173 protein-coding genes and 5 pseudogenes (1 of these 178 cut by a window edge) are annotated in these 230,686 nt (G+C 63.2%); 99 read left to right on the forward strand and 79 right to left on the reverse strand.

From position 1 onward, the window contains the following. Positions 1-641 precede the first annotated feature (641 nt). From C0Z19_RS13290 to C0Z19_RS13310, 5 genes are all read left to right on the forward strand, one after another. On the forward strand, positions 642-1,568 hold the full coding sequence (locus C0Z19_RS13290; protein ID WP_102610310.1) for a glutaminase: 927 nt from the start codon (positions 642-644) through the stop codon (positions 1,566-1,568). Positions 1,569-1,704: 136 nt separating this feature from the next. Then, positions 1,705-2,079, forward strand: coding sequence for a VOC family protein (locus C0Z19_RS13295; RefSeq protein WP_102610311.1), 375 nt, complete (start codon positions 1,705-1,707; stop codon positions 2,077-2,079). 317 nt (positions 2,080-2,396) lie between these two features. Then, positions 2,397-3,863, forward strand: coding sequence for an NfeD family protein (locus tag C0Z19_RS13300; protein ID WP_175083995.1), 1,467 nt, complete (start codon positions 2,397-2,399; stop codon positions 3,861-3,863). Then, the gene (locus tag C0Z19_RS13305) at positions 3,860-4,615 is read left to right on the forward strand and encodes a slipin family protein (RefSeq protein ID WP_102610313.1); all 756 of its coding nucleotides are present in this window, start codon (positions 3,860-3,862) and stop codon (positions 4,613-4,615) included. The genes C0Z19_RS13300 and C0Z19_RS13305 overlap by 4 nt, the downstream gene beginning before the upstream one ends. Before the next feature lie 264 nt (positions 4,616-4,879). Beyond that, a complete protein-coding gene (locus C0Z19_RS13310; protein ID WP_102610465.1) occupies positions 4,880-6,181 on the forward strand; it encodes an NCS2 family permease in 1,302 nt (433 codons plus the stop codon). Positions 6,182-6,298: 117 nt separating this feature from the next. On the opposite strand, the gene C0Z19_RS13315 is transcribed toward C0Z19_RS13310, so the two are convergent. Beyond that, entirely contained in the window at positions 6,299-6,589 is a 291-nt protein-coding gene (locus C0Z19_RS13315; protein WP_102610314.1) for a DUF1488 family protein, read from the reverse strand. A gap of 284 nt (positions 6,590-6,873) precedes the next feature. Between C0Z19_RS13315 and C0Z19_RS13320 the strand changes: the two genes are divergently transcribed. From C0Z19_RS13320 to purU, 5 genes are all read left to right on the forward strand, one after another. Next, positions 6,874-7,224 (forward strand): 2Fe-2S iron-sulfur cluster-binding protein, encoded by a 351-nt coding sequence (locus C0Z19_RS13320; protein WP_102610315.1) that lies wholly within the window; start codon positions 6,874-6,876, stop codon positions 7,222-7,224. 28 nt (positions 7,225-7,252) lie between these two features. Then, positions 7,253-8,500: an NAD(P)/FAD-dependent oxidoreductase gene (locus tag C0Z19_RS13325; protein WP_102610316.1), complete on the forward strand. Its 1,248-nt coding sequence runs from the start codon at positions 7,253-7,255 to the stop codon at positions 8,498-8,500. Between the two features lie 220 nt (positions 8,501-8,720). After that, positions 8,721-9,005 carry a DUF3331 domain-containing protein gene (locus tag C0Z19_RS13330; RefSeq protein ID WP_102610317.1) on the forward strand — a complete coding sequence of 95 codons (285 nt, stop codon included), beginning with the start codon at positions 8,721-8,723 and terminating at the stop codon, positions 9,003-9,005. Between the two features lie 234 nt (positions 9,006-9,239). Beyond that, the gene (locus C0Z19_RS13335) at positions 9,240-10,802 is read left to right on the forward strand and encodes a methyl-accepting chemotaxis protein (RefSeq protein WP_102610318.1); all 1,563 of its coding nucleotides are present in this window, start codon (positions 9,240-9,242) and stop codon (positions 10,800-10,802) included. Between the two features lie 132 nt (positions 10,803-10,934). Further along, positions 10,935-11,813, forward strand: a complete 879-nt coding sequence (gene purU, locus C0Z19_RS13340) for a formyltetrahydrofolate deformylase (protein WP_102610319.1) — start codon at positions 10,935-10,937, stop codon at positions 11,811-11,813. Positions 11,814-12,120: 307 nt separating this feature from the next. Here the strand turns inward: purU and C0Z19_RS13345 are convergent, their stop codons facing one another. From C0Z19_RS13345 to C0Z19_RS13390, 10 genes are all read right to left on the reverse strand, one after another. Next, positions 12,121-12,984 (reverse strand): glycine betaine ABC transporter substrate-binding protein, encoded by an 864-nt coding sequence (locus C0Z19_RS13345; protein ID WP_102610320.1) that lies wholly within the window; start codon positions 12,982-12,984, stop codon positions 12,121-12,123. A 211-nt stretch (positions 12,985-13,195) separates the two neighbouring features. Beyond that, positions 13,196-14,347 carry an FAD-binding oxidoreductase gene (locus C0Z19_RS13350; RefSeq protein ID WP_102610321.1) on the reverse strand — a complete coding sequence of 384 codons (1,152 nt, stop codon included), beginning with the start codon at positions 14,345-14,347 and terminating at the stop codon, positions 13,196-13,198. Between the two features lie 33 nt (positions 14,348-14,380). After that, positions 14,381-15,622, reverse strand: coding sequence for an aromatic ring-hydroxylating oxygenase subunit alpha (locus C0Z19_RS13355; RefSeq protein WP_102610322.1), 1,242 nt, complete (start codon positions 15,620-15,622; stop codon positions 14,381-14,383). A gap of 103 nt (positions 15,623-15,725) precedes the next feature. Continuing rightward, positions 15,726-16,511 carry a drug:proton antiporter gene (locus C0Z19_RS13360; protein ID WP_102610323.1) on the reverse strand — a complete coding sequence of 262 codons (786 nt, stop codon included), beginning with the start codon at positions 16,509-16,511 and terminating at the stop codon, positions 15,726-15,728. Beyond that, a complete protein-coding gene (locus C0Z19_RS13365; protein ID WP_102610324.1) occupies positions 16,508-17,692 on the reverse strand; it encodes an electron transfer flavoprotein subunit alpha/FixB family protein in 1,185 nt (394 codons plus the stop codon). The genes C0Z19_RS13360 and C0Z19_RS13365 overlap by 4 nt, the downstream gene beginning before the upstream one ends. Before the next feature lie 5 nt (positions 17,693-17,697). Continuing rightward, positions 17,698-19,623, reverse strand: coding sequence for a (Fe-S)-binding protein (locus C0Z19_RS13370; RefSeq protein WP_102610325.1), 1,926 nt, complete (start codon positions 19,621-19,623; stop codon positions 17,698-17,700). Between the two features lie 2 nt (positions 19,624-19,625). Continuing rightward, a complete protein-coding gene (locus tag C0Z19_RS13375) occupies positions 19,626-21,689 on the reverse strand; it encodes an NADH:flavin oxidoreductase (protein ID WP_102610326.1) in 2,064 nt (687 codons plus the stop codon). A 99-nt stretch (positions 21,690-21,788) separates the two neighbouring features. After that, on the reverse strand, positions 21,789-22,322 hold the full coding sequence (locus tag C0Z19_RS13380) for a DUF5943 domain-containing protein (RefSeq protein ID WP_102610327.1): 534 nt from the start codon (positions 22,320-22,322) through the stop codon (positions 21,789-21,791). Positions 22,323-22,361: 39 nt separating this feature from the next. Further along, a complete protein-coding gene (locus tag C0Z19_RS13385) occupies positions 22,362-23,333 on the reverse strand; it encodes a dipeptidase (RefSeq protein ID WP_102610328.1) in 972 nt (323 codons plus the stop codon). Between the two features lie 93 nt (positions 23,334-23,426). Next, positions 23,427-24,701, reverse strand: coding sequence for a serine hydroxymethyltransferase (locus C0Z19_RS13390; RefSeq protein WP_102610329.1), 1,275 nt, complete (start codon positions 24,699-24,701; stop codon positions 23,427-23,429). Between the two features lie 453 nt (positions 24,702-25,154). Between C0Z19_RS13390 and C0Z19_RS13400 the strand changes: the two genes are divergently transcribed. Further along, complete coding sequence (locus C0Z19_RS13400; protein ID WP_102610331.1) at positions 25,155-26,165, forward strand: GlxA family transcriptional regulator; 1,011 nt, start codon at positions 25,155-25,157, stop codon at positions 26,163-26,165. A gap of 7 nt (positions 26,166-26,172) precedes the next feature. On the opposite strand, the gene pdxR (C0Z19_RS13405) is transcribed toward C0Z19_RS13400, so the two are convergent. Beyond that, positions 26,173-27,687: a MocR-like pyridoxine biosynthesis transcription factor PdxR gene (gene pdxR, locus C0Z19_RS13405; protein ID WP_102610332.1), complete on the reverse strand. Its 1,515-nt coding sequence runs from the start codon at positions 27,685-27,687 to the stop codon at positions 26,173-26,175. Between the two features lie 77 nt (positions 27,688-27,764). Between pdxR (C0Z19_RS13405) and C0Z19_RS13410 the strand changes: the two genes are divergently transcribed. Continuing rightward, the gene (locus C0Z19_RS13410; RefSeq protein WP_102610333.1) at positions 27,765-28,520 is read left to right on the forward strand and encodes an NAD-dependent epimerase/dehydratase family protein; all 756 of its coding nucleotides are present in this window, start codon (positions 27,765-27,767) and stop codon (positions 28,518-28,520) included. A 3-nt stretch (positions 28,521-28,523) separates the two neighbouring features. On the opposite strand, the gene C0Z19_RS13415 is transcribed toward C0Z19_RS13410, so the two are convergent. Then, positions 28,524-29,426 carry a LysR family transcriptional regulator gene (locus tag C0Z19_RS13415; protein WP_102610334.1) on the reverse strand — a complete coding sequence of 301 codons (903 nt, stop codon included), beginning with the start codon at positions 29,424-29,426 and terminating at the stop codon, positions 28,524-28,526. A 137-nt stretch (positions 29,427-29,563) separates the two neighbouring features. On the opposite strand from C0Z19_RS13415, the gene C0Z19_RS13420 reads away from it, so the two are divergent. Beyond that, positions 29,564-30,001, forward strand: a complete 438-nt coding sequence (locus tag C0Z19_RS13420; protein ID WP_199180775.1) for a GlcG/HbpS family heme-binding protein — start codon at positions 29,564-29,566, stop codon at positions 29,999-30,001. A 26-nt stretch (positions 30,002-30,027) separates the two neighbouring features. Here C0Z19_RS13420 and C0Z19_RS13425 read toward each other — a convergent pair whose 3' ends face one another. Then, positions 30,028-30,720 (reverse strand): TetR/AcrR family transcriptional regulator, encoded by a 693-nt coding sequence (locus C0Z19_RS13425; RefSeq protein WP_233196124.1) that lies wholly within the window; start codon positions 30,718-30,720, stop codon positions 30,028-30,030. Between the two features lie 50 nt (positions 30,721-30,770). On the opposite strand from C0Z19_RS13425, the gene C0Z19_RS13430 reads away from it, so the two are divergent. Continuing rightward, on the forward strand, positions 30,771-31,403 hold the full coding sequence (locus C0Z19_RS13430) for a glutathione binding-like protein (RefSeq protein WP_102610335.1): 633 nt from the start codon (positions 30,771-30,773) through the stop codon (positions 31,401-31,403). 35 nt (positions 31,404-31,438) lie between these two features. Here C0Z19_RS13430 and C0Z19_RS13435 read toward each other — a convergent pair whose 3' ends face one another. After that, positions 31,439-31,903, reverse strand: a complete 465-nt coding sequence (locus tag C0Z19_RS13435) for a cupin domain-containing protein (protein WP_102610336.1) — start codon at positions 31,901-31,903, stop codon at positions 31,439-31,441. Positions 31,904-31,999: 96 nt separating this feature from the next. On the opposite strand from C0Z19_RS13435, the gene pdxR (C0Z19_RS13440) reads away from it, so the two are divergent. After that, on the forward strand, positions 32,000-33,475 hold the full coding sequence (gene pdxR, locus C0Z19_RS13440) for a MocR-like pyridoxine biosynthesis transcription factor PdxR (RefSeq protein ID WP_102610337.1): 1,476 nt from the start codon (positions 32,000-32,002) through the stop codon (positions 33,473-33,475). A gap of 119 nt (positions 33,476-33,594) precedes the next feature. Here pdxR (C0Z19_RS13440) and fdhA read toward each other — a convergent pair whose 3' ends face one another. Beyond that, the gene (gene fdhA / locus C0Z19_RS13445; RefSeq protein ID WP_102610338.1) at positions 33,595-34,791 is read right to left on the reverse strand and encodes a formaldehyde dehydrogenase, glutathione-independent; all 1,197 of its coding nucleotides are present in this window, start codon (positions 34,789-34,791) and stop codon (positions 33,595-33,597) included. A gap of 266 nt (positions 34,792-35,057) precedes the next feature. Between fdhA and betB the strand changes: the two genes are divergently transcribed. Beyond that, positions 35,058-36,536, forward strand: a complete 1,479-nt coding sequence (gene betB / locus C0Z19_RS13450) for a betaine-aldehyde dehydrogenase (RefSeq protein WP_102610339.1) — start codon at positions 35,058-35,060, stop codon at positions 36,534-36,536. Between the two features lie 17 nt (positions 36,537-36,553). Continuing rightward, positions 36,554-38,320 (forward strand): choline dehydrogenase, encoded by a 1,767-nt coding sequence (gene betA, locus C0Z19_RS13455; protein ID WP_102610340.1) that lies wholly within the window; start codon positions 36,554-36,556, stop codon positions 38,318-38,320. On the opposite strand, the gene C0Z19_RS13460 is transcribed toward betA, so the two are convergent. After that, entirely contained in the window at positions 38,249-38,998 is a 750-nt protein-coding gene (locus C0Z19_RS13460; RefSeq protein WP_102610341.1) for an aspartyl/asparaginyl beta-hydroxylase domain-containing protein, read from the reverse strand. The genes betA and C0Z19_RS13460 overlap by 72 nt on opposite strands. A gap of 107 nt (positions 38,999-39,105) precedes the next feature. Between C0Z19_RS13460 and C0Z19_RS13465 the strand changes: the two are divergent. Next, a pseudogene (locus tag C0Z19_RS13465) lies at positions 39,106-39,486 on the forward strand (MFS transporter); the annotation flags it as partial. A gap of 394 nt (positions 39,487-39,880) precedes the next feature. Next, complete coding sequence (locus tag C0Z19_RS13470; protein WP_102610342.1) at positions 39,881-40,189, forward strand: DUF4148 domain-containing protein; 309 nt, start codon at positions 39,881-39,883, stop codon at positions 40,187-40,189. Between the two features lie 295 nt (positions 40,190-40,484). On the opposite strand, the gene C0Z19_RS13475 is transcribed toward C0Z19_RS13470, so the two are convergent. The 3 genes from C0Z19_RS13475 to C0Z19_RS13485 are packed head-to-tail and all read right to left on the reverse strand — an operon-like array spanning position 40,485 to position 44,297. After that, positions 40,485-42,776, reverse strand: coding sequence for a xanthine dehydrogenase family protein molybdopterin-binding subunit (locus C0Z19_RS13475; RefSeq protein ID WP_102610343.1), 2,292 nt, complete (start codon positions 42,774-42,776; stop codon positions 40,485-40,487). A gap of 1 nt (position 42,777) precedes the next feature. After that, on the reverse strand, positions 42,778-43,233 hold the full coding sequence (locus C0Z19_RS13480; protein ID WP_102610344.1) for a (2Fe-2S)-binding protein: 456 nt from the start codon (positions 43,231-43,233) through the stop codon (positions 42,778-42,780). An 11-nt stretch (positions 43,234-43,244) separates the two neighbouring features. Next, positions 43,245-44,297, reverse strand: a complete 1,053-nt coding sequence (locus C0Z19_RS13485; RefSeq protein WP_102610345.1) for an NAD(P)-dependent alcohol dehydrogenase — start codon at positions 44,295-44,297, stop codon at positions 43,245-43,247. A 191-nt stretch (positions 44,298-44,488) separates the two neighbouring features. Between C0Z19_RS13485 and C0Z19_RS13490 the strand changes: the two genes are divergently transcribed. Continuing rightward, positions 44,489-45,424 (forward strand): AraC family transcriptional regulator, encoded by a 936-nt coding sequence (locus C0Z19_RS13490; protein WP_102610346.1) that lies wholly within the window; start codon positions 44,489-44,491, stop codon positions 45,422-45,424. Positions 45,425-45,432: 8 nt separating this feature from the next. On the opposite strand, the gene C0Z19_RS13495 is transcribed toward C0Z19_RS13490, so the two are convergent. Continuing rightward, on the reverse strand, positions 45,433-46,422 hold the full coding sequence (locus C0Z19_RS13495) for an aldo/keto reductase (protein ID WP_102610347.1): 990 nt from the start codon (positions 46,420-46,422) through the stop codon (positions 45,433-45,435). A gap of 194 nt (positions 46,423-46,616) precedes the next feature. Here C0Z19_RS13495 and C0Z19_RS13500 point away from each other — a divergent pair, with 194 nt between their 5' ends. Both C0Z19_RS13500 and C0Z19_RS13505 read left to right on the forward strand, forming a co-directional pair. Further along, a complete protein-coding gene (locus C0Z19_RS13500) occupies positions 46,617-47,624 on the forward strand; it encodes a GGDEF domain-containing protein (RefSeq protein ID WP_102610348.1) in 1,008 nt (335 codons plus the stop codon). A 544-nt stretch (positions 47,625-48,168) separates the two neighbouring features. Beyond that, positions 48,169-50,343 (forward strand): M1 family metallopeptidase, encoded by a 2,175-nt coding sequence (locus tag C0Z19_RS13505; RefSeq protein ID WP_102610349.1) that lies wholly within the window; start codon positions 48,169-48,171, stop codon positions 50,341-50,343. Here C0Z19_RS13505 and C0Z19_RS13510 read toward each other — a convergent pair. From C0Z19_RS13510 to C0Z19_RS13535, 6 genes are read right to left on the reverse strand one after another with little or no spacing between them, the layout of a single operon-like run. After that, a complete protein-coding gene (locus C0Z19_RS13510; RefSeq protein WP_425330264.1) occupies positions 50,318-50,803 on the reverse strand; it encodes a dihydroneopterin aldolase in 486 nt (161 codons plus the stop codon). The two genes, C0Z19_RS13505 and C0Z19_RS13510, sit on opposite strands and share 26 nt — an antisense overlap. After that, the gene (locus C0Z19_RS13515) at positions 50,800-51,426 is read right to left on the reverse strand and encodes a sarcosine oxidase subunit gamma (RefSeq protein ID WP_102610350.1); all 627 of its coding nucleotides are present in this window, start codon (positions 51,424-51,426) and stop codon (positions 50,800-50,802) included. The genes C0Z19_RS13510 and C0Z19_RS13515 overlap by 4 nt, the downstream gene beginning before the upstream one ends. Beyond that, entirely contained in the window at positions 51,416-54,442 is a 3,027-nt protein-coding gene (locus C0Z19_RS13520; protein ID WP_102610351.1) for a sarcosine oxidase subunit alpha family protein, read from the reverse strand. Before C0Z19_RS13520 ends, C0Z19_RS13515 begins: the two co-directional genes overlap by 11 nt. 1 nt (position 54,443) lies before the next feature. Next, the gene (locus tag C0Z19_RS13525) at positions 54,444-54,749 is read right to left on the reverse strand and encodes a sarcosine oxidase subunit delta (protein ID WP_102610352.1); all 306 of its coding nucleotides are present in this window, start codon (positions 54,747-54,749) and stop codon (positions 54,444-54,446) included. A gap of 25 nt (positions 54,750-54,774) precedes the next feature. Next, a complete protein-coding gene (locus tag C0Z19_RS13530; protein ID WP_102610353.1) occupies positions 54,775-56,019 on the reverse strand; it encodes a sarcosine oxidase subunit beta family protein in 1,245 nt (414 codons plus the stop codon). Between the two features lie 22 nt (positions 56,020-56,041). Further along, on the reverse strand, positions 56,042-57,427 hold the full coding sequence (locus C0Z19_RS13535; protein ID WP_102610354.1) for an L-serine ammonia-lyase: 1,386 nt from the start codon (positions 57,425-57,427) through the stop codon (positions 56,042-56,044). Between the two features lie 266 nt (positions 57,428-57,693). Here C0Z19_RS13535 and C0Z19_RS13540 point away from each other — a divergent pair, with 266 nt between their 5' ends. Beyond that, positions 57,694-58,764 carry a GlxA family transcriptional regulator gene (locus C0Z19_RS13540; protein ID WP_102610355.1) on the forward strand — a complete coding sequence of 357 codons (1,071 nt, stop codon included), beginning with the start codon at positions 57,694-57,696 and terminating at the stop codon, positions 58,762-58,764. A gap of 139 nt (positions 58,765-58,903) precedes the next feature. On the opposite strand, the gene C0Z19_RS13545 is transcribed toward C0Z19_RS13540, so the two are convergent. The 4 genes and pseudogenes from C0Z19_RS13545 to C0Z19_RS13560 all read right to left on the reverse strand — a co-directional run. Further along, positions 58,904-59,845: a choline ABC transporter substrate-binding protein gene (locus C0Z19_RS13545; RefSeq protein WP_102610469.1), complete on the reverse strand. Its 942-nt coding sequence runs from the start codon at positions 59,843-59,845 to the stop codon at positions 58,904-58,906. Positions 59,846-59,955: 110 nt separating this feature from the next. Continuing rightward, positions 59,956-60,942 carry a GlxA family transcriptional regulator gene (locus C0Z19_RS13550; protein ID WP_102610356.1) on the reverse strand — a complete coding sequence of 329 codons (987 nt, stop codon included), beginning with the start codon at positions 60,940-60,942 and terminating at the stop codon, positions 59,956-59,958. Between the two features lie 16 nt (positions 60,943-60,958). Next, positions 60,959-61,867 (reverse strand): choline ABC transporter permease subunit, encoded by a 909-nt coding sequence (choW, locus tag C0Z19_RS13555; protein ID WP_102610357.1) that lies wholly within the window; start codon positions 61,865-61,867, stop codon positions 60,959-60,961. Next, positions 61,860-63,146 (reverse strand): annotated as a pseudogene (locus tag C0Z19_RS13560) (quaternary amine ABC transporter ATP-binding protein); the annotation flags it as partial. The pseudogene C0Z19_RS13560 and the gene choW, both read right to left, overlap by 8 nt. 241 nt (positions 63,147-63,387) lie before the next feature. On the opposite strand from C0Z19_RS13560, the gene C0Z19_RS13565 reads away from it, so the two are divergent. From C0Z19_RS13565 to C0Z19_RS13585, 5 genes are all read left to right on the forward strand, one after another. Beyond that, positions 63,388-64,305, forward strand: coding sequence for a TorF family putative porin (locus C0Z19_RS13565; RefSeq protein ID WP_102610471.1), 918 nt, complete (start codon positions 63,388-63,390; stop codon positions 64,303-64,305). Between the two features lie 125 nt (positions 64,306-64,430). Further along, a complete protein-coding gene (locus tag C0Z19_RS13570; RefSeq protein ID WP_102610358.1) occupies positions 64,431-65,207 on the forward strand; it encodes a CDP-diacylglycerol diphosphatase in 777 nt (258 codons plus the stop codon). 211 nt (positions 65,208-65,418) lie between these two features. Continuing rightward, positions 65,419-65,952: a hypothetical protein gene (locus C0Z19_RS13575; RefSeq protein ID WP_102610472.1), complete on the forward strand. Its 534-nt coding sequence runs from the start codon at positions 65,419-65,421 to the stop codon at positions 65,950-65,952. Further along, the gene (locus tag C0Z19_RS13580) at positions 65,949-66,452 is read left to right on the forward strand and encodes a hypothetical protein (protein WP_102610359.1); all 504 of its coding nucleotides are present in this window, start codon (positions 65,949-65,951) and stop codon (positions 66,450-66,452) included. The genes C0Z19_RS13575 and C0Z19_RS13580 overlap by 4 nt, the downstream gene beginning before the upstream one ends. 169 nt (positions 66,453-66,621) lie before the next feature. Then, complete coding sequence (locus C0Z19_RS13585; protein ID WP_102610360.1) at positions 66,622-67,104, forward strand: DUF2778 domain-containing protein; 483 nt, start codon at positions 66,622-66,624, stop codon at positions 67,102-67,104. Between the two features lie 278 nt (positions 67,105-67,382). Here C0Z19_RS13585 and C0Z19_RS13595 read toward each other — a convergent pair whose 3' ends face one another. The 5 genes from C0Z19_RS13595 to C0Z19_RS13615 all read right to left on the reverse strand — a co-directional run bounded on the left by C0Z19_RS13595 (position 67,383) and on the right by C0Z19_RS13615 (position 74,166). Continuing rightward, positions 67,383-68,357 carry a cysteine synthase A gene (locus C0Z19_RS13595; protein WP_102610473.1) on the reverse strand — a complete coding sequence of 325 codons (975 nt, stop codon included), beginning with the start codon at positions 68,355-68,357 and terminating at the stop codon, positions 67,383-67,385. Positions 68,358-68,436: 79 nt separating this feature from the next. Further along, positions 68,437-70,446, reverse strand: a complete 2,010-nt coding sequence (locus C0Z19_RS13600) for an acetyl/propionyl/methylcrotonyl-CoA carboxylase subunit alpha (RefSeq protein ID WP_102610362.1) — start codon at positions 70,444-70,446, stop codon at positions 68,437-68,439. 36 nt (positions 70,447-70,482) lie between these two features. Further along, entirely contained in the window at positions 70,483-71,268 is a 786-nt protein-coding gene (locus tag C0Z19_RS13605) for an enoyl-CoA hydratase/isomerase family protein (RefSeq protein ID WP_102610363.1), read from the reverse strand. Positions 71,269-71,308: 40 nt separating this feature from the next. Next, positions 71,309-72,916, reverse strand: coding sequence for a carboxyl transferase domain-containing protein (locus tag C0Z19_RS13610; protein ID WP_102610364.1), 1,608 nt, complete (start codon positions 72,914-72,916; stop codon positions 71,309-71,311). Positions 72,917-72,984: 68 nt separating this feature from the next. After that, positions 72,985-74,166: an isovaleryl-CoA dehydrogenase gene (locus tag C0Z19_RS13615; protein WP_102610365.1), complete on the reverse strand. Its 1,182-nt coding sequence runs from the start codon at positions 74,164-74,166 to the stop codon at positions 72,985-72,987. 204 nt (positions 74,167-74,370) lie between these two features. Between C0Z19_RS13615 and C0Z19_RS13620 the strand changes: the two genes are divergently transcribed. The 3 genes from C0Z19_RS13620 to C0Z19_RS13630 all read left to right on the forward strand — a co-directional run bounded on the left by C0Z19_RS13620 (position 74,371) and on the right by C0Z19_RS13630 (position 76,772). Next, positions 74,371-75,171 carry a TetR/AcrR family transcriptional regulator gene (locus C0Z19_RS13620; RefSeq protein WP_102610366.1) on the forward strand — a complete coding sequence of 267 codons (801 nt, stop codon included), beginning with the start codon at positions 74,371-74,373 and terminating at the stop codon, positions 75,169-75,171. A gap of 108 nt (positions 75,172-75,279) precedes the next feature. Next, positions 75,280-76,290, forward strand: coding sequence for a DUF2891 domain-containing protein (locus tag C0Z19_RS13625; protein ID WP_102610367.1), 1,011 nt, complete (start codon positions 75,280-75,282; stop codon positions 76,288-76,290). Positions 76,291-76,466: 176 nt separating this feature from the next. Beyond that, a complete protein-coding gene (locus C0Z19_RS13630; RefSeq protein ID WP_102610368.1) occupies positions 76,467-76,772 on the forward strand; it encodes a hypothetical protein in 306 nt (101 codons plus the stop codon). Positions 76,773-76,791: 19 nt separating this feature from the next. On the opposite strand, the gene C0Z19_RS13635 is transcribed toward C0Z19_RS13630, so the two are convergent. The 4 genes from C0Z19_RS13635 to C0Z19_RS13650 form a co-directional block, all read right to left on the reverse strand. After that, positions 76,792-79,083, reverse strand: a complete 2,292-nt coding sequence (locus C0Z19_RS13635) for an amylo-alpha-1,6-glucosidase (protein ID WP_102610369.1) — start codon at positions 79,081-79,083, stop codon at positions 76,792-76,794. A gap of 147 nt (positions 79,084-79,230) precedes the next feature. Beyond that, positions 79,231-80,013, reverse strand: coding sequence for an alpha/beta fold hydrolase (locus C0Z19_RS13640; RefSeq protein ID WP_102610474.1), 783 nt, complete (start codon positions 80,011-80,013; stop codon positions 79,231-79,233). A gap of 101 nt (positions 80,014-80,114) precedes the next feature. Continuing rightward, complete coding sequence (locus tag C0Z19_RS13645; protein ID WP_102610370.1) at positions 80,115-80,984, reverse strand: MOSC domain-containing protein; 870 nt, start codon at positions 80,982-80,984, stop codon at positions 80,115-80,117. Positions 80,985-81,166: 182 nt separating this feature from the next. Next, complete coding sequence (locus tag C0Z19_RS13650) at positions 81,167-82,204, reverse strand: rod shape-determining protein (RefSeq protein ID WP_102610371.1); 1,038 nt, start codon at positions 82,202-82,204, stop codon at positions 81,167-81,169. Between the two features lie 298 nt (positions 82,205-82,502). On the opposite strand from C0Z19_RS13650, the gene C0Z19_RS13655 reads away from it, so the two are divergent. After that, the gene (locus C0Z19_RS13655) at positions 82,503-84,086 is read left to right on the forward strand and encodes an ABC1 kinase family protein (protein WP_102610372.1); all 1,584 of its coding nucleotides are present in this window, start codon (positions 82,503-82,505) and stop codon (positions 84,084-84,086) included. 31 nt (positions 84,087-84,117) lie between these two features. Here the strand turns inward: C0Z19_RS13655 and C0Z19_RS13660 are convergent, their stop codons facing one another. The 3 genes from C0Z19_RS13660 to C0Z19_RS13670 form a co-directional block, all read right to left on the reverse strand. Next, the gene (locus C0Z19_RS13660; RefSeq protein ID WP_425330265.1) at positions 84,118-85,098 is read right to left on the reverse strand and encodes a L,D-transpeptidase; all 981 of its coding nucleotides are present in this window, start codon (positions 85,096-85,098) and stop codon (positions 84,118-84,120) included. Between the two features lie 235 nt (positions 85,099-85,333). Then, complete coding sequence (locus C0Z19_RS13665; RefSeq protein ID WP_102610373.1) at positions 85,334-86,995, reverse strand: S10 family peptidase; 1,662 nt, start codon at positions 86,993-86,995, stop codon at positions 85,334-85,336. A gap of 176 nt (positions 86,996-87,171) precedes the next feature. Then, positions 87,172-88,782 carry a S53 family peptidase gene (locus C0Z19_RS13670; RefSeq protein ID WP_102610374.1) on the reverse strand — a complete coding sequence of 537 codons (1,611 nt, stop codon included), beginning with the start codon at positions 88,780-88,782 and terminating at the stop codon, positions 87,172-87,174. 423 nt (positions 88,783-89,205) lie between these two features. Here C0Z19_RS13670 and C0Z19_RS13675 point away from each other — a divergent pair, with 423 nt between their 5' ends. Further along, positions 89,206-89,715, forward strand: coding sequence for a DUF1993 domain-containing protein (locus C0Z19_RS13675; protein WP_102610375.1), 510 nt, complete (start codon positions 89,206-89,208; stop codon positions 89,713-89,715). A gap of 92 nt (positions 89,716-89,807) precedes the next feature. On the opposite strand, the gene C0Z19_RS13680 is transcribed toward C0Z19_RS13675, so the two are convergent. From C0Z19_RS13680 to C0Z19_RS13710, 7 genes and pseudogenes are all read right to left on the reverse strand, one after another. Beyond that, entirely contained in the window at positions 89,808-90,446 is a 639-nt protein-coding gene (locus tag C0Z19_RS13680) for a LysE family translocator (protein ID WP_102610376.1), read from the reverse strand. Positions 90,447-90,629: 183 nt separating this feature from the next. Continuing rightward, positions 90,630-90,854: pseudogene (locus C0Z19_RS13685) on the reverse strand (IS4/Tn5 family transposase DNA-binding protein); the annotation flags it as partial. Between the two features lie 167 nt (positions 90,855-91,021). Then, a complete protein-coding gene (locus tag C0Z19_RS13690; RefSeq protein WP_158242974.1) occupies positions 91,022-93,586 on the reverse strand; it encodes a DEAD/DEAH box helicase in 2,565 nt (854 codons plus the stop codon). Further along, positions 93,579-94,550, reverse strand: a complete 972-nt coding sequence (locus C0Z19_RS13695) for a HamA C-terminal domain-containing protein (protein ID WP_059668597.1) — start codon at positions 94,548-94,550, stop codon at positions 93,579-93,581. The genes C0Z19_RS13690 and C0Z19_RS13695 overlap by 8 nt, the downstream gene beginning before the upstream one ends. Positions 94,551-94,651: 101 nt before the next feature. Beyond that, complete coding sequence (locus C0Z19_RS13700; RefSeq protein WP_233196125.1) at positions 94,652-96,415, reverse strand: ATP-binding protein; 1,764 nt, start codon at positions 96,413-96,415, stop codon at positions 94,652-94,654. A gap of 74 nt (positions 96,416-96,489) precedes the next feature. Next, positions 96,490-97,665, reverse strand: coding sequence for an SIR2 family protein (locus tag C0Z19_RS13705; protein WP_102610380.1), 1,176 nt, complete (start codon positions 97,663-97,665; stop codon positions 96,490-96,492). Positions 97,666-97,820: 155 nt separating this feature from the next. Continuing rightward, a complete protein-coding gene (locus C0Z19_RS13710; RefSeq protein WP_102610381.1) occupies positions 97,821-98,099 on the reverse strand; it encodes a helix-turn-helix domain-containing protein in 279 nt (92 codons plus the stop codon). A 127-nt stretch (positions 98,100-98,226) separates the two neighbouring features. Here C0Z19_RS13710 and C0Z19_RS27960 point away from each other — a divergent pair, with 127 nt between their 5' ends. The 5 genes from C0Z19_RS27960 to C0Z19_RS13735 all read left to right on the forward strand — a co-directional run bounded on the left by C0Z19_RS27960 (position 98,227) and on the right by C0Z19_RS13735 (position 103,711). Continuing rightward, on the forward strand, positions 98,227-98,490 hold the full coding sequence (locus C0Z19_RS27960; RefSeq protein ID WP_146012053.1) for a hypothetical protein: 264 nt from the start codon (positions 98,227-98,229) through the stop codon (positions 98,488-98,490). Positions 98,491-99,637: 1,147 nt separating this feature from the next. Further along, a complete protein-coding gene (locus C0Z19_RS13720; protein ID WP_102610383.1) occupies positions 99,638-99,940 on the forward strand; it encodes an ArsR/SmtB family transcription factor in 303 nt (100 codons plus the stop codon). 97 nt (positions 99,941-100,037) lie between these two features. Then, positions 100,038-101,096: an alkene reductase gene (locus C0Z19_RS13725; protein WP_102610384.1), complete on the forward strand. Its 1,059-nt coding sequence runs from the start codon at positions 100,038-100,040 to the stop codon at positions 101,094-101,096. A gap of 14 nt (positions 101,097-101,110) precedes the next feature. Further along, positions 101,111-101,866: an SDR family oxidoreductase gene (locus C0Z19_RS13730; RefSeq protein ID WP_102610385.1), complete on the forward strand. Its 756-nt coding sequence runs from the start codon at positions 101,111-101,113 to the stop codon at positions 101,864-101,866. Between the two features lie 105 nt (positions 101,867-101,971). Further along, entirely contained in the window at positions 101,972-103,711 is a 1,740-nt protein-coding gene (locus C0Z19_RS13735; protein WP_102610386.1) for a tetratricopeptide repeat-containing glycosyltransferase family protein, read from the forward strand. A 91-nt stretch (positions 103,712-103,802) separates the two neighbouring features. Here the strand turns inward: C0Z19_RS13735 and ftrA are convergent, their stop codons facing one another. Continuing rightward, positions 103,803-104,771: a transcriptional regulator FtrA gene (ftrA, locus tag C0Z19_RS13740; protein ID WP_102610387.1), complete on the reverse strand. Its 969-nt coding sequence runs from the start codon at positions 104,769-104,771 to the stop codon at positions 103,803-103,805. Positions 104,772-104,898: 127 nt separating this feature from the next. Here ftrA and C0Z19_RS13745 point away from each other — a divergent pair, with 127 nt between their 5' ends. Then, positions 104,899-105,366 carry a rhodanese-like domain-containing protein gene (locus C0Z19_RS13745; RefSeq protein WP_102610388.1) on the forward strand — a complete coding sequence of 156 codons (468 nt, stop codon included), beginning with the start codon at positions 104,899-104,901 and terminating at the stop codon, positions 105,364-105,366. Here C0Z19_RS13745 and dapA read toward each other — a convergent pair. Beyond that, entirely contained in the window at positions 105,332-106,189 is an 858-nt protein-coding gene (gene dapA, locus C0Z19_RS13750) for a 4-hydroxy-tetrahydrodipicolinate synthase (RefSeq protein ID WP_102610389.1), read from the reverse strand. The genes C0Z19_RS13745 and dapA overlap by 35 nt on opposite strands. Before the next feature lie 359 nt (positions 106,190-106,548). Between dapA and C0Z19_RS13755 the strand changes: the two genes are divergently transcribed. Both C0Z19_RS13755 and C0Z19_RS13760 read left to right on the forward strand, forming a co-directional pair. Beyond that, entirely contained in the window at positions 106,549-107,841 is a 1,293-nt protein-coding gene (locus tag C0Z19_RS13755) for an aspartate carbamoyltransferase (protein WP_102610390.1), read from the forward strand. A gap of 69 nt (positions 107,842-107,910) precedes the next feature. Next, positions 107,911-108,501 (forward strand): nucleotidyltransferase family protein, encoded by a 591-nt coding sequence (locus tag C0Z19_RS13760; protein WP_102610391.1) that lies wholly within the window; start codon positions 107,911-107,913, stop codon positions 108,499-108,501. On the opposite strand, the gene C0Z19_RS13765 is transcribed toward C0Z19_RS13760, so the two are convergent. After that, entirely contained in the window at positions 108,502-109,527 is a 1,026-nt protein-coding gene (locus C0Z19_RS13765) for a zinc-dependent alcohol dehydrogenase family protein (protein ID WP_199180776.1), read from the reverse strand. Positions 109,528-109,634: 107 nt separating this feature from the next. On the opposite strand from C0Z19_RS13765, the gene C0Z19_RS13770 reads away from it, so the two are divergent. The 10 genes from C0Z19_RS13770 to C0Z19_RS13810 all read left to right on the forward strand — a co-directional run bounded on the left by C0Z19_RS13770 (position 109,635) and on the right by C0Z19_RS13810 (position 120,056). Further along, positions 109,635-110,600, forward strand: a complete 966-nt coding sequence (locus C0Z19_RS13770; protein WP_233196126.1) for a LysR family transcriptional regulator — start codon at positions 109,635-109,637, stop codon at positions 110,598-110,600. 206 nt (positions 110,601-110,806) lie between these two features. Next, positions 110,807-110,953, forward strand: a complete 147-nt coding sequence (locus C0Z19_RS28480; protein ID WP_175083994.1) for a hypothetical protein — start codon at positions 110,807-110,809, stop codon at positions 110,951-110,953. Between the two features lie 253 nt (positions 110,954-111,206). Further along, the gene (locus tag C0Z19_RS13775) at positions 111,207-112,106 is read left to right on the forward strand and encodes a hypothetical protein (RefSeq protein ID WP_146012054.1); all 900 of its coding nucleotides are present in this window, start codon (positions 111,207-111,209) and stop codon (positions 112,104-112,106) included. A 205-nt stretch (positions 112,107-112,311) separates the two neighbouring features. Further along, positions 112,312-113,853, forward strand: coding sequence for a methyl-accepting chemotaxis protein (locus C0Z19_RS13780; RefSeq protein ID WP_102610478.1), 1,542 nt, complete (start codon positions 112,312-112,314; stop codon positions 113,851-113,853). A 229-nt stretch (positions 113,854-114,082) separates the two neighbouring features. After that, positions 114,083-115,828, forward strand: a complete 1,746-nt coding sequence (locus tag C0Z19_RS13785) for a peptidoglycan D,D-transpeptidase FtsI family protein (RefSeq protein WP_102610393.1) — start codon at positions 114,083-114,085, stop codon at positions 115,826-115,828. A 196-nt stretch (positions 115,829-116,024) separates the two neighbouring features. Continuing rightward, positions 116,025-116,228 (forward strand): hypothetical protein, encoded by a 204-nt coding sequence (locus C0Z19_RS13790; RefSeq protein ID WP_102610394.1) that lies wholly within the window; start codon positions 116,025-116,027, stop codon positions 116,226-116,228. A gap of 160 nt (positions 116,229-116,388) precedes the next feature. After that, entirely contained in the window at positions 116,389-117,477 is a 1,089-nt protein-coding gene (gene pdhA, locus C0Z19_RS13795; protein WP_102610395.1) for a pyruvate dehydrogenase (acetyl-transferring) E1 component subunit alpha, read from the forward strand. After that, positions 117,470-118,453 carry an alpha-ketoacid dehydrogenase subunit beta gene (locus C0Z19_RS13800; protein ID WP_102610396.1) on the forward strand — a complete coding sequence of 328 codons (984 nt, stop codon included), beginning with the start codon at positions 117,470-117,472 and terminating at the stop codon, positions 118,451-118,453. Before pdhA ends, C0Z19_RS13800 begins: the two co-directional genes overlap by 8 nt. Beyond that, a complete protein-coding gene (locus C0Z19_RS13805) occupies positions 118,450-119,574 on the forward strand; it encodes a dihydrolipoamide acetyltransferase family protein (RefSeq protein ID WP_102610397.1) in 1,125 nt (374 codons plus the stop codon). The genes C0Z19_RS13800 and C0Z19_RS13805 overlap by 4 nt, the downstream gene beginning before the upstream one ends. 326 nt (positions 119,575-119,900) lie before the next feature. Next, positions 119,901-120,056, forward strand: a complete 156-nt coding sequence (locus tag C0Z19_RS13810; protein WP_102610398.1) for a DUF3309 family protein — start codon at positions 119,901-119,903, stop codon at positions 120,054-120,056. Between the two features lie 16 nt (positions 120,057-120,072). Here the strand turns inward: C0Z19_RS13810 and C0Z19_RS13815 are convergent, their stop codons facing one another. Together C0Z19_RS13815 and C0Z19_RS13820 are read right to left on the reverse strand one after the other, a co-directional pair. Further along, positions 120,073-120,360 (reverse strand): hypothetical protein, encoded by a 288-nt coding sequence (locus C0Z19_RS13815; RefSeq protein WP_102610399.1) that lies wholly within the window; start codon positions 120,358-120,360, stop codon positions 120,073-120,075. 185 nt (positions 120,361-120,545) lie between these two features. Further along, complete coding sequence (locus tag C0Z19_RS13820) at positions 120,546-121,847, reverse strand: UDP-N-acetylglucosamine 1-carboxyvinyltransferase (RefSeq protein WP_102610400.1); 1,302 nt, start codon at positions 121,845-121,847, stop codon at positions 120,546-120,548. A 425-nt stretch (positions 121,848-122,272) separates the two neighbouring features. On the opposite strand from C0Z19_RS13820, the gene C0Z19_RS13830 reads away from it, so the two are divergent. Next, the gene (locus C0Z19_RS13830; RefSeq protein WP_102610402.1) at positions 122,273-122,884 is read left to right on the forward strand and encodes an IMPACT family protein; all 612 of its coding nucleotides are present in this window, start codon (positions 122,273-122,275) and stop codon (positions 122,882-122,884) included. 816 nt (positions 122,885-123,700) lie between these two features. Here C0Z19_RS13830 and C0Z19_RS13835 read toward each other — a convergent pair. The 3 genes from C0Z19_RS13835 to C0Z19_RS13845 all read right to left on the reverse strand — a co-directional run bounded on the left by C0Z19_RS13835 (position 123,701) and on the right by C0Z19_RS13845 (position 126,847). After that, positions 123,701-124,924 (reverse strand): diguanylate cyclase domain-containing protein, encoded by a 1,224-nt coding sequence (locus tag C0Z19_RS13835; RefSeq protein WP_158242975.1) that lies wholly within the window; start codon positions 124,922-124,924, stop codon positions 123,701-123,703. An 86-nt stretch (positions 124,925-125,010) separates the two neighbouring features. Then, entirely contained in the window at positions 125,011-126,186 is a 1,176-nt protein-coding gene (locus C0Z19_RS13840) for a GGDEF domain-containing protein (RefSeq protein ID WP_102610404.1), read from the reverse strand. A 172-nt stretch (positions 126,187-126,358) separates the two neighbouring features. After that, entirely contained in the window at positions 126,359-126,847 is a 489-nt protein-coding gene (locus C0Z19_RS13845; RefSeq protein WP_102610405.1) for an Lrp/AsnC family transcriptional regulator, read from the reverse strand. Positions 126,848-127,010: 163 nt separating this feature from the next. On the opposite strand from C0Z19_RS13845, the gene glmS reads away from it, so the two are divergent. From glmS to C0Z19_RS13900, 11 genes and pseudogenes are all read left to right on the forward strand, one after another. Beyond that, positions 127,011-128,840, forward strand: coding sequence for a glutamine--fructose-6-phosphate transaminase (isomerizing) (gene glmS, locus C0Z19_RS13850; RefSeq protein ID WP_102610406.1), 1,830 nt, complete (start codon positions 127,011-127,013; stop codon positions 128,838-128,840). A gap of 607 nt (positions 128,841-129,447) precedes the next feature. Continuing rightward, positions 129,448-132,000, forward strand: a complete 2,553-nt coding sequence (locus C0Z19_RS13860) for a type VI secretion system Vgr family protein (RefSeq protein WP_102610408.1) — start codon at positions 129,448-129,450, stop codon at positions 131,998-132,000. Between the two features lie 7 nt (positions 132,001-132,007). Further along, positions 132,008-132,811, forward strand: coding sequence for a DUF4123 domain-containing protein (locus C0Z19_RS13865; RefSeq protein WP_102610409.1), 804 nt, complete (start codon positions 132,008-132,010; stop codon positions 132,809-132,811). Between the two features lie 36 nt (positions 132,812-132,847). Beyond that, positions 132,848-133,639, forward strand: coding sequence for a T6SS effector BTH_I2691 family protein (locus C0Z19_RS28695; protein WP_233196127.1), 792 nt, complete (start codon positions 132,848-132,850; stop codon positions 133,637-133,639). Continuing rightward, positions 133,567-135,411 carry a T6SS effector BTH_I2691 family protein gene (locus C0Z19_RS13870; RefSeq protein WP_233196128.1) on the forward strand — a complete coding sequence of 615 codons (1,845 nt, stop codon included), beginning with the start codon at positions 133,567-133,569 and terminating at the stop codon, positions 135,409-135,411. The genes C0Z19_RS28695 and C0Z19_RS13870 overlap by 73 nt, the downstream gene beginning before the upstream one ends. 12 nt (positions 135,412-135,423) lie before the next feature. Further along, positions 135,424-136,392 carry a DUF6708 domain-containing protein gene (locus tag C0Z19_RS13875; protein WP_102610410.1) on the forward strand — a complete coding sequence of 323 codons (969 nt, stop codon included), beginning with the start codon at positions 135,424-135,426 and terminating at the stop codon, positions 136,390-136,392. Then, positions 136,389-136,604, forward strand: a pseudogene (locus tag C0Z19_RS13880) (PAAR domain-containing protein); the annotation flags it as partial. The gene C0Z19_RS13875 and the pseudogene C0Z19_RS13880, both read left to right, overlap by 4 nt. Before the next feature lie 78 nt (positions 136,605-136,682). Further along, positions 136,683-136,916: a hypothetical protein gene (locus C0Z19_RS13885; protein WP_233196129.1), complete on the forward strand. Its 234-nt coding sequence runs from the start codon at positions 136,683-136,685 to the stop codon at positions 136,914-136,916. Positions 136,917-136,952: 36 nt separating this feature from the next. Continuing rightward, complete coding sequence (locus C0Z19_RS13890) at positions 136,953-139,517, forward strand: T6SS effector BTH_I2691 family protein (protein WP_102610413.1); 2,565 nt, start codon at positions 136,953-136,955, stop codon at positions 139,515-139,517. Positions 139,518-139,528: 11 nt separating this feature from the next. After that, positions 139,529-140,500 (forward strand): DUF6708 domain-containing protein, encoded by a 972-nt coding sequence (locus tag C0Z19_RS13895; RefSeq protein WP_102610414.1) that lies wholly within the window; start codon positions 139,529-139,531, stop codon positions 140,498-140,500. Next, positions 140,497-140,781: a PAAR domain-containing protein gene (locus C0Z19_RS13900; RefSeq protein ID WP_102610415.1), complete on the forward strand. Its 285-nt coding sequence runs from the start codon at positions 140,497-140,499 to the stop codon at positions 140,779-140,781. Before C0Z19_RS13895 ends, C0Z19_RS13900 begins: the two co-directional genes overlap by 4 nt. 423 nt (positions 140,782-141,204) lie before the next feature. Here C0Z19_RS13900 and C0Z19_RS13905 read toward each other — a convergent pair whose 3' ends face one another. Beyond that, entirely contained in the window at positions 141,205-142,128 is a 924-nt protein-coding gene (locus C0Z19_RS13905; protein ID WP_102610416.1) for an FmdB family transcriptional regulator, read from the reverse strand. A 316-nt stretch (positions 142,129-142,444) separates the two neighbouring features. Between C0Z19_RS13905 and C0Z19_RS13910 the strand changes: the two genes are divergently transcribed. Next, positions 142,445-144,577: a copper-transporting P-type ATPase gene (locus C0Z19_RS13910; protein ID WP_233196130.1), complete on the forward strand. Its 2,133-nt coding sequence runs from the start codon at positions 142,445-142,447 to the stop codon at positions 144,575-144,577. A 165-nt stretch (positions 144,578-144,742) separates the two neighbouring features. On the opposite strand, the gene C0Z19_RS13915 is transcribed toward C0Z19_RS13910, so the two are convergent. The 4 genes and pseudogenes from C0Z19_RS13915 to C0Z19_RS28225 all read right to left on the reverse strand — a co-directional run bounded on the left by C0Z19_RS13915 (position 144,743) and on the right by C0Z19_RS28225 (position 148,978). Continuing rightward, complete coding sequence (locus C0Z19_RS13915; protein ID WP_102610418.1) at positions 144,743-145,603, reverse strand: class I SAM-dependent methyltransferase; 861 nt, start codon at positions 145,601-145,603, stop codon at positions 144,743-144,745. Positions 145,604-145,793: 190 nt separating this feature from the next. Further along, positions 145,794-145,991: pseudogene (locus C0Z19_RS13920) on the reverse strand (nitronate monooxygenase); the annotation flags it as partial. Positions 145,992-146,004: 13 nt separating this feature from the next. Beyond that, complete coding sequence (locus C0Z19_RS13925; RefSeq protein ID WP_158242976.1) at positions 146,005-148,461, reverse strand: hypothetical protein; 2,457 nt, start codon at positions 148,459-148,461, stop codon at positions 146,005-146,007. A gap of 331 nt (positions 148,462-148,792) precedes the next feature. After that, on the reverse strand, positions 148,793-148,978 hold the full coding sequence (locus tag C0Z19_RS28225) for a hypothetical protein (RefSeq protein WP_158242977.1): 186 nt from the start codon (positions 148,976-148,978) through the stop codon (positions 148,793-148,795). 296 nt (positions 148,979-149,274) lie between these two features. On the opposite strand from C0Z19_RS28225, the gene C0Z19_RS13930 reads away from it, so the two are divergent. Next, complete coding sequence (locus C0Z19_RS13930; protein ID WP_146012055.1) at positions 149,275-151,425, forward strand: hypothetical protein; 2,151 nt, start codon at positions 149,275-149,277, stop codon at positions 151,423-151,425. 1,136 nt (positions 151,426-152,561) lie between these two features. Beyond that, positions 152,562-154,811 carry a hypothetical protein gene (locus C0Z19_RS13935; RefSeq protein WP_146012056.1) on the forward strand — a complete coding sequence of 750 codons (2,250 nt, stop codon included), beginning with the start codon at positions 152,562-152,564 and terminating at the stop codon, positions 154,809-154,811. 912 nt (positions 154,812-155,723) lie between these two features. On the opposite strand, the gene C0Z19_RS27965 is transcribed toward C0Z19_RS13935, so the two are convergent. Beyond that, positions 155,724-155,933 (reverse strand): hypothetical protein, encoded by a 210-nt coding sequence (locus C0Z19_RS27965; RefSeq protein WP_146012057.1) that lies wholly within the window; start codon positions 155,931-155,933, stop codon positions 155,724-155,726. 9 nt (positions 155,934-155,942) lie between these two features. On the opposite strand from C0Z19_RS27965, the gene C0Z19_RS27970 reads away from it, so the two are divergent. Beyond that, the gene (locus C0Z19_RS27970; protein ID WP_146012058.1) at positions 155,943-156,722 is read left to right on the forward strand and encodes a hypothetical protein; all 780 of its coding nucleotides are present in this window, start codon (positions 155,943-155,945) and stop codon (positions 156,720-156,722) included. 264 nt (positions 156,723-156,986) lie between these two features. On the opposite strand, the gene C0Z19_RS13945 is transcribed toward C0Z19_RS27970, so the two are convergent. Next, the gene (locus C0Z19_RS13945) at positions 156,987-158,972 is read right to left on the reverse strand and encodes an ankyrin repeat domain-containing protein (RefSeq protein ID WP_158242978.1); all 1,986 of its coding nucleotides are present in this window, start codon (positions 158,970-158,972) and stop codon (positions 156,987-156,989) included. Positions 158,973-160,082: 1,110 nt separating this feature from the next. Here C0Z19_RS13945 and C0Z19_RS13955 point away from each other — a divergent pair. Both C0Z19_RS13955 and C0Z19_RS13960 read left to right on the forward strand, forming a co-directional pair. Then, a complete protein-coding gene (locus C0Z19_RS13955; RefSeq protein ID WP_146012059.1) occupies positions 160,083-163,097 on the forward strand; it encodes a hypothetical protein in 3,015 nt (1,004 codons plus the stop codon). Positions 163,098-163,401: 304 nt separating this feature from the next. Then, positions 163,402-164,829, forward strand: coding sequence for a pectate lyase family protein (locus C0Z19_RS13960; protein ID WP_146012060.1), 1,428 nt, complete (start codon positions 163,402-163,404; stop codon positions 164,827-164,829). 105 nt (positions 164,830-164,934) lie between these two features. Here C0Z19_RS13960 and C0Z19_RS13965 read toward each other — a convergent pair whose 3' ends face one another. The 3 genes from C0Z19_RS13965 to C0Z19_RS13980 form a co-directional block, all read right to left on the reverse strand. Then, positions 164,935-166,647: a tetratricopeptide repeat-containing glycosyltransferase family protein gene (locus C0Z19_RS13965; RefSeq protein WP_102610427.1), complete on the reverse strand. Its 1,713-nt coding sequence runs from the start codon at positions 166,645-166,647 to the stop codon at positions 164,935-164,937. A 294-nt stretch (positions 166,648-166,941) separates the two neighbouring features. Then, on the reverse strand, positions 166,942-167,550 hold the full coding sequence (locus C0Z19_RS13970; protein ID WP_175083998.1) for a type III effector: 609 nt from the start codon (positions 167,548-167,550) through the stop codon (positions 166,942-166,944). 411 nt (positions 167,551-167,961) lie between these two features. Further along, on the reverse strand, positions 167,962-169,251 hold the full coding sequence (locus C0Z19_RS13980; RefSeq protein WP_102610429.1) for an MFS transporter: 1,290 nt from the start codon (positions 169,249-169,251) through the stop codon (positions 167,962-167,964). A gap of 382 nt (positions 169,252-169,633) precedes the next feature. Between C0Z19_RS13980 and C0Z19_RS13985 the strand changes: the two genes are divergently transcribed. The 4 genes from C0Z19_RS13985 to C0Z19_RS14000 all read left to right on the forward strand — a co-directional run bounded on the left by C0Z19_RS13985 (position 169,634) and on the right by C0Z19_RS14000 (position 177,826). Beyond that, a complete protein-coding gene (locus tag C0Z19_RS13985) occupies positions 169,634-173,308 on the forward strand; it encodes a hydantoinase B/oxoprolinase family protein (protein ID WP_233196132.1) in 3,675 nt (1,224 codons plus the stop codon). 30 nt (positions 173,309-173,338) lie between these two features. Further along, on the forward strand, positions 173,339-174,271 hold the full coding sequence (locus C0Z19_RS13990; RefSeq protein ID WP_102610431.1) for a LysR family transcriptional regulator: 933 nt from the start codon (positions 173,339-173,341) through the stop codon (positions 174,269-174,271). A 379-nt stretch (positions 174,272-174,650) separates the two neighbouring features. Then, a complete protein-coding gene (locus C0Z19_RS13995; protein ID WP_102610432.1) occupies positions 174,651-176,792 on the forward strand; it encodes a ShET2/EspL2 family type III secretion system effector toxin in 2,142 nt (713 codons plus the stop codon). Between the two features lie 404 nt (positions 176,793-177,196). Beyond that, on the forward strand, positions 177,197-177,826 hold the full coding sequence (locus C0Z19_RS14000; protein ID WP_102610433.1) for a gamma-glutamylcyclotransferase: 630 nt from the start codon (positions 177,197-177,199) through the stop codon (positions 177,824-177,826). Positions 177,827-177,863: 37 nt separating this feature from the next. On the opposite strand, the gene C0Z19_RS14005 is transcribed toward C0Z19_RS14000, so the two are convergent. Next, positions 177,864-178,661 (reverse strand): putative hydro-lyase, encoded by a 798-nt coding sequence (locus tag C0Z19_RS14005; RefSeq protein ID WP_102610479.1) that lies wholly within the window; start codon positions 178,659-178,661, stop codon positions 177,864-177,866. A gap of 184 nt (positions 178,662-178,845) precedes the next feature. Between C0Z19_RS14005 and C0Z19_RS14010 the strand changes: the two genes are divergently transcribed. The 3 genes from C0Z19_RS14010 (at position 178,846) to C0Z19_RS14020 (ending at position 182,835) form a co-directional block, all read left to right on the forward strand. Beyond that, positions 178,846-179,757 (forward strand): LysR family transcriptional regulator, encoded by a 912-nt coding sequence (locus C0Z19_RS14010; protein WP_102610434.1) that lies wholly within the window; start codon positions 178,846-178,848, stop codon positions 179,755-179,757. Between the two features lie 564 nt (positions 179,758-180,321). Further along, a complete protein-coding gene (locus tag C0Z19_RS14015) occupies positions 180,322-182,388 on the forward strand; it encodes a glutamate cyclase domain-containing protein (RefSeq protein WP_158242980.1) in 2,067 nt (688 codons plus the stop codon). A gap of 48 nt (positions 182,389-182,436) precedes the next feature. Further along, on the forward strand, positions 182,437-182,835 hold the full coding sequence (locus C0Z19_RS14020; RefSeq protein WP_102610436.1) for a CesT family type III secretion system chaperone: 399 nt from the start codon (positions 182,437-182,439) through the stop codon (positions 182,833-182,835). Positions 182,836-183,002: 167 nt separating this feature from the next. Here C0Z19_RS14020 and C0Z19_RS14025 read toward each other — a convergent pair whose 3' ends face one another. The 5 genes from C0Z19_RS14025 to C0Z19_RS14045 all read right to left on the reverse strand — a co-directional run bounded on the left by C0Z19_RS14025 (position 183,003) and on the right by C0Z19_RS14045 (position 193,482). Further along, entirely contained in the window at positions 183,003-183,926 is a 924-nt protein-coding gene (locus C0Z19_RS14025; protein WP_102610437.1) for a LysR family transcriptional regulator, read from the reverse strand. A gap of 149 nt (positions 183,927-184,075) precedes the next feature. After that, on the reverse strand, positions 184,076-189,565 hold the full coding sequence (locus tag C0Z19_RS14030; protein ID WP_102610438.1) for a hypothetical protein: 5,490 nt from the start codon (positions 189,563-189,565) through the stop codon (positions 184,076-184,078). Positions 189,566-189,758: 193 nt separating this feature from the next. Beyond that, complete coding sequence (locus C0Z19_RS14035; protein ID WP_158242981.1) at positions 189,759-191,222, reverse strand: sensor domain-containing diguanylate cyclase; 1,464 nt, start codon at positions 191,220-191,222, stop codon at positions 189,759-189,761. A gap of 241 nt (positions 191,223-191,463) precedes the next feature. Then, positions 191,464-192,645, reverse strand: a complete 1,182-nt coding sequence (locus C0Z19_RS14040) for an aromatic ring-hydroxylating dioxygenase subunit alpha (RefSeq protein WP_233196133.1) — start codon at positions 192,643-192,645, stop codon at positions 191,464-191,466. A gap of 153 nt (positions 192,646-192,798) precedes the next feature. Next, positions 192,799-193,482, reverse strand: coding sequence for an anti-sigma factor family protein (locus C0Z19_RS14045; RefSeq protein ID WP_102610440.1), 684 nt, complete (start codon positions 193,480-193,482; stop codon positions 192,799-192,801). A 193-nt stretch (positions 193,483-193,675) separates the two neighbouring features. Between C0Z19_RS14045 and C0Z19_RS14050 the strand changes: the two genes are divergently transcribed. Together C0Z19_RS14050 and C0Z19_RS14055 are read left to right on the forward strand one after the other, a co-directional pair. Next, positions 193,676-194,053, forward strand: a complete 378-nt coding sequence (locus C0Z19_RS14050) for a GNAT family N-acetyltransferase (RefSeq protein ID WP_146012061.1) — start codon at positions 193,676-193,678, stop codon at positions 194,051-194,053. Between the two features lie 181 nt (positions 194,054-194,234). Then, the gene (locus C0Z19_RS14055) at positions 194,235-194,498 is read left to right on the forward strand and encodes a hypothetical protein (protein ID WP_102610442.1); all 264 of its coding nucleotides are present in this window, start codon (positions 194,235-194,237) and stop codon (positions 194,496-194,498) included. 348 nt (positions 194,499-194,846) lie between these two features. Here the strand turns inward: C0Z19_RS14055 and C0Z19_RS14060 are convergent, their stop codons facing one another. The 4 genes from C0Z19_RS14060 to C0Z19_RS14075 all read right to left on the reverse strand — a co-directional run bounded on the left by C0Z19_RS14060 (position 194,847) and on the right by C0Z19_RS14075 (position 199,602). Next, entirely contained in the window at positions 194,847-195,539 is a 693-nt protein-coding gene (locus tag C0Z19_RS14060) for a GNAT family N-acetyltransferase (RefSeq protein WP_102610443.1), read from the reverse strand. A 54-nt stretch (positions 195,540-195,593) separates the two neighbouring features. Then, entirely contained in the window at positions 195,594-197,024 is a 1,431-nt protein-coding gene (locus C0Z19_RS14065) for a helix-turn-helix transcriptional regulator (protein ID WP_102610481.1), read from the reverse strand. 128 nt (positions 197,025-197,152) lie between these two features. After that, the gene (locus C0Z19_RS14070; protein WP_102610444.1) at positions 197,153-198,232 is read right to left on the reverse strand and encodes a hypothetical protein; all 1,080 of its coding nucleotides are present in this window, start codon (positions 198,230-198,232) and stop codon (positions 197,153-197,155) included. Positions 198,233-198,498: 266 nt separating this feature from the next. Continuing rightward, positions 198,499-199,602 (reverse strand): type IV pilus twitching motility protein PilT, encoded by a 1,104-nt coding sequence (locus C0Z19_RS14075; RefSeq protein WP_102610445.1) that lies wholly within the window; start codon positions 199,600-199,602, stop codon positions 198,499-198,501. A gap of 128 nt (positions 199,603-199,730) precedes the next feature. Between C0Z19_RS14075 and C0Z19_RS28700 the strand changes: the two genes are divergently transcribed. The 16 genes from C0Z19_RS28700 (at position 199,731) to C0Z19_RS14150 (ending at position 221,664) form a co-directional block, all read left to right on the forward strand. After that, positions 199,731-200,771, forward strand: a complete 1,041-nt coding sequence (locus C0Z19_RS28700; protein WP_233196134.1) for a toxin co-regulated pilus biosynthesis Q family protein — start codon at positions 199,731-199,733, stop codon at positions 200,769-200,771. Further along, positions 200,768-202,474, forward strand: coding sequence for a PilN family type IVB pilus formation outer membrane protein (pilN, locus tag C0Z19_RS14085; protein WP_102610446.1), 1,707 nt, complete (start codon positions 200,768-200,770; stop codon positions 202,472-202,474). Before C0Z19_RS28700 ends, pilN begins: the two co-directional genes overlap by 4 nt. A 25-nt stretch (positions 202,475-202,499) precedes the next feature. Further along, entirely contained in the window at positions 202,500-203,786 is a 1,287-nt protein-coding gene (pilO2, locus tag C0Z19_RS14090; protein ID WP_102610447.1) for a type 4b pilus protein PilO2, read from the forward strand. Then, positions 203,776-204,531, forward strand: a complete 756-nt coding sequence (locus C0Z19_RS14095; protein WP_102610448.1) for a hypothetical protein — start codon at positions 203,776-203,778, stop codon at positions 204,529-204,531. The genes pilO2 and C0Z19_RS14095 overlap by 11 nt, the downstream gene beginning before the upstream one ends. Positions 204,532-204,533: 2 nt before the next feature. Beyond that, a complete protein-coding gene (locus C0Z19_RS14100) occupies positions 204,534-206,228 on the forward strand; it encodes a GspE/PulE family protein (RefSeq protein WP_102610449.1) in 1,695 nt (564 codons plus the stop codon). Beyond that, positions 206,215-207,294 carry a type II secretion system F family protein gene (locus C0Z19_RS14105; RefSeq protein ID WP_102610450.1) on the forward strand — a complete coding sequence of 360 codons (1,080 nt, stop codon included), beginning with the start codon at positions 206,215-206,217 and terminating at the stop codon, positions 207,292-207,294. The genes C0Z19_RS14100 and C0Z19_RS14105 overlap by 14 nt, the downstream gene beginning before the upstream one ends. A gap of 61 nt (positions 207,295-207,355) precedes the next feature. Next, entirely contained in the window at positions 207,356-207,919 is a 564-nt protein-coding gene (locus C0Z19_RS14110; protein WP_102610451.1) for a type 4 pilus major pilin, read from the forward strand. 70 nt (positions 207,920-207,989) lie between these two features. Continuing rightward, entirely contained in the window at positions 207,990-208,472 is a 483-nt protein-coding gene (pilM, locus tag C0Z19_RS14115) for a type IV pilus biogenesis protein PilM (protein ID WP_102610452.1), read from the forward strand. A 4-nt stretch (positions 208,473-208,476) separates the two neighbouring features. After that, entirely contained in the window at positions 208,477-210,213 is a 1,737-nt protein-coding gene (pilV, locus tag C0Z19_RS14120; RefSeq protein ID WP_146012062.1) for a shufflon system plasmid conjugative transfer pilus tip adhesin PilV, read from the forward strand. Positions 210,214-210,248: 35 nt separating this feature from the next. Further along, positions 210,249-210,416, forward strand: coding sequence for a hypothetical protein (locus C0Z19_RS28230; RefSeq protein WP_158242982.1), 168 nt, complete (start codon positions 210,249-210,251; stop codon positions 210,414-210,416). Between the two features lie 4 nt (positions 210,417-210,420). Next, entirely contained in the window at positions 210,421-212,160 is a 1,740-nt protein-coding gene (gene pilV / locus C0Z19_RS14125; protein ID WP_102610454.1) for a shufflon system plasmid conjugative transfer pilus tip adhesin PilV, read from the forward strand. A gap of 131 nt (positions 212,161-212,291) precedes the next feature. Continuing rightward, positions 212,292-214,016 carry a type III secretion system outer membrane ring subunit SctC gene (gene sctC / locus C0Z19_RS14130; RefSeq protein WP_233196138.1) on the forward strand — a complete coding sequence of 575 codons (1,725 nt, stop codon included), beginning with the start codon at positions 212,292-212,294 and terminating at the stop codon, positions 214,014-214,016. Then, the gene (locus tag C0Z19_RS14135; protein ID WP_102610455.1) at positions 214,013-215,164 is read left to right on the forward strand and encodes a sensor histidine kinase; all 1,152 of its coding nucleotides are present in this window, start codon (positions 214,013-214,015) and stop codon (positions 215,162-215,164) included. The genes sctC and C0Z19_RS14135 overlap by 4 nt, the downstream gene beginning before the upstream one ends. A gap of 31 nt (positions 215,165-215,195) precedes the next feature. Continuing rightward, positions 215,196-215,990, forward strand: a complete 795-nt coding sequence (locus C0Z19_RS14140; RefSeq protein ID WP_102610456.1) for a response regulator transcription factor — start codon at positions 215,196-215,198, stop codon at positions 215,988-215,990. Then, entirely contained in the window at positions 215,987-217,477 is a 1,491-nt protein-coding gene (locus tag C0Z19_RS14145; RefSeq protein ID WP_102610457.1) for a secretin N-terminal domain-containing protein, read from the forward strand. The genes C0Z19_RS14140 and C0Z19_RS14145 overlap by 4 nt, the downstream gene beginning before the upstream one ends. A 272-nt stretch (positions 217,478-217,749) precedes the next feature. Beyond that, positions 217,750-221,664 (forward strand): autotransporter domain-containing protein, encoded by a 3,915-nt coding sequence (locus C0Z19_RS14150; protein ID WP_102610458.1) that lies wholly within the window; start codon positions 217,750-217,752, stop codon positions 221,662-221,664. A 117-nt stretch (positions 221,665-221,781) separates the two neighbouring features. On the opposite strand, the gene C0Z19_RS14155 is transcribed toward C0Z19_RS14150, so the two are convergent. Beyond that, positions 221,782-223,098 (reverse strand): autotransporter strand-loop-strand O-heptosyltransferase, encoded by a 1,317-nt coding sequence (locus C0Z19_RS14155; protein ID WP_102610459.1) that lies wholly within the window; start codon positions 223,096-223,098, stop codon positions 221,782-221,784. A gap of 207 nt (positions 223,099-223,305) precedes the next feature. Between C0Z19_RS14155 and C0Z19_RS14160 the strand changes: the two genes are divergently transcribed. From C0Z19_RS14160 to C0Z19_RS14180, 5 genes are all read left to right on the forward strand, one after another. After that, on the forward strand, positions 223,306-224,094 hold the full coding sequence (locus C0Z19_RS14160; RefSeq protein ID WP_233196135.1) for a hypothetical protein: 789 nt from the start codon (positions 223,306-223,308) through the stop codon (positions 224,092-224,094). A gap of 16 nt (positions 224,095-224,110) precedes the next feature. Beyond that, positions 224,111-225,028: a fatty acid desaturase gene (locus C0Z19_RS14165; protein WP_102610461.1), complete on the forward strand. Its 918-nt coding sequence runs from the start codon at positions 224,111-224,113 to the stop codon at positions 225,026-225,028. After that, on the forward strand, positions 225,025-226,122 hold the full coding sequence (locus C0Z19_RS14170) for a hypothetical protein (RefSeq protein WP_102610462.1): 1,098 nt from the start codon (positions 225,025-225,027) through the stop codon (positions 226,120-226,122). The genes C0Z19_RS14165 and C0Z19_RS14170 overlap by 4 nt, the downstream gene beginning before the upstream one ends. 163 nt (positions 226,123-226,285) lie before the next feature. Further along, a complete protein-coding gene (locus C0Z19_RS14175; protein ID WP_102610463.1) occupies positions 226,286-229,297 on the forward strand; it encodes a hypothetical protein in 3,012 nt (1,003 codons plus the stop codon). 265 nt (positions 229,298-229,562) lie between these two features. Then, on the forward strand, positions 229,563-230,686 hold the 5' portion of the coding sequence (locus tag C0Z19_RS14180) for an RNA polymerase sigma factor (RefSeq protein ID WP_233196136.1). It continues 235 nt past the right edge of the window; only the first 1,124 of its 1,359 coding nucleotides appear in the window; its start codon is at positions 229,563-229,565; its stop codon lies beyond the right edge, outside the window.

The raw sequence follows: 230,686 nt of genomic DNA on the forward strand, positions 1-230,686 counted from the left end.
CCCTACCTCAATACTAGTGTGAGACTTGATACTTTCGCTATCGGCCAGATCCGAAGACCCAACCTCGCGTTCGCCATCAAGCGCCCACACTTATCGGCTGTAAATTTTTAAAGATCGCGTCGCCTGACCGCCGGCAGCACCTGAAGAACCTTCCCTTCCAGTACCGCCCGTCTTGCGTTGCTGCGTCAGCAGCAGAGAAACGAGATTATGCAGAGTGTTTCGCATCGCGTCAACTGTTTTTTTAGCGTCGCCTGCATCTGACTGCTATCAAAACATTGCCGCCGAAGCCTCGCGCAAACCGCCGCGCAACAAGCCCCCTGCTTCCTTCCCGCTTCCTTCCAACTTCTTCGCGCCGTCATCAGCACCGCGCGAAAGGGCGCAATTCTAGGCGCGTTCATCTCGGACTGCAAGAGAAAAGTTCTCGCGCGCTCACATGCCGCCATCACCCATCTACAGCACCATCGACGCCGGGGCGTCGCGCTTGACGACGACACCCGCTTGCGGGTTCCATACGGGCTCGACGCAGGGGCTCGACGCGATTTGCGCTTATCGTGGACACACGCGACAGATATGCGCAGCAGGCACGCGCGTGTCGGAGCGGTCACGGCTCTTGCAGAGCTATCGAACAATCAGAACACCCAATGAAACATCAGCCGGACTACGCGCTCATCCTCGAGCAGATCTATCGCGACATCGAACCCTGGCGGAACAAGGGCCGCGTCGCCAATTACATACCCGAGCTCGCCAAAGTGCCGGCAGAGCGCTTCGGTATGGCCGTCGTCACCCTCGACGGTCAGGCGTTTACCGTCGGCGACGCGTACGAGCGGTTCTCGATACAAAGCATCTCGAAGCTCTTTGCCTGCACCCTCGCTTTTCAATTGCTGGGCGACGAGTTGTGGCAACGCGTCGGGCGCGAACCGTCGGGCACCGCGTTCAATTCACTCGTTCAACTCGAAACCGAACGGGGACTACCGCGCAACCCGTTCATCAATGCGGGCGCCCTGGTTGTCACCGATGTGCTCTGCCGACGCTTCGTGCGCGCAGAAACCGCACTCGTGGAATTCGTGCGGCGCCTGTCCGGCGCATCGGATATCGATTACAACTCGCGCGTCGCGCAATCGGAGCTCCAGCACGCGGAGCGCAATCGCGCAATGGCACACTTCATTGCCAGCTTTGGGAATCTGCAGATGCCCCCCGAAGCCGTCGTCGACGCATATTGCCGTCAGTGCGCAATCGAAATGAACTGCGTCGAGCTCGCCCGCGCCGCCCTCTTCCTCGCCAACGGCGGCATCTCGCCGGCGACGCAGGACCACATCCTCGACCCAAGTTCCGCCAAGCGTCTGTCGGCCCTCATGCTCACTTGCGGAACCTACGACGCCGCCGGCGACTTCGTCTTTCGGGTAGGCCTGCCGGCGAAAAGCGGGGTGGGCGGCGGCGTACTGGCGGTGCTGCCCGGAGAAATGGCCGTCTGCGTTTGGTCGCCGGGACTCGATGCGAACGGCAACTCGCTCGCGGGCACTCTGTCGCTCGAATGGTTGACCACGCTGACCAGGCGCTCGATCTTTTAGTGTCGCGAAACCGCGCAAAGCCGGACCGCGGCGTACGCTACGTCACAATCGAAATACATATCCCTGTGTGCGTCACGTTAAAGAATGAATAGTTATGCAAATCCGTAGAAGCTGATTCATAAAATCAGGAGAACATATGTTCGACCATGTCAAATTTGGCGTCAGCAACTATGCAGAGAGCAAAGCGTTCTTTCTCAAAGCACTCACACCGCTCGGCGTAGCCGTCGTCGGGGAAGGATCGCCAACCTATGGCGTCGAACTCAGCGCAAAGGGTACGGCTTCACTGTGCTTGTACGAAGCCGCCGAGAAGCCGGCGCACCTTCACCTGGCGTTTGCCGCAGAAAATCGCCGGCAAGTCGAAGATTTCTATCGCGCGGCCCTCGATGCGGGCGGCAAGGATAATGGCGCGCCTGGCCTGCGCCCGCACTATCACGCCAATTACTATGCAGCGTTCGTCATTGGTCCTGACGGCCACAACATCGAAGTGGTTTGCCATACGCCCGAAGCCTGACCTTGAACGTGCGGTGCGCAAGGCAACCTTGGCGCAACCGGGCTCCGAGATAGCGAACAAGCGCCTCGGATTCTCGAGCGGATGCGGCGCGTCGGGCGTCACCCTTGACGACGATTCCTGTGGCAAACGCGCCCAATCCCGCACTCCGGCGCTTTTTGCGGTTAGCGGATGGGCGAGATTCATCCTAATCTTTAAGCGTCAGGGCGGACCTTCCGCCGGCGGCGGCGCATTCCAAGCGTCGGCTGAAAACGATGAAGACCCATCCGTTGCCGCGAATCGCGTCGACTCTCCATGCACAGCCATGGACCCCACTCCGAATGTGGCTCGCTCGCTGTGCCGCCTTGCGCGCGGCACTGACAGTCGTCGCACTGTCGGTCTGCACAGGCGCTCAAGCGGCACCTGATGCCGCATCGGTCAGGGCAGGACGCCCCGCAACTTCCTCAAACAGCACCGAAATCGTCGTCATACCGGTAGCCGGCGCGATCGGCCCGGCGAGCGCCGATTTCATTACGCGGTCCCTTGCGCGCGCCGCTGCCGAGCGCGCCCAACTGGCTGTCATCGAACTCGATACGCCGGGCGGGCTCGATACGTCGATGCGCCAGATCATCAAGGCGATACTGGCGTCCCCCGTGCCGGTCGCTGCTTTCATCGCACCGGGCGGCGCCCGCGCGGCCAGCGCCGGCACCTATATCGTCTACGCCTGTCATATCGCGGCGATGGCGCCCGGCACGAACCTCGGCGCCGCAACGCCGATCCAGATCGGCGCACCCGGTATGGCCGCGCCATCGAGCAAACCGGCCGGTACCCGCGAGAAAGGCGCATCCGCGCCGCTCGCCACCGATTCTCAGTCGACCGAAACCCGCAAGCAAATCGATGACGCCGCCGCCTATATCCGGGGGCTGGCGCAATTGCGCGGCCGCAACGCCGAATGGGCCGAGCGCGCCGTGCGCGAAGCGGTCAGCCTCTCGGCCAATGAAGCGCTTGAACAACATGTGGTCGATTTGACGGCACGCGACGTGCCCGATCTGCTCGTCAAGCTCGACGGCCGGACTATCGAGACCGCCAGTGGCGTACATACACTTAACACGGCACATGCCGCCCTCGTGACATTCGAGCCCGACTGGCGCAGCCACGTCCTGGCCGTCGTGACCGATCCGAACGTGGCGTTGATCCTTCTGACGATCGGCATGTACGGGCTGTTTTTCGAATTCGCCAATCCAGGCTTCGTGCTCCCCGGCGTTACAGGCGCCATTTGTCTCCTGATCGGTCTTTTCGCGCTGCAACTTTTGCCGATCAGCTATACCGGCCTTGCGCTGATCTTTCTCGGCATCGCCTTTCTGATCGCAGAAGCGTTCCTGCCCACATTCGGCACGCTCGGCTTCGGCGGCATCATCGCGTTCGCCGCCGGCGCACTCATGCTGATCGATACCGACGCGCCCGGCTATGGCGTGCCGCTGTCATTGATCGCAGCGCTCTCGGCGGCGGGAGCCGTGTTCGTATTATTCGTGTCGAGCTTCGCTTATCGCGCGCAGCGACGGCCGATCGTAACAGGCAGCGAAGCCATGGTGGGCAGTGTCGGCGAAATCATCGACACCGCCCTTGCCCCAGCCGACGACCTGCCGGGCAGCGCGCCCGTCGGTTGGGCGCGCGTGCGCGGCGAACGTTGGCGCGTTACCGCGGCGACGCCGCTCGCCGCCGGCGCACGCGTGCGGGTCACCGGTCGGCACGGGTTGACGCTCGACGTCGTGTCGGCAGAAGAACCACAACAAGGAGTGTCGCCATGATTGGATTCACCTTCGGTTTCAGCACGTTGCTGCTCCTGATCGCGCTCGCCATCATCGCGTCGTCGATCCGCATTTTTCGCGAGTACGAGCGCGGCGTCGTCTTCATGCTCGGGCGCTTCTGGAAAGTGAAAGGACCGGGGCTGGTTCTGATCGTGCCTGTCGTTCAGCAAGTCGTACGGATGGATCTCCGAACGATCGTATTGGACGTCCCACCGCAAGACGTCATCACGCGCGACAACGTTTCGGTCAAAGTCAGCGCGGTCGTCTATTTTCGCGTCGTCGATCCTGAAAGGGCCGTGATACAGGTCGCCAAATTCATGGAGGCCACAAGCCAGCTGTCGCAAACGACACTGCGCGCCGTGCTCGGCAAGCACGAGCTCGACGCGCTGCTCGCCGAACGAGAGCAATTGAACGCGGACATTCAAAAAACGCTCGACAGCCAAACGGACGCATGGGGCGTCAAGGTATCGACCGTCGAGATCAAGCACGTCGACATCAACGAGTCGATGATCCGCGCCATCGCCCGCCAGGCCGAAGCCGAACGCGAACGACGCGCCAAGGTCATCCATGCCGACGGCGAGCTGCAGGCTTCGCAGAAGCTGCTCGAAGCAGCGCAGACGCTCGCGCACGAGCCGCAGGCGATGCAACTGCGCTATCTGCAAACGCTGACGACGATCGCCGCCGACAAAAATTCGACCATCGTCTTCCCGCTTCCGATCGACTTGCTCACCACCTTGCTCAATCGTCGTTGACCGGCATTCGCCGGCGCCTTTCGCCGTCTATGCCACGGCAGAACGCTTGCGCGGCTTGCGACCTTTGGCGGACGCTGGCATCCGCCAAAGGTCGCTATTAAACTGTGCGGCCGGTTTCCGGATCGAGGCTGCGTACCGTGATGGGTCGCAACCGCATCCGGCTGGTTCAAGTTGCATCAGTTGCGACATAAACGCTGCTGCGCCCCCCCGACCGACGGGACAAATACGAACGATCCTATGGAACAAACCAAAGCACCTACTGTGTTGGCATCGGCAATACGCTACTTCGGCTTCGAAGAAGCAGGCACGGATTTGCGCACGGAAATATTGGCCGGCGTCACGACATTTCTGACGATGGCCTATATCATCTTCGTCAATCCTGCGATCCTCGGCGATGCGGGCATGCCGAAAGACGCGGTCTTCGTCGCCACCTGTCTCGTGGCCGCGATCGCCACGCTGATCATGGGCCTGTACGCGAACTACCCGATCGCATGCGCACCCGGCATGGGCTTGAACGCCTATTTCGCTTACACCGTGGTCAAGGGCATGGGCTATACGTGGGAAGCGGCGCTCGGCGCCGTCTTCGTTTCCGGGTGTTTGTTCCTGCTCGTCACGCTGCTGCGCGTGCGCGAAATGATCGTCAACGGCATACCGCGGTCGATCCGCGTCGCAATCACGGCCGGCATCGGGCTTTTCCTGGCGATCATTTCGCTGAAAACCGCAGGAATCGTCGTCGGCAACCCCGCTACGCTCGTCACGCTCGGCGATCTGCACAAGCCCGAGGTGATTCTCGCGACGATCGGCTTCTTCGCCATCGTGACGCTCGACTTTCTGCGCGTCCGCGGCGCGATCCTGATCGGCATTCTCGGCGTGACGGTGCTGTCGTTTTTCTTCGGCGGCAATCAATTCCACGGCGTCATTTCCACCCCGCCATCCATTAGCCCGACGCTGTTTCATCTCGACATCCGCGCCGCGCTATCCACCGGCATCATCAACGTCGTGCTCGTGTTCTTTCTCGTCGAATTGTTCGACGCCACCGGCACGCTGATGGGCGTCGCCAATCGCGCCGGGCTGCTCGTCGAAGGCAAGATGGATCGCTTGAACAAGGCGCTGCTGGCCGACAGTTCGGCAATCGTTGCGGGCTCGCTGCTCGGCACGTCGTCGACGACGGCCTACATCGAAAGCGCTTCGGGCGTGCAAGCCGGCGGGCGCACAGGCGTGACGGCGATCACTGTCGCCATTCTGTTTCTTGCATGCCTGTTCTTTTCGCCGCTGGCTGGCGTCGTGCCCGGCTACGCCACGGCACCGGCGCTACTGTATGTGTCATGTCTGATGCTGCGCGAACTGGCCGATCTGCCGTGGGACGATGCGACCGAAGTCGTGCCGGCTGCGCTTACCGCGCTGGCGATGCCGTTCACCTATTCGATCGCCAACGGCGTCGCATTCGGTTTCATCACCTATGCGGGGCTGAAGTTGCTGACAGGACGTGCGCGGCAGGTCAAGGCCATCGTATGGATCATCGCGGCCATCTTCCTGTTCCGCTTCTTCTATCTGGGCAGCGAATAAACAGCCACGGCATTATCCGGCAGCACGATCGCCGGGAGGACGCGCAGCTTCACACCGCTGCGGCGTGGCAGCGGACCTTGCGCTTTGAAAGCCCGGAAGCGAGACGGCGCCGGTCGCTTACGCGCGAGCGTTCGCTTCGTAGAAGCGAACGTAGCCGCTGCGCAGCATCGCGCATTGCCCGCCTGTCTCCGATAGCAACCGCCGAGTCGCGGCTTCGATGCGCGGACGATGCGCGTCGAAGGCGCCGACCATGTCCTCGAGCCGCGGAGATGCGGCGCCGAAATGGTCTTCGAGCGCTTCGGCCGTGATGCTGCACCGGATGCGCTCGCCGTTCACGAGCGCGGGAAACGCCACGATCAACTCGCGACCCGAATACTCAGGTGCTTCTTTAGGAAAAGTAATCTGCATAGAATTCGCCTTTGCCGTGACGAACACAAGCCGATGACCGCGCCGGTGGGAGGTGCTTCCTTCTTGCTGGAAGCGCGGGCTGCCGGAGAAGACGGGTCAACGTCTACGCCGATTGCATACACTTTAGGACTTTTGCGCAGACGAGCAAGTTTTCCTTGCAATTTGGCGTAAATCGAGCCTTTTGTCTGACGAAAGACATGCTAATTGCGGAACGACACCCGCACTTGCGTAAGCTCCCTGAAAAAACGGCGCCGGCATTCCGTTTCCTCATATGAGCCTCCGTCATGACCACACCGCCTGAGCTGCGCGCCCCCGTTGTGCACATCGAACCGCACGGCTACGCGTTCGACGCACCGGCCTCGTTGTCGATACTCGAAGCAGCGGCTTTCGCGCATGTCCGGCTGCCGCGATCATGCCGCAACGGCACCTGCCGCACTTGTCTGTGCAAGGTCGTTGCGGGACGCGTCAGCTACCGGGTTGAATGGCCCGGTCTCAGCCGCGAAGAAAAAGATGAAGGATGGATCCTGCCTTGCGTCGCCATTGCCGAGACCGATCTCGTCCTGACAGCACCGGAGGCAGAGCCGATCGAGCCCTCATCGGCACCGCCACGCAGCGGCAGCGCCCGCCGCTTTTGATTCGTCCAACCAACCGAGGCGCCCTCTCATGGATTTTGACGTCATTGTGCTAGGTGCAGGTATCGTCGGCGTGTCCAGCGCCATCCATTTGCAAGATCGTTCGAGGCGCGTCGCACTGGTCGATTGCCGCGCGCCCGGGGAAGGCACGAGCTTCGGCAACGCCGGGCTGATCGAACGTTCGGGCGTTGTGCCCTACGCATTCCCGCGCAATCTCGGCGCACTCGCTCGCTATGCGCGCAACCAATCGACGGATCTCTACTGGGATTTCAAAGGATTACCCGCCTTCGTCCCGTGGCTCGCCCGCTACTGGCGCGAATCGGCCCCAGAACGGCTGGCTGCGGCGGCGCACGACATGCTCCCGCTGATCCGAGCCTGCGTCGATGAGCATGACGCATTGATCGCACGCGCCGGGGCAGCGGCGAGCGAACTCGTCTGCGACGGCGGATGGATCGAAGCATTTAGGACTCCTGGCGAATTTCACGCTGCCGCGAAACGCGCCAAGGAACTCGCGAGCGCTCAGGGCTTGCGTCTCGATCCGCTCGACGCGGCAGCATTGCACGCTCGCGAGCCCGCACTTTCGAATGTGTTTTGCGCCGGCCTGCATTGGCAAGACCCGAAGAGCGTGACGAATCCGGGCGCACTCACCAAAGCGTATGCGCGCTTGCTCGAAACGATCGGCGGCAAGGTGTTAGTGGGCGACGCCGCGACGGCGCACATGGAAAGCGACGGTTGGATCGTCCAGACGAGCGAAGGTCCGATCAGCGCACGGGAGCTCGTCGTGGCGCTCGGGCCGTGGTCGGACACGATATTCGGGCCGCTGGGCTATCGGATTCCCCTGCGCGCCAAACGCGGGTATCACATGCACTATGAAGCCACGACGGAAACGCCGTTGAACCGCCCGATTCTCGATCGCGAGCAAGGCTACGTCATCGCGCCGATGCAGCAGGGGCTGCGCCTGACCACCGGTGTCGAGATCGCCGCGCGCGAGGCGCCGCCGACCGAAGTGCAACTCAATCGCGCCGAAGCCCATGCTCGTCCGGCGTTCAACCTTGGCCGACGCCTCGATGCCGCGCCATGGATGGGGCTCAGGCCTTGCATGCCGGATATGCGACCGGTCATCGGCAAGGCCGGCCGACATCGGGGGCTCTGGTTCAACTTCGGCCACGCGCACCATGGCCTGACGCTGGGCCCTGTGTCGGGCCGCTTGCTCGCCGAAATGATGGTGGGTCAAACGCCATTCACGAACCCGCAGCCCTACAGCCCTTCCCGCTTTTGACGATGCAACGGTGCCGGCCGCCCGTGCCGGCCACACCTGCCGGCACGCGCCGGCGTGCACCGGCGCACGGCATTGCCATGCCAGTGTGCAAAAAAGTGTGCAAATCAGCGGAAGCGCCTCTCGATTATTTCCTTTTCGAGAATGGTGTTTCTACGGATATGGCGATAGCGAACCTGGCCGGACCCGAATACATTTAGGCAGCTCGGTGCAAGGAGCCGCTATGAGAAACAGAAAGTCTCGCGCCATAGATATAAGCCGCGTCCAAATCGAAATACTCGAACAGTCCGATACCACCCTGATCATTCGCTGGGTTGAGCCCGGGCGCTGCCACTACGGTGAACAGCGCTGGCGCCGCCGCTCGGCCAATTCGTCGGGTACGTGCGTCGTTTCGCGCCGGGCTATTCGCCGCGGCGATGCCGTTTTTCGTCCGGCAGAACGTCCGGCCCCCGCAAATGCGGCAGCCATGATCTCCGTCGAAGCGTTTCTGGCGACAGTCGAGGAATAATTCTAATGAGTTGCCGCGGTTACGCTACGGATTTCAGTACTTGACAATAACCGCAATTACCCTGCTCTGTAGAACGCAATTGCGTGGGGTCCGATGGGATGTCAATTGCGTCCATGTCGCAATTGATCAGGCCGCCGTCGCCTCTTGGCAATAGGTGGCATCCGGCAGTGCCGATATTCCTGTGGTGAGCGCTCGTAGAGCGCGCTTTCTTCAACGCCGCACGCGAATACCGCCATGCCTAAAGCACTCTCGATCCGAGGCGGCCTTGCCGCCACCATAGCCGGCTACACCGCGTTATTGATGCTGGTCATCGCGGGAGCGGTCATTTTGCTGTCCGCCGGCCGGGCCGAGCTTGCCGCCATGTATCAGGACGATACGGCTTCGCTGCTTCATCTGAAGACAAGCTCGGAACGGCTGTTGGTACTGCGCAGCGGATTAGGCGAAGTCGAGCAATTGATCAGTGCGGGGCAGCCTGCGAAAAAGGAAATTGCGCGTTTGCATCAACTGCTGGCGCAAAGCAATGACGAACTTGCTGCCTATCAGCATCTCCACGCCCCCGACGCGGCTGAAAAGAACCTGCTGGAAACATTGCTTGCCCGCCGCCAGGCGCTTTTCGATCAGACGCTGCAGAAGGCGTTATCGCAGTTGGACAGCGACAACATGGTCGATTTTCTCTCGACGCAGCGCGAAGCGTCGCCCGCGACATTCGCGGCCTATCAAGATGCCATTGGAGCATTGGAAAACCTGCAGGTCGCTCGCGAAAAGGCACGGTTCGACGAGGCGAATGCGCGCTTTCATCGCGCGCTGTGGATGTTGGGCGCTGCAGCGGTTATTGCGCTTGTGGTGGGCTTGATCATTCAACGCAGACTGGCCCGCGCCATCGTGACGCCGGTCAATTCGGCAGTCGATCACTTCGATCGAATCTCCAAGGGGGACCTGACGCGCAACGTCGTCGTCGAGCGGGCCAATGAAATGGGCCATTTGTTGAAGCGGCTCGGTCAGATGCAAGAAGGATTGGCGCAAACGGTCGGCCGGGTGCGCACCAGCACCGAGGCGATCATGGGGGACGTGCGTACGATCGCCCACGGCAATATGGAGCTCTCCGACCGAACGGAGCAACAGGCTGCGTCGCTGCAGGAAGCCGCAGCGAGCATCGAGCAGTTGACCGCCACCGTGCGTCAAACCGCGGATAACGCGCGCAGCGCGCGCACGTATGCAGGCAGCGCCGCCGACATTGCCGTAAAAGGCGGCGACGCGATGGCGCGCGTCGTCGCGACGATGGACGCGATTTCGACAAGCTCGACGCAAATTGCGGGCATCGTCGGCGTGATCGAAGGCATCGCATTCCAAACGAACATCCTGGCCCTCAATGCAGCCGTCGAAGCAGCGCGCGCGGGGGAAAACGGACGCGGGTTCGCCGTCGTCGCGGCCGAGGTGCGCAATCTCGCACAGCGCTCGGCGGCCGCGGCAAAGGAAATCAAGACGTTGATCGGCGATTCGACGCAGCGCGTCGATGGCGGTAGCGCAATCGTCGGCGAAGCGGGGACGACGATGCGCGAACTTACCGAGGCGGTTGAACGCGTGCGCACGATCATCGGCGAAATCAGCCTGGCGTCGGAACAACAGTCGATCGGCATCGAGCAGATCAATGCGTCGGTCACGCATATGGAAGAGGCAATGCAGCGCAACGCAGCGCTGGCGGAGGAAGCATCGGCCGCTGCAGCGTCACTCGAAGATCAGAGCCGGCGCCTTGACGAAGCCGTCGCGCGGTTTCAGTTGCCCTCGAACGCGCTCTGACGCCCGGATACCATCGCCACGGCGATTCGGTTCTATCTGCGCGCGTCCCGCCCTGGTCTACTGGTAAGCATCGCTCAGTGGTGCGCAAACGCGCATCACCGCCGCGCTTTCATGGAGACCAGGGCTATTCCTATGTCAACACCGGACCGTTCCCATCAATTCATCCTGACGCTTGCGTGCCCGAGTGCAGCCGGCCAAGTCGCGGCCGTCGTGGCGCTGCTCGACAAGCACCGCGGCTATATCGACGAGCTGACCGTTTTCGACGACGATCTCAGCGAACGCTTTTTTATGCGTTGTGTCTTTCACGGCGCGCGCGAGCACGAAGCACCGCTCGATCTGGATGCGCTGAAAGCCGAATTCACGCCGATTGCAGCCTCATTCCACATGAACTGGGCAATTCACGACGCCCACGTTCGGCCAAAAGTGCTGCTCATGGTGTCCAAACTCGAGCACTGCCTCGCCGATTTGCTGTTCCGCTGGCGCATGGGCGAACTGGCAATGGACATCGTCGGCATCGCCTCGAATCACACGACGCTGGAGCCGATGGCCGTTCAGCACGGCTTGCCCTTCCACTATCTGCCGCTGACGGCCGACACCAAGGCGCGGCAGGAAGCGCGACTGCTCGATCTGTTTGAGACGACGGGCGCCGAACTGATGGTGCTCGCGCGTTATATGCAGATCCTCTCGGAAGAGACGAGCCGCAAGCTTGCGGGGCGCGCGATCAATATCCATCATTCGTTCCTCCCCGGGTTCAAGGGCGCGAAGCCTTATCACCAGGCGCATGCGCGCGGGGTGAAGCTTATCGGGGCGACCGCGCACTTCGTGACCGACGATCTCGATGAAGGCCCGATCATCGAGCAAGCGGTCGAGCGCGTCGATCATTCGCATAGCCCGGAAAGGCTGCTCGCGGTGGGGCGTGACGTCGAGTGCATCACGCTTGCCAGGGCGGTGAAGGCGTTTATCGAACGGCGTGTGTTTATCAATGGGGAGCGGACGGTGGTGTTGCAGTAAGTGCGTCCTTCCCCGGAGCGTCGGCACCGCATAGGGAGCGCACCATCTGTCCGGCATCCCGGCTGATAGACGGTGCGCCTGATCCTGTTTCCAACGACCCTGTTCACCTCGCCCGGCGTTGTTCGCCGCGCGATATAAATTCGTTGCTCGAAAATATTCAGATGTCCCGCTAATCGGGAAGCCAAGCCCTCCCTAAAGCATTCTGCAAGGGATTTTCACGCTGATTTCGGGCTAAAAAAAAGCGGGATACACGGGCCCTTCGGCCCGCGTACCCCGCACAGGGACACCCAATTCTTACGATTACTGATTACTTGATATCGGCCACCCAACTCGAAACCCGGTCCGGGTGCGCCGACACCCAAGCCTTTGCCGCTTCTTCGGGCTTCGTGCCGTTCTGCGCCGCGAGCATCACACCGTCGATCTCACCCGGCTTCCATTGAAACTTCTTCAAAAATTCCACCACTTGTGGCGCCTTTTTATCGAGTTCCGGATTGATCACATTATCGACATGTTCGGCGCCGCCAAATACTTTCTTGGGATCCTCGAGGAACTTGAGCTTCCACTTCGCGAACATCCAATGCGGCGCCCATCCCGTCACGACGATCGCCTTGTTCGCATGAATGTCGCGTGCGAGTTCGGCCGTCATCGCACTGCCGGAACTCGGCATCAACTGGTAGCTGAGGTTGTACGCCTTGATCGCGTCGTCGGCCTTCTTCATGACACCTGCGCCCGCATCGATCCCTACGATTCGTCCGTCAAACGCTGTCTTCTGCCCTTCGAGATCCGCAATCGTCGTTGCCTTGACGTCAGCGGGCACGACGAGTCCGATCTTGGCGTCGGTGAAGTTCGCGCCCAGATCCTCGACCTTCGATTTGTACTGAGCCCAGTAGGCGCCATGCGTCGCCGGCAACCAGGCCGACAGCGTCGCATCCAGATCGCCGCGGGCGACACCGCCCCACATGACCCCGGCCGCCACCGGTACGAGCTTGACCGGATACCCGAGCTTCGTCTCGATCACCTGCGCAGCAACGTTTGAAGTGGCAACGCTGTCGTCCCACCCTTCGACGTAGCCGATTTTGATCGTAGGTTTGCCGTCTGCCAGCGCCGGCAGCGCGCTTGCAAGCGCCGCGCCGAACGCAGCGGTCAATATCAACTGTTTGAAAAGCTTCATGATGGTCTCTCCAGGTCGTGCTTCCGCGGCGCGGGGGTTACAGCTCGTCGCTAAAAGCCAGGGGTTCGAACTGGCTTTAGCTTGAACAGCCAATAATCGACAATGAGTGCGTTTTCCGACATGCGTTTGCCCGGGAGCGACCGGAAGCGACCAGAAGCGACCCGGTCCCGATGGCCGCAATGAGCGCGACCATCCGCAACGGCCCGGCTCGCTATTTGTCGACGACAAGATTGCTAAGCGGCTTGCTGCAACAAAGCAGCACCATCCCTTGATCGATCTCGCGCTGACGGATGCCGCCGTTGTGATGCATATCGACCTCTCCCGACACGAGCTTCACCTTACAGGTGCCGCACATGCCCTGGGTACACGACGAAGGCAGACGCAAGCCCGCCCGCTTCGCCGCATCGAGCACATGCTCGTGCGCCCCGCACTCGATATCGCGGCGCGTCTTCGCAAAGGTGACCGAAAAGCGTGCCTGCGCATCGGCCCCACCTGCGTCGGCCGGTTCTGCTGCATCGTCAGTCGCCGCAGCTTGCTCAGCCGGCGACAACGATTCGAACGAAAAGCTTTCTTCGTGATATCGCGTGCGATCGAAACCTGCTTCCTCGAGTAAGTCGCGCACCGCTTTCATATAAGGCGCGGGCCCGCATGTGAAGATCTCGCGCTCCATGAAGTCGGGAGCGATCAAGCGCAGCAGCGGCAACGTCAGAAAACCGGTGATCCCGGGCCAGTTGGTCCGCGCTCCGATTCGTTCGCAGACGAACGACGTCCTGAACCGCTGCTGATTGGCGGCGATGAGATCGAGTTCTCGCGCGAAGATAATGTCGTCCGGCGTACGCGCGCTGTGAACGAAGACGATGTCGCGGTCTTCTCCAAGCTCGTGGTGCGACCGGCTCATCGACATCAAAGGCGTAATGCCCGAGCCGGCCGACAGGAACAGGTACTTGCCCGCCGCATGGCGCGCGCACGTGAATTCCCCCGCCGGCCCCAGCACGCGCACGGAAGCGCCCGGACGCAGGTTGTCGTGCAGCCAGTTCGATACTTTTCCGCCCGGCACCCGCTTGACCGTGATCGATATCGTGTGAGGACGTGTCGGCGCCGACGAAATCGTATAGCAGCGATTGATCGTCTCACCGTCGATGTCCAGTTCGAGCGTGATGAACTGCCCCGGCTCGAACGAGAACGTTCGTCCCTCGCGCGACATGAAGAAAAAGCTCTTCACGTCATGCGTTTCCTGCCGTACCTGGCAGCAGACGAGCGTTTCCTCGATGTCGCTGGTCCAGCGCGCGCCGAGTGCGCTCCAGAATGCGGGCCGCGTGAGGCGGCCGTCTTGCGGCTCGAAAGTTTGCGCGTCTCGCATCATGCTGTGCCTCGTCTCTTGCCTTCCGCCCTATGCTCAGGCGCCCACATGTGCGCCAAGGCGCCGGATATACCAATCGCAGAACTTCTCGACGAGCCCCTCGGTGTACGGCGAATAGGGCCCCGGCTCGTAGGCGCTGCTGCCCGCGCCGCGCTGCGAGAACTCGACGAGCGTGCGGTCTTGCGCGTTGGTCGCATTCCACACGGCCGTCAGGTTCTCGACGTCGTAATCGACGCCCTCCACCGCATCCTTATGAACCAGCCATTTCGTTCGAACCAAGGTCTTGCCGGCCGACAACGGAATCACGGAAAACGTGACGATGTGGTCGCTCATGAAGTGATGCCATGAATTCGGCTGGGTCCAGAACGAAAGCCCGCCCAGATCCGCGCGCTCGAATTCTCCGAGCAGCTTGTTCGACGCCACTTTCCCATCGAGCGTTTGCGATTCGCCGCTTCGGTCGAGCGGAAGCCGCTGCGTACGAAAGCCCGTGACGTCGCTGAGCCGTTCGATTTCAACGGACGGCAGGCTCATCGCCTCCCACTGCGCGGCACGCTCGGTGCAGGTACGCTCGAAAGCGGCCATGCCCTCCGCGTTGGCGGGCGACGGCTGATAGCCGAAGCCATATTCGTAGAGGGAAATCGTCAGCTCGGGATGGTTCGCGACGCAGTGATAGCACTCGCGATTGTTCTCCATCGTCAGCTTCCAGTTGCCTTCTTCGATGATGTCCACCTGCGCCGCGATTTTGCAGTTCGCGAGATCGTGCGGCAGCAGATACGGCTCCATCGCCGCGCGCATCTTCGCAAAATCGACGGGCGGCTCAGGCGCGAGGCAAATGAAGATCAGACCGCCCAGGCTCTCGACATGAACCGACTTCAAGCTATGCTTGCAACGGTCGAACTTCTCGCCCATGTGCTCGGCGAACATCAACGCGCCGCTCAGGTTGTAGGTCCAGCTGTGATAGGGACAGACGATATTGCCTACCGTGCCCCGCTCTTCGTTGCAAAGCCGCGCGCCGCGGTGACGGCAAACGTTGTGGAAGGCCCGAATCGACATATCGTCGTCGCGAACGATCAGCACCGACTCGCCCGCCAGCTCGACCGTCACGTAATCGCCGGGTTCGGGAATATCGGGTTCGACCGCGACGTGAATCCAGTGCTTGCGAAAAATTGCTTCCATGTCGAGCGCGAAGATTTCTTCGCTGACATAAAACGGCGCCTCCAGGCTGTAACCTTGTTTGCGCCGTTCGATGAGCGCGCGAATGTCTGCCGATACGGTCATGTCTGCTCCGGATGCTTGACGTGCTGGTACAGGTGCATAGTGCAAAGTGCGCGTCGAAAAAGCGCTTTACGCGTGGCAAAACCGCCTTGACGACTTCAATACTTCAATAATCGACGAGTCGATGCTCTCGTAAATAGCCCAGGATGGCTTGTGCTTTTTCGACCGAAGTCCCTTCAATTACGACGCTTCCACCACGGCTTTCCGTCGTCGTCGCCGTCAGCATGCGTGCATGCCCGGAACGCTTTTCAGCTGCGGCCAGCTTGATCGGCTTACGTTCGGCCGGCGCGAGCCGCCATGCGTCGGACTGCGCGTCATGCATGGCAGCGACACGCTGCAGCTCGATGGCACCGGCAACGGCGCGCGCATGAGCGTAGCGCGGCGCGACAGGCGCCTGCGGATGGACGGCTACGACGGCGGGCAGCGCCGCGTCGACGCTACGGCGGAACCCCTTCGGCAAGAATTGCGTGATCGACACGCGGCCGCACGCTACGGTCAGGTCAAGCGCCGAATCGACCAACGCGTAGCCGAGCGCGTCCGCCAACCGATACGGCAGCATGCCGGTGTCGTAAGCGCCTTCAGCGCGCGTACCGGTCAGCACGAGCGGCACGCCTTGCAGTCGTCCGGCCAAAAGCGCGGCGGCGTCGTCGCCGTCGCCGCATGGCAGAACCTCGATGCGTGGAGCACCCAACGCCAGGTAATCCGTCAGCGCGAGGTTGCCCGCGTCCCCTGCGTGCAGCACCAGCAGTTCGGCGCCGTGCTGCGCGGCCAGCGTGCGAGCGATTTCGAGCGCCGCCGCGTCGTTGCGGCTGTAGCACGAGACACCGCTCACGCGGTGGTGTCCGACCGAAACCAGCACGGCGATACGATCGATTTTTTCCAATGATTTCATGCCGCCACCCCTTCGCCAACATTCGCGCCGACTGCCGTCGCCGATATGTGCCGAGCCTGCCTCGCCTGACCGACGGCATTCTTCAATGCCGCCATCGTCGCCTGCGTATCGGCAATGACCGTCAGATTCGCGCGCTTGACGATCGGCGCGCTGCCGTCCAGATTGACAGCGATCACGTGCCGGCAGTCTTTGATGCCTTGCAAATGTTGCACGGCGCCCGATATCCCGAAGGCGATGTAGACGCTCGCGTTGACCGTCTTGCCCGTCGCCCCGACCTGCTTGTCGCGCGTGAAATAGCCGTTGTCGACGGCCACGCGGCTCGCGCCGATCGCGGCGCCCAAGGCATCGGCCAATGCTTCGAAGGCAGCGATGTCGGTGACGCCGTTCCCCGCGGAAATGATGAAATCGGCTTCTTCGAGCGCGACTTGTGCGGCACCCAACTGGGTCGTGCCACGGTCTCCGTAACGGGCTCCGTTCGTCGACACCGTCGACGCCGCATCGGCAAAAGATGCGCCGATACGTTCGCCTGCACCGACGAACGGAAGCTTGGCCGATACTGCCTCGGGTCCCAGCAAGATCACGTCCGGCCATGCGCGTGTCGCAAACGAACGCCCGGCATTGGCATAGCAACCGACATGGGCCGCATCGATTTCGACGACGTGCGCCGCAATCGTCGCCCTTGCCTGCGCGGCGTAGCGGCGGCCGAGATCGCCGTCGCCCGTCGCGTTGTCGGGCATCAGAATATGCGCGGGTTTGAATGCCGCCACGCAATCGCGCAGCGCCGCGAGCGCGCGGTCGGGTGCGAACGCCGGCCGGGCCAGAGAAGGCAATTCGATGACCTTGTCCGCACCGAGCGAGGCCGCGTCGTCGGTCAACTCGCCGAAGACGAGCAGAACCACTTCTGTTTTCGCATCGGCGACGATAGCCGCGGCCGCCACCGCCTGGCGCGCATGTTCATCCAGTGCGCCGCGATCGCTATGCGCGGCGACGAGCAGCACACGTGCGCCGGTATCGTAGATCCGCCTCGGTTTCGGCGCCTCTGCGTGCGCATGCTGCCGCGCGGCCAGCATCGCCTCGTCGCTTGCGCCGCCCGCGTATTCGTTGCCGAGCGTGATGCGCTTGAGCCCCGACGCGGCAATGATGAACGGCCGGCGTGGTTCGATTCGTTTGACGGTGTTCATGCGTATCACTCCAACGCGGCTGCAACGAGTTCGGCAACGTCGAGCACTTCAGGCCGCGGACCCACCACGCCTTCGAGCATTGCGGTGCAGTTCGGGCAGCCCACGGCGACGACGTCGGCGCCGATCGCCTTTGCATCGGCCATTCGAATATCGGGAATCCGCGCCTTGCCCGGGATATCCGTCAGCGGCGCACCGCCCCCGCCTCCGCAACAACGTCCGCGCATACCGTGACGCTCCATCTCGATCACCTTGATGCCGATCGATTTGAGCACGCGGCGCGGCGCCTCGGTCTCGCCGTTATAGCGACCCAGATAGCAAGGGTCGTGATAGGTGATGCGCTTATCCATCAACGGAGCCGAGGCCTTTGGCGAGAGCCGGCCCGATTGCACGAGTTCGAACACGACACTCGTGTGATGCTGAACCTCATAGCGCGTGCCGAAAGCACGGTACTCGTTTCTGAGGCTATGCATGACGTGCGGATCGGCTGTGACGATGCGCTTGAAATCGAGAGCACCGAGCGTCGCGATCATGCGCTTGGCCATGCGCTGAAACGTGGCTTCATCGCCGAGGCGTCGTGCGACATCGCCCGTATCGGCCTCCTCCCCGCCCAGTACCGCGAAGTCCACGCCGGCCTTGTTCAACACTTTGACGAGCGAGCGCAGCGTGCGTTGATAGCGCATATCGAACGCGCCCTCTCCCGCGATCAGCAGGACATCGACGGGCACGCCCGGTTGCGCGATGCGTGCATTGAGATCGACCGCCCAGTCGTAACGGGCTGCGATGTCGTAACCGCCCGCGCTGCCGGTCTCGCGCAGATTGGCGAGCACTTCGGGCGCCTTGCCCGGCAAATCCCCCTCGGTCAACGTCCGATTGCGGCGCATGTCGACGATCGCATCGACGTGTTCGATCAGCATCGGGCACTCCTGGACGCACGCGCGACATGTCGTGCAGGACCAGATCGTGTCCGCTTCGATCAAGCCCGACACGATGGGCCCATTCGGTTGGCCGCCATGTTTGCCGACGGGGATGCCAGGCGTCGGGCTGCCGGCATAGGCCGCGTCGGTACCGCCCACCATGCCCGTGACGAGATCCTGAATCAGCTTCTTCGGGTTGAGCGGCTGGCCTGCCGCGAATGCGGGGCATGCTGCCTCGCACTTGCCGCATTGCACGCAGGCGTCGAAGCTCAGCAGCTGATTCCAGCGGAATTCAACGGGCTTGGCGACACCGTATTCGCGATGCTCGATATCCGGACGCTTCAGTGCGGTCGGCGGCGTGGCTTCCCCGTGGCCGGTATACGAATCGCGTGTCGCTGCGAAGCGTTCCTGGCGCGGATGAAACGCGAGATGAAGCAGGCCCGCGATCGCATGTTTCATCGGCCCGCCCTTGGCCGCGCCCATCGTCATCGCGAATGCGCCGATCCCGATCAGCACCGCACAAATCACGGCGAACCCGCGCGACATAGCGCCCGCGGGCACGAGCGTGAACAGAAGGAGGCCCACTGCGAACGACCCGAGCAGCCACGGCAGCGCGTTCCACGGTCCGCGCGACAAACGTGCAGGCACGTCTTTGGCATGACGGCGGCGCCAAACGAAGACAGCACCGATCAGCATCGCCAATGCCGCGAGGAAGATCAGCTTGTCGAGCCACGGCGAGTAAATGCCGAGGCCGTAGTTGACGAAGACGAGCGCGAGCGCGGCGATCGCCCCGCCCGCCGTCGCCACGTGTGTCTTGGCGATATAGGGGTCGCGCGCGACGACATGGTGCAAATCGACGAAATAACGCTTCGGGATGGCGAACAGGTTCGACACGCCGAACGCGCCAGGCGCAGTGGCGCGGCCGAGCCGCCAGTACGACGAACGTTTCGCAACGGCGAAGGCGAGTCCGGCCACGGACAGCCAGAGCAACACCGTAATGAGAAATGCCGGGCTCATGATCAGAAGTCCTTGCAAAGCCGCAGCGAGTCGTAGATCGCACCATGGATGTTGTGCATCGAGATGCAATCGCCCACGCGAAACAGAACGAACCGGCCGTTACCCAATTCTTCGGATAAGCAGGGCTGAGCCTCGGCGGCAAAGAGCTTTTGAACGTCGATCTGCCCCCGGTTCAACGATTCGGGTTTGAGCTTCCAATAAAGCAGATCGTTAGGCGTACTACCGTTTTCGATCACGACCTGATCGACGGCCCGTTCCTCCTGCTCCTCCGTATATTCGTTGCGCAGCACGGCGATCTTCTTGCCGTCTTCCTCGTAAACGCGATCGAGCCAGAAATTCGGCGTATGGATGACGCCCTGCGCGTAGAGGCGCCGGTAGAAGATCGGGAACGTCGTACCGCCGCAATCGTCCGCGACCTTGACGTCGGGCGTCACGATCTCGACTTTCGAGCCACGGCTCGAGATGAAATCCGCGACGCCCGCGCCCGCATGCGTGCTGACGCCGTCATAGACGAGCACGTTCTGCTTCGGTTCGACGCGTCCCGAAAGGATGTCCCACGAGCTGACCGCGAGCCCATCGGCCACGCCCCAGGCCGCCACCTGATCGGAGAATGCGCGTCCACCGGTAGCGAGCACGATGATGTCGGGCTTCTCGGCCATGATCGCCTTTTCGTCAGCTTCGACGCCAAGCCGGCGGTCTACGCCCAGCCGCTTCGTTTCCATATCGAACCAACGCACGATACCGACCATCTGTTCGCGTTGCGGCGCCTTCGATGCCAGCACGATCTGGCCGCCCACCTCGCTGTTCTTCTCGAACAACACGACGTCGTGGCCGCGCGAGCGCGCCACGCGTGCGGCCTCCAATCCTGCGGGGCCCGCGCCGACGACCACGACCTTGCGCTTCGGCCCACGCGACTTTTCGATCACGTGCGGCATCGTCGCTTCACGCGACGTCGCGGCGTTCTGTACGCAGAGCACGTCGAGGCCGTTGTACTGGCGGTCGATGCAGTAATTGGCGCCGACGCACTGCTTGATTTCGTCTTCGCGGCCGTCGCGGATCTTGATGACCATGTGCGGATCGGCAATCTGCGCGCGCGTCATGCCGACGAGGTCGATCATCCCCGACGCGAGCAGGCGCTCGGCCTGCCCCGCGTCGCGAATGCTCTGTGCGTGCATGACGGGAATGTTCACGACCGACTTGATGCCGGCGGCGAGATGCACGAACGGTTCAGGCGGCAGCGCCATCGGCGGCATGCAGTTGGCAAGCGTGTTGTGCGTATCGGCGCCCGAGCCGATCACGCCGAGGTAATCGATGAGCCCCGTCTCCGACATTGCATGCGCGATTTCCTTGAGCTGCTCGTGATCGAGCCCGTCCTCATGGAATTCGTCGCCGCACATGCGCAGGCCCACGACGAAATCGGGTCCGACCGCTTCGCGCACGGCCTGCAAGACTTCCACCCCGAAGCGGAGCCGATTGGCGAGGCTACCGCCCCATTCGTCGGTACGAAAGTTCGTGCGGGGGCTCCAGAACTGGTCGATCAAATGCTGGTGGGCGGCCGAGATCTCGACGCCGTCCATGCCCGCCTGCTGCACGCGTTTGGCCGCCGCAGCGAAGTCCCCGATGATGCGGCGGATTTCCTCGACTTCGATGGTCTTCGCATTGCCCCGATGCACGGGCTCGCGCACGCCTGAGGGCGTCATCAGGTGCGGCCAATGTTCGCCGTGAAAGGCCGAGCGCCGCCCCATGTGCGTCGCCTGAATCATGATCTTCGCGCCATGGCGATGCATCGTTTCCGCGAGGCGGTTCAAAGGATCGATCACGCGATCGGTCGAGAGATTGACCGACTTCCACCAGCCTTGCGGGCTATCGATCGATACCGGGCTCGATCCGCCGCACACCGCCAGACCCACCCCGCCCTTCGCCTTTTCCTCGTAGTAGCGAATGTAACGATCGCCGGGCAAGCCGCCCGGCTCCGCATAGACTTCCGCGTGCGCCGTGCTGACGATGCGATTGCGCAGCGTCAGCTTGTTCAGCGTCAAAGGTTTGAACAGATGGGGGTAGCGCATGTCGATCGACCTCTAAACTATTCTGTGACTGGCTTCGATGCATGAATGCCGTAATGTCTGGCTTTCCGGCGTGTGCGCTTTCGTGCGCTTTATTGCGTTTTATTGCGCCAGCGGCGAAACTTCGAACACGCAATAGTCATGGCCCTCGCCCGCGCATTGCGTCTCCTCCGATTGCGAGCGCGGCCCCTTGCTGCCGTTTGGATGCGTATCGTTGACCCAATCCATCGCTCCGGCGAACCAGCCGGCGAACATGTAGCAGAGCTTGCCTTCCTTCTCGGGCTGAGCCAGCACGAACGAAGAATGGCGCAGTTCGATGCGTGCGTATGCGCGAGCCGGATCGGCTTCGGCGATGTGGAACAGCCCCCAACCGCGCTGCGACAAGCGCTTCAGATAGTGCTCGAAGACAGCCATGCCGGAGAGCCCGTGTTGCTTCGCTTCCTTATCGCACCAGTGGTAGGCCGATTTGTAGCCGGCGCGATAGAGAATGTCGGCATACGCCTCGCGACCCAGCGCCTCTTCGACGGCGACGTGATTGTTCGTAAAGAAATGACGCGGCACGTAAAGCATCGCCAGCGCGTCGGTAGTCCAGACACCGGTATCGGGATCGACGTTGATCGGAAGTTGCGGTTGCATGAGAAAAGTCCCTGACTAAGCCAATTCGATAACGGCGCTCTATGCGCCCCACACTTCGCCAAACACGCGAACCCAGTTCTCGCCCATGATCTTGCGGATGCGCGTTTCGCTCCAACCGGCGCGCTCCATGGCCGCGGTCAGATTCGGAAATTCGCCGATGGTGCGGATGCCTTCGGGGTTGACGACCTTGCCGAAATTCGTCAGCCGGCGATAGCGCCCTTTGTCGTGCGTCAGCCAATCGAAGAAGTCGACGCTATAGCCTTGCGTGAAGTCGGTGCCGATGCCCACCGCGTCGTCGCCGATCAGGTTGACGACATAGTCGATCGCTTCGATATAGTCTTCGACCGTCGCGTCGATGCCACGCTTCAGGAACGGAGCAAACATCGTTACGCCGACGAAACCGCCCGCATCGGCGATTTCCTTCAGTTGCGCGTCGCTCTTGTTGCGCGGATGTTCCTTCAGGCCCGACGGCAGGCAGTGCGAATAGCAGACGGGCTTCTTCGAAAACGCGATCGCTTCGGAGGACGTGTTGCCGCCCACGTGCGAGAGATCGACCATGATGCCAACCCGATTCATCTCCGTGATCACCTCGCGGCCGAAATCCGACAGGCCGCCGTCACGCTCGTAGCATCCCGTACCCACGAGGTTTTGCGTGTTGTAGCAAAGCTGCACGACACGCACGCCCATGTCCGCGAACGCCTCGATGTAGCCGAGGTTGTCCTCAAATGCATGCGCGTTCTGGAAGCCGAGGATGACACCCGTCTTGTTCTCGCGCTTGGCTCGCTCGATGTCGGCGGTCGTGCGCACGAGCGTCAATATTTCGGCGTGCTCACGAATTTGTTGCTTCATGAGCGCGATGTTGTCGACGGTCTTGGCGAAGCTTTCCCAAACCGACACCGTACAGTTCGCGGCCGTGATGCCGCCCTTACGCATGTCTTCGAATACAGATCGTTCGAACTTGGAAATGTTCAGACCGTCGATGATGATGCTGGTCTCGTGCAAAGTGGCCATCGATTGCTCCGGGCGTGGGCTGGTCGAATTGAAATCTGACATTTGAAAATGAAGGCGCCGCGATCCGCATTTGATGGCGGATCGCGGCCTCACTCAATAGATCGGGAACTGCTCGCAGAGCGCGAAGATTTCCTTACGCACGCGCTGCTCCGTTTCCGCATGGCCTTCCGGGTGACGCGTCAACGCATCGAATACTTCGAGGATCAGGCGGCCGATCTGCTGGAATTGCCCGACACCGAAGCCGCGCGTCGTGCCTGCCGGCGTACCGAGACGAATGCCCGATGTGATCGTCGGCTTCTCCGTATCGAACGGAATCCCGTTCTTGTTGCAGGTGATGCCTGCCCGCTCGAGCGCCGTCTCCACCTGCGTGCCCTTCAAGCCCTTCGGACGCAGATCGACGAGCAGCAGGTGATTGTCGGTGCCGCCGGTCACGAGATCGACTCCGCCTTCGCGCAGCACCGCACCCAGCGCCTGTGCGTTGGCCAGAACGCGATCGATGTAATGCGTAAAGCCGTCTTCGAGGGCTTCGCCGAAGGCCACGGCCTTTCCGGCGATCACATGCATCAGCGGCCCGCCTTGCAGCCCGGGGAATACGGCCGAATTGATCTTCTTGGCGATGTCCTCGTCATTGGTCAACACGAACCCGCCACGCGGGCCGCGCAGCGTCTTGTGGGTGGTGGACGTGACGACATGCGCGTGTTCGATCGGATTCGGATGGCGACCCGCGGCGATGATGCCGGCAATATGCGCCATGTCGACCATCAGCTTCGCACCGACGCGATCCGCGATGGCGCGAAAACGGGCGAAGTCGAGCACGCGGGGATAGGCCGAGAACCCTGCAATGATGAGGCTCGGGCGATGTTCGTCGGCCAGTGCTTCGATCCGGTCGTAATCGATCAACATCGTGTCGCGGCTCACGCCGTACTGAACGGCGTTGAACCACTTGCCGGAAAGCGCGGGTTTCGCGCCGTGCGTCAGGTGACCGCCCGCGTCGAGCGACATGCCGAGAACCGTATCGCCGGGTTTGGCCAGCGCCAGCATGACCGAACCGTTTGCCTGTGCGCCCGAATGCGGCTGCACGTTGGCAAACTGCGCACCGAACAACCGCTTGACGCGTTCGATCGCAAGCGCCTCGACTTCGTCGGCGAACTCGCATCCGCCGTAATAGCGCTTACCCGGATACCCTTCGGCATACTTATTCGTCAGCACAGAGCCCTGCGCTTCGAGCACGGCGCGCGAGACGATGTTCTCCGATGCGATCAGCTCGACCTGCGACTGCTGCCGCTCGAGCTCTCTCAAGATCGACTCACGCACGGGCGCATCGCGTTCGGCAAGACTCTGCGTGAAAAACGGCTCAAGGTTCGACATGGCGTATCCGTATTGATGGCGCGGCGCATTCCGGTGCTTCGACGCCCGCCGGCGTTCGTTGGCGATGGCTCTATTCTTGTCGTTCGCCTTTTTTACGGATTGACGAATTCAGACGCGTTCTTTGCCTTTTCCGACACGCGCGTCCGTTTTGGACAAGTCGGATGCGTCGGACGGATGCGCGTACCGTCACCGCGCGGACAGCCATGCGTCGAACCGGCGATTCGCCCGCAAGTCGGTTGCTGCTTCGCACCAATAAAGCGCAGGCGATACGCCGAGAAGTCCAACCGTGGCGCGCAGACGGCACAATCGCGGTGCAACACACAACGGCATACGCGCCGACCCTAGGGTTAAGCCGTATGGCATGCCTATTGCGCTCGAACTCACAATGAAACGCGCCCTCGGCTCGACGAGACCCGCTGCGGCAATAGATCGGATTCGAAGGAACGCCCTCACATGTCGCCTGACCGCACTGCGTCGCTGTCAAATTTTGCATTCATGACGCTGCCCAACTTCACGATGATCGCGTTCTCGAACGCGGTCGAAGTGCTCAGGATGGCGAACTATCTCAGCGGCCAGGATCTTTATCGGTGGACCGTCGTGAGTCCCGATGGCGGCCCTGTGACCGCCAGCAATGGCTTGGCCGTTGAAACCGTCCCGGTTTCGTCGCTCGAGCAATTGCCCGATGTCGTGTTCGTCTGCGGCGGCATCGACGTTCAGCATTCGACGACGAATACGCATTTGTCGGAACTGCGCCGATTCGCACGGTCGGGCGTCGCGCTCGGCAGCCTTTGCACCGGCACCTATGCGCTCGCGCGCGCGGGGCTGCTCGACGGCTATGCCTGCGCGATCCATTGGGAGAACATGTCCGCGCTGAAGGAAGAGTTTCCCGGCACGCGTTTCTTGAAAGAGCTGTTCGTCATCGATCGCGACCGTATCACCTGCACGGGCGGCGTTGCGCCGCTCGATATGATGCTGCATCTGATCGCACCGCGAATCGGCACGCCGCGCGTGACGCAGATTGCCGAGCAATTCATCGTCGAGCATGTGCGCGATACGAGCGCTCAACAACGGATGCCGCTCGTCGCGCGACTCGGTTCCGCGAACAAGTCGCTGTTCGAAGTGATCGCGTTGATGGAAAACAATATCGAAGAACCGCTTTCACGCGAGGAGCTCGCCCGGCTCGCGAATATGTCGCAGCGGCAACTTCAACGTTTGTTCAGAGAACATCTCGGCATGACGCCGACGCATTACTACCTCACGCTGAGGCTACGTCGCGCGCGCGAATTGCTGCTGCAAACCGATATGTCGATCATGCACATCACGATGGCGTGCGGCTTTCAATCGGCCTGTCACTTCAGCAAGAGCTATCGCGATGCGTTCGGCACTGCGCCTACACGCGAACGTCGCAAGCAGGTCGCGCCGTTCGCATGCGCGACGCCCGCGGAGGCTGCGCTGCACCTTTGATCCCTGCTCAACGGATGGCGAACGCATCGCGCAAGCGTTGCGCGATCTGTCGTGCCTCCTCGGCCGAGCCCACGTTCGTGAATCCCATCAATACACCGCGTTGATGGCGCTGCGCATTCGCGTAGCGCTCCGACAACGCCTGACAATGGAGCCCGGCCTGCTGAGCGCGGCGCGCAAGCGTGCGGTCGCCAAGCGGGGACCGCACGCGTACCACGAGATGCATCCCGCCGCGCGTCTGTTCGACATAGAGTTGCGCGCCGAAAACGTCATGCAGCGCTTGCACCAACCAGGCGCGACGACGCGCATACAGCAACCGCATCTTCTTGAGGTGGCGTGCGAAATGCCCCCCCGCCATGAAGTCTGCGACCGTCGCCTGCAACAAACGGGCACCGCGGTTCTGCGCCGCTTGAACGGCTTCTTCAAACGACGACGCAACGGCTTTCGGCACGACCAGGTAGCCGAGCGATAACGCCGGGAACAATACCTTCGAAAAGCTGCCCGCGTAGATGACTCGATCGCGTGCATCGAGGCTTTTTAACGCCGGCAGCGTCGGCCCCGAGTAGTGAAACTCGCCGTCGTAATCGTCTTCAAAGACCCAGCCGTTCGCTTGCGACGCCCAGTCGAGCAACGCGAGCCTGCGCGACACTGTCATCGACACGCACAACGGCGCGTGATGCGACGGCGTGACGACTGCCATGCTGGCGTGCGGCGCCGTGTCCCGCCCCACGGACTCATCCAAGCCCTCTTCGTCGACCCGCACCGGATGCTCGATCATCGACGCGCGCTCCAGCACCGTACGCGTCGGCGGGTAGCAAGGGTCCTCGATCCAGACCGTATTGCCACGCTGTAGCAACACGCCGACCGCCAACTCGAGCGAGGCGCAGTAGCCGGTCGTCACGAATACCTGATCGACGCCGCACACAATGCCGCGCGACGCCAGCAGGTACGCCGCGATCGCTTGCCGAAGTGCGGGCTCACCGCACGGGTCGCCATACCCCAGATCAGCCGGCGAGGTGGCGCGAATTCGTCGGGACGCGAGCCTCGACCAGAGCTTGCGTGGAAACGCATCGAGCGCCGGGATGCCCAATTGCAGCGGCAGCGGCCGCCGCATCTGCAGTGCGCCGAACGGCGGAGCGCCCGTTGACGGTGAGCGTAGCGGCGAGAGCGACAGCGCGCCCGGCCGTGCCGCCGCCAGCGCACGCGGCACGCGCGGCGAGGCGGGCAGGTTCGGCGAAACGACCGTGCCGGCAGGGCCGCGGGCCAACAGATAGCCTTCGCCGGCCAGCCGCTGATAGGCCGCTTCGACGGTCCCGCGCGCCACGCCCAGCTCGCTGGCAAGGGCCCGCGCGGACGCGACTCGCGCACCGGGCGCAAGCACGCCCGTGTCGATCGCCGTCAGCACGCGTTCATAGATTTGCCGTGCAAGCGGCACGCGCTTGCGCCGATCGATGCGCGCAATGGGCATGTCGTCACGGGTACCGGCGCTGCGCGGCTGCAATGCCGAAACCGATGGCCTGGTCATTTTTCTCGATTTTGGTCCTTATCATTGGTGCATGGTACGTCCAAACTGAGTCCCGTCAACCACGAAGGATCTCAACCATGAGCGAGCGAATCTTTTTAGCCGGCGCTGCGGGCGCCGTCGGTTCGGCATTGACGCCCTTGCTGGTCGGCGCAGGCTATGAGGTCTACGGCACCACGCGACACCTCGATCGCACCGACGCGATCCGCGCGGCAGGGGCCCATCCGATCCTCGTCGATGTCTTCGACCGGGCAACGTTGGCCGATGCAATCGAGCGCGTTGCACCGGCAATCGTCATTCACCAACTGACCGATCTGCCGCCCGCGCTCGATCCGACCCGGATGGCCGACGCCGTGGCCCGTAACGCACGCATCCGCGCCGAAGGAACGGCCAACCTCGTGACAGCGGCGCGAGCTGCCGGGTGTGCGCATATCGTCGCGCAGAGCATCGCGTGGGCTTATGCGGCTGGCCAGGCGCCCTATAGCGAATCGCAGCCGCTCGATACGGCCGCCGAGGGAGCGCGCGCCATAACCGTCAACGGCGTGGTGGCACTCGAGCGCCATGTTCTGGCCTTCAACGATTGCGGCGGCGTGGGGACCGTGCTGCGATACGGCAATCTGTACGGACCCGGCACCGGCCGCGACGTCGCGCAAGGCGCCAGCCCGTTGCACGTCGATGCAGCCGCATGGGCCGCACTGCTGGCCGTGCAGCGCGCGACGAGCGGAGTCTTCAACATTGCCGAAGATCACGCCGAAGTGTCGAACCGAAAAGCCAAACGCGAATTGGGCTGGCGCCCCGACCTGCGGCTCGCCATGCCGGAAAACGCACGCGATTGACGATCAACCGGCCATCGCGACGCGATCGGCTTGCGCGCCGATCCGTTCCGCAAGAAAGTCCACGAGCGCGCGTACGCGTTTGGGCAGCGCGCGCTTGCCCGGCCAGACGAGATGCACAGGCGCGGGCTCGGGCTCGAATCCCGTCAACACCATCTCGACGGCTCCCGCCTCGACGTACTCCTGCACCTGCCAAAGCGGCGCACGCGCCACGCCAAGCCCGGCCAAGGCAGCCGCATTGCACGCTTGCGCGTGGCTCGAGCGGAACCGTCCGGCCACGCGGACCGTTCTGCCGTCGGGGCCAAACGCCCACGTTTCCTCGTCGACGCTCTTGCGCAACAGGCACTCGTGGTTGGATAGATCTTCGGGCACGCGCGGGTGGCCCCTCGCGGCAAAGTAAGCTGGCGCACCGAATATCACGCGTCGCAACGTGCCGATACGCTTCGCCTTGAGATCCGAAGACGGCAGCACGCCGAGCCTCAACGAAAGGTCGATGCGCTCTTCCGCCAAGTCGACATGCCGCTCCGACAGCACGAGCTCGATCGTAACGCCGCCATGCAACTGCATGAAATCGGCGACAACCGGCGCCACATGCTGCGTCCCGAACCACGTCGGCGCGGCGAGGCGAATTGCACCGCGCAATTGAAGTCCCTGATCGGCGAGCATTTCGCGTGCGGCCGCGATCTCCCGCACCGCGGGCCGAATCCGCTCGATAAACGCCATGCAGCCAGGCGTCGGATAAACATGCCGCGTCGTGCGATTGAACAGCGTCACACCCAGTTGCTGTTCCATCGCGGCAAGCGTGCGGCTGACCGATTGCAAGGAACGCCCCAAGGTTGCCGCTGCCGCGGTCAAGCTGCCCTGATCGGCCACGGCAAGCAGGACTGCGTAGTCTTCATTCGCCTTCATTTGCCTTCATTCCTTTGATTCTCTCGGTTTTCGGAAGAATGTAAGCCGGCTGGCGCCGCTACTCATGGCACAGCGCAAGCCTTACATTCTATCCACGGCGATACATCGCCTTCGATTTACTTTCACGGAGAACGGATATGACCCATGAAACCCGCTTGCCCATGACGCCTCGCTACGGCGCGCCGATTACGCTCGAAACCGCGCAGCGTGTCGCACTGGCTGCACAGCGCGAAGCGGAACGCAACAACTGGCCGATGGTGATTGCGATTGTCGATAGCGGCGGACATCTCGTCTTGCAGCATCGGCTCGATCAGGCACAGCTCGGCAGCATCGAAGTCGCGCGCCAGAAGGCGGAGACGGCGGTGCGTTTTCGTCGCCCCACGAAGCGATTCGAAGATGCGCTCTCGCAAGGCGGCCTGCATCTGCGATTGCTGGGCATGACGAACCTGACGCCGCTCGACGGCGGGCTGCCGCTCGTTCTCGATGGCGAAGTGATCGGCGCGATCGGGGTCTCGGGCATGCAGTCGCACGAAGATGCCCAGGTTGCCGAGGCCGGCGTGGGGGCCTTGAACTGACCGCCGATTATCCGACTGCGTGCCGGCTACTTTCCGCTCACGGCCGCGCCGGCGCCGCATATCATCGCGACGCCGGCCTGCGCGGTTGCGCGCAGCGCAGCACGTTTATCACCGGCGCGCGAGCGCACCGCGAGCGTATGCAGGATGGCCGAAGCGATCTTTGCGAGCATGGCGGCATCGGCATGCGCATCCAATTCGCCGTCGGCCTGGGCTCGAACGAGACGCGCCTCGAATGCGCGATCGAACGAACGCAGACCGTTGCCGAGGATATCGCGCACGGCCTCGTCTCCGGCCGCTTCGACGGCAGCCGTGCCGATCAGAAAACAGCCCTTCGCAGGGCTGCCCGCGCGAAAGTAGAGATCCAACGCAAGGTCGTACACATGCTGGAGCGCCGCTTTCAGGGGCATCTCGCGGGCCAACGCCTGCTCCATCGCTGCGCGGTTGGCTTGCACGTAGCGCTCGAGCGTCGCCACGTAGAGCGCGTGCTTATCCCCGAACGCGCCGTATAAGCTCGGACGATTCATGCCCATCGCGACGCTCAATTCGTCGAGCGTCGTCGCGCTGTAACCGCGTTCCCAGAACGTATCGCGCGCCTGTGCAAGCGCCACGTCCATATCGTAGGCGCGCGGCCTGCCGCGCGAGCGCCTTGCTTGCGCACTTTCGCCCATTTCCTTGACTTTGCTTTTTTGTACCATCGTGAATAAAAATACTTGACGCATCTGATTTTTGTTCACTATAGTACAAAATCATGACAACAAGGGGAATCGGTATGGAACTGTACTTCTCACCGCTCGCCTGCTCTTTAGCGACCCGCATCACGTTCTACGAAGCCGGCTATGAGGCGCAGTACACCCGGGTGGATACGAAACGCAAGCGGCTGGAAAACGGCGGGGATTTTTTTGCGGTCAATCCGATGGGCCAGGTGCCGGTCTTGCGCACGGACGACGGCGAGTTGCTATTCGAGAACACGGCAATCCTGCCTTACGTGGCCGATCGCTTTCCTGCGGCCGGGCTCGTGCCGGCGACAGCGCTCGAACGCGCTCGCGCGCAACAGTGGCTCGGGTTCATCGGCACCGAATTGCATAAAGCGGCGTTCGTGCCGCTACTCGATCCCACGGCAAGCGAAGACGTGAAGCGCTATGCGCGCGAGAAGGTCGCACGGCCGATGTCGGTGTTGCAACGACACTTGTCGGAACGCGAGTGGCTGGTTGGCGCATTCAGCGTCGCCGACATTTACCTGGCTGTCGTCCTGAATTGGGCGCGCTACTGCGACGTCGATCTCGCCCAGTGGCCGGCCGTGCTCGATTTCTTCAAGCGCGCGTCGGCGCGGCCCGCCTTGGCGCGCGCGTTCGCCGAGGAAATCGCACTCTATCGCGCCGAACTCGCGCGTGAGCAGGCCTGACACCCCGATGGCGCGCGACTTGCGCGCGCTCTCACTCAGTCGATAAGGTCACGCACCGGCAGACCGTTTGCTTCGCAGTACTGACGATATGCCTCCAATTGGGTGGCGGCCGAAACACGATTTCTCACGCTACCGTCCGCGGCCAGAAACTCGACTTCACCATGCACGACGACGAGCACGGTCAACGGCACGTCGCCCACGACCTTCCACCAATCGGTGTTGCCCGGCGGCTCGTATACATAGTCGCCGGGGCCGATGCATTCGCCGGTGCAGAGCAGGCGCTCGCCCTTCAGATTGAACGCATGGATTTCGCCGGTATGCCGATGCAATGGCATCGTTGCGCCCGGGCTCATGCGCATCATTTCGACGAAACCCCGGCCGTCGGCGAAGAAACGTAGCGGCTTCCACGATTTGACCGGCGACTCGGGAATCCATGGCATGTCGTGCCCGCTGATCGTGCGAGCTGGAAGATATTGGATCAGCGACTCAGTTTGGCTCATGATGGGCGGCTCCTGTTAGCGGCGACGATTGCGTCGTCTCATGAGTCAACTTTAGCGATACACTGGCTTATTTTTGAGCCACTTCATCGTTTGTTTATGGAACCAGTTTTCGAGTTTCCATTGGATCTCGACAAGCGCGGCCGCGAGAGTCTCGCGCAGCGGCTCCATCAACGCCTGCGCGCTGCGATCGTCGAAAAACGATTGCCGCCCGGAGCCCGCCTGCCCTCGACGCGCCGCGTGGCCGAGGCATACGGTCTGGCCCGCAACACCGTCATCGCCGCCTACGACTTGTTGATGGCCGAAGGTTTCATCGTCACCCGGCCGGGTGCTTCCGCGCAGGTCGCGGACCTGGGTCTCGGCCGGCGGCTTGCGGGCCGTAGGCGCCCGCCGCGGCTCATAGCGGCGCCGGCGCTCGAGTGGCGCAGAGCTGAGCCGAGCGAAACGAACGCAACGGACGCTGCGGGCGCACGCCTCCCGGCCTCGCAAGGTTTCGCGCTGGGGGTGCCGGACCACCGCTGGTTTCCCACTGACATCTGGCGCCGGCTGTTACTTCGGGGCGCCAGCATTTCGTTGCCCGACTCATTCGGTTATCCACCTGCCGAAGGCCGGCCTTCGCTACGCGCAGCCATTGCACAACATGTGGCTTCCACGCGCGCCGTCGTCTGCGCCGAACGCGATGTAGTCGTCACCTGCGGCGCGCAGCAGGCGTTCGACCTGCTTGCGCGCGTGCTCGTCAAACGCGGACACACGAAGGTCGCCATCGAAAATCCCGGCTATCCTCCGCTGCGCTCGGCACTGCGCGCAGCCGGCGCGCAACTTGTGCCGATTCCCGTGGACGACGAAGGGCTCGTCGTCGATAGCTTGCCTGCAGACGTGCGAATCGTCTGCGTGACCCCCTCACATCAATTTCCGACCGGCGTCGCCATGTCGCTCGCACGTCGACGCGCCTTGCTCGAGTTCGCGCGGCGCAATGCGGCGGTCATCATCGAGGACGATTACGACGGCGAATTCCGCTACGGCACGCAGCCGCTCGACGCGCTGCAAACGCTCGATCGCGAAGCCAAAGTCGTCTATGTCGGCACATTCTCGAAAAGCATGTTCCCGTCGCTGCGACTCGGCTATGTGGTCGCGCCGGCCTGGTTGATCGCCGCGCTATCCGCCACCAAGCAAGCCGCGGACAACGGCGGCAACACTGCGGTCCAGGAAACGTTGGCCCGGTTCATTCTCGACGGCCATCTGGCGCGCTATGCACGTGCGATGCGCAAGCGCTACGCGAGCCGACGCGATACATTGCTGGCCGCGATCGAAAGCGAACTCGACGACTGGCTCATTGCCGTGCCGCCAAGTGCCGGCATTCATCTGTATGCGCGTTATCGCGATCGTCGTCAGGCGAAGCGGATTGCCACGCTGGCCGCACAGTACGCGCACGGCGCACAACCGGTCAGCGATTTTCTCGTTCAGCGGGAATCATCGATCGGCGATGGTATCGCCTTCGGTTTTGGCGCCCTCGACGAACTCGAAATCAAGAGGTCGATCAGGGCTTTGGCGCGCGCGTTGAAGCGCGGCCATTAGCGGCGCCGCGGCGTCAAAGTCGATGGACGACCAAGCCGGAAAACTGCGCGCGGCGGCATCTGTCTTCAAGGTACCCGGCAGCGCGAGGCTGCCGGCCCACGCGTAACGAAGATCGATCGTCAGGCGGCCTTGAGCATCCCGTGCGGATCGATCACGAACTTGCGCGGCGCGCCGCCATCGAACTCTCGATAGCCCTCGGGGGCTTGATCGAGCGAAATGACGGTCACGTTGACTATCTTCGCGATCGGCAACCTGTCCCACAGGATCGCTTGCATCAGATTGCGGTTGTACTTCATCACGGGCGTTTGCCCCGTATGGAACGAATGCGACTTGGCCCACCCCAGGCCGAGCCGCAGACTCAAGCTCCCGCGTCGGGCCGCCGCATCCTGCGAGCCCGGATCGTCGGTGACGTAAAGGCCCGGGATGCCGATGGCGCCGGCGGCGCGCGTGATCTCCATGAGCGAGTTCAACACCGTCGCCGGCGCTTCCTGCGTGTGGGCATTGCCGTGTCCATGGGCCTCGAAGCCCACGCAATCGACGGCGCAATCCACTTCCGGCTTGCCCAGAATCTGCTCGATCTGCTCGCCTAGCGACGCGTCGAGCGACAAATTGACGGTTTCAAAGCCCATTGCCTTCGCGTGTGCAAGGCGCTGTTCATTCATGTCGCCTACGATCGTCACCGCAGCGCCAAGCAAGCGCGCCGAAGCCGCGGCCGCCATGCCGACCGGCCCCGCGCCGGCGATGTAGACGGTCGAGCCCGGTTTGACGCCTGCGGTCACCGCACCGTGATAGCCGGTCGGCAAAATATCGGACAAGCACGTGAGATCGCGAATCTTCGATAGTGCCTGGTCGCGATCGGGAAACTTCAGCAGATTGAAATCGGCGTACGGCACCAGCACGTATTCCGCTTGCCCGCCAATCCATCCACCCATGTCGACGTAGCCATATGCGCCGCCCGCGCGCGACCCGTTGACGTTCAGGCAGACGCCCGTATGCTGGTCCTTGCACATGGGGCATCGGCCGCAAGCGACGTTGAACGGCACCGAAACGAGGTCGCCGATTTTCAGCGTTTCCACGTCGCGCCCCACTTCCACGACTTCGCCCGTGATTTCGTGGCCAAGCACGAGCCCGACCGGAGCCGTCGTGCGACCGCGCACCATGTGTTGATCGGAGCCGCAAATATTCGTGCTGACGACTTTCAGAATCGCGCCGTGTTGGATCGAGCGGCCGCTCGGATCGACCATCTTCGGATAATCGATCGACTGCACTTCGACCTTGCCTGAACCCTGATACACGACACCTCGGTTGCTGCTCATCGTATTCGTCTCCTTTCGTCTCGATCGCCGACGGGCGACCCATCTGGCGGCGGATGGCGCATGCAAAAGGAATGGGACCCTGCGCGACCCGCTCGCTGCCGTTTGCAGCGTAGTCCTCAACGGGTGCGCGCAATCGTACAAAACGCGACACATGCTTGCTAGAACCCGACACAGGCGCCGCAAATCTGTCTCAATCGATTGAACGGCGGACGCAAAACGCCTATCTTGGAAGCCTTCGAAAGACTGACAAGCATCCTGGAGATTTCATGACCCAGTCCTCCGTCTACGGTCCGCAGCGTCTCTACATCGGAGGGGCCTATGTCGACGCCACGTCCGGCGCAAGCTTCGAGACGTGCGACCCCGCCACGGGCGAACGCCTCGCGACGGTCGGGCAAGCGAGCGAGGCCGACGTCGAGCGCGCGGTGGCCTCGGCGCATGAGGGACAACGCGAATGGGCATCGCTGGGCGCCATGGCCCGCTCGCGCATTCTGCGGCGCGCGGTAGAGTTGCTGCGTGCGCGCAACGACGAGCTGGCCGAACTCGAAATGCGCGACACGGGTAAGCCGATCGCCGAAACGCGCGCCGTCGACATCGTGACGGGCGCCGATGTCATCGAATACTATGCCGGCCTCGCGACCACACTCGAGGGGCGTCAGATTCCGCTGCGCGACGGTTCGTTCGTCTATACGCGGCGCGAACCGCTCGGCGTTTGCGCCGGCATCGGCGCATGGAATTACCCGATTCAGATCGCCTGCTGGAAATCGGCGCCCGCGCTCGCCGCAGGCAACGCGATGATTTTCAAGCCCAGCGAAATCACGCCATTGTCGGCGCTCAAACTCGCCGAGATCTACAGCGAGGCCGGCGTGCCGGCTGGCGTCTTCAACGTCGTGCAAGGCAACGGCGCCGTCGGCGCCATGCTCGCCGAACATCCCCGGATCGCGAAGGTGTCGTTTACGGGCGGCGTCGAGACGGGCAAGAAGGTCATGTCGCTCGCCGGTGCGTCGTCGCTGAAGGAAGTGACGATGGAGCTTGGCGGCAAGTCGCCGCTCATCGTGTTCGACGATGCCGATCTCGAACGTGCGGCCGATATCGCGGTCACGGCCAACTTTTTCAGTGCCGGGCAAGTCTGCACGAACGCGACGCGCGTGTTCGTGCAACGCAGCGTGAGCGCAAAATTCGAAGCCCTCGTACTCGAGCGCGTCAAACGCATCCGGGTGGGCAAGCCCTCCGATCCCGACACGAATTTCGGCCCACTCGCAAGCGCCGCTCAACTCGACAAGGTGCTCGGCTATATCGAGAGCGGCAAACAGGAAGGCGCACGGCTGGCGATCGGGGGCGTACGCCTCGCTGAAGGTGGGTTCGCGCGCGGCCAATACGTCATGCCGACCGTATTTGCCGAATGCCGCGACGACATGCGCATCGTTCGCGAGGAAATCTTCGGTCCCGTCATGTGCCTGCTCGAATTCGATGAGGAGAACGAAGCAATTTCACGCGCCAATGCAACGCAATACGGACTGGCGGCCGGGGTCGTGACCGAGAGCCTGTCGCGTGCGCACCGCGTGATACATCGCCTCGAAGCCGGCATCTGCTGGATCAACACCTGGGGCGAATCACCCGCCGAAATGCCGGTGGGCGGCTACAAACAATCGGGCGTCGGCCGAGAGAACGGCATCAGCACGCTCGAGCATTACACGCAAATCAAATCGGTGCAGGTCGAACTCGGCCCTTATCGGCCCGTGTTTTAGCCCAGCGGAGAGCGCTCGTGAGTGCAAACGAATACGACTACATCATCGTCGGCGCAGGGTCGGCCGGCAACGTGCTGGCGACGCGCCTGACCGAGGACGCCGACGTCACCGTCCTGCTGCTCGAAGCCGGCGGTCCCGACTACCGCTTCGATTTCCGCACGCAGATGCCGGCCGCGCTGGCTTATCCGTTGCAGGGCCGACGCTATAACTGGGCGTACGAAACCGAGCCCGAGCCCTACATGAACCATCGCCGCATGGAGTGCGGACGCGGCAAGGGTCTCGGCGGCTCGTCGCTGATCAACGGCATGTGCTACATCCGCGGCAATGCGCTCGATTACGACGGCTGGGCACAGAACAAGGGTCTCGATAACTGGACCTATCTCGACTGCCTGCCCTACTTCAAAAAGGCGGAGACGCGCGATATCGGGGCGAACGCTTATCACGGCGGCGATGGCCCCGTACATGTGACGACGAGCAAACCCGGCAACAATCCGCTGTTCGGCGCGATGGTCGAAGCCGGCGCGCAAGCGGGCTACGCGCGCACCGACGATCTGAACGGCTACCGGCAGGAGGGCTTCGGCCCGATGGACCGCACGGTGACGGCGCAGGGCCGCCGCGCCAGCACGGCGCGCGGTTATCTGGATCAGGCCCGGCAGCGGCCGAACCTGACGATCGTCACGCACGCGCAGGCCGATCAGGTGCTGTTCGCCGGTAAGCGCGCGAACGGCGTGACCTACCTGCATGGCGACACGCCGGTCACCGCGCACGCCCGGCGCGAAGTGCTCGTTTGCTCGGGTGCGATCGCCTCGCCTCAATTGCTGCAACGCTCAGGCGTCGGCCCCGGCGAGTGGCTGCGCGAGGTCGGGGTGCCCATCGTGCTCGACCTGCCCGGCGTCGGCCGCAATTTGCAGGATCACCTCGAGATGTACATGCAGTACGAGTGCAAGGAACCCGTCTCGCTCTACCCTGCGCTCAAGTGGTACAACCAGCCCGCCATCGGATTGGAATGGCTGTTGAAAGGCACCGGCATCGGCGCCAGCAATCAGTTCGAAGCGGGCGGCTTCATCCGTACGCGCGACGACGACCCATGGCCCAACATCCAGTACCACTTCCTGCCGATCGCGATCAACTACAACGGCTCGAATGCGATCGAAATGCATGGCTTTCAGGCGCACATGGGCTCGATGCGCTCGCCAAGCCGCGGCCGGATCAAACTGCGTTCGCGCGACCCGCGCGAGCATCCGAGCATCTTGTTCAATTACATGGCCGACCCGCTCGATTGGCGCGAGTTCCGCGACGGCATTCGGATCACGCGCGAGATCATCGCGCAGCGCGCGCTCGGTCGTTATCGCGGCCGTGAACTGAGCCCGGGCGCGGAGTTGCGCACGGACGCAGAACTCGATGCGTTCGTTCGTGCGCGCGCCGAAACGGCGTACCACCCGTCATGTTCGTGCGCGATGGGCTACGACGAGATGTCGGTCGTCGATGCCGAGGGGCGCGTTCACGGCATCGAGGGCTTGCGCGTCGTGGATGCATCGATCATGCCGCGCATCACGACGGGTAACCTCAATGCGCCGACGATCATGCTCGCCGAGAAAATTGCCGATCGGATTCGGGGGCGCGCCGCGCTCCCACGTGAAAACGTCCCGTACTACGTGGCGAATGGCGCGCCTGCGCGTGACGGCGCGGCCAAGCAGTCCGCGCAAAACCCGCTAAACGGCGACCTTCGTGCCGCGCAGTCGGATGCCGCAGCGCACGAGTACGATAATGCCGCGCGTCAGTAGGCGGAGCACGATCGGCATCCCTGCTCGCCGCACATCGAGCAGGAGCACGATGCGTGTCTGATCGCTCACGTTATTCACCTCGTGCTCGAACGTGTCGTCCCACAGCAGGAACTCGCCTTCCTGCAGCCGATAGGGCTGCCCATCGACCGTAAGCGTCGCCGCGGGCCGCCCCTGCGCGTCGCGTGGCATCGATAGGACGAGGTAGCCGCGCAAGATGCCGCGAAACGGCCCGCGATGCGGGGGAATGTGCTTGCCCGGCGCCAGAAGCGAAAACGAAGCCGACAACACATCGGGTGATTGCGCAACAAGCGCGGCGAGCGTGGGGCAACGCGCCATGTTTGTCTCGAAGCGCACGCCATACGCCTGCATGATGTACATGCGCCAATCGCGCCCGTCGTTCGCCGAGATGTCGGCTTGCTCGCGCATCACCTCGTGAAAGCGCGGAATGCGCGCAACGCTGGCCGCAACATGCAGCGCTTCCGCACGAAGCATCTGCCAGTTCGCAGCGAAACGTTGCGCATCCGGGAAGTAGCGGGCAACGTCCAATACAGCCGGCTCATGCAGGCGTCGATCGTAGAAGCCGCGAATCAACCGTGCGCCACGTTCGTAAAGCCGATTGGTGGCCGTATTCGCACGAATACTTTGCGTTTCAGCAGCCGAGGGTTCACGCGAATGCATGCGAAATTCCCAAATAGCGGCCACGATTGAACGATCAATCCGTGAGCCGCGGTTCGTTATCCGTCCTGTGCGGCTTCTAGTGTAGGACGCGCCGTCAGAGATGGCGCGGTTGTGTCGCGAGCGCCAGCTTCTTCGTTATGGTGGCGGGCGCGGCCGTCGCCGGCTTGCTGGCCGATCGATTCGGTCGACGCCCGGTGTTTCAATGGAGCAGGGTTCTTTGGGGTGTGGCCTCGTATTTGTGCTCGACTGCACACAGCGTCGAGGCGTTGATCGGCTATCGCGTCCTGCTGGGAAGCGGCATGGGAATGGAGTTTCCGGTGGCGCAGGCGCTGCTGTCGGAGTTCGTGCCGACTGCATCGCGCGGGCGTTTGATCGCGCTGATGGACGGATTCTGGCCGCTCGGTTTCATTACCGCGGGCATCGCGACTTATTTAGTACTGCCAGGTTTTGGTTGGCGCAGCGTGTTTGCCTTGCTGGCGATCCAAGCAGGCAGGGTTCGCCGTAGCGAAGTCCATGCTTTATACGGTTTGGATCTCATTGGCCGGCATTCCCGGCTTCCTCTGTGCGGCATGGCTCGTTCGCCCTGGCCGCACTGGCTGTTGCAACGATGGGCATCGAGACGAAAGGCCTCGCGCTCGAAGCACTGGCGCAGCCAGCGGAGCCTGGCCCCGGTGCTCCCGGCTATCCCGCCGTGTTCGACGAGGCGCCGTAAAGATCAGTCAGCCAACCGCGTTCGATTCTTCGATTGTGAACGGATTTGCAACGATGATTTATCAAAATAGGTATTAACCCTAGGACCTCCAATCGCTAGACTGCAGTCATCGGTTCACGCAATGAACACGATGCAACCGCAAGGACAAATAACTTTTGGAGGTAGTAATCATGAAATCGCTCATTCAAGCCGTCGCCATCGCCGCCGCCTTTGCCGCTCCCGTTGCCGCATTCGCACAGTCGGACGCCCCGGTCACGCGCGCCCAGGTCAAAGCCGAGCTCGTGCAATTCGAACAAGCCGGTGGCCGCGTGAATTTCAGCAACGACCCGTACTACCCGACCGACGCTCAAGTCGCACAAGCGCGCGTGATTGCACAAAACGCCGGCAATCAAGCGATCGGCGGTGTGCAAGCCGGTTCGTCGGCTTCGGGCTCGGCTCTGAAGGCCGATAGCGCCAAGTCGCTGTTCTTCGGCATCTGATCGCGCAGCCACCTAGTCAAAAAAGTCGCCCGGCGTGAAGCGCTGCCGGGCGCGCCACACGAATTTCGCTGCATCGAATTGAATTCGGCTTGCTTTCGTTGAGACGACAGCAAGCCGATTTCGTATCGATACCTCCGCCGCCGGTCATCGGTGGTTTCGCCTGGCCCTGTTGCGGCCAGGCGCTTTTTGCGTGTCGGCTTACGGCTGGGCGCCAATACACAACGCTTCACCGGCCATCGCGCCGATTAGCTTCGGCCTTCCAGGCGATGGCCCAAGGCGTCGTAGCAGGCACACATCAGGCGCTTTTCAACTGCTGTGCAACCGGCAATTTGCGCACGCGTTTTCCGGTTGCCGCATAAATTGCATTGGTCACCGCCGGCGCAAGCGCTGCGGTGCCCGGCTCTCCGATACCTCCCGGTGCCTCGGTGCTCGGTACGAGATGCACTTCGATCGCCGGCGTCTCGTTCATTCGCAGCACGCGATAGTCCGTGAAATTCGACTGTTCGACACGACCGTCCTTCAATGTGATTTCACCGAAGAGCACCGCACTGATCCCGAAGACGACACCGCCCTCGATCTGCGCTTCGATTGTTCTCGGATTGACGGCCATGCCGCAATCGACGGCGCAGATGATCCGCTTGACGCTGACCCGCCCTTCGGAATCGACGGCAACGTGCGCCACCATTGAAAGATAGCTGCCGAACGCGTGCATGACCGACACGCCCCGGCCTTCCCCCTTCGGCAGCGATTCGCCCCACCCGGCCGCACTCGCGGCGACATCGAGCACATTCAACGCGCGCGGCGATTTATCGCGCAAGAGCTCGCGCCGATACTGCACGGGATCGATACGCGCCTGCACTGCCAACTCGTCGATGAAGCTCTCGACCACGAACGTGCCGCGCGTGGCGCCGACGCCGCGCCAAAATGCCGTCGGCACCGTACGCGGTTCTTGACGAACATAGTCGACCAGCTGATTCGGAATGGCATAGGGCAAATCGGCCGCGACCTCGACCGCGTCGTCATCGACGCCGTTCTGCACCGCGCCCGGTGCAAAGCGCGAGAGAATCGACGAGCCGACGATACGGTGTTGCCATGCGACGGGCCTGCCCTGCTCGTCGAGTCCCGCCGAAATGCGGTCGTAGTAGTACGGCCGGTACATGTCGTGCTGGATATCTTCCTCGCGTGTCCAAAACACCTTCACCGGCGCATCGACCTGCCGGCCGATTTCGAGCGCTTGCACGATCATGTCGACTTCGAGCCGGCGCCCGAAGCCGCCGCCGATCAAATGGTTATGCAAAGCGATCTTTTCGGGCGGCAGGCCCGTGACCTTCTGCGCGGCTTGCGCGGCGAACTCCGGCACCTGCGTGCCCACCCAGATCTGGCAACCGTCATTCTGCACATGCACCGTGCAGTTCATCGGCTCCATCGTCGCGTGCGCAAGAAACGGTTGCTCGTACGTGGCGTCGATGCGTTGCCTGGCACGCCCAAACGCTTTCGCAACATCGCCTTCCTTGTGCGCCACCGCGCCGTCCTTCTTCGCCGCGGCGGCGAGATCGTCGACGATCTCCTGCGTCGACAGCGTCGCCGCTGCGCCGCCGTCCCACTTCAGATCGAGCGCAGCCGCACCGCTTTTGGCAGCCCATGTGTGGTCGCCCACGACAGCCACCGCGTTCTTCAGTTTGACGACCTGCCGAACCCCGGGCAGCTTCTTCGCATGGGTGTCGTCGACGCTGACCAAGGTGCCGCCCAGCATGGGGCAATGCACGATCGCCGCGTAACGCATGCCGGGCAGATGCGCATCGAAGCCGAAACGCGCCGAGCCGTCCACCTTCTGCGGCGAATCAAGCCGATTCGTGGGCTTGCCCACGAGCTTGAATTCCGATGGGTTCTTGAGCGCGACATTGTCAGGCAGCGGCAGTTTCGCCGCCGTATCGACCAACTGTCCATAGCGAAGGCGACGCCCTGTCGGCGTATGGATCACCTCGCCGTCTTGCGCGCGACAGGTGGCGGCGTCAACCGTCCAGTGCTGCGCAGCGGCCGCCACCAGCAGGGCGCGCGCCGTTGCACCCGCTTTGCGCATCGGCTGCCAGGCGTAGCGGATCGAGGTCGACCCGCCCGTAATCTGCCCGCCGCCTAACAGCGGGTCGCCGTAAAGCTTTGCATTGGGCGGCGCATGATCGAGCGCGACGCTATCGAGCGGTACTTCGAGTTCCTCGGCAATCAACATCGGGATCGACGTATAGACGCCCTGTCCCATCTCGACCTTCGGCATGATCAACGTCACGCCGCCTTGACGATCGATTCGAATAAACGCATTGGGCGCCAACACACCCTCGTGCGGCAACGCCGCGACGTCGCCTATTTCGACGCCTCGGCTCGCTTTGCCGGCTTTCTGCGCAGCCGACGCTGATACGCTGAAGCCCAGCATCAAGCCGCCGCCGATCGCCGCCCCGATTGTCATGCCGTACCTGAGGAACGTGCGGCGCGACATATCGGTGGCCAGCGGTGCGTGACCATGAGCGGCGTCGCCCCCGACTTCGACCTCGGTCGAGCCTGCCTGTCCTACCTGAAGGAGACCTTGCGACATGTCATGCCTCCTTCGCGGCATGCTTGATTGCCGCGCGAATACGGTTGTAAGTGCCGCAACGACAGATGTTGCCCGACATCGCAGTGTCGATATCGGCATCGCTGGGGTTCGGATTCGTCGCGAGCAGCGATGCGGCCGACATCACCTGCCCCGACTGACAGTATCCGCACTGAACGACGTCGAGCGTGCGCCATGCTTCCTGAACCTTGCGGCCGGCCGGCGTTTCGCCGACCGCTTCGATCGTTGTGATTTTTTTGCCGACTACTGCTGCGACCGGCAGGACACATGAACGAACGGCAGCGCCGTCCAGGTGAACCGTGCATGCGCCGCATTGCGCGATGCCACAACCGAACTTGGTGCCCGTCAATCCTACGAGATCACGCAACACCCAAAGCAATGGCATATCGTCGGGCGCATTCACTTCATGGATCGTGCCATTGATCGTCAGCGTCGTCATAAAGGCTCCGGCTATTGTCGCAACGAATTAAGGTCGATAACGAAGCGGTACTTTACATCGCTCTTCAACATTCTGTCGTAAGCCTGATTGATACTTTGCATCGGAATGACTTCGATATCCGACGTAATTCCGTGTTCGCTGCAAAAATTGAGCATTTCTTGTGTTTCCTGAATGCCTCCAATGAGCGAGCCAGCCAAACGACGACGCTTGAAGATCAGGTTGAACACTTGCGGCGACGGGTGATCGTGTTCGGGCGCGCCGACGAGCGTCATCGTCGCATCGCGCTTGAGCAATTCGATAAACGGATTGAGATCGTGCTGCGCCGCGACCGTATTGAGAATGAAATCGAAGCTATTCACATGCGCCTGCATTTGGGCCGGATCTTTGGAAATCACGACTTCATGCGCGCCGAGGCGCTTTGCATCTTCGATTTTCGATGGCGACGTCGTAAACAAAACGACATGTGCACCCATTGCGCGTGCAAGCTTCACGCCCATATGCCCGAGGCCGCCCAAGCCGACGATGCCGACTTTCTTGCCCGGGCCGGCGCCCCATTGGCGCAGCGGCGAGTAGGTCGTAACGCCCGCGCACAACAGCGGCGCGGCGCCCGCGGGATCGAGGTTGGCCGGCACGCTGAGCACGAAGGCTTCATCGACGACGACGCTCGTCGAGTAGCCGCCGTACGTGGTTTCGCCGCTCACCCGATCGACGCCGTTGTAGGTGCCGACGAAGCCGTTCTCGCAGTACTGCTCCAACCCTTCGGCGCAACTTGCGCAAGTACGGCATGAATCGACGAGGCAACCGACGCCCACGAGATCGCCGCTTTGATAGCGCGTGACCGCGGGTCCAACCTGCGTCACCCGACCGACGATTTCGTGACCGGGCACGACGGGATAGGTCGTATTGCGCCACTCGTTGCGAGCCTGATGCAAATCCGAATGACAAACGCCACAAAACAGCACCTCGATCTGCACATCGTTGTCGCGCAAATCGCGTCGTTGAATGTCGAACGGAGCGAGAGGAGAATCGGCGTCCTTGGCTGCGTAGCCGTGGGTCGTATACATGGATGGTCACTCCTGCAAAAATGCGGCTCTCGGATGTGGAGCTTCGCAGGAGCACATGGTAGGAAGCGGCGCGATCCTACGGAATGCCTGAAACTATCGAACGTTTGCCTGTTTCTCTCGGCAGCGAGCGCGCAAGGCGAATCGGCGCTATATTTTGAGCCCGATTCTCCTGAACGGTGCGTTTCACGGCCATGTCCGCCCCCACTTCGGCTACTTCGTTCGTCAGTCCCGCGCAAGTGCGCATGGTCGAGTTGCTCGCGACGCTCGCCCCTGCCGAGGGCTTCACCCATTCATCGCTCGACGGCGTGAAATTCATGCGAACGAACGTGTCGACGCCGCGCGTGCCCGTCATGTACGAACCGTGCATCGTGATCGTCGCGCAGGGACGCAAGCGTGGGTTTTTAGGCAGCCAGGCGTTTGTGTACGATGCGCAGCACTATCTCGTGCTGTCGGTCCCGCTACCGTTCGAGTGTGAAACGGAAGCGTCGCCCGACGAGCCGATGCTCGCGATTTCGATCCGGATCGACCTCGGCGTGATTGCCGAGATCCTGATGGCGCTCAACGATACGCGCGGGCCGATGGATAGCGAGCCGCGCGCGGTCTATGCGACGCCGCTCGATCGCACGCTGAGCGATGCCGTGCTGCGGCTTCTCGAATCGCTCGCCTCGCCTCACGACGCGCGCATTCTCGGCCCCTCGATCGTGCGCGAGATCTGCTACCGGGTGCTGACGGGTTCGCAAGGCGATATGATTCGCGCCGCCTTGACCCAACAAAATCATTTCGGTCGAATTGCAAAAGCATTACGTCGCATCCACTCCGATTTCGCCGATAGCCTCGACGTGCCGATGCTCGCGCGCGAGGCCGGCATGAGCCTCGCTGTGTTCCATGCGCAGTTCAAAGCGGTGACCGAGACTTCGCCGATGCAGTACGTGAAGACGACGCGGCTTCATCACGCGCGTTTGCTGATGGTTCAAAACGGGCTCAATGTCAGCGCGGCGGCGACGCGCGTTGGCTACGAGAGCGCGTCGCAATTCAGCCGCGAATTCAAGCGATTTTTCGGTGTAAGCCCGATCGACGACGTCAGGCGCTTGCGTGACGGTGACGGTGGGCAGGCGGGCCGCAGGTAGCGAAGCGCCTACCTCGGCGCATCCCCGAACCGATACTCGTGCGTGAGTTCGTCGAGTTTCGTCTTCAGCTGCGGGTCGAGTGAAAGGTCGACCGCGGCCAGCGTGTCGCTCAACTGCTCCGGCCGGCTCGCACCGAGAATTGCCGACGTCACGGTATTGTTCGCCAGCACCCAGGCGACAGCGATGGTCGGAAGCGACATGCCGGCATCGGCCGCCAACTTCTTCAGCGCTTCGATCGTGTCGAACTCGCGCTCGTGCCAATAGCGCGCCTGGTACATCGCACCTGCCGTGCCGACCGTGAAGCGTCCTTCGGGCGGAGGCGCATCGCGCCGATGCTTGCCGCTCAACAGACCGCCCGCGAGCGGGTTATAAGGAATGACGGCCAGACCTTCTTCGTCGGCGAGCGGCAGCAGTTCTCGTTCGATCTGACGAAACAGCAGGTTGTAGCGCGGCTGGACCGACACGAAGCGAGACAGGCGCAGTGCATCCGCCCGCCCCAACGCCCGCGCGAGCCGATAAGCGAGAAAGTTCGAGACGCCGATATAACGGGCGCGGCCGGAACGAACGATGACGTCGAGCGCTTCCAGCGTTTCGTCGAGCGGCGTGTCGCGATCATCGGAATGCAGCTGATAGAGGTCGACGTAATCCGTGTCGAGCCGTTTCAGCGACGCGTCAATGGCGTCGAGCAAGTGCTTGCGCGATGCGCCTTGATCCCAAGGGGACGGCCCCATTTTGCCGACGGCCTTCGTCGCGAGCACGAAACGCTCGCGCTTCCCCTTGAGCCAACGCCCGACGATCTCCTCGGTGCGCCCCACCCGCTCTTCGCCGCCGCCGAGTGGATAGACGTTGGCCGTGTCGAAAAACGTCACGCCGGCATCGGCCGCCGTGTCCATGATGCGTACTGACGTGGCCTCGTCGATTTGAAACCCGAACGTCATTGTCCCGAGGCAAACCCGCGATACCTGAAGCCCCGTCCCCCCGAACCTGCGGTAGTCCATACGTTTCTCCGAAAGCGCGCCGCCGCGCGCGGCAAAAGGAGAAGGATAACGCTACTTCGAGTCGGACGACGCGGGCAATCGCGCTAATCGGGCGCAAAATGCCACCCTATTCGGTCAATCGGCATGTGCGGTTCGGACGTATTCTCCACGTGCCGCAACGGACCCCTCGCGCCTGCCGCCATACATGGATCGATATGCAAACGCCTGCTTTCCCGTCGAATGAAGCCGCACGCATTGCGATGCTCCGCTCTCTCGAGATCCTCGATACCGCTCCCGACGAGCGCTTCGATCGGTTGACGCGGTTGGCCAGGCATCTGTTCGACGTTCCCGTCGCGGTGGTCTCGCTCGTCGACGCCGACCGGCAATGGTTCAAATCCTGTTCCGGTCTTGCCGTGAAGCAGACCGCGCGCGATGTTTCGTTCTGCGGCCATGCGATCCACGGCGACGAAGTGTTCGTCGTCGAAGATGCGCTCGAGGATCCGCGGTTCTTCGACAACCCGCTGGTGACAGGGGAGCCGCGCGTCCGTTTTTACGCCGGGTTTCCGTTGACGTTGCAGGGCAACCTGCGAATCGGCTCCTTTTGTATCGTCGACGCGAAGCCGCGCAAGCTCGATGAGGCGCAGCTTGCGATGTTGCGCGATCTGGGCCGGATCGCCGAACGCGAACTCGAGGCGCTGCGACTCGCGGCGACCGACGATCTGACCGGCCTGTTCAACCGGCGCGGTTTCGAAGCGATGGGGTTGAAGATGCTGCGGCTGTGCAAGCGAGCGCAGTCGCGCGCGTCATTGCTTTTCTTCGATTTGAACGGTTTCAAACAAATCAACGACACTTACGGGCACCTCGAAGGCGATCGCGCGATCGCCGGATTCGCGAACGTGCTGCGCGCGTCGATGCGCGATACCGACGTGCTCGCGCGGCTGGGCGGAGATGAGTTCGTCGCGCTGGTGGTCGATGTCGAGGCCGGGTCGGAAGGGCAGATCATCGAGCGCGTGCAACGGGGCGTGGCACGCTACAACCGGGAGGAACAACGAGGCTACGAGTTGAAGTTCAGCGTCGGGCTCGCGCCTTACGACACATCGGAAGAGCCGTCCGTCGCGCATTTGATCGAAGTCGCGGACCACGCGATGTATGCGAACAAGCGCGCGGGACAAGCCGCGCGTGCGTTGGATGTGCAGCTTGCGCACGAGGATGCCTGCCAGTAATTTTTTGCTTCCCCTGCTGCACGCAAGCCAACGCAAAAAAATCAAAGAAAATCCGTTTTAACACCTGCAGTCATTTTTTCACCCCATTAATTAAAACTGGAATCAATTACTCGGATTCATTCCGCTCGCTACATAGAACCTACAAATAATCGTAGCGCGAAACGGATTGCCGAAAATTCGCAATAAAACTCTTGAAAGGAAGTTGACACGCGATAGCGTGCGCACCTAATCTCTCTGCATCGTCGTCCAGCCGCTCAGGCTGCTTCGTTCGCGACGTGCTCCTCTTCGTCCGCGGCGGGGCATCGACGATTCCACCGAAAGACAGGCCTGTTCATTACTGTTTATCGGTCTCTCGTATTTGTTTAGCAGTCCTACGTAAAGATGTGCCCTGAGGTTCCAGCGAAAGCCGGGCCGCGGTAAAGCACGCCATTCTTTATCGGTCTTTTCCAAAAGCCCGAATGGCGCAGCATTGCCTGCTTCGAGATAGCAGAAAACAGAAATTCACTGCAGCGTGAATCAAACACTTTCCAGTAGAGGGTTGAAAATGTGCTTTCCACTCAATGCGAAACTACACTGCATTTCCATTGCCGCCGCTCTGGCATTGGCCGGCTGCGGCGGCGGCGACGGCTCGTCGGCGTCGGGGGCTCGCGCGGGCGCGGCGGCGTCGCCTGCATCTTCGCCGGCTGCGACCGTTCCCGCAGCCCCTTCTGCCGCAACGCCCGGCATCGACAAAACCGTCGCGCCCGTTGAAATGCCCGACACCGTCACCCCCGTCAACTACAAGCTATGGTTCCGGCCGAACACGGCGTTGAACGCGTTCGATGGCCGTGCCGATGTCGAGATCAAGGTGCATGAGCCCGTCAACGCCATCGTCGTGGCGGCGCACCGGCTCACGTTCACCAACGGCACATTGATGCTGCAGCCCGGGAATATCCCGCTGATCGCGACACCGCAAGACGATGGCGACTACTACCAGCTGCGCCCCGCGAGCGGCCAGATCGCACCGGGCACTTACTCCCTGCATATGGAGTGGACAGGCATCATCAACTTCAAGACCTACGACGATCCGGCTACGAAGACAGGCGGCAGCTGTGGGAACGATCCCTATCCGGGCTGCTCGGCTGCCGAGGGCGTATTCCGCATCGACCTGAAATCGACCGACGGCAAGACGAGCGGAGCGATTCTCACGCAGGGCGAATCCGATCTTGCGCGCCAATGGTTTCCCGGCTGGGACGAGCCGGCATTCCGGCCCACCTATGAAGTCAGCGCGGACGTTCCGCAGAATTGGCGTGTCGTCTCGAACGCGGCAGAGAAGGACGAGGTCAACGTCGATCAAGGCTACAAGCGCGTCACATTCGACAAGACCCCGCCCATGCCTTCTTATCTGCTGTTTTTCGGCGGCGGCCAATTCGATGTGCTCGAAGACGATTTCTCCAGCCCACTGCCGGACGGCAAGGGCCTGCACCTGCGGATCTTCGCGCCTCCTGGCATGAAGGACTGGGCCAAGCCCGCGATGCAGGAAACCAAGCAGGCGCTTGATTTCTACTATCGCTACACGGGCATCCCGCTCCCGCTGAAGAAGTTCGATACGGTCGCCGCCAACGACGCCTTCAAGGCTGAAAAAGACTTGAACTTCGGCGGCATGGAGAACTGGGGCGCCATTCTCGAATTCGCGGACGACATCCTGCCGCCCCCTGGTACGACGATGTCGAACTACGGCGTCACCGTGCTCACGCATGAAGCGGCACACCAATGGTTCGGCGATCTGGTGACCCTCGATTGGTGGGACGACGTGTGGCTGAACGAATCGTTCGCGACGTTCTTCGAGAACAAGACGAAGATTGCCTTCTTCCCGGAGCGCTTCAGCTGGGAGGGCGAGGTCAAGAACAAGTACCGCGTGATCGCCGACGATTTGGCGTCCACCTCTTACCCGATCCAGCCGAATTTCAACGCATGGGCATCGAACGATTTCGTCATCAACGCGGCGAACTTCGTCTACGACAAAGGCGGTCAGGTGCTCAAGATGTTCGAGGGCTATCTGGGTGAAGACGTCATGCGCAAGGGGCTGCAACAGTATTTGACCGATTACTCGTTCGGCAACAGCACCCCGAAGCGGCTTTGGGATGAACTCGCCCGCGCCAGCGGCCAGCCGATGGATGCGATCGGCGACAGTTTCGTCCGTCAGACGGGCGTGCCGCTCGTTTCGCTCGATACGCAATGCGATCTGACGAACAACGAGACGGTGGTTTCGCTGAAACAGCGGCCGTTCCCGAACAAGAACGCCTATCCGGGCACCCAGTGGACGATCCCGCTGACGCTCGCTTACGGCGACAATCTTGCAAGCACCAGGACGATCGCGATGAAGGATACGAGCACGCAGGTGCGCCTGCCCGGTTGCGGCGCGGTGCTGGCAGATCCTACCGGGCAGGATTACTACGTCGTCAATTACGGCGACAACGCCTGGGGGCAATTGCTCGCACAACGCAATGCGCTGCAGGATCCGCCGCGGCTGACGAACCTGAGGCTCGAGGCGCATCTACTGGTGGGTGCGGGGCTGGCCGACCCATCGCGTGAAAGCAGCATCAATTCGATCGCACTTGCGCCGAATATCGTTGCCCGGATGCAGCGTCTCGAGAGCACGCCGGTGCAGACGGTGGTACGTCGAGTGCCGTTCTATCAGGGGCAGCTGAAGGCTACGCGCAAGCCGAAGCAGAATTGATCGCCCCGGAGCGGCAGTACGCTTCGTAGTCGACACGCGTCCAATCGAGCTCGATACCGATCCGCTGGGTACCCGGCCGAATCTTCGGCTTATGCAGCACCAGCGTGACGGTATCGAGCGCGCTCCAACCCTCGAACGAGAGCGCCGCCAGCTCCACGGCGAGCGTTTCGAGCAACCGCGTATGGGGCTTCGTTTGCAGAAACCGCGTCACCCGCTCGCAATATTGCTCGTAGTTGATCCACTCGTGCTCGCGCGTTTCGGCGGGCGCACATCGATAACTTAGCCGGGCATCGATCACCACCGGTTGCGGCGCCTCGTGCTCATGGGCATGAATACCCACACGCGTCTGCGCTTCCAGCCCGTCGACGAACACGGACCATCCGCGCCCGCTGCGCGCGGATGGCGCCACAGCGGAGCGCCACAGCGTCTCGTCGACGGTGAACGGTTCGCTCGGCTTCACGATACGATCGGCGCCGCCGCATCGAGCATGATGCGGCAGAAGTAGTCCGCAAAACTGCGGCGCACGACGAGCTCGAACGCGTCATAGGCAGTCGGAATCAGCACGATCGATGCCTTGAAGTAATGGCTCTGCGCACACTGTCCCGGCTGCAGCACCTGCGGGTGCAAATCAAGCGGGCAGCCGCGGGCGATGACGTCACGGACGCGATCGCCGCTCGCCTCCACCACCGTGTAACCGCTGCCCACGTCCACGGCCGACGCGAACAACGTACCGAGCGCCGCACGCAACTTACCTTCGAGTTCGGGCTTGCGCGCTTCGGTCGAACGAATCAACCACTCGTCCGGGCCGAGCCAGAGCGCGTCATACTCGGCGCCACGCGCAACGGTATTGGGCTTCGTCGGCAAACGCACGCCGATTGCGCCCTCCACGGCCGCGATAAACTCGCGGTCGCGCGCATCGCCGCGGACATTGGCAAGATCGAGGAACGGCCGCTCGCGCAGACGAAAAGCCTTCGATTGAAGCGCCTGATTCGAATCGAGCAGGTTCTGCGCGCCGACGAGCGGCGATTCGAGCGGCGTGCGCACCCCGGCGACAGCCGTATTGCTTCGGTTTTCATTCCACATGCTGACGCACTCCTTCGACGTCGTAGAAGACGGGGCTGGCGATCGTCGCCGCCATCGATTTACCGTTCAGATCGATCGAGACCTTTTGGCCCATCTTGTCGAGACCGCCCTTGACGACAGCCATCGCGATCGAGCGCTTCAGGATCGGGCTGTAGTAGCTCGACGTGACGTGCCCGAGCATCGGCACCGGATTGTCGGCCACCTGATTTTCGGCCGGGCCCTGGACGCCATGCGCCAGAATCTGGCTACCTTCAGGCAGGACGTAAGACGGGTCGTCAGTCAGAAGTCCGACGAGTTGCTTGCGCCCTTGCTTCGCCGTATCCGAACGCGTCAACGAACGTTTGCCGAGGCAATCCTTCGTCTTCGCCACGAGGCCACCCATGCCGAGATCGAACGGGGTCATCGAACCGTCGGTGTCCTGCCCGACGATGATGTAGCCCTTCTCGGCACGCAGTACGTGCATCGTCTCCGTGCCGTACGGCGTGATGTCAAACTCTTCCCCGGCCGCCATCAGTGCTTCCCATACGACTCGGCCCGCATTGGCCGGTACGTTCACCTCATAGGCAAGCTCGCCCGAGAAGCTGATCCGCATGACACGGGCCGGAACATCGGCCACGACGCCCTCGCGGAACGTCATGAACGGAAATGCCTCGTTCGAAAAATCGATGTCGCGACAGACCTTGCGAAGCACCTTGCGGCTGTTCGGGCCCACCACCGCAAAGGTCGCGAAATGATCGGTGACCGAGGCCATCCGCACTTTCATGTCAGGCCATTCGGTCTGGACCCAGCGCTCGAGCCACGTCAGCACGCGCGCTGCGCCGCCTGAAGTGGTCGACATCAGGTAGTGCTGCTCGCCGAGCCGCACCGTCACGCCGTCGTCGAACACCATGCCGTTCTCGTCGAGCATCAAACCATAACGGCACTTGCCGACTTCGAGCTTCGACCATGGATTCGTGTAGACCCAATTCAACAGCTTCGCCGCGTCGGGGCCCTGCACGTCGATCTTGCCGAGCGTCGAGGCGTCCATGATGCCGACGCTCGTTCGGACTGCCAGGCATTCGCGCGCGACCGCGGCGTGCATGTCTTCGCCGGCCTTCGGGAAGTACCACGGGCGCTTCCAATTGCCGACGTCTTCGAACAATGCGCCATGCTCGACGTGCCATTCATGGATACAGGTCTTGCGGATCGGGTCGATGAAGTCGCCGATCTCGCGGCCCGCAATTGCGCCGAACGTCACGGGTGTGTAGTTCGGGCGGAACGTCGTGGTGCCTGTCTCGGGGATCGTCTTGCCGAGCGCCTGGGCGAGGATCGCCATGCCGTTGATGTTGCCGAGCTTGCCCTGATCGGTGCCGAAGCCCATCGCCGTATAACGCTTGACGTGCTCGACCGATTCGAAGCCTTCGCGCGCCGCCAGCAGGATATCGGCCGCCGATACGTCGTTCTGGAAGTCGACGAATTGCTTCGGCCCGCGCGACGCGCGTTCCTGGCTACCCACGAGCCACAGCGGCAGCATCTTCGACTCTTTGATTTCCGCGACTTGCGGCGAGGCGGGCCGCGCCGCAGCCTTGAAGCCGAGCGCATGCACGGCCTCGACGCCTGCGTCGATCGCCAGACGCACGCCGCGCGCCAGGCCGAACTCGCCTGCTGCCGCGCCCACGCTGACTTCGGCCTGCATCCCCTTGCCCGGCACGAAGCACGCTTTTTCATCATGCCAGTGCGCTTTGCCGCCCGATTGCGCGAACAGATGCAACACGGGGCTCCATCCACCCGACATCGCCACGAGATCGCACGACAGGCTGGCGACAGACCCGCCTACCTCGCCCTTGGCATAAGAGGCGACTTCGACCGCCGTCACTTGCCGCTTCCCGACCGCTTGCGTAATGACCGTGCCGTTCATGACGACCACGCCATGACGGCGTGCGGCGGCGGGCAGCGAACCGTCGCTTTGCGCGCGCGGATCCACAACCGTGACCTTGGCACCGCTCGATTTCAAATCGAGCGCGCATTGATAGCCGTCGTCGTTGTTCGTGAAGACGACCGCTTCCTTGCCGGGCAGGACGCCATAACGATGAATGTAGGTCGACACGGCCGACGCCAACATGATGCCAGGCAGGTCGTTGTTGCCGAACACGAGCGGCCGCTCGTGCGCGCCCGTGGCGAGGATCACCCGCTTGGAGCGAATCTTCCAAACGAGTTCGCGCGTGCCCTGGCGCATCGAAACCGGTAGATGGTCGGTCAAACGCTGCACGACCGTCACGAGGTTGTGATCCTGATAGCCGAACGCCGTGCTGCGCGACAGGATCTTAACGTCGGGCATATGCGACAGCGCGTGCTCGATCTTTTCGACCCATTGCAACGCGCTCTTACCGTCGATCTGCGCGCGACATGAAAGCAGCGAGCCGCCCAATTCGCGCTGATCGTCGACAAGCATCACGCGCGCACCCGCGCTGCCCGCCGCATGCGCCGCGGCAAGCCCGGCGGGTCCGCCGCCGATGACGAGCACGTCGCAATGAGCGAAGCATTTGTCATAGCGGTCGGCGTCGCGCGTATCGGGCGCCTTGCCCAGGCCTGCTGCTTCGCGAATCTTCTCTTCGTACTTGGGCCACCATTTGCGCGGCCACATGAAGGTCTTGTAGTAAAAGCCCGCTGGGATGAAGCGCGCAATCTTCTGATTGATCGCAAGCTTGTCGTTCTCGAGCGAGGGCTCGGCATTGACGCTGCGCGCCACGAGCCCCTGATAAAGCTCGACTTCCGTGGCACGTGCGTTCGGCACCGCGTAAGCGCCGCCTTCGAGTTGCACGATCGCATTCGGCTCTTCGACACCGGCCGTCACGATGCCGCGCGGCCGATGGTACTTCCAGCTGCGCGCAACGAAGCGCACGCCGTTGGCCAGCAGCGCCGACGCCAGCGTATCGCCTTGAAACCCCTGATAGGTGCGCCCGTTGAACGTAAACGTGAGCGGAATGGCCCGATTGATTCGCCCACCCGTACCGAGGCGGTCTTTTTGATTGCTCATGTCACTTGTCCCCTTGCGTACCCTTGCGCGCGGCCGCGTTCGATTCGGCGCCCCCGAACTTTTCGTAACCCTGGATCGCGTACGTCACCGTATCGCGTGTCGCCATAAACCAACGGCGACATCCTTGCGTATGCAGCCACTGCTCGCGATGAACGCCGCGCGGATTCTTACGCATGAAGAGATAATCGCCCCACTCCTTATCGGTGAGCTTTTCCGGCTCCAGCGGACGCGCAATATCGGCTTCCCCACCGCAGTTGAATTCGCTTTCGGCGCGCGGCCCGCACCAGGGGCATTCGATGACCAGCATGTGATTCTCCTTGGCTGTGGGTGCGTTAGTGGGCAACGGCAGCGGCGCCGTGCTCGTCGATAAGGTGGCCCGTATAGAAGCGGTCCAGCGAGAACGGCGCATTGAGCGGATGCGGCGCGTCGTTCGCGATCGTATGCGCGAAGACCCAGCCTGAACCGGGCGTCGCCTTGAAGCCACCCGTGCCCCAACCGCAGTTGAAATAGAGGCCCTTCACGTCGGTCTTGCTGATGATCGGGCAGGCGTCCGGCGATACGTCGACGATGCCGCCCCACTGCCGGTTCATGCGCACGCGCGAGAACACGGGGAACATTTCGACGATGGCCTGCAGCGTGCCTTCGATGACGTGGAAGCTGCCGCGCTGACCGAAGCCCGTGTATTGATCGATACCGGCGCCGATGACGAGGTCGCCCTTGTCGGACTGGCTGATGTACGCGTGCACGGCGTTCGACATCACGACCGTATTGACGACCGGCTTGATCGGCTCGGACACCAACGCCTGCAGCGGATGGCTCTCGAGCGGCAGGCGCACGCCGGCCATATCGGCGAGCGTCGTCGTATTGCCTGCGGCGACCACGGCCACTTTCTTCGCTTTAATGAAGCCGCGCACCGTATCGACGCCGACGACCGCACCGCCTTCGCGGCGAATGCCTGTCACCTGGCAGTTCTGAATGATGTCGACGCCGTGTGCGTCCGCACCGCGCGCGAAGCCCCAGGCCACCGCATCGTGCCGCGCCACGCCGCCACGCCGTTGAAACGATGCGCCGAGCACCGGATAGCGCGCGTTCAGATTGATCGTCGGTTCGATTTCCTTGATTTGCTCGGGCGTCAGGAATTCGGCGTCGACGCCGTTGAGCCGGTTCGCGTTCACGCGTCGCATCGTGTCGCGCACGTCTTGCAACGTATGCGCGAGGTTCATCACGCCGCGTTGGCTGAACATGACGTTGTAATTGACGTCTTGCGACAGCCCTTCCCAGAGCTTCATCGCTTTTTCATAGAGCGCCGCCGATTCGTCCCACAGATAGTTCGAGCGGATGATCGTCGTGTTGCGCGCCGTGTTGCCGCCGCCGATCCACCCTTTTTCGAGCACGGCGATGTTGCGCACGCCGTGCTCTTTGGCAAGGTAGTAGGCCGTCGCGAGCCCGTGCCCGCCGCCGCCGACGATCACGACGTCGTATTCGCGCCTGGGTTCGGGGCTGCGCCATTGGCGTTCCCAGTTCTCGTGGTACGACAACCCGTTGCGGACCAGACTGAATATCGAAAAGCGGCTCATAGCGAGTGTCCCGATGGGTGGATTAGCATTCGATGACGTTCACGGCCAACCCGCCGCGAGACGTCTCCTTGTATTTGGTCTTCATGTCGGCGCCCGTCTCGCGCATCGTCTTGATGACCGAATCGAGCGACACATAATGTTGTCCGTCGCCTTTGAGCGCCATGCGCGAGGCGTTCAGCGCCTTGATCGCGCCCATCGCGTTGCGTTCGATGCACGGAATCTGCACGAGCCCGCCGACCGGGTCGCACGTCATGCCCAGGTTGTGCTCCATCCCGATCTCGGCGGCATTCTCGACCTGGCGCGGGTTGCCGCCCATCACGGCCGACAGCGCCGCGGCCGCCATCGAGCAGGCTACGCCGACTTCGCCCTGACAGCCGACTTCCGCGCCCGAGATCGAAGCGGTCTCCTTGTAGATGATGCCGATCGCCGCGGCCGTCAACAGGAAGTCGACGATCCCGCTCTCGTTCGCACCGGGCACGAACTTGACGTAGTAATGAAGCACTGCGGGAATGACCCCGGCCGCACCGTTGGTCGGCGCCGTGACGATTCGTCCGCCGGCCGCGTTCTCTTCGTTGACGGCCATCGCGTAGAGATTGACCCAGTCAAGCATCGAAAGCGGGTCGCGCAGCGATTCTTCCGAGCGCGCGCGCAGATGCTTGGCCAGCTCGGCGGCACGACGCTTCACGCGCATCGGGCCGGGGAGTTCCCCTTCGGTGCGGCACCCGCGCTCGACGCAAGCGGCCATCGTGCGCCAGATCGCCAGCAGTCCTTCCCGCACCTCGGCCGGCGAACGCGAGGCGCACTCGTTCTCAAATGCGACCTGGGCGATCGACAGTCCGCTGTCCTGGCACGCACGCATCAGATCGGCGCCCGTGCGGAACGGATGCGGCACTTCAACGCCGGCTCGTACGCCATTGACGCGATCGCCTTCGCGGTTGACGACGAAGCCGCCGCCCACCGAGTAATACTCTTTTTCCACGAGCAGTTGCCCGTGCTCGTCGAATGCTTGAAACCGCATGCCGTTCGGATGAACGATCGTCGTGCCGCTCATCAATCGACGGTAGAAGGAAATGTCCTCCTTCTCGTCGAAGCGAATCTGCGTGCTCCCCATCAATTGCAGGGACTTGCCCGATCGAATCGCCGCCATCCGCGGCTCGATCAGATCGGGATCGATCGTGTCGGGCAGATTGCCTTCGAGGCCCAGCAAGACGGCCTTGTCCGTGCCGTGGCCTTTGCCTGTTGCACCGAGCGAACCGTAGAGCTCCACTTTGATGCGGTGCACATAAGCGAGCAGATTGGCGTCCTCGACATGCGACACAAAGCGGCAAGCAGCGATCATCGGCCCGACTGTATGCGAGCTGGACGGACCGATGCCGATCTTGAACAGATCGAAGACGCTGACGTTCATGAGGCTGCCTCGCGAATAGGTGTCGTTGCAGGGGGTTTCTGTGGCGCAAACCTTCCGCCACGCATGGACGCTAGTACACCAAAGCGCAAAATCCGCCGATAGAACAAAAACGGCATCACCGTGTGATGCCGCCGCCAATCGCCAGCCCGATAGGCGATCGCAGGCGTTTGAACTATGATTGGCGACGAAAAAACACAAATACCCGGCCTCACGATCGGCGACGCTGATCGTACGCGCCGCCGGTTGCGTCCCTATTCCTCATTGGCATGAACGTCGCCCATCCGTCCCCCGTCGCTTCCACCGTCTCCCGAGAGCGCATTCGCTTCGGGATCCTGCTGCTGCCCAATTTCACGTTGACGGCGTTTTCCGGCTTCGTCGACATGCTGCGGCTTTCCGCCGACGATAGCGATTTCAGCAAGCCCGTGCGCTGCGCCTGGAGCGTCGTCGGCAAGACCCTTGCGCCTGTGCGCGCGAGCTGCGGGATTCAGATCACGCCGTGGGAGACGTTCGATGAGGCCGAGCCGTTCGATTACGTCGTCGTTGTTGGCGGATTGCTGCATTCAGGGCCGCAGGCCGATGATGAAACGCTCGCGTTCATCCGTCGTGCTGCGAATGAGGGCGCCACGATCGTCGGCATTTGCACGGGCGTGTTTACGCTGATGCGCGCCGGCGTGCTCGATGGTCACCGCGTGTGCGTCAGTTGGTTTCACTACTGGGATTTCATCGAGCGCTTTCCTCAAGCCAACGCCGATATGCTCGTGGCCGACCGCTTGTTCGTCATCGATCGGCGGCGCATCAGTTGCTCCGGCGGGCGTGCTTCGATCGATGTCGCGGCCGCCATCTTGTTGAGGCATTTCGATCACGCGACCGTACAGAAGGCGTTACGGATTCTGCTGGTTGGCGAAATGCAGAAAGGCAATGCGCCGCAGCCACACCCACCGGGGCTCGAACCGGCCACGCATCCGAAGATCAAGCGGGCGATTCTGTTGATGGAACAGCATGTGGGGCGCGCGCTGCCGTTGGAGGAACTCGCTTGCAAGCTCGATCTTTCGCCGCGTCAGCTCGAACGGCTGTTCAAGGCGCAAACGGGAAAGACGCCGCAGACGTTCGCCAAGCACGTGCGATTGCGGACGGCGGCCTGGCTGCTGACGAGTTCGGATCGAACGGTGGCCGATATCGCATCGAGTTGCGGGTTCTCCGATGCATCGCACTTAGGCAGGGAATTTCGTAAGCAGTACGGGATGCCGCCCGTGGCGTTCCGTGATCAGCGCACGGGCAGCGCGTCAGATGATAAGGAGTCCGAAGAGTATATTTCGGCGTCGGGGGCGATATCCTGACCGGCAGATAACGGCTCGACCGATAAACGCGCCGAATGGGCCCATGCGTCATGGTTCGCGTACGGGGCAAGCGCTGACATCCATCTACATCCGCCAGCACTCTGCCCCCGCCCTCACCGGGCTAATCGACTGCAAGCCCTCAATGCGCGGCGATATACGACTTGACCGCGGCCAGCCCATCCTTGCCGTCGATTGTCGTCACGCCGGCCAGCCATTTGTCGAGCACCTGCGGATTCTTCTTCAGCCACTGCGCCGCGGCCTTGTTCGGATCTTCTTTGTCCATGATCGGCATCATCACGTGGTTTTCGATATCGGTCGTGAAGTGCAGATTCGACACGAGCTTCGCCGCATTCGGGCAACGCGCCGAATAATCGGGCGGCGTGGCCGTGAACACCTTCGCCTCGCCATAGTTCGGACCGAACACGTCATCGCCACCGCTCAGATAGTCGATCTTCATCTGCACGTTCATCGGATGCGGCTCCCACCCGAGGAAGACGATCCATTGCTTCTCGCGAATGGCCTTTTGCACCTGCACCAGCATGCCGGCCTCGCTCGATTCGACGAGCTTGAATTTGCCGAGGCCGAATTGGTTGCCCTTGATCATCTTGTCGATCAGCGCATTGCCATCGTTGCCCGGCTCGATGCCGTAGATACGATCGCCAAGCTTGTCGGCGTATTTCTGAATGTCCGCGAACGACTTGAGGCCGCCGTTATACACATAATCGGGCACGGCCAGCGTGTATTTCGCGCCGGTCAGATTCGGCGCCGAAAGCACTTCGATCTGCTTGGCTTTGACGAACGGTTCGATCATCGGGTCCATCGTCGGCGACCAATAGCCGAGGAACACATCGATCTGCTTGCTCTTGATGCCGGCGAACGTGATCGGCACCGAAGCGATCGTCTTGGTCGGGTTGTAGCCGAGCCCCTGGAACACCGCCGAGGCCAATCCCGTCGTGGCGGCGATATCGGTCCATCCCACATCGGCGAAACGCACATTGCGACAAACAGCAGGATCCGCCGCATAGGCGCTCGTCGTTACGACAAGGGCAGCCGCGGCTGCCACAGCCCAGCCGGCCTTCATCAAGCGATGGTTCATCAGACTCTCCTCAGTTCGCACAGTTATATCGGCTCGTCGCCGTTTTCGTAAAACATCGATCCAATTACAAGGACTCCTAAACAACCGCTTCGAAATCAATTCACCTGCCGCCGTTCGCGGCTCGGTGCATAACCGAATTGCGCGCGATATGCCTTGCTGAAATGGCAGGGCGATTGAAAGCCGCACACCGTCGTGACGCGGGCGATCGACGCATCGGTCGTGCGCAACAGATCGCGCGCGCGCCTCAACCGCAGCGAGAGGTAGTAATGTGTCGGCGACACGTCGAGATAAACCTTGAACATGCGCTGCAAATGGCGCTGCGAGAGTCGGACGAGCCGCGCCAGCTCTTCGAGCGAAAGCGGCTCTTCGATATTCGCTTCCATCAGCCGCACGACTTCGATCAGTTCCGCCCGCGAAAAGCCGATGCGCGCATCGACCGGAATCGGCTGGTGATCGGACGCGCTGCGAATGCGTTCCAGAATGAACTGCGCCGAAACCTGCGCGGCGAGATTGCGGCCCAACCGTTCGCCCACGAGGTGCAGCATCAGGTCGAGCGGCGCCGTGCCGCCCGTGCAGGTCAGGCGGTCACGATCGATGACGAAGAGTTCGTCCCTGAACTTCACGCGCGGGAACTCGTTGTGCAGCGCCGACATATCCTCCCAATGCACCGTGCAGCGATAGTCGTCGAGCAAACCGGCGCTCATGAGCGCGTAAGCTCCCGTGCAGAGCGCCCCGAGCGGCACCCCGCGCTCGCCGAGATCGGCCAGCATCGCCTTCACGCGCGTATCGACGGCGCTGCGAATCTGCGTGCCCCCGCAGACGATCAGCACGTCGGGCACGCCGACCTCTTCCAGCGTCCGCGTTGGCGTGACCGTCACGCCGTTGCTGGCTCTGACCGGCACGCCGTCAGCCGAGACGACAGACCACCGATAGTGGGTCGCACGGCCGACATAGTTAGTCATCCTAAGCACCTCGACGGCGCTCGTGAACGCGATCATCGAGAAATTCGGCAGCGTCAGAAACCCGAAGTGAGCGGGCGCGGACTGGGCTGCTTCAGGCTGCATCACGGTGGCCGACGTCATGCTTGCCTCGCCGCGCTCAGCTTTGCGTCGCCGGCTGCTGCGCGGCGCTGCGCAGGCGCATCACGCTGCGCAAGCCCTTGAAGCGCGGCGCAGTTGCCGTCCCAGGCGTGCGGCCGAAGCTCTCCGTAATGCGGTCGAGAATGATGGCGAGCAGCACGACCGACAAGCCGCTTTCGAAACCGAGTCCGATATCGAGCCGTTGAATACTGGCCAGCACGTCGTTGCCAAGGCCGCCCGCGCCGACCATCGAAGCGATGATGACCATCGACAGCGCCATCATGATCGTCTGGTTGACGCCCTGCATGATCGAAGGCAATGCATTCGGAAACTGCACCTTATAGAGCAACTGCCACGGCGTGCAACCGAACGCCTGCCCGGCTTCGACGATTTCGCGATTGACGTGTCGAATCCCAAGGCTCGTCAGGCGCACGGCAGGCGGCATGGCGAAGATCACCGTCGACAAAATACCGGGGACGCGGCCGAGCCCGAACAACATCGCTGCCGGAATCAGGTAGACGAATGCAGGCATCGTCTGCATCAGGTCGAGAATCGGCCGGACGATGAGGGCGACGTGCTTGTCCTTTGCCGTCCAAATGCCGAGCGGAATGCCGAACGCCAGGCTGATCAGCGTCGACGACAACGTAAGCCCGAGCGTGACGACCGTTTGATCCCAGAAGCCCGTGGCGTAAATCAACAGCAACGACAGCGTGGTAAAGATCGCGAACCGCCAGCCAACCCGCCAAAGCCCGATACAGATGAAAAACGCCATCAGCGCCCACATCGGGACGGCTTGCAGACCGTGTTCGACGAGCGCGGCAAGCGATTCGATGCCCCGACCGATCATGTCGAACGTTTGGCTATCGTGATCGAGCAGGTAATGGACGGATTGATCGACCCAGGTGCCGAGCGGAATCAGTTCAGACATGTGAGCCTCGCGTACGGGTAATAGCTTGGAGGACGACGGCGCGATCGATCGAACCGCAATAACAGCCGTCGTCATCGACGACAGGCAATGCGCGCGCATGCGCAACGACCCGCGAAACGACATGGTCGAGCGATGCGGTGCGCGCGATCGATTCCGTTTGCGTGAGACTCGGCGTACCGCCGACGAGCGTATCGCGCGTGACGAAGCCGCGGATCTTGCGCTGCGCGTCGAGCACGAACGCGTATTCGGCGCTGCCGTTCAGCGAGGCGGCCACCCCGGCCGCATCGAACTGCCGCACGAGCGGCACGGCATCGGTCTGCATCAGATCGCCGGCGGTCAGATAACGGCTGGTATCGACGCCTTCGAAGAACGCGCGCACGTATTCGTTCGCGGGACTGCTGATGATTTCCTGCGGCGTGCCCAATTGCACGAGGCACCCGCCTTCCATGATCGCAATGCGATTACCGATCCGCAGCGCTTCTTCGAGATCGTGCGAGACGAACAAGATCGTGCGCCGCTGCTCTTTTTGCAGTTGCAGCAATACGTTTTGCATCTCTTTACGCTTGAGCGGGTCGAGCGCCGAGAAAGCCTCGTCCATGATCATCAGCGACGGGTTCACGGCCAACGCACGCGCCAACCCGACGCGCTGCTGCATGCCGCCCGACAGTTCGGCCGGCAGCTTGCGCGCGAACGGCGCGAGGCCCACCTGTTCGAGCACGGCCATTGCCCGCGCTTCGCGCTCTTTGCGCGCGATGCCGGCCACTTCGAGACCGAACGCGGCATTCGCAAGCACGGTGCGCTGCGGCATCAGCGCGAACGACTGGAACACCATGCTCATGTCTTTTCGGCGCAGGGCGGTCAGCTCGCCGCGCCGCGCCGCTGCGATGTCGCGCCCGTCGATCAACACTTTGCCCGCGGTTGGATCGACGAGCCGATTGATCAGTCGAATCAACGTGGACTTGCCGGAGCCGGACAGCCCCATCAACACGAAGATTTCGCCCTCCGGTACGTCGAACGAAACGTCGTGTACGCCGACGACCTGCCCCGTTCGCGCGAAAATTTCGTCCTTCGTCGCGCCAGCGGCCAGCATGTCGAGCGCTTGCTTGGGGTTCGTGCCGAATACCTTGCAGAGCCCCTGCACCCTTACCTTCGGTGAACTCATCTCTTCCGTCTCCTTGCGGCAGGCCGACGCCTGCACAGTCTGCCTACATGGTTGCCAGAAAAATCCCCCGGTGGCCGACGAATTCCGACGCACGCTTGCGAAAATGCGACACAGGCGTCGCGTCGCAACCAAGCCGGTTTCGCGCCAAGGGCCGTAGCATAAGGCTCTGCGCATCAATTGCAATAACCGCATGCGAGCGGCATGTCGCGAAACCACAAATTCGCGTCCGAAAACGCGTGAGCAGTGCGCAAATCGGCTGGCAATACTCAGCCAACCGGATCCGTACCTGATTGGCATCCGGATGATGATGCCGGGCACATCGGCCGGCCAGACGATTACAACGACGACGGAGCGCACCATGACTCACCCGAAGACGCAGTCACGCCTTTTGTCCGCCGTGCTCGGCGGCGCGGCGCTATTGATCGGATCGCTGTCCTCGCCCTGTGCGCTCGCCCAGAGCGCCGCCCCGAGCAGCGCGAGCGAGCCGGCTGCCACGGCAGCGGCCGATCCCGCCGCGCCGGCGGCGAGCGCACCTGCGGCGGCCGCCGCGCCGGCCGCTTCGCCGTTCACAGCAAACGTGACGCTCGCTTCGCAATACGTCTCGCGCGGCTTCCGGCAAACCTGGGGCAAACCGGCGATTCAAGGCGGCTTCGACTACACGCATCCGAGCGGGCTGTTCGCCGGGACCTGGCTCTCGAGCGTGAGCAGCAAGTTCATCGAGGGCGGCACGGTCGAGTGGGATCTGTACGGCGGTTATGGCGGCGCGTTGGGCGATCTGTCGTACACGGGCACGATCTACTACTACGTCTATCCGGGCGCGCGCATGTCGGCCGTCAACACGAGCTACAACTACGGCGAATTCGTTGCAGCGTTGACTTACAAGTGGTTCACGGCCAAGTATTGGTTGACTTATACGCCGAACTATTTCGGCTACGACAGTCAATCGCTTGGCATCGGCAATGGCAAGGGCAGCCGCGGCTCCGGCTATCTCGACCTGAATACGAACGTCGATCTCACGCACGGCTTCTCGCTGCTGTTGCATTACGGCTGGCAGCGCGTGCAAAACTTTTCCGCTTACAACTGGCAAGACGGCAAGATAGCGGTGTCGAAGACATTCGACGGCGGCTGGACGTTGACGGGCGCAGTGACGAAGGCCTGGGGCGCGACCAACGTCTACGATCACTACACGACCGGCGCCCCCGATTCATCGGGCAACATCGCCGTGTCGAATCCGCTCAAAACGACGTTCTTCGCGACACTCACGAAGGTATTCTGAAGCACGCCGCGGCCTGCCGCGGCTCACGGATGGCGCTGTGCGAAGCGGCGCCGTCCGTTTTTGTTTCGTGACAGAATGGCGCGGTTTCGTCACCCGTTCAAACGCCGTTCACACGCGACAGGTCCATGTCAAATTCGATTCGTCGCCGGTCTTCGATGCTGGCGGCATGCGCTGCCTTGCTCGCGGCGCTGGTCGCGGCCGGATGCTCTGTTCTCGCTGCGGCCGATCCCAATGCACTCTGGCAAATCGTCAACCTCGACTGCGTGCCGGCCGCGCGCACCAAGGGCAAGCCGGGCATCTGCACGAGCGTCGATCTGCCTCGCCGCTTCGCGATCCTGCGCGATCGACAGGGCGTCGCTCAGCATCTGCTGATTCCAACCGATCGCATTTCCGGGGTGGAAAGCCCGCTGCTGCTCGCACCGAACGCCCCGAACTACTGGGCCGATGCATGGGATGCACGGCGTTACGTCGAAGCCGCGTTGCAGAAAGCGCAGCACGCGCCGCTCGCCGACGATCAGATCGGACTCGAAATCAATTCGGCGATGCGGCGATCGCAAGAGCAATTGCATATTCACATCGATTGCATGCGCGCCGATGCTGCAGCCGCGTTGGCCGCACATCGAAGCGACCCGGCGCGTATCTGGGCTGCCGCAATGGTTGACGGCATTCGCTATCGCGTGATGCGCGTGCCGGGACCCGCGTTCGACTTCAATCCATTCGACATCGTGGCCCGCGATGAAACGAGTCCCGACAAGATGGGAGGCCAGACGATTCTTGTCACAGGCGCCGGGCCTTCGGCCGCGCAGGCCGGATGGCTGATCGTCAACAGCAGCAGCGACACCGATGGCGGCACGGGTTCAGCGGAAACGCTGCTCGATCATCGATGCGGCAACGCGTCTTAACGGTTTCGTAAGTCGCTCTGTTTTCTGCGGCGGTGAATGACGCCGCCGATTTGCAATTTTTTGCAATTTTCGAATGCCCTTTTCAAGCTTATTGCTGCAGAATGCCGCGGCAACGCGTGCCTTGCGCTGCGAAGCAGCGCAAGGCGTGCTTCGTGCCAGTGACAGCACGCGACAACTGACAAGCAAAAGGCTAAAGACGAAGGCAGCGAACATGCAAAAGACAATGCGCCGGTTTGGAGCGGCCGTGCTCGTCGCGGCGGCGATTGCCGATTTGAGCGGCTGCGGCTCTGTTTATACGGAGAGCGCCAGCGCGGGCGCGGGTATCGCCGGCGCCGCCCTCGCAGCCAAAGTCACGCACAACGCGGCCGTCGCGACCGGTATCGGTCTGGGCGCCGTCGCCGCTGCGAAAGCGGGCGTCCAATACTCGGAGCGCGTCGTTCATCGAAACACGCAGAACACGATCGCAGCCGCGGCGGGACCGTTGGCGGTGGGCGCAGTGGCACCGTGGGACACGAAGCATACGGTGCCGCTCGATCCCGACGAGCATGGCCGCGTGACGGTCAGCCGAGCGATCAGCACCGGAGCGCTCGACTGCAAGGAAATCGTCTTCTCCGTCGATGAAGAAGCAACGAAGAACCGGTCTGCGTCGAGTGCGTTCTACGTCGCTTCCATCTGCCGCGACGGCACCGCATGGAAGTGGGCGTCGGCCGAGCCCGCCACCGAACGCTGGGGCGCGCTGCAATGAACGCACGCATGATGCTGGTCGCGCTTGCGTGTGCGGGGACAAGCGCCGTTCTGAGCGGCTGCTCGTCGATCGGTGCGGCAAGCGGAGCCGTCGCAGGAGTGGCCACGGGCACGTTCACGGGGAATCCGGCGGTTGGCATCGGCGTCGGCATTGCCGTCCAGTCTGCAACCGATGAAGCCGTCAATCGCTATATGCGCGTCATGCATCGGGATCAGCAGGACGCCATTGCGATGCTGGTGGGCGAGACGCCCGTTGGCGCTTCGCAACCCTGGCGGGTCGACCACCGACTACCGGTCGAAAACGGTCATGGCGAAGTGCGCGTGACGCGCGAAATCCGTAATGCGCTGGCGGTTTGCAAGGAGTTCGCGTTCTCGCTCGTCGACGGCGACAAGCCCGGTGCGAAGGTGGACTGGTTCACGGCTAGCGCCTGCCAGCAGGGTGGGCGATGGAAATGGGCGTCGGCGGAACCGGCGGTGGACCGCTGGGGCACGCTGCAGTAGTCGCTTTGCGAGTCCCCGTTAGGACGATTAGGAGCCAAGGCGATAATTTACCCAAGCACAGCGACCAGCCACTGGATTGTGCTCCTTCCGGTCGTCTGAAAATTAGCGTTGCGCGTAAATGGCACTCGAGCTGCATCTACATTGTTCGGCCTCGACCCAAGGAGCCGACATGCCACTTGCATCGTGCATTTACCGATTGAATGGGCAGCATCTTTCGACACTAACCTGTGACGGGCGGACGTTCGCCGCATTCTCGGGTAACGGAGATGACATCAATGCCCCTGGAGCCATAGCAAGGATCGACTCCGGCCCCTTGCCGACAGGGCGGTACTATATCGTCGACAGGCAGAGCGGGGGGCGTTTCGGGTGGTTGTGGGACTTGGGTGCACGACTCGCTCCGGGAACCGGGCGGGACCACTGGTTTGCCTTGTATAGAATCGATGGCAAAATAGACGACGAGACTTACATTGAAGGCGTAAGGCGAGGCCAATTCAGGCTGCACCCCATGGGCAGCGGCAGAATCAGCAAGGGATGCATCACGCTGGTCAGCCATACGGCATTCGCACGACTGAGCGCCTACCTTCGCAGCGCTGATTTGGCGTATATACCCGGCACCAACATACGCTTTTACGGCGTGGTGGACGTCCTATGACCGCAATCGCAAAAATTGTCCTGATCGTCGGGCTATCGCTCGTCCTGGGCCGGTTTGTCTACGCCCAAGACATGTTTAACGTATGGATCAATAGTGCAGCCGCGGTGCGAGTCTTCGCCCCCCTCCAGCATGCGTTTGGGTCGATCGGGCCAGAGGACGATGAAAACATCATGCTTGTGGTCGTCCTCCTCATTTGCCTCTTGTCGTCCACGCTTGCCGTTTTCGGCGCACGTGCGCTCATACGCAGAGCGGGCAGACCTTAGCTTCCTGCCCACCACCTACTCCACCGCCAGCCCCCGCTCCGCCAACCACGCCCGATTGAAAAGCCGCGCGAAATAAAGACCGCCGCGATCGCACAGCAACGTCACGATCGTGTGGCCCGGGCCCATTTCCCGCGCGAGTTGAACCGCCGCCGCGACGTTGATCCCCGTCGAACCGCCGACGAACAAACCTTCTTCCCGCAGCAGGCGATACACCATCGTCACGCACGTTTGATCGTCGATGCGGACCGCGTCGTCGATCGGCGTGCCTTCGAGGTTGGCCGTCACACGCGTAGAACCGATACCTTCCGTGATCGAGTTGCCTTCAGCCTTGATCTCGCCTGTCTTGACGAAGCTGTAAAGCCCGCTGCCGTGCGGATCGGCCAATACCGTCCTGATGCCTGAATTGCGCTCTTTCAGATACCGCGCCACACCCGCAAGCGTGCCGCCGGTGCCCGTCGCGCAAACGAACGCATCGACCTTGCCCTGCGTGTCCAGCCAAATCTCCGGCCCGGTCGTTTCGTAGTGTGCTTGTCGATTGACGATATTGTCGAACTGGTTAGCCCAGATCGCATTCTCGGTTTCTTGCGCGAGCCGACCCGCGATCTTCTGATAATTGTCGGGGTCTTTATAGGGCTTCGCAGGAACCGGTCGCACTTCGGCGCCGAGCACGCGCAGCAGGTCCATCTTTTCCTGCGATTGCGTCTCGGGAATCACGATCACGCAGCGATAACCGCGCGCCGCGCATAGGTGCGCAAGGCCGATGCCGGTATTGCCCGCCGTCCCTTCAACGACCGTGCCCCCGGGTTTGAGGACACCGCACTGCTCGGCGTCGCGAATGATATACAGCGCGGCACGATCCTTGACTGAGCCGCCCGGGTTCATGAACTCGGCCTTACCGAGAATCTCGCAGCCGGTCTCCTCGCTCAGGCGAGCGAGGCGAATGAGCGGCGTCCCGCCCACCGCGCCGGCGAAACCATCGCGCACAGGCATGATGCCCTCCTTATCGAAGACACGATGCAAATGCCTCAAGCATAAGCCACCGAATGCGGCCTTGCGATGTTTCGACGCCCTACGGCTGCGATTCCATGACGAGCAGTTGCGCGCCGTCGGCCACCTGATCGCCAACCGCATAGAGCACTTCCGCCACTTTGCCGGCGGCTGGCGCGCCGATCGTATGCTCCATCTTCATCGCCTCCATGACGATCAGCGGCATGCCTTTTTCGACGACCGTACCCGGTTCGACCAGCACGGCAACGACCTTGCCCGGCATCGGGGCGGTCAGTCGCCCTTCGCCATGCTCGGCATCGGCTGCATGTGCCAGCAGGTTTTGCCATTCAAACGCGAGCGCGACGCCATGGCAGAACACGTGGAAAACATCGCCGTCGATAAATACGCGCCCCGTCACACGCCTTTCGCCCAGACGCACCCCGAACGTATGTGGTTCGCTGCCGCGCCACCAATCAAATGCTGCCGATGCGCCGTCGCGCTCGAGCGAGCACGATTCGCCTTCGCGCACATAAACGACCTTGATCGCACTGTCGTTTTCCAGATCACGCCATTCGATCGTTTGACGATAGCTGCCGTTCAGACGCCAATGCGACAGTGCATCCCACGGCGACATGCCGCGCGCAACACCGCCCTCGCGCGTCAGCAGCGCAGCACAGGCCAACGCCATCGCCTCGTCAAACGGCCGTTCGATCGGCGCAAACAGTTCAGCGTGATGGCGCTCGATGAGACCCGTATCAAGTTCGGCAGTAGCAAACGGCTTGCTTTCGACAATGCGCTTCAGGAACGCGATGTTCGTTTGCGGCCCCACCGCCTCGCAGGCTCGCAGCGCGCGGCTCATGCGCACGAGCGCCTCTTCGCGATCGGCGCCATGGACGATCAGCTTCGCGATCATCGGGTCGTAAAACGGCGTGATCGTGTCGCCTTCGCGGACACCGCTGTCGATACGAACCGGCGCACGCATCGGCGAGCCGATCTCAAACTCGACGCCCTCGGGCATGCGCAGATACTTGAGCGTGCCTGTGGACGGCAGGAAGCCGCGGGCGGGATTTTCCGCGTAGAGGCGCGCTTCGATCGCGTGTCCTTCGATCCTCAACTGATCCTGCCTGAGCGGCAACGGTTCGCCAGCGGCCACGCGCAACTGCCATTCGACGAGATCCTGGCCCGTGATCATTTCGGTAACCGGATGCTCGACCTGCAGCCGCGTGTTCATCTCCATGAAATAGAAGGCGCTGTCGGTCATGATGAATTCGACCGTACCCGCACCCACATAGGAAACGGCGCGCGCAGCCGCAACAGCCGCCTCACCCATGGAACGGCGCACGCCTTCTGACAACCCCGGCGCCGGCGCTTCTTCGAGCACTTTCTGATGGCGCCGCTGCACCGAGCAGTCGCGGTCGAACAGATAGACCGCGCCGCCATGTCGATCGGCGAATACCTGCACTTCCACGTGGCGCGGGCGCGTCAGATATTTTTCGATGAGGACGCGGTCGTTGCCGAAACTGCTCGCGGCTTCGCGCTTGCATGAGGCCAGCGCGGCAGCGAAGTCTTCGCTTTTTTCAACCACACGCATGCCCTTGCCGCCGCCGCCGGCGCTCGCCTTCAGCAATACCGGGTAGCCGATCGCATCGGCTTCGCGTTGCAACAGTTCAGCGTCTTGTTCGTCGCCGTGATAACCGGGCACGAGCGGCACAGCGGCAGCATGCATGAGCGCCTTGGCCGCGGCCTTCGATCCCATCGCGGCGATGGCCGAAACGGGCGGCCCGATGAACACGAGCCCTGCCGCCTCGCACGCTTGCGCGAATTCCTCGTTCTCCGAAAGAAAGCCGTAGCCCGGGTGTACCGCCTGCGCACCGGTGCGCACCGCGGCATCGATGATGCGCTCGATGCGCAGATAGCTTTCGCTCGCAGCGGCGCCGCCGATATGGACGGCCTCGTCGCACGCGGCGACATGCTTGGCATCGGCGTCGGCATCGGAATAAACGGCGACGCTCGCAATCCCGAGCCGCTTGCACGTCGCGGCCACGCGGCAGGCGATCTCGCCGCGATTGGCAATCAGAATCTTGTTGAACATGAAAAGTCTCGCAGTGAAGCGGCAAGCGGGTTGCGGTTAATCGCGCCAGCTCGGCGCGCGCTTTTCGAGGAACGAAGCGACGCCTTCGCGCCCTTCGCCGCTGGCACGGATGCGCGCAATGCGGCGCGCCGTGTCGTCGATCAATGCTTCGTCGAGCGCACGGCCGGCTACGTCTTGCACCAGACGCTTCGATTCGCGCACGGCTTGCGGGCCGTTGACGCACAGCGCGGACGCGATACGCGCGATCGTGCTGTCGAGTGCATCGGCTGCGACGACTTCATGCACGAGCCCCAGCCGCAGCGCCGTTGCGCAATCGAACGGTTCGGCCGTCGTGAAGTAGCGCCGCGACGCGCGTTCGCCCAACGCACGAATGACGTAAGGTGCGATCGTCGCCGCAATGAGACCCAGACGCGCTTCCGACAAACAGAACCGTGCCGTGTCCACGGCCACGACGATGTCGCTTGCGGCGACAAGGCCCACGCCACCGGCATAGGCATCGCCCGAGACGCGCGCAACCACGGGCTTCGATACGCGATAGATGGCCGACAGCATATCGGCAAGACGCCGCGCGTCGACCCGATTCTCCTCATCGGAGAAGCCGGCCATCTTCTTCATCCAGTTCAAATCGGCCCCGGCGCAAAACGCCGGGCCATTCGCGGCGAGCACGATCGCGCGCACGTCCTCGCGCGTGTCGAGCTGACGAAATGCGTCGGTCAACTCGGCGATCGTCGTCTCGTTGAACGCATTGCGAACGTCGGGGCGATTGAGCGTCACGGTCGCCACATGGCCGGCGAACGAGACTTCCAACATGCCGTATTGCATTGATCGTCTCCTTGTACTTCTGGTTGCGCGTCGCCCTACGTCACATTCTGAACAGGCCGAAGCGCGTTTCTTCGATGGGCGCATTCATCGCCGCCGCCAGGCCCAGGCCCAGGACGTCGCGCGTTTGCGCCGGATCGATGACGCCGTCGTCCCACAACCGCGCGCTCGCGTAGTACGGGTGGCCTTGATGCTCGTACTGGTCGCGGATCGGCTTCTTGAACGCCTCTTCTTCATCGGCGCTCCAGGTGCCGCCCTTCGCTTCGATGCCGTCGCGCTTGACCGTGGCCAGCACCGACGCGGCCTGCTCGCCGCCCATCACCGAGATGCGCGCGTTGGGCCACATCCACAGGAAACGCGGCGAAAAGGCACGGCCGCACATGCCGTAGTTGCCCGCACCGAACGAGCCGCCGATGATGACCGTGAACTTCGGCACCTTTGCCGTGGCGACGGCCGTCACCATCTTCGCACCGTGTCGCGCGATGCCTTCGTTCTCGTACTTGCGGCCCACCATGAAGCCCGTAATGTTCTGCAGGAACACGAGCGGAATCTTGCGCTGACAGCACAGCTCGATGAAGTGCGCACCTTTGACGGCCGATTCGGAAAACAGGATGCCGTTGTTCGCGATGATGCCGACCGGATGCCCCCAGATATGCGCGAAGCCCGTGACGAGCGTCGTGCCGAAACGCGCCTTGAATTCGTCGAATTCCGAATCGTCGACGATGCGGGCGATGATTTCGCGCACATCGAAGGGCTTGCGCGTATCGACGGGAATCACGCCGTAAAGGCTTTGCGCGTCATAGCGCGGCGGCTTCGATTCGCGCATGGCGACAGGCGGCTGCTTCGTCCGATTCAATTTGCCGACGATGCCGCGCGCGAGCGCCAACGCATGGGCGTCGTTCTGCGCAAGATGATCGACCACCCCCGACAAACGCGTATGGACGTCACCGCCGCCGAGATCTTCGGCACTGACCTCTTCGCCCGTCGCGGCTTTCACGAGCGGCGGACCGCCCAGAAAAATCGTGCCCTGGTTCTTGACGATGATCGATTCGTCGCTCATGGCAGGCACGTAAGCGCCGCCCGCCGTGCAGGAACCCATCACGACGGCGATCTGTGCGATGCCCGCGGCGGACATCGTCGCCTGATTGAAAAAGATACGGCCGAAGTGATCGCGATCGGGAAACACGTCGTCCTGATTCGGCAGATTTGCGCCGCCCGAATCGACGAGATAGACGCACGGCAGCCGGTTCTCAGCGGCGATTTCCTGGGCGCGCACGTGCTTCTTGACCGTCATCGGATAGTAGGTGCCGCCCTTGACCGTCGCATCGTTGCAGACGATCACGCACTCCTGCCCCGCAATACGGCCGATGCCCGTGATGACGCCCGCGCCCGGCGCGGCGTCGTGATACATGCCAAACGCCGCGAGTTGCGAAAACTCGAGAAACGGCGTGCCCGGATCGAGCAGTTGCGCGATACGATCGCGCGGCAACAACTTGCCGCGCGAAACGTGCTTGTCGCGCGCGGCCTGTCCACCGCCCTGCGCCAAATGAGCCACCTTCGCACGCAAATCGGCGACAAGCGCCTCGAGCGCGGCGGCGTTCGCTCGGAAATCATCCGAGCGCGGGTTCAACTTGCTTTCGATGATCGGCATAAGCTCGATGCTCCGTCTCGCGGCCTGGGTCCTGAAGATAGATCGGGTAGATTGGCTTGGCTTCGGCGTCAGATCGTCTCGGCGAACAGTTCGCGGCCGATCAACATGCGCCGCACTTCGCTCGTGCCGGCGCCGATCTCATAGAGCTTCGCATCGCGCCAGAGGCGCCCGACCGGGTATTCGTTGATGTAGCCGTTGCCGCCCAGGATCTGAATGGCTTCGCCGGCCATCCAGGTGGCCTTTTCCGCCGTGTAGAGAATGACCCCCGCGCAATCCTTGCGCACCTGGCGCACGTGCTCTTTGCCGAGCGTGTCGAGTTGGCGGCCCACCGCGTACAGATACGCGCGGCAGGCTTGCAGCGTCGTGTACATATCGGCCACTTTGCCCTGAATCAGCTGGAATTCGCCGATTGCCTGACCGAACTGCTTGCGATCGTGAATGTAGGGCACGACGGCGTCCATACAGGCGAGCATGATGCCGGTGGGACCGCCGGCCAGCACGGCGCGCTCGTAATCGAGGCCGCTCATGAGCACCTTCACGCCGCCGTTGAGGCTGCCGAGAATGTTTTCTTCGGGTACTTCGACGTCCTGGAACACGAGCTCGCCCGTATGCGAGCCGCGCATGCCGAGCTTGTCGAGCTTTTGCGCCACCGAGAAGCCCTTCATGCCCTTTTCGACGATGAAAGCGGTAATGCCTCGCGCACCCGCTTCGACGTCCGTCTTGGCATAGACGACCAGCGTGTCGCAGTCGGGGCCGTTCGTGATCCACATCTTCGTGCCGTTCAGCACGTAGCGATCGCCGCGCTTATCGGCACGCAGCTTCATGCTCACGACATCCGAGCCGGCGTTCGGCTCGCTCATTGCCAGCGCGCCGACGTGCTCGCCAGACACGAGCTTGGGCAAATATTTCGCCTTTTGCGCGGCGGTGCCGTTGCGGTGGATCTGATTCACGCAAAGGTTGGAGTGCGCGCCGTAGGACAAGCCGATCGAGGCCGATGCGCGCGAGATCTCCTCCATCGCCACCATATGCGCCGTATAGCCCATGTTCGCGCCGCCGTACTCCTCGGAGACGGTCATGCCGAGCACGCCCAAATCACCGAACTTGCGCCAGAGATCCATCGGGAACTGATCGGTGCGATCGACCTCGGCCGCGCGCGGCGCGATTTCCTTGGCGGCGAAGGTGGCGACCGCGTCACGCAGCATGTCGACGTCTTCGCCGAGCGCGAATTGCAAACCAGGCACATTGCTCATGGATGTCTCCTCGAATTCCGTTTGGGGCCGGGGCCGGCCTGAGAGCGGCAAGCGCGCTCGATCACCGCGCATTTCACGCCACATTTACGTAAGCGTCAATAGTTTTTTTGAGGAATGCTCAATTTTTTAGTCTGACCAGCAACCGTATGAGCGGTCGGTGCTAATATCCGGCGCATCATCCAAGCGGGCGCATCAAAGTTGAACATGACTCAAGCCGTCGAAGATTCGAAGACCGACGCCGCCGGCGCGCGACGCCAGCCGGCCGGCCGTAAATCGCAGCAGCGCGTGAAGGACATTCTGCAGGCGGGACGCGAAGTGTTTTCGGAAAAGGGCTACGAGCGCGCCACGACCGCCGAAATCGCGCAACGGCTGGGCGTATCCGAGGCGACGGTGTTCAGCTACTTCCGCGGCAAACGGGAACTGTGCGCCCGCGTGATCGCCGATTGGTACGACGAAATCATCGCCGCCATCGAAACGGGGCTGCCGCGTGACGGCAGCACGCGCCAGCAATTCGCCTTCATCGTGCGGACCCACCTGCGCCTGATGCTCGTCCATGGCACGGGCATGTGCTCGCTGGTATTGTCTGAAGGTCGCGCCAAGCATCATGAACTGAGCGCCGAATTGACGGCGCTGCAACGCCGCTATACGGCGCCGCTCATGCGGGTGCTCTCGCAGGGTCAGCAGGCCGGGCAGATTCGGACCGATTTGCCGCTGCGGTTGATGCGCTCGATGGTGTTCGGTCCCGTGGAGCACGTGCTCTGGGACGCTACGCTTGCGCATCGCACGCCCGATATCGACGTGACGGCCGACCGTCTCGTCGATCTGCTTTGGACCGCTTTGCAGCCGCCCGCCCCCGCGGTCGCTTCGCTGGTTCGCCTGAAGGATGATCTGGCCGAAGCGATGCGCCGCTATGAAACGGCCGCGCAACTCGAGATCGACGAGTGCGAGGACGGCGGTGCGGCGGCCGACAAACGCAAATCCCGGCGCGTCAAAACAGGCGATTGAAGCGGGCGCGCGAAGGCCTACGGCTCGCTAGGGCAATCGATTCGCGCATGCTTGCCGAACATTTGCCGCGACGCTATCGTTAGGACAACTCAAGGATCCGATGCCTCGATGACTACGCGACTCACCCCCGAAATCGCCTCGAAGTTCGCCGCCCTCGCGTTGTCTCATCTGACGCGCGAATATCCGAACAAGCTCACGCATTCGCTGGCGGGCCCGCAGGACGTGCGTTCGCCGCGCGCGCTCCATCCAATCTTTTACGGCAGCTACGACTGGCATTCGTGCGTGCATGGGTATTGGCTATTGTTGCGCCTGCTCGATCGGTATCCGGAGTTGCCGCAAGCCGACCTCATTCGCGAAGTCGTCGATGAGCACTTCACCGACGCCAACGTGGCCGGCGAGCTCGCCTATTTGAGTCTTCCTCACAATCGCGGTTTCGAGCGGCCGTATGGGTGGGCGTGGCTGCTTGCGTTGGCGGGCCAACTCGATGCCATGCGCTCCCCCGAAGCCGCTCGCTGGGCCGCCGCGCTGGCACCGCTGACGGGCGAATTCATCGAGCGCTTTGCGGAGTTCCTGCCGAAGGCGACTTATCCGCTGCGTGTCGGGACGCATTTCAATACGGCGTTCGCGCTCGCCTTGGCGCTCGAATTCGCCCGCGAGACAGGAAGAACGTCGTTCGCCGCGCTCATCGAAGAAACGGCAAAGCGTTGGTACGAGCACGACGCCGATTGCCAGGCATGGGAACCGGGCGGCGACGAATTCCTTTCGCCGGCGCTCATGGAAGCGGAGTTGATGCGGCGCGTATTGCCGCTCGATGCATTCAACGTCTGGTTCGACCGGTTCTTGCCGCGTTTGTCGCACAAGGAGCCGGCGACATTATTCGTGCCCGCGACCGTCACCGACCGCACCGACGGCAAAATCGCCCACCTCGACGGACTCAATCTGAGCCGGGCCTGGTGCCAGCGATCCATCGCAGCCGTGCTGCCTGACGGCGACGCGCGCAAGCACGCCCTCGAGCAAGCGGCGCAAACCCATCTGACGAAGGCCCTCGCTCATGTCGCCGGCGACTACATGGGCGAACACTGGCTCGCAACGTTTGCTTTGCTGGCGTTGGAGGCGTGACCGCGATGCTTGCCGGCACCCCGGCTTTTTAAGCTTTTTTTAAGCGTCGCTGCATAGATTTCAGGCGCGTCGGCATGCAGCGACGACTACGATGACGCTGTTTCATTCAGGCCGACGCACTGAACCGGCTGCCCTGCGGGCAGATTTCGTTTCACTCATGACGATGAGGTCCAGCCATGTCTCATCCACTGATTGCATCGTTGAGCGTCGCATGTCTGGTCGGCGCGCTTCCCCTCGCCGCCCATGCAACCGACGACACGGCGCTGGCCGCACCCAATCCGCTGCTTTCATCGGCCGATCTGAGCAACGCCAAATTTTTCATGTTGCGCGTGAACGGGGCCGCCGCGCGGTCGAGCACGCAAATGGCGCCCGTCATTTACGGGCCCGACTTCGTTCCGAAATGGTCGAAGTGGCCAATGCGCGCCGTGTCACATGACCCCGGTGCATCGAACCTGGAAGGCGATCGCTTCCGGTTTCGATAAGGGCGGTAGGTAGCCGGCTTCAGAGCATCGCCACGACGCGCACGTTGCCGTCGTCCGCGGAAGGCACGACCTTTTCGCCGACGCGCCGGAACGTGATCGAGACCGAGCCGTCGCCGACGCGCAGGTTGCGCAACTCCAGCCAATCGATGCCTTCGGGCAACGCCGGCTGATCGATGCGCACCTCGCCGCGCACTGCATCGATGGACAACCCGAGGCATGCTTCGAGCATCATGAACGGCGCACCCGCGGCCCAGGCTTGCGGCAAACAGGCGACAGGGTAAGCCGTGGGCGGCTCGGCTCGCTGGCGCGCGAAGCCGCAAAAAAGCTCAGGCAACCGCATATCGAAGCTGACCGCGGCTTCGAACAACGCCCGCAGCAGGCTGACGGCGGCTTGTTTTTGGCCGTAACGCGCCAATCCGCGCGCGCAGAGCGCGTTATCGTGCGGCCACACCGATCCGTTGTGATATGCCATCGGATTGAAGCGCACCTGCCCGGCCGCCAGCGTGCGCACGCCCCAGCCTGTATGGAACAGCGTCGATTGCAATTGGCGCGCGACGATTTCGCCGCGCGCGCGCGTGGGCAACCCAAACGCAAGCAAGTGACCGGCATTCGAGGCAAGCACGCGGCACAACTCGCCGTGACCGTCGAGCGCGATGCCGTAGAAATCGAGTTCGGGCATCCAGTAAAGGGCTTCCACGCGCTCGCGCAAGGCCACAGCGCGCGCGGCGTAACGGGCGGCGTCTTCGACGAGTCCGCGCTGCGTCGCAAATTCAGCCATCGTGTTGAATGCGGCGCACGCGTAGGCCTGCACCTCCACCAGCGCGATCGGACCTTCCGGCATTCGACCATCGGCATGAAAAACCGAGTCGTGGCTATCTTTCCAGCCTTGATTGGCCAAGCCGCGATCGGATTCGCAACGATAGTCGAGCAGGCCATGAGGATTTTTGTCGCAGACGGTCGCGACCCACTTCGCCGCGCGCTCGAGGGCCGGCCACAATTCGGCGATGAACGCATCGTCGCCCGTGCGCGATGCATAGGCACCGGCAAGCACGATAAACAGCGGCGTCGTATCGACGCCACCGTAGTAAAGCGCAAAAGGCACCTCGCCCGTTGCAGCCATTTCGCTCTTGCGCATTTCGTGCATGATCTTGCCCGGCCCGGCATCGCGGAACTTCGAGTCTTCACGCGCCTGATGCTCGGCAAGAAAACGCAACACCCCGCGAGCCAGCCACGGCTGCAGCCACAGCGTTTGCAACGATGTCACCACGGCATCGCGGCCGAACGGCGTCGAAAACCATGGGATGCCCGCGTACGGATAGGGGCCCGTCGGCAAGTCCGTCGTCAGCAGGCTCAGATCGGCAAACGAGCGCTCGAGCCAGGCGTTGAACAGCGGATTGCTCGTGCGAAGCCGCGCTGTCGCGCGCCGGCGTTCGCGCATCGACCAGTGGACGTTGGCCAGCGCGGCCCGCACCGCCGCACGGCCCACGCGCGGCCGCACCGCGTCGATCTGCGACAGATGCGCGGGATGCGAACTATGCGGCGGCTGCGCGATTTTCGCGCTCGGCGGCACGGCGCCTTGCGCCGCCGTCACCACATGCGTGCGTGCCGCCACCGACAAGTAGACCGACACGCAAGCGTGCGCCGACAGTTCGATCGTGTAATCGGCACGATCGGCGAACAACTGATCGGGCGTTGGCGCGAAGGCGATATCGACCTGGCGTTGGACGTCGTCGAGCCCGAGATACGCCAGCCGCACCTCGTCGCGGCCCACTTTGGGCGCTTCGAACGTGCCGTGCTGCGTGCGCTTGAGTCCACGCACCTCGAACATGTCCTTGAAATCGCTGGCGAACGAGATCGACAACGGCAAGACGGCGTCGCTGAAGCCGTAGTTCGTCAACGTGATCGCTTCGTAAAGGACCGTCCCGCAAAGGATCCGCAAACGCTCGACGTGGATCACGCCTTCGGGCGTCCCTTCGCCGCCCAACGGCGGTAACGGGCGGTTCGTCAAATGCGCGGTGAATGATGCGTTGTCGCTGCTGACGTTGCCCGACAGCAGGGAGGGCGCGCGGCCACCGAACGTCAGCCGCAGCTGCGACAGCATGCGCGTGTCGTTGACGAACAAGCCGTCGTCGAGACCATTGATGTCGCCAAGCGGATCATTGACGACGAACGTATCGCCCGACTTCAGCACATATTGGCTGGTGCGTGCGATATAAGGGTGCTCCGGCGCGATGAAGACGTCGTTCGGGTCGGCGTGCAACGGGGTGCCGGTTTGTGTCGGGGTGTCGCTGAGTGCTTCGGTGTCGAGCATCGTCTGGCTCCTTCGCTCCAAGCCCATGCTTTGCGGCCGTCGGCCTGCCTCATTGTAGGGAGCAACGCGCGAATCGAACAGCCGCGGGTAAATCGGGCAAACCAGCCTGCCGGCGCAAACCCGGTGCCCGCACGTCGCACCTACGCTTCACTGCTGCTCACGAATGAATTCGTCGATGTGAGCATTGAACGCACGCGGGTGGGCAAGGTTCATCCCATGCGACGCACCGCGTATCGTCTGGCGTCGCACGTCGGGCACCCAGCCTTCGAGCATGTTCACATTGCGCCGAAACAAGTCGGGGCTTTTTTCTCCGTCGATCAACAGCGTCGGGCAGCGCAGGCTCCAGGCGTCCTCGCGCCGGTATGCCGGCAGCGGGTCTTGGAACTGCCGCGGCAATGTCGATGCATTATCGAGCGCCATCGCGCGGAAGGCTGGCGTGCTCTTCGCCCATGAGCCGACACGGCTGACCGAATCGACGAACAATTGCACGCCTGCCTCGGGGTCTCCGCGCTCGATCAGTTGCGCGGCACGCGCGCGCAGCGCATTGACGGTATCGGGCAGCACGGCATGGGGCTGCCCGGGCGCCGACAGCGGGCCGCCCGGATCGGCAAGCGTGAGCGTCTGCAAATGCTGGGGATGACGCAGTGCGAATTGGAACGCCACCGCACCACCGCGCGAATGCGCGACCACGTGCGCCGGGCCGGCGTCGAGCTTTTCCAAAAACACGGCCAGCTCGTCTGCATGCCTGCTCCAACTGAACGGCGCCGGGGGCGGCAGATCGGCCAACGGCCAATAGTGCGTCAGGCTCACCGCTACGCATCGATAGTGTGCCGACAGCCCCGCCACTTGTGGCTGCCAGTATCGATGGTCGCAAAGCGAACCATGCACGAACAGAACGAGCGGGCCTGCACCGCGCTCGACGTAAGGCATTTGTAGCCCGTTATCAAGGGCGATGAAACGAATGTCGTCGGCCGGCGCGGCTGAGGCACGTTGCACGGCGGCGCGCGAAGCGGTCATCGGCTCGACCTCGCTCACGTATCGAAGCTCAGTTCGGCGTCGACCGTTTGACCGAGCGCCAGCGTATCGCCGGCGCCGGCGAGAATGATGGCGTTTTGGCCGAAGGTGATCGCACCGTCGACGCGGCTGTTCGCCCGATACATGCTCATCGTGTCGGTCGGCTCGTTCGGCCAACGTGGATCGGGACCGCCGCGCGCCTGGTCGATCGTCGGAATCGGACAGCGCGTGCAGGGCTTGACGATGCGCAGCTCCACTTCACCTTGCACCGCCGTAATACGCAACGATCCGGTGTAGTCCTCTTCGTAGGCGTCCGTTCCGTCTATCACGAGGTTCGGCCGGAAGCGGTTCATCGGAATCGAATCGACGCCGTTGGCGACTAAACGCGCGTTTAAATCGGCGAGTGAAGCCGCCCCCAGCACGAGCAGCGGAAAGCCATCGGCAAAACGCACCTGCGCCGTCGCATCGCCCGTCCATTTGCGGCTGGCCGTCCGTTCGTGGCCGGGTTCGAAGCGGACGAGCCGCGCGGTCATGCAAAGGAAATCTGAAAACCAGCGCGCGGCCTCGTCGCCTGCATCGAGTGCGGCCACGGTATCGTTCCACACCGTCGCCGCGACGCGCGGCGCGCCGGCCAGCGCGGCCGGATCGAGCGCAAGCTTGAGCGCAGCCATCTCAGGCGCGGCGACAGTGAGTTCCCCGTCGTCCAATGCCGGCCGAATGAGCGCCATCCGCGGATGCGTGCGCTGCGTCACGAAGCGGCCATGGGCGTCGACCACCATCCAGTTGCGGTCGTGTTCGAGGCCGTACGGGGTCAGGCGAACTGAGTCGCGGGCGATTCCCGCGCAAGACTTGATGGGATAGACGTTGAGTTGGCTGATCGAGGGCATGGACGGCCGGCGCTCGCGGAGGCGAATAACCAAACGGCGATGGTACCACCGGGCCGGCCGGTGCGCGGCATCGCGACCCGTGCTGCAGACGCCGAGGGGCACGCCGGGGGGCGGCATCCGCCGTCGCAGCGGCGCAGCGGACGGTGCAGGCCCGAGGTGCCGATTGGAATTTTCCGAATGTTTTATTGCAGGAATGAGGCGGCATCCACGCATTCTGCCGCGGCACCTGCTCCGCGCACGGCGCAGGTAAGGGGCTCGTCCGCGATGCAAACCGTCAGCCCCGTTTCGGCGCAGAGCCGTTTGTCGAGATGAGCCAGCAACGCGCCCCCACCCGTCAGCACAATGCCCGTGTCGGCGATATCCGTGACGAGTTCAGGCGGTGCGTTTTCGAGCGCATTTTTGACGGCGCCGATCACGGTTTTGAGCGGCACAGCCAACGCCTCGCCTACGTCGTGATTCGACAATTCGATCGTGCGCGGCAAGCCATCGGACAAGCTGCGGCCGACCGCGCACATCCGCTCGTGCGGCACGTCGAGAATCGCGGTGCCGATCGTCTTCTTCACGACTTCGGCGGTCTGGTCGCCGAGTATCACGCCGTACGTGTTGCGCACGTAGCTGACGATCGCTGCGTCGAACTGGTCTCCGCCTACGCGTACCGACGTTTGATAAGCCATGCCGCCCAAGGACACGATGCCGACCTCCGTCGTGCCGCCGCCGATATCGACGACCATCGAGCCGCGTGCCTCGGCCACCGGCAGCCCGGCTCCGACCGCGGCCGCGAGCGATTCGCCGATCAACATCACTTTGGCAGCGCCGGCCGCCAAAGCCGCCTCGCGGATCGCCCGGCGCTCGACCGCCGTCGCATTCGACGGTACGCAAATCGTGAATTCTGCCCGGCGACCGAACAGCGAACGCAGTTGTGCCATGTCGATGAATTCACGGAACATGCGCTCCGCGGCGGAAAAGTTCGCGATGACACCGTGTCGCATCGGCCGAACGGCTTCGACGTTGCCCGGCGAGCGCCCGAGCAATTGCTTCGCCTGATCGCCGATGGCCGTCACGCGGCCCTTGCCGGCATCGGTGTTCTTCTGAAAACAGACGACCGACGGTTGATTGAGGACGATGCCCTTGCCGCGCGTGTAGATGAGGGTATTCGCCGTGCCCAGATCGACCGCCACATTCTGCGGAAACAGTCGATTGAAGAATGCATGATGCGACATCGTTGACTCTCTTGTGGATGACAACAACGACGTGCGTCCAATCACAGCAGCCGAGGCGCACGTTGTGCTCGTTTTGGGTAGCACGGTCGGGCTGATGCCCGCCTTTACGGCACCGGCGCGCGCAACTTTAGGGTCGGTTTGCATTTTTTACGTTGTGCGCCGCCGCAGCAGCGTCAGGATTACCGCGCCGGAACGGCTCTTTTTTTTGTGCTTACCCCTTGCTGCGCCACGAGAAGCGCGACCCGTGGCATCCTTGTCGGCTCTCGCACAAACTTCGCCCGGCTTGGTCCTTTCTTACATGCGAACTACGCTCCGCCGGCTGCTTTTGCTGTTTTGCGTTCTCCGCTATGGCGCTCGGCTGTTATGGTCGGCGGCCCCGCGAACGCACAGGTTGCACTGGATCGCGAGCCTGACGGCCCGCGTGAGCACGTCCGCGGATGCACGAGACGCGCTGCATAGAGCGCTCCCGCAGTTGGGGCCGCTCGTGAGCGCCTTCGCCGACTACGGCGTGCAGCATCCGCAAGTGTTCGTGCAATCCCTGCACGATGCGGCAAGCCTGATCGGCCGTACCGAGACGGCGCTTGCCGCGCCGCTGCCGCCCGCCGCCGTCGTCCCGGCGCTACGCGCGGCGCTCGGCCGTGCGCCCGAGGCCGTCTTCGCTTCCATCGATCTGAACGCGATGGAAAGCACCATCGCCGAACAGGTGCACGGGGCGCGCCTGATCGCACCCGAAAACGCGACACGCGGCGACGGCGGCTATTTCGACGTTGCCGTGAAATTGCTGCGGGCCGGGGAAGTCGAGCGCATCGGCGACGATATTGCCGTGCTTCAGTGGGTAGCCCGGCTATTGGAACGCTTCGTCCCTTCCGCGCGCGAACTGCAGCTGCACACCATGGCGCAAACGCTGGCCGCCGAGGTTCAGCGCCGTTTCGATCTGCGCGCCGAAGCGGCGAGCCTGTCGCAGACGGGGCAGCATTTCAGCAACGACAACCGGGTCGTGGTGCCGGAAGTGGTTTGGGGGCTCAGCACCGATCGAGCGCTCGTCATCGAGCGCATCGATACGCTCGCCGTTACCGATCTCGATGGCCTGCGCCGGCACGACATCGATCTGGAGGCGTTGGCGGAGCGTCTCGTGGAAGTGGTCGTCGAACAGGCGTTCGAACACGGCTTCTTCCATGCGGCGCTCGATGCAGAGCGCCTGCGCGTCAGCATCGAACCGCGTACGCCGGGCCGACTCGTTTTTGGCGACGGCAAGACCATGACGACCTTGTCGGAGCCCGAGCGCGAATTCTTCATCCACGGGGCCAACGCGTTGTTCGAACAAGACTACGGGCGGTTGGCGGCCATGCACCGCGAGGTCGGTCACGTCGCATCGCATACACGCGACGAAGTCTTGGAGGCAGAGCTGCGCACGCGCGCCGAGCCTCACTTCGCCGAACCGACCGAGCGGCGTTCGGCCGCCGCCCTGTTGCAGCATCTGCTCGGAGCCATCGAACCGTTCGGCGGTCACGTATCGCCGGCACTGACACTCGCACATCAGACGCTTGCGCGGGCCGAATCGATTGCGCTCGCTCTGGCGCCGAACATGGACACATGGAGCGTCGTAAAAGGCGTGCTGAAAGGTCTCGCACGCGAGGATCTCGGCCACCGCGGCTGGCTCAAACGGCTCTCGCGTGAGTTGCCGCATCTGGCCATGCTGCCGCGCGTGCCGACGCTCGTCGTGCAGGGGTTGCAGCATTGGCACGACGCGGGCGCGCAGCGAGATTCGCACGTCTGGCTGACGCAGTTGAACCGCGAGCAACGTCTGACCCAGCGCTTGCTGTGGGCTTGCGCGCTTTGCGGCGCATTGCTGGGTGCGGGCGCGATCTGGTTGGGCCGTTGACGCACGCCGCGCGCCGGCGATGGCCGATGGCTTAATCAGCCGTGTCCGCGTTCCCTTTCATCCGCTCGCGCAGTTCCGCCTGCGGCAGCGGCGACCAGGCCGGCCGCGTCTTCGCCCCCGAATCGATCACCACCAGATATCGCCCGGCCCACGGTGTGACGGCGCGGTCGGGATGCAGCACCCAGAGCGGAACACCTGCATCGGCCATCGCCTGATAGTCGGCATCGAGGATACCGTGATGATCGAGAAAACGATCGAGCGAGTTCGGAATGCGCACGCAGCCCTTCGAATGGCGAATGCCGAGAAGCGGCTCGAGCTTGTCGGGATCTGTCGCATGCATTTGAAAACGCATCGACGACACCCCGCCCTTGCCCCATCCGCGCTCGGCGTCGGTCCAACCGAAATCGAAGATTCGCATGTCGCGCGCCCCGTAGCCGCGGATCTTGTTCTCGTTCAGCGTGCCCTCGGCGCGGAAATCCATGTTTTGCGGCGTGTGCTCGAACACGCCGACCGGCGTGACGAAATGGTCGTAACGACCCGGCCACCCGGTGGAGACCGGCGACGCGCCGATCAAGGTCCACTTATCCGACGGGTCGCCGCGGAAGTAGATAAAAAGCGCCTGCACTTCGGGATTGCGGTCGACCAGCACGACATATTGCCGTCCCAACGCGCCGAGCCCATTCTTCGCCAACGCGGCCTGAAGACGTTGGCCGTAAGCGATCTGATCCTGCGGCGGCACGGCGAGCCGTCGAGCCACGTCGCTCTCGAACTGACTCGCCAGCTTCAACGCGTCGCGCGGGTCGAGATGCGCGGCGACATCCGCTGCATGCCGGGCGGCGGCCCTCACAGCCGCCGAGGCGGCCGACGCTGCTGCGGCGGAAGCCGACGCTGGCGCCGATGCGGCCGGGTCCGCGGCGGCCGACGCCATCAGGGGCATGGCGCAAAGCGGCCAAACCGCGTATCGCAAGGCGACAGTCAGATAGCGGTGCACGTTGCCCCTTGGTCGATCCATTTGCTGATATCCGTTACGGTGGCTCCTCGAGTGGTGATGCGAGCGGCGCCCGCTGCGCCCGCCGGGAATTTTTACATCTGTCATTAAAGTTCGTCGCCAAAAGTGCTTGCCTGCGAGCGTTGAAGCAAACCCCGTGCTCGGCAACCGTGGGCCTTCACTGCGGTTGCACCCATAAAAAAACGGCAGCACCGACCACCGCCGGCACTGCCGCCTGCCGTTGCACCGAATCGACCGCTTACGCCCGGTGCCGCTGTTGCAGGGAGCGCACGCGCGCCATCGCCGGGGCGTCGGCGCTGACGGCGTCATACAGTTTCGTGAGATCGGCCTTCAGCGCGGTGCGAGAGCCACCGTCCAGATAGACCATGTGCCCGGACGGGTAGAACCGCGCCGACAGGTTGTTACGCACCGATTGCTCGATCAGCGGCATCTGCTGCAAATCGAGAACCGTTTGATAGAACGGCGTCACGAAATCGTAGAAGCCGTTGGCCGACAGCACCTTCAGATCGATGTTCAACGCCATCACGGCCGCAAGATCGCCCGCCGTATAAAGGACGATGTTCCCCTGCGCATCCTTGCCCTTTTCCGCACCGGTCGGGTCGGTGTGGCTGAAGTCCCAATACTTGAATGCTTCATCGTTCAAGTCGGTAAACGACGAGGTCGAGGTGTACTTCAATTGCTCGTTGAGGTACTCGTTCCACATCGTCGTATAGACGCCTGAAACGGCCGTCATGGTCGGATCGTTGCCACCCGAATTGGGATCGATCTGGCCGGCAATGCCCGTGTCGATCGCCGTCACGCGTCCGTCATAGGCGCCCAGCGCCACCCCTTTGGATTTCAGCAGCGTCGTCAGGAACAGCGAGTTTCCGCGGCTGTCATAGCCGGCGATATCCAGACTCCAGGCCAGCAGCGTCGTCTTGTCGATGCCCGTGTATTGCGAGAGCTTTTCGACCACGGCATCGTCGGTCTGCGGAAACTTGCGCAACGCGCCAAGGTACTCGGTACGCGCGAACTGAGCCACTTCTTCGACGAATGCGCCGAGGTCGGTCGGCGTCGGCGCGACGCCGAGCCGCTTGTGAAACCACGCGTCCGCGGCCGCCGTGGGCAACGCACCGACCGGATTGCCGGCCTGCGAGTAATCGAGGATCGACGACTGCAGCGTCACGCCGTTCAGATCGATGCCGTCTTCGTGCAGCATGTAGGCAAGCACACAGCTGCGCGCCGTGCCGTACGACTCGCCGAACAAGTACTTCGGCGAGTTCCAGCGGTCGTTCTTCGTCAGGAATCGCTTGATGAATTGCTTGATCGAGCGGGCATCCTGATCGACGCCCCAAAAATCCCGATTCTTGTTCGGCGAAATCGCAGCCGAGTAGCCCGTCCCGACGGGATTGATGAAGACGAGATCGCTCTTGTCGAGCAGGCTGTCCGGATTGTCCTCCAGCGTGTAAGGGGCCGGCGGCGTGAAGCCTGGCATCGATGTCTTGATGCGCTTCGGCGCGAACGAGCCGAGCAGGACGAACACCGCCGAGGAACCCGGGCCACCGTTGTAAAAGAACGTGACAGGCCGCGTTTGTTCTTGCTGGTTGTCTTCCGTGAACGCCACGTAAAACATCTTCGCGTTCGGCTTCGAGCTCGATTCGTCGACGGTCACCAGATGCCCGGCCGTAGCCGTGTAGTCGATCTTCCTGCCGCCGATCGTGATCGAGTGATGGGTGACCGCCGCGGTTTCGCTCGTATCGGTCACGAAATCGTCAGGTCCCTTCCCATATGCGACCTCGTCGTAGAAAGGCTGGTCATGCTGGTGACGCCCCAGGAACACGTGCGGCATCGAGGCTCTACCCGGCGACGGCGCGTGCGAATTGTGAGACGACGATTGCGGGCTGCCCGTATCGGAATTCATCGTAATGGCTCCATCGGTTGTGGCCGGCGTGCGGGTCCGAGCGCATGCGCAGGCTTCGTTGGCGAACTGCTGCTGCGTGCCCGCGCGCCTCGGTCCCTGGCGCGCGGGCGAGAATACGTGTCGTCGAATCGCTTCATTGAATCGCTTCTTTCGATCGCTTCTTTTGATCGCTATCGTCAGCCGCCGGGCTTTTTGCCCGAGCCCGCCCCTGACGCCGCCAACGCCTGGGCAATTCGACGCCCGTTGGGACTACCCAAGCCCGTGCAGGCATCCCAACCTTGCGCCGCGGCATAGGTGCCGTTATCGCCGGCCGTGATGTCGTTGAATGCGCTCGCCGCTTGGTAGAGCTTTGCGTTCAAGAACCCGGCGTTCTTGCCGTTTTGTGCGTTGATGCGCGCAACGAGCCCCGCGAACAGCGGCGCGACGGCGCTCGTGCCGCCGACAGGGGCGCTCTGGCCATCGATCAGCACGTCGTAGCCGGAGGTAGGCGAAGCGTCCGCGGCGACATCTGGCACGCCGCGTTTTTTGAGCGGTGCGACGGAACCATCGGCGCGGGTCGCCTTCAGTCCTTCCTGCCAGACAGGCAGCGCGAACAGCGTGCTGACACCGCCGCCGGTCGCCCCGCCGGACGACCCGTCGTTCCAAACCACTTCCTTCGTGATCGATTGAGCGCCGGCCGAAGCAGTCACATGCGTGCCGCCGCAGGCGAGCACGTACGGACTCGCGGCCGGAAAGTCGACGTGATCGCCGCCGTCGGCAGCGCCGTCGCTCGAACCGTTGTCGCCCGACGCCGCGCAAATCGTCACGCCTAACGCCGCAGCGGACTGCAACGTGTCGCTGAAGCTCGTGATCGCCTGTTGAGTCCACGCGCTTTCCGGGCCTCCCCAACTGATCGACAAGACCGATGGCTTGTTCGTCGAATCGTGCAGCGCATGCGAGACGGCGTCGACGAATCCGGCATCGCTGTTCGGCGCGAAATACACGGCAATCTTCGCTTTGGGCGCAATGGCGCCGGCGATTTCGATATCGAGCGTCACTTCGCCGTCGGGGCCGCTCGGATCGCCGGTCGGCCTATTGTTGGCGCCATCGACCGGGACCGAAACGACGTCCGGAGTCGGAACACCGAGCCCAGAAAAATAGGCAGACAAGTCTGATTTCACAAACCCACCGCCGAGTTCGATGAGGCCGATGCACTGCCCGGCGCCGTCGCCCGGGGGAAATTCATAGAGCGAAGCCAACTGCAGCGGCGTGAACGCGTGCGCGGCGGCGTGAGCCATGATGGGCCCGGACACCGGACGAAATCGGAAATGAGGTTGCGCCTGGGGCCGGTCATCGAGGCCGAGCACCGCCGTGACGACACCGGCGATATCGTCCGGAATCGTAATGGCGCCCGTACGACCGCGGAAGCGCCCCAGCGACGGATGCTCATAGTGCAACAACTCCACGCCAAACGCCGCCTGGAACTGCTCGGCGGTGCCGGCAAGCACCACTTTCGCGGCGCACAGGTCCCGCCGCGCGATCGTGAGCCGATACTCGCGTGCGAACGCTTCGAGCTTGGCAAAGTCTTCGGGGGCAACGGCGAAACGCTTCTCGAACTCGTCGCGCGAGACCGGCGCCGCCTCATCGCGTGCGATGCGCTGTGCCAGATCTTCGAGTTCTCGCCCGCCCCGCCGGCGCAGGGTGACGACTACCCGCATCGTTTCGTGCGGGTCGATCGGACCGAGGCACTTCGCATTTTCAACGGCGGCACGATCGCTGCCGGCCAGCCTCTGTCTCGCTTGGGTCATGTATGACGCTCCTCACGTAGTAGGTACGCCGAAGCTCCGACAAGCGCCTTGCTCGCGCAGTTCCTGCCGCGCCGCAGCGGCGGCCGCTACGCGATGCTGAGCCGCCTATCGGAATCGCAGAGAGCAGTGCAGCCATTCGTCGGACAACTGCTCAAAGTGTAGTCCATCGAAGGCCGCGCGCGCAGTGCGCCACACGCACGTTAGCCGTTCGGCATACGCCAGGAGACGCTGCGTGTTGTGGCGCCAGCGGGGCTCCGTCCGGTTGCCGCACGGGCCTGCGTTGGCATCGCCAGCAGATATTGCCGCGTCGGCATATGATGGCCGCGCAGGGCCGGAGTTGCGCCGCGCCGGCGTGCCGGGCACGACCGCGTTTCGTGCGATCCGGCCCGCGCCAAATGTCAATAAGAAAGGAAGACCCAGCCCATGACTCTGTCTGTATACCAAGCTACGGTGCCCGTGTTCACGCGTGGCCTCACGAACCTGCGCACCGTGCTGCAAAAGGCGCACGACCACGCGCTGACGCAGCGCATCGAGCCCTCGATCCTGCTGTCGAGCCGGCTCTATCCGACTATGTATCCGCTCACGAGGCAGGTGCAGATCGCGACCGATGCCGCCAAGTTCTGCATCACGCGATTGGCGGGCGTCGAGCCGCCGAAGGATGAGGACACCGAGACGACGTTCGACGAACTCTACGCGCGTATCGACAAGATCCTCGCCTATCTGAGCGGGTTCGATGCGGCGCAACTGGAAGGCAGCGAAGCGCGCACCGTTACGCTGAGCCTGCCCAGCGGCAAGCACGAGTTGTTGGGGCGGACGTATCTGCTCGACTTTGCGCTTCCCAACTTCTACTTTCACACGACGACGGCGTACGCGATCTTGCGTCACAACGGGGTCGAGCTAGGCAAATTCGACTACCTGGGACGGCTGGCCTGACGCTCGCCTGACGCTCGCCTGCGGCTTGCACGCTGCCCTCGGGCAAGTCGCAGGCGGTCAAAACCGGCGTTTTCCGGCTTTCGACTCGAAGCTCAGTCGAACGACAAACGCAACGCGAAACCGAGCAACGCAGCGGAAAACGTCCAGCGCTGAAGCGTTTGCGCAAGCGGATACTTGCGCAGCGCCGTCGCGATACGCGCGGCGCCGACGGCGTAAAGCGTGTCGAACAGCATGCCCACGATGAGCAGGACCACGCCGAGTTCCGTCACCTGAAGCGCGACGGGGCCGGCGGCCGGACGGATGAACTGCGGCAGCAGCACCGAGCAGAACAGCAAAGCCTTCGGATTGAGCAGATTCGTCAACAGGCCTTTGGTGAATGCCTGCCGCAATGCGCCGCGCTCGCCAGCCGCTTGCGCGGACGCATTGCCCGCCTGCAGCGCGAACATCGGCGAGCGAAAGATCTGGATCGCGACGTAGGCGAGATAAACGGCGCCGCCGTATCGGACGACTTCGTAAAGCCAGGGAGCGGCCTTCAGCAGCGCCGCCACACCGCAAGCCGAGAGCGTGACGTGAGTCGCACGGGAGGCGGCCAAGCCGCCGGCCGTCATGAGCGCCGTGCGTGTGCCGCGGGTGATGCTCGTTTGCAGTATCAAAGCCATGTCGGGCCCCGGAATCGCATAAACCACGATCAGCGCGACGATGAAGGCGAGAAGCAAGTCGAAGGAAATCACGGCAACCTCGATGGATCCGATTCGGGAAGAGAGGAAGGTTCGTATTGTGCCGCTGGATGTGGAGCGATTTTCGGCTATCTTCGACTGAAAAAATGTCCATATTAGCAATTTCCTCCAATCAAACATCATTCTGAAACGTTTTCCTCCAAGATAATTTCGGTGACCGACGGGCGGCGTTCACAGCTGCCAATGCGGCTCCAGAATCGAATGCCACTGGACCTTCTCGTTATCGAAGAAGCGGTACGCGGCTATCGTTTCGCCCCAACCGTGGCATGCCTGAGGCACACTGGCCGTCGGCTCGGCCGACATTCTTTCCATCAAAAGCCTCGCTCGCTTGTTCAGGCGCGCGTCACCCAGGTCCAGTTGCTCGAATTCCGTTTGTGTCCAGGGCGTCGATTCGGTGACCAAGGCGTGCGCTCAAAAGCGCAAAGTAAACGACATCCGCCGACAGTTTACAAGCGCTGCGCTATGTCATTGAAAGTAAACAGGCTTTCCCGCCCCCTCGGCCCGACTGCCACGTTGTGTATAACCACATGCCTTCAACGGCAGCTATCATGGGAGAAATTCAGCTATTCCTAAACTGCGCTCAACCCGATTCGGTTCAACTCCGCGAGGACTATATGCGATAGCCCTGAGGTCGCAAGCTTCGAATTCCGAAGCCGTTTTTTCACGGCCACGGCATCCAAATCCTGGGCACCCAGAAAATCCATGACTTCGCGCGCCGCAATTCGGGAAAGACCAAGCTCCATACAACCAATCATGGTTCCACTGCAGGCCCCGAGCTCGAGAAATAGGGGGATAGGTGGAACATCAAACTCACGGTCCGGCGAGATGGTCTTCACGGCGTACTTCAACAAATCGATATAGCAGCCGAAATACCTGACGTAGTGAAACCTCAATTTTTCTTCAACTTCAGAAAGGACCTTTATAATAATTTTTCCTGCCACCGGTGGCTCCCCGCCGCTGGCCGATGCCTTTTCCCGCGCGTCGCGCAGCTGGAAGTCAATCATGTCTTTCAGCGAGTTACCCCGCATCCAACTAAGCGAAAACCAAGAAAAATATCTCCCTGCTTGGCTCGCCTTACCCTCTAAGTGCTCGTGGATGAGCGACATCACAAACTCAAGCCGCTCCTTAGCATCCGCGTGCGGTTGCAGAGGATGTAGCGGCACGTAATCCTTGAGCCGCCGTTGCTTCACTCCTTCGAGGAGAACGTCGAACATCGCCTGTTGACGGAGAGGGGAAACGCTTGCGTTTCTCTTAATTATCTCGGCAGGAAGACTAACTTTTCCTATATATTGGCTCACCGCCGCTTTGAGCTTCTCTGCTTCGACTCCAAAATCCCCACGTGTTGCTCGCTCGACGGTACGGTCCAGCACCCCCTCCTGAGCATCGACGAACAGACGCGTGAAGACACTTTCCGCAAAATTTGTATCCTTCACGCCAGACCGGTGATTTCTGTCTTCAACGTACTCCATAACTACCGGGTGCGCAGTCGTAAAGGCCTTCGTCAACGAAGGGACAACTTCACGTTGTCGAGGCTCCTCTATAGGTTTTCTGTCCCATTTTGCATAGTCTACCAAGAAGACATTCCCATGGGTGTCCTTCGCAAGTCTACCTGCGCGGCCGGCCAGATTCCAGAAGTCGTCGGGCCCCATCGGATTACCTTTTCCCTTTCGGGGGTTATGGATAAAAATGTTACGCGCCGGGAGATTCACGCCCTGTAGCAATGTGGACGTGCAGACTAAGTACTTTATTTCCCCCGCAGAAAAACAATCCTCAATCGCCTTTGTTATATTCGTCGGCATGTTCCCGTAATGGAATGCTACGCCTTCCTCAACACAGTTGGCCAACGCGTATTCCGGATGAACGTGGCGCCTGATGAAATCAGACAGCTCTTTCAGTGAAACTGACCCTTGGCGTTTTTTCTGCGTCAGTCTAACAATTCCCACGGCCAACTTTTCGGCGGCAGCCTTGCCGGACGCATACACTAAGTTTTGACCATCACCACCTAAAGTAACAGTCGCCGAAAGGAAACGTTGCTGCTCAGTCGTGCCCCCTTTTTTTTCCAACTCAATCATTCCAAGCGATAGCGGCGATTCCGCGTCCCGGTGAAGCGACAAGTTAAGGAGCTTTTGCTTTTTTTCAGTGATGAAATCTACGTAGATGAGATTCTGTCGTACTGGACGGAGTGCAGTTTCGACCGTAGGGAGGTCGCCAAGCCCAAGTAGAGAACCAATTGGCCCTCCGCTTCGCGAACCCGGCGTGATAAATAAAATTTTAGCGGCAGGCGCTCGGCGATGCATGTCTTCGAGGCACGAAAGAAGCAACATTCCTCGTGAGCCATCGGATATTTGCTGTGCCTCGTCGACAATCAAAACATCAAGGGTCAGCGCGGCCTCGTCCATAGCCGTTCGCAGTCGCTCCTGAGTAAATACAAAAATTCGCGACCGATTGACTGCTAGTCGGTCGTCTGCGCGTGGGACACTGCTTATAATCGGTGCGTTCGGAAACGCAGCGAATGCAGCACTCAACGACGCTTGAACCTCATGAATCAATGAGCGTGACGGAACAATGTAAGCAACGTCAAGAAGCCGATCGCCTTCACCAATAAGTGATTTCAGATAGGTCTGAATCAGAAAGGACTTTCCGGCGGATGTTGGCGCAGCGATGCTCAGGAATTGACGTTCGATAAGCTCTTCCCAAACATCCGCTTGGAAATCTGTGAGAAGAACCGGTGCACCCAACACTTGAATCAAGTTACCATCCCGGCGCACCTCCTCCGTAAGCCCTAACTGCCAAGGCAATCGATATTGGCTTTCGAAGTCGCGCTTAACAAAATCACTGGCGGGAAAATTTCCCAGCATTGCCAGGACGTGTTGACATACCACACGTTCCTCGTCAAAAAGTGGCAAGGATGCAAGTGAGTATATAATGTCCTGCGACAAGACAGCGAATCGTTCATCCCCCGATTGAGCAAAAATAAGGGCAGAGCGAAGTAGCTTTCGTGATTCGGCACGCGGTAGAGACGCGCTCCGGCCCCAGAGCGAGGCAAGGCTCTCCTTCTGCAGGGTTTCATAAGATGCTTTGAAATGCGCATGCTCTGCAACACGCCGAGCAAGTTGAAGTTGTAGCTCAGCCATATAATGCCTTATCGAAAGCGTCACGGAACGCTTGCACATCCGGCAAAGGGAAGAAAAATAAATCTACAGTGTCAAGGGAGACATCGTGCGCATTTAGATGCGATTGAGCGGTTGTAAGGCTCGTTTTGAGATTCTTGCGGTAAAGTTTCACGAATTCTTCTTCGGCCTCGGCTGCCGGCTTCCCGGTTATTTTTCCGTAGGCGTGAAAATCGAAGCCAACTAGCAGCGCGAACTTGTCCACCCGGGAGTTAGATTCCTCGGTTGCATAGGGATGGAGGAACCTCAGAAGGTGTTCCTGGATTTCAGAAGGGAATCCGTCAAGGTCAATGTTGCCTGTCGTTAGCTGCAACTCGTTCTCCATCCGGCCGTCCACATTTCTGGCGAGCAAACCAATCGATTCTGCTGCCTCCGCCATTCCGCTAGCGAATGTTTGATGCAGTTTTGATTCACCAAATACCATCGCCAAGCGATTTCCGTCGATGTCCCACATGGCGTGGACGCCGTCAGCTCCGTGAACGGGCATATCGGGACTTGTCTTCAGTCGCATCTTCGAAAGTACTAAAGGTGCTTTTAGGAAATGCTCCACAAGTACGTAGAGAAGGAGTTCACCACCTTCTCCGGAGCGACTATCTGACTCTCTCGCTTTGATGAATCTTGCTTTCGCCCATCGGGCCAACTCCTCAGTTTCTCTGGAATCGTATGGGTCCGCAGCATCCCTCATTTTCGCCAGTCGACGCTGCGCTTTTGTCGCGCAGAATCCCGTTATTTCGCCCATCAACATCATGACCAGCTCCGCCACAGTTGGCTGGCCCGACTTGAACGCAGGATATAGGAAGTGGGCGACAACGGGTGGTAGGCCCGCGTCGTGCACGGTCAGCTTACGAATACGCGCATCCACGTAGTGACGTCCGAGAATCCTATCGAAATGTATCCTCGGATTTTCGTCTTCAGCGGTCGTTGCCATTCAGTACATTCCCTGCCTTTTCATGCAGCATTGTTTTCTATTTTTTGTGGATGCACATTATGACACTACAACTCTGCGCTATCCACCACCACACATCTCATCTATCGCCCTTCCTCGACCCGTTGCATAGGCAGGGGTAACGCTGTCCATCTTTGCACAATGCTCTCAATCTCTACACTCGATAATGGTTGAGCAGCCCACCCGGAGGAAAAGCGAATATCTGCTGAGTCCGGCACCTGCTCAGGCGTAAGCTCTCGTATTTTGATGCGGGCTGGCAGCGCAGCGGCCTCGCCCACAAATACGGCTTCCCGACGAGAGAGCGACGACAGGATTCGGGTGAGGCCAGCTAAGCTGTCCGGTAGGAATCGACCAACATGTTCTTGGTCGCTTCCGTTCGTCAATCGCAACACGACCCATGAGTTGCACTGAGAAAGCACGGTGCTTTCCACGTCCGACGGCCTCTGGGAGACGAGCATCAAGCCCAGTCCGTATTTTCGGCCTTCTCGTGCGATGCGACGGATTGCGTCCTGAGCCTCCCGGTACTGTGCGTCACCACGGTCCGGCACATACCTGTGTGCCTCCTCGCAGACTAACAGTACAGGGTCACGGTCCCGCTCAGCGCGGGTCTGCCAAACTTTGTAACTAAAGAGAAGTCTCGAGATTGCAGCCGCGAGCGGGCCAGCCACTTCATTCCGTAAGCCCGATATGTCGATGATTCGGACCGTTGCTTGCCCTTCCGCCACTCCAATAAGCTGGCCCAGTACGGATTCGACCGATTCATCCTCGTGCTCACTCATGAGAAATCTCAGTCGAGGGTCGGCAGTCAGCACGTCTAGCTTGTCTAGGAGGGAGTCGAGTGATTTTCTATCTGACGGAGACAGAGTATCTACTTTCCCGGTTTTTCTACCCTGCACTTCGTCCATGTGGCGTCGGAATTCAGCCAACGAAAACTTGATAGGCCTATCCCGGTCGAAGGCACCAATGTGCTCAATCGTCTTGCCAGCGCAGAGCACATCCACGCGGTCACCAAGAACTCCATCGGCAGGCAACGGCTCAACGATACCGGCGCTGACCATACGGGCATGTTTGAGTGCTTTGAATACGATATTGTTCTGTGACGTTGCCTCCGCCTCCCCCTTTCCGACGATGAGGCCCCTAAGTTCATCTCCGCTCATCAACCAGTAAGGAAGTTGTAGCGCGTTGACCTGCGCCCCATCCTGCACAGCAGCGTCGTATGCTCTGTAAACGACTGCCTTCTCCTTGAACGCAGCCGCGTATTCTCCGTGCGGGTCAATCAGAACGATGCGTGGGCGAATCAGCTGACCATCCAATCCCCGGTGCTCAAGAACGGAATGAATGATTGCCGCCACCGTGCCTGATTTCCCTGAACCCGTTGACCCGAGAATCGCGCAATGCTGCCCGAAGAGCTTATCAATGTTGGCGCGGCAAGTCGCACCATTCGCGCCCACGTACTCGCCCAAAGCGACGAGCGGCGATGCAACGTCATTCTCGTTCACGCCCTCGGCGGCAACGTAAAGCATTTCCAGTTCATCGGCTGTGGTCAGATAAACTGACTGCAGCGGGAGGGGGTATGTCTCGACACCTCGCGAATACTCAAGAACGCACGACTCAGTATTCCACACCCCTTGGGCGAAGAGGTCGGCCTCCATTACCCTTGAGTCATCACCAGGCGCAATACGCTGCTGTTGCTCGACCAGCGCAATTTCCGACTTCATGCGGAGCATGCGGACGTAGGCAAACAGCACTCGCCGGCCATAGTGAATCTTGACTATGCTGGCCAGCTGCCCGACCGCATATACTCTTCCGTCGATGGCCTTCGAAAGCTCAGTGATGTTTGGGTCCATCTCGACGCGAATGGACGTGCCGCTGACCTCCAGAATCTTCCCAAGCCTCAGGTCCGCATGCTCTTGGAAGGGTCTCATTGCGCTTCACCCGAGTCGAGAAATTTGGTCAGGCCGCTGAACGACCACCAGCCAAGTTGTCCACCATCACTTGGCTGAAATCGCTTTGAGCCCCAGTACAACGCCTTGTCAGAGGCCACGTATACGCGCGTGTTCATGCGAGGGTCGTTGCGCCACCGCTCGAGAGTTGGCGGAAGGCATGTCACGCCGTCGGCGCCATTCACCTCCTTCGAGAAGGCAACTAGGTTTGTCTTGCTCCCATAAGACTGAAGAGCCAGGTCAATCTCGTTGTTGATATGGTCGTCGCCGAAACTGTATCCTGCGACCGCCAGCAGATGCGCGCTCGGACTCGCCAAGGATGCTCTGAATTGAGAAAACAGGTAAGCAAAGGGGTCCTTTTGCGTCTCGATGTACTTCGTCGCCTGAGGGTATATCAGCAGGTTTTTCTTTGACGAAAGGTAGTCGACGTCATACCGGCAACGAACCAGGCCATACGTGGCGTCATTTACCCAGTCGACAGAACCATGCAACTTATAGACAGGGCAAAGATTCGTCTGTGAACGACCGATGCGTTCATCGAACTCCGAAGGGTCCCAGAACCCAATCGCCGAACCATTGAAGCCGTCGATAGGGACGCGCCGCTTTAGCGCCAAGGCGTCCTCTAGGAGAGTGTCGTAGTTCGTCGTGAAAAAGGAGATATTGCTCCGGGTCTCAAGGTTTGAACGGTTGTCGAAGAGCGCGCTGAGAAACGCGACGTGGTGCTCAATCTTGACAATTGAACTTCCGGATTGCCCTACTAGGTCCGCCTCGCCGTTTTGTCCACGGCGGTATCCGTATCGCACGGTCACGCCAATCGCTTCGATGATTGCTTGGTACGCGTTGATGAGGTCAGCTTCCGTGCACTCCTCGTTGCCCAGTCTGGCAGTGCCCGTACGAACGCGTCGACTGATGGCAACTAGGTCGCCGAGATGGGTAAGTACGTGTTCAACGTGACTTCCTTCAGGTAACTGTTCAACGACCAAGCTGAAAAGCTCGCTGTCCCGGCCCTCAAGCAACTGGTCCACCCGGTAGGTGAGCTGATACATGAGCGGGATATTTGATTCATAGCTCACCCCGGCGCCGAGAAGCCAATACTGCTGGTTCAGGTCTAAAAGCTTACGCAATTCTTCTTGATTTCTCTCGAATTCCGTCATCGTTTTGACTCTTTTGTGTTATGGCACGTAACGCGAGTCGCCCGACTTCAGGCGCCCTCTCGCCTGAACTGTCACGATGACCGCAAGCCTTGAGCTTAGCTTCCCAAATCCGAAGGGTGCCCGCTCCAGCGGACGCCGACCTCGCGACACCATTGCTATCGTTGAGGCGTATCAATGCATCGGCAACCTTTTGCCGGCTGTTCACTTTCACTTAGTAGCTCGACCGGGTCGACTTCAAGGACCTTCGCGAGTTTCTGAAGGCTATCAAGCGTGATGTTCACGGCGTGTTCCACTTGACTGATATACGTCCGGTGAAAGCCACACTCCGCCCCCAATTTTTCCTGAGAAAGCTTTCTCTGCTCGCGTATTCGTCGAAGGTTGCCAGCGAACCGCTCACGCAGCCAACGTTCGAATTTGTTCTTATCAATTTCCATAGATGGGAGCGTCGCCCAACACTGCGTTCTCGTGTACTGTATATTAATCTACCGCATATAAATCTACAATTGCGTCTGCTGTCGGCGGTGACACCGTTCACCACGGACCAAATCAGGGTCATCGGATTTGAAAAGGAATGACGAAAAAGCCTGCGGCGACGTTGGTGGCGGGCGCACAGGCGAATATCTGGAGGCGAAAACGTTCTTTGTTTTCTTTCTCGTCAGCGGCGTTGGTGGCGAACTTCGTGTGAACGCTGCTTTGAGAACCCGCGATGGTGAAGCCGTCTCGACCCGACCTCTTCGGCCAGACATCAACATTCTCGCGGAGACGCTTGACTGCTTCCCGGGCGCTGTCGTGGTCCCGATTGGCAGTATCGTGAAGCACGCCTGAGCGCAGAAACTATTGGAAACAGTAAGCGTAACTGCCGACATGAGAAACGAGAAGGGCGCATCTGGAGGGCGACCGGCCGAGAGCATCGCCGGGAAAGATTTCAGAGCAGCAATCGCCGCTGTGACACGGGAGGCGCTGGAAATGCTGGCAAGGGAATGGCCGGCTGAGTATCCGGCCGGGGCGGTGGAGCGGCTAATACCGGGCGAAAGCCTGTTTAGGAGCAGAAGCGGAAGACTAACGTGGCAGCCAGAGAGGTTCGTGGTACGGGGCGCCCCTGGCTGCATGAGGAGCAGTTTGGCACCAAAATTCCGGTGATGAGGAGAGGGTGATTCCGAGTTGCAAACTCGGTGTTCCGAGTGCATCCACTAAAAGCGTTTTCGCCTTGTGCCACGCGGGTTGGCGAGGAGGTCTCCCTCCCTCGCAAAACGCTTCTAACCCCTGTCTGAGAAACGTTTCTGCTTCTCAAGGACACCGGGCTCGGCTGGCCAGCCGGCGCTTAAAAAATCAGAGCATTGCAGCGGGCGGCGGAAGGGCGATTTACCCCGCCTATGTCCCAGATGACGGCGCTGCGGGGTGGGACGTCCTTCCGGCGAACGCCCTGACGGCAAATCGACTCGGCGCCTGCAAACAAAGGGAGCGGGATTTTGAATCCGGCGTCCCCGATGATTAGTTCCGTTTACGTCCCGTCGCGGAAGGCTTCGCGGCTACCGACACCCCCGTAAAAGAAACTTTTTCGGGGTGGCGTAAAAGAAACTAATCCATGCCAGCAAACGTCGCCGACGTGACGACATCTCTTACTCCACCGCCACCGACTTCGCCAGATTCTACGTTCCGCCTTCATCTGACTGAAAAGCGTCACGAACGCGTCCTGGAAGTCTTCGAAGACCACGGCGACAATTTATTTTAACTATCAACATATCATCTCAATACATTTTTCAACTTTTTGGTCGATGCATCATAAGCTTCGAGGCCATCTACAGTCGCGGCACGAGCCCGACAGACTTAATTGTTTCCCATCACCTATCGCCCCTTTAGCCAACGCGGGTTTCGCGTATATCGCAAAAAAACGATATAAACTTCTCCTACTGGCGATACCCGCATCGGATCTACACGTACCGTGTGATGGCGGGCCGCCCGAACGTTTGCAATGACGATAGATATCGATGCCATTCACAAGGCGCTCGCCAATCCTGTGCGACGCGAGATTCTCGCGTGGCTCAAGGAGCCGGACGCCTACTTTCCCGAGCAAGAGGTGCCGCTTGAATGCGGCGTCTGCGTCGGGCAGATCAACGCGCGCTGCGGTTTGTCGCAGTCGACGGTGTCGGCCCATCTTTCCACGCTGCAAAGCGCGGGGCTCGTGACGGTGAAGCGCATCGGTCAGTGGAGCTTTTTCAAGCGAAACGAAGCCGTCATTCAAGCGTTTCTCGCATCGCTGCGCGACGACTTGTGAGGCTGTCGCCTGCTCGCTCGTCCGCCCAGCGGTGAACTCCATCGTTACTTGCATCGCGACGCGCCTCGGCGTGTCGCGCCCATGAGGAAAACCTGCCATGCCTACTTTGTTCGATCCGCTCGTCGTCGGCGACCTGACCTTGCCCAACCGCATCATCATGGCTCCGCTCACGCGCCAGCGCGCGGGCGACGAGCGTGTGCCGAACGCATTGATGGCGGACTATTACGCCGAGCGCGCATCGGCGGGCCTGATTTTGAGCGAGGCGACGTCGGTTACGCCGCAAGGCCTCGGCTATGCGGCCACGCCAGGCATCTGGTCCGACGAACAAGTTGCAGGATGGAAAATCGTGACCGACGCCGTGCATGCCGCCGGCGGCCGTATCTTCCTGCAGCTCTGGCATGTCGGACGCGTGTCCGATCCGATCTTCCTGAACGGCGAATTGCCCGTCGCCCCCAGCGCAATCGCGCCGGCCGGCCACGTGAGTCTCGTGCGCCCGCAGCGCCCGTACGTCACGCCGCGCGCACTCGAACTGCACGAGATCGCCGGGATCGTCGCGGCGTTCCGCAAGGGCGCCGAAAACGCGAAGGCAGCAGGCTTCGACGGCGTGGAAGTCCACGGCGCAAATGGTTATCTGCTCGACCAGTTCCTGCAAGACAGCACGAACCGGCGCACCGACGCCTACGGCGGCCCGATCGAGAACCGCGCACGGCTCTTGCTCGAAGTCGTGGACGAATGCATTGCGGTATGGGGCGCAGCACGTGTCGGCGTTCACCTGGCGCCGCGCGGCGATGCGCACACGATGGGCGATTCGAATCCCGCCGATACGTTCGGCTACGTCGCGCGCGAACTCGGGAAGCGGCACATCGCGTTCATCTGCGCACGCGAGTCGCTCGGCGAGAACCGCCTCGGCCCTCAACTGAAGCGCGCGTTCGGCGGCGTCTATATTTCGAACGAAAAGTTCACAAAAGAATCGGCGCAGCAGACGCTCGATGCGGGCGAAGCGGATGCGGTCGCCTGGGGCCAGTTGTTCATCGCGAATCCGGACTTGCCGACGCGCTTCAAGCTCGATGCGCCGTTGAACAAGCCGAATCCCGAAACGTATTACTCCACGGGCGCAGCCGGCTACACCGACTACCCCGCCCTTGAAACAGTCTGAGCGGAGACCGTGTTATGACGACATCGAACCTCACCACCAAAGCGATCGTCACAGGGCATACGCGCGGTCTGGGCGCCGCGATCGTCGACGCACTGCGCTCGCGCGGCATCGACGTACTTGGCGTGGCGCGCTCGCGCCGGACACCTGCAGCCCATGCCGAACCGTCGCCGGCAAGGTTCGAAGAAGTCGAGCTCGACCTGTCCGACAGCCAGGCGCTCGCGCAATGGCTGTCGGGCGACCGTCTCGGTGCGTTCGTGCGCGGCGCCGCGCGCGCGCTGCTCATCAACAACGCGGGGACGCTGGGGCCTGTCGGTCCCGGCGCCACGCAGCCGCCGGCCGAGGTGGGCCGCGCGGTCGCGCTCAACGTAGCCGCGCCGCTTATGTTTGCGAGCGCGTTCAGCGCGGCCACGAAGGACGTGCCCGATCGGCGCATCGCGCACGTATCGAGCGGCGCTGCACGCAACCCGTACCCCGGGTGGAACATCTACTGCGCGACGAAGGCTGCATTGGATCACCATGCCCGTGCCGCCGCCCTCGATGCCGAGCATGGGCTGCGCATCGCGAGCGTCGCCCCGGGTGTCGTCGATACGGACATGCAGGCTCAGATCCGCGGCATCGACGAGGCGCGCTTCCCGTTGCGCGAGCGCTTCGAGGAGATGAAACGCACGGGGCAATTGACGTCGCCCGAGCAGGCTGCGGGCAAATTCGTCGACTACCTGCTCTCCGACGCGTTCGGACAAACGCCGACCGCCGACATTCGGTCGCTGTAATCGGCGCGGCAGCCCGGGGCCCCACGGTGCAGCCGTCGCGTATCGGCGATAATCGGCGTCATCCATTCGATACGCCGCGCGGCCCGTTTCACCCCACCCGAACCCATGAGCAAACCCGGCAGTCCACGCCACCTCGACACCCTACTTCGCGAAGCGGTCGAGCTTCAGCAAAACGGCGCATCGGCCGAAGCCGAAACCGTCTACCGCGAAATACTTGCACTGCGTCCGCGCCATTTCGATGCCCTTCAGTTGCTGGGCGCGCTCGCGCTGCAGACGGGCCGCTATGAGGAAGGCGTCACGATGCTGAAGAAAGCGCTCGAGATCGACCCGCGACAAGCGGCGGTCCATTCGAATCTGGCCTTTGCCCTGAACGCGCTGGGGCGCCACGATGCCGCGCTGGCCGCTGCCAATCGGGCGCTCACGCTCAAGAGCGGCTTCGTCGATGCGCTGAACAATCAAGGCACGGCGCTGGCGAGGTTGCATCGGCCCGACGATGCGCTGGCCAGTTTCGATAAAGCGCTCGCCGCCCAACCGGGCTTCGCCGAAGCATGGAACAACCGCAGCTGCGTCCTGCGCGATCTCGGCCGGCCGCAGGAGGCCGTCGCCAGCTGCGATCAAGCGCTCGCACTGCGGCCAAACTATGCCGAAGCATGGAGCAACCGCGGCAATGCGCTATCCGACCTGAACCGCCCGCTCGAAGCACAGGCAAGCTACGAGCGCGCATTGGCGGCGGCATCGGGACTCGCCGATGCCTGGAACAACCTGGGCCTCACCTACGTCGACCTCAATCGCCATGCCGATGCGCTTGCCTGCTACGAGCGCGCGCTGGCGCTGGCGCCCGATTCCCCCGAAACGCATTGGAACCGTGCGCTTTGCCTCTTGCAAACCGGCGAACTCACAGCCGGTTTCGCCGAATACGAATGGCGCTGGCAGCGCCCGCGCATCGCGCCGAGCCTTCGGCAGTTCGACGCACCGCTATGGCTTGGCGATACGCCGCTGGCAGGCAAGACGGTCCTGCTGCATGCCGAGCAAGGCCTCGGCGACACATTGCAGTTTTGCCGATACGCCGGGCTCGTCTCCGCGCAAGGCGCGCGCGTCGTGCTCGAGGTCCAACCTGAGCTCACGCGCTTGCTCTCAGGGCTCGAAGGTGTCGACGAACTCGTGACGGCCGGCGACCCTCTGCCCGCGTTCGATTGCCATAGCCCGTTGCTGAGCCTGCCGCTTGCGCTGCGCACGACGATCGATACGATTCCGGCTCGAACGCCCTACCTCCGCGCGCAGCGGGATGCATCGGCGCGCTTTCACGCGCGGATCGAGGCAGCGCTGGCGGGATCGCCCCCCGCGGTGAAAGTGGGCCTCGTATGGGCCGGGGGTCTACGCCCGCACGTGCCCGAATTGCGCAAGAACGACGCGCGGCGATCTTTATCGTTCGAGCGCTTTGCACCGATCGTCGAGGTGCCTGGCGTGCAGTTCTTCAGCTTGCAGAAGGGCGAAAGCGCCGAGCGTCAATTGAACGCCATGCGAGAGCGGCACGAGGCAAGCCGACGTGTCATCGATTGGACCGGCGAGCTGACCGACTTCGCCGATACGGCCGCACTCGTCGACAATCTCGATCTCGTGATATCGGTCGATACGTCGACGGCCCACCTGGCTGGCGCCATGAACAAGCCCGTTTGGATATTGAACCGGCTCGATACGTGCTGGCGCTGGATGCTCGAACGCGAAGACAGCCCCTGGTATCCGAGCGCGCGACTGTTCAGGCAACCCGCGCTCGGCGATTGGGACAGTGTGATCGAATCGGTTACGCAAGCGTTGCGCTCGCTCGTCGACGCCCGCGCAGGTTGATTGCGGCACACGGGGCGGCGAGACGCCACGAGCGTGAGCACACCTTCGTCTACCCGGACGACGCGATGATGATCGCTTGGTGAATGTGCCGTTACCTCGCACTGCCGCGTGCGAATCGCTGACGATAGGCCGCCGGACTCGTCATGGCGATACGACGAAAATGGCGGCGCATCGACTCCTCCGAACCGAACCCGGCACGCTCGGCAACCACGCCGATCGACAACCGCGGCCGCGTCTCGAGCATGTCTTTCGCCAGCGCGACACGCTCGCGTATCAGCCATTCATAGGGGCCGAGGCCCGTCGCCTCGCGAAACCGCCGTTGCAGCGTGCGCCCGCTCATCGCCGCGCGTGTCGCAAGCGATTCGATCGTATGCGCCGACGACGCATGCGCGCGCATCCAATCGATCAATCGGGCGAGCCGGCCGCCGTCGTCCTCCGGCGGCATCGGACGCGGAACGAATTGCGCCTGCCCCCCATCGCGATGCGGCGGCACGACGAGCCGCTGCGCGACGCGATTGGCCACCGCGCCGCCATGATCGCGACGCACGAGATGCAACAGCATATCGAGCCCGGCCGCAGAGCCCGCTGCCGTCACGATCGTTTCTTCATCGACATAAAGCGCATCCGACTCCACGCGCAATGACGGATACCGGGCCCTGAGCTTGTCGGCGTAGCGCCAATGCGTCGTCACAGTCTTTCCATCCAGCACGCCGGCGGCCGCGAGCACGAACACGCCAGAGCAGATCGAACAGAGCCTCGCCCCGCGCCTCGCAGCCGCGCGCAACTTGCGTAAGAGCGGCTCCGGCGGCGTTTCGTCCGCATCGCGCCAACCGGGAATGATGATCGTATCGGCACGATCGAGCAGCTTGAGCGTATAGGGTGCGGTCATCGTCACACCACCCGCGGCTCGGATCGGGCCACCCTCCGCCGCACAAACAGCGAAGCGATACCAATCGACGCCGAGTTCCGGGCGCGGCAACGCGAACAATTCGACGACACAGCCGAACTCGAAAGTGCAGAGCCGATCGTACGCGACGGCCACGACAAGATGAGAGTGCATGGCGCGATGTTACCGGATCTTGTCGATTACGCCACTGCCGGCAGGGGCTGGCATTCGCAATAATGCTTACACCCTTCGATTCAGCTGCGTTCGAAACAACGTTCGAAACAACCACAGAGAGGTATCCATGACCACGTCATCGGCAGTGACCGCCGTCGCTCCGGCAGCGAGCGACGTTGCACTCGCGCATTTCGAATCGTCGCTGCGTTTCGAAACCGATTGCGCCGACGTCCACGACGCGCTGATCGTAAAAGGCCAATCCGACTTCGTTTTGCTCGATGTCCGCAGCCCCGGCCTGTACGCCGCGGGGCACGTGCCGGGCGCAGTGAATCTCCCGCACGGCAAGATCATTGCATCGAAGCTTGCGCACTACGCGCCCGACACCGTGTTCGTGACCTACTGCGCCGGGCCGCACTGCAACGGCGCGACGCGTGGCGCGATCCGTCTGGCTCGCTTGGGACGCCCCGTCAAAGTGATGATCGGGGGCGTCACGGGGTGGCTCGACGAAGGTTTTGCGCTGACGACGCAGAGCGACACCGCGCCTTCGTCGAACGCTGAACTCACGCAGCAGCCAAGCCCGTCAACGCCTGCATGAGCGTGTCGCTCACGGGCGTCATCGGCGAGCGCAACTCGTTCTTCAGCCAGCCTTGCGCTGCAAGGGCCGCCTTCACGGGCGCAGGGTTCGGCTCGGACGCCAACGCGCGCAGCAACGGCGCCAGCTCGTGATAGATTGCGCGCCCTTGCGCAAGATCGCCCTGCGTCAACGCCTGATACATCGCCACAAAACGCTCGGGGCGAACGTGAGCCGCCGCCGAGATCGCACCCGCGCCGCCCATGCATATCGACGCGAATATCGCATCGTCGTTGCCGGCCAGCACTTTGAGCCGCCCGTCGAGAATCAACGCGAGCGTGGTATCGGGTACGCCCGCACAATCCTTGATGGCCGCGATGCGAGGATGACCTGCGAGCGTGAGCAGCGTATCGGGTTCGAGCCGCACGCCGGTACGATACGGAATGTCATAGAGAACGATGGGCTTGGCGCTGACATCGGCCAGCGTCGAAAAATGCTCGACGAGCCCCGCTTGCGACGGTCGGATGTAGTAAGGCGCGCATAACATCACGCCTGCGATCGGCTCGTCGTTAAGCCGCAAGACGCGCTCGCGCAGCACTGCAGCGCGATTGCCCGCCACGCCAGCCACCACCGGCAGGCCCTCCGCGGCGCGCAAGATCGTCGCCAGCACGGCGTCCTGCTCTTCGCCCGAAAGCGCCGCGGGCTCGCCCGTGGTCCCGAGCGCGGTGAACCCGGCCACGCCGGCATCGCGATAACGAGCGACCAGCGCGGCGAGCGCACGATGATCGACGGCGCCCAGGTTGAACGGCGTGACGAGCGGAATCCAAATACCGGAAAAAATCGACATTGCTTCACCTCAAATGAGACCGAAGGAATCCGAGGGAAGGCGCCGGGCAGGCTGGATGAAGCAGAGAGGAGGTGGCTGTCCCGTCGCGCGTCCGACGGCACAACGCACCGGTCAGACGTGCGATTGTTTTTTCGATTTGGAAACGGCGAGCGCCGCTGCGTCACCCAGCGAAGAACGCGGGGCGGACGTGACGGCAACCAACGAGAAATAAACGGGGCGCGTTTCCATTCGCCGCAGTGTACAGGCCCTCGCGCGCAAAGCCAATCCTTTCGGTGACGATTTCCTGACTTCCCCTTGACTTCCGCCAGCGGCGACGTACTATACGCAGCGCGCATACTCTCAACCGACCGAGGCCGCCAATGACCGTCCCCCAGCAAGCCTTCCTGCGCGACGCCATGCGCCGCATGAACATGACGCGCGATTCCTTCGCGAACCGCATCGGCGTGAGTCGGCGCGCCCTTGACACGTGGCTTTTGCCCGAAGATTCACAGGAATCGCGCTCGATGCCCGAGATCGTCGAGCGCTTCGTTTCGGAGATCGTGCTCAACAGCGGCCGGGAAGAAGGCTATACGCATCGCGTAGATTCCGCCCCGCTGGGCAACCGCATCCTATTCGAAGGCAAACCTCAATTGCTGTCGGTCGATCAGTTCTCGCGCGAATCGGTCGAGGCGCTGTTTCGTGTCGCCGACGTCATGCAGCCGATCGCGCGGCGCCAAAAGATATCGCGCGTGCTCGAAGGCGCAGTGCTCGGCAATCTCTTCTTCGAAGCCAGCACGCGCACGCGCGTTTCGTTTGGCGCCGCGTTCTGCCGCCTGGGCGGCTCGGTGTGCGACACGACGGGCTTCACGTTTTCTTCGATGGCCAAGGGCGAATCGATCTACGATACGAGCCGCGTCATGAGTGGCTACGTCGATGCGCTGGTCGTACGGCACCCGGAGCAAGGATCCGTCGCCGAGTTTGCGCGCGCGACGAACCTGCCCGTCATCAACGGCGGCGACGGGCCCGGCGAGCACCCCAGCCAGGCCCTGCTGGATCTCTATACGATCCAGCGCGAGTTCTCGCGGCTCGGCAAGATCGTCGATGGGGCGCACATCGCACTCGTCGGCGATCTCAAGTACGGTCGCACCGTGCATTCGCTCGTCAAACTGCTCGCGCTTTATCGCGGCATCAAATTCACGCTGATTTCACCGGCTTCGCTCGAAATGCCCGCCTACATCGTCGATCAAATCTCGCGCAACGGTCATGTCGTCGAGCAATCGAACGATCTGGCCGCGGGACTTCGCGGCGCCGACGTCGTCTACGCCACCCGTATCCAAAAGGAGCGCTTCACTGACGAGTCGTTCGAAGGTTACACGCCTGAATTTCAAATCAACGAGGCACTCGTCGATGCCACCTGCGGACGGGACACGCTGATCATGCACCCGCTGCCGCGCGACAGCCGCCCCGGCGCCAACGATCTGAGCATCGACCTCAACCACGACCCGCGACTGGCGATCTTCCGGCAAACGGATAACGGCATTCCGGTGCGCATGGCGATCTTCGCCGTGCTGCTGGGCGTCGACCATCTCGTTCAGCACTCGATGCGCGATGCCGCGTGGCGCCCGCCGGCCTACCTCGGTCCGGACGATGCGGTGTTTCATGGCATCGATTGACGTGGTGAAGCGCCGCCACGAAGCCGTGACTGCCGCACCAATTCCTCATTTGCAACGGGGCAACGCCTGATGACCTATGCTTCGTCCGCTACGGCATTGCTGCTCGCCGCCGGCCGCGGTACCCGCTTCGATCCGGCCGGATTGCAAAACAAGCTGTTGGCGCCGCTTGCCGACGGCACGCCCGTCGCATGCGCCGCAGCGCACGCATTGTTGGCGACGATTGCGCACGTGACCGCTGTGGTGCGCCCCGGAGCGGAAGCGCTCGCGCATGCGCTCAACGAAGCAGGCTGCGACGTCGTCTTCTCGACCGACGCCGAGCGCGGCATGGGGGCGAGTCTTGCCGCTGGCGTACGTGCGACCGCCGATGCCGAAGGCTGGATCATTGCGCTGGCCGATATGCCGTGGGTCGACCCGTCTACGATCGAAGCGCTCGCGCGCCGTGTCGACGCCGGAGCATCGATTGTGGCACCGATCTACCGCGGCCGGCGCGGGCATCCGGTCGGCTTCGGCGCCATGCATCGGGACGCCCTGGCATCGCTCGATGGCGACATCGGTGCGCGTCGCCTGCTCGAAGCGAACGAGGTCGAGACCATCGAGGTGGAGGATGCAGGAATCCTGGCCGACGTCGACACCTACGCCGACCTGCACCGCACACGATGATCAGTTGGCCTGAACGACGATCTTGCCGAACGCACCGCGCTTCAGGTGCTCGAACGCCTGCGGCAGCTGTTCGAATGCGTAGCGCTCGTCCACGACGGGCTTCAGTTCGATAGCGTCCACCGCGCGCACGAGATCCTCCAACGCCCGGCGATGGCCCACGCCGATGCCCTGAATCACAGGTCTCGTCAAAAACGACGGCACGCTTGGAAAGGTCATCGTATGCTCGCCCAAGACGCCGATCAGCGAGATACGTCCGCCCTGGTGCAGCGCGCGCAACGAGGTGGCGAGGTTCTCCCCACCGGCCAGTTCCAAGACGTGGTCGACGCCGCGACCGGCCGTATATTCGCGCGCCAGCACGTCCCACTGCGAATGTGCTTGTCGGTCGATCACATAGGATGCGCCGAGCTCCGTCACCTTGCGCCGCTTCTCTTCGCTGCCCGACGTCACGATGACTCGCGCGCCGTGCGCTCGCGCAAGCTGCACCGCGAACAGCGCCACGCCGCCCGTGCCCTGCACGAGCACGGTCTGTCCGGCATGCACACCGCCCTTTTCAACCAGGGCAAACCAAGCCGTCAACCCCGCGCACGGCAGCGTGCTGGCCGTCGACGCGTCGAGCGTGCGTGGCGCTTGCACAAGCCAGTCCTCGTGCAGCACGACATATTGGGCAAGCACGCCTGGCAGCGAGCCGCCCAACACACGGGCCGTCGGCGGCCAGTCGCCGTCGAGCCATCCGGCCCAGAACGTGCCGATCACATTGGCGCCCTCGGCGAACCGCGTCACACGCTGCCCCACTGCAACGACGCTGCCGGCGAAGTCCGATCCCGGTGTGCAAGGAAAAGGCATGGCGGCCCCATCCTCGCCGTCCACCACGCCGAGGTCTCGGTAGTTCAAAGACACGGCGTCAACGCGGACGAGCACTTCGTAGTCGCCAGGCGTCGGTATCGGCGCCGTCTCGAGTTTCAGATGTTGCGCCCCGGGGCTCGTCACGCTCCATTTTTTCATCGTCGTCGCGGCGGCAGGCTTCATGGCTTCATCTCCTGAATGTTTGATGGAGTGAAGATTACCGGCGATCAAATGTCTCCAGTGGAGGCAAATTTTCGTTTGATTGTAGACTGCAAGGAATCAATCGAATCATGAGCGGTTTTCCATATATTTCCGGTGGGGCGATGACGACTGACCGACTAACAGGCATTTCCGCATTCGTTCAAGCCGTCGAAGCAGGCAGCTTTGCGCTGGCGGCCGAGCGTCTTCACCTCACGCGCTCAGCCGTCGGCAAAAGCATTGCCCGCCTCGAAGAGCGTCTTGGAACGCGGCTTTTTCTACGCACCACGCGCCGCCAAACGCTGACGACCGACGGGCAGGCGTTCTACGACCATTGCGTGCGCGCACTGGCCGAACTCGATGCAGGCGCGGCCGCGCTGAGCGCCGCGCGCCTGTCGCCGCAAGGTCGATTGCATGTCAGTGCGCCGGTGCTGTTCGGTCGCTTGTGCGTCGCGCCCGTGCTGCTCGAACTGGCTGCACGCTACCCGAAACTCGAATTGCAGATGAGCCTGACCGACCGCGTCGTCGACCTCGTCGATGAAAACGTCGACCTGGTGCTGCGTAGCGGTACGTTGCACAACGCGCCGGCCGATCTCGTCGCGCGCAAATTGGGCGAGCAGACGATGCGACTTTGCGCGAGTCCCGATTATCTGGCGCGTCACGGTACGCCGCGGACTGTGGCCGAGCTCGATGGTCATCACGGCGTGCTTTATACGGCAGGCAGGCGCGACGTCGCGTGGCCGCTCGCCGATCAAACGGGTTCGATGCGGACGGTGACGATGAAGCATCGGCTTCGCTTCGACGATCTCGAAACGATCGTCGCCGCTGTCAAAGCGGGGGCTGGCATCGCACGTCTACCGTGCTGGCTTATCGGCAACGATCTGCGGCAGGGCTCGCTCGTTGCGATAATGCCCGAGGCATCAGGGCCACGCATCGATGTGCATCTGGCTTGGCGCCGCACGCGGCATCTTCCCTCGCGCGTACGGATCGCGATCGATGTGCTGGCGGCGCGATTGCCGGAGGTACTGGCGGTGGGGACGGACAGCAAGCCCGACTAGTCACGCGAACAGGCCCGATCGCGGGGACGACAGGCATGGACCATGCTTGCGAATCACCGTGCGATCGATCGATGGCCAGGTCCTACGAATGCGCGCTGAAACAACGCGCACCTGATCGATGGATAGCGTATAAAAGAGAGGAGCCGCTGCGCCCCTCAGGTGCCACCTGGCACCGTTACCGACCCGCACACGCCATGGACTATCGCATGCATACCGCACCGATTCCCGACCCTGTCGCCGACCCCACGCGCGATCCGGAAGGTGAGCCCGCGGTGCCCCCCGCGCCCGGCCACCATAACGACGAACCGCAGCGCCCCGAAGGCCCGCCGGACAAGAATCCATCGCTGATGTAGCCGATCTCGATCGGCTACGGACGTCGCACGGCCGCTCCTTTTCGCGGCGCACGACCGCGCGCAGGCGCAGGCGCAGGCATGGATGGTGCATATGAGCGGGCTTCCGTCTTCCGCCCGGCTTCGTAGAACGACTCAAAAACAGTAGTTGCCGCATGCGCTGCCTACGAATCGTTCGCGCCCCATCCAGGCATAAGTGGTCCATAGTGACGTCACATTTCCATCATGACGTCAGTCTTTCCAAACGGAGCACAGCATGAGCCTCGCCCCTGTGGGTGGCGGCGGAAGCGGATACGCTATCGACGCTGCAACCTTTAACGCATTATCCACTTACGATTCCGCGGTGACGGCCCAGGCCTCGCCTCAAGATGCACCCGACCAGGTCGACAAACTTCAGCAGGCCGAGTCGGACGTCATGGACAAGGTCGGTCAGAGCATGCTGGCGCGCTACCAGACCGACACGGGCAATGCACAGGCAACCATGAGCCAAATGGAAGCCGATACCGCCGGGTTCGCAAAAGCGACGCAGGAGCTTAGCGCTCAGTCTCCGGCGAATGCTCATACGATTGCTGCAGTGGCATGGACGCTCGGCGCCGATCACGATGTCGGGCAGGCCGAGGCCGCCGCCGGCCACGCGCATGCGAGCGCAGACGCCGTCAATCTTGCGGGCATTACACAACTGAGCACCGACTTCCAGTCGGCAGGAACGAACGCGCTGCCTGCGGATATTGCAGCGTTCGCGAGCCAGAGTCCCCTCGTACAGCGATTGCTTTCGACGGCACAAACCTCCGCGCTATCTGGCGACGCAAATGCGAAAGCAGCGTTCCAAGCGCCGCTTGCCGCACTTCACACGTCCCTCTCGGGCATCGAAGATAACGCCAGCCTGCCCCAGGCCGCGCAGAACGGCGTGAGTTACACCATGACGCATATCGACACGATGCGAGGTGTGAACACTCCAACCGATACGGCGAATACCACTGCCAAAATCAGGTCGGAATTCAAGCACATGGCGGAGACGGAGGAACAGTTCCAAAAAATGCAGAGCCAATTTCGAAATCCGCCCGCCCTCGATCCGAACGCGCAAACGGCACTTCGAATGCGGGAAGCAGAACAAGAAGAAGCAGCGAAAATGCTCAAGGGAGCAAACGCCTCCTGAGCATAGCGTCGTCAGGCGCCGCATCGCCAACCCCGGGGGATCGCTTCCCCCGCCGCCTTGAGAAACCCTGACCCAAATCAGGGTTTCCCCCTCTGCGCCGCTTGAAATGACAGGTCGATATACGGACAGGCGCGGCTTCTGCGAGCGATGGCTCGGACGAAGCCGCTGACTGATCGACCAATCGAGAGCGGACCGAATGCAGAAAATGACTTTGAATCAACGACTCGGATCGATGATCGCGGTCCTATGGGCCGGGCTCATCCTGATCGGCGTCGCCGGCGTATGGCAAAACCGCACGTCGATGATCGACGATCGCAAAGAACGGTTGGTCGCCCTGGTTCAGGAAGCGACCAGCATCGCGCAGCACTACTACGACGCCGCACAGCAGCATGCAATGAGCGAGGACGACGCGAAGAAGCAAGCCCTTCAAGCGATCGGCATCCTGCGCTACGGCTCCGACGGCTACTATTCGATCAACGATTCGCAAGCCGTCATGCTGATGCACCCGATCAAGCCCCAACTGGTCGGCAAAAACCTTGCAGGGTTCACGGATCCAGCAGGTAACCACCTGTTCACCGACATCGTCAAGGCGTCCCAGCAAGAACACGGTGGCTTCATCCATTACCTCTGGTCGAAACCCGGCAGCGAGGAACCCGTCCCGAAGCTGTCGTATGGGCTGCGTTTCGCCCCGTGGGATTGGGACATCGTCACCGGCATGTATCTGGATGACGTCAACGCTGCCTTCGTCTCGAACATCATTCGTTGGGTCACGATCATCGGCGTGCTCGGGGTGCTTGCGACGATCGCGATGGTGCTCGTCCTTCGCAGCGTGCGACGCGGGCTGGGCGGCGATCTGGAATTCGCCGTCTCCACGGCTCAACGAATCGCCGGCGGCGATTTGACGGCGCGCATTCCCGTTCATCAAGCAGACGAAACCAGCCTGATGGCCGTGCTTTCGCAGATGCAGTCGGGCTTGGCGGACGCCGTCAAGCGCGTGCGCGCCGGCACGGAGAACATCAATGTCGGCGCGAGCGAGATCGCCGCCGGCAACACCGATCTGTCGCAACGCACGGAGCAGCAGGCAGCCGCGCTCGTCGAAACGGCGTCGAGCATGGACGAGATGACGACGAATGTGAAGATGAATGCCGAAAGCGCATCGCAGGCGGCCAAGCTGGCCGAGCAAGCGGCCGATGTTGCGACGCGCGGCAGCAGCGTCGTCGACGACGTCGTGCGCACAATGCACGAAATCACGTCCAGCTCGCAAAAGATCGGCGACATTATCGGCGTCATCGACGGTATCGCGTTCCAAACGAACATTCTCGCGCTCAATGCCGCCGTCGAAGCGGCGCGCGCCGGCGAGCAAGGCCGCGGCTTCGCCGTCGTGGCGTCGGAAGTGCGAAGTCTCGCCCAGCGCTCGGCCACGGCCGCCAAGGAAATCAAGGCACTGATCGAATCGTCGACGAACACCGTCGACCAAGGCGCCGCGCTCGTGGCGAACGCCGGTTCGACGATGAGCGAAATCGTGCAATCGGTGCGCCGTGTCAACGAGATCCTCGAAGAAATCAGCCATGCATCGCGCGAGCAAAGCGCCGGCATCGAGCAAGTGAATCGTGCGGTCGGAGAGATGGATAAAGTGACGCAGCAAAACGCCGCGCTCGTCGAACAAGCCGCTGCCGCCGCCCAATCGTTGAAAGATCAGGCAACGGTTTTGCGCGAAGCGATCTCCGGTTTCTCGCTGCCCGCTTAAGGTGGCCGCCTGGCCCGGCTATCGTAGCGGGCCGAGGTCATCGAAAGCCCGGAAACAGCGGTCGGGGCCACCGGCTGCTTCAATCAACCGCCGCACTCGCGGCGGTTTCTTTTTGCGCGGTCGCCTTGCAGGAAAAACGGTGCGCCGGAAACCTACATTACGTTTTCATTACAATGTAGGCCCCGCGCCCCTCAGCGCCCCGACCAAGCTCATAACGCCCCGCCCCTCGATGACCGCATCGCAAAACAAACGGCCCGCATCCCGTTCTTCATTGCCGGGCGTCACGTCGCCCGTGCTCGCACCGCGATGGCACGCCAAACGTTCGACGCTCCTCATGTTCGGCATATCGCTCGCCTTTGCCGGTCTCGTGGCTCGCGCGGGTTGGGTTCAGATCGTCGAACACGAGTTTCATGTCGCGCAAGGCGAAAAGCGACACCGGCAGATGCTCGAACTGGCGGCAACGCGCGGCGCGATCGTCGATCGACACGGCGCATTGCTTGCCGTCAGCCTCGTCACATACGAAATCTGGGCCGAGCTCAAGCGCTTCGATCGCACGGCAGTCGATTCGCTGGCGCAGGCGTTGGCGCTTTCGCCGAAGGCGTTGCAGGAGCGCTTGGACGCGGGGCCCGGCAACGTGTTGCTCAAGCGTCACGTGGACGCGCAAACGGCAAGCCGCATCGCGCAATTGAACATCGCAGGCGTCACGCGTGTCGCTTCATCGAAGCGCTTCTATCCGGAGGGCGAATCGGCTGCCCATGTCGTCGGTTTGACCGATATCGATGACGTCGGCCAAGAAGGCATCGAACTTGCCGCCAACGCCCTGCTCGCGGGCGCGCCAGGCGAGCGCGAAGTCATCCGCGACCGGCTCGGCCGCGTCGTGTCCGACCTGCGTCCGCTCGTGCCTGCACGTCATGGCCAAACCGTTCGGCTCACAATCGATCGGCGCATCCAACAGCTTGCCTTTGCTCAGCTCAAAGCCGCGCTCGAACGCCATCGCGCGCAGGCAGGCAGCGTCGTCGTTCTGGATGCCGGCACGGGCGAAATTCTCGCGCTCGCCAACGCACCATCGTTCGATCCCAATGCGCGCGCGGTGATGTCCGCTCAGGCGATGCGCAACCGCGCGTTGGTCGATACGTTCGAACCCGGTTCGACGATCAAGCCCCTCGCGATCGCGACCGCGCTCGACACCGGACTCGTTCGCCCCGATACCTTGATCGACACGGAACGCGGCCGCTATCGGCTCGGTAAGCACACCATCCATGACACGTCCGACCACGGCACGGTCAGCGTTGCACAAGCATTGGCCACGTCGAGCAATATCGCCCTCGCGAAAATCGCCATGACGCTGCCGCCCGAAACGCTATGGGCTTCTTATCGCCAATACGGCATCGGACTCGCGCCGCGGCTGCCGTTCCCGGGCGTCGCGGCGGGCACATTCAGGCCCTGGCAGAAATGGCGCCCCGTCGAGCAGGCGACGATGGGCTACGGCTATGGGTTGTCCGCCTCGCTGCTGCAGATGGCGCAAGCCTATACGGCGCTGGCCGGAGACGGCACGCTCAGGCCAGCCTCGCTGATTGCCGACGACGAGAATACGGCGGGTGCGAACGTGGCCAATGCCGGCGCGCGCGTCACGACGGAGGACACGGCGGCCACGCTGCGGACGATGCTCGAAGCGGCAACACTGCAAGGCGGCACGGGCCGCAGGGCGCAAATCGACGGCTATCGCATCGGCGGCAAGACCGGCACTGCCTGGAAACATGCGGGAACAGGCTATGCACGCAACAAGTACCGCTCGCTGTTCGTCGGCATCGCGCCGATCGATGCGCCGAAACTGGTCGTCGCCGTCATGATCGATGAACCCTCGGGCAGTTACTACGGCGGCGCCGTTGCCGGGCCGGTGTTTTCCGCGGTCGCGGCCGGATCGTTGCAGTTGCTCGGCGTGCCACCCAGCATGCCCGCGGCGCCCGATGCGTAAACCTTGCTCCCTCGCGTCGACCTTCGAAGAAGCGCTCGCCATTTGCGTTGCGCCGCCTAGAATCGATTGAGCGCCTGGTGTGCGCGTTCGCGCATTCCTCGGCTGAAAGTCCGCTGCCAACGTATTTTTTCAAACATGCTGCGCGGTGCGCGCCATCGCATAGACGCATGCGCGGCCCGATCAGGAGGATGCTGCTATGAGCGACAAAACCAACGGCGATGTCAGCGCATTCGTGCAAACGGCCGAGCACCAGGGCGGCTATGTGTGGGTGCTCACGCTCGTCGATTTCGCTGCACGCGATGTCAAACGCTCGCTTGTATCGGAAGAGACCTATGCGACGAGCGCCGCCGCACGCGACGCAGGCCTCGACCGCTTGCAAGGGATGGCGGGCGACGCCTGAGCACAGAGGGCACATGCCGCGCGGCAAGGGCCGCCTGCCGCCGCGTGGCGCAAAGCCCGTACGGCGATGCCGGCCCCTTGTTTTCAGTCGCAAACGTACTAACGTTTGAAGAAGAAGAAAGGTAGCGCCGCGCGCGAGGCGCTCATCAAGGATATCGATCATGACGACGGTCGCCAGATTTCAAATCGAGTACACACAATTTCTCGATGTCGACGGCATACCGACGCAATCGCTTCCCGATTTCGCCAAAGATCCCAAGGCACTCGTGGCGTTCTATCGCGCCATGACGCTCACGCGCGCCTTCGACGGCAAGGCTGTTGCGCTGCAACGCACGGGGAAACTCGGCACCTTCGCGTCGTCCGTCGGGCAAGAGGCGGTCGGCGTGGGGCTCGCGTCGGCGATGCGGCCCGAAGACGCACTGTTCCCGTCGTACCGCGACCATGCCGCGCAATTGCTGCGCGGCGTCACGATGACGGAAAGCCTGCTCTACTGGGGCGGTGACGAGCGTGGCAGTTGCTTCGCCGCCGCGCCGCACGACTTTCCCAATTGCGTGCCGATCGGCACGCAGGTCAGTCATGCCGCCGGCGCGGCGCTCGCGTTTCGCTTGCGCGGCGAAGCTCGCGCGGCCGTCACGATCGTGGGCGACGGCGGCACGTCGAAGGGCGACTTCTACGAAGCGATGAATATGGCCGGCGTCTGGCAAGCGCCGCTCGTCATCGTCATCAACGACAACCAGTGGGCCATCTCGGTGCCGAGGGAGCAGCAGAGCGCTGCGCCGACGCTCGCGCAAAAGGCGATCGCGGCCGGCATCGAAGGCAGACAGGTCGACGGCAACGATGTCATCGCCGTGCATGAGGCGGCACGAGCGGCATTGGCGAAGGCGAGGTCCGGCGGCGGCCCGACGCTGATCGAGGCGTTGACCTATCGCCTCGGCGATCACACGACAGCGGACGACGCCACGCGCTACCGCGACCCGGAACTCGTCGCCAGAATGTGGCAAGCCGAACCGATCGGTCGATTGCGCAAATACCTGGTCTCGCTCGACGCCTGGGACAAATCGCGTGAGGAAGCACTTATTCAGGAGTGCCAACGATCGGTCGAAGCGGCGGTGCAAGACTATCTTGCCGTCGCCCCACCCGACGTGTCCGCCATGTTCGACCACCTGTATGCGTCGATGCCGTCGGCCTTGAACGAACAACTTGCGACGGCGCAACGATTTGCAGAGCAAATGGAGAACGGACGTGCCTGACATCGCGCTGGTCGAAGCCGTCAATCTCGCGCTCGCTCATGAGCTCGAGCATGATCCGTCCGTCGTCCTGCTTGGCGAAGACATCGGCGCGAACGGCGGCGTGTTTCGCGCGACGGTCGGGCTGCAAGCACGCTTCGGCTCGCAGCGCGTGCTCGACACGCCTTTGGCCGAAGGCGGGATTGCCGGCGCAGCGATCGGCATGGCCGCAATGGGACTCCATCCCGTTGCGGAGATCCAATTCACGGGCTTCATCTATCCGATCATCGATCAGGTGCTCAACCATGCGGCGCGCCTGCGCCACCGCACGCGCGGCCGCCTTGCGTGCCCGCTCGTGATTCGCTCGCCTTGCGGCGCAGGCATTCACGCGCCCGAGCATCACTCGGAAAGTCCCGAAGCGCTGTTCGCGCACATTCCGGGGCTGCGCGTCGTGATGCCCTCCTCGCCGGCACGCGCATACGGGCTGTTGTTGGCGGCGATCCGAGATCCCGATCCGGTGATATTTCTAGAGCCGACGCGGCTATACCGTTTATTCAAGCAAAGTGTGGAAGACAACGGCGACGCGCTGCCGCTCGACGCATGCTTCACGTTGCGCGAAGGCTCCGACGTCACGCTCGTCTCGTGGGGTGCGATGCTCCAGGAAGTGCTTAGGAGTGCCGATCAATTGGCCGAAGAAGGCGTCTCGGCCGAGGTGATCGACGTGGCAACATTGAAACCGCTCGACCTTGACACGATTTTGGCGTCCGTCGCCAAGACGGGCCGCTGCGTCATCGTGCATGAAGCGCCGCGAACATGCGGCCTTGGCGCGGAGATCGCAGCCGCCGTCGCCGAGCGCGGACTTTATTCGTTACTTGCGCCGATCGAGCGCGTGACCGGTTACGACGTCGTCGTCCCGCTGTTCAGGCTAGAGACGCAGTACATGCCGAGCGTCGCGCGCATCGTCAGCGCCGTGAAAAAAACGCTCGAGGCATCGACATGAATATTTTCAAGCTGCCCGATCTCGGAGAAGGTCTGCAGGAGGCGGAAATCGCCGAATGGCATGTGAAAGCCGGCGACGAGGTGAAAGCCGATCAACCGCTCGTTTCCGTCGAAACGGCGAAGGCGATCGTCGATATCCCTTCGCCGCAATCAGGACGCATCGCAAAGCTCTACGGCAACAAGGGCGACATCGTGCATCTCGGTGCGGCGCTCGTCGGCTTCGAAGGCGAAGGCGGCGCGGCCGATACGGGCACGGTCGTCGGCCGCATGGAAACGAGCGAACGCGTCATGCGTGAGCCGGCGCCGTTCACGGCCGCGCCGGGCGGCGGCCTCAGCGTAGGGACGACCGCGGTCAAGGCGACGCCCGCCGTGCGAGCCTTGGCTCGCAAGCTCGATATCGATCTCACGATGGTGATGTCGACCGGCCCCGACGGTGTCGTCACCTCCAGCGATGTCGAGCGCACCGCCAAGCTATTGACGGAACTCGGGCCGCCAGAGGCACTGCGCGGCGTGCGGCGCGCGATGGCGCTGAACATGGCGCAGGCGCAAAGCGAGGTGGCGGCGGCCACGGTCATCGACGATGCCGACATCGACGCGTGGGAGCCCGGCGCCGACGTGACCATACGCTTGATTCGCGCGCTCGTTGCCGGGTGTCGTGCGCAACCGGGGCTCAACGCGTGGTTCGATGGACGCAGCGCGAGACGACGCGTCCTGGCAAAGATCGACGTCGGCATCGCCGTCGATTTGCCCGATGGGCTATTCGTGCCCGTGCTGAGAGACGTTGCCCATCGCGATGCAGCCGATCTGCGCGCGGGACTGGATCGAATGCGCGCCGACGTGCGCGCCCGCAAGATTCCGCCCGAAGAGATGCGCGGCAATTCGATCACGCTGTCGAACTTCGGCATGATCGCGGGGAAATACGCGGCGCCGATCGTGGTGCCGCCTACCGTGGCGATTCTCGGCGCAGGCCGCGTGCATGATGCGGTGGTGGCGCATGAAGGCAAGGCCGTCGTCCATGCCATTCTGCCGCTCAGCCTGACGTTCGATCATCGCGTCGTAACGGGCGGAGAGGCGGCAAGATTCCTGGGAGCGGTGATACAGGATTTGCAAGCGGCCGAATAATGCTTCGCGTCGACGAAAAGCGATCGCATCCACGGTCGTCGCGGCTTTTGCTGAGGCCATTCATTCAGTGCGCGCTCCACGTTCGTCGCTTCACTCGCGGCCGCGGCTGCTGCACTGCGATCGGCGGACGAGGCGAATAGGTCGTCACGGCGATAAAGGTTTGTAATGGCGATGAATTCGGGGCTATATCGGCATCGTGCGAAAACGAGGAAAACGTACGCCAGCCGGTGCGTCGACGCGAATCCGACCCGTCCGGCATACAAGTTGCGCTCCAGATCCCAAGCGGCTCGCGCCGCCCGTTTTCAACCACTTCAAGGGAGCGCGCTATGTTAGGCATGATCCTGTTAGTCGTCCTCATACTGCTTTTGATCGGCGCATTTCCCGCCTGGCCGTACAGCCGAGGCTGGGGATACGCGCCGACAGGTACGCTCGGGCTCATCGTCGTCATCGTGGTGATTCTCGTCGTGTTAGGACGTATCTAGTCGCGGCAGTGGGAGCTCAATCGATTATTTCCCATTGCACCGAAGCTGCGCCGCTCGCGAGGCCAAGCGTGCTGAACGACGGCGCCACCGCATTCACGTCGAACGGTTCCTTCCAGCGCACCAGGTACCGCGATTCGCTCAATCCATCGCGTTCGATGACCTTGTCGCCGCGCGGCTCGACGGCACAGCCGATGCGCGCCAACTCGTGCGCGAGCCGTTGCGCGCAATCGGAGGCGCGGGGATAGCACAGCGTCACCCATGCTGCCTTGCGCCGCTCGAGCTTGTGCTCGCAATCGTCGGCCAATCGAGCGCGAGCGGCATTGTCTCCATAGTGGGTTCGACATCGGCAGCGCCGATGTCGTTATTTGGCTTTGGACCTTCGGCGAGCAAACAAAGCGCAAGCCTGGCATGATCGGTGGCCCAGCGAACGCGCGCTTCGCCGTGCCGGCCCCGATACGGCCAATTTCGGATTGCGGCCGCTTCAATGCGTCAATTGCCTTCCGTCCATTCCACGTTCGCGCCGACCGAGCGCAGGTTCTCGACGAAGCGTGGATGAGCACGCCGTATCGGCAACGCATTCGTGATGACCGAGCGTCCCTCGATGCTGGACGCCACCATCAGCAATGCAATCGCGACGCGAATGATGTAAGGGCTTTCAACCTTCGCCGGGCTCAACGAAATGCCACCGAACGTGATGAGCCGATGCGGGTCCGACAGGAACACGTGCGCACCGAACTTCGACAGCTCGACCGACCATCCCATCGCGCCGTCATAAACCTTGTTCCAGAACATCGCGCTGCCTTCGGCGCGAACGCCAAGCGCGATAAAAATCGGCAGAAGATCGACTGGCAGATACGGCCAAGGCGCCGCCTCGATCTTCGTCAGAATGTTCGGAGTGAACGGGCGACGCACGCGCAACGGACCGTCACGCATTGCACGCGACCAGCCGTCCCGGTGAACGAGATCGATCCCGAACTTCGCGAACGTGCGATCGATCAGCGGAAACTGCTCGGGTGCGCTGTTCTTGACGACGATGTCCCCGCCGGTGATCGCACCGAGCGCGAGGAACGTCGCGATTTCATGGAAGTCCTCGCTGAAGCGAAACTCGCCGCCGCCGAGGCGATGGCCGCCTTCGATGATCAAACGCGAGGTGCCGATGCCTTCGATCGGCACGCCGAGCATCGCGATGAAGCGGCAAAACTCCTGGACGTGCGGCTCCGAAGCTGCGTTGACGAGCGTGGACGTGCCCGATGCGCAAGCCGCGCACAGAACGAAATTCTCCGTGGTCGTGACCGATGCGTAATCGAGCCAGTGGTCATTGGCCGCCATGCGCGTTTGCGCGCGCACGATCAGAGAATCGGGCGAACGTTCGACCGTCGCGCCGAAGCGCTCGAATACCTCGACGTGCGGGTCGATTTCGCGCACGCCGAGCGTGCAGCCCTTCACGTCGTTTTCGAGCCGTGCGACGCCGAAACGGGCCAGCAGCGGTGGCACGAGCATGATCGACGAGCGCATTTCCTCGGGCAGGCGATGCTTGACCGGATCGAACGCAGTGGCGTGGTGATGCAAATCGAGCACGCCCGTTGAAAAATCCATCGACACGTCGCTGCCGAGCGCGCGGAAAATGTCGAGAACCTTGTTGACGTCGGTGATATCGGGCACGCCGACGAGCCGAAGCGGCTTATCGGTCAGCAACGTCGCGCAAAGGATCGGTAAAACGGCGTTCTTATTGGCGGACGGGGTGATCTCTCCGCGGAGCGGGAGGCCGCCATGGACGATCAGATCGGACATATTCGGGGCAAAACAGATGAAAGGGAGATGAGGCTGAGCAACGGGAGGCGCATATCATGCCATCGTCCGGCCTGACTTGGACGACAAACTCGTCGAAGAAATCCGCAATTGCCAATTTCTTTTTCGGCGACCGATAATCGCGGGCCGCGACCGCCCTTTCTTCAGATTGATGGATGAGCGGCCGCCTTCGCTGTCTCTGCCGTCGAAGGAGGCGCGGCTGCTCGCTTTCGGCGATGCGTTCGAACAAGCGACCGAGCGCCGCCGCGACCCGCGTTTCATCGCATCCAGCTCGGTGCCGCAAACGCGAACTTGGGGGCCAGATGCTTTTGCATCAAGGACTTAAGACGGCTATGAGCATGTTATTCACAGCTTTGCCAACATAAACTGGGGATAAGTCAGCCCCCTTCCCTCGGAATGACTTCGCCTTGCCCACTTTCACGCTCGCCGCTCCCGTCTCGGCCGAACTCGAGATTCGTAAAAGCCGTTTCATCGGTCATGCGATTCCGGTCGCCGACCGCGACGCGGCCATGCTCGAGCTACGCCGTCTGGGTGAAGCACACCCCGGTGCGCCCCATGTCTGCTGGGCGTTGCTGGCCGGTGGGCAATCGGGCATGTCCGACGACGGCGAACCGTCGGGCACGGCAGGCCGCCCCATTCTGGAAGTGTTGCGCCATCACGATCTCGACGGCGTGTTGGCGGCAGTCGTGCGCTATTACGGCGGAGTGAAGCTCGGTGCCGGCGGCCTCGTGCGCGCTTACACGGATGCAATCGCAACGGCGCTGCAACAGGCCCAGCGGATCGAGCGGATCGCCCAAGCCCGTTTGGCCGTCGAAATCGGCTACCCCGATGAAGCGCGCGTGCGACGGTGGATGGAGCAGGAAAACGTCGAACTGGTGGATAGCCGCTATAGCTTGACGGTTCAGCTCGTTCTACAGATGCCCGCAACCGCGTGTGACGCTGCGCGCGACGCCCTGCGGGATTTGACCCAAGGACGCGCGGGCTTTCCCGACATCAAAGACGACGACCGCAACCGATAACCGGCATCCAGGCAGCCGATTGCCTTGACGCTGAAGCCGCCGTTCCTGCATGACGCCGTCGACTCCGCGCGGGCGGTGGCAGCCCCTGCGGCCTCTACCAGAACCGATCCCCCGAATTGGGCATGAAAACGCACTCCTTTCATCCAATTGCTTCGAGGGGGGCGGGACTACACTGCTTTACATGGAGCAAGACATCAACTCCATCCACGTAGCCCTCGCGATGCAACGTGGCGCCAAGCGGTTGTAAGCAGTAGCTGGACGGCAGTTGAAGCGACTCACGCAGCAATCAGGGTTATCGCTGGTATGGCTCAACACCGGGGTTCGAGCACAGCGTTGTGGCAGAGAGCAGCACCTTGAAGTATTTGGTCCCGAGCAGCACGCAGCACTTAGCAGTACGCTTCACCGGCAGTACGCATCACCGGCAGTACGCTTCACCAGCAGTACGCTTCACCAGCAGTACGCTTCACCAGCAGTACGCTTCACCGGCAGTACGCATCACCGGCAGTACGCATCACCGGCAGTACGCTTCACAAGCAGCACGCTTCACAAGCAGCACGCTTCACAAGCAGCACGCTTCACAAGCAGCATGCTTCACCGGCAGCAACGAGTACCTGATGGGCAGTACCGCAGTTTGCAGCACAGCAGTATCAGTCGCACCTCACCTCGGATTAGCAGTACCTGGCAGTTGCAGTCCCCCTGGAAGTAGAAGCACCCTGGCAGTAGATGCACCTCACCTCGAAGTTGCGGTAGACGGGCCCTGCCTCTTCCCTGGGTAGGGCCCACAGCTTTTCTGCCCCCGCTTCGCCGCCCCGCGTTCTATCTCTTGCTCGCCGAGACGTTGTACTCGCTGTCGTTCGCCGTGACGGACGCGAAGCGAAACGCCGACGCCCTTTCGCTCTTGGCCGCATACATTGCGGCATCCGCCGCATCGATGAGCTGCCGGACGTTCTTCACGCGATCGGGATACGTTGCGATTCCGATGCTGAGTCCGATCTGGAACCGCCCGCCAAATTCCGCTTCAGACAGTGCGTGAACCTGCGCGATAAGCCGGCGCGCCAGTTGCCGCAAATCCTCATCGTCGCCGTAATCGCTGAGTAGAACGACAAACTCGTCGCCGCCGACGCGGCCCAACAAATCCTCGCGCCGAACGACCGCAGACAACCACTTCGCCAAGCGCCGCAAGAACGCGTCGCCCGCGCTATGCCCCAGGACGTCATTCACGCTTTTAAAACCATCGATGTCCAAAAACAGCAGCGCAACCTTACACGCGCCGCCATCGAGCCGAGACGCCGCCGCATCGATTTCCGCGAGCAGTCTTCTACGATTCGGCAATCCCGTTAAGGGGTCGCATCCGGCCTCGCGATCCATCGCCTCGGAATAGGCACTGATATTCGCAAATGCCCGTTGCTGAACGACGAGTGCATAAGCCAACAACCCCCCGACAAAGACCGCAAATATCCCCAAAGCGCTCGCGCCGAACACCACGCGGGTGCGAATGTCGGCGGCAGCCGTTCGACGACGCGCGTCCCAAATCCCCCGCAACGTATCGAACTCCATCCGCAGCTTCTCCATATCGCGTTTGCCCTCGTCCGTATTGACAAGCGCAATTGCTTCGCGCCAATCGCCGCCGCGAGTCAAGTCGATCGTTCGAGCCAACTCGGCGAGCTTGCGATCGCGGACAGGCGCAATGCGCTGCAATACGGCCTGCGAAGCCGCGTCCCCTGCGAGCAGCCGGTCCAACTGACGCGCAGCGTCCTCGACATCGCGGACGCCGCGATCGTATGGCCGTAAGTAAGCGGTGGATCCGGTCAGCAGGTAACCGCGTTGCCCCGTCTCGGCGTCTTGCAGATCGTCGAGCACATGGTTCGTGATGCCCAGTATCGTGAACGCCTGCTCTTCGGTCGCGCCGGCTTGGACGATGATGCGCGCCTCCCAGACGAAGGCCGCAGCCGCGAGCAGCAACCCGGTGAGAAGCAAGGCGTATAGAGCGACGAACCGGTTGCGATCATGGCGCGCCGATCGGAAGAGCCGCGCGGGCAAGGTTTTCTCCGGACAAATGAGCATCTGCTCTGATGGATTCAATATAGTCGAGCGTCGTCGCGACGGCACCGTTCCAAGCGGACGGATCAGCCCGGCTGCGCGACGCGTTCGTCGGGTTCGTCATCGGGCGAAGCCACTGCCACGCAATCGCGGCCGAGCGCTTTCGCCGTATAAAGGGCCGCGTCTGCCCGCGCCATGACCGCGGCGAGCGTATCACCCGCACCGAATTCGTCCACGCCCGCGCTGAACGTGAACGGCGTTTGAGCGCACGGTGCAGCAGCGACAGCTGCACGCAAACCGTTCGTCAGTTGCAACGCTTCGCCTTCGTGCGTGGCGGGAAACAGGACCGCGAACTCTTCTCCACCAAGGCGCCCGAACAAATCGCCGGCACGCACCGACCGCAACATCGTGGTTCCAAAATGCGCCAACGCACGGTCGCCGGCCGCGTGACCGTACTGGTCGTTGACGTTTTTGAAGTTGTCGATATCGAGTATTGCGAGAGCAAGCGGTGTTCCCTTGACACGCGCGGCAGCGATCATCGCCTCGGCACGCTCGACGAACGCGCGCCGCATGAGGGCGCCGGTCAGTTCATCGACGGTAGCGAGCCGCTCCAAGCGTTCGGCCAATCGATCGTGGGCGAGCATGACCATAGCGATCGACAAGAACGGAAAGCTAAGGATGCCAAGACCCAGGAAGGCGACGTTCAGCGGCGAGGGATCGAGAAACGCCGCCTGATGATCGAAGCCGAAACCGTAAGTGACCGATCTCGCCACGTGGACCAGCGCCCCGACGAACGCGGCGATCGCAAGGAAATAGTAGTTGTACTTCGGACGCTGTCGCGGCCGATACCGGAGCGCTGTCCATCCGATGGCCACGCGCACATAAGCGAAGTAAGCGGAGGTCAGAGCCACGCGCGCATCGAGATTCGGTTCAACATAGGTCAGAACGATCACCGCGAGGAAGATGGCGACGACGGCGACGCACTCGACTCTGGATACGGCGCGCCTTCCGAAGAACTCACGCGTGCCTTGCGCAATAAGCAGGCCACCCAACAGGAACAATGTATGGGCGGCGAAGGTGCCCACCTGTGGCGGCAGAGATTTATCCGCCCACGCGAATACGATCCCGATCGCAGCGAGGCCGTAGGCCGCGCACCAGCGAGGCACACCGCGCACGTCAGCGCGCAGCAACGAGGCGAGCACCGACGCGCTCATCACGCAAGACATGATCGCGATGCCAAGAAGCGCAACGGTGCTGGGCATGATTGGGAAGATTGCTGGGATAAACAATGGCACGGCGAGGCCATCCCATGCGGACGCATGGCCAGCTTCCCCGTATGCGCCATATCGTATCGCACTCCGGCACGACTCTTAACAAGTGTTGCGTAGCAGCACACGCAGGGCGCAGATTGCGGCTGATTCGCACTACGCCGGGTTACCCCGGGCGAACGATTGTTCCAATGGGCGGCCCGGATTCGAACTTCGCCCGGCGCATCGAAAAGAACGTCCGGACATTTCGAACGTTTGACGCTTGGGTAAACAGACGCCGCGCGAATTCGTCATAGGAACGCATGTCCGGCAATTCGGCAATGACGATGAAATCGGGCCCCGGAGAGACGCGATAACACTGCGTCACGGCGGGTTCGGTGCAGACATAGCGTTCGAAGTCGTCGTAATCCTCAGCCGCCTGGCGGTCCAGGCTGACCTCGATGACGGCGGTCACCATCGATGCCAGCTTCGAAAGATCGAGTACGGCAATCTCTCGTTCAATGAGACCCGCCTCTTTGAGTTTTCGCACGCGACGCAAACAAGTGGGCGCCGACGCGTGGACTCTTTGAGCCAGATCAAGGTTCGAGATCGAAGAATCTGCTTGCAGGACTGCCGCAATCCGCAAGTCGAGAACGTCCAGTTCCAGCGCCGGCATTCCGGTCTCCTTCACGCATCGTTAGTGAAATTTAATTTCATGTCGAATGATACTTCACTTTCAATTTCATACTCAATCTGTTTTTGAAACAAAATTTCATTAATGCGCCATTACGATCGCTTCCATTGACTCGGATGCGGGTCGCCCAACGGAGAGGCGAAAGATGTGTGGAATTGTCGGCGCGGTCGCTCAACGGAATGTATTGCCCACTCTGGTCGACGGGTTGAAGCGGCTCGAGTATCGCGGTTACGACTCGTGCGGCGTCGTCGCCTATCAGGATCGCAAGCTCGTGCGCGTTCGCAGTGTCGCGCGCGTTGCCGCATTGCACGCAGACGTTGCGGCTTCGGGATTGTCGGGCTACACGGGCATTGCACATACGCGGTGGGCTACCCACGGCGCACCGATCACGACGAACGCGCATCCGCACTTCTCGCCGAGCGACGATAAGGCGCGCATCGCGCTGTCGCACAACGGCATCATCGAGAACTGCGACGCGCTGAGGGCGGAGCTGGAACAACAGGGGTATGCATTCGCGAGTCAAACCGACAGCGAAACGATCGTTCATTTGATCGACCATCTTTACGACGGCGATTTATTCGAAGCCGTCAAGGCCGCCGTCGTCCGGCTGCGCGGCAGCTATGCGATCGCCGTCATGTGTCGGGACGAGCCCCATCGTATCGTCGGCGCGCGTGAGGGAATGCCGCTCGTCGTCGGGCTGGGCGATGGGGAGAACTTCCTTGCTTCGGATGCGATTGCGTTATCGAACGAAACCGATCGAATCGTTTATCTGGAAGATGGCGACGTCGTCGATATTCAACTGCATCGGTTTTGGATCGTCGATGCGCAGGGCAAGCGGGTCGAGCGCGCCGTCCATACCGTCGCCGCGCATAGCGGCGCAGCCGACTTGGGCGGCTATCGCTATTACATGCAGAAGGAAATTTTCGAGCAGCCGCGCGCGGTGGCCGATACGCTGCTCGACGTGACGTCGATCATGCCGGAACTTTTCGGCGACAACGCATGGCGCGTGTTCAACGGCGTCGACTCTGTCTTGCTGCTCGCTTGCGGCGGCAGCTATCACGCGGCGCTGACGGCGAAGTATTGGATCGAGAGCTTGGCAGGACTGCCCGCCAACGTCGAGATCGCAAGCGAATACCGCTACCGCGATAGCGTGGCCAATCCCAAGACGCTTGTCGTCGCCGTGTCGCAAAGTGGAGAAACGGCTGATGTATTGGGCGCGCTGCAAGTGGCGAAGCGACTCGGCATGACGAATACGCTTTCGATCTGCAACGTGCCGACGAGCGCATTGGTGCGCGAATGCGCTTTGAACTTCATGACCCGGGCCGGCATCGAGATCGGGGTTGCGTCGACGAAAGCGTTCACGACGCAGCTCGTCGCGCTGTTTCTTTTGACGCTTGCGCTGGCGCAGATTCGCGGACGGCTGAGCGATGAGGAGGAGCGGCGGCATCTGCATGCGTTACGGCATTTGCCCGATGCGATGGGCAAAGTGCTTGCGCTCGAGCCGCAAATCATGGCGTGGTCGGAAACGCTGACGCGCAAGGAAAACATCTTGTTCCTTGGGCGGGGAATGCATTTTCCGATTGCGCTTGAAGGCGCGTTGAAGATGAAGGAGATTTCGTATATCCATGCTGAGGCGTATGCCGCCGGGGAACTCAAGCATGGGCCGCTCGCGCTGGTGAGCGATGAAATGCCGGTTGTTGCCGTTGCGCCTAATGATCGGTTACTCGAAAAGCTGCGCTCGAATATGCATGAGGTGAGTGCGCGTAATGGCCGGTTGTTCGTGTTTGCGGATGTCGATTGCGGACTTTCGCCGAGCCCCGGTGTCAGCGCGATTCGGCTCAACGAGTACTACGGACCGCTGTCGCCGATCCTGCATACGCTGCCGATGCAATTGCTCGCCTTTCACGCAGCGCTCGCGAGAGGGACCGATATCGATAAGCCAAGGAATCTGGCGAAATCGGTGACGGTGGAGTGAGGGGTGCGGGGACACATGGTTCGAGCGCGGCGATACCAAGCCGGGCCTTCATAGGTTGCCGAACTCCGCGAGCTTCCAACGCACATGCTTGCTCATGATTTCGCACCCATAGGCGTTCCTATCTCGTCAACTGCCGTAAAGACGCTGGTATATCCACTCTCCACTTCGCGGCATTGTTCATAGGTGGCATCTCGCACAGGAGAGCCTAAGTGGTCAAGCGTTTCCGATTCCCGTCGTTCGTCGAGCGTACGTGCATGATCGGTGTTCGACGCCTGTGCAACTGGCGCTGCGAATTATCGAGGCATGTGAAGCCCGCGACAAGCGTTAGCCGATTGCAAGGGACACGGTTCGAGTTCATGCGTCAAAGCAATTTCGAGGCGACATCGCATCAAGGCTTCGTCTGAATTTCGATCTATTTCGCAGTAAAAAATGCCTCAATTAGCGCGACAACAAAACTGGAAACGCTTTCATTCGGCATAAATTTCCGGCTCGGCAACCGGCTAATTCAGAATTATTTGTAAATCGGCTAACCCATTGTAATCGCGTAGATTTTTAATTTATGATTCCCCTCCTTTAATACGCCCACGCAGTCGGAGAGGTAATCAATATGGGTAGGTCGGCTCATTCGCTCGCACTCGAAACCGGAATCGAGCAGGCTAACCGCGCACTGATACTGCAGACGCCCTTGGGCGCCCAGGCGCTCTTACCTCAGAGAGTCGTGGGCGAGTCTCGCATCGGGCGAGACTTCGAATTCACGGTGGATGTGGTGTCGCGCGAGCGCGCCATCGAGTTGAAAAAGCTGATGGCGCAGCCCGTCACGCTGTGGGTTCGGCAGCGAGACAACGCCTATCTGCCCTATCACGGGTTCGTTTTCGCGACGCGACGCCTCGGTTCCGAGGGTGGCTTCACTTACTATCAGCTGTCATTCTCGTCGTGGATGAGATTTTTGCGGCATCGGAAGGATGCGCGAATCTTCCAAGACGTGACGGCCGCCGACATCCTGACCCAGGTATTCGACGGCCATTCGCTCGCGAGAGGCCAGTATCGGTTCGATGTCGCGGACCGTGGCGCCAAGCGTTCCTACTGCACGCAGTACGAAACCGACGCTAACTTCGTCCATCGGTTGATGGAGTCCGAAGGCTGGTTCACTTACATCGTACAGGCCGACGACGGCAAATCCCATACGGTCGTCGTGACCGACGACATCTATCGGTGCAAGCCACTCGACTCGCAGGACGTCACGTTTTACCGCGGCGATCGGGGTGAAGGCGTCGACGCGCTCGTGGAGTGGGGCAGCGAGCGTATCGTCGAGAGCGTTGGATACGCGATGCGCACGCCGGACTATAAGCGCCCGGCCTGGCCTAAGGAGCGTGGCGGCGTTTCAGGGGCAAGCCACGGCGATAGACCGGATGAACTTCAAGTCTATGAGTACGCGGGCCCTTACAGCTTCTCTCCGACCGAGGAACGCGAGGACCGGGGCGAACGCGCCGTCCGATTTCGCATCGAGGAACTCGACTCGCGAACCAAGCGGTTCTTTGGCGTAGGTAGCGTGCCGTGCATGGACGCCGGGCGATGGTTCCACCTCGCGAACCATCCCGAGCATGACTCCGATACGTCGCAAGACCAAGAGTTCGCGACCATCGCGGTGCGGTGGTACGTCCAGAATAATCTGCCGCTGGGCAACACTCGCCCATTTCCCCATAGCTTGCAGCGGCAGATGACGCGTGTGAGGGCCGAATATAAGGACCTACAGGCAGTGTTCACGTCGAGGGACCCCAGCGGCAACGAAAGCTTCTGTTTGGTGGAAATCGAGGCACAACGGCGACGCGTTCCCTATCGCAGCCCCTTCGAGCACAAGAAGCCCGTTATGCACATGCAGACGGCGACGGTCGTCGGCCCAGCAAACGAGGAAATATTCACCGACGAGTTGAATCGCGTGAAGGTTCAGATGCATTGGGACCGGTTGGGCAACAACGACCAGTCATCGTCGTGCTGGATGCGCGTGGTATCGCCGAATGCGGGAGGCGCCTTTGGGGGCGTATTCGTGCCGCGGATAGGCCACGAAGTCGCAATCGACTACGTCGATGGTGATTGCGACCGTCCGGTCGTGACAGGTGTGCTGTTCAATGGAAGCAATACGCCTCACTGGCATACGAACGGCCTGCTATCCGGTTTCAAGTCGAAGGAGTACGGTGGGGGAGGTTCTAACCAACTGGTTTTTGACGACGCCACGGCCCAGAATCGCGCCCGCCTATACAGCTCAACGGCGAGTTCATACCTCGACATCGGCTACCTCATTGACCACACGGACAATACGCGCGGGAGCTACCTCGGCACGGGGTTTCACTTAAAGACGGACTCGTGGGGCGCGCTGCGCGCCGGGCAAGGGCTTTACGTTTCGACATACGCGCGGGGCGGCACGTCGAGCCAACCGCTCGACGTCAAGGAGGCGACGCAGCACCTTGTTGACTCCGGCGGCGTCATTCAGCGGCGCTCGCTCGCAGCGGTCGACGGGAAAGCGGAAGGTCTCGACATAGCGCAAAGCGCTATCAAAGACTTCGCGTCTGCCACGCAAAGCAAGGTCCAAGGTAGCCAAAGCGGCGGCCGCACGGCAGGCGGCGGCGGTGGCAGCGCTAACGGCTTCACGCAACCCATCATGTTGTTGGCCAGCCCCGCAGGCATGGGCTTGTCGACCCAGCAGTCGCTGCATGCCGCTGCCACCGAGCACATCAACCTCGTGAGCGGTTCGAGCACCTATGTTTCGACGGCGAAATCATGGATTGCGAGCGTTGGCGAGAAGCTCAGCTTCTTCGTGCAGAACGCAGGAATCAAGTTGATCGCGGGCAAGGGAAAGGTTGAGTTGCAGGCGCAGTCGGACAATATCGAAATCACCGCCGATAAGACCGTCAAGGTCGTTTCCACAGCCGACGCCGTGGACGTGATGGCGCAAAAGGAGATTACGCTCAGAGCCGGCGGCGCAACCATCCGGCTCGCGGGCGGAAACATCTACGTGCATGCGCCAGGGACAGTCGAGGTCAAGGGCGCGCAGCATGTCTTCGACGGACCGGCTAGCGAAAATGCTTCGGCACAACTTGCACCGGCCAAGTCGTGCGCGCAGCAGATGGGCGCTGCTGCGCAGTCCGGCGCTGCACTCGTATAGGCATCCAATGATTCACTACGTCGTCGTTGAACCCCTCAATGGGAAGCTGGAGCTTCCTGATGTGCCGCCCGTTTATGCTGTCGGCGAACTGGTGCCTGAGGAGCGGGCAGAATTAGCTGGTAATGCACCGGTGCTCTATTGTGCTGAGCATCCGAACGAACAGATGCCTGCGTTGCGCGAGCGTGCAGAGCATGCATGTGCGTCGGGAGCACCGCCTGTTATCTGCGCCATCCTCGAGTGCGACAAGGCAACACATCGATTGCACAGCCATCTTTCAGCACGCCTCGCGCTGCCAAAGCCAGAGGGAGAAGCGGCGATTTTTCGCTACTACGACCCGCGTGTTTTCGCGCACCTGCGATGGATACTGAAACGCGAGCAGTTAGGCGCCCTGATGGGACCGGTCGCACGCTGGACCTATCTGGACCGTCAGGCGGGATGGGTGACGGTAGAAGGCGCGAAGGTCCCGAGCGACGATTTCGCGCTCACTAACGCGCAGTACAGGCAGGTCGTCCGCATTGAGGTTATCGAGCGGGCGCTCGAGACGCTTCGCGGCAATGGCGCGGCAATCAAGCCCGATATGCCGTCGCTGCTTGACGCCCAATTGGCGAAGGGCGAGACATACGGCCTCGTCGGTGCGGACCTTTTGGCTTTCGCTCTTCACGGGACCGTCGTCTCCCCTTACTTCGACCGTCACCCGCGCGTGCGGGCCGTACTGCAGGAACCCGAAAAGCACCCCTACGCGGAAACCGTTGCGAGTTGGACGCAGCCCGACTGGGAGGCCATTGCGCGCGAGAGCATCCAGTACCAGTGACCGCTGCGCCGTCTCAAATGTGAACCGAAAAAAAAAATGGCATACGACTTCGACTTCTCGAGTATCAGTCAACTGACGACATCGGCATTGCAGGCGCCGACGCGTGAGTCCGGCAGTTGCAACATGTGCAAGAAGAAGGGGCTTCCCATCTTGCCGGTCCGGTATTCCGCATTCGCCGACACAAAGGCGCACAGCGCATCCGGCGCAGTGAGGCTCATGGGCGGCAAGTTTGGCGACGGCATAACGAGTATTGCGCTCAAGAAGGCGAAGTACACATTGCGCACACTGCGTTACGGTTACGTTTATGTGTTCTATCCGAAGACAGGACGATGGCAGGCGTATGCAGTGACGGACGAAGGGAATTTGTACGAATTCCCGCCGGATATGAACATCGACCGTAATCTCGAGCAGCCGTTTCACTGTAAGCAAGCAGGGCACGCGCAGCTCGCACAGTGCATCACTATCGAAGATGCCCAAAAGTCCGGCGTTGTGTACATCGCCTTCAGCGACGAGCGGTGGACGAAGAAGGTGCGCGACACGTATGCGACCAACTTCATGGGTTGCCGCGACAAGCGGATGCAAAAATTCGACGCGGCGGGTTGGTTTAACGGCAGCACGCAGCAGCCTCATGCGGAGAGCGTGACGCACGTCGCAGACCTGCTGAATGAATACAAGGGAAGTGCGCCAGACGCTTTATCGACTGCTTGTTTCACGTATCACAACCGTGCGGGCAAGGACCAGACCTTAAGAAAGCGATGGACTCTATCACGCCCGAGAAAGGGCTTGTCTTTGCATTGTGGGACCCGGCCGGCATCACGCAAGAGCTGAACTTCGAGCAACGGGCCGCATGTGGCGCCGCGCTCGAGCCCTATGGGCACGGCATCTGGGCCGCGAGCGCAATCGACGCGTTGCAGAAATCCATCATCGCCTCAGCCAACGAAGACGTGGAAAGCGGCTCCCGTCTGATGGAGGCCAATACCTACGAGGGACTGGGGACCACCGCTCTATTCGACGGGGGTAAGCTTCTCGAAAAGCAGCTCAAGAGTATCGAGGAGATGAAGAAGGCGAGCCTCGTAACTGCCGGCCCCGAAGCGTGGAAGCCATATACATGGCACTATCGACCGAAGGCTATTATCGATTTCCAACACCAGATGGCTGGTGCGTTGAAGCAAGAGCAAACGAATACGCTTGTCCCCCTATCGCAGGACCATCAGGCATGGCTAACCAGTTCAGCGCTACTGAATGTCTTTCAGTTCGACTATGAGGCTGGAGATTGTCGCGGCGCAGTCGGCTACACGGACTTGCTGGCTCGTTGCATTGAGGGCGCGGCAGACCGCAAGGAGACGGTTGACGTGCTCATAAAGTGGGCAGAGGGCGAAGTCACCGACGCGCGCAATCCGCTGCTTCGAGCTTTCGTACTGAACGACCCTGTGCTGGGAGAAAAAGTTAAGGAAGCAGCGAGCTATCCGTACAAGGAGCTTCGAGAAACCGTGGCAAAGCTCATTGAGTCGTATAGCAACGTGGCGTACGTTACTAAACACGCTGACCACGGGCTCGCCGCCGCCCTTTCGGGCTCGTTCGCACGCCTGCTGCACGAGGCAGGCGGGCCAATTGTCGAGGTAGTGACCAAGAATGTGGATGCAGTCGCTGCTAAGGTAATTTACGCGGCAATGTGTGCGCGAACCGGAAAGGTTTTTGAGTGCAAGCCGGTGTACGGGTCGCCTACTCAATGGGTCAGCTATATCGCCCGCCAAATGCAGGTGATGCTGCCTGGCCGGCAGCAAGCGGATGTTCAAGACTTGCAAAAGGCACTTCAAGAAAAAGCCGCGCCCGCCGGCGAAAAGGATTGGGAGGTCAAGGCGAAGCAGTTCGTTCCGGTCGAGACCCTCCCGGACGAAGCTGCCGCCATGGCCGGTATGAAGCCAGGCCCGGGCGTCTCGGTGAAGATGATGGCCGCGACGTTGACGCCGGAGGTCGTCGAGAAGATTTACATGCCGAAGTTTCGGTTATTCGCCCGAGGGGAGCCGGCCTATGCCGGCATCGGCGCAATTTTCAACGCTATCAATTTGCGTTTCGCTCGCGAGGAACTGAAGAAGTCCAATCACTTCAACTCGACCGAGAACACCATCAAGTTCGACAATGCTGCCGCCGGCTTGGTCGCTAGCGTCTCGCAGTACGGACATCATACGATAGAATCAATCGAGAAGTCCGGAGCAAAAATCGGAGAGGGCTGGCTCAAGCTCGGCAGAGGTATGGAAATTGTGGGAAAGTTCGGCGGAGCGGTAGTGGGGCTAATTTCCGCCGCTATCGACGGCTATCACGCATGGGACGAGCTCCAGCATGGAAATTACTTGGTCGCAACCCTCTACACATTGTCCGGGTTCCTCGGCGTCGCGTTGGTATGGGCTGCGTTCAGCAGCCCCGTACTCGCGCTACCGCTTCTTGTCATCGCCGCGATACTTGGTGTGGTGATTAACTACTTCAAGGGACGAGAAATCAATGATTGGCTGGAACAATGCTACTTCGGGATAAAGGAAGCGAAGGAGCGGTTCCAGTCGCTGGCGGAGGACCAAAAGGCGCTTGTGTCTGTCATTTCGTAACCAGGAGCAAGCATGACTTCTATTGGAAGCTGGCGTCGTATGAAGCGGTCCCCGACAGACGCAGAGGTATCGGCACGCCTACAGCAGAAGAAGCCGTGCGCAGAGAGGGCGACGAGCCGTGGCACCGTCTTTGCGGCAACCGATACCTACCTGGAGGTTTGCGACGGGCTCTACCGCGAGAAAGGCTGGGGGGTGCTTGCATTTTTTACAGCGGGAATCGGAGCCTTATGTTTGACGGCCATGACTGCTTGGATGGCCACCCACGTTCCCGCCGCGATACGGCAAAAGGGGCAGACGGGCCTGGTACACTGGACCTTTGGACTGTTCACGCTCGTGGGAATCGGCGTTTTTATATTGCCGCTCCGTTCTCTTTTGAAGGACTGCTTCAACTACACGCGCAAGCCGATTCGCTTCAATAGAGTGGACCGCAAGATTTATGCATTTCGTCACAACGGACCTGGTGGCGTTGTTTCCGTGCCGTGGGACGACGCGTTCCTCTACGTGGAACGGCAACCCAAAGCGGGTTTGACGTCAACTGCGGCTCGCATGATTCACTGTCTGGTCCTTGATGAGCAGGGACAAGTATCTGACAGCTTCCGCATTGGCAAACGAGTGGTGCTTGCGTATTCGGAAGAAGGCGAACTTGGCAGACGGGTCATGTCCGAACTTTATGAGGACTTCGAGTACTACCGGCGATTCATGGAGGACGGCCCCGGTTCTGTCCCGCCGGTCGCCGAGTATCTATCCACAAAGGTTTCCTTTCGGAACTCGTTGAAACTGCAGTTCGATGGCATGTCGGATATGTTTCGCTCAGGAAACTTGTTTCTTCTGTTTGTGGGCATCATCGCCGCAATACCGACGTTTCTTCTCGCGGTCGCATATCATGTCGCACAGTTGACCTGCCATGAGCCCGTATGGCCTGACGACATTGAGCGCGCTTGCATGCCATCTCCGGAGCAGACGGAGGGAGTCGCATCATGAGCCGCAGATTCATTCGCAAGGGAGACAAAACTGACCTTGATGGCGTCGTCACCGACGGTATCGGAAATTCGTCGTTGCAAGGGCAGCCTTTGGCCTATCTCGGCGCTTCCGTGCAATGCCCCGCGTGCGGGACGGAGGGCGTCATTGTCGGCGATGGTGCCCCCCGTTCGATGACGGTCATGGGCAAGCAAGTGGCGCTCGAGAACGACCTGTAGCAGGTCGCCCGCATTGAGGTTATCGAGCGGGCGCTCGAGACGCTTCGCGGCAATGGCACGGCAATCAAGCCCGATATGCCGTCGCTGCTTGACGCCCAATTGGCGAAGGGCGAGACATACGGCCTCGTCGGTGCGGACCTTTTGGCTTTCGCTCTTCACGGGACCGTCGTCTCCCCTTACTTCGACCGTCATCCGCGCGTGCGGGCCGTACTGCAGGAACCCGAAAAGCACCCCTACGCGGAAACCGTTGCGCGTTGGACCCAGCCCGACTGGGAGGCCATTGCGCGCGAAAGCATCCAGTACCAGTGACCGCTGCGCCGTCTCAAATGTGAACCGAACAAAAAAATGGCATACGACTTCGACTTCTCGAGTATCAGTCAACTGACGACATCGGCATTGCAGGCGCCGACGCGTGAGTCCGGCAGCTGCAACATGTGCAAGAAGAAGGGGCTTCCCATCTTGCCGGTCCGGTATTCCGCATTCGCCGACACAAAGGCGCACAGCGCATCCGGCGCAGTGAGGCTCATGGGCGGCAAGTTTGGCGACGGCGTAACGAGTATTGCGCTCAAGAAGGCGAAGTACACATTGCGCACACTGCGTTACGGTTACGTTTATGTGTTCTATCCGAAGACAGGACGATGGCAGGCGTATGCAGTGACGGACGAAGGGAATTTGTACGAATTCCCGCCGGATATGAACATCGACCGTAATCTCGAGCAGCCGTTTCACTGTAAGCAAGCAGGGCACGCGCAGCTCGCACAGTGCATCACTATCGAAGATGCCCAAAAGGCCGGCGTTGTGTACATCGCCTTCAGCGACGAGCGGTGGACGAAGAAGGTGCGCGACACGTATGCAACCAACTTCATGGGGTGCCGCGACAAGCGGATGCAAAAAATCGATGCGGCGGGGTGGTTCAACGGTAGCACGCAGCAGCCTCATGCCGAAAGCGTCACGCACGTCGCAGACCTGCTGAGCGAATACAAAGGTAGCCCGCCGGATGCGTTGGCGAGTGCGTGCTTCCCGTATCACAATCGCGCAGGACAAGCTCCAGCGCTGAAGAAGGCGATGGATTCCATCACGCCCAACAAGGGGCTCGTCTTCGCGCTGTGGGACCCGGTCGGCATCACGCAGGAGCTAAATTTCGAGCAGCGACTGGCATTCGGGGCGACGCTCGAGCCGTACGAGCACGGTATCTGGGCCACGAGCGCCATCGACGCGCTGCACGAAGCTGTTATTGCGTCGGCGAAGGAAGACGTCGAAAGTGGCGCCCGGTTGATGGAGGCTAACACGTACCAGGGTCTGGGCGTCACTGCGATATTCGACGGCGGCAAGCTGCTCGAAAAGCAGCTCAAGAGCATCGAGGCAATGAAGAAAGCGGAGCTTGTCAGCGCGGGCCCCGAAGCGTGGAAGCCCTACGCGACGCACTATCGGCAGCAGGCCATCGTCGATTTTAAGCAGCGCATGGCCGAGACGTTGAAGCAAGAGCAGACGAGTACGCTTGTCCCACTATCCCAGGACCATCAGGCCTGGCTGACGAGCCCTGCGTTGCTGAACGTCTTTCAATTCGACCACGAACAGGGCAATTGTCGCAGCGGCGTCAACTACACGAACAGGTTCACGGGTTGCATCGAAGGCGCGGCGGACCGCAAGGAAACGGTCGACGCGCTCGTCAAATGGGCGAAGGGCGATGTAACGGATACCCGTAATCCGCTGCTGCGCGCACTTGTGCTGAACCATCCCGTCCTGGCCGAAAAGGTCAAGGAAGCGTCGAGCTATCCGTACCTCGAACTTCGAGAATTTGTAGCCAAGCTCATTGAGTCCTACAGCAAGATTGAGGACGTCGAGAAACGTGCGGACCCGAGCCTCTCACGCGCCCTCGCCGGCTCGGTCGCTCATCTTCTGCAACAGGCGGGCGGTCCGATTGTTGAAGCAGTGAGTTCGGGCGTAGACGCAGCGGCCGCCAAGATAATCTGCGCGGCGATGTGCATGCGGACGAAAAAGCTGTTCGAGTTCAAAGCGCTATGGGGCTCGCCGAATCAATGGGTCGCCTACATCGCGCGGCAGATGCAGGAGATGATGCCGGGACGGCAGAAAATCGATGTGCAGGATTTGCAAACGAAGCTGCGCGAGAAGGCGGCGCCTGCGGGCGACAAGGATTGGGAGGTGAAGGTCAAGCAGTTCGTGCCGGTTCAAAGCGAGGCGGACGAGGCAGCGGCCCTGTCCAGCGTCAAGGGGACGCGGAGCCTGTCGCCGCAGCAGGCCGCATCGATGCTGACGCCCGATGTCGTTGAAAATATCTACATGCCCAAGTTTCGGCTGATGGCCAGAGGCGAACCGGCATTTGCGGGAATCGGGGCGATTTTTAATGCTATCAACCTGCGGTTTGCGCGGGAAGAACTGAGGAAGTCGAACCGATTCAACTCGACAGAGAATGGCATCAAGTTCGACAATGCAATTGGTGGACTTGTGGCGAGTGTCGCGCAGTATGGTGGGTCTGCGCTCGAGCAGTTGGAGAAAGGCGGCGTCGAGCTGTCGGAACGTCTAGCCAAGTTCGGTCGCTTCCTCAGAATTGTTGGAAGGTTCGGCGGAGCCGTGGTCGGGTTCGTATCAGCGGCCATCGACATCTACCACGCCGTCGACGAAGCCAAACATGGGAACGCCGTAATGGTTTCGCTATACCTGACTTCAGCGGTTGTAGGCGCCGTGCTGACTGTTGCAGCATTCGTCGGCTCTATCTTGACGCTACCGCTACTGGTTTTGGCGGCCATCATCGGGGTGCTAATCAACTATTTCAAGGGGCGTGAGGCTCACGATTGGCTGGAGCAATGCTTTTTTGGTATCAAGCCAAACGACGAGAGATTCGAACGCCTGGACGAAGACCGCAAGGCGTTTTTGGCAATCTTCTCTTGACTGGAAAAGACATGGCATTTGATGGACTCGCATGGTATCGCTTGAACCGCCCCGTGACGGAAATAGAAGCTTCGTCGCGGCTGGATGTAAGCAAACCATTGACAGAAGAGCCGAAAAGCTCTGGAACCGTCTTTAACGTCACTGACTCATTCTTGGAAGTGTGCGACGGGTTGCACCGCGAAAAAGGGTGGGGATTCTTGGCATTTGTCACTGGAGGCACCTTAGCGCTATGTCTGCTTGTAGTCTTCCTGTGGCTTCTAACTGATATGCCTGCTGCGATTCGCGAAAAGGGGCAGGCATGGGTCATTTATTGGTGGGTAACGCCTCTTGCCGTTGTCACGCTGTGCCTGTTTGCCTTGACCGTGCGCCTGCTTCTCGTTGACTGCTTTAATTATGTCCGCAAGCCGATACGGTTCAATCGGCTCAACCGCACCATTTATGCCTTCCGCCATAACGGCCCGGGTGGTGTCCTCTCTGTCCCTTGGGACAACGCATTTTTGTATGTTGAGCGCAAACAAAAAACCGGCCTAGGCGGTACCGCTCCCCGCGTCGTCCGTTGCCTCGTCCTGAACGACAAGGGACTGGTCATAGACACGTTCTCGATTGGAAAGTATATCGACTTGGCGTTTGATGAGAGCAGTCCAGCCGGCAAGAAGGTGATGGGGGAACTGTACCAAGACTTTGAATACTACCGACGGTTTATGGAAGAAGGCCCTTCGTCCGTGCCGCCAGTCGCCGAATTCCTCACGACGGAAGTCTCGTTCCGCAATGCTCTGAAGTTACAGTTCGACGGTGCGTCGGACCTAATGAATTCTGGGAATCCAGTGATGTGGCTCGTGATGGTTGTGGCCGTAATACCGACGTTCATTCAGGCGGTCGCGTATTATCTCTCTCAGTTGACCTGTCGCGAACCCGTGTGGCCCGAAGAGGTCGAGCGCGCATGTTCCCCCACCACAACCCCGGCGGAAGGCCTCACGTTATGAGCCGCAGATTCATTCGCAAGGGAGACAAAACAGACCGCAACGGCGTCGTCACAGATGGTATTGGAAATTCATGGCTACAAGGCCAGCCTTTGGCCTATCTCGGTGCTCCTGTGCAGTGTCCTGCGTGCGGGACCGAGGGCGTCATCATCAGCGATGGCTCGCCCCGCACGATGACGGCCATGGGCAAGCAAGTCGCCCTTGAGAATGACCTGTGCCAGTGCAAATGCGACCCGTTGCCGAAGCTCATCGCATCACAGGCGCTTGGGTCCATGACGACGTAGCCAGGCGCCACGTCTCGTGTCAAACCCTGCACGGAAGGCACTCCCCGAGTGCCTGGGTCGAAGTCAAGCACGGAAATTATTTGCTCGCAATGCTCTATGGTGCGGCCGCAGTGCTTGGCGTAGCTGCTGATCGCCCAGCTGCGGCGCATGCAGTTCAGGCGGGCCACAGGCGCGCCACGGTCGGCAGTGGCAGCTCGTTAAGCATCGAGGCCAGACGGCCGGGATCGAACGTAGTCGTGCTCATGCGACCTCCTTGTCTGGCAAGGCATCGTAGGCGCTGGCAGGTGCATGGGCCCGCGCTTCGTACGTCGGTCGTCAACCGTGCCGCGCCTTCGACGCCGCGCGCACGGCGAACATCCATTCATTCACGCGAAACTTGCGCGCTGGGAGCAGCGGATGGAAGCGGAGCATCCCGCAGGAAGCTCACCGCCCCGGCGTCGTCACGGCCGGGTTTTGCATTGCCTCGTTGATTTTCTGGAGATAGCTCGCGCCCGAGGGATTGCTCGGATCCGCGTTCCCCGACACGTAGTAGGAGAGCCCTTGCTTGAGTCCGCCGTGATCGGCAATGCGCAGCGCGTCGTTTGCCGCGGCCATCCGCACTTGGATCGTCACGCTGTTCTCATACTCGGACTTCGTCACCACCTGGCCACCCAACCTCGGATCGCCCGGCCCACCCTTCGACCACGGCCCGCCATCGAGGTAGTTTTGGGAGATCTGCCCGAGCCCCAGCGACGTGTTGTTCTGCGGCGCTCGATCGAGGTCGCCGACGTGGCGCATGCCACTTTGGTAGCCGCTCGTAAATGCGCCCGATTCCACCTGCAGTTGAGCGCGAAACATGTTCGGATCGAGGCCATATTCGCGCGCGGTTCTGTCGACCAAGCGGCCGAAATCGGCTTGGTTCTTCACCTGCGCATCCGACTGCTTTTCATCGCCGCGTATCACGGGCTTGAATTGCGGGTGCGTCGACCCGGCCGCCTGATCGACGCTGGTGGCCCGCGAAGTCGGTCCCGTCGACCCATCGACCTTCCCGGACGAAACTTCCGACCGCTGGGTGAGGTGTTGCGTCGAGTGGGGATTCGACAGATTCGTCGAGTGGGACGAATGCCCATGGTTCGCCGGGTGCTTGGCATGCGCGTGGCGCGACACGTGCTTTCCATGCGTGCCGTTCCCCCCGTGCGTCCCTCCCGGCTCCGTGTGCTTGGCATTTTCGAGGCGCAACTTCGACATCAATTGCGTCAACGACGCATGCAACTGCTGATTCAGTTGTTTCAAAGACTCTTGCGGATGCGCCGCGAAATCGCGAATCGAGGCTTCACTGAAATCGAAGGATACCGCAGGGGTTTTCATGAGAAGGTCCCGGTTGGTTGGGTATTGGCGCCAAAGATGAACCGCCCGCGGCAAGTTCCGCGTACGTCCTGCGAAGCACAGTCCCGTCATGCGAAGCAAATCCGCTCCCCCTTTTCCGGCGCCAGGTTTGCCAATTCCTTCAGCGAAACTTCAGCGTTTAAGCGAAACTATCCAAAGTTGCTCACTGTATGCACCCGACGTACCGGCTAGCCTCGGTCAAGGTGAGGCACGTGGTAGCACCGTCCTCACGGCAATACCGATTGCGCAGCACGACGAGTTCCAATGGGAGCCGAACGCGTGAGCCAAGGAGCGTCAAATGAGCGTTCAAGCTGGCGAAGCAGCGTCTGAGGGGCCCATCTACACCTGTCCGATGCACCCGGAAATTCGCCAGGACCATCCCGGGCAATGCCCGAAGTGCGGCATGACGCTCGAACCGATTCTGCCGAGCATCGACGAAGACGAAAATCCGGAACTGGTCGATTTCCGACGCCGATTCTGGTGGACGTTGCCACTGACCGTCGTCGTTTTCATCCTGGCGATGTTTGGCCATCGCCTGGGATGGATGGACGCCGGCACCGAAAGCTGGGTCGAGTTCATCATCTCTACGCCGGTCATCCTGTGGGCAGGCCTGCCGTTCTTCGCGCGGTGCGTGCGCTCATTCATGAACCGCAGCCCTAACATGTGGACGCTCATCGGGCTCGGAACAAGCGCGGCCTATATCTACAGTGTCATCGCTACCCTCTTCCCCGGCCTATTTCCTGAAACGTACAGCGCGCACGGCCGTGTCAGCGTGTATTTTGAAGCGGCCGCAGTCATCATTTCGCTGACGCTTCTCGGACAGTTGCTCGAACTGAAGGCGCGCTCGCAAACGTCCGCAGCCATCAAGGCGCTGCTCGGGCTCGCACCCAAGACTGCCCGACGCATCAACCCGGACGGTTCCGAGGAAGACATTCCGTTGTCCCATGTGCATGTCGGAGACCTGCTTCGCGTGCGGCCAGGCGAGAAAGTCCCGGCGGACGGCGTGGTGACCGATGGCTCCGGTTCGCTGGACGAGTCCATGATTACCGGCGAACCCATTCCCGTCACGAAGCGCGTTGGCGACCACGTCATTGGCGCAACGATGAACGCGACAGGCAGTCTCGTCATTCGCTCGGAAAAGGTCGGCTCCCAGACAGTCCTGTCGCAAATCGTGCAGATGGTCGCGCAGGCGCAGCGGTCCCGTGCCCCCATGCAGCGTATGGCCGACAAGGTGGCCGGCGTGTTCGTCGTCGGGGTCGTCAGCGTCGCCGTGCTGACGTTCTTTGCGTGGGGCATCTTCGGCCCGCAGCCTGGCTGGGTGTTCGGCCTCATCAATGCGGTGGCGGTGCTCATCATTGCGTGCCCCTGTGCGCTGGGTCTTGCGACGCCCATGTCCATCATGGTCGCAAGCGGGAAAGGAGCCACAACCGGGATTCTCTTTCGAGACGCTGCCGCGATTGAAAATCTGAGAAAGGTCGATGTGCTGATTGTCGACAAGACGGGAACGCTGACCGAGGGGCATCCCGCCTTCGAGCGGGCCGTGGGCACAACCGGATACACGACCGACGAAGTGCTTCGTCTGGCGGCGAGTCTCGATCAAGGTAGTGAGCATCCGCTTGCCGCAGCCATCGTTGTGGCTGCCCGTGAGAAGAACCTGACTTTGGACCGCACGGAGAATTTCGAATCCGCGACGGGGATCGGCGTGAGAGGACTGGTGGCTGGCAGGAAACTCGCGCTTGGCAACACCGCGCTAATGCAGACTGACGCCGTATCCGTCGAATCGCTGGCTAAGGAGGCAGACGGCATGCGCGCGCAAGGCGCCAGCGTCATGTACCTGGCGGTCGATGGCAACTTGGCCGGACTGCTGGCAGTCGCCGACCCGATAAAGGCGACGACGCCCGAAGCGCTTTCGACATTGAAACAGAACGGTATTCGAGTCGTGATGGCGACCGGTGATGGCGTCGTCACGGCCAAGGCTGTGGCCGAGAAGCTCGGCGTCGACGAATTCCACGGCGAGGTGAAGCCGGCCGACAAGCTCGATCTGGTGACACGGTTTCAGCAGGGCCGGCATGTCGTGGCGATGGCTGGAGACGGCATCAACGACGCCCCCGCGCTGGCCAAGGCGGATGTCGGCGTGGCCATGGGAACAGGCACGGACGTGGCAATGAGCAGCGCTCAGGTGACGCTCGTCAAGGGCGACCTGCGCGGTATCGCCCGTGCTCGCGAGCTGTCCGTGGCTACGGTCGCAAACATGAAGCAAAATCTTGGCTTCGCGTTCGTATACAACGCACTTGGCGTTCCGCTGGCGGCCGGGGTGCTTTATCCATTCACCGGGTTGCTGCTCTCGCCGATGATTGCCGCACTTGCAATGAGTCTAAGCTCCGCTTCGGTCATTTCGAACGCGCTGAGGTTGCGCAACGCCAAAATTTGAGCAGCGATACGTAAGCGCCCGACAATATCATCTTGAACGAGCGGGGTCGTGAAGGCGACGATCGTGTCCACCAATTTTCAAGTGGACACGTGTACGCTATGAACGGGAATGAAGCGGTTTTGGACGTGGTACAGCCGACGCGGCGGCGACGTCACAACAAGGAGTTCAAGGCGAGGGGATTCGCGCGGCAGCATACGCCAATTGATTGAACCCTTCGATTTGCAATCCGTTGTATCCCGCCGCGCAATACCGTGCATTCAGCTCATCGAGGCTCTCAGTCCTGACTGCGGAAAATCCCGCAGAAGCGCACAAGGCCATTACCTCATCCGGCGTGAACATGCTTCGAAACGGCTCCCCCTCGAGATCGGCCAGACTGCGCCACTTGTCGAAGACGCTTCGTTGCGCAGCGCTCTGCAGATCGTAATGAAGGGTGTAATCGAAGACGATCTCGACCTGTGACCCGAACGAGCCGATGTCTTGCAGCGCCGCACGAACCGTCTCGGTCGGCAGATATTGCGCAACGCCGAGCCATGACACGAAGATGCGTCGGCCATGATCTACCCCGGCTTCGTGCAGAATTTCCCGTAACGACTGATGCGTGAAATCAGCCGCGTAGAACGATGTCCTCGCCGGCATGCCGACACCCGCCTCCCGCAGCCTCGCCAATTTGATTGCCTGTGTCGCCGGATGATCGATTTCGAACACCCGCAGCGCTTGGTCCCCATTGCGCAAGCAAAAGGTGTCGAGACCAGCGCCGAGCACCACGTACTGCTCGCAACCTTGTTCGACCGCAAGCGCGAGCCGATCTTCTGCGTAGCGGCTGCGAGCCGCCAAAAACGCTCGACGGCCCGGCGCGAGGCGTGGGCGCTCGGGCTCTGGATCCGCTAGCAACGCTCGCGCAAACCGTGGGTCTGTCACGACTACCGCGAACGGATCGTCGAAGATCGCCGGCACGTCGAGCAATTGATGCGCTGCGCGGTGCATCGCCACGTATTCGGCGGTCAGGCTGGTGCGATCTGCTCGCATGAGGCTTCCTGTTGTGTCGGATGTCGAATGTCGCGCGCTTGCGCTTTTGCGGCGCCCGTGTGTTGCCCGCGGGCACGCAGTGTTTCGTCTGTTTCAGCTAAACAATCGCTGACCGAAGCTGGATTCGTAGCCTGATCGGCGAAGTCGTCTACAACTTCGCGAAGACGCCTGCGGCGTTGACCGAATGCGTTCAAGCCCAGGCCGATCGCAACCGCTCGATACTCGCCCGCGTTTCGCGTTCGAGTTGCGCCATCAGGTCGCCCGCGGCCAGCGCGCTCGCAAGCGGCGCCGCCTGCCCTGCGCACTGCGCGCCATAGCCGAACTCGCCCTTGGCCTTTGCGCCTGCGTTCAACGCTTTGCCCGCGTCGTAGGTGATCCGATAGGCCGGCCCGCGCTGGCAATCATTGCCGCCGCTGCTGTGTCCGGCGCATCGCAGAATCTCGATCGCGCAGACTGTCCAACTCCTGCCTCAGATTCCGCGCTTTGTCCACCCGACCGCCCCTGTCGCATGCGGTAATCACCGCCGTGTAGACAAAAGCGTCCGGACGCATCGAAGAGTCCTGCCGCGCCAGCGCTTTTATCTCGGCCAGCAAGGCGAGCGCGGTGTCGGCCCGGCCGGATTTCGCGCAGGCCGTAATGACTGCAGTGTATGTTCTGACGTCCGGCCGCAACTCGGGATTTTCCGACGCAAGGTTTTTCAGGTCGGCCAGCAGGCCCAGCGCCCGATTAGTCTGGCCCGCGTTCGCGCAGGCCATGATGGCCGAGTTGTAGATCCGCACGTCTGGACTCATCCGTCTATCGTTCCGTGCCAGTTCGTGCAGTTCGGTCAAAGTGCTCAGCGCCTCCATCGCCCGGCCAGCCTTCCCACAGGCAGCAATCACCGCACCGTACAGGATGACGTCCGGACGCATCGTCCGATCATGCTTAGCCAACCCTTTCAGTTCCTCGAACAGGCGCAGCGCCTCGTCCGCCCGGCCTTCCTTCGCACAGGCAGAGATTACCGAACTGTAAGTGATAAGGGTGGGCTCCATCTCCGGGTCTTGCAGCGCAAGCGCTTTCATCTCCGCCAGCAGCATGAGCGCCTGGTCGGCCCGGCCGGCGTCACCGCACGCTGTTATGGCCGCGTTGTAGATGACGACGTTGGGACGAATACCGGCCGCCGTCACCGCTCTCAGCATCTGAATCGATCGGTTGATATCGCCGGGCGCTCTAAGTAGTGACGTCGTCACTGCCAATACACCATCCACCGATCGTCTCCCGACCTTGTACTCCGCGATGACCTCTGCGTTCGAGCGCGCATCCTCGCCATGAAATGAACGCCTGTGCCCGGCTCTTTCGTTACGCGTATGCGATGTCGACGACCCAGCCCCCGTTTCCGCTCCCGTGCGCGAAGACGTACGATGGGCCTCCATCGAGACGGGAGGCGCAGCATGCTCAGTCGGCTGGCCGCCTGCTATCACGCCCTGGCCCCAGGGCGATTTCCCGCGCACTGCGCTTGAAGAGGGTCTCTGTGGCGCAGCGGCCGGTTGCGCGGGCCTGTCTGCCGCAGCACGCACGGCGAGCGAACCGCCCGTCCAAGCGCCTTGGGTCCTGGTAGGTTGTCCGCGCCCCTGCCCCAACGCCGGCCACTGCTCTCCCTTGGGGGTAGCGGATGGCGTCGGCTCACTGAGCGAAGGATGCTGAGGAGACGGATCGCCAGCGCGTGCAACCGGGCCTCGAGTGCCTTGCCCCGGCTCTTGTCCTAACGCCGGCCACTGCTCCTCGATAGGGATGGGGGCCCGTGCCGGCTCTCTTCGCGACGCATGCGGGACAGTTGCGCGGCCCGTAAATGCCGCTTGACTCCGAAACGGCTCCCCGCGCCCTCGCCCCCGAGCGAGCCACGGCTCGTCCGGCCTGTGCGGCGGCGGCACGCTTAGCGAAGCCGGGTGCGCGGGCGCGCCGCCGTGCCGTCCGCCCAAGTCATCAATCTGCTGCCATGGGGCATCCATCAAAACGGGCGCCTCCGGTGCTGGCCCGCCCCGTAAAGCGAGCCATAGGTTTCCGGCAATTGCCGTGATTTCGGCGATGCAGCTCGCTCGCCGAGCACGCCACTGGTCACGCTGATTGGCCCGTATCCCGCGCGGTATGGTCACGATAGGATCGCCCTGCTGTACACGCTGCCCCAACGTGCGAACCTGCAGGAAGAGTTTCTCGAGCTCACTGTCAAAGCCGGTAATCGGCGCTTGGGTCAGCGGCAGTTCACGAAATCTATCCGTCGTGCAATGGGCAAGTGCGCTGCGCAGCGGCTCGAGCAACTGCTCAAGGGCAGGAACGTGACCTGTCAAGATCTTAGCTTCCGAGGCCTTGAATCGGTAAATGGCCCGCAACAGTTCCGTCTTGATGGCAAAGCGTGCCCTGTGCTCGTCGCACTGCGTGCCTACGGCGTCGAGCGTCAAGAAGCTCTGGGGCGGCAACGCAAGCTTGCGCGACGCCGCCGCTGCCGCATGGAAATGGTCCGCCGTGACGTCCCAAGCCAGCTGAGCGTCATCGCATCTATACAGGGTTTCGACAACGATCGGTAGAGGAACATCCTGCGGTTCAGTCTGCCCCGACTGTGCGCGCGTGTCGCCCAAGCGATCGGCGAGCATGATCGGATACTCGTTGATTGCCCGCCTTTTGAACGCGTCCGCATGCGCAACCAAGTTCACTACATCGGAACGATCTACCGCTGAAACCACGTACTCCTCCAGTTTGCGTTTTCGATGCGCACGTTGTCCGGCCGGCTCTGTTTCCACGCGCACCGAAAATTCGTCGCTCGACTCCGATTTCGCATCGTCGGCGTAGCCGGATGATTCAGCGGCGGCGTCGCGTGGCCACATGGCGCCCAGTTGCTGAGCAAGGGCCGTGGGGGACGTCTGCGGCGCACTGTCGGAGGGCGGTGAGACGGAAGGGCGACGCGGTAAGGCGACGAGCCGTTGCAGCACAGCGGAGCCCATTGCATGCGGGGAGACCGACCGTACAGCCGGCGCGGGATGAACGTGCGCGTCGGCAGCGGCGTCGGAAACAGCCGGCAGTAAAGGAGAATTCTGAGGGTTGGTCGAACTCGAGAAGACGTTGGTCATAGAGAGTGCGGTCGAATAGGGGAAGTCGATCGCCGTAAGCGAATCGTTAGGAAAGAGGCGAGAAGGCAGCGTAGATTGCCCCCCCTTTTCACGCACGTCCGCGCGCGAAAAACCATAGCGCATGGCGAATAGCGACCGAGATTTTTCCGTAAAGAGACGCCGGCTTGGCAAGCGCATAAAACGATTCCATCAGACTAAATGAAAGAGGATGGCTGGAGATGCTCGCGTTTTCTGCTTCATCGCTTCGCCATGCGTGACCTGTTTTCGCCCGCATCGCTCCCCCTCGTTCTCAATCGCGCACTATAGCTACGATCCTTACCACCGCATTACCGCTCCTTGCGCGAAGGCAACATGCCGCCATTCAAAGTCAACACCACCGATTCGTCCTCATCGTACCAACCCACATCTTCTTCGGAGTCCTCCGACTCATCGAGCGGGGCGGCACTCGGCGTCTCGTTGCGAAGCAGCGCCAGTGGTCCGCTTGCGCGCCTGGCACCGCTCAGTTCGGGCTTGCGCGGCCGTCAATCGGCGGCCATACGCTCAAGTGCCACGAGCCGGATGCGATCGGACTTGGGCGCAGAACAGACGCCCGTGCGGCCCCCCCATCGCGGCAACGCGTCGGACCAGTTCGACTTGATGCGGCAACGGGCCGAAGCCATGCCCACCGCGGAAACCCCGCGAAGCGATCGCAGCAATCGGATCCAGCCCGACACGCTACTCGCGATTGCGCGCCTATCGGCTGACAGGACGATCGAGGAGGCGGCGCGGCATGTCGGTGTATCGCCGGACGCCGCACGTCCCTTTCTGTCCGAGACGGGCTTGACATCAAGCGGACGGTTGCTGGTCGGCCGCCGCGCGGCCGAAATCGATCGCCTTGTGCACTTCCGGCTGGAGCGCTTGCACGCCCTGGCGCATCAGAACAGGGCGGAAGAAGCGGCGCCGTCACGGCCGTCCGCTGCGACGCGCGAGCCCACACCGCAGCAGGATGCGACGCCGACGACATCGACCAATACGGATGAGCTCCTCGACTGGCTTGAAGCGGAGGTAGCGGACGCCGACTTCGACGCAATCAGCTCGGACTACCCGGATATCCCCTTCGACACACTCGATTTCGACCCGCTCGACCCCCCGCCGTGGGCGGAGCAACCAGAAGGGAAATCGGTCGAGGCCGAGGCAGGCCGATGCTCGAGCGACGAAGTGGCGAGCAGCCCGGTGCCCAACGAACGCCAAGTGTCGCCCGCTCACAGCGACGCCGAAACCTCGGCTGTCGAGACCGCGCCGGCGCCCGGCGCGCCGCGTCCGTTGCTCGTCACGCCCGCCCGCCTGCTGAGCGTCGCTCAGCATGTCGCCAGCGGTGGGTCGATTGCGGCGGCCTCCGACCTCGTCGGGATGAACAACAGCACCATCGGCGAGTACCTTACGCGCGACGGTCTGCGCGACAAGGGGCGAGCACTTGTGGGCCGCGAACTGGCCACCCGCATCGATGAGCTCGTGGCCCGCAATCCGGGGCCGCCTCGCAGCGGTTCACAAATGCCTCATCTGCGCCAACGGGATTTGCTCAACGTCGCGCGAGCGGTGGCAGACGGCAGTTCATTAGCGGCCGGCGCGCAAGCTCATGACATCCACCGCAGTACGATCCTCCACTACCTTACCCCGCAGGGCGTGACGGAACGCGGACGTGCGGTCATGCGTCCGCGGGTGACGCGGATGATCAACCAGTTGATCGCGTTGGGACGATTCCGCTCGAGAGCGTTCGCGACGCGCGAGAATTTGCGCGATGTCGCGACTGAAATCGCGTCCGGCAAGAGCATCGAGGCCGCAGCGAAGGCCGTCGGCATCAGCCCGAGGTGCGTCGGCAACTTGCTGACGACGAAACGACTGCTGCCCAGAGGGCGAACGTTGCTGGGCAAGGCCGAAGCCAAACGCATCGACGCCATGCTGGCGCGAAGAGGTCCAGTCCGCTTTTCCCGGCCAACCATCATCCGCCGTTCGACCGGAACGGTACGCACCATGACTGCGGACAGGTTGTGGGAGATCGGTACGCTCGTCGCCGGCGGTGCGACGATCGAAAGCGCCGCAAATCATTTCGGAGTCAAGCGTCCGACCGTCAATAGCTACCTGGGCGCGGCCGGGCTACGCCCCGCAGGCCGATCGCTTCTCGGCGAAGAGCGGGCAACGCAACTCGACGCGCTATTCACGACCCGCGTGGCCCCGCCCTCGGGCGTCAGCCGGACTCCCAGCGCGATGACCGCCGACATTCTGTGGGAGGTGGGCGTCGACGTAGCCGCTGGTGCAACTATCGTCGATGCGGCGGAGGAGGCCGGCGTTCGCCGTCAGACCGTCAACACCTACCTGACCGCCAATGGCCTGCGCCCGGCCGGCCGGGCGATGCTCGGAGAAGCCCGCGCGCAAAGGCTCGATGAATTGTTTGCTGCGCGGACGAATCGGGTCTCCGCCAGTGGCCGGCCCATCAGCATCACGCCGGATGTGCTGCTCGAGGTCGCGAAGCGGATGACGGGGCGCGGGCAGACGCATACCCAAGCCTCGAAAGCGGTGAAGCAGAATCGCGGGACGGTTAAGACCTATCTGACGAGCGACGGCCTCACGCCCAAAGGCCGGAAATTCGTTGGCCCTGCCCTGGCTCGGGAGATCGACAGCCTCTTCGGTCAAGGCGCGGATTCTGAATGGTCGGACTCCGAAAAGACTGAATCCGGCGACTGACGCTCAGACTTCCGACTCTCCCTCGCCTCACTCGCTGCCAGCCCCACTCTATGACGCACGTCGGCACATCGACTGATCCGATCCACTCGACGGATACCCATTCACCGGCCAACTCGCCCCGCGCCGAGGAGCATGGCGCGCCGCAGCCGCCAAGCGGCGGCACGCCTGCACCGCGCCGATCGCTACCGACGCAGCTCGACGGGTTGAGCACGCTGAACTCAGCGTACCGAGGCCGGCGCGCTGTTGTTCAGGCGCTGGCTGCTCCAGCTCCCGTGAACCCATCGGCTCCTCCACCTACTCCGCCTCATGCAGCGCAGCCGAATGTCGGTTACTGGACGCAGCTGCTCACGGGCGAGGGTGACGACAACCGTGACCTCTGCGACGATGAGCCGACGACTCAGCATGGGGGGCTGACTCCGCCCGTTGCCGATGCACCCCCTGTTCAGGCTCCCGCATCGTCCGCTCGCACCGCCACGACGAGGCCACCGCCCGACGCTATTTCGTCCGAGGACCTGCTCGCCATCGCGCGTCTTGCCCAGGGTCAGTCTATCTCGCGAGCTGCTCAGGCGTGTAACGTCAGCGACAGTTTGATATATGAGTTTCTCGGAACAAACGGCCTAACCCAACGCGGTCTACGGGCCGCCGGCGACCGTGCAGAGGAGATCAACCGGCTCATCGGTTCACGTGACCGATCGGCCTCCCTGCGAATGCGGCCGGCCATTGGGAGGACACCGACGGCCGGACCGCTCGCCGATGAAATCGATCGGGGCATGGCGCTCCGGATTCCCCCCGGCCCGCTGCCACCGCCCATGACGGCAGAATCCTTGCAGTGCGTCGTCGAGGCGGCAAGAAACCAGTCGCTCGAAGCGGCCGCGCAGACGCTCGGCCGGACACTTCAGCAAATCGACGCGTATGTCGCACCATGGGGACTCACGCACGCAGGCCGATGGGTCGCGGGCGAGCGGGCGGACGCGCTCGACGAAATCCTGTATCAGCGATACCTTGCGTATGGCGGCGCGGGCGCAATAGCGGATGGCGTCACGTTCCCAACGATCGCCCCGCCGGCGATGCGTAGGCGGCATGACGGTGCGGCCAGCGCCCAAACGCCGCACGCGCGCAGGAAAGTCTCGGCCCCGATGTTGGCGGCCGTGGCGCAAGCGGCGACCAGCGAAGGTGCGATCTCGCGCGCAAGCGAAGCATGCGGCGTGAACGCCGGGACAATTTCTGGCTATCTATTGTTGCGAGGACTGACCATTGACGGCCGTGCAGCGGCCGGAAACTGGGCCGGAAGAATTCAACATTTCATGGATCTGTTCGGTAAGCGTCGCGATTCGTTCACTCTGCGACGCTCAAATTCGCGCGCCGACGAGCACCGGGCGCCGCCATTGCGAATGCCAAGGCCTGCCGAGCAAGAGCCGCGAGTCCCTCCCGCGTCGGATCCCTCACCGCGCGTTGGTGTACGACCGGCCTCCGCCCGGCCGCTCGCACCGCCAAGGGAAGTGCGGCTCAGGGGCGAGCGAAACTTGCCGCCTTTGGGGGCCGAGCGAACGACGATCGACGCGATTGACCTCGTGGCCATCGCACGCCTGTCCGTCACCATGTCGATCTCGGACGCGGCGGCGCGGCTCAACATTTCCGCGGCTACCGTAGGTCCTTTTTTGTCTCTGTTTGGCCTAACGCCACGAGGCCGTGCGCTCGCAGGCGACTACGCCACGGAGATAGATCGGTTCACGGCGAGCCGGCTTGAGCATTTGGGCGCGCTCTCCAGCGAACTACAGGCGCAAGGGCGCTCGTTCGCGTCGTTACAAGACGACCCGCTCGTGAGAGAGCTAACGCAGATGGTCGGCGGCATGGGCCGCGCGGGTGCCGATGAGCGGCCAACCTCGAACCAGCCGCCCGTCGCCCCGTCCACAGACAGGCCTACCGTCCCCGAGGCAGCGCAGCTTGAGCAGACGCAGCAGACGGACAAACCTGCCCAGCCCGCGCAGCTTGAGCAACCCGAGCAATCAGCGTTGCCCCCATCGCGGAGCAAAAAACGACAGCGCGCAGAGAGTGAAGTTGGCCGAGGCACGCGCAGACGGCATGCAGCCGTCAGCACACTCGCATCGTCTCCGATGGCGCGTAAACAGCGCGCCACGTCACCTGCCGCTCGCGCGCCGGCCACGGCACAACGCGGGACGATAACATCGAACGCCGCGGACAATGTCGAAGAATTGCCTGCGGCGGACTGGAAAAACAAGGTCACTGATACCGGATTGTTGTGCATAGCCAAGGCCGTAGCGCGCGGAGAGTCGATCCGCAGCGCGGCAAAGGCCGAACGATTCCGCATCAGCTCAATTCGGCAATACCTGGGCCGCAAAGGCTTGACCGCGAGAGGCAAAAAGCTGGCGGGTCCGCACGCCCAGGAAATCGATCGGCTCATGCGCAAAACCGCCGAACGCCGAAGCACGACCCAAGCCAGAGCGGCGAGCCGGCCCGAAATCGAAACCACGGCGTCCTCGTCGCCGGCTCGTTTGAAGGATGTCGCGCTCGAAACCGAGGATGAGTTCGATGAGGTGATGCGGCTGCTGGACGAGGAGTCCGGTGGCGAAGCCCCCGTCCCCGCCTCACGGAGGGAATCCGCCTCAGCTCTTTCGACCGAACCGTCGCTCGCGGCCAAAGACGGATTCGACGAGTCACGGCGGCTGCCGGACGACGCGTCCGGCGGTGAAGCACCATCACCAAGGCAATCGCTCTCCCCTCTTTTGAACGAGCCACTTGCCACTGAAGACGGAATCAACGAGCTGAGGCGGCTGCTAGACGACGATCTGGAAAGCGAGGATCCGCTTGCCGACGGCAGCGATGCCGTGATCGAGACCGGCGATGGAGCTACCCACGCGGACGCCATCGCCCAAAGCGACATCGATGCCATGGTGGTTGAGCTCACGCGCGATGCGCTGCTAACGCCCGTCACGGATACGGATGACTCCGTTCTGCCGGCAAGCGACGCAGCAACCGAGGGACCTGTTGGAAACATACTGGCCGCTATCGATTTCTCGATGCTCGACTCGCCGCCGATGACCGATCTGCGCGAGCTACCTGCCGGCGCCCTCGAAGAAATGGTGACTGGTCTTAGCGCAGATGGCCTCGGCATGCAATCGAGCATTGTCGACTTAGACGAGGAACCCATGTCGTCATCCACGATGTCCGCCCCCCTCGCTGCGATGCATGACACGCCGACATTCGTTCCCGAACCCGAGGAGTCGATGCAACGTCCTGCGGCCTCGCCATCGTCGCTCGTGGCGCTTACCCCCGAGAATCCGCTGTCGTCCGATCCGACGCGTGCGGACGAGCAGGGCCGCACCGGTCCCGAGCAGCCGCGAGAGCAATCGCCGGGGGCGCCGTAATGAGTTCGACCGTGCTTGCCGCAACCGTGCGACGAAAGACGGGCTGCGACCGCAGCGCTTGACTGGAGGGCGCTCATCATCGCGGGCACCGTTTCCTGAGGGTAGGGCTGCACGAGATTGAGCCCCGCCTCCGTCTTTGGGGCGATCGATTCGATCGCTGCCGCCTGCAACGGATACACGCTTCACGCGATGGAGCCAGTGAGCCAGCAATGCGATGCGGTCAAGCTGAATCGGCGAGCGGACGACAGCCCACTTTCGCTTACCCGAACAAGAATTCGTCGGCGGGTAGTCTATTCGGCAGCGGGCTGTCAATACTATCGATCGGTTTCAATCCGCCGTTCAGGCGACTTCCGTCAGGCTTGAGCTCACCCCGTGAAGATTCCATCATCTGTTAGGTCGCCTTCTTCGCTGGAGGAGCATCCGGTAGTCGATTCCGGCACCCAAGGCTTGCCCGCGCAGCCAAGGCGCTCCCCATCCCGTCACCCCGTTCAGGGCCTACTCGTCGAGTTGGCTCAATTGAGCAGTTCAGCACGGCCGAGCGGATCGCAGGTGCCCCATACTCAGGCACTCCGCGCCGTCCGCCCGTGCGTGGGCGACAGCCCTGCGGCCGGCCAATCGGGCTTGGTGCGTCTCCCTGACGAACTCCACGAAGAGATTGGCAGCCGACTGGACGCGCCAAACCGCGAACGCTACGCATTGGCCCATCCGGCGATCGGTCGCGCCTTGCGACAGTCACTGTTGGCGGACCAATTCGTCTTCCGTGCGGCGGACGTGCGATCGTTGGGGCAGATGGACCAATTGGTTGCCGCGATCATCTCTTTGTCTACCCCGTCGGGCCGGCCCGCAGCGATGGCCGCGCTTGGCCAACGAATCGGCTTTTTGCCGTCAGTCGATCGCGCGAACGGATTCGCGTCACTCCTTGAGGCCGTCGAAACGCTCGATCCCCTGCTCCGGGGTGCGCCCCTCGCCGCCCTGGCAGAACGAATCGGTGCGCTTCCGGGTGCTGAACGTCCCCAAGCGATCGCGCAACTGCTGAATGGGCATCGCAATCTGCCCGCGCAGGATCGCGCAACGCTCCTGCGCGCGCTGGGAGGCGAAGTCCGCTTTGTGCCCGAACCGCATCAGGAATCCATGCTGAATAGCGTGCTCGATGCCGCCGCGAGTTTGCCGCCCCGTCAACACAGCACGGTCGTGGCGTCGATCGCGAACTTCGCGCAGAACAATACGCCCAATGCACACTGGGCATACCAGCGGCTCCTATCCTTGACCGAGCGCATGGAGCCGCAGCATCGGGGGGCAGCGCTGGCCGCGCTCGGCTCGGTAATTGAGCACTTGCCGCAGCGAGATCAAAATAGAGTGTTTGCCCAGGTGCTGCGGATGACGCTCGAGATGCCTGCTGCTGCGCGCTCGGACGCGCTCGCGGGATTGGCGTCGCAGATTCACTGCGTCGCTCAGCCAGAACGTCGAACGACGTTTGCCCGACTGCGCGGCGCCATCGCCGCATTGCCGCCCGAGCGTCGCGCCAAACCGGCGACCCGCCTCGCGGAAAAACTGGACTGGCTGGACATGGACGACCGAAACGACGAATTCCATTGCGTGCTCGAGCTCGCGCATGAAATGCCTGGCGATGGCCATGCTCAAACGCTCGCTGCGCTTGCGAATCGAGTGGGCACGCTCGGTCATGCGACAGGGGCCGCGTTGGGCAACCTGCTCGCGAGACTGGAACGACTGCCGCAACAGGCACAGACCGAGCCGCTGACCGTATTGCGCGATCACGTCCAATTGTGGCGCAGGCCGGAGGATCGCGGGCCAGCCTTGCAAGCCGTGGCGAACGCAATCGCACAGCTCGCTCCTCAGCATCGCCCCGAGGCGCTTTCCGACAGACCACCGGTGCGACGATTCCGTTGGTAGACACATTCGCCGAAGGCGATCCCGCTAGCGAAAGCTACGTTCGCCGTGAGCGAAACGCGCCTACCCGAGGCCACCGATCCGCACAGCGCGTCCCCCTCGCAGACGTGGGCGCAAACGGCCTCCGTCGAGCGCCTCGAGACGCGATGACGAGAGCTCGGCGAAAAGACCCGCAATCGCAGAACGGCGACAGCAACGCTGCCTTAGGATGACCGCGCACCGCGCGCGCGAGACCTGTGAGACCTATGGCCAAGGCCGGGTTCGGATTTAACTGCTCTCGAGTGCCGTCTCTGGCATCTCGGTTCGAGAAGCCGCGGTCCGCCCGCTCTTCCATCTTTGATGCGATTCGTCTGGCTCGACGACAAGCAGCATATTCCTGAAACCCTCTTTTGTCGGAACGACGGACGGTCTGATTGTCCCAGCGGCAACGCCCGCCTGGATGTCGGAAGGCGGCTCGTTCGCTATGTCGTACTTCTTGTACGTATTGCGGGCCCGCTCGTCCCGTACGAGAGCGGTTCTTTCATAGACCTCCGGCTTTCTGACGTCCGCCAACGCATCCATCGAACCGAAAAGATCGAAGAGCGGAATGCGCGGGAAAACCTGTCCCCAGTGAGCCAGATCCACCGTATCTTCACCCGTGTCGATGCCGACGACGAGCGCGGCATGCTCGGTCGTCTCCGTGCCCCCTGATCGAGGCCATCCGTGGCGAGCCGGCCCTTCCCGCTTGGATACCTGGAAGAACGTCAGTAGCGGCGTGCCATGCTCGATGTGCTGCGCGATTGTTGTCCGGCATTCGTCGATCGTCAGCGGCCGCAACGTCGTCACCTCATATCCCATCTCATGTGCTACCGATTGCAAATCGGATACTTGCAGAATCTCCCCCTGACGCGAGTCATACTTCTTAGCGGTCTCGCGGATGCTCGTATTCGCCACGCCACTATGATGATGATTGACCTGCGACGTGTAGTAGCCGGAACGATTCTTTCGCAGCGGAATGTTTGCGATCCCTCTTTCAGTCGCGTACAGAAGATCGAGGTTCGCCAGCGCGGCGAGCTTGCAAATATGCCCATTTTGATACACCAAGCTGGGCATGAGGATGATCCGCTTCGTTTCGCTGACGACCACCGGGGCGCGCGAAACTAAACCGCGGTCCGCATCAGCGCTCCTTTGCAGGAACAATTCGACGTTGGGAGGTAGTCTTAGCGAAAGGCCCCCTACGCGTCGCGTACGATGCGAGGGGCGCCTCGACCCTGCTTCCTGATTGGAAAACGCTTCGATGGCAGATGCATCTTGCGGCGCGGGCCTCGCAGCTGCGCAATGCGAAGTGTCGAGCGTCGCATTCGAGTCCTTCCGCCCGCTGCAGTCCATCGCGGCAAGCAACGTCTCGATCGCCCCAGCGTGGTTGTTTTGGGTAGCCTCGATGAGCGCGCCGGCGCCGTCGGCGCCAAGCGCAAGGAGTATCTTGGCAGCTTCGAGATGGTTGCCCTCCGCCGCAAGTAAGACAGGCGTCTTGCCATAGACATCCCGTGCGCCGAGCAACCCCGCATCGTTCTCGGAGGCTTCTAAGAGAGCCTGGAGCGTCGCTGTCTTGCCGAGCTTCGCGGCAATATGAACCGGATAGGTCCAGCCATCCCGCGAGTGCCGGGCGTCCGCTCCGAGCGAGATTAACAGCCGGACCATTTGCGCATCGTCGACCCCAGGGCGGTGTACGGCCGCCAAAAGAGGGGTGAAGCCCTGGACCAGCCTCGCATCGAAGTATGACGCCATATCGGCTTTCGGCGTGGCTCTCCGCTTCATGATCTCGGCGAGCCGTTCGATGACTGCCCTATGCCCCTGCTGAGCAGCAAGATAGACGGCGTTGACACCACGCAGCCGTGGATCGCCATGAATCGTCGAATAGAGGTCCGCGCCCGCTTGTGCAAGCAGTCCCACCACTTCGTGGTGCCCTGCTCGGGCGGCGACGAGTAGGGGTGAGCGACCGTCGGGGCCATAGGCGTCGATGCATGCTTTTTTCTGACTCAAAAGCCCGGGCGAGCCTGCAATCAACGCCTGCAGCCGCTCCGAATCGCCGTGCAGCGCCGCATCGAGCACGGCTTCTCTCAGTTGATCGTCTTCGACGACGGCTTCGGGCTGCGATAACTCGATGTCGCGGTTTCGGGGCGACGATGCGTGCGCGGATGGCGTCGTGAGGGTTCGCGCTGCGGTTCTCAGCCCGTCCGTTTGCCTACGCGACTCGTCAGCGCTCGACAGCACGTGCGAAGTTCGTGTTCGGCGAATGGGTGTCAGATTCGAAAGTAAGGCGCCCGGAGACCGTGTTTGGGATGATCGCGGTTTTGACGATTCCGCAGATGTCGGCGGTGGCGCCGGCACCCCGCCGGCCTCTGCGCGCTCGGGAACTGCAAGTGATACGCCCGTAACGGGCAAGCGAGTATCCATGTGCGGGTGCTGTGAAGTGCAATTTGTTGATATCGATCGCTGACGCGACAACGGGTGCCGATCGGTTTCGGCGTCCTCGTACGCAAAACGGGCAGGCTGCCAGCCACTCCCCGGCCTATCGCGCTAGGGAAACGCTGATCAATGAGTTCGTCGCCTGTGCTCGCGATGAGTCAGTTTGCAAGCAACAGAACGGCGAACGAATTTTGTTGCGATCGGGGTGAGTTTTGCACGAATACAGGCCGAGCGCCCGCGGGGCACAATCTTGCTTGGCCGCATCGCAACCGCGCAAGATGATGAAATTGCGCATTTATTGTTGATGCGCCGCGTGGTGTCGAACCTGTCAGACATTTGCAACGGACTTTGCTGAAATTAAGCGCGAATTCCCGGACCACTCGTTACCGAATGCGCGGCTTCACCGGCAGCAGATAGACTTTTGGCTCGCCGGTATAGTGCAGTGGCGGCGGATCTGAATTCACCGACCCAGCGAAAACTTGTCTCCCGGAGCGAAGCAAAAAATTCGATATCGCAGCAATAACACATTGTGATATCGAAGAACGGCAGGTCTTCAGGGAAACGATCGCTTCCGATTCAAGGCACCCGCAAGCGATCGCATTGATGACCAAGCGAGCGGGCGCCAGGGGCGACGTGATCATTAAAGGCGCGTCGCATGTATCGATGGTGCCGCATCCCGCCGCCGCCGCAGGATTGATCGAAACGGCCGCGTCGGTCAGATAGTCGGCTCTCGCATAGGCGCCGACCGAATTGGGCCTTCGCTGCGTGCAACCTCTGTTCGCGAGCGTCAGCCCTCGGCGCCGCCGTTCGCGCTACGCTGGCCGTGCTATCTGATTCCCCAACTTCTCATGCCTGCGCCACGGGTATACGGCGTCGATTCGCTTCCCCCGAGTCGGTCCGCACAAGTAGACAACGATGCCCATTGATCGCCTGATCCTCCCGAACACGACCGCCCCCCTCGATTCCCCAAGCGCTTCGGGTGCCCCTGCCAACCCCGATGTGGCAGCCGGGCTGCCGGGTAGCGGCCGCCTCTCGCCAAGCGGGCCGCTGGCTTTCCTGCCGACATCTCCTTTCCAGGCACGCCATGTACCTCGCGGACGGCATGCCGCCCCGCCGCAGGTCGGCGACAACGACGCTCCGGGGATTGCGGCGGACCAACCCATCGCGCGCGGGCCCCGCTTTCAACGCACGCTGGCCCGGATGGTCGAGGAGAGGAGCCTGGACGACAGCTCGTCGAGCGGCTCGGCTAGCTCGATCGATGATGCAGAGTCGCAGTCGAGCGACGATTTCCTCGTCAAGGCCGATTCGTCGCTTGCAGGACATCCTGATTTTTGGTCCGGCGGTGCGCGGCGCGCGGGGCGGCGGGAAGCATTGCAGGAATGGGTGGCCCTGTCGAGCATCCCGGCCGATGCGCACGCGCTAGCCGCCGGGGCGGACGAATTGCGTAAGCAGGCGGAAAGCGCTCATCCGATTTCCGGGGTCACGGACTTCGCGGACCTATTCCAGGGCTTCGCCGCTCATGAGCGGTCCCGGAAAACCCTCTTCGAATGCGAGGACGCCGGATGCGCGTGGCAGACCGCTGCCGATCAATACCACGCCGCACTCGATGCCGCGCGCAAGGTCGGCCTGCCTCCGGGGGAGATCGAGCGACTCGACGACGCGGCGGCGCACTGCGACGCTCAAACGCAGCGGCACGCGGTCAAGGCTTGGTTGTTCACCGCCATTATCGAGTACAGGCGTAATCGGTATGGCGTCGAACGTGGCGACCTGCGTGCCCTCCAGGCGGTGCTTAGGCCTTTACGCACCGCACTCGAACATTGCGAAAGCGACGCGCTTCGCGCGCTGCCGCTCGACTCGGCGCCGATCGAGGGCTTCGATCCCGAGCTCCGTGCCATCTCGGACGCGCTAGACCGCCTGTCGGCCGCCGATGCAAATCAAACACGGCCGTCGCCCTGGGCGGATCACCGCGACGCCGCCGTCTCGTCGCTCGGTTATGTTCTCAGTGCGCTCCCGCTTGTCTTGCGAGGTGAGCCGAACCTGCCGGCGTTGCTCGGCACATTGCGCTCGGCGCTCGCTACGCCGATGGCCCATGCTCGCGAGGTGCTCGCGGGGGCCGAAGCGCGCCAAAGCGATCCGTCGGACTCGCTCGACCATCTCACCGATAGGTTCGAATCCTGGTACGAGGCTGCTCGTGCCTACGACGACGCGCTTCGCGTGTTCGGCGACTCGACTGCGTCGTGGCCCGATGCGGCACGGTCGGCGCCCGAGCCGCAGCAGTTGCGCGCGGAGCTGGCCGGATCGCGCGATTCGGCGTTGCTTCGGACGCGCGAGGCGCTCATCGGCTTGTTCTCGACGATGGCCACGCTGACGCATGGGCCACAGGCAACAGACCCTGCGCCGACCGCCGGAATAGGCGCCCTGACGAGTGCCGAGCGGTTGATGAACGCCGATCTGCTCTCGCGATGCCAGACGCTGCGCGGCAGGCTGCAGGCGTCGGCGTTCGCGCAGGACGCGGGTGACTTCGATGCTGCCCGCCTTGCACTGCCTTTTGCGGCGCTGGAGCAATATGTGCAAGCCGTGCAGGGAAGGGACGCGAATCTCCTTGACGCAGCGAATGACGTGCGCAAAGCCGCGCAGGCTGCCGACAACGCGGCGCCAGCCGCCGGGCGCGCCTGGGGTCCCGCGCTTCGCCAGTTCTCGGCCGGTTGTGCGAGACAGCGTACGCGGCTTGTGAACAGCGCGTTTCAGATTGCTCATGCCGACTCGGTGAACTGCAGCCTGGAGGCGTCGGCGGCGATGGGGCCAGCGTTGGAATGCGTCTACGGACTGCGTCAAGCGCTTCCCGTCGTATGGTTCGACCCTTCCCCTGAAGAGCGGGACGCGGCACAGGAAGCCGAAACGGCCGAACGCGCACTGATCGCCAGTTCGCGCGAGGCGGTGCAGGCTGTGCAAGCGCACATCGCTCGGATGCCTTCGCCCCCTGCAGACGCGAATAGCGCCATTATTGAGAACCACGCCAATCTGCAGTTGAACCTGAACGCAATCGCGACGGCGCAGCGCACGGTTGCGGAGTTGATCGAATGCTGCTCGCTGGCACGCCGAACCATTCACGAAGGGCCCACAGCGGGCTGCGCAGCCAATCTGCGGCACCTCGCCGGCCAAGCGCAACGCGCTGGCGACCAAGCTACGGATGTGCTGGCTTTGGGGCGAAGCAGGCGTCTGACTCAGGGCATCGCCGCCGAACGTGCAGAACGCACGTTGCAATTCACCCGGCGCGTGGCGCGGACCGCACGATCCATTCACTACACGCTGGGGGTGCTCGCTGATATTTCGGAGGGCTACCAACAGGCGCAGAATCTGAGCCGCGAGCCGATACTGGATCCGTTACGCTTCCAACAAGCGGCCGAGCGGCAGACCGGTGTCGTAGACAGCGCCGCCAGAGACATCGACGCCACGCGCAAACAGTTGATTGCGTCGGTCGGTACCCAGCACCCCAGCGAGCAGGCTGCGATGATCGCTGCGCAGGACATCGAAGAGATTCAGTCGTTCACACTCGGTCTCGAGTGGCGTTATGTTGCGGACTTCGATTCGGCAAAGCGTCAATGGTTGCGTGCAACCGTGCGCGCCCTCGCGGCTCGACTCGCGGGGCCGCCCGACGCGGTACCTCCCGCTGCTGACGCGATGCTCGATCTGATCGAACAGCATCTCGCGGCCGGCACGAAGATTCTTATCGCGGCGAGCCGGGTCGATCGGAGCGAACGGATCACCAACGCCATACGCGAAAACAACGAGATCAGACGCGAGACGCAGGACTGCCGCGAGCAGTTGAAACGCCTTCCGGTGCGCACGCGCGTTGCCGTTGGTGCCGGTCCGTCCCGGCCCGAAAAGCGCAACGATAAGAAAGCGAGCGGCAAGGCAAAGCGCCGGTGAAGCGGGGCTTCGCCGTGTCCCGACGCGCATGGACGGGATGCGTCAGCATTAGCTGGCTGCGCAACCATGTTGCGCGATATGCGCAATTGAGCCGCAACTTCTTCCTGCGACGATCAAGTAGCTTGTGAAGGAGGAATACTTCTCGACAACGCTCGTGCAGCCCGGCGATGACCCGCCCGCGCGCTTCGCATCTGAATACATCGCTTCGCTGCATTCGAACCGCTTGCCTGCTGGAGTCTTAATCTGCCTCTCGTTGGGGGCGCCCTTCTCCGTGGCCCCGCCGTCCACCCTGCCGGAGCGCGTGATGACAACAGTCAATTCGACTACTTTTCCCGACCTATTTCCATCGCCGGGTTCGCCGCAGTTCAATTCGACGGTCCAACAACAATTGGCGTCACTCGAGCGCGATTTCGAACAACAGCTGGGGAGTCTCCGTCAGGATGTGGCGAATCTGATCAAGCAGCAGAACGGAACGAGCAAGCGCTCGCCTGGCCATCATCATGGCAAGCAGCTTCGGCACGATTCGGTCAGCACGCCCTCGCCGAATCATTCGAATCACCCGGCTCCCGATCCTTATCAGCAGCACGAACAGCCACCGTCCGGCAAGCCGGCGACAGATCCCTCGGTCGGCGGTACCTCCCCTTCCACGGGAAGCGGGGCCAACCATTCACGAGAGACGCTGTCCGCCGGACACGGATGGGGCGCGCAAAACGGCGGCGTGACGGGCGGCTCGAAGGCCGACGCTTCGCACGTCTATACCGTGACGAACCGTGAGCAACTTGTCCAGGCGCTCGGCGGAAGCAATGCGACGAACGGGTCGAATTCGACGCCCAAGATCATCCTGATCATGGGCAACATCGATCTGAACAAGGACAGCAACGGCAAGGAGCTTACCCGGCGCGATTTCGCCAGCGAGAAGGACCAACTGAATCACGACATGATCAATGTCGGCCCGAACACGACGATCATCGGTGTGGGCAAGGATGCCGGAATCTCCGGCGGCGGCTTCAATGTCAGCAATTCGCACAACATCATCATCCGCAATCTGACGATGAGTTCGCCTTACGACTTTTTCCCGGGCAAGGACGCACAAGGGAATCCGCACGGGCGCGTCTACAGCATCGAAGCCAAAGGTACCCAGAACCTCTGGGTCGATCACAACACGTTCAAGGACGGCGCCACACCTTCCGGTGCAATCAGCGGCGATCAGATCGACTTCACGGACGGGGCCAACTACGCCACCTTCTCCTATAACCAGTTTCTGAGCCATAACAAGTCGATCCTCATCGGCTCGAGCGACGGCATGACGAGCGACAAGGGCAAGCTCAACGTCACGATCGACCACAATCTCTTCTCGGGCCTCTCGCAGCGCGACCCGCGCGTGCGGTTCGGCAACGTCGAAGTCGCCAACAATCTCTATCAGGATAGTTCGACGCAGTCCAACCGCTTCCAGTACAACTTTGGCATCGGCGTCGATGCGAACGTGACGTCGCAAAACAACGCGTTCGAAACGAATGGCATCAGCGAGCAACAGCTGGTCAAACGCTTCGGATCGTCCGGCCACCTGACCGATACCGGTTCGCTCGTCAACGGCAAACCGGTCAACCTCTCGTCGTCCCCGACGGGTTCGGGGCCGGGAGCAGGCGGTATCGGGCACCTCGATCCAACGAATCAGGTCGCATCGATCGTGCTGTCCGATGCGGGCGCGGGCAGAATCGGGCAGGGAGAGTGATGCAGTGCGGGCGGGCCGGCAGCGCCGCCGATCGACTGATGCGTTGAATTGTAGGCGCGTGCCGTCCGCATGCCCGCATGCGACTGAGGGGGTCGCATACCTGCTCTAATCAGGGACCCTCTCCATTCCGGTTTCCAGCCGAAGCGCGCTCGCGACTTCGGCGACGACGGAGTCCCAGTCACCTGCGCTGGGCTGACGGAAGATCCGCATCACACCCGGATACCACGGCGAGTCACGTCGCTCACGAAACCATCGCCAGCAGGTGTCGTGGCGATTGAGCAGCCACACCGGTTTGCCCATCGCCCCGACCAGATGCGCGGTCGACGTGTCGACGGCGATCACCAGATCCAGATGCTCGACAAGCGCAGCCGTGTCCGCAAAATCGCCGATCCCGTCCGTCATGTCGATGACGTGTCGCGCGAGTGGGCTGGCTGTGAGCTGTGCCACTGCCGCTTCGCCTTTTTGCAGGCTATAGAAGTCGATGCCAGGCAATTCGAACAGTGGAGCGAAACGGGAGAACGGCATGCTGCGCCGCTTGTCCATCGCGCGCGAGGTCGCAATACCCAGCCTCGGGTTGCCGGCCCACACGAGTCCGACGCGCAGCCGCTGCTTCGCTTGCACGAACTGCTGTCCCCAGTGCGCAACCAGTTGCGAGTCTGCGGCAATATAGGGCAATCGTGCGGGGATGGAGTCACTCGACGTCCCGAGCGCGAGGGGCAAACTCATCAGCGGGCAATGAAAGTCGAATGGGGGATGCGGTTCGCCCTGTACCAATAACTGGTCAACGCCGTCCAGATTCGACAATAAGCGGCGCAGTTCGGGCTGCACTTCGAGCACTACCTTCGCCCCGCGCGCGGCGACGAGCGCGGCATAGCGGCAAAACTGCAGCGTGTCGCCGAGCCCGCCCTCCGCATGAAGCAGGATCGTTTTGCCGAGCAACGACTGGTGTCCGAGCCAGAGGGGTTTTTCAAGTTGCGGTTGCTTTCCCTGTGCGTAAGTGCCGGTGCGCCATCGCCACTCGTATTTTTCCCAGCCTTTGGCGTAGTCGCCGACCAACAGGCGGCACAAGCTCTCGTTCCAGTGTGCATCCGCATAGTCGGTCGCGAGTCGTTGCGCCCACTCATAACTCTGCAGCGCTTCATCGTAGCGTCCGAGGCCCTCAAGGGCATTGCCTCGGTTGTTATACGCTTCCGCGTAGTCCGGCTTCAGTCGCAGGGCATGGTCGAAGCTGGCGAGCGCCTCGTCGTAGCGACGCAAGTCGCCCAGCGCATTGCCACGGTTATTGAACGCCTCAGCGCAGTCGGGCCTGATCGCTATCGCCTCGTCGAAACTCGCAAGTGCGTCGCGATGACGTCCGGTCGCACGAAGAACGGTACCGCGGTTGAACCATGCTTCGAAAAAGCGGGGATGGACCGCTAGCGCGTCATCGTATGCGGCGATCTCCTCGTCGAAGCGCCCCAGTTCCCGTAATGCAACGCCGATGTTGAAGTGCGTGACGGCTTGATTCCCGTTCGATCGAGCGGCTCTTCGCAACGCGTCGAGAGCACCTTCGTAGTCGCGTTCGTGGAATGCAATCGTCGCCAGAAGAGTAAGCGCATCGGCACGAGTCGGGTCGGCGGCGAAAATTTCACTGCACATTGACTTCGCCTGTGCCGACTTACCTTGCGCGCATAGCGCACCCGCGTATCTGAGCGTTCGTTCGGAATCGATGCAGGCGGTATCGGCCGAATTTTCGTAGGTATCGGTTATGGGCATATCGCTAATCGATTTATTTTTGGGATCCGTCCGCGAAGATGCTTCTTCGAGCGATGGCGACATTGGCGCGACAGCGCTGCGCGACAGCTATGGCTGAGAGTGGGTCATCTTTCTTGTGCAGGGCGACCAGCATGATCGCGCCGCACCGCGCGTCTTGCACTTGGCAAGACGATATTGGAACCGTAGGGCGTCAGTTGTCAGTCCGGCGAACATTGGCTCGACAATGCGAAGGGGCGTGCATCACATGTCGCATTGCCGCGCACCGACGCCCTATCGTTGTCGCCACATGGAGGCACGCGCGCGGCAATCAATATGACCGGTAGCGTAGCCGCGCTCGATCGCCAAGTTCGCCGCCGCCTACCCTTCGTCCTTCGCCTCCGGCGAATCGCTCGAAGCCTCGCCTTCCACGGCAGCCTTGCCGGTGCTCGCGTCACGGGTTCTCAAGTGCGCCATTTGCTCGGCCAGGTCTTGCGGCCGCGCATGCCGCTCAGGCCGCACGTTCCAATCGAACACCGTGCGCGCCACGTGCGCATGACCATGAACGCAGTTGCTTTCCTGCGCACCGCTCGTTTCGTAGGTGGGAAAGATCGGCCGTCGCTGCACCTCTTTCATTCGCGAGATCTGCTCCTCGGTCATCTCACCATGGTCGATCACGCGAGTCACCTTGGCATCATCGATAACCTTGTCGTCGCCGGCATTGATCGCCGCGCCTTTGAGCGCATTGACGCGAAACGGCTTGCCGTCGGGCAGCGTGCCGCTCACCTGCAATCGCTCGGGACGAGGCGCCAGCGCATCGGTACGGCGGGCATGGCCAATCGCCGGCGCCAATTGCGGCTCGCGTCTGCGTTCGGATTCGGAGGGCTGGTATTGGATGTGGCCCGGGTCCTGGACCTTGCCGTCATCGGTGACCTTCGTGTCAGCGACGACGGTATGGACACGGCGGCGGCCGCGCAGCGGCTCCAACATCGACGAACCTGCGCTCGGACTCGACGACCTCGGTTGCTCCCGATTCTCCCCCGGTCTCGGGTTCCGGATCCTGCCCTCTGTTGTAGCCAGCACTGCCAACGCCGGCATGGCGCGTCCTACCCCTCGGCTTTGCATCCGGATCCTCGCTCGTCGAACATGTCATGCACGAATATCGCTTCGAGTGGCCGTTTGCAAAAGCACCGATGCGAAACAGCGATTCAATTTACGCATCAGCTTCGTCACGCGGACCGCTTCCTGAACGCCACACTCACCGATGCCCGACGAAGCGCGCCATTATGCAAGCGGCGCGCAAATAAAAACGTCGCGGTCGTGTAATCGACCGCGACGAATTCAAGCCCTGCAACGACACGCTAGGACACCTGGGCACAGCCAAGTGCCAAGCGAGGTCGTTCAATCCTCCAGTTGCGCCCCACGCGTCTCGGGAAGGATCAGTGCGGCGAGCATCACGAGGCCATAAGCCGACGCCGCGAACACGCTGATCGCCGCGCCGAGCGTCATCGTCTTGGAGACGACCCCGATGAAGAACGGGAACGTGGCACCGACCGCACGGCCGAAGTTGTAGCAGAAACCAGCGCCGCTGCCGCGCACCCGCGTCGGGAACAACTCCGTCAGATACGCACCCATGCCGGCGAAGATGCCCGAGGCGCAAAAGCCGAGCGGGAAGCCAAGCGCCAGCAGCAGGCCGTTGCTCATAGGCATGCGGGTGTAGACAAAGGCGATCGCCATCGAAGCCATGGCATAGCCGATCAGCGTCAGGCGCCGGCCGATGCGGTCGTTCAGCGCAGCGCTCGTCAGATAGCCGATGTACGAACCGACGATAATCACCGACAGATAGCCGCCCGTGCCGACCACGCTCAAATGCTGCGACGTCTTCAGCCACGTCGGCATCCAGATGGTGATCGCATAGTAGCCGCCTTGAGCGCCCGTCGTCAGAATCGCCGCACGCAGGGTCGTGGACCCATACTTGCTGAAGATCTGAAGGAACGAGCTATGTTCGCCGGAATTCGCTTCGCGTGCCTTCTGGCGTGCGTGGACTTCAGGCTCTTGAACCATCCGGCGCAGCGGAATCACGAACAGCGCGGGCAGCAAGCCGATCGCGAACAGCGCACGCCAAGCCAGCTCACCAGGCAGCAGCGAGAAGACGACCGTATAGAGCAGCGCCGAGATGCCCCAGCCGAGCGCCCAGCCCGCCTGCACGGTGCCGACCGCCTTGCCGCGATCGCCCGCGGCAATTGCCTCGCCGATCAGCACGGCACCCGCCGTCCATTCGCCGCCGAAGCCCAGGCCCATCAAGCCGCGCGCCCAGAGCAACTGATCGTAGCTCTGCGCAAGTGCGCAAAGGAACGTGAAGACCGAGAACCAGACGATCGTGACCTGCAACGTCTTTACACGGCCGATGCGGTCCGACAAGATGCCCGCCACCCAGCCGCCGAGCGCGGAGGACAGCAGCGTCACAGTGCCGACAAGCCCCGCGTCGGCCCGCGAAATACCCCAAGTTGCCATGATCGCCGGAATGACGAACGCGAGGAACATCGTGTCCATCGCGTCCAATGCATAGCCGATCTTGCAACTCCAAAACGCGCGCCGCGCGCTCGCACTCGCACGGCGATACCAGCCGAACGGCCCATCGGCCGCTGCTGCTTGCTGCGCGTCCCCCGCGTATTGTGCTTTTGTGGTCATAGCTAGTCTCCAGGTGGATCGTGTGTGAAAGCGTTACCGGCCGCCCTAGCCCAGATGCTGGCGACCGAATCGGAGTTTTCCTTCAAGGTTGGAAACGATACTAAGTCGTCTAAATTTCACGCGCCAGCGAGGATTTGCAGCCGTCAGTGTCAATATTTCCTTAACAGAAATGTCAGGGTTATCCCACCCCTATCGTCTCTGCCCCCGTTTGATCCCCTTGCGCTATGAGATCTCAGAATTGCTCATAAAAATTTCTTGTAGCCGTCATCTAAATTTCTTCCTCGACACCAATTCGACCGCGCTTCGATAATCCGCTCCACTTGCCCATGGACCGTCTCGTTCCGGACCATGCCCGTATGTCCATTTGAGGAGACCGATGGAGATGACTTCGAATCACGACAAGCAAGGTAGCGCCCCTTCGACGCATGGCGCAGGCGCCGGCCGCTGGCAATTCTGGGTGGACCGCGGAGGCACGTTCACCGACATCGTCGCGCGTCGTCCCGACGGCTCGCTCGTGACCCACAAGCTGCTTTCGGAAAACCCCGAACGCTATCGCGACGCCGTCGTTCAAGGCATCCGCGAGCTGATCGGCGTGCAAGCCGGCGAAGCGCTGCCGCACGAGCGCATCGAAGTCATCAAGATGGGCACGACCGTCGCCACGAATGCGCTGCTCGAGCGCAAGGGCGCCCGCACGCTGCTGGCCATCACGCAAGGCTTCGCCGATCAATTGCGCATCGGCTACCAGGAGCGGCCCGACATCTTCGCCCGCCACATCGCGCTGCCCTCGCAGATGTACGAGCGCGTAGCCGAGATCCGCGAGCGCGTCGATGCGCACGGCAATACGCTGGCGCCGCTTGACGAGGACCATACTCGCAGCGTGCTGGCCGAGGCGCGCAAAGCAGGCATCACGTCGATCGCGATCGTGCTGATGCACGGCTACAGATTCCCGGAGCACGAGTTGCGCGTGGCCGAGATCGCGCGCGACTGCGGTTTTACCCAGATTTCCGTGAGCCATCTTGTCAGCCCTCTGATGAAGCTGGTCGGCCGCGGCGACACCACCGTGGTCGACGCTTACCTCTCGCCGGTGCTGCGCGATTACGTCGAGCGCGTAATGGCTCAGACGGGCAGTGTGCCGCTGATGTTCATGCAATCGAGCGGCGGCCTGGCCGAAGCAACCCACTTCCAGGGCAAGGACGCGATCCTCTCGGGCCCGGCCGGCGGCATCGTCGGTGCGGTTAAAACGTCGGAAGCCGCGGGCGAACGTAAGGTCATTACGTTCGATATGGGCGGCACGTCCACCGACGTCGCGCATTACGACGGCGCCTACGAGCGTGTCTTCGAAACGCAGGTTGCCGGTGTGCGCGTGCGTGCGCCGATGATGGACATCCATACCGTGGCCGCCGGCGGCGGTTCGATCTGCAGCTTCGAGAACGGCCGTTTCCAGGTCGGACCCGAGTCGGCCGGCGCTTATCCCGGCCCCGCCGCCTATCGCAATGGCGGCCCGCTGACCGTGACCGACTGCAACGTCATGCTCGGCCGCGTGCAGCCCGATCATTTCCCGCACGTCTTCGGGCCGAACGGCGATCTGCCACTCGACGTGGCGACCGTTCGCGAAAAGTTCGAAGCCCTCTCGGCGCGCGTGAGCGCCGAAACGGGCCGCGCGATGACCGCCGAAGCGATTGCCGAGGGCTTCCTCACGATCGCCGTCGACAACATGGCGCAGGCGATCAAGAAGATCTCGGTCGAACGCGGCCATGACGTGGCCGATTACGCGCTGTGCGCATTTGGCGGCGCAGGCGGCCAGGCGGCTTGCGCCGTGGCCGAGTCGCTCGGCATGCGGCGCATCGTGTTGCACCCGTTCGCGGGTGTGCTCTCGGCTTTCGGCATGGGCTTGGCCGATCTGCGCGTGCTGCGCGAGAAGGCCGTCGAGTCCGTGCTCGACGACGAGACCGTGGCGGCGCTGCGCGAAAGCTATCAGGCACTCGAGGGCGCGGCCGTGGAAGAGATCCTCGCCCAGCGCATGCCGCGCCAGCACGTGCGCACGCTTCGCACCGCGCGCCTGAAGTACCAGAACACCGATTCGACCCTCGAAGTTTCGTTCGGCGACGCGCGCGCGATGAAGACCGCCTTCGACGCGCTCCATCAGAAGCGTTTCGGATTCGTGATGGAAGCGAAGCCTCTGGTGGTCGAGTCGATCGCCGTCGAGGCCATCGGCATCACCGAGAACGGTGCGGCCGTCGGCCATGCACAGGCGCATGGACGGACCGATACGGCCATCGAGGCCGGCACGCGCATCGCCATGTTCGTTGACGGCGCTTGGGCCGACGTGCCGCTCGTGCGCCGCAACACGCTCGCGGTCGGCGAATCGCTCCCGGGGCCGGCGCTGCTCACCGAAGACATCTCCACCGTCGTGTTGCTCGCGGGCTGGCGCGCGACGATGCTCGAGGACGGCACACTGCGACTCGACCAGGACGACGTGGCACGCGAGGGCGCAGCCAAACCGGCCAGCGTCATCACGACCGAAGTCCACCCGGTTCACCTCGAGATCTTCAACAACGTCTTCATGTCGATCGCCCAGCAAATGGGCGTGACGCTCGAAAAGACGTCGTACTCGGTCAACATGAAGGAGCGTCTCGACTTCTCGTGCGCGATCTTCGATCGCAACGGCGGGCTGATCGCCAATGCCCCGCATATTCCCGTGCACCTCGGCTCGATGAGCGACAGCGTGCTGACGGTGATCCGCGAGCACAGCGCGAAGATGAAGCGTGGCGACGCATTCATGCTGAACGTGCCCTACAACGGCGGCACGCACCTGCCCGACATCACCGTGGTGATGCCGGTGCACGCGGCCGACCGCGACGAACTGCTGTTCTACGTGGCGGCGCGCGGGCACCATGGCGACGTCGGCGGCATCACGCCGGGCTCGATGCCTCCCAACAGCACCGTTATCGAAGAGGAAGGCGTCCTGCTCGACAACGTGCAGATCGTCGACGGCGGCACGTTCCTCGAGGCCCGGGTGCGGGCGCTGTTCGCGTCGGGTCCCTACCCCGCGCGCAACATCGACCAGAACATTGCCGATCTCATGGCGCAGATTGCCGCCTGCAAGTGCGGCACGACCGAACTGCTGGCCGCCACGCGCCGCTACGGCGCCGAGGTTGTCCTGGCCTATATGAACCACGTGCAGGACAACGCCGAGGAAGCGGTGCGCAACGCCATCAGCGCACTCGGTGACGGCGAGTTCACCTACGGCATGGACGACGGCGCGCAGATTCGCGTATGCGTCACGATCGACCGGGAGCGCCGCCAGGCGCGCGTGGATTTCGGCGGCACGAGCACGCAGCGCCCCGGCAACTTCAACGCGCCGCGCTCGGTCTGCAAGGCAGCGGTGCTCTACGTATTCCGCACACTGCTGGCCGGTTCGATTCCGATGAACGAGGGGGTGCTGCGTCCGATCGACATTGTGATTCCGCAAGGTTCGATGCTGAACCCCGTCTATCCGGCGGCCGTCGTGGCAGGCAACGTCGAAGTCTCGCAGGCCGTGACGGACGCGCTCTATGGCGCGCTGAAGATCATGGCCGCTTCGCAGGGCACGATGAACAACTTCACGTTCGGCGACGACGAGCACCAGTACTACGAGACGATCGCGGGCGGCTCGGGCGCGGGCCCCGATCATCCCGGCACCTCGGTGGTTCAGACGCACATGACGAACTCGCGGATGACCGATCCGGAAGTCATCGAATGGCGCTTCCCCGTCGTCGTGGAGCAGCATGCGATCCGCCGCGGAAGCGGCGGCCGGGGCCGCCAATCGGGCGGTGACGGCGCGGTGCGGCGCATTCGCTTCACGCGCTCCATGACGGCGAGCATCCTCGCCAACCGCCGCGAAGTGCCGCCGTTCGGCCTCGCAGGCGGCGAACACGGACGCGTCGGCTGCAACTGGGTGGAGCGTGCCAATGGCGCCGTCGACCGCTTCGGCGCCACACATACGACGGTCGTTCACCCTGGCGACGTGTTCGTCATCGAAACCCCGGGCGGCGGTGGCTACGGCTCGGCAGACTGAGCCCGGCCGGTGTGAAGGGGCCTTGGTGCGATGAACACCCGCTTCCTCGAAACCTTCGTGACGCTCGCCCAGTTGCAGAGCTTTCGGGCGACGGCACGGACACTTCACGCCACGCCGGCGACCATCTCGCTGCGCATCCGCACGCTCGAGGATGAGCTCAAGTGCGAGCTGGTCGACCGGCGTTCGCGCAAGTTCCGGCTTACCCCGGCCGGTCAATATCTCGTCGACTTCGCTCGGGACGTAATCGACGCGGCGCGGACGCTGCGGGAGGCGGCCGGCGCCGAGCCGGTCGTCGGCGGTACCTTGCGGCTCGGCGTGAACGAGACGGTCGTGCACAGTTGGCTCGCGCATTACCTCTCGTATCTGAACGCGCGGTTTCCGACGCTCGAGGTCGATCTCGCGGTCGACACGAGCGCCGCGTTGCAAAAGCGGTTGCTCGCGGGCGAGCTCGATATGGCGCTGCGCATCGAAGGTGTGGACAGCCCCCGCGTGGTGTCCCGTTCCATCGCCAGCTATCCGGTGCGCTGGATCGCGCGGCGCGACCTGCTTGCGCAGCATTCGGACGGCCTGGCCCAGCAGATACTCAACCGGCCGGTGCTGACCTTTGGGCGCGGAACGACCCCACAGATCGCGCTCGAACACATCGTGCATGGGATTGCCGTGGAGAATGGCATGCGGATCGACCAAATGCGGATCATCTGCTCGCCGTCCGTGGCCGCAATCGTGCAGCTCGTGCGCGACGGCTACGGCGTGGCCGCGATCCCGCGTCTGTTCGTGGCCGACGCCCTCTCGAGCGGCGAGTTCGCCGAGATACCGCTGCGACCGGCGCCCCCGCCGATCGTGATTTCGTCGTGCGCCCGGGCCGATGCGGGCGTGACCGTCGGCGCAGCCGTGGACGCGGCGCACGAAGCCTGCGCCGAGTATTGCCTGGGCCAACCGGGCGAACTCATCGAAGCGCTCTAAAACGAGCGTGAAATGTAAACGTTACCTGCGAGGTTCGTAATTCCGAACTTCGCTGCGGATGGTGCAGCGCAATCCGCAACATCGCTTCGGTACGCTGGGATCACGGTAAGTCGCCGTTACTCGCCTTGATCACACCCTGGAGGTCAGCGTGCCCCTGCCTATCGACTCGGCCGCGCCAATGCCCACGTCCGAAGCGTTGCCGGCCGACCGTACCTCGGCGCCCGCCGCTACGCCGGCGGCTCCCCGCCCCTCGTCGAATGCACGCTGGGCCATGTCCGGTGCCCTGGCATGCCTGTCTCCGTTCAAGAGGCAAACGCCCGCCACCCCGCCCACTGCCGGTGCTTTGCAGCGCCCCGCGCCTAAAGTGCCGCCGCGAGCGATGGCTCGCCAGAAACCGTGGGACGTACGAACGGGCGTCGCCGATATGGCGACGCTCTCGGACAAGCGCGTCAAGCGGTGGTTCAAGAAGTCCGCGTCCGAGCAATATCTGTATGCGAAGAGCTTGCTGCCCAAGCAGCGCGACGAACTCGAACAGGAGCTCGCCCAAACGATGCGGGGCAATACGCCCGCGGCCGGCGAGGCGCTGACCATGTGGCTCTCGGTCCAGCAGGCACGCTTGCGCACACACTCCCCCTTGCAGCAGCAGTTGCATCGGTCGCAGCAGGTCGCCAACGCGATACCGAGCGCGACTGTCGTAGGTGCGGCAGTGTCGTTGCCCGCGCTGATGAACACGCGAATCCGGTACTACCAGTCCGACGAGCGGCCCGAGTACGCGAAGGCCTTCGACAATTTCATGAGCGTGATCGGCGATCCGTCACTGCCCCCCGAAGTCCGAAACGCAGCGGCGGAACGGCTCGAATACCATGCCTGGAGCGAGGGCACGATCGCGCCGCAAGAACAGCATCTGCTATATACCCACGGTGCGCGAAGGATGGCCGACGAAGGCTATCGCGTTCCTCGGCGGACCTTCTCGGACCTGTTTGCGGCGCGTCCCGTCGGCCCCGGGTTGACGAAGGAGGCGCCCTACTTTTCGTCGAAACGGCCGCTGACCAACCTGAACGGTCAGATCGCGTTCGAAAAAGGCATGGAACCCACCGACGTCAATGTGGACAAGTTGTGGTGCAGACACCTGGCCCTCGCCTATTGCCTTTCTTCCGACGACAACGACGGCAAGTTCGACTTCGACAAGCTGTCTATCTCCGGGCCGCTTCATTACGATAATTTCGTCGATCACGCGTGGCGCGACAAATATTTGCAGCCGCGCAACTATCTTCACGGCGCAGGCATGGGTCCCGACGCGCGTCGTGCGGTCGTGGACAACGATCGTTTCGGCGCGTCACTGGCGAACGCATTCAAGAAGCTGGAAGCCACCGGGCAATCGCATGCCTCGGCCGTCATCAATGTGGCGGAGTTTGGCGAGACAGGGGCGAAGTCCTACTCGGGGCATGCCATGGCCATGACGATCAAGGTCAAAACGGATCCTGGCAAAGGCACACCTGTCTACGTCGTAACCGTCTACGACCCGAACCATACCGTTACGCATAAGCGAGTCAGGGTGACCGATCTGCAATCGCTCGAGCGCCTTGCATTTCGCGATTTCATCGATCCCGATTTCAGCTATGGCAACGCCGCTGCGATCGCGGTCCTGTCGAAGACCATGCCCGCCGGGTTCGAGGACGAATCGGCCGCCGCCGACGTAGGCGTCGTCAAAGCGCGGATCGGCCTCGCCCTACGCGAGAACGTTCCGGAAGCGCTCGATATCGTTGCCGCTCTACTGAGCGAGCCCGGGCTCGCGCAAATCGATCATGGAAAACTGGCGGACACCCTCGATGCGAAAGAGGCTTCCGGCGTTTCGATGCTGTCTGAGGCGCTTAAGTTCGGCAACAGCGAAGCCGTGCGAGCATACGGCCGTTTGCTCAACAAGGCGGGGCTGCCGCCGCACATGCACGCCAGGCTGCTGGGAACCACGGTCGAGCCCGGCATACCGGCGTTCAACAGCATGATGAAAACGTCCTATTACAACAGCTGGGATACCATCGAGACCTTCGCCGAGGTAGTCGCGGATGCGCACCTCCCGGCACAGGCAAAGGTCGACCTCCTGGAAGGAAAGGATGCCGAGGGCACGCCCGCGTTATCGTCGGCGACGAAGTCTGAAAACGCCGCAGCGGCCGGGCTCCTGATGAAAACGATCCTGCACTCGACGTTGCCGGTGGTCATGAAGTCGCAACTGCTGGCTGCCAAGGACGCTCAAGGCACGCCTGCGCTCGCGCACGCCATGGAGCGCGGCGACGCCTATACGGTCATGCGCTTCATGAAGCAAATAGGCCATTCCGACCTTCCCGACGCCGTCAAGGTGGAACTCATCGCAGCACGAAGTACGGATGGGACGAGTGGCTTGGCGCGCGCCGAACAAGCCGGGCACTCGGAGTTGCTGAATCTATACAAAGACCTCATTGGCCAAATGTCGTTGCCGGAGGCGATGAAAACCGAACTGATGACAGCCGGAAAACCAGCGCACTGAATAGCGAACGTGCCGCGACCATTCGCTCCTCCCCGCCCCATCGCAACCGAGCCGCGGCACCCGATCGATATCGGCGCGAATACTCCGGCAACGTCCCGCCTCTGACTGGCTCCCACCAATAAAAATACCTGATCATTTGGGACAGCCATTTTCGATTATGTTCTATCAGGAGGCATTCGTAGAATGCCAACACACATCGATTGAATGACACTGCTGGCGGTCATTCAATACACCGGCTGCCGTTCGTCATCCGTCGCAAGGCGCGCAGCGTGAGGCCAGTCGTGCTGCCGGCAGGCCCCTTCCCGAAGTAGACCCGGCTTCGCACGCCGGCTCTCGACGACCTCTGGCTTCAACTTCACGCACCGCTACGGCACTGGCCCGCGAATCCGAATGTCGAGGCAATCATGACCAGACAATCAGCACTCGCCTCCCCCCCGGAACTGAGCGCGTTGCGGTGTTTGAGCGACGAGGAACGCGCGTGGCTGTTACGCCAGGCGCTCGACGTCCATCAGCCGGGCACACCGATCTGGGTTTTCGCGTATGGCTCGCGGATCTGGCGACCCTCACTGCCCGCTGCCGAGACCGTTGGCGCCCTCGTCAAGGGCTATCATCGCGGGCTATGTCTGTGGTCCTGCATCAGCCTGAGCACGCACGAAACGCCGGGGCTCGTGCTGGCGCTGGACGAGGGCGGCGAATGCCGCGGCGTCGCGCATCGGATCGATGCCGAGCATGTGGATGCTGCGCTCGCGGCGCTGTCGGACCGCGAGCTCGTCATCGACTCCTACCGGCCACGCTGGCTCCCCTGCCTGCTGGACGGCGGGCGTGAGGTCATGGCGCTGGCGTTCGTGCTGCGCAAAGGGGCTCCCAATCATGCGGGGGAAGTCACCGATACGCTCGAGCGGCACGTACTTCGACACGCCGCGGGGACGCAAGGCAGCGCGCGCGAGTATTTGGCCGAGACCGTCGCAGGGCTGCGGGCTCATGGCATCCGCGACGAACATCTCGAGGGGCTGCTCCAACGGTTCGGCACGTAGCCCGGACGCCGGCGGCCCCTTTTCACCTTCGCCGAAATCAGATCACCGCGTAGTCGCTGTTGAGCAGGTCCGTGATGAGCATGAACCCCGGCGCATGCGTGATGCAGAACTCGGGCTTGGCCTGCAGCAACGCGGCTTGAGGCGTGACGCCACAGCCCCAGAACACCGGAATCTCACCTTCGCGCACGTCGACGGCGTCGCCGTACTCGGGCTTGCTCAGGTCCGAAATGCCGATCAGCGAAGGATCGCCGATATGCACGGGCGCGCCATGCACGCCCGGAAAGCGCGAGGTGATCTGGATGGCGCGAATCGCGTCGGCTGCCTTCATCGGGCGCATCGTCATGACCATCGGACCGGAGAACTTGCCGGCGGGCGTGGTCTGCACGCCCGTGCGGAACATCGGCACGTTGCGCCCCTGCTCGATGTGACGGATGCCGATCCCATGCTCGATCAGCGAATGCTCGAACGTAAACGAGCAGCCGATCGCGAACGTCACCAGATCGTCGCGCCAATGATCGAGCACGTTGTTCGGCTGCGCCACTTCCTCGCCGTGTTGGAACACGCGATAACGCGGCACGTCGGTGCGAATGTCGAGGTCGGCGCCAAGCATCGTCATCCGGGGATCGCCGACTTCCGACACGGCAATCAGCGGACACGGCTTCGGGTTGCGCTGACAGAAGCGCTGAAAATCGGCCGCGTGGGCAGCAGGCAGGATCGCGAGATTGACCTGCACGTAGCGGGGCGCGAGGCCAGCCGTGGGCTTTCTCCAATCGCCTCGGCGAATGGCGGCGCGCAACTCGGCGGGCGTGAGGTTGTGAAAGCTCGAGGTCTCCATGTTCATTGGCCTTGAAAGAAATCGAAAAAATGAAAGAGGTGGATGCCGGAGCCACGTGCGAACGGCCAGCCCGAGCCGACGGCGTTGACGGCGGCGCCAGTTAGCAGTCTATAATCCGCCCGCCGATTGAACCTAATCGGACATCTTGATCCAACTCGATAGAAATCTCTGATCAGGCACCATCATGCGGGCATCGCTGCGGCAAATCGAGACGTTCTACTGGGTCGCGCGGCTCGGCGGGTTCCACGCGGCGGCCAAGCGGCTGCATCTCACGCAGCCCACCATCTCCGCGCGGATTCACGAGCTCGAGGAGGTCCTCGGAGGCAAGCTGTTCGAGCGCGGCGCCTATCGGACCGAGTTGACGGCGCTCGGCGGCAGGCTGCTGGCGCAGGCCGAGAAAATCTTGCGGCTCGCAGACGACTTCGGCAATACCGCACGCGCGACGAACCCGTTCCGGGGCCTCCTGCGGCTCGGTACGAATGAATCGACGGCCATGAGCGGCCTCATCGATATGTTGACGCAGTTGAAAGCCCGCTACCCGTCGCTGCGCGTCGAACTGACGATCGACATCGGGAGCGCGCTCAGCCGCAAGCTGAACGGCAAGGAACTCGACGTGGCCATTCTCATGGAGCCGGTTTCGGCCCCCGGCATCGTCGACATCGCGATCGGCCGCGCGCCGTTGTGCTGGGTGGCGGCCGCCCGGTTCGCCCCGCCCCGGGCAACGTTGACGCCGGCGGATCTGCTCGATCTGCCCGTGGTCCTCACGCCGCCGCCCTCCGCGCTGTTTGGCGCGACGGTTGAGTGGTTTCGCGCCGGTGGGGTGTCGCTCGACAACTACAGCACTTGCAATTCCATCTCGCTCATCACGCAACTGGTGGCGGCGGGACACGCCATTTCGGCGCTGCCCAGATCGGTCGTCCACGCCGACGTGGAACGCGGACTGCTGCAGTACCTCGTCACCCGGCCGGCACTTGCGCCGCGCACTTACTATATTGCCTACCCGCGCGACGAAGAAAACGAGGATTCGGCGCTGCTCGTGCAAATGGCACGCGCCGTATTGGCGCAATACCATCTATTCGAGCCTTTGACAGACTGAGGCGAGCCGCCCGACAGGGTGGCTGCATTAAATCGATTTCACACAAGAACACCAAATAAAACCGATTCGATTTTAATAATCGATAACACGGTTATTTAATCTTCCTCCTGCCGCGACCAATACCGCGCACCACCAAACTTCCTCCGCGCATCGCATTTTCGCATCTTCTTCGCATTTCGGATCGCGCGTTCGCCATTTCCCCAGCGGCGTAATACGGCACGCTTAAGATTCGCTCGTCACTCCGTATGTCCGATGACACCGCATTTCAGGCCAACTGCCTGAGCGGGCCTCTTTTTGTCAATTCTCCGAGGAAGTTTTAATATGCCAATCGATTCAATTAATAATTCGGCACATCTACCCGAATTGCCGTCGAGCAGTGAATCAGCGCAAACGGGACAGGCGCGTCAATCCGAACCCAGCGTCCAGTCGAGCAGCCCGCGTGCAACGCACGGCGCACTTTCCAATATGCCTCGCGCGCCGCGTACGCAGAGTGCATCACGTTCGCAGGTTCGAGCCACGCTCGGGCACAGCCAAGCGGATGTCGACGCGAAATTCACGGCCGAAATGAACAAGCATGTACTGACATGGTTCAAAGGCCGCAATATCGAAAACTTCAAGAATCCCGAGGGTTTGATCCAGGCAGCCCGCGCTCTCGCCCCCCAACACATCAAAAAAGTCATGCTGCTGACGGGCTTTTCGGTCGGCGCCCATCCTGAAACGGGTCTGCCGCTGCCGGAAACCGACGGGCCTCCGGGAACCGCCGCGCTCGCACACGCCTTGCAGCAAGCAGGCAAGATCGTCACCATCGTGACGGACAAGCCGAACGAAGCACCCACGCGCGCTGCGCTCGCCGTCCTGAGCAAGGAGTCGGCCCAATATACCGAGTTCGTCAACTTCGACCACAAGCAGGACGTTGCCACGCCGCACGCAAACCGGCTGCTGGACGAGTACAAGCCCGACTTCGTGGGCGCGATCGAACTGCCGGGCCGCAACGTGAACGGCTACCGAAGCAATATGCGCGGCGTTTCGATCGACAACGTCAACGGCGCTGTGGACGAAGTGCTGATCCAGGCTTACAACCGCGGCATCGAGACGTTCGGCGTCGGCGACGGCGGCAACGAAGCAGGCATGGGCGGCCGCCCCGGCATTCCGAAGGCGCTGGACGGCAGCGAAATGGCCGCGGTACCGACCGCCAAGCACCAGATCACGTCGTGGAACTCGAACCTCGGCGCGGAAGCGCTGGGGGCGGCCGTGCTGCAACTGCACGGCAAGCTCGACAAGCTGCATACGCCCGATCAGCAACGCGCGATGATCGAAGCCTCGATGTCTGCGGGTGCGGTGGACGGCGTGACGCGCGGCGCCAAGGTGGACGAAGAGATCGACGGCAAGACCTCCGGCGTCGACGGCTTCTCGCCGAGCACGCACGGCAGGATGCTCTCGTTGTTGCGCGCCGTCACGCAGACGGAGCTGCCGCCGGACGGCATGATCGCCCGCAAGACACCCAAGGCCAGCGCGCCCTTCCTCATCTCTGCATTCGATTCGAGCAACGGTGGCCTGATTGCCACCAAGAACCTCGCTGGCTATCTGCAACACCGTTCGCCGCACGACGCGCGGTTCACGATCGTCGTCGACCATGCGAACGCGCCGTACGGCCGTTTCAGCGACTTCAACACGGGCGGGCCGAACGAAGTTCCGGTCTTCACGTCGGCCGACGCGACGCCGGAGGAGATCGCCAAACGCAGCGAGGCGCACCCGCAACTGATCACGCTCGTGGGCAACGGCCTGCGCGCCAGCGAGGAAATGGGCGTCGACGTCATCGCAATGGCCTGCAACACCGCTTGCACGACGTTCCCGCCCGCCCTGAAACAAGTCGAGAAGGTCGAGGTGCTGAACCTGATCGAAGTCACGGCCGACGAAATCGTCAGGCAGGGCGGCCCGCGCCCGACGGTTCTGGCCACGCCCGCCACCATCAATTCGATGGCGTACCTGAAGGCGATCGACGAAAGCGCGGAGAAGCTCGGCAGCCGCGACGAACGGATGACCACGTCCATCGGCGCACCGAACTGGGCTCCGTACATCAACAAGTTCGATGAGATGTACAACAAGCCCGAGACGCGCGCGATCATGATGGCCGACATCAAGGAGATCGTCGACCGGATTCCCGCCAACGCGACTTCCGTCTGGCTGTGCTGCACGCACTATCCGGCCTACAAGCCGTTCATCGAGAACTGCCTCAAGGAACGCGGTATCAACATCCCCGTCATCGATCCGATGTCGGTGCAGGCCAAGGCGCTCGAGAAGACCATGGACAAGGCGGCCGACCAGGCCGATCACCCGCGCCACCGTCGCCTCGCCTCGCTCGATCCGGTCGTCATCACGTCGGGCAAGGAAAGCGACGTGCGCGAATCGGCCAAAACGTTCCTCGGGGCCAAGACGAACTTCCATTTGATGTCGGGCGTCGATTTCTCGCGCACGTTCGACATGCAGTTGCTCAAGCCGCTGATCGAAAAGCCGGAGTCGTCGGCCCGTCCGGCCGCGGCAGGCAGCGAGGCTACGCGCCCACAAGCGCCGGCCTGGCGCCGCGAAGCATCCACGTCGTCGTCCGAGACGGCCTCGCGCCCTCTCGCCTAAGTCTCGTCACATCGTTCATCAACCGACATCCTCCAATAGGAGCACGCAATGGCCAACCCGCACTATGAACGCGTCCTCACCGAACTGAGCCGCGTACTCGGCTTCACCGACACACATGCACTCGCCACCGGCGGCCGCATCAAGGCTGGCGATCACATCATCACGTTCATTCACGACGAAGAGATCGACCAGCACCACGTGTCGGTGTACGTCGACCTCGGTAAGCCGTCGAGTAATGAGAAGCGTGCTTTCGAGTTGCTGCTCAAGATCAACTTCGAACTGGACGCGAGCGGGCGGGGCACGCTTTCGCTGCATCCGGAGACGGGGCACGCGTTCTACTCGTTCAAGTACCCGCTGAACGACGTGGCGTCGGGGCAGTCCCTGCTCGACAATCTGGCGCGTGCGGTGGCCGACGTGGCGGTGGAAGGCGCAGCAGCTGCGGCGTGACGAGGAGCCGCAGTGCGGGGGGGCCGGCCGATCGGGCGCCCCGCGCCTCGGGCGACGCCTGCAACGGCTGTCGTCCGGGCGCGCAATAATCGGCAAAAAGGGCGCTGTCATGCGCCCTTTTTTCACTTCACCTCATCTCACCGCCCTTCGCCGCTTTGCCGCGCCGGTCACACCGCGCCTTCTCCGAGCCGCTCCGCCGCGCGGCGCGTCGTGACCGACGCGATCTCGAGCAGCCGCTGCGCCCACTCGATGCCGTCGCGCCACGCTGCGACGAACGGCATCGGCGGAGGAGACACGGGGCCCTCGATGATGGCCAGCTCGCCGCGTTCGATCCGCTCGAGAGCGAGCGCGCGCGGCATCGCGGCGACACCGAAGCCGGCTTGCGTCAGCTGCAGCATGGCGGCCACCGAATTGACGCAGCTCACGCGGGCGTCGTTGATGCCGTACGCTCGCAGCAGCAGCAGCAGATCCTGATGCGGCCGCGAATGGCGCGAGAACGTAATGATGCGCCGCGTACGGCTCAGCGTGCGCAGCGCCTGCTCGGGCGTGCCGCCGCCATCCGGATCGAGCTGCGCGAACTCGCGCGTCGCCACCCAGGCGATCGGCAAACGCAGCAACTCGGCGCTGCGGATCGTCTCGTCACGCAGCATGTCGGTCTGGAAGACGATGTCGAGTGCGCCACGGCGCAATTGGTCGATGAGATTCAGCGCGGTATCCGACGTCACCTCGATATCGAGGTTCGGATAGTGCTGCGCTACGTCCTTGACGAAATCGATGAACCAGGAGTGGATGACGCTATCCATCGCACCGATGCGGATGGCGCCGGCTGCGAGCGAGCCGTCGGCGAGCGACGCACGCAGCCGCTCTACGGATTCGCAAACCTCTTCGGCATGCTCGAGCACGCGCTCGCCCTCGCGGGTCAAGCTCACGCCCTTCGGATCGCGGACGAACAGCTTGCTGCCGAGATCGTCCTCGAGCGAAGAGATGCGACTCGAAATCGCAGCTTGTGTCGAATGCAGCTTGTCTGCAGCGAGGCTGAAGCTACGCAGCTTCGCCACCCAGATGAACGTCTCGAGAAATTTCAGATTCACAGCCACTCCCGGCGGAAAACGACCTATCGCAGCCGGAAGTATTCGACATCATCGGCGCGGCGGCAACTCCTGGCGCTCGCCGCGCACTCGCCACGCGCCGCCAGGCGACCCCGCGGAGCGCTTGGGGCCGCCTCGGCAGGTAGGCGCTATCACGTAAACGTGAGCACCTGCTGCGCGCGGTTGCCCGCGCCGGCGTAGGTGACGCCGAAGATGCCGTTGACGCCGGCCGTGCGCCCTTCTTGCTGATGCTGCGGATACGTGAGGAAGTGGGCTTCGCGATAACGCGGATCGGCGTGTATCGTCTCGATGTCGCTGCGGGCTTGCCTCGCCTCGGCCAGCCTGCCGCTGCGCGCCATGACGTGTTCGTAGGCCCGCAACTGATTCGAGGTTGCCACGGTGGCGTCGTACTCGTAATAGATCTGCGGCGTGGACGTCGTATCGCGCTGACTGACGGCCCAGGCCGAAAACTCCTTCAGGTATGCCTCCTCGAGTGCAAGGCGCTCGGCACGGACCGCGGGATCGTCGTGGTTGTACTCGGCCCCGAAGAACTTGCGGGCCTTGCCTTCCGCCATCTCGGGGAGCAGATCGCGCGCGTTGCGGATGAAGTCGGCCGGCTGCAGGTACGTGTGCGTGGCATAGCTCGTCGGATGCTCCTCGCCATCCTGGACGATCGCGCTGCTCTGGTAGGTCACGCCCTTGCGCCATACATCCGCCCTGGCCGAGTAGAGCGGCGTGGGCATCCCGAGAACGTCGGATACAGGATCGGGCGGGGAGGCGTGCGGGTCGGGGTCGATCGCCTCCAGCCCGATCACGCCGGTCAGCCCGCCGTGCACCCCGCCGTGCCACGATCCTTGTGCGGTATCGCGCTCCGTCCTCAGGAAGCCGGAGCGGTCGCGGTAACGCATCGTGGCGCCTTCGTAGCGCGCATCGATGCCTGCTCCGACCACGCCCGCGATCTGATGCCCGAATACGTTGAGTTCGAGCCCCTCGAGACCGAGGACGGCGCCGATCGAGCCGGACCCGGTATGATCGCTGCGCTTCTGTTCGAAGTAGCCGATCGAGAGATCGTCGCCGAATGCGTGAAACGCGCTCTTGATCAGCGAGCGCCGGTCTTCCTCGTTGCCAGGCCGCGCGTAGTCGCCGCCTGCGCCGCCCACTGCGGGATGGTTGACGAGCAGTCTGACGAGCTCGGCCTTGCGTGCGCTGGCCGCGCGATCGCCCGGCGAGCCGCCCGTCAGGTTGCGCGGAAAGCCGAGCACGGCGCCTTCCTGGTGCACGACATCATAGGCGTAGCCCACGTCGATCGAGCCCTTCAGCGGCACGGGCCCCGTGCCGAGCGAGCCGCCCACGCCCGTCTCCACCTTCTTGAGCGTCTGCACGTTGACGCGCAGCTGGCTGCGGTCGGTCGTGTTCGAGGATTCGAACTGCACGGTACGGACGAGGCCGCCGCCCAGATCGACGTGGACTTTGGCCACGAATCCCGAGAGCACCGCGGTGATCGTGTCCTGAATGCCTTTCGTCGTCAGCGTCACGTTGCCGGCGTTGTCGAACGAGAACGCGGAGCCGAGTTCCTCGGCCGCGACGACCTTGGCCAGCATATCCGCCACGTCCTTGCGCTCCTTGCCCTTGAACGGCTCCATCGCGATCGGCGCCTCGCTGCCCTTCGTGAGCAGCATGAAGTCCTTGCTGAACGCTCGCCAGCGGGGATCGGCAGCCTCGTTGGACATGAGCCTCTGGGCCGCGATCGGGCTGCCTGGGCCGCCGACGTCGGCCGCCCAGCGCAACAACGTGTGCGGCGTCAACAACGCCTGGTTCTCTTGATCCAAGATCGATGCAACACGCGCTCGCAGACCATCGCGCAGGCCCTGATTGGCGGCGAGTCCGGCTTCGTCGGCGTCGCCCGGCACCGATGGCGCGAGCTCGTCGACCAGCTTGGCGATCAGCTTGTCTTTCGTGAAATTGAGCAAGCGCTTCGGCGTGGAATGGCGCGTCATGAAAAAAGCCTGCGCCTTCACCTGCCTCGCGACCGCCGCGCGCACCACCAGTCGCAATGCGGCGTTGCCGTGCTCGTCGTCGCGCACGGCGTCCTGCTTCAACTGAGGCATGGCGTCGATCGCTGCGGCCACGGCCTCCATCATGTCGGCCTGGGCGCGCGCGGCGTGCGTGCCGCCCTGGTTGACGACGCCCATGCCGCGCGCCGGCGATTCCTCGGCGATCCGGCTGTGCGTCAGGAACGGGCTCTTGCCCGTGAACGGCGACACGATGCGCCGCAGATCGGACTTGAACTTGCTCCAGCCCGTCGGGTTGCGCATGGCGCGGTCCACGTGCTTGCCGAAGCCCTTGCTAACGCGTGATTCGATCGCACGGAACTCGCTTGGTTTGCCGTCCAGATCGCGCGACTCATCGGTCAGTATGCCGTTACGAATCATCGGAATCGCAAACCGGCAACCATGCGTGCCTCCCGTAAACGGCGCGGCAAGGCGCTCGGGATCCCCGGCGTGCTCGTCGAGCGCGCGCAATTCGTCACGTACGGCGAGCAGCGCCTTTTGCGCGATCGACAGGTTCCGCGGTACGGCTTTGCCGTCGCGGCCGGGCCAGTCTTGCTCGCTGCGCCCGCGTGTCGCGTCGCCGAGACGGCCGAGACTGAAGATCGAGGCCGGATCGTTTTTCAATGCAGGGGCGACCTTGCTGCCAGCCGATGCGATGGTTTCCTGCTGCAGGCGCTGCGAGGCCTTGAGGAAAACATTGAGCACGAGCCGCTCCTTGTCGGCCACCGAGGCATGCGTGCGTGGATCGCGCGGTACCGCCGGGGCGGGTGTGAGCTTGGCGATCAAGCTCTTGCCGACGCCGCCGGGAATCTGCACGATTTCCTGCGCGAGGCGCCACGCGCCGTCCGCGCCCTCAGGCGCCGCCGACGACGGCCCATGCCCGCCCACCTGACGCAAGCCGTCGAGCAGGTTAGTGCACTGCAGCGCACGCAACGCGATGAGCGCCTGCCCCGCAGGATCGAAATCCTTGCCGAACGCGAGATCGAGGGCGTGCGTCAGCATCACGGTTTCGGGGCCGGTCAGCTTGTTCGCCTGCGCGTCCATTTGCGTCTTGATCTGCTCCGGCGTCAGTCCTTCGGTCTCCACCTTTTCTTGCCGCAGTGCGCCGAGCGCCTCGAACAATGCCGGGCGCTGTATCCCTCTCAGCAGATCGGGATTCTCGTCGAAGACGGCTTTCAACGCCGCCTCGCCGTTGAGCCGGGACACGATTTTGAACTCGGGCGGCGCCTCGCGCGGCCGTGCACGCGATGGCTCTTCGAGCACGGGATGCGTCATCGCCGGCTCCTCCGGCCGGCCGGACACGGGAACGAGCGTCGGCTCAGGCGTCTCGACCGTGGTGGCGAACGGCTTCATCGCATTTGCCGCGGCCTTGTCCACCGCGAACGCCGTGCCGGCCTTGGCGGGATCGGTCACGTGATCGGACCACGCGGTGAGCTGGTTCTTGACGGCGAGCAGCGCCTTCTGCGCGCGCGTGAGGTCCTTCGGCACTGGCGTGCCGTCGCGGCCGGGCCAGTTGCGCGCAACGCTGCGGCCCCGGGTCGCCTCGCCGAGGCGGCCAGTGGCGAACACCGAGGCAGCGTCGCTTCCGCGCATGCCGGCGGGGTCGGCTTCGGCCAGCGCCTCGCGCGACGCCCGCAGAAACACGGCCATCCACTCCCCGAGCATCGCAGCGTCCGCTTGCGCGTGCGCCGGCTCGGCGCCAGCCGGGCGCGATGTCACGGAGGGCACGGCCAGCTTGCCGATCAGCCGTACGCCGATGTCGTCATGCAGCGGGCGCTTGCCGCCCTCGCTCGACGTCGGGGTGACGATGTGCTGCGCCAGCGTCCAGGCGCCGTCGATACCGGCCGGACGCGGCGGCTGGCGGAAACCCACCGTGCGAACACCGTCCACGAGGCTGGTGTCGAGCAGCATGTCGAGCGCCGCCAGTGCGTCGCGCGAGGGGTCCGCACTCATGCCGAATCCGCTTTTGAGCGACTGCGTGAGCCGCGCGGCCTCGTGCTCTGTCAGGCCCTTGTCCTGCGCGAGCTGCACGAGCCGCTGGCGCAATGCCGCGCGCTCGGTGCCCGGGGGAAGCGCGTCTTCGTTGAACTGCAGGTCGACCGCCACGTCGTTGTCGTAGCGAAAGCCCTTGTAGGGCTTCGGTTGCGGCGTCCAGGTGTTGCTGCGGATCGGGGTCGAAGTCGTCGTCGACGTGACACCGAAGCCATGGTAATAGCGCTTGTCCGGATCGCGCATGACGGCGATGCCGTCCTTGATCGCCTGCTTCACCTTGCCGAGCGCACCGGCGCCGCCGGTCGGGAGTTCGACCTCGGTCTCGGGCTCGGTCTCGGTCAGGTGCTCCTCGTCGCGGCGACCGAACGGCATCGAAAAGCGGCCACTGTCGACGAAGCCGTCATCTTCGTCGCCGCCTGGATCGATATCGCTGGGAAGGGTGAGATCGCCGCTGCTGCCGAGGTGAATGCCGAGTCGTTCGGCGAAGTCGGTGAACGTCACGTTGTTGCCCGAGCTCAGCGAGCCCGAGTCGTCGCGATCGAGCTGGGAGTCCCCGCCGTGCACGCTACCGCCCGCTTGGTGATCGGGCGGTTCGCTGCCGGCCACCGAGCGCAGCGCCTCGAAGTGGTTGCCGAAGCGGATGATCGCAACGGGATCTTCGCCGGTATTCGACTGCAGCCAGCGCACGGGATGACCATCCGCATGCGGTTCGACCCAATGCACGTCGAGGCTCGCGCCACAGCGGGTGTTGATGTAGGCCAGCGCTGCTTTGATCGCCGGCTCGTCCGCATAGAGCATCCGGTCGAGTTCGGCGATCTCCGGATGCGCTTGCTCGAGCACGGCGCGGCATTTTTGCGCTTCGTCGGCCAGCTTCGGCTCGTAGTCCTTGTCGTAGCGGCCCGTGGCATGCTGCAGCAGCGAGATCAGCAGGCAGTTCATGCCCGCGCCGCTGTTCGGCACGGTCTCGATGCCGCGGGTGGCCAGCCAGGCGCGCACGGGCGCGGGGTCGATCTCGCGCTGTTGTTCGACGAGCGGCGCCTCGCTGCCCTCGCGTTCCTCTGCGGGCCGCATGGCAGGCCGAGGCACGAACGCCGAACCCGAGGAGACGCCATGCGCGCCGGCGCCGGCCGCGGTCTCTTGTGCCGATATTTCCGGAATCCCTTGCACGGCATGCGCGGCCATCCGCAACGCGGCGTCGCGCATCGAGGTTTGCGCCGACAACTCGGCGAGCGAGCCTTTGTGCCCAGGCGCATTGGGCAGCATTTCAGGCGACGTCGGTTCGCCTTCGGTCTTGCCCGTGGGCTCGCCCTCGGTTTTCGAGGCGCCCTGCCAATGGCCGCCGCTGCGCAAATATTCCACGGCATCTTCGACGAGGGCCGAGCGGCCCGGATCGAACGAAGACGTGCGCTCCGGGCTCGACCCCGCGTTGCCCTTGCTCTTTTTGCTGCTCCCCTTGCCGAGCGAACCGAGTTTGTTCAGCACACCGCTTCCGGACAAGCGCCGGCTCGACGGCGCGGTGTTGCGCCTGCTGCTCGTCTTTCCACGATCGGCGCCACTCGCACCGCTGAAGCAAGCCGAAATCCAGTTTCCTATTTTCATGTCCCATGCTCCTCGACACTTTCGCCTGCGGATCGGCGCGCACGCGACCGCACCCCTGCCATGCGGAACGAGCAGCCGGACACATGTGCGCCTTGTATGCGCTGAGTATGGGAAAAATCGGCAGCGGCCGATGCGCCGCGCGCGAAGCCGCCGCCTGCGTGGCGAAGCCCAGGCGCCTATCGGCGGCCTGACCTCAGGTAAGCTGGGCCACGAATACCGTGTTGCGCCCCGCGGCCTTGGCCAGGTAGAGCGCCTCATCGGCAGCTTTCACGAGTGCGCTCGGCTCGCGTTCGGCATGCGCGGCCCTCGTTGCGGCACCGATGCTGACCGTCACGTGGCGTCCGGCGCCGGGACAATTGACGTCGAGCTCGTCAACCGCGCGGCGCAGCGTCTGCGCCACGGCATGAGCGCCCGTCTCGTCGGTGTCGGGCAGGACCACGACGAACTCCTCACCGCCGTAGCGCGCCGCAAAGTCGGCCGGCCGGCGCAGGTTCGCCCCTATGCAGCGGGCCACTGCCGTCAGCGCCGCGTCGCCAGCCTGGTGACCATAGCTGTCGTTGTAGTTCTTGAAGTGATCGATATCGACGAACAGTACCGAGAGCGGCCGCCTGTCGCGCGCGGCCCGGCGCCATTCGGTCGTGAGCCGGTCGTCGAACGAGCGGCGGTTATCGAGCCGTGTCAGTTCGTCCAGACGCGCGAGTTGCTGCAACTTGACCACGATCCCATTGCGCCGCGAGATCAGCAGCGCCAGATAGCCTGCCAAGCCCAGGAAGATTACCGTACACGCGAGCATGAAGGCGGCCGTACCGATGGCGTGTGCGCGCCAGGCGCGATAGACGTCGTCCTCGGCAAAAGAAACAGCGAGCATCAGGGGCAACCCGTCGAGGTGCTTGAAAAAATAAAGACGCCGCTCGCCCTGCACAGGCATGTCGTCCGAGAAAGCGCCCTTCGCACTCGCCGACATGGCGCCGAGCGGCTCGGTGCCGCCCCCGTCGAGGCCGATGACGGCGCCGGAGAAATCGGGTATGGGCTTCACGCCCCGGTCCGAGACCTGCAGCAGCGCGATCTGCCCGTGCGGCCCCACGGGCAGATCGGGAAGCAAGCGCCGCAAGCATGCCGCGTCCACCGCCCCCGTCACGACGCCGCCGAAGGCGCCGTTGCGTTTGTCGACGCGGCGGCTCAGCATCAGCATCGTCGACTGCCCGGCTCGGTGCTCCGCGCCGACGTAAAGTCCGAGGCCCGGGTCGCGCCGAAGCGGTGTGAGATAGGGTTGCCGGTCGGGTCCGGCATCGGCGCGCAACATCGTGCCCGCTCCGATCGCGGAATCGGCGATGAGCAGGCCATGTTCGTCGCGCACGACGATGGAGCTGAGGCAGGGAAGCGGCGTCAGCCCGCCGAAGAGCGTTCGCCCCGGGGTGCCCGATCTCTGCGCCTCGATGCTGTCTGCCCTGGCGGCCACCCTTTGGAGCGTCCTGTCGTAGTCGTGTAGCACCTGCGTGAGCGCACGCTCCATCGCGGGCAATGCACTGCTCGATCGTGCCACGGCGCGCTCCTGCGCATCCTCACGGCCGCCAAACAACGTGCTCGCGCCGGTCGAGAGCATGACCAGGACGATAACGACGCAGCCTATGAGCGCGGCATGCTGTCCCCTTTGCAAGGGCGCAATCCCTTGGATCGGGAAGGATGGCTGGTGGCCCCGCATCGTCGTACCTGCTGATCTGCTATAGCGTCGAAGAGCGTGCGGTGGTCGACCGCACGCTGTCACGATAGAAAAAGCCGCCGACGGCTCGCCTCGAGGCAATCGGGGGGAACGCTTGCCGCAAGAAATTGCGCGAGCCGCCCGCCGGCAAAAACAGGAGATCGGGCACGACGGCATCCACGATGGCGCCCGTGCTCACTCAGCGCACCTGCACGAGCCGCACTTCACGCCGATGGCCGGCACACGTGTTCCCCGGCCCGTCCTCGCCGCGGCAACCCCGATCTGCGGTCTCGGGACTGCCGGCCTCAGTGCCTGCGGACTCACGGCAGGCGTTCTCGGCGCCCAGCGCACGCTCGGCCTCGAGCTTGCGCTCCATGATGCGGCGAGCACGCACGGCCCCGCCGTCGATGGGAAGCACCAGCGGCCGGGCCGACCAGAATTCGCGCTCGCCCAACGCTTGCTGCTGCGCTTCCAGCATGGGCAGGTCTTCGTCGCGAAACGGCCCCATCAGCATCTCGACGGCATACTCGACCACTTCCCTCGCGCGTGCGCCCAGCTTCTTCGGCAATCCGAAGCCGAAGAAGTAGTGCGTCGATGCCTCGGTCTCGGGCGTCAGGAAGTGGCCCGAGAACGACGTCAAGCCGAATTCGCGCGGCAGGCCCGAAATGGTTGCCCCGACTTCGATCGACATCAGCGCCGGTGCGTTCCAGCGCACGTCGAGCCAGCGGTCGACGGGCACGCCCTTGGGCACACCGAAGGGCAGCGCGACCGCGTCGCGCAGATGCTCGCCCTGCGTCGCGCGTCGCGCCCAAACGGTTTCTCCGTCATCGTCGAAGTCCATGGTCCCGGCCGTGATCGACGGCGTGCCGAGCGTTTCGGGATGGAGAAACTGAAAGTGGCTCAGGTCCAGCAGATTGTCGACGCTGAGTTGGTAGTGAGCGCGCGAGAGCAGATAACCGGTGCTCGTTTCGTTTTCGGACGGATCGAGGTAGCCGAAGTCGGGCAGCGGCGTCTGGGCGGCGCGCTGCGGCTCGCCCATCCAGATCCAGACGGCGCCATAGCGCTCCATGAGCGGATAGGACGTCACGCGCGCCGCCTCGGGAATGCGGCCGTCGCCGTGCGGATTGTGCACGCAACGGCCGGTCTTGTCGAAGGCGAGCCCGTGATACGGGCACTCGATCGCCCCATCGCGCACGCGTCCGCGCGACAACGGTGCGAAACGATGCGGACAGAGGTCGGCCAACGCCACCGGCCCGCCTTCATTGTCTCGAAAGAGAGCTACCGGCTCGCCGAGCAGTACCCGCCGCATCGGCGCCTCGACGGAAAGCTCGCCGCTCCAGGCGGCGACGTACCAGGCATTGCGCAAGAAATTCATGTTCATGTTCCCCCGAACGGTGACGTTGCAATGCGCCCGACATCGCGGCACGGGTCTTGATGCCCGCCGCCGGCGCATGATCAAGGTAGCGCCCTTCCAGCCGCCGCGGTGCGGCAGCCGGCGAAGACGCGAACGGGGAAACGAAGAACGGACCGCCAGTCAGGAGCCGCCGTATTCGATCGGCTCGGCAAAGCGCACGCCGGACGTCGCGCGCAGCGTATCGATCTGTCGGGCGAGATGACCCTTGCCCGCGCCGGCTGCAGGGGCGAGCGAATAGATGCCGTTTGCGCCGGGGCCGGCTACGATCTGCAAACCCAGCGAGGTCAACAGCGCCTGCAACTGGCCGATGGGCATCGCGGGGTCGACGACGAGCCGAATCGTCGCACGTGGCGTCCCCGGCTGCGTGAGCGCCGGCGAACCGGACGACAGTGTGCGATAGACGGCAGGCCGAACCGCATCGCCAGGCCCCAAACGGAACAGCGCGGTGCCGCCGGCCCCGAGTATGAGTAGCGCGGCCAGCCCGTACGCGAGCGCGCTTGCCGACGGACGCTGCGCCCAGAGGAGCGTGCGCGCACGGCGCCGCTCGCCGACAGCATGTCCGTCGATGCGCTCCAAGAGCCGTTCGAGCCCGGCTTCGAGGTCGGGGCCGACGGTTGCCCGGCTCGCGGTCATCGCCGCGCGCAGCCGCTGCTGGAACGCCAGTTCGTCGCGGCAGGCAGGACAGTCGGACAAATGACGCTCGACGTCGCTGCGCTCATCCGCGCAGGCCGTGCCGTTGACGAAAGATGGCAGCAATCCCCAGACGCGCAGGTGAGTACGGTCACGGTGGGTGGAAAAAATCATCGCTTGGCTCGAGAGTGGCCCGGGCGAATGCCCGGTACGTGACACGTGAGTGCGCCTCCGGGCCAAAAAAGTTGCAAGCCCGAAAAAAATTCGCTTCTGGCGCCGCCGCTGCGTGTTTTCGGAGCGAAAGGCGACCGATTCGTCCGATCATTCCCGGTTTCGCATAACGACAAACAAAGGACTTCGCTTCGAGATGGCAGAACACGGGGACGATTTCGAGTGGAAATTCATCACAGCTCGGTTGCGTGTATTCATCGTCGCATCGCAAGAAGCGGTGCAGCTTTGCCGTACGCTGCTGGAAAACGCGGAAGTCGCGGCCCGCGTGCCCTGGATACGCGAGAAGACGGGCAAAGCCTTCGAGCAGGAGATGCTGCGCTTCGAACTCCTGTGCGCGGCGGGCGCGCTTTGCGTGTGGGCGGTCGAGCGCATCGAGGACGGAGCCTTCGTCGCCGCGATCGTCGACAATCCGTCTGCCCAGGGCAGCAACCTCGAGCTCATCGTGCGCCGCGAGTGCTGGGGCTTGGGCTACGGCGACGAGGCGATGGAGCCGCTGCTGCGATGGTTGCGTTGAAGGATGCGGGTGGCTTCGCATACGAAGTGCTGTCTTCGCGCCGTGTCGGGGCGCAGCCGAACGGATTTACGACACTGCGCAAGGACAGTGCTTGCGCTTGCGGCGCGAGCGCTGTTTTCTCAGCGCGGCGCCGCGCGTCGGCGTCGTCCGGTCACAAACTTCAACACGCAGGAGAATCTAGATGGCTGCCGTTACTCCCCCCACGATCACCCCGACCTCCCTCGCCTCGTTCGAGAAGCCCACGCAGTTCAACCCGGGCCAGGATCCCTCGAAGCTGTTCGGCAAGGATTTCGACAAGCACCTCGGCAACATGCAGGGCAAGCACAAGCCCGAGCCGAAGCACAAGGCCGAGCCGAAAAAGACCGAGTCCAAGGACCACAGCCACGATTCGGCGAAGCACCACAAGCATCAACCGCAGCACACCCATCAGCCCGCGGGCCAGTAATTCCGGCAGCCGATAACCCATCGGCCCGGACTCCCGGCGGCAGCGAGAGTGCGAGCTCGACCTACCGCCGGGAGCGTAGCGGACTAATGCAATCGTGTTTAGGAACCCGCATCGTGTGGGCGCGCATCATGTGTCGCCTTGGACGCAACCGGGATGGCAACGCCCGAACGAGTGGCATCGGCCGCATTAGCCGCACAAGTGCATTAGCCGCATCAGCCGCATCAGCCGCATCAGCCGCATCAGGGCATTGGCGGCATCGGCGAAACGAGCGTGCAATCGACCGATCGGCCGACCAACCGCCCGTCAGCGGGCCCGCGCCTTCGCACGGGACACGCTCGACTTTGCAAATCAGGCCGGCAGCACGTCACGCCCCTCTTCCTGCGTGGAGGTCTCGTGCGGCTCGCCGGCGGCCGGCACCGGCGCCGCGACCGCAGCGGGCGCCGCTATCGTCTCCGCAGCCGCGGGCGGGGTGCGCGTCAGTGCGTAGAGCAGCGCGTCGTCGGCAACGAGGCCGCGGTTGGGCCGCGGCTCCCAATTGACGAGCCGTCCCTCGTACTTGAAACCGAGCTTTTCCATGGTGGGAGCCGACTTGCCGTGCGGTGCGCAGCAAGCGTAGACGCGGTAGACGTTCGGCTGGGCGATCGTCCAGTTGAGCACCTTGCGAAACGCTTCAAGCGATGCACGCCGCCGGCGCCACGCGAGCCGCTGCGCCGACGCCACGCCGAGCTCGATGCGCGGCAGGGCCGGACGCAGTTCGAGCATGCTGCACAAATGCCCCGTCTGCTTGTCCTCGAACACCCAGGTGAACATCGTCTTGTTTTTCCACCCCGCGTCGCACTCGCGGATATAGAGAATGGCCTCGTCGACCGACTCGAGCGTACGCCGCGGCAGCCATTCCATCACTTCGGGATCGCCGAGCAGCGCATAGTAGAGTTGCTCGGCGTCGCTCTCGACGAAAGGACGCAACCAGAGACGCTCAGTCTCGATGATGCGCGGCGGATTGAACGGTTCGATCGGATCCAGCGGTTTGACCGGTTCCATGACAAGCTCCTCCTACATGAACGGCGATTGAGCAGCGCGGCTCGGCCCGGCGTGTCAACGCGCGAGTGTTTCCGAGGGCGCTTCCTGAAAAACCTTCCGGTAGCTGTTGATCAGCGTCGAGCGATGCTGGATGCCCCACTTGTGGGCCGCATCGAGCACGCCGGTGGCGCCGCCGTCCTCGCGCGTGAGTTCCTCGCGGATACGCTCCATGCGGCGCTGGCGAATCAGTTCGCTCGGAGAAAGCCCGAGATGCGTCTTGAACGCGGCCTGCAGCGCGCGCTCGGTCACCCCGATCTGCGCGGCCAACTCGCGCACGGACAGATCGCGCTGATCGAGATGCTCCATCAGGTAGCGATAGGCGCGGCGGTACTTCGCAGGCAATCGCGCGCTCACGTCATCGGCGCGCGGCTGGGCGCCTGCGGGGCTTGCGGCCTCGGCCGTCACGGCCGGCATCAGGATGCTGTCGGCGCGCACATGGCTGATCGAAGCCAGCGCGTAACGGCCATACAGTTCCGTGGATTCGTGTCCGCGCCCCTGCTGCTGCCGTACCTTCGAGAGGCAATAGAGGTATTCCAGGTACCAGCGCTTATGCTGATGAGCGACGCCGTTGCCGACGCGGCAGTGGCCGAGCATGGTCTCCGCCGTGTGGGGGGCCTGCGCGGCGACAGCAGCGACGGAGACCTCGAGGCAAAGGCTGCGATGGTATTCGGCAAGCCCGCTCGCGGCAGCCCACTTGAGATGCGGATCGAGACGTTCACAGTGCCCCTTTGCGCCGAAGGCGAAACGTTGCAGGTGTGCAAGGTATTCGAGCCGCTGAGCGAGCAATGGCATCGAAGCCGACGACGGCGCCGACGCGATCGCGCCAAACGTATCGGGCAGAACCCCTTGCGCGGCCGAGCGCCAGTAGATGTGGTCGCGCAGCGGCTCGGCCTCGCGCAGCTCATGCTGAATGCGCGCGTCGTAGCGCAGCGATGCAGCCAGGTCCGCGAAGCCGCCGGCGCCCGCCTGTTCGGCGGTTTGTGCGAGCATCTCGAGTTGCTGGCCGACCGCACCCAGACATCCGAGATGAAGCAGGACGAGCGACTTGCCGAGGCGGCTTTCGAACCGCTGCGCCGCGCTTGCCTCGGGCTCCTCGAGGACGCGATTGAAGCAGGCCACGGCCGTGCTGAAACGGTCCTGGAAGAATGCAAGCCAGCCAGCGTTCCGGCAAGAAGCGATGCGCAGCGCGTCGCGCGACTGGCGAATCGCACGCTGTGCCTTGCGGTACCCTTCCTCGGCCTCGATCAGGCGACCGAGCGCAAGCTGAATGTCCGCATAGGCTTGCAGCACGATGGGGTCAGCGGTTTCGTCTTCACGCTCCGCTCGCGAAGCGAGCGTTGCACAGGCTTCGCCAAGACGCCCCTCGGCGCCCAGGCGCGCATACGCTGGTAGTGCATCGGCCGCACAGAGAGAAGAGGCAAGGACGAAGTAGACGCTCGAGAACATGACGCGCTCCTGAATCGAGGGGATCTGCATTCCGACGTGTGAGTCGTTGGATGCATCGTCTCAATGGCGCGTCTTGTTTTCGATCGATTGTGACGGTCTGTTACCTTCGATGGCTTCGGCTTCGGGGCTCAACTCTTTCGCGCAGCATCCGAGACGGCGGACGCCGCCGCTTTCGCAACGTCGACTTGCGCCTGAACCATCGATATGAACATCTGGCTCTCGGCCGCAAACATCTGCGCCTCGATCATGGGCGTCATGAACTGGCCGGTCGACTCCATCGTTTCCTCGGCGAATTCAGCCGCCGCGTTCGGCATGTTCTGAGGCCGCTTCGCTGGCCGGGCTGCCGCAGGGGCATGCTCATGCGGCGCCTCGGCAGGTTCGAGCTCGGGTACCGGTTCCTCGTGTTTCTGTCCCGCGTCGATCTGCGGTGCATGCGGTGCATGCGGCGTATGCGGCGTATGCGGCGTGTGAGGGGTGACAGGCGTCGAGGCAGGCCCGTGCCTGTTGCGAAGCTTCGCGAATGCCGCCGCCGTATCGGCGCGCGGACCCAGTGAAGGGCTGGCGTGCGGCGAGCCCGGCACCGACGGAGACGCGGGGGGCGTATTGGCGTCGAACGCGGACACGGGCGGGTCCCACTCCTCGTCGAGCGACGCGCGCGGGGGAATCCTCAGCGGCGAAAGACGCACGCCCGGTTCCGGCTCCACGAACGGGTGATTCAAGCCGTTATGTTCCTGTCCCGACTCAGCGACTGGCTCGTCGTTCGCCAACGTATCGCGCGGCGTGCGCGCGCGCGCGGGGTTGTCCGATTCGTTCGTACCGAGACGCATCGTCGAAGCGGGCTCATGAACACTAGCCCGCGGCGTATCGAACGGGTTGGTGCTGACCCGCGGCGTATCGAACGGGTTGGTGCTGACCCGCGGCGTATCGAACGGGTTGGTGCTAACCCGCGGCGTATCGAACGGGTTGGTGCTGACCCGCGGCGTATCGAACGGGTTGGTGCTAACCCGCGGCGTATCGAACGGGTTGGTGCTGACCCGCGCGGTACGCGAGCTCAGACGCCCGAGCACGCCCGTCGAAGGGAGCGGTCGAGACGACGAGACCGTGGGTGTGGGCGGTTTCGGTGAAGACGTCGAAGACGGCGTGTGCGCGTCGGTGCTGATGTGGCCGTCGACGAACGGATTGGTATGGGCTGGTCCCGTCACGGGCATGGTGTTCCTCGCTCGGTCTCGATGCGATAAGGCGGACCGCCCGAGGCGAAGCACAAGGCGGCAGTGACCTCTTTATAGCGGGTTCGGCATCGACACCCTGCCCTGCGGCCCGAAGCGAACGCACGGATTGCGAAGCCTCGCGCAAGGCCACGCCATTGCATACGCGGCGCTGACCATTGGGATGAACCCCACGGTTAAGAAAAGCTTGATACCCCCGGAAAGAAAAATTTAAGTGCCCTGCGCATCCAAATCGATTTCATCTGGCACTAACGTTTCACCGAACCAAGGAGCATTTCATGAAGTTCCATCCGGTTATAGGCGGCTCGCATCGCATCGCGCGCGGAAATGGCGTTGCGAGCCACGAGCGAAGCGAGATGCTCGTTCAAAGAACGGGACATGTTGTCTTCCTTGCGGCGAATGAAATCGCTAATGAAATGCATCTTATCAGGATCAACGAGCAGCTTGCTCACCTGCTGATTCGTATTGAAGAGGAGTTCGCTTGCAAGCACGAACGACTGGCCGTCTTCGCTCGGCACGAGGCTCTGGCAGATCGCGCCGATCAGCGAATTCGCGAGCGAGGCAGCGTGGCGCTCGCGCTGCTCGGAGGGGAAGAAGGAGAGCAGCCGCGAGAGCGTGCTCGCGGCACTGTTGATATGCATGGTCGCGAAGACGAGGTGGCCGGATTCGCCTGCCTGCAGCACCGTCTCGGCCGTCTCGAGGTCGCGCACTTCGCCCACCATGATGACGTCGGGCTTCTGTCGCAGCGCTTCGCGCAGTCCTGCCGAAAAGCTCGGCGTATCGGTCGGAACTTCGCGTTGCGAAATGATCGATTGGCGGCTGTCGAGGTAAAACTCGATCGGCTCTTCAATGGTGACGATATGACTGTTTCTGGTTCGGTTGATGTGATCGAGCAGCGAGGCGATGGTCGTGGTTTTGCCGGAGCCCGTCGGCCCCGTCACAAGCACGATGCCCTTCGTCGCATCGAGCATCGTGCGGATGTAGGCAGGCAGCCCGAGCTTCTCGAGCGGCAGCGGTTCGAGCGGCAGACGTCGGATCGAGATCACGGTCTTGCGGCCACCCGAGCTGCGATAGACGTTGCAACGCAGCCTGCAGCGCGTGAGCACGAACGGGCGATCGATGGCGCCTTGCGTGAGTCGCGCTTCCCATTGCTCGTCGATGGCCTCGAGCATCGGGCGCATCTCTTCCATCATCACGGGCGTGCTGTCGCCGGTCTCGATCCAGCCCTGCGGCGTCTTGATCATGATCGGGCGATCCTGCTCGATATGGATATCGGTGAAGGTCTGGGGCAGATCGACGAGCGCGAGAATTTCGCGCGTGAGGTCGCGCAACCCGCTGGATTCAATGGTCATGTTGGTGGGTCCGTGAAGCGTTGCAATGACGACGCATTCGTGACTTTAAAGAATCGGCACGGCGGAAGTAAAGCCGAAAGAGCGTACGCCCCTCGCGCCTGCGCGGGAAGCGTCCATCGGACGGGATCATGGGACGGGGTCGGGCCATGCGCCGCGCGCTGATCTGCACCGCCGTCATGGCGGGCGTCGTAGCTGGCGTCGGCCAGCCTGATAGGGCCCTGGCCGCGCCGCGCCAGGCCGCCGCAGCCGGGCGCGTGGACGTGGTCGGCAGGCTGCAGGCACGCAATGTCGGCGCGGGCGGCCATGACGTTCCGCTGCGCGAAGCGCTCGAGCGCATCGTTCCTGCCGACTACAGCATCAACCTGCCCAATGCCGGCGCCTGGGCGGAGACGCCCGTGAGCTGGAACGGTGGGCGCACCTTCGTGGCGGCGCTGCGCGAAGCGCTCGCGGGTCTTCCCGAAGTCAGCGCGAAGATCGACACGAATCTGCAGATGGTCACGGTGCGCTCGCTCGCGCTGCCGTTCGGCGCGGCGCCCCCCCTCGCCGCTCGCCCGCAAGGTGCCGCGCCTGGTACGGCGCCGGCGATGGCCGCCCCGGCGCCCGCACTCGGCGCTACGCCGCGTGCGGAGCCGCCTATGCTGGCAGCGCAGACGCAGTTGCCCGGCGCGCCGCCATCGGCATCGCCCGCTGCCCGCCCCGATACGGCAGGCTTGCAAAAAACCGGTATGCCCAACGCAGTCGCCACAAAGGCGGCCATCGCGCCTGTCTCGCAAACGTTGGCTACCCCCGCCATCGCAGTGGCATCGAAGGCCATCGCCGCGCCCGCGCCGGCTCAGCCGCCGGCCGCCGTCCCCTCCTCGGCGATTTCGACGCAAGCCGGCTCTTACTCCGTGCCCGCGGCCGAAGTCTCGCGCACCTGGCGGCTCGAAGTGTCGGACCGCACTGTGAAGACGGCACTCTCGCGCTGGGCCAAGGAGGCAGGCTGGCAACTCGTGTGGGAAGTGCCGGTCGACTTCGGCATCGACGCCGACGCCACCATCACGGGCACGTTCGACGACGCGCTGCACGCCGTCGTCCATGCGCTCGACAAGAGCGACACGCCAATCCAGGCCATTCTTTACAGGGGCAACAAGGTGCTGCGCATCGTTGCCCACGGAGCCGCGTCATGAAAGCCGCCCTCGCCCTCCTCGCACTGCTGTTGGCCGGCTGCACGGGCCTGCTCCAATCGGTTTCGGATGCCGCGCACCGCGATGCCGAGCAGAGCGGCAAACTGCTGACCTCCGCCCGCGAAGGCAACATTCGCACACACACGATCGACGACGTGGTCGTCGACAATGGCATCTGGCTGTCGGGCAGAACCGTCAAGCTCGCACAGACGGCGGGCCTGCCGCCGGTATTTTCGCAACCCGTCACGTTCGATCGCCAGGTCGCTTCGCTGCAGGAGTTTTCCGAACGCATCACGCGGCTCACGCAGGTGCCGGCCAAAGTGTCGGCCGATGCCGTCACGGCGTCCGCACGCGCGCTCACCGGCGTGGGCGGCGGCGCAGCGGCTGGGCTCGGCAAGGCTGGCCAGAGCGTCAACCTGCCGCCGCTGCCGCCAGGGCGCGGCGCCGCAGCAGCGGCAGCCAACGAAGGCTTCATGCCGTCGAGCGTGCGCATTCTCTATCGCAGCGGCGATTTGAAGGGGTTGCTCGATACCGCTTGCGCACGCTTCGGCGTCTCGTGGAAGTACACGGACGGCGCCATCGATTTCTATTTCACCGACACGCGCACGTTCCAGGTCAGCGCGGTGCCGGGCGATTCGTCGGTCAATGCGAATGTCGTCAGCGAAGCAAGCAACAACGGCGGCACGCAGGGCTCGGGCCTCGCCGGCAGCATCTCCGGTGGCGGCGCCGGCGGCAGCGGCAGCGGCACAAGCAACGGGGTGTCGTCCAACAACACCTCGACCACGGCGGTGAACTCGCAGCTGTCGATCTTCGGCAGCCTGGATTCAGCCATCAAGGCGATGCTCTCGCCCTACGGCCACGTGGTATCGGCCCCCGCCACGGGCTCGATTTCCGTGACCGACACCCCCGACGTGCTCGATCGCGTCGCGCGGTTCATGGAGGAGCAAAACCGCGTGATGTCGCGCCAGATTCTCATCAACGTCACCGTGCTGTCGGTGACGCTGTCGGCCGACGACAGCTACGGCATCAACTGGGGCGCCGTCTATCAGGCCCTCGGCTCGCGCTTCTCGCTGACGAGCGCCTTTACCTCGGGCCTGACCAGCGCGACCACGCTCGGCGCCCAGGTCATCTCGCCCAACAGCCGGGCGAACGGCACCGCGGCGCTGATCTCGGCGCTCTCGCAGCAGGGAGCCGTGCGACGCAAGACCTCCGCTTCCGTGACGACACTCAACAACCAGCCTGTGCCGATCCAAGTCGCCACGCAGCAGGGCTATCTGGCTTCGATTTCGACCACCAACACCGCGAACGTCGGCTCGCAAACCTCGCTGACGCCGGGCACAGTCACCACCGGCTTCAACATGACGCTGCTGCCGCACATGCTCGATGACGGGACCGTGTTGATGCAGTTCTATACCAATCTCTCCGTGCTCGATGCGCTGCAGACGGTCACGAGCGGCGGCTCCAATCCGCTGCAGATCCAGACGCCGGAGATCGACACGCGCAACTTCCTGCAGCGCGTGGCCATGAAGTCGGGCGAGACGCTCGTCATCAGCGGCTACGAGGGCGCGGCCGACAACTCGACCCAGCAAGGCGTCGGCAAGCCGTCGAACATCCTCCTTGGCGGCGGCTACGACGCCCGGCGCTCGCGCGAAGTGATCGTCATCCTGATCACGCCGCTGACCGTGCGCACGGCATCGGGCGCCTGAGCGCACGCACGAGACGAACGCCATCATGTCCGCGCAAATCATCCAGATCGGCCGCCACCGCTTCGTCAGCGGCCTCTTCTGGCAATCGCTCTCGCGGCGGCGCGAGCTGCGCAAGGAAGCGCTCGAACTCGCACGCAAGCTGCAGTTCGACCTGCTGCTGGTGCGCATCGAGCGCGACCATGCCGAAGCCGGTTTCGCCAACCTGGCCGATGGCGTCCAGCCCGGCATGCTGTCGCTGGCGACGATGGTTTCGTCCGCGATCGTGCGGCAAGGCGCGATGTACGACGGGCGCCAGCAGCCGGCGCCCAATTGGATCGGCGCATTCAAGGTGCCGGACGGGCGCTGGGCCTACTTCGCCGTGCGCGACAACCTGTTCCTGCCGAACGGCGACTGGATCGGCACACGCGACGAAGTGTTCGAGCGGCTCTTCGCCGACTATGCGCTCGGCGGCTGGAACGTCGTGATCGGCGACGAGGAACTCGAGCCGCTCGGCTTCCACAACTTCTATCGGCGCAGCCTCGAAGATCTGATGCCGCGCCGCAACGGCAAGCCGCACGTCCATCGCTGGTGGGCGCTCGGGCGCGCGCGGCGCAGCCTGCGCGCCCCGCTCGCTGCCGCGGCGCTCGCCGTGCTCTTCTGTGCGGGCGTGGCGGGTTACATCAAGTATCGCGAGCACCAGCAGGCGCTGGCGTTTGCGCGAATGGCGGAGGCGCAGCGCAAGATCGTTTCGGCCGCGCAGAAGCAGCCCGCCGCCGCCGTGCATCCCTGGGCGTTCGAACCGCTACCCTCGGCGCTCGCTGCACGCTGTCTCGAACGGTTCGGCGAGTTCGCCCCCGGCGGCTGGAAACTGTCGCGCTATGAATGCTCGAGCACGGCGGCGAGCTATGTCTGGGACCGTCACGACTCGACCATCGCGTTCCTGCTGAGCCAGATGCCGCAAGCGCAGGTCGACGGTACCGGCGACCATGCCGCCTGGCACGTACCGCTCTCCGTCACGCCGGCCGGCGACGATGCGCTGCTGCCGGAAAGCCGCGTGCGCGAACGTCTCTTCGACGCGTTTCAGTCGCTCTCGATCAAACTGAAGCTCGATGCTGCGCCGCGCCCCGAACCCGCGCAGAGCGATCGTCTCGCCTCACCGCTCACTCACCGCCCGCCGCCGCCCACGTGGCGCGTCTGGCGCCTCTCGGCCGATCTGGCCGGCCTCTCCCCCGCAAGCATCGCGCCCGCGCTCGACGCGCCCGGCGTGCGGCTCCAACGCCTGACTTATCAGGACGGAACGTGGACCATCGAAGGAGTCGTCTATGCGAACTGAGATCTCTGCTCCGGCCGTGCGCCAGCATGCGCGCGCCATCGGCGTGGCTGTGACATGCCTGGCGCTGGCGGGCCTGGCGCTGGCGCTCACGCCGGCGGTCGGCGCGCCGGCCTCGGCCGTTGCCGCCACCCCATCCGGCCCGGGCGCCGAGCGTGCGCACGCGACCGTCTTGCAGGCGGCTGTTTCGCACGCTGGCATCTCGCAGCCGCAACCGAAGGCAACGCCTGCAAGCGTGGCCACGTCACAGTCGGAGGCGTCGACGAAAGCCGCGCCGACGGCGACCGCGCCCGAGCCTGCACTGCCCTCCACGACGGCGCTGGCGCTCACGCGGCTCGAGGAAGAAACGCTCCTGCTCAAGGCTCGCCTCAAGGCACTCGAAACCGAAGCGCAGATCGCGCAACGCAACGCCGAGCTCACGCGCCTCGCGGCGGCCGGCGAACGCAGTGGCTTCGTGGTGCGCGCGGTGGAGGGCATCGGCAAGTCGCTTTACGCGACGCTCTGGAGTCGCGACCAAGGCGAGGTTGAAGTGAAAGTGGGCGACACCCTGCCGAACGGCATGCGCATCGTCGCAGTGCGGCCCGGCGAAGTGCTCGCGCAACTCGCACACAGTCGCAAGCCCGTGGCGCTGCCGATGGCCATCGACGCGCTGCCGGCGTCGGCGGACGAGCAAAGCTACGCCGGCGCGCCAGCCGGCGGCGGCCCCGGCGCCGGTATCCCCGGCATCCCTTCGTTGCCGAGGTACTGACCATGGCCAACATTATTCCCCGCATCGGCGCGGTCGCCGACGTCGCGCCGCAGCCCCTGCAGCCGCCGTGGCGGCGCGACGGCGTCGTGCCCGCCACCGCGGCGAAAGCCGGCGAACCCGCCCCGACGATAGCCAACGGCGAACGCAGGACTGAGCAGCCTTGCGCCAAGACGCTCAGCGATCACGGCGAACTCGCGGCGAGCGAAGAGGAAGGCAAGTTCCTCTGTCTGCTGGACGACGGGCGGCTCCTCATCGCCGAGGGCCAGGAGATGAACCCCTACGTGCTCTCCTACCGCGCGCGGCTCGAGCGCATGCGCAAGCCCTACCGCACGGTATCCGTCGCGCTCGGCATGATCGCGCGCGCCTATCGCGAGCACCGGGCCGACGGCATCGAACCGATCGAGCACACGGCAATGCAGGTCGTCGCGAAGGAGCTGATCGCGCAGGCTTGCCGCGAACGCGCCTCCGACATTCACATTCGCGTGCATCGGCACGCCACCGAGATCCTGTTTCGCGTGCACAACGAACTGGTGCGCGTGCGCGAGCAGACGCGCGAGCACGGCGAGCGGCTGCTCGCCACGCTTTACGCGGCGATGGCGAGCGTCGCCGACAACACCTACAAGCCGACCGAGCGGCAAGACGCGGCCATTGCCGATCGCGACAAGCTGCCCGATCAGCTGTTCGGCGTACGTATTGCCACGGCGCCCACGAGCGTGGGCAGCGTGATGGTCCTGCGGCTGCTCTACAACGACGCCGGCGACGCCGCCGAACTCGAAAGCCTGGGCTTTACCGCCGAACATGCCGCCACGCTCGAGTTCCTGAAGGAACAGCCGATCGGCATGAACATCATCAGCGGACCGACGGGGTCGGGTAAGTCGACCACGCTGCAGCGCGTGCTCGCAAGCGCGATTCGCGACGCCGCCGGCTCGATCCACGTGATCACCGTCGAGGACCCGGTCGAATACCCGATCGCCGGTGCGGTGCAAACGCCCGTGGTCAATGCGGCAGGCGAGGAAGCCCGCTCGGCGATGTTCGCGGCGGCGATCTCGAACGCGATGCGGCTCGACCCCGATACGATCATGATCGGCGAAGTGCGCGACGGCGCATCGGCGCAAAGCGCCCTGCGCGCCGCGATGACGGGCCACCAGGTCTGGACGACGGTGCATGCCAACAACGCGATCTCGATCGTCGACCGTCTGATCGACCTCGGTCTGCCGCTGCGCATGGTCACCGACGAATCGGTGATCACGGGCCTCGTCAGCCAGCGGCTCGTCAAGCTGCTGTGCCCGCACTGCAAGCTGCGCTTCACCCAGGTGCGCGACGAACTCGATGCCGCACTCGTCGCGCGCGTGAACCAGATCGCCGGGGCACGCCTCGCCGACGTCTGCGTCGTCGGGTCCGGGTGCGCGCACTGCCGTCAGCGCGGCACGATCGGCCGCTCGGTGGTCGCCGAGGTGATCCGGCCCGACGCCCGGTTCTTCGCCTACCTGCGCGATGGCGACAAGGCCGGCGCGCTCGGCTACTGGCTCAGCCATCTCGGCGGCGAGACCGTCACGGACCATGCGATCCGCAAGGTCCTCGGCGGGCTCGTCGATCCGCGCATGGCCGAACGCGTGGTGGGGCACCTGAACTCGCGCGGCGAATACGACGACTACCTGCGCGAGCAGGCCGGAGGGAGGCGTCATGCGGCTGCCTGACGTCAACCGCTGGTGGGCAAAGATACAGCTCACGGCCAACGCGCGCCTGCGGATCTACCGCAAGATCAGCAAGATGCTCGGCAACGGCTTGCCGCTACTCAAGGTGCTGGAGGATCTCGAAGCGCGTGCCTCGCACAATGGCCGCAAACCGCACGAGGCGCTTGCCATCGCGCTCGCGGACTGGCGCCGTACGGTACAAAACGGCGGACAGCTGGCCGAGGGCATGTCGGGCTGGGTGCCGCAATCGGAGCAGATGATCATTCTCGCGGGCGAGCAGGCCGGCCGCATCGAGCAGGCGCTCGAGTCGGTCGCGCGGGTGGTCGTGGCGGGTCGCAAGATCCGCTCGTCGATCGTCGGCGGCGTGACCTATCCGAGCATGGTCTTGCTGATGGTCTTCACCTACATCTACCTCTTCGGTACGCGCGTCATTCCGCAGTTCGCGATCTTCTCCGATCCGCACGGCTGGCACGGCGCGGCACGCTCGCTTTACCTGATGTCGAAGTTCACGCAGCGCTGGATGCTGCTGGTCGTGGCGCTGACGATGGCCTTCTGCGCACTGGTGGCCTGGTCGATGCCGAACTGGAACGGACGCCTGCGCGTCGTGCTCGATCGCGTGCCGCCCTACTCGCTCTATCGGCTCGTGATCGGCAGCGGCTTTCTGATGGCGTTCTCGTCGCTGCAGACCTGTGGCTTCACCGTGGAAAAGTCGCTCGTACGGCTTGGCGCCACGGCCGCGCCGTGGCTGCGCGCACGTATCGACGACACGCTGTTCGGGGTGAAGTCGGGCCTGAACGCGGGCGAGGCGCTGCGCGCCACCGGATATCGCTTCCCGTCGTCGGAGATCGTCGACGACCTTTGCATCTACTCGCAGTACAGCGGCTTTGCGCAAGCGCTCGAAGTGCTGGCTGCCGAGTGGCTCGAAGACGGCGTCGAGATCGTCGGCACGCAGATGCGCGTGCTCAACAGTATGTCGATCGTGTTGCTGGCGGTCGTCATTGCGTGGCTGGTAACCGGGTTCTTCGGCATCCAGCAGGAGATCGCGGCGGTGTCGCGATCATTGAAATAACCGGACGCAAGCCTGGCTCCAGGTCACGCCGGACATTTTTTTGGCTCATTGGGAGAATCACATGAAACCGGACCGTCGCCTCGTCAAGCCCGCCGCCCTGCCGCGCAGCACGCCGCGCGCGCGGCACCGCCAACGGGGTGCTTCGCTGCTCGAAGGCATCGCCTATCTCGGCATTGCCGCGATCGTCGTGATCGGCGCCATCGCGCTGCTGCGCACGGCGTTCGGCAGCGCCAACGCTAACACGATGCTCGAGCAGCTTTCTTCGATGCAGACCGCCGCGCGCAAGCTCTACATGACGACGCAAGGCAACTATGGGGCCGCCGCGCTCGACGGGCCGATCATCGCCGCAGGCGCCGTGCCGCAGGGCATGTCCGTGGATACGGCGAACTCGAAGATCACCAATGCGTGGGGCGGCGCCGTCACGCTCATGGGCGCGAACACCACCTTCACGATCAGCTACGCCAGCGTGCCTCAGGACGTCTGCGTCGACGCGCTGACGGGCACAACCACGGGCTTCACGCAGGTCGCCGTCAACGGCGCCGCGGCAGTTCCGACACCCGTCTCGCCCACAGCCGCCACGAACGCCTGTACCGCCAGCAACTCGATCGTCTGGACTTCCAATTAACGCCTGTCAGTCCGATGCCGGCCCTGGCGCACCCGCGCCGTGCCGGCCTCGCAAACGAGGGAGAGACGCCATGTACGCTTTCGCTACCTTTGCCATCATCGCCACGGTCGTCGGCGCCTGGCAGACTTTCGGCCAACAGCAGATGCAGTCGGTCGCGCAGGCCAGCAGCAGCGCGCAGGCGCAAGCCCAGGCGCTCAACATGGCGGCCTACCGGCAGTCGGTGATCAGCTATTTGCAATTGGCCGACCCGTCGTTCATCGGCTCGATCCCGCCGGGGCAGTTAAAGAAGATCGCGCACTACGCCTCCGACGGGCTCTGGAACAACTACGTCGACGGCAACACGGTCGTGGTGTACGCGCAGTCGCAAACGTCGGCTTCGTTGCCGTCTTTCACGGCCAAGATCGCACACGGCTCCGTGTTCGCTGGCGTCGCCCGCGGCGGCTACCTCGTGCCGACCGGCCAACCGGGCGTCAGCATTCCGTTGCCCGCCGGTATCGCGAACAGCATCACGGACGGCACGCCCGTCTGGATGGCTCAGGTTGCGCGGGGCTGACGCGATGAACCGCCAGCATGCCGCCACCGGATCGCCCTCGCGGCGCGGCGCTCGCCGCTCGCGTGCGCGCGAGCGCGGCGTCACGCTGATCGAGGGCATCGGGGCGCTGTTCGTCGCGAGCATCATGCTGATCGGCCTGTCGATGCTCATCGACACCTCGATGAAGAACATGCGCGATCAGCAGGCCGCGCAATTCCAGTCGCAGGTGGCCAACGCGGCGACTCAGCTCGTGCAGGCGAACTACGCAACGCTGGCCTCCTCGGCTACGGCCACCACGCCCGCCGTGGTGCCGCTCTCGGCCAAGAGCGGCCTGCAGCTCGCGAGCTACCTGCCGCCGGGCCTCAATGCGCAAAACGTCTATGGCCAGACGCCTTGCCTGCTCGTGTTCGCGCCTTCGACGGGCGGCCTCGATGCGCTGCTCGTGACCGAGGGCGGCCAGACCATTCCCGATATCGAGCTCGGCTATATCGCGGCCAACTCGGGTGCCGGCGCCGGCTCGATTCCGTCCGTCCAGCCCGGCACCTCCAGCACGGCCAACAGCGCCGCCTATGGCGCCTACGGCTCGTGGGTCGCCAATACCCCGAACCCGAGCGGCGCAAGTTGCACGGGCAAGGCCACGGGGCCCGGCCATCTCGTCTCCGAAATCTATTCGAGCGGGCCGAGCAACACGAACAGCGACTTTCTCTATCGTGTCGGCGTGCCCGGCTACGCGGACGCCAACGCCATGCACGTGCCGATCTATCTGGCCGATCAGACCCACGTGGCCGGCCAGAGCGATAGCGCTTGCGGCTCTTCCGTTGCCAACTCCGCAGGCAAGATCACCACCGATGCCTCCGGGCAGGTGCTCTCGTGCTCGAGCGCCGGTTACTGGCAAAGCGCGGGCTCGCTCTACTGGCGCGACCCCGTGGCGAGCCAGGCCGCTCTGCCCACCGGCGCGAGCGCCGTGCAAGGCGATGTCGCACTCGCGCTCGACACCGGCATTCCCTACGAGTACACGGGCTCGTCCTGGCATTCGCTGGTCGTCGACAACAACGGCAACCTCAACATCGGTAAGGGCACGGTTGCGGCGGCACAGATGGTCATGACCGCCGCGAACACGATCGGCTCGCCGTGCGACAACGGAGCGTCGCTCGGCGGCGTCGGGCAATTGAGCGTCGACGGGACGGGGCACATGCTCACGTGCATCGGCGGCACCTGGCAGGACGCGACGCGCATCGACAACGGCCCGGGGTCGGGCGGCTGCCTCGTCATCATCGGCCCCAATCCGTCTCCCGATTTCGGATATTGCGGGCAATACACGGGCGCTTATCCGGACGGGGTGAATGTGACGATGAACGGCAGTTGGTATGTCTACAAGCAGTCGTGGACCCTCACGCTCGCCAAGCCCGGCGTGATCACGGCCTCCGTCTGGGGTCATTTGAGCGAACAATATTGCCGGGCGACCGGCCTCTCAGGCCACCTGGAGCAGGACGTGGTCATCATCGACAACGACACCGGTAGCGTGCTCGGCAGCAATTGGGCACAGACGCCCGCGATCACGGACACCTCTGCGGGCATTACCGAGAACCTCGTCAAGCCGCTCTCGCCGAACAAGAACGGCTATCAGGTCAGCATCATCACCAGTTGGGCCACATACAGCGGACAGACGATGCCCTACCAAGCCAGTACATGCGCTCCAGACGGCAGCGCCGTTCCGATCACCCCGCTGGTGGTCGGGTGGAACATCAATTCGTACTACTGAATAACAGAGCAGCAGCCCTACAGGGAGTTCAACCCGTGTCACTGAAACCGCCCCGTTCGATGCCGCCCCCTCGTCTGCACGCGCGACGCGGGCGTGCCGCGCGTGACGTCGCAGCCCTGGACAGCGCCTGCGTGCGCGACATGCAGGCGACGCTCGAACAAATGGGCGTGGCCGACGAACTCGCTCGAGTCACGCGGGGCTGACGCGATGAACCGCCAGCATGCCGCCACCGGATCGCCCTCGCGGCGCGGCGCTCGCCGCTCGCGTGCGCGCGAACGCGGCGTCACGCTGATCGAGGGCATCGGGGCGCTCTTCGTCGCGAGCATCATGCTGATCGGCCTGTCGATGCTCATCGACACCTCGATGAAGAACATGCGCGATCAGCAGGCCGCGCAATTCCAGTCGCAGGTGGCCAACGCGGCGACTCAGCTCGTGCAGGCGAACTATGCGACGCTGGCCTCCTCGGCTACGGCCACCACACCCGCCGTGGTGCCGCTCTCGGCCAAGAGCGGCCTGCAGCTCGCGAGCTACCTGCCGCCGGGCCTCAATGCGCAAAACGTCTATGGCCAGACGCCTTGCCTGCTCGTGTTCGCGCCTTCGACGGGCGGCCTCGATGCGCTGCTCGTGACCGAGGGCGGCCAGACCATTCCCGATATCGAGCTCGGCTATATCGCGGCCAACTCGGGTGCCGGCGCCGGCTCGATTCCGTCCGTCCAGCCCGGCACCTCCAGCACGCCCAACAGCGCCGCCTATGGCGCCTACGGCTCGTGGGTCGCCAATACCCCGAACCCGAGCGGCGCAAGTTGCACGGGCAAGGCCACGGGGCCCGGCCATCTCGTCTCCGAAATCTATTCGAGCGGGCCGAGCAACACGAACAGCGACTTTCTCTATCGTGTCGGCGTGCCCGGCTACGCGGACGCCAACGCCATGCACGTGCCGATCTATCTGGCCGATCAGACCCACGTGGCCGGCCAGAGCGATAGCGCTTGCGGCTCTTCCGTCGCCAACTCCGCAGGCAAGATCACCACCGATGCCTCCGGGCAGGTGCTCTCGTGCTCGAGCGCCGGTTACTGGCAAAGCGCGGGCTCGCTCTACTGGCGCGACCCCGTGGCGAGCCAGGCCGCTCTGCCCACCGGCGCGAGCGCCGTGCAAGGCGATGTCGCACTCGCGCTCGACACCGGCATTCCCTACGAGTACACGGGCTCGTCCTGGCATTCGCTGGTCGTCGACAACAACGGCAACCTCAACATCGGCAAGGGCACGGTTGCGGCGGCACAGACGGTCATGACCGCCGCGAACACGATCGGCTCGCCGTGCGACAACGGAGCGTCGCTCGGCGGCGTCGGGCAATTGAGCGTCGACGGGACGGGGCACATGCTCACGTGCATCGGCGGCACCTGGCAGGACGCGACGCGCATCGACAACGGCCCGGGGTCGGGCGACTGCCTCGTCATCATCGGCCCCAACCCGTCTCCCGATTTCGGATATTGCCAGCGATATACGGGCGCTTATCCGGACGGGGTGAATGTGACGATAAACAGCTCCGGTTGGTATGTCTACACCCAGTCATGGACCCTCACGCTCACCCGGCCCGGCGTGATCACGGCGTCGGTGTGGGGGCATATGAGCGAACAATATTGCGGGATGACCGGCCTCTCCGGACACCTGGAGCAGAAGGTGATCGTCCGCAACAACGACAACAACCACACGATCGGCAGGAATTTGTCACAGACGCCCGGGATCACGGACACCTCCTCGGGCATCACCGAGAACCTGGTCCTACCGCTCGTGCCGAACCAGAGCGGCTACCAGATCGAAATCTTCACCAGTTGGGTGTCATACAGCGGACAGACGATGCCTTACCAAGCCAGTACATGCGCCCCGGACGGCAGCGTCGTTCCGATGACCCCGCTGGTCGTCGGGTGGACCATCAATTCGTACTACTGAATAACTGAACAGCAGCCCTACAGGGAGTTCAAGTCGTGTCATTCAAACCGCTCCGTTCGACCCCGCCTCCGGGTCCGCCCACCCGCCGCAAGCGCGTCGCGCGCGGCGTCGCAGCCCTCGCGCTGATCGGCGTGACGTTCGCTTCGCTCGCCGGCGCATCGGTGGCCGAGGCGGCCGTCGTGCACTGGAAGAGCCCGCAGATCGAGTACGCGGCCGAGGGTAAGGACGTCAAGGACGTCCTGCGCGACTTCGCCGCCAGCCAGGGCATCCCGGCCATGATCGGCAACAATGTGTCGGGCACCGTCAGCGGGCGCTTTCACATGCCGCCCCAGCGCTTTCTCGACACGCTGGCGTCAACGTTCGGCTTTATCTGGTACTACGACGGAACGGTGCTCGACATCGTCGCCCCGTCGGACATGACCAACGCCGTCATCGATCTCGACAGCACGTCGGTGCGCGAACTGCAGGCAACGCTGGATCAGATGGGCGTGGCCGACAAACGCTTCCCGCTCACGTACGACGCGGCACAAGGCGTCGCGATCGTCAGCGGGCCGCCATCGTATGTGAAGATGATCAAGGACCTCGCGCAGCGCGTGGACCGCAAGAGTACGCGCCGCATGGGCGACGAAGTCCGCGTCTTTCCGCTCGCGCACGCCTGGGCCATGGACCGGACGGTCAACGTCGACGGCGAGAACGTCACGATTCCGGGCGTGGCCACGCTGCTCAACAATATGTACCACCCGCAATCGGGAGGCGGCGCACTGGCTGGGTCGTCGCGCAAGCTCGCCTATCTCTCGCGCAACACGCCGACGCGCGACGTGTACGGCTCGACGAGCGGCGGCATGAGCAACGGCCGCGGCGGCGCCGGTTACGTCGCCCTGCCGCCTTTGCCGCCGGGCAGCAACGGCGGCGCGGCGATGCCGTCGGGGCAGCTGCAGCAGGCCCGCGCCGCGGCGAGCCCCGACGAGGCGCCGCCCGACGACAGCGGCAAGGACGAGGCGCTGCCCGTGTTTCAGGCCGACCCGCGCACGAATTCCGTACTGGTGCGCGACACGCCGGACCGCATGTTCCAGTATCCCCAGCTGCTGCAGCGGCTGGATGTCAAGCCGCAGCTCATCGAAATCTCGGCGCAGATCATCGAAGTCCAGGACGGTGCGCTCGATCAGCTCGGCGTGGATTGGACGCTGCACAACAGTCACGTCGATCTGCAGACGGGCGCGGGTGCGGGGCAAAACACCTATAACGGCACGCTCGCGCCGACGTTCGGTACGACCACGCTCTCGGGCGGCACGAGCGTGAACGCGGCGCCGCTCGGCATGTCGCTCTCGGCTGTGCTCGGCGACGCGGGCCGCTATCTGTTGTCGCGCGTGGACGCGCTCACCCAGACCGACAAGGCCAAGGTCGACGCCAGTCCGAAGGTGACGACGCTCAACAACGTCGAAGCGGTCATGGACAACGTCACACGCTTCTTCGTGCCGGTGGCGGGCTATGCATCGGCCGATCTCTACACGGTTTCGACGGGCGTTTCGCTGCGCGTGCTGCCGATGGTCGTGCAGGAGAACGGCACCACGCAGATCAAGCTCGACGTGACGATCCAGGACGGTCATCTGAGCTCGCAGACCGTCTCGAACCTGCCGGTCATCACGAGCACGAACATCAACACCTCGGCCTTCATCTCGCAAGGCCAGGCGCTGCTGATCGCCGGCTATGGCGTCGACGACCGCTCGCACACGGTATCGGGCGTGCCCGGCCTGTCGAAGATTCCCGTCATCGGCGGGCTCTTCCGAACCACCCAGCAGACCGACTCCCACATGGAACGCCTGTTCCTGCTCACGCCCAAGATCATCGAGCCATGACCGCCCCAGCCCTCCCCCATGCGCAGGCCGCCGCTGCGCGCGACGCGGAAATCGCGCACCTCGAAGCGCTGCTCGACAGCCAACCGTGGGGCACCGTGGCGTTCAGCCGCGCAGGCGGCGAGCACCATGTGGTGGTCGCCAATGCACGCGCCCAGCAGATGCTCGCCCGCCCGGTTGCAACGGGCGCCTCGCTCGTGCAGGTGTTCGGCGCGCTGAGCGAAAACGCGGCCGGCGGCGGCGTGGCGAACGACGAAGCCCTCTGCGAAGCGCTCGCGCGCGGCCTCGAGATCCCGCTCGGCGAAAGCTGGCTCTGGCTCAAGCTGGCCCACGTCGAAGCCGGCGGGGGCAACCGGGCGCCGGCGCACGGCGGCATCGACGCCACCGTCGCGCTGATCGATGTCACGGCGCTGCGCCGCGGGCTCGACGAGCGCATCGCCTCGCTGCGCTTTCTGTCGCACGATCTGCGCTCGCCGCTGAACTCGATCATCGCGCTCTCGCAGCTCGCGGAGAGCGATGCGCCGGCTTTCGACCAGTGCGGCGGGATGGATCAGATCGGCCGGCTGGCCCGTTACGCGCTCACCCTCGGCGAAAATTTCATCTTCTCGTCGGTGCTCGGCAATCTGCGCAAGAACGATTTTTCGCGCTTCGACCTGCGCGCGACCGTACGCGAGCTGGTGCCCCAGCTCGAGGTCGCCGCGGTCTACCGGCGCGTGCTGCTGCGGCTGTGGCTGCCGGACGAAGCGGCGGTATGGATCGAAGGCGTGCGCAGCTTCACCGCACGCGCCTTCCAGAACCTCGTGGACAACGCGATCCAGGCTTCGCGCCCCGGCTCCACGGTCACGATTCTTTTCAAAGTGGGCGACGGCCACGCCGAAATTCACGTCAGCGACCAGGCCGGCGGTCTGCCGGGACTGCGAGCAAAAGGGCGTATCGAGCGTTTCGATACGCAGCCGAACCGCTCGTCGAAAGGCTTCGGGCTCGGCCTGAAGCTCGCCTCGCAGATCGTCGGCATGCATGGCGGCACGCTGCACGCCGAACCCAACGACGAGGCCGGCACGACCTTCGTGATGCGACTGCCGTGCCTTGCTCCCGGCGATACGCCGGCCGCCACGGCTGCCGTCCACGTCTTCAAGCAAGGAGCACTCTGATGAAACAACCACTGCGCGAGGCGGTGAAGCCATGAAGAAAAACGCTTCGGGCAAACCGGTGCGCGTGCTCGTGGTCGAGGACGACCCGGCGCAACACGCGCTGCTCACCTCATGGCTCAAGGCGGAGGGCTATCAGGTCGCGTCTTTTCGAAACGGACTCGAGGCGCGCAACTATCTCGCCGACCAATGGGCCGACCTGCTCATCTTCGATTGGGACGTACCGGGGCTCACGGGCGAGCAGTTGCTCGCGCACGTGCGCGGCCGGGCGCGTTCGGCAGTTCCGGTGATCTTTCAGACCGTTCATTCGTCCGAGTCCGACATCGCGAAGATTCTCGACGCGGGCGCCGACGACTTTCTCGTGAAACCGCTCGACCGCGCCGTGCTGCTCGCCCGTGTGCGTGCCGTACTGCGACGCGCGGAGTCGGGGCAGCACGACGGCCGCAAGCTGCTCGTCGACGACGTGGTGCTGGACCGCGGGCGCCAGACGCTCGTCGTGGGCGAAACGCCTCACGCGCTCGGCACCAAGGAGTTCGACATCCTCTGGCACCTGGCCACACACGCGGGCACCGTCGTGCAACGGCAGGACCTGCTCTCCGTGGTCTGGGGCTGGGACGTGATGGTGCAGACGCGCTCGGTCGACATGTACGTGAGCCGCGTGCGCACACAACTGAGAAAAGCCGACGTGCCGTGGACCATCCAGTCCGTGTACGGCGCCGGCTACCGGCTCAACCTGGGCCCGGAGCCCGACGATGGCGCGCAGAACGACGCGCCGCGCGAACCGGCCATCGACCAACCCTTGCAGATCGACGAAGGAATCGCCCCATGACGATCGACCGTCTTTTCGCGGCCCTCGCTGCCTCGGGCCGGCGCACCGCGCGCCTGACCGCCGCAGGCCGTTTCACTCTCGCTGCCTGCGTGGCCGCCGCCAGTGCGGCGCAGGCGCGCGCCGACGTTCCGCCCTGGCAGACCTCGCGCTTCGAGTATTCGGCCGCGAGCGCGAGCGTGCGCGACGCACTCGCTGAACTCTCGCAGCAGGGGCACGTGCCGATCGTGGTCGCCACCGACGTGGATAGCCGAATCGCCGGTCGTTTCAATATGACGCCGCAGCATTTCCTCGACGTGGCGACGACCGACAGCGGCCTTGACTGGTACTACGACGGGACCGTGGTGCGCGTCTCCCGCACGTCGGCGCGTCGCACGCTCGCGATCCGGCTCGACTACGCCGAGCCCGAGGAACTGTTCAGCGTCCTGCGCGAAACGCGCATCGCGGACCCGCGCTTCCCGCCGCAACTCGACGAAGGCGCCCGCGTCGTGACCGTCTCGGGGCCGCCCGCCTTCGTCACGCACGTCGAACAGGCCGCGCGTGCGCTCGAGCGCGGCGCGCGCGAACGCACGCGTACCGCCGTGCGGGTCGTGAAGCTCACGTCGGCGCGCGCGTCGGACCGCGACGAGCGCCAGGGCGACCGGGTGATCGTCGAGCCCGGTGTCGCGACGCTGATTCGGCAGCGCGCCCGCACGGCGCGCGAACAGCCGCTCACACCTGGCGTCACGCCGATCGAATACGAAACGCCGCTGCCGATCCTCGAGGCCGACGCAGCGAATAATGCCGTGCTCGTTCGCGACCGCCCCGAGCGGCTCGCCGCCGACGTCGCGATGATCGAGTCCTACGATCGGCGGCCGACGATCGTGCGTCTCGTCACTTACGTCGCGCAAGTCGATAACGATGCGCTCGCTGCCCTGCCGCTGCCGTGGCGGGCCGCCGAGAACCCGGGCGCCGCGCGCGTGGCCTACACCGACGACGAAGGCGCCGACATGCTGGCCCAGTTGCGCACGTTCGAACATGAAGGGCGCGCGCACATCGAGCTCGCGCGCGATATGACGACCGTCGATGGCACGCCCGTCACCGTCGATCGCTACGAGAACCGCCTCGTCGAGGCCGTCGACCGAGGCGAGGACGAAACCGCCGACGGCCGCGGGAACGCGCTGCTCGACGTCGCGACCGGCATTGCGCTAAACGTGACGCCGGTGGTTGAACCCGGCGACGGCACGCCGAGCGGCACGGGCCATGTGGCTCTGACGGTTCGTCTGACCAACGATGCCAAAGGGGCCAGTGCAACGCAGCAGGCGCACGCCGAAGTCAGGCCACGCCGCTGCGTCGTGATCGCCTTGCCGGCGCAGGCGGCTGCCCCAGCCGCACCGCTCGCCGGCCAGCCTTCCGGGGCTTCCTCCACGGAGGCTGGCGCCGCTCCCTTGCGCACGCAGGTGGTGCTGATCGTGCCCTATCTGAGTGGATCGGGGTCGAACGGCGCTTGATCCAAATCGAAAGTTCTCTGGAATGGGACGCGCAAAGCATGGTCGTCCACGTTCGTGGCGGCCAGCGCGAGACGCGCCGATTCCGCACGCCGGAGGCCCCGAAGAAGAACTAAAACGCGGGGAGTGTAGGGAAAGCATGAATAAACTTTTCCCCGTTCCGTCCGTAATCCCTGGTAAGCGGGCGAAAGTCTGCGAGGAGCGCCTCGATTCCCAGGGGCGCAGCAAGTCGTAGCGCGTCTCCCTCCGCGCCCGTTGCTTACGAGGCTTTCCGCATGACATCGCTGGCCTACCGCCGCAAGTATGGCCTGCGTTTATTCGGCCGGCGCCGACGCGATCATTCCAGGCTGCTTGCGGTCTTGCTCGCGACGCTGGCCGCTGGAGGCGGATTCATCGAGTCCGCGCATGCGCAGTACACCTGCCCTACCTCCTGCACGAGCATGACGCTCAACGGCGGTCAGATGCAGACCGTCAATTCGGGCGGGACCGCCACCGACACCACCCTCAACGGCGGGTTCCAGGCCGTCAGTTCAGGGGGCGCCGCAATCGGCACGACCGCGAACTCGGGCGGACAGCAGGGCGTCTTCGGCGGCGGCGTCGCCAGCGCGACGACGGTCAACAGCGGCAGCGTCCAGTTCGGGCTCGGCGGCTCGATCGTGGATACCTCTGTCAACGATGGCGGCACTCAGGAAATCGACAGCGGGACGGCGACGAACATCGTGATCAGCGGCGGCCTCGCTGCGCAATATGTCAGCGGCGGTGCGGTGACCAGCACGACCGTCTATGACGGATTACAGGAAGTCGATGGCGGGACGGTCACGAGCACCGTCGTGAGCGGGGCGGCTCTACAGTTCGTCTACGGGGGATCGGTTGCCGATACGACGATCTTGGGCGGCCTCCAGGTGATCTCCGGCGGCGTAGCGACATCGAACGTGCTCTCAGCCACAGCCGAACAGGACGTCTACGGCGGCACGGCCATCGGCAACACGCTGACCGACAACTCGGTCCAGGGCATCTTCTCGGGCGGCGTGGCCAGCGCCACGACGCTCGCCGGCGGCGCCGGCCAATACGTCTCCAGCGGGGGCGTCGCGGACGGTACGGCCGTCAGCAGCGGCGGCACACAGTTTCTCTCCGGCGGCACGGCCACCAACACGACTGTCAGCGGCGGCGGCATTCAGTCGATCTACTCGGGCGGCGTGGCGACCGCCACCATCATCGGCAGCGCGGGCGTAGAGCAAGTCTACGCAGGCGGCAGGGCGAGCGGGACCACGGTCGAAGGCGGCGGCAACGTCTATGTCAATCGCGCAGGGGTTGCCGTCGGCACGGTCGTGAGTAGCGGGGGGGCGCAGAGCATCTCGTCGGGCGGATCGGCATCGGCCACCATCGTCTTCTCGAGCGGCACCGAGTACGTGAACTCGGGCGGACTCGCGAGCGGCACGACGCTCAGCGGCGGCAACGAGTTCGTCTGGACGGGCGGGTCCGCCCTCGCGACGCAGGTCGAGACCGGCGCGCAATTCCTGATGGGCGGCTCGGCGACGAGCGCAACCGTGTTCAGCGGCGGAGCCCAATACATCTTTTCGGGGAGCGTGGCCAGCGCGACTACTGTCTCGAGCGGCGGCAATCAATACGTCAGCAGCGGCGCGTCGACCATCGGGACCGTGGTGAGCGGCGGCGGCGAGACTGTTCTTGCGGGCGGCGCCGCCCTTGGCACGACGGTTGGCAGCGGCGGCGCGTATCTGCTCGGCGGCGCCACCTCAGGCACGACCGTGCTCTCGGGCGGCAACGAGTATGTCTACTCCGGCGGCGTGGCCAGCGCAACCACCGTCGGCAGCGGCGGCAACGAGTACGTCAGCGGCGGGCTGGCCATCGGCACAACCGTGACGAGCGGCGGCTACCAGAACGTCTTTTCGGGTGGCGTCGCCACCGCGGCGTCGCTCGCGACGGGCGCTCAGCAGAACGTCTGGGCAGGCGGCTCGGTATCGGGCACGACGCTGAGCGGCGGACAACAGTTCCTGTTCGGCGGTACGGCCACAGCAACGACGGTGAGCGCGGGCGGCGCCCAGTACATTTCGTCGGGCGGCGTGGCCAGCGCAACCACCGTCGGCAGCGGCGGGCACCAGTACGTGAGCAGCGGTGGCTCGGCGATCGGTGCCGCCGTCCTCGATGTGGGCTCGCAGGCCGTCTTCGGCGGTGGCGTGGCCAGCAACACCGCTGTCAGCAGCGGCGGCGCGCAGTCCATCTTCGCCGGCGGTATCGCTTCGGGCACAACGGTTAGCAGCGGCGGCGTGCAAAACATTTCGTCGGGCGGCACGGCGGCGAACAGCAACGTGCTCGATGGCGGTGCCGAATACGTTTTTTCCGGGGCCATCGCCAGCGCCACGACTGTGGGCAGCGGAGGCATCCAGTCCGTCAGCGACGGCGGAAAGACGTTCGGCACGGCGGTCACGTCGGGTGGCACCCAGACCGTCGCGAGCGGCGGTCTCGTCTCCGGCACCACCCTCGCGGCTGGCGCGATGCAGAGCATCGCCGCGGGCGGCGTCGCGGTCGGCACCGTCATCGGCAGCGGCGGCACGCAGACGGTTTCCAGCGGCGGCATCTCCACCTCCACCTCGCTCGGCGCGAACGGCACGCTGCTCGACAATGGCACAGTCATTTTCGATCAGACGACGACCTCGACCTATGCGGGCATGATTGCGGGCAGCGGCACGCTGATTCAGCAAGGCGTCGGCACGACGATCGTCAGTGCGGACAACCACGCCTTCTCAGGCGCCACCGTCGTCTCGTCGGGCACCCTGATCGTCGGCGAACTCGGCCAGGACGGCGCATCGCTCGGCGGCAACGTGAGCGTGCGCAGCGCGGGTACCCTGCGTGGGCACGGCTCGGTCGGCGGCTCGGTCGCGAACGGCGGGATCGTCATGCCGGGCGGCACGATCGGCACACTGACCGTCGACGGCAACTATGCCCAGGCTTCGAACGCCGCGCTCGTGATCGAGGTCAGCCCTACCTCGGGATCGCAATTGAAGGTGATCGGAGCAGCGACCCTGGCCGGCGGGCTATCCGTGCTCTACGATCCCGGCACGTATTCGGCGCGCACCTATGCGCTGCTGACCGCGAACGCCATCAATGGGCGCTTCGACTCCGTGTCCTCGCAGACGACAGCGGGCGCGAACCTGAATGGCCTGACCCAGAGCGTTAGCTACGGCGCGACCGAGGTCGATCTTCAACTCGTGAACGTCGTGAACGGCGCCGCGGTCGTCGCACCGATCGATACCACCATTTTCACGGCGCTCGGCTCGACCGTCGTCCAGGCCGCGCAGGCAACCGATGCGCTCGTGCTCGACCGTCTGGCGACGCTGGCCGATGCGCAAGCTGCCGCCTCACACGGCGGCGCATGGGTGACGGCCACGGGCGGCTACTCGCGCGCCGATGGACACGACAATATTTCCGGCTATGGGGCGCATCGCTATGGTGCCGTTGCGGGGCTCGAGCGCGGCGACGCTCACGCGCGAGTCGGCGGCGCGCTCGGTTTCGAGCATGCTCAGATCGGCGAATACGGCTCACCCGACACGGGCCGTTTCGATGCGTTGCATCTCGCCTTGTACGGCAGCCACGCACTCGGCCCGCTTCAGGCGGCCGCGCTCGTTGGCTACGGCATTCATTGGGCCAGCCAAAGGCGCCCGTTCGGCAATGCGGGGGCCAATACGGCCGAAGGCGATCACCTGATTCAAGCGGTGACAGGCGCCGTGCAGGCCAGTTTGCCGTTGCATTTCGGCGGCGCGGTACTCACGCCGCGCGCCGGCCTGCGCTGGGCCTATGTCCACGGTCAGGGGTTCGTCGAATCGGGCGCTGGCGGACAGGACCTCGCCGTCGGCGCCGACACGGTTCATAGCCTGCAGCCGTACGTGGGCATCTCGCTCGCTCACGCTTTCGGCAGCGCCGAACGGCCCGCACAACTGCACCTGGACTTCACGTATGCCGCGGAACTCGCGGGCCGTGCGCGCGCCGTGACCGTGTTCGCGCAGGATGGGACGGCATTTGCCGAGCCCGGCGCATCGCTTGCGCACAAAATCGTCTCGCTGGGGGCCGGGTTCCAGGCCCAATTGAGCCGCGCCTGGTCGATCTCGGCCGACGCTTCGACGCAACTGCGCTCGGGTTCCGACCTGACATTGAATCTGAGCTATCGCTATTGATTGACGACGAGCGCTGACGCGAGGCATGCCAAGGTGCCCGCTGCTTCGGCTCGCCGCGCGCGACCACGCTTGCCCCGCACCGGTCGGCATCGGCGGGAGCCGCACTCGCCGCGGCCGCTATCGCCCCAATTGCCCGAACGCCGGAATGCGCCGCAGCGCCGTCTTCACCTGCTCCGGCGTGATCAGCCGCGTGCACTCGAACTGCCGCGGCGTATCCTTGTGGCGCGGACACCAGAAGAAGTCCTGATGATCGAAGCGGTGCCGCACATCGTTCCAGCAACTGTTGCAGGCGTGATAGTTGATCACGCGAAACGGCGTGGCGAACTCGTTGGTCTCATGCGTAAACCCACTGATGAGCACCGTCGGCGTGCCCACCGCCCAGGCCAGCCACGAGAGGCCGCTCGACAGGCCGACGAACAGGCTCGCATGGCGCAACCAGCGTACGCGCTCCTGCAGCGGCCTGTCGCCCGTCTCGTCCTGCGCACCGTAGGGGATGTGGTTCCAGACGTAACCGAATCCATGGGTGGCCTTCTGATCGATGCAAATCACACGATAGCGGTGCGCCTTCAGGAACGCGACAATCTCGCGCCAGCCCGTGGGGTGGTTCCAGTACTTCGCCTGCGTCGAGCTTTGCACCGCGATCACGGCATAAGGCTCGTCGATCGGGGGGCTGTCGTCGTCTAGCGCGAGAAGGGGCCGCTCCTCGGCAGGATCGACGCCGAGCAGGTAGCCCGCCGTCCGGTGCAGGCCCACCAGCCGGAAATCGCAGGGCTGGCGAACGCACTCGTGATCGTCGAAGAAGAGCCCAAGGTTGTACGTGGCGTAATACTGCTGCGGGTGCACGGCCTCGGGCGTGACGAACTCGATCTCGGGATAGGCCTTCGCGAAGAGCGCAATGAGCTTGTCTGACATCGCGCAGGTCAACCGGCATCGGTGCTTGCGCTGGAACTTCACGGCGTACGGCAGCCACCCGACGACATCGCCGATGGTGCCGACCGGAAACTGGATCAGCACCGGCCGGCCTTCCGCGCAGTAGTGATGGGCGAACACGGGCGCCTCGTCGGGCGCCGCCTCGCGGCGCCAAACCTCGATCGAGAAGCGCACATAGTACTTTTTCGAACTCACCACGAGACCCGCGTCGAGTTCAGTCTCGAAGATAACGTTGCCGGTGTCGAGATCGCGCAGCCGCACGCGCCAGCCGCCCTCGGGCAACGCGACGCGGCAACCGTCGTTGAAGTCGAAGCGGATGCCGTGCGGGCCCGTCTGCGTAGCGGGCGGCGCCGGCGGCGTAAAAGCGGGCTTGGGCGGCGTCGCTGCGTTCGCTGGCGCCCCGCCGGCTTGTACGGACGAAGCCGGCAAATCTGGCGAGGCCGATGAAGCCGGCGCGCACGCGGCGGTCTGCTCGAGCGGCGAGGCACCTGAAGAAAGCTGCATATCGTTGATTCCCTTGGCGGCATTCGACTGACGTCGCGTCAGGCTGCGCCTGTCATGCCGGTTGCCGTGGCGCCGTCGACCGGATTCGCCGGCGCTCCACTATGACCATATCGACCTTATCGCGCGAAGGTTGAGCCGAATCAGGGTTTCGGAGCATACGACATCGCGCTGACACATGAGTCTGGCTTAATCCTGGCGGTCGTTGCAATGCCCTTGTGGCCTTTGCCCTACGTACTTTTTCCGGCCACCTTCATCACCATGGATCGCGCCCTTCGTTTTTTTGCGCCCCCATCCGCACCCGCTCGCCTCGCGAGCGCGGTTCGCGCCCAAGCCCGGCTTCTGACGCCCGGCGACCTGTCCGCGTTGCTCGAACTCGAGCACGAGAAGTGGAACGCCGTCCAGGCGGCGTCGCGAGCCCAACTGCTGGCACGCATCGAAGCTCATCCCGAACTCGCGATAGGCGCGTTCTGCGTGCACACGGGAAAGTTGCTCGCCTCGCTTTTTCTGAAACCCGTGCCCGACGATTTCGATCGCAATGCAGACACCTGGCAGGCATGCGTGGCAGCGGCGCCGCTGAGCGACAGCCGATCGCTGTTCGGCATCAGCCTGAGCAGCCGGGATGCCGCCGGCGTCGACGCGCTGTTCGCGTTCTTCTGGCCTCGGGCGCTCGCGCGCGGTTGGCGCTATATCTATCTCGGCTCGCCGGTGCCGGGGCTGCGCGCATGGCGGCGGCACCATCCTCACGGCAACGTGGAGGACTACGTGTACCGTCGCCAGGGGGGCCGGCCGCTCGATCCGCAATTGCGCTACTACCACCGGCGCGGCTTTACGAAGATCGTCGGCGTGAAGCGCGACTACTTTCCGCACGAGCGCTCGCTCGACTACGGCGTGCTGCTGCGCTGCACGGTCCCCCTCTCGCTGCTCGCACCCGTCTGGCGACGTCTGCCGGCGGCGTGGATCACGGGTGTCACGCACACGTTCGCCTCTTTCCTTTGATCGAGCCGGAACCCCCATGCATTCTGTCGTTGCCCTGCGCCCGAGCCGCCGCGCCGATCTGCCGAGCCTGCTGTTTCTCGCCATCGTCGCGCTCAACACGATCGTGCTTGCGACCACGCCACACCTCTGGGTGCGAGCGTTGCTGAGCCTGCCGCAGGCACTGCTGCTGGCCGGCTGCCAGGAAGCCAAGCACATGGCAGTTCACGGCACCTTTCTCTCGGACCGCCGTGCGAACGATACCGTCGGCGTGCTTTGCGCCGCCCTGTTCGGCGTGAACTTCACGGCCTATCGCTACTTCCATCTGCAACACCATCGCGCGAGTTGCACGCAGGCCGATCCAGAAGGCCGGCTCTATGCGCTCAGTTGGCGCACGCGATGGATCTGGGCGCTCGCGCCGCTGGAGCTGCCGTGGATCGCCTGGCATCAGAACCGCGTGGGCTGGCCGATGGTGCCGCGCTCAAGGCGCCGCGAGTGCAACGTCGCGCTCGGCTGGATGCTCGGGTTCTTCGCGCTCGTCGCCATCGGCGCATGGCGTGCGCCGCAAGCCGTGCTCTGGGCCTATGCGCTTCCAGCCGCCCTCCTCGCATGGTTCGATTTCGTGCTGACGCAAGCCGAGCACTACGGGGTGCCCGTCGCGCGGGCCGCGACGCGCCGTGAGCCCGGCGACATCACGCATGACATCGTGCTGCCCTTCGGGCTCGGTTGGCTCATGCTCCATCGCTCTCTGCACCGCGTCCATCATCGCTACCCCGCCTCTCGCTGGCACGACGCGCCGCGGCGCCTGCGCGACGATCCGACGGCCGCGCCGCTGACCTACTCCGCATTCGTGCGCCATTGGCTGGCCGCGGGCCCGCGGCTCTGGCTGCCGAACAGCCCGGAGCCGGGCGCGCCGCCGGTTGCCCACGCGAAGCGTCGCCGCAACCTCACCCGATGAGCCAATACCGATTCTCGATCGCGCAGCCGGACGATGACGCGCAACTGCGCGCCCGCATGGCGGCCGATTGGATCGAGGGCGCCGTCGCGCTGAGTCTGCGGCGCGAACCGTCCTACTTCGCCGCAAGCCGCCTGCAGGGCGCGATGCAGACCATCGTGTGCCGCGAGGCGGCCACGGACACCATCGTGGCCACGCTCGCGCGCAGCGTGGCGACCGTATTCCTCGACGGCATGCCACAGCGCGCGGCGCTCGTCTCCGATTTGCGCGTCGATCGCGCTCACCGCGGCCGCGGGGTGGTCGCGCGGCTGTTCGGCGAACTGCGTGCGCTGCACGAGGCCGATCCGCTGCCTTGCTACACGCTCGTGTACGAAGACAACGAACCGGCGCTGCGCAGCCTCGCGAGCGGGCGCCCCGGCATGCCGCGCCTGCGACGATTCAGCCGGCTGCAAACGCACGCGCTTCACCTGGGCGCCCGGCGCAGTCCTCCGGCATCGGCGCAGGCGACGATCAGGCGCGCGCAGCCGGACGAGTTGCCCGAGATCGTTCGCTTTCTGGCCACGCAGCGCGCCGCGGGCGCCTGGGCACCGGTGATCGGGGTCGACGATTTCGAACCCGGCGGGCGCTGCGACACGCTACGCGCGGAGGACTTCTTTTTGGCACTCGGCGACGGACGCATCCGCGCGACGATCGCGGCATGGGATCAAGCGCCGCTGCGGCAGGCACACGTGGAGCGCTACGCGCGGCCGATCGCGTGGGCGCGCCCGGCCTACAATCTCGTCGCCGCGTTGCGCGGCAGGCCGCCGCTGCCGGCGCCCGGCGGACGTCTGCCCTATGTCTATCTCGCCTTCATCGCCGCTGAAAATGACGACGCGGCACTTTGCGCAGCGCTGTTGGACCACGTCTGCGGGGCGCTCGGGGGCGAGCGATGGATGCACGCGCTCGCGGCACTGGATGAGCATGATCCGCTGCAGCGCGTGTTCGGCGGCTACCGGGCCACGCGCTCGGCCGTGCTCTGCTTCGAAATGCTCTTCGATGCCGGGCGCGCCTGCGCGCCGCCGGCAGGCCGCCCGCGCGTCGAATTCGCGCTCACTTGAGGGCTCCACGTCGCATCCTTGCACCGTGCCGGGGCAAGCTCGCGCACTCGCTTCGGCTTCCTGCACATTGGATCGCACACCGGCCGGTACCGTCATCTTGGCTATCTAGCATGGCCGACGAAAGAATGCCCCATACCGATCTGTCAGTTCCTCAGGATGTGCCATGCCTCGATTCAACCCGATCTCACCGCTGCCCACGTTCACCGAGACGAGCGTCGCGCACGACACCGCGCCCGTGCGTGAGACGTCCTCGCCCATCGTGACGTCGACCAAACCGCCGCGCGGAACGATCAGGGACCGTTTCGAGCAGATGATCGACATGCGGAAAGTGCCGCAACCGCCGGCTCTTCGCGTAGACGGTTGGAACGAGCAAACCGCGATGCAAATCTGCGAAGGATGGCGCGACAGCCTCGTCGAGAAGGTCTCGGTCCCCGAGCTCTCTCATCTTCTCGCCCTGAACTTCGAACGCGCGCACGCCGATGAGATTCCGCCCGAGCGCAGGGCCGAGCGGCTGCTGCCCGAAGGCGCCGGCAAGGCCGACTACTACGCGGCGATGGTCGAAACCTTCCTGAAGGCGATCGGCGCGGACGACGAGGAGATGGGAAAAATCCTCGACAGCTTCAAGCGGGCCGGCCTAGGCGCGTTGCACCGGCAGCCCGTCCTCGCCTCGTCCACGGCCAACGGCATCCTCGGCGCCGTTCAGATCGGCGCAAGCCTGCATCCGCCGGCGAAGGTCGCCCTCTCGACCGTCCAGCTCGTGCTGACAGCGGTCAGCAGCGCGCTCGCGGTGTTTTCGTCGAAGCTGCGCTTTCGCAATTCAGGCACCGAGGAAGTGATGCCGTATGGCAAGGCCGATGCGCCGCCGAGCGGAAAAATCGGCCCGAGCGTGGCAGGCGCTTCCTGGAAACTGCTGACGCAGCTTGGCAAGATCAGTGCCGACGTCAAGGAGATGGAAGCGGCGCTGGCCGAACTCGAACGCGCGCAGGCCGAATGGTCGAGCAAGCCCGAGGGTTCCGCCGCGTGGCACCTCGCCGAGCGGAAACTGCGTGCCGCGGGCGATGATCTGAGCGTCGCGTTCGCGGCATTCTGTTTCCGCAGCGAGTTCAAAGCACAGTACAAGGCCGCATCCGAAAGCGCCAAGGTGGAGTACCGAGGCAACGAACTCAATCTCGGCCTCGGCTATGTCAACGGTGCCGCCAGCCTGACGGCGACGCTGATGGCCATTTTCGCGCCGACCGCGCCGGCGACGTTCGGCATGTCCGTGGCCGCCGTCGCTGTCGGCGCACTTGCCTATGTGGGATACCAATTGAGCACCGGCCCGAGCAAGGACGGCGAAGCGAAGGCCACGCGGGCCATCGTCGCGCTGGCGAAATCGGCCGACCTCATGGGCGGCAAGGCATCGAAGCAGCAAACAGCGCGTGCCGAGGCCTACCGCATCTATCTCGGCGAGCGACGCTCACGCGATCCGGCAGTCAAATCGGGCGCTCGCGGCAAGCTGCTCGATACACTCGGGCAGATCGCCGCCGACGACAGCACGAACGACGAGTTGCGGCCGCTGGACAACTGGACGGCCTACGCCGACTACCGCGCACGACGAAACGACAAGCTCACCGAGATCGAGGGCGATCATGCGCGGCTGCTCGGTCTCGTCCGCGCAGGGATCGCGGCACGCCAACCGCCCTCGGCACAGACAGCGGCCAGCGGCAACGCAACCGCAACGGCGGTACCGGGCGCGCCGTCACGCGAACTCGAGCTTGTGACGGAGGTTCTCGAAGCCGACCGCGCACAACGAAGCGAGGCCGCGCTGCAAGCGCTCGATGCGCAGTTCGCGCAGACGCACGAGGCGAAGTTCAACACCGGCACCGTGACGAGCGCCTGGAAGACCCCCTACCGCATGCGTTTCGACAGCATGGGCCGTCTGCTGCTCGGCAAAGTGGTCGCATCGACGCGCGCGCTGCTCAAGCACAAGACGGGCACCGTGCCCGAGTCGGGACCGCAGGCGCAATTTCATACGACGCGCTTGGCCGGCAAGCGGCAAATCCTGAAGGCAAGCCTGCGCGACTGGGTCAACTTCGAGACGGCGCAAGCGCGCCTCAAGGAGGCAGCAAAGCTGCCTGCCGGCGACACGGCGGCCGTGCGCGAGAAGCTCGCTTCAGCCGCCCGGGCGCTCGCGGCGATCGGCGATGCCGATGCGCAAGCACTCTTTATGGGCGACGGCCGCGCGCAGGTGGAAGCGACGCGGCTGGCGAAGCGACTGACTGCCGGCGAAGAGGAGCGCTACACGATGACCATGGGGGGAGCCGCTGCCGTCGCCGCCACAGCCAATACGTTCGGCGCAGCATTCAGCCTTGGCGTGAACGTCAAGAAGGACATACTCGCAGGCCACGGCCATCCCTGGCAGACGCACTACGGGGACCAGAAGGACGGCCAGGTCATCACGCAAGGCAGTACGCCGATTACGGCTCACTATTCGGCCGGCGAACGCGCACGCTTTCAGAAGACCGAAATGGCCCGCCTGCTCGCGATACTCAAGCGCAAGGGGGAACCGTTGAAGCTCGCGCTGGACGTGCCCGAGGCCGAGACCTATTCGCCGTCGGACCAGCAGCTCGATTTCAAGGCGCTCGACGCCTCGCTCGACTCACTCGTGAACGAGCTCGAGACGCGCGCCGATATCGCCGACGAACTGACGCTGTCGGTCGGCGGCCGCAAGATCACGGCCGGCAGACTCGACGGCACGACCGATTACTATACGTGGCGCCGCGAGCAAGCCTCGCGGCGCACGCGGGCCGCGTTCCGCCTCGGTCAGGCGCGCGTCGTCGGCAAGGCGGCGTGGCTCTCGCTGGCTTCGCCGGTCGCGCAGGCGCTCGCGCACATTCCGCTCTCACGCACAGGCAAGGCGGCTCGACGCGGCAGCCAGAAAAGCGTCGAGGTCCGCGATGCACTCGCGGCGCTGGCCGGCGACGCACGGATGAGCTCGATCGCGAGCCAACGCTCCGAGCCGGCTGGCCACACTCGACCCGGCGACCATGGCGATCGCGATAGCGATCGCGATCATCTCGACGAGGACAGGGACAGCTTCTACGAGCTCGACCTCGGGCCGGCGATCGAGTCCGACCGGTTCGAGATCGACATCGGTCAGGCCGATGCACGCATCGGCCGCTCGGGGCGCCGCTGAAGCGACGGTGCAACAAGCCCGGAAGATGGTAGTGCCCTGCTCGATCGGGAGGCTCGCTGGTTTGTCTGCTGCATAGGTACTTCGGTCTACTAAGGAAATCCTTACGAGGATTACCCCTACGCATATCACCCTGAAAATCGAGAGGCGTCCTGCCGTTAACACAGACGAGGCGGCCCGCTCTCCGGTTCAGGCAGGAAAAACAGACTTCCCTCCACTCCGCGACACTTGCGAGCGCAGCGCCTGAATCATGAAAGGAACACAGGAAATGATCGTGAGCAACGCGACGGAACCTCGTCTCTTCTGGTCCAGCCAGGCCGACCGCCCGATACCGCGCGCGATACGCTTGCACGGTGTGCGCAGGCTGGCGCCGTCCCTTGCGATAGCCGCCGCTTCGCCGGCCGTGATCTTTGTCGATTGCGAGAACGCCGATGCCGCCTCGGAGCTTGGCAGGCTGCGCGCCGACACCGGCCCCGACGGCTACCTCATCCCGGTGCTGCCAGAACTGCGTCCGCAGGACGTCATCTCGCTGGTGGCGCATGGCGCCAACGACGCGGCCTGCCACGCCGATCTCGAGCGGCCGGCGCCGATCATCAAGCGAGCGAAGGATCAGGCGCAGCTGATGCGCCTCGCGCGCGAAGACGGCGCCGACCTGCCACGGCTGCTCGGCTTCGTCGACGGCATGGATTCGCCCGTGTTCCTGAAGGATGCCAACGGCCTCTACACCGGCGCCAACCATCGTTTCGAAAATTTCCTCGGCACCGGCCGGGAAGGCATTCAGGGCAAGACCGTCTACGATATCGCGCCGTCCGACCTCGCGCTCACCTACCACCGCGCCGACCTCGAACTGTTCGCGCGCGGCGGCACCCAGATCTACGCGACCGGCATGCGGCACGCCACACGCGGCGTGCGCCCCGTGCGTCTGTACAAGCGAACGCTTCATGATCCTACGGGACGGATCGTCGGCATCGTCGGCACGATGCACGAGATCGGCGACGCGCGGGGACAGCGCGCGGTCCGTGCCGAGTTCGATGCGCTGAGCCGCAGCGGCGGCTTGCCCGTCGATTCGCCGCTGAGCACGGCGCCCGTGACGGACCCCGACCGGCCGCTCGTCTCTCGCATCGCGGCCGGCGAACCGTCGGCGCTCGCGCGGCTTTACGACCTCTATCGCGCTCGTCTCTCGCGCTTCGTGCGTCGACTGTCCGCGAACGATTCGCTGATCGAGGAAATCGTCAACGATACGTTTCTCGTCGTATGGAACAAGGCACACGAGTTCCGCGCCGAATGCGCGGTCTCGACCTGGCTGATGGCCATCGCCTACCGCTGCGCGCTGAAGGCGCTGCGCGAGCAACGGCACACTCTGCTCGAGGTGGAACTGACTCACCCCGACCT

The sequence above is a fragment of the Trinickia soli genome, assembly GCF_002879855.1.
Classification (GTDB): Bacteria; Pseudomonadota; Gammaproteobacteria; order Burkholderiales; family Burkholderiaceae; genus Trinickia; species Trinickia soli.

Excerpts from the sequence above, each read along its gene's own strand:
- C0Z19_RS14040 (WP_233196133.1), bottom strand. The coding sequence starts at position 192,645 with ATGAACATGAATTTCTTGCGCAATGCCTGGTACGTCGCCGCCTGGAGC.
- C0Z19_RS13495 (WP_102610347.1), bottom strand. The coding sequence starts at position 46,422 with ATGGACTACCGCAGGTTCGGGGGGACGGGGCTTCAGGTATCGCGGGTT.
- pdxR (WP_102610337.1), top strand. The coding sequence starts at position 32,000 with ATGGAACCAGTTTTCGAGTTTCCATTGGATCTCGACAAGCGCGGCCGC.
- C0Z19_RS13480 (WP_102610344.1), bottom strand. The coding sequence starts at position 43,233 with ATGACGACGCTGACGATCAATGGCACGATCCATGAAGTGAATGCGCCC.
- C0Z19_RS14055 (WP_102610442.1), top strand. The coding sequence starts at position 194,235 with ATGGCTGCCGTTACTCCCCCCACGATCACCCCGACCTCCCTCGCCTCG.
- C0Z19_RS13745 (WP_102610388.1), top strand. The coding sequence starts at position 104,899 with ATGACCACGTCATCGGCAGTGACCGCCGTCGCTCCGGCAGCGAGCGAC.
- C0Z19_RS13890 (WP_102610413.1), top strand. The coding sequence starts at position 136,953 with ATGGCATACGACTTCGACTTCTCGAGTATCAGTCAACTGACGACATCG.
- C0Z19_RS13935 (WP_146012056.1), top strand. The coding sequence starts at position 152,562 with ATGTTGGCGGCCGTGGCGCAAGCGGCGACCAGCGAAGGTGCGATCTCG.
- C0Z19_RS13625 (WP_102610367.1), top strand. The coding sequence starts at position 75,280 with ATGACTACGCGACTCACCCCCGAAATCGCCTCGAAGTTCGCCGCCCTC.
- C0Z19_RS13790 (WP_102610394.1), top strand. The coding sequence starts at position 116,025 with ATGAGCGACAAAACCAACGGCGATGTCAGCGCATTCGTGCAAACGGCC.
- C0Z19_RS13300 (WP_175083995.1), top strand. The coding sequence starts at position 2,397 with ATGTGGCTCGCTCGCTGTGCCGCCTTGCGCGCGGCACTGACAGTCGTC.
- C0Z19_RS27965 (WP_146012057.1), bottom strand. The coding sequence starts at position 155,933 with ATGCGGTTCGGGCACAAAGCGGACTTCGCCTCCCAGCGCGCGCAGGAG.
- C0Z19_RS13500 (WP_102610348.1), top strand. The coding sequence starts at position 46,617 with ATGCAAACGCCTGCTTTCCCGTCGAATGAAGCCGCACGCATTGCGATG.
- C0Z19_RS14020 (WP_102610436.1), top strand. The coding sequence starts at position 182,437 with ATGGCCAACCCGCACTATGAACGCGTCCTCACCGAACTGAGCCGCGTA.
- C0Z19_RS14060 (WP_102610443.1), bottom strand. The coding sequence starts at position 195,539 with ATGGAACCGGTCAAACCGCTGGATCCGATCGAACCGTTCAATCCGCCG.
- pilO2 (WP_102610447.1), top strand. The coding sequence starts at position 202,500 with ATGTCCGCGCAAATCATCCAGATCGGCCGCCACCGCTTCGTCAGCGGC.
- purU (WP_102610319.1), top strand. The coding sequence starts at position 10,935 with ATGTCAACACCGGACCGTTCCCATCAATTCATCCTGACGCTTGCGTGC.
- C0Z19_RS13430 (WP_102610335.1), top strand. The coding sequence starts at position 30,771 with ATGGAACTGTACTTCTCACCGCTCGCCTGCTCTTTAGCGACCCGCATC.
- C0Z19_RS27970 (WP_146012058.1), top strand. The coding sequence starts at position 155,943 with ATGCTGAATAGCGTGCTCGATGCCGCCGCGAGTTTGCCGCCCCGTCAA.
- C0Z19_RS14165 (WP_102610461.1), top strand. The coding sequence starts at position 224,111 with ATGCATTCTGTCGTTGCCCTGCGCCCGAGCCGCCGCGCCGATCTGCCG.
- pilM (WP_102610452.1), top strand. The coding sequence starts at position 207,990 with ATGTACGCTTTCGCTACCTTTGCCATCATCGCCACGGTCGTCGGCGCC.
- C0Z19_RS14065 (WP_102610481.1), bottom strand. The coding sequence starts at position 197,024 with ATGTTCTCGAGCGTCTACTTCGTCCTTGCCTCTTCTCTCTGTGCGGCC.
- C0Z19_RS13650 (WP_102610371.1), bottom strand. The coding sequence starts at position 82,204 with ATGTCGCATCATGCATTCTTCAATCGACTGTTTCCGCAGAATGTGGCG.
- C0Z19_RS13620 (WP_102610366.1), top strand. The coding sequence starts at position 74,371 with ATGACTCAAGCCGTCGAAGATTCGAAGACCGACGCCGCCGGCGCGCGA.
- C0Z19_RS13900 (WP_102610415.1), top strand. The coding sequence starts at position 140,497 with ATGAGCCGCAGATTCATTCGCAAGGGAGACAAAACAGACCGCAACGGC.
- C0Z19_RS13615 (WP_102610365.1), bottom strand. The coding sequence starts at position 74,166 with ATGAGCAATGTGCCTGGTTTGCAATTCGCGCTCGGCGAAGACGTCGAC.
- C0Z19_RS13675 (WP_102610375.1), top strand. The coding sequence starts at position 89,206 with ATGACTCTGTCTGTATACCAAGCTACGGTGCCCGTGTTCACGCGTGGC.
- C0Z19_RS13905 (WP_102610416.1), bottom strand. The coding sequence starts at position 142,128 with ATGAAAACCCCTGCGGTATCCTTCGATTTCAGTGAAGCCTCGATTCGC.
- C0Z19_RS13505 (WP_102610349.1), top strand. The coding sequence starts at position 48,169 with ATGTGCTTTCCACTCAATGCGAAACTACACTGCATTTCCATTGCCGCC.
- C0Z19_RS28695 (WP_233196127.1), top strand. The coding sequence starts at position 132,848 with ATGGCATACGACTTCGACTTCTCGAGTATCAGTCAACTGACGACATCG.
- C0Z19_RS13820 (WP_102610400.1), bottom strand. The coding sequence starts at position 121,847 with ATGTCCGATCTGATCGTCCATGGCGGCCTCCCGCTCCGCGGAGAGATC.
- C0Z19_RS13350 (WP_102610321.1), bottom strand. The coding sequence starts at position 14,347 with ATGATGCGAGACGCGCAAACTTTCGAGCCGCAAGACGGCCGCCTCACG.
- C0Z19_RS13550 (WP_102610356.1), bottom strand. The coding sequence starts at position 60,942 with ATGACGTCGGCCACCGTGATGCAGCCTGAAGCAGCCCAGTCCGCGCCC.
- C0Z19_RS13325 (WP_102610316.1), top strand. The coding sequence starts at position 7,253 with ATGGATTTTGACGTCATTGTGCTAGGTGCAGGTATCGTCGGCGTGTCC.
- C0Z19_RS13390 (WP_102610329.1), bottom strand. The coding sequence starts at position 24,701 with ATGTCGAACCTTGAGCCGTTTTTCACGCAGAGTCTTGCCGAACGCGAT.
- C0Z19_RS13985 (WP_233196132.1), top strand. The coding sequence starts at position 169,634 with ATGACTTCGAATCACGACAAGCAAGGTAGCGCCCCTTCGACGCATGGC.
- C0Z19_RS13425 (WP_233196124.1), bottom strand. The coding sequence starts at position 30,720 with ATGCGTCAAGTATTTTTATTCACGATGGTACAAAAAAGCAAAGTCAAG.
- C0Z19_RS13320 (WP_102610315.1), top strand. The coding sequence starts at position 6,874 with ATGACCACACCGCCTGAGCTGCGCGCCCCCGTTGTGCACATCGAACCG.
- C0Z19_RS13515 (WP_102610350.1), bottom strand. The coding sequence starts at position 51,426 with ATGTGGAATGAAAACCGAAGCAATACGGCTGTCGCCGGGGTGCGCACG.
- C0Z19_RS13600 (WP_102610362.1), bottom strand. The coding sequence starts at position 70,446 with ATGTTCAACAAGATTCTGATTGCCAATCGCGGCGAGATCGCCTGCCGC.
- C0Z19_RS13720 (WP_102610383.1), top strand. The coding sequence starts at position 99,638 with ATGACGATAGATATCGATGCCATTCACAAGGCGCTCGCCAATCCTGTG.
- C0Z19_RS14100 (WP_102610449.1), top strand. The coding sequence starts at position 204,534 with ATGGCCAACATTATTCCCCGCATCGGCGCGGTCGCCGACGTCGCGCCG.
- C0Z19_RS13845 (WP_102610405.1), bottom strand. The coding sequence starts at position 126,847 with ATGCCGGCGCTGGAACTGGACGTTCTCGACTTGCGGATTGCGGCAGTC.
- C0Z19_RS13475 (WP_102610343.1), bottom strand. The coding sequence starts at position 42,776 with ATGTCGCAAGGTCTCCTTCAGGTAGGACAGGCAGGCTCGACCGAGGTC.
- C0Z19_RS13635 (WP_102610369.1), bottom strand. The coding sequence starts at position 79,083 with ATGCTCGACACCGAAGCACTCAGCGACACCCCGACACAAACCGGCACC.
- dapA (WP_102610389.1), bottom strand. The coding sequence starts at position 106,189 with ATGTCGATTTTTTCCGGTATTTGGATTCCGCTCGTCACGCCGTTCAAC.
- C0Z19_RS13770 (WP_233196126.1), top strand. The coding sequence starts at position 109,635 with ATGAGCGGTTTTCCATATATTTCCGGTGGGGCGATGACGACTGACCGA.
- C0Z19_RS13865 (WP_102610409.1), top strand. The coding sequence starts at position 132,008 with ATGATTCACTACGTCGTCGTTGAACCCCTCAATGGGAAGCTGGAGCTT.
- C0Z19_RS14170 (WP_102610462.1), top strand. The coding sequence starts at position 225,025 with ATGAGCCAATACCGATTCTCGATCGCGCAGCCGGACGATGACGCGCAA.
- C0Z19_RS14005 (WP_102610479.1), bottom strand. The coding sequence starts at position 178,661 with ATGGAGACCTCGAGCTTTCACAACCTCACGCCCGCCGAGTTGCGCGCC.
- C0Z19_RS13415 (WP_102610334.1), bottom strand. The coding sequence starts at position 29,426 with ATGAAGGCGAATGAAGACTACGCAGTCCTGCTTGCCGTGGCCGATCAG.
- C0Z19_RS13980 (WP_102610429.1), bottom strand. The coding sequence starts at position 169,251 with ATGACCACAAAAGCACAATACGCGGGGGACGCGCAGCAAGCAGCAGCG.
- C0Z19_RS14015 (WP_158242980.1), top strand. The coding sequence starts at position 180,322 with ATGAACAAGCATGTACTGACATGGTTCAAAGGCCGCAATATCGAAAAC.
- C0Z19_RS13460 (WP_102610341.1), bottom strand. The coding sequence starts at position 38,998 with ATGCATTCGCGTGAACCCTCGGCTGCTGAAACGCAAAGTATTCGTGCG.
- C0Z19_RS13595 (WP_102610473.1), bottom strand. The coding sequence starts at position 68,357 with ATGCCTGTGCGCGATGGTTTCGCCGGCGCGGTGGGCGGGACGCCGCTC.
- C0Z19_RS13895 (WP_102610414.1), top strand. The coding sequence starts at position 139,529 with ATGGCATTTGATGGACTCGCATGGTATCGCTTGAACCGCCCCGTGACG.
- C0Z19_RS13485 (WP_102610345.1), bottom strand. The coding sequence starts at position 44,297 with ATGTATACGACCCACGGCTACGCAGCCAAGGACGCCGATTCTCCTCTC.
- C0Z19_RS13785 (WP_102610393.1), top strand. The coding sequence starts at position 114,083 with ATGACCGCATCGCAAAACAAACGGCCCGCATCCCGTTCTTCATTGCCG.
- pilN (WP_102610446.1), top strand. The coding sequence starts at position 200,768 with ATGAAAGCCGCCCTCGCCCTCCTCGCACTGCTGTTGGCCGGCTGCACG.
- C0Z19_RS13525 (WP_102610352.1), bottom strand. The coding sequence starts at position 54,749 with ATGCTGGTCATCGAATGCCCCTGGTGCGGGCCGCGCGCCGAAAGCGAA.
- C0Z19_RS13370 (WP_102610325.1), bottom strand. The coding sequence starts at position 19,623 with ATGAGCCCGGCATTTCTCATTACGGTGTTGCTCTGGCTGTCCGTGGCC.
- C0Z19_RS13970 (WP_175083998.1), bottom strand. The coding sequence starts at position 167,550 with ATGTTGGAGCCGCTGCGCGGCCGCCGCCGTGTCCATACCGTCGTCGCT.
- C0Z19_RS14050 (WP_146012061.1), top strand. The coding sequence starts at position 193,676 with ATGGCAGAACACGGGGACGATTTCGAGTGGAAATTCATCACAGCTCGG.
- C0Z19_RS13605 (WP_102610363.1), bottom strand. The coding sequence starts at position 71,268 with ATGCAATACGGCATGTTGGAAGTCTCGTTCGCCGGCCATGTGGCGACC.
- glmS (WP_102610406.1), top strand. The coding sequence starts at position 127,011 with ATGTGTGGAATTGTCGGCGCGGTCGCTCAACGGAATGTATTGCCCACT.
- C0Z19_RS13775 (WP_146012054.1), top strand. The coding sequence starts at position 111,207 with ATGAGCCTCGCCCCTGTGGGTGGCGGCGGAAGCGGATACGCTATCGAC.
- C0Z19_RS13810 (WP_102610398.1), top strand. The coding sequence starts at position 119,901 with ATGTTAGGCATGATCCTGTTAGTCGTCCTCATACTGCTTTTGATCGGC.
- C0Z19_RS13295 (WP_102610311.1), top strand. The coding sequence starts at position 1,705 with ATGTTCGACCATGTCAAATTTGGCGTCAGCAACTATGCAGAGAGCAAA.
- C0Z19_RS13540 (WP_102610355.1), top strand. The coding sequence starts at position 57,694 with ATGAACGTCGCCCATCCGTCCCCCGTCGCTTCCACCGTCTCCCGAGAG.
- C0Z19_RS13520 (WP_102610351.1), bottom strand. The coding sequence starts at position 54,442 with ATGAGCAATCAAAAAGACCGCCTCGGTACGGGTGGGCGAATCAATCGG.
- C0Z19_RS13640 (WP_102610474.1), bottom strand. The coding sequence starts at position 80,013 with ATGCCTTACGTCGAGCGCGGTGCAGGCCCGCTCGTTCTGTTCGTGCAT.
- C0Z19_RS14150 (WP_102610458.1), top strand. The coding sequence starts at position 217,750 with ATGACATCGCTGGCCTACCGCCGCAAGTATGGCCTGCGTTTATTCGGC.
- C0Z19_RS13710 (WP_102610381.1), bottom strand. The coding sequence starts at position 98,099 with ATGGAAATTGATAAGAACAAATTCGAACGTTGGCTGCGTGAGCGGTTC.
- C0Z19_RS14045 (WP_102610440.1), bottom strand. The coding sequence starts at position 193,482 with ATGATTTTTTCCACCCACCGTGACCGTACTCACCTGCGCGTCTGGGGA.
- C0Z19_RS13435 (WP_102610336.1), bottom strand. The coding sequence starts at position 31,903 with ATGAGCCAAACTGAGTCGCTGATCCAATATCTTCCAGCTCGCACGATC.
- C0Z19_RS13570 (WP_102610358.1), top strand. The coding sequence starts at position 64,431 with ATGTCAAATTCGATTCGTCGCCGGTCTTCGATGCTGGCGGCATGCGCT.
- C0Z19_RS14105 (WP_102610450.1), top strand. The coding sequence starts at position 206,215 with ATGCGGCTGCCTGACGTCAACCGCTGGTGGGCAAAGATACAGCTCACG.
- C0Z19_RS13420 (WP_199180775.1), top strand. The coding sequence starts at position 29,564 with ATGACCCATGAAACCCGCTTGCCCATGACGCCTCGCTACGGCGCGCCG.
- C0Z19_RS13385 (WP_102610328.1), bottom strand. The coding sequence starts at position 23,333 with ATGGCCACTTTGCACGAGACCAGCATCATCATCGACGGTCTGAACATT.
- C0Z19_RS14140 (WP_102610456.1), top strand. The coding sequence starts at position 215,196 with ATGAAGAAAAACGCTTCGGGCAAACCGGTGCGCGTGCTCGTGGTCGAG.
- C0Z19_RS13995 (WP_102610432.1), top strand. The coding sequence starts at position 174,651 with ATGGCTCGCCAGAAACCGTGGGACGTACGAACGGGCGTCGCCGATATG.
- C0Z19_RS13400 (WP_102610331.1), top strand. The coding sequence starts at position 25,155 with ATGTCGCCTGACCGCACTGCGTCGCTGTCAAATTTTGCATTCATGACG.
- C0Z19_RS28480 (WP_175083994.1), top strand. The coding sequence starts at position 110,807 with ATGCATACCGCACCGATTCCCGACCCTGTCGCCGACCCCACGCGCGAT.
- C0Z19_RS13490 (WP_102610346.1), top strand. The coding sequence starts at position 44,489 with ATGTCCGCCCCCACTTCGGCTACTTCGTTCGTCAGTCCCGCGCAAGTG.
- C0Z19_RS13315 (WP_102610314.1), bottom strand. The coding sequence starts at position 6,589 with ATGCAGATTACTTTTCCTAAAGAAGCACCTGAGTATTCGGGTCGCGAG.
- C0Z19_RS13655 (WP_102610372.1), top strand. The coding sequence starts at position 82,503 with ATGCGAACTACGCTCCGCCGGCTGCTTTTGCTGTTTTGCGTTCTCCGC.
- C0Z19_RS13545 (WP_102610469.1), bottom strand. The coding sequence starts at position 59,845 with ATGAAGGCCGGCTGGGCTGTGGCAGCCGCGGCTGCCCTTGTCGTAACG.
- C0Z19_RS13375 (WP_102610326.1), bottom strand. The coding sequence starts at position 21,689 with ATGCGCTACCCCCATCTGTTCAAACCTTTGACGCTGAACAAGCTGACG.
- C0Z19_RS14135 (WP_102610455.1), top strand. The coding sequence starts at position 214,013 with ATGACCGCCCCAGCCCTCCCCCATGCGCAGGCCGCCGCTGCGCGCGAC.
- C0Z19_RS13660 (WP_425330265.1), bottom strand. The coding sequence starts at position 85,098 with ATGGATCGACCAAGGGGCAACGTGCACCGCTATCTGACTGTCGCCTTG.
- C0Z19_RS14160 (WP_233196135.1), top strand. The coding sequence starts at position 223,306 with ATGCCCTTGTGGCCTTTGCCCTACGTACTTTTTCCGGCCACCTTCATC.
- C0Z19_RS13840 (WP_102610404.1), bottom strand. The coding sequence starts at position 126,186 with ATGCCCAGCACCGTTGCGCTTCTTGGCATCGCGATCATGTCTTGCGTG.
- C0Z19_RS13870 (WP_233196128.1), top strand. The coding sequence starts at position 133,567 with ATGGACTCTATCACGCCCGAGAAAGGGCTTGTCTTTGCATTGTGGGAC.
- C0Z19_RS13365 (WP_102610324.1), bottom strand. The coding sequence starts at position 17,692 with ATGAACACCGTCAAACGAATCGAACCACGCCGGCCGTTCATCATTGCC.
- C0Z19_RS13695 (WP_059668597.1), bottom strand. The coding sequence starts at position 94,550 with ATGGCAACGACCGCTGAAGACGAAAATCCGAGGATACATTTCGATAGG.
- C0Z19_RS13360 (WP_102610323.1), bottom strand. The coding sequence starts at position 16,511 with ATGAAATCATTGGAAAAAATCGATCGTATCGCCGTGCTGGTTTCGGTC.
- choW (WP_102610357.1), bottom strand. The coding sequence starts at position 61,867 with ATGTCTGAACTGATTCCGCTCGGCACCTGGGTCGATCAATCCGTCCAT.
- C0Z19_RS13305 (WP_102610313.1), top strand. The coding sequence starts at position 3,860 with ATGATTGGATTCACCTTCGGTTTCAGCACGTTGCTGCTCCTGATCGCG.
- C0Z19_RS14110 (WP_102610451.1), top strand. The coding sequence starts at position 207,356 with ATGAAACCGGACCGTCGCCTCGTCAAGCCCGCCGCCCTGCCGCGCAGC.
- C0Z19_RS14000 (WP_102610433.1), top strand. The coding sequence starts at position 177,197 with ATGACCAGACAATCAGCACTCGCCTCCCCCCCGGAACTGAGCGCGTTG.
- C0Z19_RS14145 (WP_102610457.1), top strand. The coding sequence starts at position 215,987 with ATGACGATCGACCGTCTTTTCGCGGCCCTCGCTGCCTCGGGCCGGCGC.
- C0Z19_RS13725 (WP_102610384.1), top strand. The coding sequence starts at position 100,038 with ATGCCTACTTTGTTCGATCCGCTCGTCGTCGGCGACCTGACCTTGCCC.
- C0Z19_RS13565 (WP_102610471.1), top strand. The coding sequence starts at position 63,388 with ATGACTCACCCGAAGACGCAGTCACGCCTTTTGTCCGCCGTGCTCGGC.
- C0Z19_RS13765 (WP_199180776.1), bottom strand. The coding sequence starts at position 109,527 with ATGAAGCCTGCCGCCGCGACGACGATGAAAAAATGGAGCGTGACGAGC.
- C0Z19_RS13990 (WP_102610431.1), top strand. The coding sequence starts at position 173,339 with ATGAACACCCGCTTCCTCGAAACCTTCGTGACGCTCGCCCAGTTGCAG.
- C0Z19_RS13410 (WP_102610333.1), top strand. The coding sequence starts at position 27,765 with ATGAGCGAGCGAATCTTTTTAGCCGGCGCTGCGGGCGCCGTCGGTTCG.
- C0Z19_RS13690 (WP_158242974.1), bottom strand. The coding sequence starts at position 93,586 with ATGGCTGAGCTACAACTTCAACTTGCTCGGCGTGTTGCAGAGCATGCG.
- C0Z19_RS13965 (WP_102610427.1), bottom strand. The coding sequence starts at position 166,647 with ATGTCGCCATCGCTCGAAGAAGCATCTTCGCGGACGGATCCCAAAAAT.
- C0Z19_RS13345 (WP_102610320.1), bottom strand. The coding sequence starts at position 12,984 with ATGAAGCTTTTCAAACAGTTGATATTGACCGCTGCGTTCGGCGCGGCG.
- C0Z19_RS14155 (WP_102610459.1), bottom strand. The coding sequence starts at position 223,098 with ATGCAGCTTTCTTCAGGTGCCTCGCCGCTCGAGCAGACCGCCGCGTGC.
- C0Z19_RS13665 (WP_102610373.1), bottom strand. The coding sequence starts at position 86,995 with ATGAATTCCGATACGGGCAGCCCGCAATCGTCGTCTCACAATTCGCAC.
- C0Z19_RS13760 (WP_102610391.1), top strand. The coding sequence starts at position 107,911 with ATGACCTATGCTTCGTCCGCTACGGCATTGCTGCTCGCCGCCGGCCGC.
- C0Z19_RS13875 (WP_102610410.1), top strand. The coding sequence starts at position 135,424 with ATGACTTCTATTGGAAGCTGGCGTCGTATGAAGCGGTCCCCGACAGAC.
- C0Z19_RS13910 (WP_233196130.1), top strand. The coding sequence starts at position 142,445 with ATGAGCGTTCAAGCTGGCGAAGCAGCGTCTGAGGGGCCCATCTACACC.
- C0Z19_RS13955 (WP_146012059.1), top strand. The coding sequence starts at position 160,083 with ATGCCCATTGATCGCCTGATCCTCCCGAACACGACCGCCCCCCTCGAT.
- C0Z19_RS13335 (WP_102610318.1), top strand. The coding sequence starts at position 9,240 with ATGCCTAAAGCACTCTCGATCCGAGGCGGCCTTGCCGCCACCATAGCC.
- C0Z19_RS14175 (WP_102610463.1), top strand. The coding sequence starts at position 226,286 with ATGCCTCGATTCAACCCGATCTCACCGCTGCCCACGTTCACCGAGACG.
- C0Z19_RS14030 (WP_102610438.1), bottom strand. The coding sequence starts at position 189,565 with ATGAAAATAGGAAACTGGATTTCGGCTTGCTTCAGCGGTGCGAGTGGC.
- pilV (WP_146012062.1), top strand. The coding sequence starts at position 208,477 with ATGAACCGCCAGCATGCCGCCACCGGATCGCCCTCGCGGCGCGGCGCT.
- C0Z19_RS13290 (WP_102610310.1), top strand. The coding sequence starts at position 642 with ATGAAACATCAGCCGGACTACGCGCTCATCCTCGAGCAGATCTATCGC.
- C0Z19_RS13580 (WP_102610359.1), top strand. The coding sequence starts at position 65,949 with ATGAACGCACGCATGATGCTGGTCGCGCTTGCGTGTGCGGGGACAAGC.
- C0Z19_RS13755 (WP_102610390.1), top strand. The coding sequence starts at position 106,549 with ATGACCGTCCCCCAGCAAGCCTTCCTGCGCGACGCCATGCGCCGCATG.
- C0Z19_RS13355 (WP_102610322.1), bottom strand. The coding sequence starts at position 15,622 with ATGACCGTATCGGCAGACATTCGCGCGCTCATCGAACGGCGCAAACAA.
- C0Z19_RS13780 (WP_102610478.1), top strand. The coding sequence starts at position 112,312 with ATGACTTTGAATCAACGACTCGGATCGATGATCGCGGTCCTATGGGCC.
- C0Z19_RS13380 (WP_102610327.1), bottom strand. The coding sequence starts at position 22,322 with ATGCAACCGCAACTTCCGATCAACGTCGATCCCGATACCGGTGTCTGG.
- C0Z19_RS13470 (WP_102610342.1), top strand. The coding sequence starts at position 39,881 with ATGAAATCGCTCATTCAAGCCGTCGCCATCGCCGCCGCCTTTGCCGCT.
- C0Z19_RS13610 (WP_102610364.1), bottom strand. The coding sequence starts at position 72,916 with ATGCCGATCATCGAAAGCAAGTTGAACCCGCGCTCGGATGATTTCCGA.
- fdhA (WP_102610338.1), bottom strand. The coding sequence starts at position 34,791 with ATGAGCAGCAACCGAGGTGTCGTGTATCAGGGTTCAGGCAAGGTCGAA.
- C0Z19_RS13915 (WP_102610418.1), bottom strand. The coding sequence starts at position 145,603 with ATGCGAGCAGATCGCACCAGCCTGACCGCCGAATACGTGGCGATGCAC.
- C0Z19_RS14070 (WP_102610444.1), bottom strand. The coding sequence starts at position 198,232 with ATGCCCGTGACGGGACCAGCCCATACCAATCCGTTCGTCGACGGCCAC.
- C0Z19_RS13860 (WP_102610408.1), top strand. The coding sequence starts at position 129,448 with ATGGGTAGGTCGGCTCATTCGCTCGCACTCGAAACCGGAATCGAGCAG.
- C0Z19_RS13925 (WP_158242976.1), bottom strand. The coding sequence starts at position 148,461 with ATGTGGCCACGCGACGCCGCCGCTGAATCATCCGGCTACGCCGACGAT.
- C0Z19_RS13805 (WP_102610397.1), top strand. The coding sequence starts at position 118,450 with ATGAATATTTTCAAGCTGCCCGATCTCGGAGAAGGTCTGCAGGAGGCG.
- C0Z19_RS14075 (WP_102610445.1), bottom strand. The coding sequence starts at position 199,602 with ATGACCATTGAATCCAGCGGGTTGCGCGACCTCACGCGCGAAATTCTC.
- C0Z19_RS28700 (WP_233196134.1), top strand. The coding sequence starts at position 199,731 with ATGGGACGGGGTCGGGCCATGCGCCGCGCGCTGATCTGCACCGCCGTC.
- C0Z19_RS13670 (WP_102610374.1), bottom strand. The coding sequence starts at position 88,782 with ATGACCCAAGCGAGACAGAGGCTGGCCGGCAGCGATCGTGCCGCCGTT.
- pdxR (WP_102610332.1), bottom strand. The coding sequence starts at position 27,687 with ATGACCAGGCCATCGGTTTCGGCATTGCAGCCGCGCAGCGCCGGTACC.
- C0Z19_RS13700 (WP_233196125.1), bottom strand. The coding sequence starts at position 96,415 with ATGGACCCAAACATCACTGAGCTTTCGAAGGCCATCGACGGAAGAGTA.
- pdhA (WP_102610395.1), top strand. The coding sequence starts at position 116,389 with ATGACGACGGTCGCCAGATTTCAAATCGAGTACACACAATTTCTCGAT.
- C0Z19_RS14010 (WP_102610434.1), top strand. The coding sequence starts at position 178,846 with ATGCGGGCATCGCTGCGGCAAATCGAGACGTTCTACTGGGTCGCGCGG.
- C0Z19_RS13730 (WP_102610385.1), top strand. The coding sequence starts at position 101,111 with ATGACGACATCGAACCTCACCACCAAAGCGATCGTCACAGGGCATACG.
- C0Z19_RS13645 (WP_102610370.1), bottom strand. The coding sequence starts at position 80,984 with ATGCCCTCGATCAGCCAACTCAACGTCTATCCCATCAAGTCTTGCGCG.
- C0Z19_RS13530 (WP_102610353.1), bottom strand. The coding sequence starts at position 56,019 with ATGAGCCGCTTTTCGATATTCAGTCTGGTCCGCAACGGGTTGTCGTAC.
- C0Z19_RS13330 (WP_102610317.1), top strand. The coding sequence starts at position 8,721 with ATGAGAAACAGAAAGTCTCGCGCCATAGATATAAGCCGCGTCCAAATC.
- C0Z19_RS13585 (WP_102610360.1), top strand. The coding sequence starts at position 66,622 with ATGCCACTTGCATCGTGCATTTACCGATTGAATGGGCAGCATCTTTCG.
- C0Z19_RS13630 (WP_102610368.1), top strand. The coding sequence starts at position 76,467 with ATGTCTCATCCACTGATTGCATCGTTGAGCGTCGCATGTCTGGTCGGC.
- pilV (WP_102610454.1), top strand. The coding sequence starts at position 210,421 with ATGAACCGCCAGCATGCCGCCACCGGATCGCCCTCGCGGCGCGGCGCT.
- C0Z19_RS14095 (WP_102610448.1), top strand. The coding sequence starts at position 203,776 with ATGCGAACTGAGATCTCTGCTCCGGCCGTGCGCCAGCATGCGCGCGCC.
- C0Z19_RS28225 (WP_158242977.1), bottom strand. The coding sequence starts at position 148,978 with ATGCGGGCGAAAACAGGTCACGCATGGCGAAGCGATGAAGCAGAAAAC.
- C0Z19_RS13575 (WP_102610472.1), top strand. The coding sequence starts at position 65,419 with ATGCAAAAGACAATGCGCCGGTTTGGAGCGGCCGTGCTCGTCGCGGCG.
- C0Z19_RS13535 (WP_102610354.1), bottom strand. The coding sequence starts at position 57,427 with ATGAACGTCAGCGTCTTCGATCTGTTCAAGATCGGCATCGGTCCGTCC.
- C0Z19_RS13735 (WP_102610386.1), top strand. The coding sequence starts at position 101,972 with ATGAGCAAACCCGGCAGTCCACGCCACCTCGACACCCTACTTCGCGAA.
- ftrA (WP_102610387.1), bottom strand. The coding sequence starts at position 104,771 with ATGCACTCTCATCTTGTCGTGGCCGTCGCGTACGATCGGCTCTGCACT.
- C0Z19_RS13705 (WP_102610380.1), bottom strand. The coding sequence starts at position 97,665 with ATGACGGAATTCGAGAGAAATCAAGAAGAATTGCGTAAGCTTTTAGAC.
- C0Z19_RS13885 (WP_233196129.1), top strand. The coding sequence starts at position 136,683 with ATGCCGTCGCTGCTTGACGCCCAATTGGCGAAGGGCGAGACATACGGC.
- betB (WP_102610339.1), top strand. The coding sequence starts at position 35,058 with ATGACCCAGTCCTCCGTCTACGGTCCGCAGCGTCTCTACATCGGAGGG.
- C0Z19_RS13960 (WP_146012060.1), top strand. The coding sequence starts at position 163,402 with ATGACAACAGTCAATTCGACTACTTTTCCCGACCTATTTCCATCGCCG.